We start from the raw sequence: 224,017 nt of genomic DNA, 5'->3' as shown, positions 1-224,017 counted from the left end.
TGCTCAGCGCCACCCTGCTGGTGCTGCTGGTGATCCCGGCGCTCTACGTGCTGTTCGACGACTGGGGCTGGACGCGCAGGGCGCCCGCCGAGTCGTAGCGACATGGGCCGGTCGGCCCCGCCTTGACGCCGCTGGGTCCTTGGCTAACGTTAAAGAGGTATCTTTTATGCTTGTTAATGGCGGGCCCATGAGGCCCGCGCTTGCCAACGCAGGAGGTCACCATGTCGACGCAACATCGCGTGTGTTTCCCGCCAGTCATGGCTACCGGCGCCCTGATGCTGGCGGCCGCGCTGCTGCTGGGCAGTACCGCCCTGGCCGATGACCATGAAGCCATGGGGTCCGGCGATGTATGGCTGCCGAGCCTGATCACCGAGACGCCTCAGGAGGGCTTCGCCCTGGCGGTGACACTCTCCCAGAAGGGGGTGGGCACCACCCAGCCGGACGCCGAGGTACGCAAGGCACAGCGCCCCGAGTATGCCGAGGATCCCGACAGCCTGATCGCGGCCTCCCACGTCATCGCCACCCACTTCCAGACCGTCGCCGCGGCCAACGACTACTGGCGGGAGTGAGGTGGATGAGTGGGGCGCGGCCTGCCGGGCGGCATGGCCTGCGCAGGAGGGCAGCCATGATCAAGGTACGGCTCTATCGCTACCATCCCGATGAGGATGACCGGCCACGCCTCGAGACGCTGGAGGTGGAGGAGCGTTTCCGCAGGACGATGGTGCTCGATGTCCTCGAGCACCTGAAGCAGCGCGATGCCACCCTGGCCTTTCGACGCTCCTGCCGCGAGGGGGTGTGTGGCTCCGATGGCATGAACATCAACGGCAAGAACGGACTCGCCTGCATCACGCCGGTGGCGGAAGTGCTGGGACGCGGCGATACCCTGACCCTGCGTCCGCTGCCGGGCATGCCGGTGATCCGCGACCTGGTCGTCGACCAGACGCTGTTCTTCCGCCAGTTCGAGAAGATCCGCCCCTGGCTGATCAACGACCAGCCGGCCACCGCCACGGAGCGTCGCCAGAGCCCGGCGGATCGCGAGAAGCTCGATGGCCTCTACGAATGCATCCTGTGCGCGTGCTGCAGCTCGGCCTGCCCTTCCTGGTGGTGGAACCCGGACAAGTACATCGGCCCGGCCGGGCTGATCCAGGCCTATCGCTTCCTGATCGACAGCCGGGACACCGCCACCGACGAGCGACTGGCCGAGCTCGACGACCCCTTCAGCGTGTTCCGCTGCCGACAGATCGCCAACTGCACCTGGGTCTGTCCCAAGGGACTCAACCCGATGCGGGCCATCGGCCATATCAAGGCAATGCTGCTGGCGCGCGGCAGCTGATACCCACCTCCAACACCCACACAACGACGACGCCCCGGCATGGCCGGGGCGTCGTGCTCCAAGGCCGGGTTCAGGCCGCGTCGAGGGGGCGCGAGGGGCCGAAGTGCTCGTAGTGGCGACGCTCGCCGGGCACGCCGAGTTCGGCGAGTGCCCGGTCCACGGCCGTCATGAAGCCCTGGGGGCCCACGAAGTAGCAGCGGGCATCCTCGGGCAGCAGGCTGGCGAGCAGCTCGCGGTCGATTCGGCCGGTATGGTCGGCCTTATCGCCGCGCTCGTGCACGCTCACGGCACGGAGCCGCCGAGGGTGTTCGGCGGCCAGAGCCGCGACCTCGTCGCGGAAGGCGTGATGCTCGGCATCCAGGGCGGCGTGCAGATAGACCACTCGGCGCCCCTGGGCCAGGGCATGGCGGGCCATGGGCAGCATCGGTGTCTGGCCGACGCCACCGCTGGCCAGCAACAGGGGCTCGTCACCGTCTTCCAAGGTCAGGTCGCCGGCCGGCGGCAGCAGTTCCAGGGTGTCGCCGACGCTCATGGCGTCGTGCAGGTGACGGCTGGCGCGGCCCTGTGGCTCGCGCTTCACCGAGATCCGGTAGTGGCAGCCGTTAGGCACGTCCGACAGGCTGTAGTGCCGATAGACCGGCTCGCTGCCGAGGGTCAGCTTCACGCCGATGAACTGGCCCGGCTGGTGGTCGGCCACCGGGCCGCCGTCCTCGGGTTCCAGCACGAAGGAGCGGATCACCGCGCTCTCCTGGCGGGTCTCGGCGATACGGAAGCGGCGCGTGCCGCGCCAGCCGCCTGGGCGCTGCTCGAACTCCCGGTAGCGATGGTCTTCCAGTTCGATGAGCAGGCCGGCGAGCTCCTCGTAGAGGCCGCTCCAGGCCGCGGCGACCTCGGGGGTCACCGCCTCGCCCAGCACCTCGCCGATGGCGGCCATCAGGCACTCGCCGACGATGGGATACTGGTCGGGCTGGATGCCCAGGGAGACGTGCTTGCTGACCACGGTGGCCAGCACACCGCGTGCCTGCTGGGGGTCCTGGCGTAGCCCTACATAGGCCAGCACGGCCCCGGCCAGGGCCCGCGGCTGGCCGCCGTCCTGCTGGTGGGCCTGGTTGAAGAGCGGCTTCACCTGCGGATAGCGCTCGAACATCAGCGGGTAGAAGCGCTGGGTGATGGCATCGAGATGGTCGGCCACCACGGGGGCGGTGGCCGCGATCAACTGCTCCTGCTCTGTCGTCAGCATGGGAATCCTTCTGTCGGGGGGATGTTCTTGGTTTGGCCCCTCCCAGTCAGCAAGAGTCGTGCCACCCCGGCGACGGGCAAGATGTCGCAGCGCAGCATGACGGCCTCCATCGCCAGCGTGTCCCCGACGAGGGCACGACATGCCAGACCGGGTTGTAGTGGCAAAGTGACACGATCTCTGTTGTCATGCTGACACTTATTGTCGAAAACACAGTGCCATGACCGACTTCCTGCGCGCCTTGCGCGAACTGCTGGGATGCCTGACTGAGCGGGCGCCGGACGCCTCCCTGGCCGACGAGTGGGATGCCCTGCTCCAGGCCCTGGTGGGCCGCTATCCGCTGGATGCCGCCACCCTGATGGTGATGGAGGACGGCGCCCTGCAGCCGGTGGCCGTGCTGGGCCTGCCCGGCGAGGTTCGCGGACGGCGCTTCGAGCCGGCACAGCACCCCCGGCTCGCCGCCATCGCCGCTCATCCCGGCGTGTGCCGCTTCCCGCCGGACAGCGACCTCCCGGACCCCTTCGACGGCCTGCTGGACGAGGACCTCAGCCAGGTGCACGACTGCCTGGGGGTGGCCCTGCGTGACGAGGGGCGACTGATCGGCCTGCTGACCCTGGATGCCCTCTCCTCCGGGGCGCTGCGGGACCTGGAGGAGGCGGAGCTGCTGGCCGCCGCCGAGCTGCTGGCCGTCTGCCTGCGCCTGGCGGAGCGCCTGGCGGAGACCCGCTCGCGGCTCAGCGAGGTGCTGGGTGACGAGGCGTCCGGCAGCGGGCTGCAGCAGTGGAGCAGCCCGGCCATGCAGCGGCTGATGACGGCCGTCGACCTGGTGGCGCCCACCGGGATGAACGTGCTGCTGCACGGCGAGACCGGGGTGGGCAAGGAGCGGGTGGCCCGCGAGCTGCACCGGCGCTCCGCCCGGCGCGGCGGTCCCCTGGTGCAGGTCAACTGCGCCGCCCTGCCCGAGAGCCTGATCGAGAGCGCCCTGTTCGGCCATCGGCGTGGCGCCTTCTCCGGCGCGGTGAAGGATCACCGCGGACACTTCGAGATGGCCGATGGCGGCACCCTGATGCTCGACGAGGTGGGCGAGCTGCCGCTGGCCCTGCAGCCCAAGCTGCTGCGGGTGCTGCAGGAAGGGGAGATCCAGCCGCTGGGCTGCGAGCAGGCGCGGCGGGTGGATGTCCGGGTGATCGCCGTGACCAACCGTGACCTGGCCGCCGAGGTCGGGGCCGGGCGCTTCCGGGAGGACCTCTACCACCGGCTCGGCGTCTTCCCGCTGGAGGTGCCGCCGCTTCGCGAGCGCCCCGAGGATATCCTGCTGCTGGCCGGCCACTTCCTGGAGGACAACCGGGTGCGTCTCGGGGTGGCCAACCTGCGTTTCGCTCCCGAGGCCCAGGCGGCCCTGCTCGGCTGGCAGTGGCCCGGCAACGTGCGCGAACTGGAGCATGTGCTGGCCCGTGCTGCCCTGCGGGCCCTCGGCGAGCAGAAGGCGCTCACCGTGCCGGGCCAGCGGGCGGCGGTACTGCGCATCGAGCCGCGCCACCTCCAGCTGCCGCGCGGTGACGCCCCCGCGACGGTCGACACCCCAGCGGAACCCGGCATCGTCGGCGGTGAGGCCGAGGCCGGCTGCGGCCTGCGGGCGGCCACCGAGGCCTTCCAGCGGCGGTTGGTTCGTGATGCCCTGTCCGCGCAGGGCGGCAACTGGGCGGCCGCCGCCCGGGACCTGGCGCTGGATCCCGGCAACCTGCACCGCCTGGCCCGCCGCCTGGGCCTCAAGCCGCGTCCCCGTGATTGACGTGGATGACATGCATCAATGCGCCTCTGGTCGAGGTATGGTCGGATGGCCTCCTACCCGACGAATGATCGACACGGCGAAGCGCCGGGCGGCGAGTCCGACGCCTTGTGACGACAAGGAGGCATGATGAGCGAGTCCCGTCATTCCGATTGGGATCCCCGGTCCGGGACCGTCCAGGCCGACCAGGTCGCCGCCTACGATGCGATGCGCCATCGCTGCCCGGTGGCCTTCAGCGACTACCTGCAGTGGTCGCTCTTCCGCCACGCGGACGTGATGCGCGTGCTCGAGGACCACGAGACCTTCAGTAACGCGGCGAGCCGCCACCTCTCGGTACCCAACGCCATGGACCCGCCCGAGCACACCCGCTTCCGGCGCCTCATCGAGCCCTACTTCGGCCCCGAGGCCATGGTCGAGTTCGCTCCGACCTGCCGCGCCATCGCCGAGGCCGTGGTGGACCGCCTGCCCGCCGACGGCGAGGTGGAGGCGATGACCGAGATGGGCCAGGGCTTCGCCCTGGAGATCCAGTGCGCCTTCATGGGCTGGCCGACCCGCCTGCACGAGCCGCTGCGCGCCTGGGTGAAGCGCCAGCAGGCCGCCACCCTGGCGGGCGATCGCGAGGCACTGGGCGAGCTGGCACTCGAGTTCGACGGGGTGATCCGCGAGCTGCTGGCAAGCCGCCGCGACGCCGGCGACGCCGCCCCGGACGACGTCACCACACGGATCATGAACGAGACGGTGGAAGGGCGGGCGCTGACCGACGAGGAGATCGTCAGCATCCTGCGCAACTGGACGGTGGGGGAGCTTGGCACCATCTCGGCGAGCATCGGCATCCTGATGCGCTACCTGGCGGCCGACCCCGAGCTCCAGGCTCGCTTGCGCGCCGACCATGGCCTGCTGCCGGCGGCCATCGACGAGATCCTGCGCCTCGACGCGCCGCTGATGTCCAACCGGCGCATCACCACCTGCCCGGTGGAGATCGGCGGCCGTCGCCTCGAGGCCGGCGAGCGCCTGACGCTCCTGTGGGGTTCGGCCAACCGCGACGAGGCGGTGTTCGGCGGCCCCGACGAGGTGCGCCTGGATCGCGACCCGAAGGACAACCTGCTCTACGGGGCCGGCATCCACGTCTGCCCCGGGGCGCCCCTGGCGCGCATGGAGCTTTGCGACTTCATGGACGCCTTGCTCGATGCCACGGTGGATATCGGCCCGGTGCCCGGCCGTCCCGCGGTGCGCGCCCGCTACCCCGCCGGCGGCTACGCCGAGGTGCCGTTGCACGTGCGCCGCTGACCTCTTAATTGCCCCGAACCAGCGAGAGGCGCCGGGGGCAGGTCGTAGAGGGGGTCCGGAGACCAGGGACGGCGGAGGTAGCGTCCAGGGACGGATTCATAGCGCCCCATCGACGGTCCGGCGCTCCGGGGCCTGCCGCCGGAACAGCCTCGAGCGCAATGGCGGCATTCCACGGCCAGGTTCAGAGCCCGATACGGTGCGCCCGGTCGGTAAAGAAGATGCCGCTGGGCGATTCGCTCTCGAGCCTGGTGACCTCCTCCAGGGTGCGGGTGTCGTAGACCACCACCCGGTCGCTGTCCCGGGCTGAGATCCATACCTGCTCGCCCCGGGGGGTGAACTCCATGTGCAGCACCGCCTCGCCGGGCGCCAGGGTGGCGACGACCTCGCGGGACTCGGTGTCGATCACCTGCACCACATTGTTGTCGGGATGGGCGAAGTTGACCCATACCTGGCGCTCGTCGGGGCGGGTCATCACGAAGATCGGCTGGCCATGGACCGGGATACGGTCGACCAGCGACCAGTCGTCGCTATCGGCGAGCAGCACTTCGTGGCGGCCTACCGCCGGCAGCCAGGCCTCGTCGCCGGCCATCGCCCAGCCCTCCAGGTGGGGCATCTTGTAGACCGGCAGGCGCTCCTCGCCGCGGCCGTAGTCGGGCAGGATGCGCTGCACCCCCGCCTCCGGATGCCAGAGGTCGAGCAGTGCCAGGCCGTCCTCGCCGAACAGCCCGGCGATGTAGTAGCGCCCGTTGGGGCCGATCAGGGCATCGTAGGGCGCCTCGCCGATATCGCTGAAGCGGGTCACCTCGGGGGCGCCCTCGCTCATGTCCACCAGGTGAATCTCGCCGGCCTCGAACAGGCTGTAGACGAAGCGGTTGCCGGGGGCATCCACCAGGCCCACCACCTTGGAGCGCTGTTCCTGGCCGTTCTCGTCCCGGTAGGTCGCCGGAATCTCCGCTACCTCCTCCAGGGTCTCGCTGTCGAAGAGCTTCACGCCCCCCGGCTCGTAGTTGGCCACTGCCACCAGCGAGCCGTCCTGGGAGATGGCGCCGCCGATGCTGTTGCCGGACTGCATCACCCGGTGGGTGATCTCCCCGGTGAGCAGGTCGACCCGGCTCAGCCCGCCGTCGCGGCCGAAGACGAAGGCGTAGCGGGCATCGCGGGAGAACTTCACCGAGGCGTGGGACAGGTCGCCCAGCCCCTCCACTCGCTCGAGGATGCGCCGTTCGCTGGTGTCCACCACCGCCAGGCTGCCGGTGGCGCGCTCCACCACCACGCCGAGGTCGCCGGTGCCGCGCAACTCGGTATTCGGGGTGGCCTGGCAGCCGGCCAGCAGGGCAAGCAGCGAGACGGCGGCGAGGGGCTTGCGAAGGGGGGCAGGCATCAAGGGCATGGCAGGGTCACTCTTCCAGGGGGTTGTCGTTCTGCAGGTGGTCGGCGAGCCAGCGCGCCTCCTCCTCGGTCAGCAGGCCGGCCCAGCCAGGCATGGCGGTACCGGCGACCCCGTTGAGGATCAGCGCGGCCAGGCCGTCGCGGCTGTAGGCGTTCATGCGTGTCTCCGGCAGCGCCGGCCCGAGGCCGCCGCGCAGGGTCATGCCGTGGCAGGAGCCGCAGTCCTGGTAGAGCAGGGTCTCGAGCTCCTGCTCCCGCTCAGCGGAGAGCGAGCCATCGGCCAGGGCGGCCACCGGCAGCCAGCACAGCGCCAGCAGCAGACTGCGGGGGACGGAAAGGGGCATGGCATCTCCTCGGGCGGGCCCGGTGTGGTGGCTGGTGGCAGTGTCACCGCTGGCGGCCGGGCGTGCCTTGACAAGGGTCAAAGCGTCGCCCTGCAGGGCCCATGAAGCATGATCCCTCCGGGCTCGCAATGTCTCTTTGGAGGTAGGCCAAAGCCCCTTTGACACAGGTCAACCTTGCCGGGGAAAGCGGTGCGGGACCCGTTAAAGATGCATGAATTATACGCGTTAATGGGCCAATCTCTGGCGCAGGAAGGTCATCGGCCGTACAGCTCCGGGTGGCCATCCGGCGAACGACAACAATGACTCGCCCATGACCTGGCGACAGCGCATTCAAGGATCATGACAGAGGTGGAACGATGATGAAGAAAGACTGGTATCTCAAGCCCCTGGCGGTGGCGGTGACCACCGTCGCCCTGGGGATCAGTGCGGCCCAGGCGCAGGATGGCCACAAGGACGTCGACGAGTCCAAGGGCGCCTACCAGGGCGCGCCGTCGGCCGTGGACCCGAAGGCCGCCAAGGTGGTGAGGACCCCCGGTGCCCCCGACCTGACCGAGGCCGAGTTCGAGAAGGCCAAGGAGATCTACTTCCAGCGCTGCGCCGGCTGCCATGGCGTGCTGCGCAAGGGGGCCACCGGCAAGCCGCTGACCACCGACATCACCCAGGAGCGCGGCCTGGAGTACCTCAAGGCCTTCATCACCTACGGCTCCGCGGCCGGCATGCCCAACTGGGGCACCTCCGGCGACCTCACCGATGACGAGGTCGAGCTGATGGCCAAGTACGTCATGCACGAGCCGCCGGTGCCGCCGGAGTTCGGCATGCCGGAGATGATGGAGACCTGGGAGGTGAAGGTCGCACCGGAGGACCGCCCCACCGAGCAGATGAACGACCTGGACATCGAGAACCTGTTCTCGGTCACCCTGCGTGACGCCGGCCAGATCGCGCTGATCGACGGTGCGTCCAAGGAGATCGTCAAGATCCTCGACACCGGCTATGCGGTGCACATCTCGCGCATGTCTGCCTCCGGCCGCTACCTGTTCGTCATCGGCCGCGACGCCAAGGTGGACATGATCGACCTGTGGATGGAAGACCCGAGCATCGTCGCCACCATCAAGATCGGCATGGAGGCACGCTCCGTCGAGACCTCCAAGTTCGAGGGCTACGAGGACGACCTGGCGATCGCCGGCGCCTACTGGCCGCCGCAGTACGTGATCATGGACGGCGAGACCCTGGAGCCGAAGAAGATCGTCAGCACCCGCGGCATGACCGTGGACACCCAGGAGTACCACCCCGAGCCCCGCGTGGCGGCCATCGTCGCCTCCCACCAGCACCCCGAGTTCATCGTCAACGTCAAGGAGACCGGCAAGGTCCAGCTGGTGAACTACGAGAACCTGGACGCTCTCGCCACCGTCGAGATCGATACCTCGCGCTTCCTGCACGACGGTGGCTGGGACGCCTCGGGCCGCTACTTCCTCACCGCAGCCAACGAGTCCAACCAGATCGTGGTGATCGATGCCCAGGAGCGTGAGCTCGAGGCCATCGTCGACGTGGGCAAGATCCCGCACCCGGGCCGCGGCGCCAACTTCGTCGACCCCGAGTTCGGGCCGGTGTGGGCCACCAGCCACCTGGGCGACAACACCATCCAGCTGATCGGCACCGACCCGGAGGGGCACCCCGACAACGCCTGGCAGGTGGTGCGCACCCTGGAGGGCCAGGGCGGCGGCTCGCTGTTCATCAAGACCCACCCGGAGTCCGACAACCTCTACGTCGACACCGCCCTCAACCCGGGCGAGGGGCCCAGCCAGAGCGTGGCGGTCTTCGATGTCAACGACCTGGAGGCCGGCTACGAGGTGCTGCCGATCGCCGAGTGGGCCGACGTCGGCGAGGGCGTCAAGCGCGTGGTGCAGCCGGAGTACAACCAGGCCGGTGACGAGGTGTGGTTCTCCGTCTGGAACACCATGGACGAGACCTCCGCCCTGGTGATCGTGGATGACGAGACCCGCGAGCTGAAGCACGTGATCAAGGACGAGCGGCTGGTCACCCCGACCGGCAAGTTCAACGTGATCAACACCCAGAAAGACATCTACTGATCGGGAACCGGCGGCGGGTGCAAGCCCGCCGCCACCCGCCGCAAGTGAGCTGTGCCGATGCATTGCCAAGCCTCGTACTGCCAAGTTCAAGACCTCGATACCCTGGATCGCCGCCTGATCGACAGCTACCAGCGTGGCCTGCCGGTCTGCACCCGCCCCTTCCACGCCGTGGCCGAACGCCTGGGCACCTCGGAGGCCGAGGTGATCTCACGCCTGGAACGCCTGCAGGCCCAGGGCGTGCTGAGCCGGGTGGGGCCGGTCTTCGACCACGCCCGGGCCGGCGCCAGCCTGCTCGCCGCCGTGGCCGTGCCCGAGGCCGAGCGCGATGCCTTCGCAGAGCTCATCAACGCCGCCCCCGGCGTCAACCACAACTATGCCCGTGAACACGACTACAACCTCTGGTTCGTGATGACCGCGCCGGACGAGCCCGAGCTCGAGGCGCGGCTCGAGGCCCTGGAGATACGCCTGGGCGTGCCGGTCCTGCGCCTGCCGATGCTGGAGGGCTTCCATATCGACCTCTCCTTCCCCATTCCTTGGGCCGAACTGGAGCGCACATGAGCACCGCGACCCCGCTGTCCCTCGATACCGCCCGCGCGCCCGGCGAGCCGGATGCCCACCGCCGCCTGCGCGCCCTGCTCGAGCAGGGGCTGCCGCTCACCCCGCGGCCCTGGCAGGCCCTGGCCGAGCAGGCCGGCATGGCCGAGGAGGAGGTGATGGCCTGCGTGCGCCGCTGGCAGGCGGACGGCATGATCAAGCGCCTCGGCCTGGTGGTGCGCCACCGCCGCCTGGGGATCCAGGCCAATGCCATGGTGGTGTGGGACGTGCCGGACGAGCGGGTCGCCCTGGTCGGGCGCCGGCTCGCCCGGGAGACCGCAGTGACGCTCTGCTACCGCCGCCCGCGGCGCCTGCCCGACTGGCCCTACAACCTCTTCTGCATGATCCACGGCGCCCGCCGCGAGCGGGTGCTGGGGGAACTCGCCGCCATCGTCGAGCGCCTGGACCTGGGCGAGCTGGAGCACCAGGTGCTGTTCAGCACCCACGCCTACCGCCAGTGCGGCGGTCGCTACGTGCGGAAGGGGGCGGCATGACCCTGGAGGACCTCGACGCCGTCGATCGTCGCCTGATCAACCGCCTTCAGGAGGGCCTGCCCCTGGAGCCACGCCCCTATGCGGCGGTGGCCGCGGAGCTGGGCATCGCCGAGGGCGACCTGCTCTATCGGCTGGAGCGCCTGCGCGAGGGCGGGGTGCTGAGCCGCTTCGGTCCCATGTACCACGCCGAACGGCTGGGCGGTGGCCTGACCCTGGCGGCGCTGGCGGTGCCCGAGGCCGACTATGAGCGGGTCAGTGACGCCGTCAACGCCTTCCCCGAGGTGGCCCATAACTATCGCCGCGAGCACGCGCTCAACATGTGGTTCGTGCTGGCCACCGAGACCGCTGAGGCGATCGCGTCGACCCTCGCCGAGATCGAGGCGGCCACCGGCCTGCCGGTCTACAACATGCCCAAGGAGGAGGAGTTCCATGTCCGTCTCCACCTGCCGGTCTAGGCCGGCCCCGCGCCGCGAAGCCGACGAGAACGCAGTCCCGCCGCCGGATGCCGGGGGACTCGACGCTGCCGATCGCGCCATCGTGCTGGCCACCCAGGCCGGCCTGCCGCTGGTCCCCGACCCCTGGGGCGCGGTGGGCCGTGAGGTGGGCCTGAGCGGCGAGGCGGTGCTCGAGCGCATGCAGGCCATGCAGGAACGCGGGGTGATCCGCCGGGTCGCCGCGGTGCCCAACCACTACCGGCTCGGCTACGTGGCCAACGGCATGACGGTGTGGGACGTCGACGACGCCGAGGTCGAGCGCCTGGGCCGCGAGGTCGCCGCCATCGAGGGCGTCAGCCACTGCTATCGCCGCCCTCGGCACCTGCCCCACTGGCCCTACAACCTCTTCGCCATGCTCCACGGCCGCAGCCGGGAGGAGGTCGAGCACCAGGCCGCGGTGTTGCGCGAGCGCCTGGGCGAGGCGTGCCGTGACCATCGCATCCTCTACAGCTCGCGCATCCTCAAGAAGACCGGGCTGCGCCTCTCGCGCCGCGCCGGGCAAGCGTAACCAAGGCAGGAGAACGCCATGTTCCGCGTCACCCGCTATATCAAGAGCCTGATGGAACCGGCCCCGGTGCCGCCGGCCCGCAAGCCGCCTGGCCCGGTGGTGATCTGGAACCTGATCCGCCGCTGCAACCTGACCTGCAAGCACTGCTACACCACCTCGGCCGACATCGACTTCGCCGGCGAGCTCTCCACCGCCGAGGCCCACGCCGTCCTCAACGACCTCGCCGCCTTCCGGGTGCCGGCGCTGATCCTCTCCGGCGGCGAGCCGCTGATGCGCCCCGACATCTTCGAGCTCTCCCACCGTGCCCGGGCGCTCGGCATCTACACCGGGCTCTCCACCAACGGCACCCTGATCACCGAGGAGAACATCGATGAGATCGCCGAGGTCGGCTACGACTACGTGGGCATCAGCATCGATGGCCTCGAGGAGACCCATGACGTCATCCGCCAGCGCAAGGGCGCCTTCCGCGAGTCCATGCACGCGGTGAAGCTGTGCAAGGCGCGCGGCATCAAGGTGGGGCTGCGCTTCACCCTGACCCGCGAGAACTACGAGCAGCTCGGCGACATCCTGGCGCTGCTCGAGGAGCACGACGTCGACAAGTTCTACCTCTCGCACCTCAACTACGGCGGCCGTGGCCGGCGCCACAGCAAGCAGGACGCCTGGTACCGCATGACCCGCGACGCCATGACCCGGCTCTTCGATCACTGCCGTGACGAACTCGAGCGCGGGGTGGAGCGCGAGTACGTCACCGGCAACAACGACGCCGACGGCCCCTTCCTGCTGATGTGGGCCCGGGAGCACTTCCCCGAGCAGGCCGAGGCCCTGGAGCAGCGCCTGCTCAACTGGGGCGGCAACGCCTCCGGCGAGCATATCGCCAACATCGACAACCTGGGCCACGTCCACCCGGATACCTTCTGGTGGGACCACGACCTGGGCAGCGTCCGGGAGCGGCCCTTCTCCGAGATCTGGCGCGATACCCGGGACCCGCTGATGGTCGGCTTCCGCCAGCGGCCGAGGCCGCTCAAGGGGCGCTGCGGCGAGTGCCGTTACCTGCCGATCTGTAACGGCAATACCCGGGTGCGGGCCTGGAAGGTCTCCGGTGACCCCTGGGAAGAGGATCCCGGTTGCTACCTGACCAACGCCGAGATCGGGGTCGCCGACGAAAGTGAACGCCGCATCTCTGCCCCCTATGAGGCCATCCAGGCCGTCGAAATCCAGTAGGCTTGCGAGGAATTCCGCCATGCCGTCACGTCGCGTTTCCTATGACCTCGCCGAGTCGCCCCTGGCGCCCGGCGAGGTGGCCATCGTCGGTGCCGGGCCCGGCGACCCGGGGCTTCTGACCCTGCGCGCCCTGTCGCTGCTCGAGCAGGCCGACTGCCTGGTCTTCGACCGCCTGGTCTCCCGCGAGGTGCTGGCCCTGGCGAGCCCCCGCGCCCGGCGTTTCTACGTGGGCAAGGCCTCGCGCTGCCATGCCCTGACCCAGGACGAGACCAACGCCCTACTGGTGCGCCTGGCCAGGGAGGGCAAGCGGGTCGTGCGGCTCAAGGGCGGCGACCCCTACATCTTCGGCCGGGGGGGCGAGGAGGCCGAGGTGCTGATCGCGCACGGCATCCATTTCCGGGTGGTGCCGGGGATCACCTCCGCCCAGGGCTGTGCCGCCTATGGCGGTTTCCCGCTGACCCATCGCGACCATGCCCAGAGCGTCACCTTCGTCACCGGCCACTGCAAGGGCGACGGCGACCTGGCCCTGGACTGGACCTCTCTGGCGGTACCGCATCATACGGCGGTCTTCTACATGGGCCTGGCCAACGCCGAGCTGATCAGCCGGCAGCTGCAGGATCACGGCCTGCCCGCGGACCATCCGGTGGCCCTGGTGGAGCGGGGCACCACCCCCGAGCAGCGCCAGGTGATCACGAGCCTGGGCGAGCTGGTCGAGACCATCGCCCGGGAGGGACTGAAACCACCCACCCTGATCGTGGTGGGCGAGGTGGTGCGCCTGGCCGACACCCTGGCCCAGCCGGCCCCCAGGGAGGCGACCTTCGCCGAGGGCGAGACCCTGGAACTGGTGCGGGAGCGGATTGCCCTGTGAAACGCGTCGCTTCCCTCCGGATGTCCCTGCAGGCCCTGGCGGCGGCGGTGATGGTCACGGCCATGGTGCCGGCCGGTGCCGACGACACCCCTGCGCTCTACCAGGCCTTTTGTGCCTCCTGCCATGGCGAGGATCGCCTGGGCGGCATCGGCCCGGCGCTGCTGCCGGGCAACCTCTCGCGGCTCAAGCCTGCCGCCGCCGAGGCGGTGATCCGCGACGGGCGAGCGGCCAGCCAGATGCCGGGCTTCGGCGAGCAGCTCGATGACGATCAGATCGCCTCCCTGGCCGAGTGGATCTACCGTGAGCCCGAGGTCGAGCCCACCTGGGGGAGCGACGAGATCCTCGCCAGCCACGAGGTCACTCATCCGGACGGAACGCTGCCGGACGAGCCGCTCTTCGACGCCGACCCGCTCAACCTCTTCATCGTGGTGGAGACCGGCGACCACCACGCCAGCCTGCTGGACGGTGACACCTTCGAGCCGATCCACCGCTTCGAGACCCGCTACGCCCTGCATGGTGGGCCCAAGTACACCCCCGACGGGCGCCATGTCTTCTTCGGCTCCCGGGACGGCTGGATCACCAAGTACGACATCTACAATATGGAGGTGGTGGCCGAGGTTCGCGCCGGCATCAACATGCGCAACATCGCCGTCTCCGCCGACGGCCGCTACGTGATGGCCGCCAACTACCTGCCCCACAGCCTGGTGCTCTTCGACGCCCACAATCTCGACCTGATGAAGGTCTATCCGGTGGTAGGCGAGGACGGCGAGAGCTCCCGGGTCAGCGCCGTCTATGCCGCGCCGCCGCGAGGCAGCTTCATCGCCGCGCTCAAGGACCTGCAGGAGGTATGGGAGATCCCCTGGCCGCTGCCCACCGAGCCGGTGGTCTCTACCGGCCATATGGCCACGCCGCTCGAGCAGCGCCGCGGGCATGACACGCCCAACTTCCAGGTGCGGCGGATCCCGGTGCCCGACTACCTGGACGACTTCTTCTTCGACCTCGACTACGACCACGTCATCGGCGCCTCCCGAGGTGGGAAGGGCGATGGCCAGGGCGGCATGGTGGTGAACCTGGACAGCGGCGAGAAGGTGGCCGACCTGCCCCTGGAGGGGATGCCCCACCTGGGCTCGGGCATCACCTGGGAACACGAGGGGCGCCGCGTGATGGCGACCCCCCACCTCACCCGGGCGGCGGTCTCGATCATCGACATGACCGACTGGACGGTGATCAAGACCCTCGAGACCGATGGCCCCGGCTTCTTCATGCGCAGCCACGCCAACTCCCCCTACGTCTGGGTGGACGTCTTCTTCGGCCCCAACCGTGACCGGGTCCACGTCATCGACAAGGCGAGCCTGGAGATCGTCGAGACGCTGATCCCCGAGCCCGGCAAGACCGCCGCCCACGTGGAGTTCGACCGCTATGGCGAGAAGCTGCTGCTCAGCCTCTGGGAGCAGGACGGCGCGGTGATCGTCTATGACGGCGATACCCTGGAGGAGGAGAAGCGCATTCCCATGAGCAAGCCCTCGGGCAAGTACAACGTCTGGAACAAGACGCGCTATGAGGAAGGCACCAGCCACTGAGGGGTCATAAGAAGTATTCTTGATACCTGTCATGGAAGGCGCGCCGGGAGTGGGGCACAATGGCCATAACCAAGCGTTTCAGTCGGGTATGCGCCATGCAATCGACCTCCTCCTCATCCGTCCGCTCCTCCACGCTGTCGCGCCTGCCGGTGGCGCGCCTGGCCTTCCGGCCCTTCTTCCTGCTGGCGGCGCTGTTCAGCGTGCTCTCGATGGGGGTGTGGTTCGCCTTCTGGCACGGTGACATCCTGCTGCGTCCCGTCGGTGGCCTGATGTTCTGGCACCAGCACGAGATGCTGTTCGGCTTCGCCGCCGCGGTGGTGGCGGGCTTCCTGCTCACTGCGGTGCAGAACTGGACCGGCCTGCCCAGCCTCAAGGGTGGCCCCCTGCTGGCCCTGGTCGGGGTCTGGCTGGCCGGGCGGCTGCTGATGGCCTTTCCCCTGGGCCTGCCGGCCTGGCTGCCAGTGCTGGTCGACCTGGCGTTCCTGCCGGTGGTGGCGGGGGTCATGGCCCGGCTGGTGATTGCCGCGAAGCGCTGGCGCAACCTGGTCTTCCTGCCGGCCCTGGCGCTGCTGGTCCTGGCCAACCTGGCCATGCACCTGGGGGTATTGACCGGCGACGCCGAGCTGATCCGCCAGGCCGCCTACCTGGCGGTGCTGCTGGTCACCCTGCTGATGGTGGTGGTGGGCGGCCGGGTGATCGCCATGTTCACCGCCAACCGCCTGGGGCTGACCCGCCGGCCGCCGATCCCGGCCCTGGAGACCCTGAGCCTGGGCAGCGTGATGGCGGTGGTGCTGGGCCAGCTGCTGGTGATGCTCGGCGTGGCGATCCCTGGCGTCCTGCTGGCGGCCCTGATGGGCCTGGCCGCCCTGGCCAACGCCGTGCGGCTGTCGCGCTGGGGGGGCCTTTACAGCTGGCGCGAACCGTTACTGTGGGGACTGCACCTGAGCTACGCCTTCATCCCCGTGGGCCTGGCGATGTGGGCCCTGGCGGTGCTGGGGACCTTCCGGGCCGAGCTGGCGGTACACGCCCTGACCATCGGTGGCATGGGCACCATGATGCTGGCAATGATGTCGCGGGTCTCGCTGGGCCATACGGCGCGTCCCATCCGTACCCTGCCGGGCATCGGGGTGGCCCTGGGCCTGATGGTGGCCGCGGCCCTGCTGCGCTCGCCGGTGCTGGCGCTCTTTCCGCAGATCACCCACTGGACCTACAACCTGGGCATCATCTTCTGGTGCCTGGCCTACGGCATCTTCCTCGTCCACTATACGGGGCCGCTGCTGTCGGCCCGGGCCGACGGCAAGGACGGTTAGCCGCGGCCTGGGGAGCGCACCATGATCGAACACTATGTGCTGATCAAGCACCTGCATGTCACCGCCGCCACCCTGAGCATCCTCTTCTTCATGCTGAGGGCCTGGTGGTCGGTGCGCGAGGCGGCGGTCCTCAAGGCGCGCTGGGTGAGGGTGGCGCCCCACCTTATCGATACCACCCTGCTGGTGCTGGGCGTGGTGCTGATGGTGATGCTCTCGCTGTGGCCCCACCAGCACCCCTGGCTGGCGGCCAAGCTGATCGCCCTGCTGGCCTACATCGGCCTGGGCACGGTGGCGATCAAGCGTGGCCGTACGCCTCGGACGAGGGCCGTCGCCGCCCTGGCCGCGGTGGCCACCTTCGCCTACATGCTTGGCGCGGCGATCCGCCACAGCCCGCTCTCCTGGCTGGCGTGACGCAGGGAGCGGCCGTGCTGGCCTATACTGTCCCGGCCACTCTTCTTCAGAAGGACGATCTCATGTCGAAACAGGAACTTCCCGCCGGCGCCGGCCAGGTGGCCGAGCAATATCCCGAGATCTGGGAGGCCTATTCCGAGCTGGGCCGGGCCTGTGCCGAGTCCGGCCCGCTGGACGCGCACACGCGGCGCCTGGTCAAGCTGGCGCTGGCCGTGGGCGCGCGTTCCGAGGGTGCCGTGCACTCCCATGTGCGTCGCGGCCTGGAGGAGGGCGAATCCGCCGCGGCCCTCAAGCAGGTGGCCATGCTGGCCATCCCCACCCTGGGCCTGCCCAGCGGCGTCGCGGCCCTGACCTGGATAGAGGACATCACCGACTCCTGACCCCGGCGGCCCCCCAGGCCGCTGGGACAAGCGTTTAATCGCCGGCTGGCGACGAGGCTCCGGGGTCTGCTAGTTTCGAGTCTGCTGCATCAGCAACACTCGACATATCAGACCCTGGAGTCTTTCCATATGCGGTACAACAACAAGACACTGCTCTCCCTTTCCGCCGCTGCCCTCTGCGTCGGCATGGTCTCGTCCGCCTCGGCGGCCACCCTGGACGAGGTGCAGGAGCGGGGCGAGCTGCGCTGTGGCGTCAACGTCGGCCTCTCGGGCTTCTCCTCGCCCGATCAGGATGGCACCTGGCAAGGGCTCGACGTGGAGACCTGCCGCGGTATCGCCGCCGCCATCTTCGATGATCCCGAGGCGGTCTCCTTCACGCCGTTGACCGCCAAGGAGCGCTTCACCGCCCTGCAGTCCGGCGAGATCGACGTCCTCTCGCGAAACACCACCTGGACCGCGACCCGCGACAACTCGCTGGGCCTGAACTTCACCGCCACCACCTTCTACGATGGCCAGGGCTTCATGGTGGCCAAGGACCTGGGCGTCGAGAGCCCGGACGAGTTCGACGGCGCCTCGATCTGCATCCAGTCCGGCACCACCCATGAGCTCAACCTGGCCGACTACTTCCCCTCCCGCGGCATCGAGATCCAGACCGTCACCTTCGACACCCCCGACCAGACCGCCCAGGGCTTCGCCAGTGGCCGCTGCGACATCCTGACCTCCGACACCTCCCAGCTCAGCGCCCTGCGCCTGCAGCTGCCGGAGCCGGACAGCGTCGAGATCCTCGAGACGCTGATCTCCAAGGAGCCGCTCGGGCCCGTGGTGCGCCAGGGCGATGACCAGTGGCTGGACATCGTCCAGTGGTCGATCTTCGCCATGGTCAATGCCGAGGAGCTCGGGGTGAACAGCGACAACGTCGACGACATGCAGGCCGACCCGCCCAATCCCCAGGTGGCCCGCCTGCTGGGCGTGGATGGCGACTACGGCGAGCAGCTGGGCCTCGAGAACGACTGGGCCTACAACCTGATCAGCCACGTCGGCAACTACGGCGAGGTGTTCGCCAGTACCGTGGGCGAGGACTCCCCCATGCAGATCAGCCGTGGCGTGAACGCGCTGTGGAACGAGGGCGGCATCCTCTACGCACCGCCGGTCCGCTGACCCATCCTGAACGTCCAATGACCGGGCACCACGCATGGCGACATGCGTGGTGCCGTTTCGGGTACGTCTGCGAGGCTCGTTATGCTGCGTTCTTCCTCACGGGAGCGGGGGCCACTGTGGCGTGACCCCACCTTCCGCGCCCTGCTGGTGCAGGGCATCCTGCTGCTGGCGCTGGGGGCGTTCATCGCCATGGTGGTGTCCAACACCCTGGCCAACCTCGAGGCCCGGGGCATCACCACCGGCTTCGGCTTCCTCCAGGACCGTGCCGGCTTCTCCATTCCCCAGACGCTGATCGAGTACTCCGGCGACAGCACCTATGCCCGCACCTTCGTGGTGGGGCTGCTCAATACCCTGCTGGTCTCCGCCATGGGCATCGTGGCGGCGACCCTGATCGGCTTCGCCGTGGGCATCGCCCGGCTGTCGCCCAACTGGCTGCTGGCCCGGCTGGCCAGCGCCTACGTGGAGATCTTCCGCAACATCCCGCTGCTGGTGCAGATCCTGTTCTGGTACTTCGCCGTGCTGCAGGCCCTGCCCAGCCCGCGCAACAGCCACTCGCTGTTCGAGGTGGTCTTCCTCAACGTGCGCGGCGTGGTGCTGCCCGACCCCCAGCCGCTGGCCGGCTTCGCCGCCACCCCCTGGGCGCTGCTGGTGGCGGTGGTCGCCACCTGGTGGCTGGTGCGCTTCGCGAGGCGCCGCCAGGCAGAAACCGGTCGGCCGCTGCCGGTGTTCAGGCTGGGCGCCCTGCTGCTGGTCGGCCTGCCGCTCGCCACCTTCCTGGCCACCGGCATGCCCCTCGCGTGGTCCATCCCGGCGCTCAAGGGGTTCAACTTCCAGGGCGGCGTGACGGTGCTTCCCGAACTGATGGCCCTGTGGCTGGCGCTCTCCATCTACACCGCCTCCTTCATCGCCGAGATCGTGCGCTCGGGCATCCAGTCGGTGCCCCAGGGGCAGGTGGAGGCGGCCAAGGCGCTGAGCCTGCCCGCCGGCATCATCCTGCGCAAGGTGGTGATTCCCCAGGCGATGCGGGTGATCGTGCCGCAGCTGACCAGCCAGCACCTCAACCTGATCAAGAACTCTTCGCTGGCCACGGCGATCGGCTACCCGGACCTGGTGGCGGTGTTCTCCGGCACGGCGCTGAACCAGACCGGGCAGGCCATCGAGATCGTCGCCATGACCATGGCCGTCTACCTGCTGATCAACCTGGTGGTGTCCGCGCTGATGAACCTCTACAACGCGCGCACCCTGCTCAAGGAGCGGTGACATGGAAGCGACCTCGACCCGAACCGAGATGATTCCCGAGCGCCGCGCACCCGACATGAGACGGGGGGCGATGGGCTGGCTGAGGGCCAATCTCTTCAATACGCCGCTGAACGGGGCGGTGACCTTGGTCACCGCCGCCCTGCTGGCCTGGCTGCTGTGGCCGGCGTTGCAGTGGGCGGTATTCCAGGCCGACTGGCTCGGCGACTCCCGGGAGGCGTGCAGCGGCGAGGGGGCCTGCTGGGTCTTCATCAGCGCGCGCTTCGAATCCATCGTCTATGGCTTCTACCCCGAGGCCGCGCGCTGGCGGGTGGACCTGGTCTTCCTGCTGATGGCCGCGCTGGTGGCCTGGCTGGCCATCCCGCGCCTGCCCGCCAAGCGCTGGGTGGGGCTGTTCGCGCTGGTGGGCTTCCCGCTGGTGGCCTTCTTCCTGCTGGTCGGCGGCAGCTTCGGCCTCGAACACGTACCGACCCGCGACTGGGGCGGGCTGATGCTGACCCTGACCATCGCCACCGTGGGGATCGTCGGCTCGCTGCCCATCGGCGTGGTGCTGGCCCTGGGGCGCCGTTCGCAGATGCCGCTGGTGCGTGGCTTCTGCGTGGTGTTCATCGAGTTCTGGCGCGGCGTGCCGCTGATCACCGTGCTCTTCATGGCCTCGGTGATGCTGCCGCTGTTCGTGCCGACCCAGGTGGAGTTCGACAAGCTGCTGCGCGCCCTGGTGGGCATCATGCTCTTCTGGAGCGCCTACATGGCCGAAGTGGTGCGCGGTGGTCTCCAGGCCATTCCCGGCGGGCAGGAGGAGGCCGCCAAGGCGCTGGGCATGGGCTACTGGCAGCGCATGGCGCTGATCGTGCTGCCCCAGGCGCTCAAGCTGGTCATCCCCGGCATCGTCAACACCTTCATCGCGCTGTTCAAGGACACCTCCCTGGTGCTGATCATCGGGCTCTTCGACCTGCTGGCGATCATCCGCGCGGGGCTGACCGACAGCGACTGGCTGGGGTTCGCCACCGAGGGCTATGTCTTCGCGGCCCTGGTGTTCTGGGTGTTCTGCTTCAGCATGTCGCGCTACAGCCAGCACATCGAACGGCGCCTGCACACCGGCCACCGCAACTGACAACCACGAACGGGACTCTCTCATGAACCAGGCAAACGCCGCCCGCGCCGACTCGCCGATGATCGAGATCGCCGGGCTCAACAAGTGGTACGGTGACTTCCATGTGCTGCGCGACATCGACCTGACGGTGGCGCGGGGCGAGCGCATCGTCATCTGCGGCCCCTCGGGCTCGGGAAAGTCGACCCTGATCCGCTGCATCAACCACCTCGAGGAACACCAGGAGGGGCGCATCGTGGTCAATGGCATGCCCATGACCCGCGACGTGAAGCGCATCGAGCAGATCCGCCGCAATGTCGGCATGGTCTTCCAGCACTTCAACCTCTTTCCCCACCTGAGCGTGCTGGACAACTGCTGCATCTCCCAGACCTGGGTGCAGAAGAAGCCGCGCGCCGAGGCCGAGCGCACGGCGATGGAGATCCTCGAGCGGGTGCAGATCGCCGACCAGGCCCGCAAGTACCCGGGCCAGCTCTCCGGTGGCCAGCAGCAGCGGGTGGCCATCGCCCGTGCGCTATGCATGCAGCCGGAGGTGATGCTCTTCGACGAGCCGACCTCGGCGCTGGACCCGGAGATGATCAAGGAGGTGCTCGACGTCATGGTCGAGCTGGCCCGCGACGGCATGACCATGCTCTGCGTCACCCACGAGATGGGCTTTGCCAAGACCGTGGCCGACCGGGTGATCTTCATGGACCAGGGTCAGATCATCGAAGAGGCGCCCCCCGAGACCTTCTTCAACCACCCGAGGTCCGAGCGCACCCAGCTGTTCCTCGGCCAGATCCTCGGCCACTGAGCCTCTCCCGGGCGGCAGCCTGTTCGGCTGTCGCCCGCCTTCCTTCCCCGGAAATTGACCGGCGTCAAAGCCCCACCCCGTGCTCTGCTGCTACGCTTAACATGTATCTGCGATACATCTTAAAAGGGACGCAGGGCTGCATGCCGCGAAGGGCGGCGGCACTGCCACACGAGCAAGGGGGGTATGGTCCATGGCCGACGGTCTCACCAAGTCGGCGGCCCGCAACATCTTCTACGGCGGGTCGCTGTTCTTCTTTCTGCTGTTTGCCGCACTGACGGCCCACAGCCACTGGTACATGGTCAACACGTCCACCGACAGCGAGGGGCTCACCGAGTCCGTCAAGCACGGCAAGGAAGTGTGGGAAAAGAACATGTGCATCAACTGCCACAGCATCATGGGTGAGGGCGCCTACTTCGCGCCGGAGCTGGGCAACGTCTGGGAGCGTTACGGCGGACACCAGAATCCGGAGGCGGCCCGCGCGGGTCTCGCCGCCTGGATCCGGGCCCAGCCACTGGGGGCCGAGGGGCGCCGTCAGATGCCGGCCTATGACTTCAGCGAGGAGGAGATGCAGGCGCTGATCGACTTCCTGGAGTGGACCGACGGTATCGACGACCAGGACTGGCCGCCGCATCCCGCCGGCTGAGCCGCCTGAACGCCGGACCGCGGATAAATCAAGGAGAACGACACCGATGAAATACGAAACCCAGAAGGTGGCGCTGCCATTCTTCATGGTGGCCATGGCGCTCTTCGCGCTGCAGGTCGTCTTCGGGCTGCTGGCCGCCACCGTCTATGCCTGGCCCAACTTCATGGCCGAGCTGATGCCCTTCAACATCATGCGCGTCAGCCATACCAACCTGCTGATCGTCTGGCTGCTGCTCGGCTTCATGGGCTGCACCTACTACCTGATGCCGGAAGAGGCCGAGCAGGAGATCCACAGCCCCACCATCGCCTACATCCAGCTGGCGATCTTCGCCTTCGCCGGGGCCGCGGCGCTGGTCGGCTACCAGTTCGGGATCCACGAGGGGCGCGAGTTCCTGGAGCAGCCGTTCTGGGTCAAGGTGCTGATCACCATCTCCTTCCTGATGTTCCTGTTCAACACCAGCATGACCCTGCTCAAGGGCCGCCGGACCGCGATCAACCTGGTGCTGATGCTGGGCCTGTGGCTGGCCGCGGTGTTCTGGCTGTTCGCCTTCTACAACCCCACCAACCTCGCCGTGGACAAGCTCTACTGGTGGTGGGTGGTGCACCTCTGGGTCGAGGGCGTCTGGGAGCTGATCATGGCGGCGCTGCTGGGCTACCTGCTGATCAAGATGACCGGTGTCGACCGCGAGGTGATCGAGAAGTGGCTCTATATCATCGTCGGCCTGTCGCTCTTCTCGGGCCTGCTGGGCACCGGCCACCACTACTACTGGATCGGTGCGCCGAGCTACTGGCAGCCCATTGGCAGCATCTTCTCCACCCTGGAGGTGATCCCCTTCTTCGCCATGGTGGTGTTCGCCTTCACCATGTTCTGGAAGGGCAGCCGTAATCACCCCAACAAGGCCGCCATGCTGTGGGCCCTGGGGTGCCCGACCGTGGCCTTCTTCGGCGCCGGCGTGTGGGGCTTCATGCACACCCTGCACTGGATCAACTACTACAGCCATGGTACCCAGGTCACCGCCGCCCACGGCCACCTGGCCTTCTACGGGGCCTACGTGATGCTGATCCTCGGCGTCATCACCTTCGCCATGCCGCAGCTGCGCCGCGTCCAGCCCTACAACCAGGTGCTGAACATGTGGGGCTTCTGGGTCATGACCGGTGCCATGTGCTTCATGACCTTCACGCTGACCTTCGCCGGTGTCGTCCAGACCCACCTGCAGCGCGTGCTGGGCATGAACTACATGGAGGTGCAGGACCAGCTCGGCCTCTTCTACATGATGCGCCTGGGCGCCGGTATCGCGGTGGCTGTGGGGGCGGTGATGCTGATCTACGCCTTCTTCGGCCCGGCCCGCGAGCAGGTGCCGGCCGGTGGCACCCAGCTGACCGCAGGCCCCGAGCGCGCCTGACCACCCGAGGGCCCCGCTCGGGGCCCTCTTTCGTTCACCCTGACGGGAGTGACCCCCATGCCCCTTTCCCCCGTGGCCGCCAACGCCAGCGAGCAAGAGATTCCCTACTACCAGAGCGTCGGCAACGAGTGCGCCATGTTCGAGCAGGCGTTCCAGCAGCGCCTGCCGCTGCTGCTCAAGGGGCCGACCGGCTGTGGCAAGACCCGCTTCGTCAGCCATATGGCAGCCAAGCTCGGCAAGCCGCTGTTCACCGTCTCCTGCCACGATGACCTGACCGCCGCCGACCTCACCGGGCGCTACCTGCTGCAGGGTGGCGAGACCCGCTGGGTCGACGGCCCCCTGACGCGCGCCGTGCGTGAGGGCGGCATCTGCTACCTCGACGAGGTGGTGGAAGCCCGCAAGGACGTCACCGTGGTGATGCACCCCCTGACCGACGACCGGCGGCTGCTGCCGCTGGAGCGCACCGGCGAGCTGCTCGAGGCGCCGGAAGACTTCATGCTGGTGGTTTCCTACAACCCCGGCTACCAGCACATCCTCAAGTCCCTGAAACCGAGTACCCGCCAGCGCTTCGTGGCGATGTCCTTCGACTTCCCGCCCCCCCAGGTGGAGCGTGACATCGTCGCCCGCGAGAGCGGCCTCGCGCCGGAGCGCTGTGCGGCACTCGTCAACCTGGCGGCCAGCCTGCGCGACATGAAGGGCCAGGACCTGGAAGAGGGCGTCTCCACGCGCCTGCTGGTCTACTGCGCGACCCTGATCCAGGCCGGCATGCCGATCCTCGCTGCCGCCCGCGCCACCCTGGTGGAGCCGCTCTCCGACGATGCGGACGTCCAGGAGGGTCTCATGGAGGCCATCCAGGCCACCTTCGGTTAATCAGGTATCACATGGAAAAGAGGGCGAAAGGGGGCGTCGGGGACAAGCCGAAGAGGAGGTCCTACGCCATGGATGGCGTCGGTAGCGTACAGGGAGGTATTCACAGCGCCTCCTCGCAGGCTTGTACCCGAATTAGCCCCTTTCGATACCCGGGAGCTTGATCATGCTGGACTTTCTTGAGGTCGAGGAGACCGTCGGCCGCTTCTGGCACCGCTGGGCCTCCGGCGCGGCGAGCTACCCCGACCATCCCGAGGCGGCGGTCAGCCTCGAGAGCCTGCGTCCCATGCTCGGCGTCTTCTTCCGCGCCGGCGGCGGCGAGGCCGGGGTCGAGGTGGCCGCCATCGCCCGTCGCGGTTCCGCCCACCGGCTGAGCCTGCGCCAGCGCCTGGGGCTCGACGAGGAGGCCCTCGACCAGGCCCGTCGCGACGAGGAGAACCTGCTGCTGCCGCCGCGCCTGGCGCTCTTCCCCGAGGCCGCCCTCAATCGCGACCTCTACCTGTGGCTGACCGCCTACCTGGCCGAGGCACGGCCGCTGACGTATCCCGAGGATCCCCTGCAGGCCGACCTGGCGCGCCTTCGCGAGGCGCGTCGCACCGCCCGTGCCGCCCTGGCGCGCTTCCCCGGGCTGACGGATCGCTACGTGCGGCTGTGTGGCGAGCTGCTGGCCATCCGCCCACAGCGCAGGCGCCTGCCGCCCCGCGAGGCGGACCTGGAGGCCGCCGTGCGGGCCGAGCTGGGGGCCCCCGACCCCGAGGAAGCCTGGGCCCTGGCCATGCAGCGCGCCATCCGTGAGCCGGACTTCCCGCTGGAGGCGTTCCGCGCCCCCCGCGGCTATCGCCCGCCGCTGCCGGTGCCGCTATGGGGACAGGCGGTCACCCTGGGCACCCGCGACGGCGCGCGCGAGAAGAGCGTGGACGACGACGAGGAACTGGCCAGCGCCGCCGCCTCGCCAGACGATGACCACGGCAAGCGCAAGGCCGACCGCCGCGAGCAGGACCAGGCCGACCGTGATGACCCGCTGATGCTCAACAACATGGAGAAGATGCTCTCCTGGGCGGAGATGGTGAACCTCAACCGCCACGTGGAGGACGAGGAAGAGGAGGAGGCGCGCCAGGCGGCCGACCAGATGGACGAGATCGTGCTCAGCTCCAACCGCAAGAAGGCGGCCTCCCGGCTCAAGCTCGACCTCGACCTGGCCCCCGACGAGGTCGCTGGCGGCCGCCTCAAGGGAAGGTATCGCTATCCCGAATGGAACCACCGCAAGCAGGCCTACCTGCCCGACCACTGCGTGGTGCTCAGCGACGTCCAGAGCGAGGAGGGAGAGGCGTGGGAGCCCGACGAGGCGACCCGCCGTCGCATCCGCCGGGTGCGTCGCGAGTTCGAGGCGCTGCGCCCGCGGCGCGAGATCCTGCGCGGCCAGCTGGATGGCAGCGAGCTCGACATGGACGCCGTGATCCGCTCACGCTGCGACCTGGCCGCGACCGGCGAGGCCAGCGATCGCCTCTACCTGGCCAGCCGTACCCAGGCCCGTGACCTGGCGGTATCGATCCTGGTGGATGTCTCGCTCTCCACCGAGGCGTGGCTGCAGGACCGCCGGGTGCTCGACGTGGCCAAGGAAGCGCTGCTGGTGCTGGGCCATGGCCTGGCCGGCTGTGGCGACGACTACGCCATCCACAGCTTCACCTCCCAGCGTCGCCACAAGGTGTGGGTCAACACCCTGAAGGAGTTCGACGAGCCCATGGGCGAGCGGGTGTCGCGGCGCATCTCGGCGCTCAAGCCTGGCAGCTATACCCGCATGGGGCCGGCCATCCGTCACCTGACCAAGCAGTTGAGCGAGCGCCCCAACCGGCACCGGCTGCTGCTGATGCTCACCGACGGCAAGCCCAACGACAATGACTACTACGAGGGGCGCTACGGCATCGAGGACACCCGCAAGGCGGTGCTCGAGGCGCGGCGCCAGGAGGTGCGGGTGTTCGGGGTGACCATCGACCGCGAGGCGGGGCAGTATATCCCCCACCTGTTCGGCCGCGGTGGCTATGCCATCGTGCAGCGCCCCGAGCACCTCTCCCTGGCGCTGCCAGGGATCTATCGCCAGATCATCGCCACCTGAGCCTATTGACCGTCGAACCATCGCCGAGGAAACGCGCCATGTCCATCCGTACCCGACTGATCCTCGCCGTGGCGGCCTGGTGCCTGGTCGCCGTGGCGCTGGTGCTGCCGCTGGTGTGGCTGATCAACAACCGCGACTGGGGGATCGGCCTGATGCTGCTGACGCCGTTCCTGGTCTACGCCCTGATGCGCCTGGGTCGCGCCCTGGAGGTCTGGGCACGGGCGACGTCGCCGCCGAGGGGCGCTCGGGACTGAGGCGCCCGCGGCGCTACGGCGAGTCGTCCCTGGCATGGACTCGCTTCCCTGACACGAAGGTCTGTTGTGGCTGGAGGTCGCCATCGAGCAGGGTCACGTCGGCATCGAAACCGGCGGCCAGGCGGCCCTTCTGGCCATCGAGCCCCAATACCTGCGCCACGTTTCCCGAGATCAGGCCCAGGGCCTGTTCGAGTGGCAACACCTCCTCGCGCACCAGGCGCTGCCAGTCCGCGATCAGGGCGGTGTTGCGCGCCACCCGCATGCCGATGTAGTGACCCTGGGCATCGAACTCGGGCAGGCTGCCGTTGCAGTCGGAGCTCATGGTGATGTGCTCGACCGGCACGCCGCGCGCGAGCAGCCGGGAGACGGCATCGAAACCGGAGAGGCCCTCCTCGCCGGGGTCCTCGAAGGCGGTCACATCCACGCTGGCGGAAAAGGCCAGCGCATAGTCGGCGGCCTCCTCAAGCAGGTCGCGATGGCGGTTCACATGCGTCGGGATCACCTGCTCGGCGGGGATCTCGGTCTCGGTGAGCAGCCGGCGCAACGGCTCCAGACCGCGCTTGCCATCGCCGACATGGAAGTGACAGATGCCGCGCTTGCCGGCCAGCATGGCACCGACCCGCACCTCGCTGACCAGTCGCTCGATCTCGTCCTGGCGCGGCTGGCTCGAGCGGTGATCCGAGATGGCGATCTCGCCCAGGCCGATGACCTCGGGGATCCAGGCCAGGTCACGCTGGACGTCGCCGGTCAGGGTCGGGGGCGGCACACGATAGGACCCCGTGTACATATAGGCGCAGATACCCTCGGCCCTGAGCCCCCGCACCTTGGCCAGCAGGTTCGCCGGGGAACGGCTGATGCCGTCGGTACCCAGCACGCCCACCACGGTGCCGATGCCCATGGACGCGATCTCGTGGGCGGTGATCTCCGGGCAGCGGGTGCCGCAGCCACCTTCGCCACCACCGCCGGTCACGTGTACGTGCTGGTCGATGAAGGCGGGGACGGCAGTGAGATCGCGAGCCTCCACCAGGCGCACGGGCCACCCTTCCGGCACGGCGAGATCGCGCCCCAGCGCCGCGATCCGGCCGTCGGCGATCAGGACCTCGGTGGCCTCGAGGGGGGCCGGCGCGAAGATGCGTCCGACGCGCAGCAGGGTCAGCAGGGGGGCATCCCGATCATCGAGGGGCATCATGGCGTATCGCCGGTGTGGTCGGTCGAGGCCGGGGGCGAGAAGCGGCGGCCCTTCAGGCGCTCGATGGCGCCCTCGACATCATCGATCAGCAGCACCAGCAGGTCGCCTTCGCCTGCCTCATCGAAGGCCCTGTCGACGGCCTGGGTTTCATCCATGATGACCTCCACCCGGCAGGCTCCCGGCACTGATTCGGCGCCGTCGCGCAGCAGGCGAGCGGCGTCACCGGGAGCGCGCCCGCGGGCGTCGGTCTCGTAGATGAAGACGACGTCGTGCATCCGGGCGAGCAGGGTGCCCAGCGTGAAGAGGTCCTCGTCGCGGCGATTCCCCGGAGCGCTGGCCACACTGATGCGTCGCCGGGCCGGAATGCAGCCGACCAGTTCGCTCAAGGCCTCGAGCGCCGGCACGTTGTGCCCGTAGTCGATCAGCACCTTCATGCCGTTGGCGTCGATGAGGTTGGTGCGTCCGGGATTCTGTCCGGGGGTGGGGTGGAAGGTCTGCAGGCCCATCTGGATATCGGCGATGGAGAGCCCCAGGGCATAGGCGGCCGCGCTGGCGGCCAGGGCATTGGCGACATTGAAGCGGGCGTGACCCTCGAAGGTGATCGGCACGTCCACGACCGGTATCACCTCGGCTTCGACATGGCCCTGGCGCATCACGATGCGTTCGTTGTGGACGGTAAAGGCGACACCCTGGTCGCGGACATGCCGACGGACGGGACGTGAGTCGGGGTCCAGCGTGAAGAAGATGATATCGCCCCGGGCCCACTCCTGGCCCGCCAGCACCCGCGGGTCGTCCGCATTGAGCACGGCCGTCCCGCCCTGGCGCACGGCATCTATGACCACGGTCTTGCAGCGCGCCAGCTCGTCGAGGGTGTGGATATCATGCTCACCCAGGTGATCGCTGGCGATGTTGAGCAATACGCCCACGTCGCACTCGTCGAACCCCAGGCCGCGGCGCATGATGCCGCCGCGGGCGACCTCGAGCACGGCGCACTCGACCGTGGGTTCGCGCAGCACGATCGCGGCCGCCTGGGGGCCGCTGTAGTCACCGCGCAGGATCACATGGTTGTCGACCTCGATGGCGCCGGTGCAGGCCATGCCGACATTGCGTCCCGACTGGCGCAGCAGGTGCGAGAGCAGGCGTACCGTGGTCGTCTTGCCGTTGGTCCCGGTCACCGCCGCGACGGGGATGCGCCCCGTGGCCTCAGTATCGGGGAACAGCATGTCGATCACCGGGCGACCGACATCGCGACCCTCCCCGTGGGTGGGCGACAGGTGCATGCGAAAGCCGGGCCCGGCGTTGACCTCGACCACGGCAGCGGACTGCTCCTCCAGGGGGCGGGTGAGGGTCTCGGCCAGCAGGTCGATGCCGATGATGTCCAGTCCCACCAGCCGTGCGATGCGCTCCGCCACGTAACGCACTTCCGGATGGACATCGTCGGTCACGTCCGTGGCCGTCCCCCCGGTGCTGAGATTCGCCGTGGGCTTCAGGTAGACGATCTCGTCGGCCGGGATGACGCTCTGCAGGGTCAGATTCTGCTGGCCGATCAGCCGCAGCGACTGTTCGTCCAGCTGGATCTGGGTCAGCAGGTTCTCGTGACCGATGCCGCGACGCGGGTCCCGGTTCTCCTCGTCGACCAGGGCCTGCAGGGTGGCGACTCCATCGCCGACCACATGTGCCGGGCGGCGCCGGGCCGCGGCCACGAGCTTGTTGTCGATGACCAGCAGGCGATGGTCCTCGCCCCGGATGTACTGCTCGACGATCACCGAGGGGTTGCGATGGGCGGCGATGTCGAAGGCATCACGCAGCGACGTGTCGTCCTCGATGTTGGTGCTCACGCCGCGGCCATGGTTGCCGATGACCGGCTTCACTGCGACGGGATAGCCGATGTCACGGACGGCGTCGAGCGCCTCATCGAAGGAGCCGCACACCCGCCCTTGGGGTACCGGAATGCCGGCATCGCCGAGCACCTGCTTGGTCCACTCCTTGTCGTCGGCGATGCCGTAGCCGATCAGGTCCGTGTGGCCGGTCACCGTCGCCTGGATGCGCTGCTGTCGATGGCCATGGCCGAACTGGATGTAGCTGTTCTCCTCGCTCAGGCGGGTATGGGGAATGCCACGCTGGTTGGCGGCGTCGACGATGGCGGCCGTGGAGGGCCCCAACATGTGGGCGTCGCGCACCTGCTTGAGACGGTCGATGATCGCCGGCATGTCGATCGCCTCGCCGGCGAAAAGCCGCTCGACGAGGTCGACGGCCTCGATCCCTGCGGCCAGGCCGCAGGCCTCGTCCCGGTAGCGGTAGACGACGTTGTAGATGCCGGTGTCATAGCTGTCGATGGTCTTGCCGTAGCCCACCGAAAAGCCGATCAGGTTCTGCAACTCGATGGCGACATGCTCGACGACATGACCGGCCCAGGTGCCGCGCTCCAGTCGCTCCAGGAAGCCGCCGGGCCGGCCCACCGAGCAGCGGTGCTCCTGCAGGGTCGGCAGCAGGGCGGTCATCCGCTCGACGATGCCGGGGACGAGATCGCTTGGCTTCTCCTCGAGGTCGCCGATGTCCAGGCGCAAGAAGATCGCCGGGTAGCGGCTGTAGTAGTTCGGGCCACGCAGGGCCCGGTGCTCGAGAATGTTCATCGTCCCTCCGCGAGAATGGCGCCGAGTTCGTGGGGGACGAGATAGCGCCGCGCCTCGACGTCGAACCCATGGCCGCTGACCATCGCATGGAGGATCATGTTCTCGATGGCCACCGGTTCACCCATGGAGAGGTCGGCGATATTCGAGCTCGCCAGGTCCCGGCTGTCGATGAGGATGACATGCCCCGAGCCGATGGCCTCGAGGATGCCGTGGGGGTGGATGATCACGCCGGCATCTTCGCCCAGGCCTACCCCCAGGTGCTCGGGATTGCTCGCCCCGACCTCCATCAGCCGCGTGAAACGCCCGCGCTCGAGGAAGTGGCTGTCGATGATCAGGCCGTCGACGAAGCCGAGGCCGAAGGTCATGTTGACGCCACCCTTGCGCAGGGCGTCGGTGGCGGCACCGTTATAGATCATGGTGCCCGGCATGGCCGCCGCACCGGCACTGGTCCCGGCCACCACTGCGCCGTCCTCGAGGCGTTCACGGATCGCACTCAGAACCGGGGATCCCCCCAGCACATTGGTCAGGCGCAGCTGATCACCGCCGGTGAAGAAGATGACGCCACTCTGCTCGATCAGGCGAACGGTGTCATCCTCGGCCGCCTGCTGGCGGTCGCGGATACCCAGCAAATGGACGTGGCTGGCCCCCAGGCGTTCAAAGGCCGCCTCGTAGTCGGGCAGGATCTGGTCGGGGATGCTGCTCGCGGTAGCGATGACCGCAACCTCGAGGTTACCCTCGGGGGCCAGGGCAAAGACCCGTTTGAGGATCTCCAGGTCGGATTTCCTGTCCTCGGCACCGCCGATGGCCACGAGAGGGCCGGATGCCGAGGAGGGTGGCGAGGTCATAATCCTTTCGTCGCCGAGCGACGCTTTTGAGCCAACGCAGAAGCCACGTTCGCGTGAGTCACATGCCGGATGGCAGGATGCTTGCCGCCTGCACTTTCACTTATAACAGGCATCCCGGCGCGGGGCACGTTCTCGCTGGCTCGGGAGTCACGGCAAGCGGCGACGCGATCCTGTGGCCTGCCAGCAGGTGCCAGGGGGACACTCGCCTTCGCACTGCGGCAGAGGGGGCCGGAGTCGGCGTCAGCCGGCCAGCCGTGCCGCCAGGTAGCCGCCGGCGATCAGCGCCAGCGTCAGCACCACCAGGCCCACGAAGGTACCCCTCCAGGCCGGCGTGGCGGCGCGCAGGTTGAGGTAGACCATCAGCAGCCGATGGGCCTTGAAGCCGGTGGCAGCGACCACCAGGCCTGCCGACCACAGCGGCAGCGCCTGCCAGCTGCCCTGGTCCAGCCGCGCCGAGACCATCGAGAGCAGCGTCAGGGCCATCAGCGTGAGCCAGGTGGTGAGCAGGCGGCGGGTGCCGGGAAGCATGGTCATGGTCACCTCGGGAGGGAGCCCTCAGCTTGATGGAGAGCCTTCAGCGCAATAGGGAGCCATCAGCTCAACGTAATAGATAGAGCAGCGGGTAGAGCAGGATCCAGATCAGGTCGACCATGTGCCAGAAGGCGGCAGCGGTCTCCACGTTCTCGGTGGAGGTGTGCCAGGTCACCAGCGCCAGCAGCGCCAGACCGAACAGCACATGGGCGAAGTGGAAGGCGGTGAGCCCGTAGTAGAAGCCGAAGAAGGCGTTGGTCTCCGGGGTGATGCCGGCCGCGAACTTGCCGGCATACTCGACCCCCTTGATCACGCCGAACAGCACCCCCAGCGCCATGGCGGCGCCCAGCCACTGGCGGGCCCGGCGGATCCGTTCGCCGCTCACGGCCTCCACGGCCAGGGCCACGCAGAGCCCGCTGGTCAGCAGCACCAGGGTATTGAGCCCGCCCATCAGCGGGTCGAGTTCCTGCTGGGAGGCGTCGAAGAGGGCCATCGCCGCCACCCGCTCCGCGGCATAGAGGGCGAAGAAGGCGCTGAAGACCAGCATCTCGCTGAGGATCAGCACCCACATCAGCGGGTTGCCGGGCAGCGCCGAGAGCGGCCCCCACCCGGGGTTGGGAAGCGCCCGCTCCTTCATCCGTCCGCCAGGGTCACCCGGGCGCCGCCGAAGGCCAGGCTGCGCGGGTTGGCGACCGGCTGGTTGGAGGTCAGGCGGCTGATGCCCACGCCGCAGCGCGCCACCATCCAGATCAGGCAGGCGGTGAAGTAGATGTAGCCCAGTGCCCAGGGCGCCACGGCAGGGGCACCCACCAGCCCCAGCAGCTGCCAGGTGGCGACGAAGAGACCACCGCCCAGCATGCCCAGCCAGAAGGTGCGGACCTGGAACTGCAGGTGGCTCTGCACCCAGGGCTCGGCGCGACGGCGCTTGAGGTGGGCGACCAGCACACCGATGGGCGCGGTGACCACGGTGAGCACGCTGCCCAGGAAGAGCATGTAGACGACGATGGCCGCGCCGCGACCGCGGGCGGCCTTCTCGGGGTTGACGGAACCGTCGTGGGCCAGGGTGTGGGACATGGTGACACCTCGTATCCGGCAGCCGGCCGGGGCCCGCAGCGGGGTTCCGACCAATTGATGTATTTCAGATACCACTATAGCGCGAGGCGTGGCGGATTTTCCTGGCCTGGATCAAGACACCCGGCCGAAAACGGGAATGCCACCCGCAGGTGGCATTCCCGCCCTCCGGTACACGGTGTCACTCCTCGGCCTGCCGTGACCGCCGGCGCTCGGCATACTGCTCGGCAGGCCCCTGGATCTCCGGCAGGTAGCGATAGCGCTCCTCACCGAGCTCGGGAAGGCGCTGGCGCTCCATGCGGCGGATGGCACCGTGCATCCAGGCCAGGGAGATCGCCACCAGCACGAAGAGCACCATGTAGGAACTGGTCCAGATGCCGGTGAGATCGAGCACGGCGCCGAACAGGATCGGCAGGAAGAAGCCTCCCAGGCCACCGATCATGCCGACCAGGCCCCCTACCGAGCCGACGTTCTCCGGATAGTAGACCGGGATATGCTTGTAGACGGCGGCCTTGCCCAGCGACATGAAGAAGCCCAGCAATACGGTGAGGATCACCACGGCCCACAGCGGCAGGGCCATGGAGAAGGCGATCTCGCCCTCCTTGCCCTGGATGACGTAGCTGGTCTCGGGATAGGCGAGCAGGAACAGGCAGGCCAGCGAGGCGATGAACGTCAGGTACATGATCGACCGGGCGCCATAGCGGTCCGACATCCACCCGCCGAGGGCCCGGAAGACGCTGGCCGGCAGGGTATAGAGGGCCGCCAGGGAGCCAGCCACGGCGATGCTGACATCGTAGGCCCCGACGTAGTAGCGCGGCAGGTAGGAGGCCAGGGCGACGAAGGCGCCGAACACGAAGAAGTAGTAGAGAGCGAAGCGCCACACCTGCAGGTGCTTGAGCGGCTCCAGCTGTTCCCGGGCAGAGGACCCCTTGCCGCCCTGGCCGCGCCGGGAGAGGGTCAGCGGATCCTCCTTGGAGAAGACCCAGAAGCCCACGGCGACCACCGTCAGCACGATGGCGTAGACCACCGCGGTCTGCTCCCAGCCCAGCGCCAGCAGCAGGAAGGGGGCGGCGAAGTTGGTCACCGCCGCCCCGGCGTTGCCGGCGCCGAAGATGCCCAACGCGGTGCCCTGCTTCTCCTTCTCGAACCAGTAGGAGGTGTAGGCGATGCCGACGATGAAGGAGCCCCCGGCCAGGCCCACCCCGAGCGCCGCGACCAGGAACATGGCGTAGGACTCGACATAGGAGAGCATGAAGACGCAGGCCGCGGTGATCAGCATCAGCAGGCTGAAGACGCGGCGGCCGCCGAACTGCTCGGTCCAGATGCCCAGGAAGATACGGCTGATGGAGCCGGTCAGGATCGGCGTGGCGACCAGGATGCCGAACTGGGTCTCGCTGAGCCCCAGGTCCTGCTGGATCTGCACACCGATGATGGAAAAGATCGTCCACACCGCGAAGCAGGTGGTGAATGCCAGGGTGCTGAGTGCCAGGGCCCGGTACTGCTGGGGCCGGGTTACCCCCTCGAGATGTTTCATGTCGTGCCTCCCTCGCTTGGCCTTGCATGAATGGTCGCTTTACAGACTGTCAGTCCTGGCGACGTCGAGGTTGATGTGCATCAAGATCTGCCGTCGCTACCTCCTGAAATCCCGCCCACTAACCCTTTGGGGGTAGCCTACGGGGTGTCGGTCCCTGCCGCGCCGCCAGCGCCGAGTGGTGCGACGCCTCAAGACGCGGCGACCCGGGCGGCCGTCCTGCCGCCCGGGTCGGGTGTGGGCCTCAGCGAGCGGCCTGGCCCGCCTTGAGCGCCGCCTGCTCCTCGATCATGCGATCCACCGAGGAGACGTGATACTCCTCGTCGAAGGCGCCCTCGGGCTCCTTCAGCCAGATGAGGCAGATCAGCCAGCTGAGGAAGGCCCCGGTGGCAATGATGTAGAAGAACTGGGTCGGCGTGACGAAGGTGAAGATGGTCAGGTAGACCACCGCCCCCACGTTGCCGTAGGCGCCGGCCATGCCGGAGATCTGGCCGGTGATGCGGCGCTTGATCGACGGGATGATGCCGAAGGTGGCGCCTTCCGCCCCCTGCACGAAGAAGGAGGTGAAGATGGTGATGGCAATGGCCACGATCAGCGGCCAGCTGGCGTCGAGCATGGCCATCAGCACGAAGCCGATGCCGATGCCGAACATGTAGCTGAGCATCACGAAGCGGCGGTTGCCCATGCGGTCGGAGACCAGCCCGCCCATGGGGCGTGCCACCAGGTTGACGAAGGCGAAGGAGGCCGCGATCAGGCCGGCGGTGGCCGGGTTCAGCCCCCAGGTCTCCTCGAAGAACATCGGCAGCATGGAGACCACCGCCAGCTCGGCACCGAAGTTGGCGAAGTAGGTGCTGTTGAGTGCCGCCACGCTGCTGAAGGGATACCGGTCGTCCTCGGGAACCCCCTGCTTGAGGATCGGCACGTTGACGCGCAGGATCTGCACGATCTGGTAGATGACCACCGCCACGATCGCCAGGTAGGCGATGACGGCACCGGTGGTGGAGAGGTAGCCCATGTTCTGGATGCGCCACACCAGGATCCCCAGCACGCCGACCAGCGGGATGGTCCAGAGGATCAGCTTGATCATGTCGGCCCAGCTGCTGACCTCCATGGCGGCGGCCTTGCGCGGCTTGCGGTGGGCCTTGGCGTCCGGGCCATCGGTGATGGCGAACCAGTAGTAGACGCCATAGGCGGCCATCACGATGGCGCTCTGGGCGATGGCCCAGCGCCAGCCGTCGGCACCGCCGTACATGGTGATGGCGATGGTCGGCAGCGACATGGCGGCGGCCGCGGAGCCGAAGTTGCCCCAGCCGGCATAGAAGCCCTCGGCGAAGCCGATGTCCCTGGGCTTGAACCACAGGGCGGTCATGTGGATACCGACCACGAAGCTGGCGCCGATGGAGCTGAGCACCAGCCGCGAGACCAGCAGCTGGGTCATGGTGTCGCCGAAGGCAAAGGCCAGCGCCGGGACCGACATGGTGACCATCAGCACCGAGAACACCCGCCGCGGGCCGAAGCGATCCAGGGCCATGCCGACGATGATGCGGGCCGGGATGGTCAGGGCCACGTTGCAGATGGCGAACAGCTTGAGGTCGTCCGGGCTCAGCCAGTCGACGCTCTTGAGCATGCTCGAGGCCAGCGGCGCCATGTTGAACCAGACGTAGAAGGTGATGAAGAAGGCGATCCAGGTCAGGTGCAGGGCCCGGATCTCGGGGCTCTTCACCTTGAAGACGGAGGAGACTTTCATGGTCGTTTATTCCTGTGCTGCCGAATCCCCGGTGGGGAGAATCAGCAAGGGACACTCGGCCCGGCGGGTCAGGAAGGAGCTGACGCTGCCGAAGGTCATGTAGTCGAATTCATCGAAGAGGGCATTCAGCGACTTGGCGATGAAGCTGGGGTCGGGCTGGTGGCTGTGGCGGGCAATCACCAGCAGGTCGGGCTTCTCCTTGTGCGTGGCCTGGAGCAGCAGCTTGCGGGCATCGCCCTCGGCGATCAGGAGCTCCGCGTCGAAGCCCCCCTTCACCGCGGTCTCGACGCCCTCCTGCAGCTGCGCCTTGAGCTCCCGGTACTCCTCCTGGAAGAGGTCCTCATTGGCATCCGTGGCATCCCGCGGATTCTCGGCGACCCCGACCAGCACCAGGGTGGGCGCGTTGTTGTGGAACATCTGCATGGTCTGTTCCAGGGCCAGCCTGGCATTCCGCGAACCATCGTAGGCAAGCATGATCTTCATGGCGGATCTCGATATCTCGGGTAGGGGCGCCCGGGGTCTTCCCGGGCGCTACCGGCTTGATGGATCAGGGGTTCTTCACGTAGGCGTTCTTGCGCAGGTAGAACCACCAGTTGACGACCAGGCAGAGGGCGTAGAAGACCGCGAAGCCGTACATCGCCATCTCCGGGGTGCCGGCCTTGATCTGCTCGCCCATCACCCGCGGGGCGATGAAGGCGCCGTAGGCCGCCACGGCGGAGGTCCAGCCGAGTACCGGGCCCTTCTGCTGCAGGTCGAAGATGAAGCCGATGCTGCGGAAGGTGGAGCCGTTGCCGATGCCGCTGGCGGCGAACAGCACGATGAACAGCACCAGGAACATCCAGAAGTACTGGTTGGGATCGGTGGCGTTGTAGGCCAGCATCATCACGTAGCCCACCGCCGCCGAGGCCAGCACCATCACCACGGAGATCGCCTGGGTGACGATGGCGCCGCCCACCTTGTCGGAGATCCAGCCGCCCACCGGGCGGATCAGCGCGCCGACGAAGGGGCCCATCCAGGCCCAGGTCAGGGCGCTGGGCGCATCGGGATTGGCGATGCGAGAGACGCTGCCGTCGGCGGCCACCTCCATCATGTTGCCGAAGATGACGCTGATGGAGAGCGGCAGCGCCGCGGAGAAGCCGATGAAGGAGCCGAAGGTAGCGATGTAGAGCACCGTCATCGCCCAGGTGTGCTTGTTGGAGAAGATCGCGAACTGCTTCTGGATGTTCGGCTTGATGTCACCCGGGATCAGGCGCAGCAGGAACAGGGTCAGCACGATGGTCAGCGGCAGGGCGAGCCACATGTTGAGCCAGCCCAGCGCCACCACGCCGATGATCGAGGTCAGGATGCCCACCCCATAGAGGCCCAGGATCTTGCCGAAGGCCTGCACGGGCGAGCCGGGATTGGGCGTGATGGCGCGAATGTTGTTCATGCCGAACCAGCCGGCGAAGGCCAGCGGGATCAGGAAGACCAGCCAGATGAAGCCGGCGTTCTGGATCCAGGTATCGGTGCCCGCCTCTATGCGCCCGATCAGGGTGCCGCTGGCCTTCTGCAGCTCCATCGGCTCGCCGCCCAGCGCGCCGAAGATGCCCACGGTCATCACCAGCGGGATCAGGATCTGCATGGTGGTGACGCCGAAGTTGCCGAGGCCGGCGTTCATGCCCAGGGCATAGCCCTGCTGCTTCTTGGGGAAGAAGCTGGAGATGTTGCTCATCGAGTTGGCGAAGTTGCCGCCGCCGATGCCCGAGAGCAGCGCCAGCGCCTGGAACACCCAGAAAGGCGTGCCCGGGTTCATCAGCGCGATGCCGGTGCCCAGGGCGGGCACCATCAGCAGGGCGGTGGTCAGGAAGATGGTGTTGCGCCCGCCGGCGATGCGGATCATGAAGGAGGCGGGGATGCGCAGGGTGGCGCCGGCGAGGCCGGCAATGGCGGTCAGGGTGAACAGCTGGTCCACCGTGAACGGGAAGCCGAGGTTGCGCATCTGGGTGGTGATCATGCCCCACATCAGCCAGACGGCGAAGCCCATCAGCAGGCTGGGAATGGAGATCCAGAGGTTGCGGCTGGCAACCTTCTTGCCCTCCTTCTCCCAGAACTCCTCGTTCTCGACATCCCAATTTTCGATGTCGGCATTCTTTCTGGTCATGGCATTTCCCCTCAGAGCGCTTGCGTGGGGCCCCGGCCCGCGGTCACGGTTGACCGATATCAAGGCCTTGGGCTTTGCCGCGAAAGATACGCCTCGTCGGGAAGCGGCGAAACGGGGGGAAAATGCCGGAAAATCCGCAGGATACCTCCAGGGAGGTAGGAGGTATCCGGCGTCAGGTCATTGATATTAAAGGAATTAATTGTGGCGGGCGCGGTGGTGGGAGCGGCGGCGGACGCCTCGGGAGTCTTTGGAGGTATCCACACAGGATCTACTTGTCCACACCCTCCTGGACGGCCCACACCGCGGCCTCCACCCGCGAGCGCAGGTTGAGCTTCTTGAGCAGGTGCTTGACGTGCACCTTCACCGTGCCCTCGGTGATGTCGAGCTTGCGGGCGATCAGCTTGTTGGAGAGGCCGGCGGCCAGCTCGCGCAGGATCTCGCGCTCGCGCTGGGTCAGGCTATGGATATCCGGCGCCGCCGGCTGGTTGCGCTGGCTGCGCAGCGCCTCCGCGAGCAGGGCGGTGAGGCTCTCGCTGATCACCATGCGCCCCAGGGCCGCCTGGCGCAGCTGGCGCACCATCTCGTCGGGGTCCATGTCCTTGAGCAGGTAGCCGTCGGCGCCGCTGCGCAGGGCGGCGACCACGTCCTCCTCGTGGTCGGAGACGGTGAACATCACGATGCGCCCGGCATAGCCCTGCTCGCGCAGCGCCTTGAGGGTGGCGATGCCGTCCATGCCGGGCATGTTGAGGTCGAGCAGGATCATGTCGGGGTCGAGCTCGCCGGCGAGCCGGAGTCCGACCTCCGGTTCGCCCGCCTCGCCGGCCAGGTCCAGGTCGTCTTCCAGCTCGAGCAGCTGCGACACGCCGCGGCGCAGCAGCGGGTGGTCGTCGATGAGCAGGATCGTGGCAGGGGTGTCGTGATCGGTCCGGGTCATCCTGGCTAGTCCCTGTGTCCGTGTTGAAGGGCGATGGTCTCGGGCCCGCTGGCCGGCTGCTGGGCGATCAGCCGCGCGGTCTGGGGAGAGAAGGCGAGCTCGACCAGGGTGCCGCCGGCCTGGCGGTTGCGTACCTCGAACTCGCCGCCCAGGGTATCGGCACGGTCGCGCATGATCACCAGGCCGTAGTGCATGGGCGGCGAGCCGTCCGCAGGCAGGCCGATGCCGTCATCCTCGACCATGACATGCAGCCGGGCCTGCTGGAAGCGCACCGTGACCGCTGCCCAGTGGGCCTGGGCATGCTTGTGGATGTTGGCCAGCGCCTCGCGGACCACCTGCAGCACATGGATCTCCTCGTTGGGATTGAGCAGGTGCGGCGGCACGTCGAAGAACAGCTCGACCTTGAAGCCCAGCCGCTCGGCGAACTCCTCGGTGGTCTGGCGCATGGCGCTCTGAAGGCCGGGCCCCTCGAGCTTGAGGCGGAAGGTGGTGAGCAGCTCGCGCAGCTGGCGATAGGCGCTGTCGAGCCCGGTGCGCAGCTCGCCGAAGACCGCGGTCTGGGCCTCGCGGGGCATCTCCCTGGCCTGCATGCGCTCGAGCCTGGCGACCTGCATCTTGAGGTAGGAGAGCGACTGGGCCAGGGAGTCGTGGAGCTCCCGGGCGATGATGGTGCGCTCGTTCATCAGCGTCACCTGCTGCTGCTCCTCGATGCGCCGCTGCAGGTAGACCGCCGTGGCCAGCTGGTCGGTGAGGGCATTGAGCAGCCGGCGGGTGCTGTCGGTGAGCTCGCGGCCCTCGGGATACCAGACCTCCAGGGTGCCGAGCAGGGTCGCCCCGACGCTCACCGGCAGCAGCAGGCACTCCGCCTTGCCGTCCTCGGAGAGCTCCAGGGGCTCCGGGTCGAGCAGGCAGGCATGGCAGTCGTGATCGCGACAGTAGGTCGGGCGGCTGCGCGAATGGGTGGCCATGATCGGCACCTCGCGATCGTCGAAGGGGTCATGCAACGAGAGCCGGATCGGGCCGATCTCGAGCAGCTCCTCGATGCGGCGCAGCATCGGGGCGGCGCTGGCGCAAAGGTCGTTGCCGCCGCCATAGAGGGCCCGGCTGCCGTCGTGGAGCACCTGCATGACCCGGTTGCTGCGCTCGAGCTCCTGCTTCTTGCGTGAGACGCGCGCCTCCAGCTCGGCGTAGCTGGCGGCAAGCTCGCCGGACATGGTGTCCAGGGTCCGCCCCAGCAGGGCCAGCTCGTCGCTGCCCTTGAGCCGGGTACGATAGTGGAAGTTGCGGCGGCCGGCCTCCCGGGCGAGTACCACCAGCTGGTGCAGCGGGGCCACCAGGTTGTGGCGGATGTCGTAGAGGGCGATCGCCACCACCACGGCCGTCAGCACCAGGAAGAGGATCTGCAGCACGCTGAGCAGGTGGATCTTGGCCTCGCTGTTCTGCTCCAGCCGGGTGACCAGTTGATCGATGTCGCCCACCAGGCCGTCCAGGGTCTGGCGCAGGGCATCGACCTCGAGCCCGCCGCCGGCAATGGCGCGGGTCACCTGGGGGGCCAGCGCCTCGTCCCAGCGCGCCTGCAGCAGCCGGTACTGTTCCCGCAGGGGGTGGTCCACGGCCTCGGGCAGGGCCTGGGTCAGCCGGGGGCTGGCCAGGCGCTCCCGGAAGCGCTCGGCCAGGGCCTGGACCCGTTCGCGCTGCGCCGCCTCGGGCTGGCGTTCGTAGCGCTGCAGGGCCGCGACGATCTGGTAGGTGTTCATGCGCAGCGAACCGGCCACGTTGATGGCGGCGGCATCGCCGCGGCTGCCGTTGGCTACCACCATGGTCACCACGATGCTGACCAGTGCCAGGGCACTGATCGCCAGCAGCGAGGCGCTGATGCGGGCCACCAGGGAGCGTTGCAGCAGTTTCATCGGCGGGAGGGCCCTCCGCACGCGTCACACGTGTATGGATTCAGGGTGCCACTATACCCTAGTGGGTAGTGCTTGCTCCCTCAAAGGTGTACCTCCCTTGCCCTTTTGACCCGGCCCCCGGGGCTTCCGAGAATTCAGCCATACCTCTCGAGCCCCCGGCCCATGTCCCGCGACCCCGATGTCCTCAAGAACGAGCCCCGCGATGCGCCGGTCGATGGCGAATCGGCGCCCCCGGGTTATCGCTCGCTGGTGGTGGTCGTACTCTCGCCGCTGGCCTTCGCCCTTGTCTTCGCCTGCTGGACCCTGTTCGCCGTGCTCGGCGTGGAGCTGCGCCGGGACCTGGTCCTGGGCAACGTCGGCTTCGCGGTGCTGCTGGCCATGCCGATGCTCGCCGGGGCCCTGGCCAGCCTCCCCATGGCACTGCTGGCCCGTCGCCTCGGCGGGCGTCGAGTGATGCTCGGCTGCCTGCTGCTGACCTGTCCCTTCCTGTGGTGGGTCAGCCAGGCGCATCACTACCTGGAGTTCCTGCTGGCCGGCCTGGGGCTGGGCCTGGGCGCCGGGGCACTGGCCGCCGGCCTGGTCTATGTGGCGGAACTGGGGCCACCGCGGCATGCCGGCCTGGCGCTGGGCCTCTACGGGGCCGGCATGCTGGGGGCGGGGCTGAGCTACCTGCTGCTGCCGCTGGTCAGCCAGGCCTATGGCTGGCGCATGGCACCGCTGCTCTACCTGCTGCCGGTGCTGCTGGTGGCGGCGCTGCTGTGGTTGTTCGCCGATGACGCCGATGCGCCTGCGCCCGTGGGCGAGACGGAGGAGGACGAGGCACCGCCGGCGCGGGTCTCGCCAAGGACGCGCGTCGTCCGCTTCGCCTGCCTTCTCGCCGACTGGCAGCTGTGGCGGCTGGCGATCACCTACAGCTTCTTCTTCGGCGCCTTCGTGGCCCTGGCGCTGTGGCTGCCCGGCCACCTGGTGGCCCGTTACGGCCTCTCGCTGCAGGCCGCGGCCCTCTGGGCCCTGCCCTTCACGCTCGCCGTCGGGGCGGGCCAAGTGATCGGCGGCGCGCTGGCCGATTGGCGCGACTTCCGCAGCCTGCGCTGGTGGGTCAGCGCCTTCGTGCTGGTCTGCCTCTTCCTGCTCTCCTATCCCCCCTTCTCGATGCGCATCGAGGGCGTGCATGGCGAACTGACGCTGCGCTATGCGGCCCCGCTATGGGGGTTCATGGGGCTGCTGGTGGCCATGGGCGTCGCCATGGGCATGGGGCAGGGCAGCCTGATGCGGCTGATCCATCGCGATCATGGCGGCGACATGGCGCTGGTGGGCGGGCTGGCGCTGACCCTGGGTGGGCTCTTCGCCGCCCTGCTGCCGCCGGTCTTCGTGCTGGGCGGCGAGTGGCTCGGGGTGCGCACCGCGGGCTTCATGTTCCTCTATGCCGCCCTGGTGGTGTGCATGCTGGTGATGCTCGCCGACCATGCGCGAGGCCGGGGGAGTGCCCGCTGAATGCTCCGTCTAACCCTTCCTTCACCGCCGCCTATCCCCTTGGAGGTAGGGGGCATGTATATGGAGGTAACCGGGCAGTATTCCGCCTGCCAATCCCCCAGAATTCACCCCATGGAAGCTGCCTGAGCCCTGTGAGGGAGCGGCAGTCCGAGTGGCCCGGGGTGGCCACGCATCTTTTCAGGAGCCTGGAGAGCGACCATGAGTCACTTCATCGATCGGCTGAACTTCTTCCGCAAGGCCCGCGAACCCTTCGCCAACGACCATGGTGAAGTTCGCCAGGAGTCCCGCGAGTGGGAGAACAGTTACCGGCAGCGCTGGCAGCATGACAAGGTGGTACGGTCCACCCACGGGGTGAACTGCACCGGTTCATGCAGCTGGAAGATCTACGTCAAGAATGGTCTGGTCACCTGGGAGACCCAGCAGACCGACTATCCGCGCACCCGGCCGGACCTGCCCAACCATGAACCTCGTGGCTGCCCGCGCGGTGCCAGCTATTCCTGGTACATGTACAGCGCCAACCGTCTCAAGTACCCCCTGATCAGAAAGCCGCTGCTCAAGCTGTGGCGCGAGGCCCTCGAGGCGAAGGGTGATCCGGTCGATGCCTGGGCCTCCATCGTCGAGGACCCGGCCAGGGCCAAGCAGTACAAGCGTGCCCGCGGCATGGGGGGCTTCGTGCGCGGCAACTGGGACGAGCTCAACGAGCTGGTCGCTGCTTCCAACGTCTACACCGCCAAGCAGTTCGGGCCCGACCGCATCATCGGCTTCTCGCCGATTCCCGCCATGTCCATGGTCAGCTATGCCGCCGGTAGTCGCTACCTGTCATTGATCGGCGGCGTCTGCATGAGCTTCTATGACTTCTATTGCGACCTGCCGCCGGCATCGCCGATGACCTGGGGCGAGCAGACCGACGTGCCCGAGTCCGCCGACTGGTACAACTCCGGCTATATCATCGCCTGGGGCTCCAACGTGCCGCAGACCCGGACGCCGGATGCCCACTTCTTTACCGAGGTGCGTTACAAGGGCACCAAGACCGTCTCGGTTACCCCGGACTACGCGGAGGTCTCCAAGCTTACCGACGAGTGGCTCTCTGCCAAGCAGGGCACCGATGCCGCGCTGGCGATGGCCATGGGCCATGTCATCCTCAAGGAGTTCCACCTCGACAAGCCCAGCGCCTACTTTACCGACTACGTGCGCCGCTACTCCGACATGCCGTTCCTGGTCGAGCTCGAGCCCCGTGAAGACGGCAGCTACGCGCCGGGACGTCAGCTGCGTGCCAGCGATTTCGATGCCAGCCTGGGTCAGGAGAACAACCCGGAGTGGAAGACCGTCGCCTGGGACGAGACCCGCGACCAGCTGGTGGTGCCGCGCGGCTCCATCGGCTTCCGCTGGGGCGAGACCGGTGATGAGGTCGGCAAGTGGAACCTCGAGCCCCTCGACGCCGAAGGCACCGAGATCAAGCCGCTGCTGAGCCTCGCCGAGCACCACGACAGCGTGGCCAAGGTCGCCTTCCCCTACTTCGGCGGCATCGAGCACGAGCACTTCGACCATGTGAAAGGCGAAGGCGCGGGTGCGGCGGATGACCTGCTGTTCCACAACCTGCCCGTCAAGAAAATGAAGAAGGCCGACGGTAGCGAGATGCTGGCGGTCACCGTATTCGACCTGATGTGCGCCAACTACGGCATCGACCGCGGCTTCCGCGGCGATAGCGAAGATGACGGTGCCACGTCCTACGATCAGGTCCGCCCCTACACCCCGGCCTGGCAGGAGAAGATCACCGGTGTGCCGGCGGATCAGTGTGCGCGCATCGCCCGTGAGTTCGCCGACAACGCCGACAAGACCCAAGGGCGCAGCATGATCATCGTTGGTGCCGGCATGAATCACTGGTACCACATGGACATGAACTACCGCGGCTTGATCAACATGCTGGTCATGTGCGGCTGCATCGGCCAGAGCGGGGGTGGCTGGGCCCACTATGTGGGTCAGGAGAAGCTGCGCCCGCAGACAGGCTGGACCCCGTTGGCCTTCGGTCTCGACTGGCAGCGTCCGCCGCGTCATATGAACTCCACCTCCTTCTTCTACAACCACTCTTCCCAGTGGCGCTACGAGAAGCTCGAGATCAAGGAGATCCTTTCGCCGCTGGCCAAGGCCGAGGACTATCCGGGTAGCCTGATCGACTTCAACGTGCGCTCCGAGCGTATGGGCTGGCTGCCCTCCGCCCCGCAGCTGGGCACCAACCCGCTGCGACTGGCGAAGAAGGCCGAGGAAGCCGGGATGTCGACCAAGGACTACGCCGTTCAGCAGCTCAAGAGTGGCGAGCTCTCCTTCGCGGCGGAAGACCCGGACAATCCCCAGAACTTCCCGCGCAACATGTTCATCTGGCGCTCCAACCTGCTGGGCAGCTCCGGCAAGGGCCATGAGTACATGCTCAAGTACCTGTTGGGCACTCGTCACGGTATCCAGGGAAAGGACCTGGGTGAGGAAGGCGGCACCATACCTGAAGAGGTCAAGTGGCATGACGAGGCGCCCGAGGGCAAGCTCGACCTGCTGGTGACCCTGGACTTCCGCATGTCCACCACCTGCCTATACTCGGACATCGTGTTTCCCACGGCGACCTGGTACGAGAAGAACGACCTCAACACGTCCGACATGCACCCCTTCATCCACCCGCTGACCGCAGCGACCGACCCGGCGTGGGAGTCACGCAGCGACTGGGACATCTACAAGGGCATTGCCAAGGCCTTCTCGAAGGCCTGTGTCGGGCACCTGGGCGAGGAGACCGACCTGGTCACCCTGCCGCACCAGCACGACTCCCCGGCGGAGCTTTCCCAGGTCGAGGTCAAGGACTGGAAGAAGGGCGAGTGCGAGCCGATCCCGGGCAAGACCATGCCGGCACTGATCGAGGTCAAGCGCAACTACCCCGAGACCTATGAGCGCTTCACCTCCGTGGGCCCGCTGCTCCAGAGCATCGGCAACGGCGGCAAGGGCATCAACTGGAACACCGAATCCGAGGTCGAACTGCTCGGCAAGCTCAACCACCGCAAGCTGGACGGGCCGCATAAGGGGCGTCCGCAGATCGAGAGTGCCGTGGACGCGGCCGAGATGATCCTGACCCTGGCGCCGGAGACCAACGGCCAGGTCGCGGTGAAAGCCTGGGACGCGCTTTCCAAGATCACCGGGCGGGATCACACCCACCTGGCGCATCCCAAGGAAGAGGAGAAGATCCGTTTCCGCGACATCGTTGCCCAGCCGCGCAAGATCATCTCCAGCCCGACCTGGTCCGGCCTCGAGGACGAGCACGTCTCCTACAACGCCGGTTATACCAATGTCCACGAGCTGATTCCCTGGCGCACCGTCAGCGGCCGCCAGCAGTTCTACCAGGATCACCCCTGGATGCGCGCCTTCGGCGAAAGCCTGCTGGCCTATCGGCCCCCCATCAATACCAAGGCGGCGCAGGGCTTCACCCTGCCGGCCGATAATGGCTACAAGACCAAGGCGCTGAACTTCATCACGCCGCACCAGAAGTGGGGGATCCACTCCACCTACAGTGAAAACCTGCTGATGCTGACATTGTCACGCGGCGGCCCTATTGCCTGGCTGTCGGAAGACGATGCGCAGTCGATCGGCATTGAAGACAACGACTGGATCGAGCTCTACAACGCCAATGGTGCGATTACCGCCCGTGCCGTGGTCAGCCAGCGGGTCAAGACCGGCATGGTGATGATGTACCACGCCCAGGAGCGAATCACCAATATCCCCGGTTCCGAGGTCAGCGGCACGCGTGGCGGGTTCCATAACTCGGTTACCCGCATCTGCCCCAAGCCGACTCACATGATCGGCGGCTACGCTCAGCTCTCCTACAGCTTCAACTACTACGGCACCGTCGGCTCCAACCGCGACGAATTCGTCCTGATTCGCAAGATGAAGAACATCGACTGGCTGGATGGCGAAGGCAATGACACCGTGCAGGAGGCCGTCAAATGAAGATTCGTTCGCAAGTAGGCATGGTCCTCAATCTCGACAAGTGCATCGGCTGTCACACCTGCTCGGTGACCTGCAAGAACGTCTGGACCAGTCGTGAAGGTGTCGAGTACGCCTGGTTCAACAACGTCGAGACCAAGCCCGGTATCGGTTATCCCAAGGAGTGGGAGAACCAGAAGAAGTGGAAGGGCGGCTGGTTGCGCCGTAAGGATGGCAAGATCGAGCCGCGCATCGGCGGCAAGTGGCGGGTGCTGGCGAACATCTTCGCCAACCCCGATCTGCCGGAGATCGACGACTACTACGAGCCGTTCACCTTCGACTACCAGCACCTGCACACCGCCAAGCAGGGCGAGCATCAGCCCACCGCGCGGCCGCGTTCGCTGATCTCCGGCGAGCGCATGAACAAGATCGAGTGGGGCCCGAACTGGGAGGAGATCCTCGGCACCGAGTTCGCCAAGCGGCGCAAGGACATGAACTTCGAGAAGGTACAGGCCGACATCTACGGCCAGTTCGAGAACACCTTCATGATGTACCTGCCGCGGCTGTGCGAGCACTGCCTCAACCCGACCTGCGTGGCGTCGTGCCCGAGTGGCGCGATCTACAAGCGCGAGGAGGATGGAATCGTCCTGATCGATCAGGACAAGTGCCGTGGCTGGCGGATGTGCATCTCCGGCTGTCCCTACAAGAAGATCTACTACAACTGGAAGACCGGTAAGTCCGAGAAGTGCATCTTCTGCTATCCGCGCATCGAGGCCGGACAGCCTACGGTCTGCTCCGAGACCTGCGTGGGGCGCATCCGCTACCTCGGCGTGCTGCTCTATGACGCCGATCGCATCGAGGAGGTGGCGAGCTCGCCGGACGAGCGTGACCTCTATCACCGCCAGTGCGAGATCTTCCTGGACCCCAACGACCCGGAAGTGATCGCCCAGGCGAAGAAGGACGGCATCACCGACAACGTGATCGCCGCCGCCCAGGCCTCGCCGGTCTACAAGCTGGCCATGGACTGGGGCCTGGCGCTGCCGCTGCACCCGGAGTATCGCACCTTGCCGATGGTCTGGTACGTGCCGCCGCTGTCGCCGATCCAGTCCGCCGCCGAGGCCGGCAACGTCGAGTTCGACGGCGTGATGCCGAAGATCGAGTCGCTGCGCATCCCGGTCAAGTACCTGGCCAACATGCTCACCGCCGGTGAGGAGGAGCCCGTGGTGCTGGCGCTCAAGCGCCTGATGGCGATGCGCCTCTACATGCGCGGCAAGCACGTCGAGGGCAAGGCCGAGACCGAGGTGCTGGAGAGCGTGGGCCTTACCGAGGCCCAGGTGGAATCCATGTACCGCTACCTGGCCATCGCCAACTACGAGGACCGCTTCGTGATCCCCACCAGCCACCGCGAGATGGCCACCGAGGCCTTCCCGGAGCGCGGCGGCTGTGGCTTCAGCTTCGGTGACGGCTGCCATGGCGACAGCGGCCAGAGCCTGTTCGGGGGACGCAAGACAACTACCACCCTGGTCAAGTCGGTGGAAACCTATGATCCGCATGCCGAGGAGGTCCGTCATGGCTGAGGCAGCGATGCAATACCCCGCCGCGGAGACGGACATGCTGAGCCTGCGCGTGCTGGCCCGGCTGCTCGATTACCCCTCCGCGGAGCTCCAGGCCGCCGCGCCGGAGATGATCGAGCTCCTCGACGCCGAGCGCCGCTGGGAGGCGGCGCTACGCGCTCGCCTGATGGACTGGTGTCAGCGCCTGCTCGAGGCCGACCTGCTGGAACTGCAGTCCGAGTACGTGGCGCTGTTCGACAAGGGTCGCGCGACCTCGCTGCTGCTCTTCGAGCACGTTCACGGCGAGTCCCGTGATCGTGGCCAGGCGATGGTCGACCTGATGGCCGAGTACCGCGCCGCGGGCTTCGAGCTCGATGCGCGTGAGCTGCCCGACTACCTGCCGATGTTCCTGGAGTACCTCTCGACCCGCCCGGAGGCCGATATCGGTCGTTGGCTGGGCGAGATACGTCACATTCTGGCGTTGCTCAGTGCGCGCCTGGAAGAGCGCGAGGCCGACCATGCCATGGTGCCACTGGCGCTGCTGGCGCTGATCGGTGCCGAAGGGGACGTCGCTGTCCACCGCGAGACGGTGAAGGATGAAGCCCCCGACGATACCCCCGAGGCGCTGGACGAGGTCTGGGAAGAGGAAGCGGTGCGCTTCAGTGCCGCCTCCGACGAGGACTGCGCACTGCAGTCCGCCGAGGGTCGCCGACTCGCCGAGCGCAAGCAGGCCGTGCCCAGCGACCCCGTCAGGATCATGCCCGGCAGCGGCCAGACCGACCGCACCGTGACCGATCGCTAAAGGAGAACCGTCATGTTTAGCGAATACTTGCAACACTTGATCTATGGCTACTACCCCTATCTGGCCGGCACGGTGTTCCTGGTCGGCAGCCTGCTGCGTTACGACCACGGCCAGTTCACCTGGAAGACCGGTTCCAGCCAGATGCTCTCGTCGAAGAACATGCGTCTCGCCAGCAACCTCTTCCATATCGGCATCATCGTGATCTTCTTCGGCCACCTGTTCGGCATGCTGACGCCGCACTGGGTCTATGCGCCCTTCCTGAGCGCCGGAACCAAGCAGGTGCTGGCGATCGTCATCGGCGGTATCGCCGGGGTGCTGTGCCTGGCCGGCGGTGCCATGCTGCTCTACCGTCGCCTGACCAACCCGCGGGTCAAGGCTTCGTCGAGCATGATGGATACCGCCATCCTCGGCTTGATCGTCTTGCAGGCCGGCCTGGGCGTGATCACCGTGTTCTTCTCGCTGGGCCACCTGGACGGCGCGATGATGCTGACCCTGGCGGGCTGGGCCCAGTCCATCGTGTTCTTCAGTGGTGGCGCGGCCGACTACATGGCCGAGGTCTCCTGGATCTACAAGGTGCATGTCTTCCTCGGCCTGACCATCATCCTGCTGTTTCCCTTCACCCGCCTGGTTCACGTCTGGAGCGTGCCCTTCGGCTACGTCACCCGCCGCTACCAGATCGTTCGCAAGCGGGGCTGAGCATAGTCCTACCCATGCTGCTGGCGGGGGCGTCGGGGGCAGGTCGAAGAGGAGGTCCTACGCCAGGGATGGCGTCGGTAGCGCCCAGGGAAGGGTTCACAGCGCCTCCTCGCAGACCTGCCGCCGGCAAAGCCCTCCGACCAGGCCGATCAAGAAGTGCTCCTAGGATTTAGTCATGCATAAGATCGATATCGAGATGATCCCGGGGGGCGCCGCCACGCCCCCTCCCATCCGGGTCGGCGAGGCCACCATCGAGGAGGCCGCCATCGCCGAGGAGATGCAGTACCACCCGGCGGACAGCGCCGGCACGGCCCAGCTCAAGGCGGCCCGCGCCCTGGTGGTGCGCGAGCTGCTGCGCCAGCGGGCGGCGGCCCTGGGCGTGGCCGAAGCCGCCGGCGAGGCGGTTGATGAGGCGGATGCCGCCATCGCCGAGCTGCTGGAGCGGGAGCTGGAGGTGCCCGAGCCCGCCGAGGCGGATTGTCGCCGCTTCCACGCCGCCCATCCCGAGCGCTTCAGCGAACCCACCCGCCTGCGGGTGCGCCACGTGCTGCTGGCCGCGGCCCCGGACGACGCCCCGGCTCGCGACGCCGGCTATCGCCTGGGCGAGAAGCTGGTCCGCGAGCTGCAGGCAGTGCCCGAGCGCTTCACCGAGTTCGCCCAGCGCCACTCCGCCTGTCCCTCGAAGGAGGAGGGCGGTGACCTGGGCTGGCTGGCCCCCGGCCAGACCGTGGCCGAGCTCGACCGTGCCCTGCAGCACCTGCCCGAGGGGCTCCACGATCGCCCGCTGGCCTCGCGCTACGGCTGGCACGTCGTCACCATCGACCAGCGCGTCGAGGGACGCGAGCTGCCCTATGAGCAGGTGGCCGAGCACGTCCGCCACAGCCTGCGCGAGCAGGCCACCCGCCGGGCGCTGCGCCACTACCTGCTGGCGCTGGAGGCCGAGATCGGGGTCGAGGGGATCAGCCTCGACGACGACAGCGCCAGTGCCCTGATGCAGTAGCCACTTGAAGGGGGGCCGGCCCCCCCGACGTTTCCGACGTTCCTTTCCATGATGCCGCTCGCGCCGCGGGCGGCGAGGAGGACCCCATGGCCCACGTTCACGCCAACACCCCCTTCGCGCCGCTGGGCATCGCCGTGCTCACCGTCTCCGACACCCGCGGCTTCGACGAGGACGGCAGCGGCGACCTGCTCGCCGAGCGCCTCACCGAGGCCGGCCACGCCCTGGTGGAGCGGCGCATCGTGCCCGACGACGTCTACCGCATCCGCGCGGTGGTCTCGGCCTGGGTGGTACGCGAGGACATCCAGGTGATCCTGGTCAACGGCGGTACCGGCTTCACGCCCCGTGACACCACCCCCGAGGCGCTGGCGCCGCTGTTCGACAAGGCGGTCGACGGCTACGGCGAGCTGTTCCGCCAGCTCTCCCTCGAGACCATCGGCACCTCCACCATCCAGTCCCGGGCGGTGGCCGGGCTGATCGACCGCACCCTGGTGTTCGCCATGCCGGGCTCGCCGAAGGCGTGTGCCACCGCCTGGGACGGCATCCTGGCCGCCCAGCTCGATGCCCGCACCCGTCCCTGCAACTTCGTCGCCATGGTGCTGCCCGAGGCGAGGGACTGCGCCTCCCGGCAGGCGAGCGTCGACGAGGGCATGGCGGAAGGGGCCGGGGCATGAACTGCGGCTGCGCGGAGTTCGTCACGCCCGGCCTGCTCGACCTCTTCGATGCCCGCGCCCTGATGATGGCGTCCGGCGTGGGGGTAGCCGACCGCGAGCGGGTCGCCCTGGCCGAGGCCGCCGGCCGGGTGCTGGCCGAGGATGCCCGGGCCGGTCTCGACCTGCCCGGGGTCGACAACAGCGCCATGGATGGCTACGCCCTGCGGCTCGGCGAGCTCGCCGCGAGCCCGGCCGGCCTGCCGGTGACGCTGCGCGTGCCGGCCGGGGCCGGCGTGCTCAGGCTGCCCGACGGGGGGTGTGCGCGCATCTTCACCGGCGCCCCGGTGCCGCTGGGGGCGGATGCCGTGGTGCCCCAGGAAAGGGTGAGCCTGGATGCCACGGGGCGGGTGCATGTCGAGGGCGCGCTCGCCGAGGGCGCCAACATCCGCCACCGCGGCGAGGAGAGCCGTGCCGGTGATGTGGTGCTGGCCGCGGGCACCCGGCTGAACGCCGCGGCCATCGCCCTGCTGGCCAGCCAGGGCATCGATGCCGTGACGGTGCGCCGGCGGGTCCGCGTGGCCCTGGTCAGCACCGGCGACGAGCTGATCGAGCCCGGCGAGGCCTGGGTGCCTGGCCAGGTCTACAACAGCAATGGTGCCATGCTGCGTGCCCTGCTCGCCCAGCAGGGCTGCGAGGTCCTCGACCTGGGCGTCGTCGCCGACACCGCAGCTGACCTGGGTCAATGTCTTGCCCGGGCGGGCGAGCAGGCCGATCTGGTAGTGTGTACGGGCGGGGTCTCGGTGGGGGAGGAGGACCACGTTCGCCCGGTGCTGGAGCGCCTGGGGGGCATCACCTTCCACGGCGTGGCGATCAAGCCCGGCAAGCCCTTCGCCCTCGGCTGGCTCGGCCCCTCGCTGCGCGACGGCACCCCGCTGATCGGCCTGCCCGGCAACCCGGTGGCCTCGCTGGTGGGCTGGCAATGGCTGGCGTTGCCCTTCGTGCAGGGGCGCCAGGGACGCACCCCACCCGCGCTGCAGCGCTTCCCGGTCACCGCCGGCTTCTCCCGGCGGGCGCCGAGGGGCCGGCGCGAGCTGCTGAGGGTGGTGCTGGACTGGACCGGCGGCGCCCCCGTGGCACGCCTGGCCGGCGGGCAGGGCTCCCACATGCTCGGGGCCGCCAGCCAGGCCCATGGCTACCTGATCATCGATGCCGATACCCCTGTGGAGGAAGGCCATGTCTACGGATACTGCCCCGGTACCCAGTTCCTCGACTGAGCTGCTGTTCCGGCCCCGACAGCTGCGCGAGCTGGTGCGCGGGGTGCCCTGGCTGGGCGACCTCGACGAGGACCAGCTCGAGGCCCTGCTGCAGGACACCGAGGTGCGCACCCTCAAGACCCGCGAGTGGCTGTTCCGCCAGGATGCCCCGGCCGAGTCGCTCTACGTGGTGATCAGCGGGGCGGTGCGCCTGGTGCGCAGCGCCGGCGACGGTCGCCTGGCGACCATCCGCTGCGTGGAGCGCGGCGGCACCCTGGGCGAGCTGAGCATGGTGTCCAGCGCCGGGGTCTACCTCTACTCCGCCGAGGCCCTGCGCCGCACCCATGTGCTGACCATCCCCGCGGCGCGCTGTCGCGAGATCATGGACCGCCAGCCGGCCTGCCGGGCGGAGTTCATGAGCCGCCTGGCCCTAGAACTCACCGAGCGCCTCGAGGACATGGCACTGCTGACCCAGGCCGACGCCATGGCGCGCCTGGTCAGCTACATCCTGCGCCAGCTGCCGGCGGGCCGCGCCAGGGGCCCCCGGGTGGTTCGACTGACCATTCCCAAGCGCTGGCTGGCCGCCCAGCTGGCCATGACCCCGGAGACCCTGTCGCGCCTGCTGGCCAGGCTGCGCGAGGAGGGGGTCATCAACATCGATCGCCAGCGCCTGGTGGTGCTGGACGAGCAGAAGCTGCGTGACGTCATGCTGAGCGACGACTGAGCCTGTGTCGCCATTCCTGGGAGGCCCCATGTCCCGACCCCGCAATACCCCCCGTCCCCTGGTCTACTCCTGTTCGGGCTGCTCCGACGTGGCCCAGCTCGCCAACCAGGTCGCCCTGCGCCTGGACCATGGTGGCGAGGCGGAGATGTCCTGCATCGCCGGGGTGGGTGGTGGCGTGCCCGGCCTGGTGCGCACCGCCCGCTCCGGGCGGCCCATCGTGGCCATCGACGGCTGCCAGATGCACTGTGCCCATCACTGCCTGGCCAATGCCGGCGTGGAGCCCACCGAGCATGTCAGGCTCTACGAGCAGGGCCTGAAGAAGCGCAAGGGGCGCCTCTACGACGAGCACACCGTGGCGAGCGTGACCGCCGGGGTGAGCGCGCTGATCGCGCGGTTGCCGATGGACCCCGCCGCCGGGGGCGAGCCAGGCTGAGCCTTTCTTCGCCGGCGCAGCGCGATACCATCGAGGAGCACTGGAGGCGGCAGCTTGGCGACGTCTGAGGGGCGGCCCGGCTCTCCCGGGCCAGCAGGGGCGGGCTCGGGTATAGTGGCCCCCTCTCGTGACCCTGGAGACGTCGATGCTGCTGGAGAGCCTGTCGCCGCTGTCGGGCGGCATCAACCTGGTGCTGGTGCTGCTGTCGGTGTTCACCTCGGCGTTGACCGCCGCGGTGGGCGTCGGGGGCGGGGTGCTGATGATCATGGCGCTGGCTCAGGTGATGCCGGCGTCGGCGCTGATCCCGGTCCACGGCATGGTGCAGTTCGGCTCCAACGTCGGCCGCACGGCGCTGACCTGGCGCCATGTCGACCCCGCCATGCTCGCCGCCTTCCTGCCCGGCGTGGTGCTGGGGGCGCTGGCCGCCGCCTGGCTGCTGGTGCGCCTGCCGGCCGGGGTGCTGGAGCTCTGCATCGCCGCCTTCGTGCTCTTCACCTGCTGGGGCCCGGGGCTGCCGAAACGGGCCCTGGGGCGGGGAGGCGTGCTGGTCGCCGGCGCCGTCACCACCCTGCTCTCCAGCCTGGTGGGCGCCAGCGGCCCCATGGTGGCCGCCTTCATCAAGCAGAGCCAGTCCGGTCGGCTGGCCAAGGTGGCCACCTTCTCCGCCTGCATGCTGCTGCAGCACCTGACCAAGGCCTTCGTGTTCGGCGTGGCCGGCTTCGTCTTCGGGGACTGGCTGCCGCTGATGCTGGTGATGGTGGCGGCGGGCTTCCTCGGCACCTGGCTGGGCCTGCGTCTGCTGCATCGCCTCTCGGAGCACCGCTTCGACACCCTCTTCAAGTGGGCCTTGACGCTGCTGGCGCTGCGCCTGGTGTGGCTCGGCGGGCAGCGCCTGCTGGGCCACTGATGGGGCAGGGTTGGACCTTGGTCGCATGCTATCATCCCCGCCCCACCGGTGATCACGGGAGCCAGTGCCCTTGGACAGTGCCACGCGCCTTCAGCGACTGACGGGACTCGACCGGCAGGGGGTGTACTTCGGCGCCGCCACGGCCCTTGCGGCCTGGGCCTCCTTTGCCATCGCCTCCCTGCTGCACGTGCAGAACGCCTTCTGGGCGCCCATGGCGGTGTGGATCGTCGCCCAGACATCGCGGGGCATGCTGCTGGAGCGCGGGGTCCACCGGCTCGCCGGGACCCTGATCGGCGCCATGGCCGGCTTCCTGCTGCTCACAAGCGGCCTGCCGACCCTCGCCGTGATTCTCCTCCTCGCGCTCTGGACGGCCCTCTGTGGCGCCACCTCCCAGTTGATTCGGGCCTCGCTGGGCTATGCCGCGATGATGGCGGGCCTGACCGCCAGCGTGGTGCTGCTGCCGAGCCTCGGGGATGCCGGCCGGGTCTTCACCCTGGCGTTCTCCCGGGTGGAGAGCACCCTGATCGGGGTGCTCTGCGTGGTGCTGATGGGCTGGCTGATCCTGCCCAGGCCGCCCAGGCAGCAGCTCCTCGAGCGGGTCCGGCAACTGGCCGGCGAGGCGCTGGCGCGCCTCGCCGCACGGCTCGACACCTCCGCGCCGTCCTCCCGGGAGGACGGCGAGCTGCTGATGGCACTGGTCGAGGTGGAGCAGCAGCTGGCCCCGGTGTATGCCGGTCCCTTCAAGCCCTCACGGGGTGTGCGCGTGGATAACGCCTTCGTGGCGGCGACACTGGGGCTGATGGCGGCGCTGCGGACCATGGCCGCTGCCGGCGGGCCGGAGCGGCGTGCCCTGCAGGAGGCCCTGATGCAGGCGGCGACAGCCCTGAAGCAGCCCCTGGCGCGCGGCTCGGCCCGGGAGGCCCTGGAGCAGGCGTCGGCCCTGGCGCGCCCCCTCGACCGGGGGCTCGCCGCGGCGCTGGACAAGCTGCTGATGGCGGAGCGGGCCGCGCTCGCCTGGCGCCAGGGAGAGGATCCCGGCCCCCTGCTGGCCCGGGGCGCGACCCTGGTCACCCGGCGCGACGCGCGCTCGGCGCTGATTGCCGCCGCCGGTTCGGGGCTGGTCACCCTGGCTGGGGGACTGTTCGTGTTCTATTCCGACTGGTCCAACGCCTGGATGCCGGCCATGGGGCTCTGCACCTTCACCACGGTGCTGTCGAGCATGGACCTGCCCCAGAAGGTTGCTCCGAAGATGGCCCAGGGGGTCGCCGTGGGGGTGACCCTGGCGGCGCTCTTCCGACTGGTGCTGATGCCCCATGCCGGCTCCCTCGGGGAGGTCCTGGTGATGCTGGCCCCCTTCATGCTGCTGGGTGGGCTGGCCCGGGCCAGCTCGAAGACGGCCATCCCGGCCCTGGACGGCAACATGTGCTTCATGCTGGCCAGCCAGCCCTTCCTGTCGGCCTCCATCGCCTTGCCGGACGTGCTGGTCGATTCCGCGGCGCTGCTTGCCAGCATCCTGCTGGTGGCCCTGGCCTACCGCCTGCTGCCCCGCGACCCGGGGCGCCGGGCCGGCCACCTGGCGCGGCTGATCCTGCGCGACGTCGAGCGGCTCTGCGGCCAGTGCGGCGGAGGGCTCGACCGTCGCTGGCACGGCCGAATGTTCCGGCGCCTGCTGCGGCTGATGCTCCACCTGGGGCGCGCCGATCGCATGGGAATAGGCGAGCGTGCGGGGTTGCTCGGGGTCCTGAACCTGGCTCACGCGATCATCGCGTTGCGCGAGGCAGTGGTCGACCCCCGGCTGACGGCCCAGCAGCGCCAGGAACTGGAGGGCGTCCTCGAGGCCCTGCGTCGGCTGGCCGGCGCGCCCGAAGGGGCGCGAGGGCGGCTGACGGCGAGTCGGGAGCGGCTGGCAAGCGGCGGTGTGGATACCGCGCTGGTGGGGACCCTGGACCAGGCCCGAGAGGCCCTGGCGGACTGCGCCGGCCTGGTCGGGCTGGGAGCGCCCGGCCGCTGAACCCTTTCGGCGTCAGGCCGCGAGGCGGTCCCGTCGCCGCTGGACGGCTTCCCAGGCCTTCTCGTGGAAGAAGTAGGCGACGGTGTTGGCGGCGGGTTCGAGCAGCGCGATCATGCCGCCAAGCACCCAGCTGCCGGTGATCAGGAAGGTCACGCCGAAGGCCACGCAAAAGTGCACGACGGCGAAGGTGGCGGTCTTCTTCATGGCGAGGCTCCATGCCGTGATCGGTTCATGCCTGCCAGACTAGGGGAGCCTTGCTCATCGAGTAACCTGATTTACCGTATGGTTACGATAGATGCGCTCAATCGAACGGGAGGGTCGCCGCCGGGGCGAGGGGTAGGGACGAGGTAATATGGCGAAAAAACGGCGGAAAGTCCGACCCCTGCCCTGTACAGCGCGTCACAGACGGCCATAATGGCTAGGTGCAACGGTAACAAACCTCGAGGGAACGCGACATGGTGCCTATCACAATAATCAACCGGCGCCGGAGTGGGGGCATCTTCGTGCTGCTGGCCTGCCTGCTGCTGGCGACCACGGCCGTCCAGGCCAATCCCCGCTATGCCGGTATCGTCATCGATGCCGATAGCCAGGAGATCCTCTACGCCGAGAATGCCGACAAGCTGCGCTATCCGGCCTCGCTCACCAAGATGATGACGCTCTACCTGATGTTCGAGGCCCTGGAGGAGGGCAGGTTGAGCCTGAGCCAGCCGCTGCCGGTCTCTGCCCATGCCGCTTCCAAGCCGGCCTCCAAGCTCTATGTGAAGGCCGGCTCGACGATTCCCGTGGAGAAGGCCATCGAGGCGCTGGTGATCAAGTCGGCCAACGATGTGGCCGTGGTGGTGGCCGAGGCCCTGGGCGGCAGCGAGACGCACTTTGCCCGCATGATGACCGACAAGGCTCGCGACCTGGGCATGCAGGACACCGTCTTCCGTAATCCCAACGGCCTGCCCGATGCCGGCCAGGTCACCACGGCACGTGACATGGTGGTGCTCTCACGGCACCTGATGCGTGACTTCCCCCAGTACTACCCCTACTTCTCGCGGACGAGCTTCAGCTGGAAGGGCAAGACCATCACGGGGCACAACCGCCTGCTCAATAAGTATCCCGGTGCCGACGGCCTCAAGACCGGCTTCATCCGCGCTTCGGGCTTCAACGTCGCCACCTCGGCGGTGCGTGACGGCCGTCGCCTGCTGACCGTGGTGATGGGTGGCTTCACCGCCGCCTCGCGAGATGCGCACACCGCCGACCTGCTGGATCGTGGCTTCGTGCGCGCCTCGCTGGCCGATGGCCGCGGCTGGCTGGCCAGTGCCGACATCTCCGGTGGCCGGCTGATGCCGGGTGAGCCCCAGGCGCCGGGCCAGCCGGTCGGCGACCGGGTCCGCCTGGCCAGCCTCGGCGCACCGTCCCCGGGCGCCGCCTCGCCGCCCGAGACCTCGGCCTTCCCGCCGGCCCCGGTGGAGGCGCCAACGGCCGCAGTGGAGGCCCCGCGGCAGGCGGTGGCTTCGCGGGTCGCCACCGTCGAGACACCGGCTGACACCACGGCGGCGAGCCTGGCGCAGGGCTCGGCCGACGACCCGATCCGCGAGCTGATGGCCAGCACCCGCTCGTCGGTGCCCGCCCCGGACGGCGATGCCCGCCAGGGCGACTGGGGCGTGCAGGTCGGCGCCTTCAGCGATGCCGTCCATGCCCGCACCCTGGCCTCCCGCGCCGCCAGTCAGCTGGCCAGCGAACTGGCCGATGCCCGTATCGCCGTGGCCGATGCCGACAAGGCCGGCGTCTACCGCGCACGCCTGGTGGACATGAACGAGGGCCAGGCCCACACCGCCTGCCGTCGCCTGGTGGCCCAGGGCATGGAGTGCATGGTGGTCCAGGCCAGCCTCTGAGGGCTTGCCCTCCGGCACGTCACCGACTAGCGTAGTGACCTCCACCCACCCCGCCGGCCCCAGGCCGGCGGGGTGGCTTTTTGGGGTCTGCCAGGGGAGGGCATGCGGCATGTCACCGTCATTCAAGGGTATCGGCTTCATGTGCCTGGGCGTGCTCTGCCTGGCCATCGGCGACGCCATCGCCAAGTGGCTGGGCGAGGTGCACTCGCCGCTGCAGATCATCTTCTTTCGTACCCTGGTCTCGCTGCCGCTGATCGCGGTGCTGGCCCGGTTCGGCGGTGGCCTGGGCAAGCTGCGGACCCGACGCCCCGGGATCCACCTGCTGCGCGGGCTGATCTACACCGGCACCATGTTCTGCTTCGTGCTGGGCCTGACCCTGCTGCCGCTGGCCGAGGCCACCGCCATTGCCTTCGTGGCACCGCTGTTCGTCACCCTGCTCTCGGTGCCGCTGCTGGGCGAGCGCATCGAGGGACCGGTGCTGGCGGCCTCGCTGGTGGGCTTCGCCGGGGTGCTGATCGTGGTGCGTCCCGGCGGTGAGGCCTTCGACCCCGGCGCCCTGGCGCTGATCGGGGCGGCGATCTTCTACGCGTTGATGATGATCACCGCACGGCGCTGGGGCGGCACCGAGCACCTCTGGGCGATGGTCTTCTACATGACCCTGGTGCCCTTCGTGGTGACCGCCATGGCGCTGCCCTGGGTGTGGCAGACGCCCCATCCCTGGCACTGGCTGGCCTTCGCGGGATCGGGCCTCTTCGGGGTGGGCGCCACGGCCTTCATCACCATGGCCTTCCGCCATGCCCCCGCGGCCATCGCCGCTCCCTTCGACTACACCGCCATGCTCTGGGCGGTGCTGCTGGGCTGGTGGTTCTGGGGCGAGATGCCGGACCTCTGGGTGTTCGTCGGCAGTACCCTGATCATCGGCAGCGGCCTGGCGATCGCCTACCACGAGCGGCGCACCACCCTGAAGCGCCGGCCGACCTCCTGAGTCCCCCTCGATGGATGTCAGGGGCAATGTGCTCTTAAGCCCCACTTAAGCTCAGACCCCGAACATGGCCCTGTTGCCTACCGGCGGTAGTCGTCGGAAGGTGCCGCCGGCCTCAGGGCAGGCGGCTATCCGCCACTGTCTTCTCGGAGTTCAAGCATGAAGCACACCCTCGTCAAAGGAATCGTTGCCTCCAGTCTGCTGGCGGCAAGCCTCACTGCCCTGGCCGGGCCGACCTGCACCGACGCTCCGCAGAACGACTGGATGAGCGAGGATGAGATGAAGCAGCAGATCGCCGACATGGGCTACAAGGTCAAGGAGTTCAAGACCACCGATGGCAGCTGCTACGAGATCTACGGCTGGGACGATCAGGAGCGTCGGGTCGAGATCTACTTCAATCCGGTCAACGGCGAGATCGTCAAGCAGGAAGTCGACTGAGCGGAGGCCATGCCATGACCGGCAACGCGAGGGGGACGCGAGTCCGTGTCTGGGACCCGCTGGTCAGGATCGTCCACTGGTCACTGGTGGCCGGCTTCCTGGCCAACTACTTCCTCACCGAGGAGGGTGAGGGCCCCCATCAGTGGATCGGCTATGGCGTGGTGGCGCTGGTCGGCGTGCGTATCCTGTGGGGCTTCGTCGGCCCCTGGCCGGCGCGCTGGCGCAGCTTCTGGCCGACACCCCGGCGACTCCGGATGTCGCTTGGGCCACTGGCCGAGAAGGGCGGCGGGGCCGGCGCGCCGCCGCCTGGCATCACCCATACCCCGCTGGGGGCCGTGATGATGTTGACGCTGCTGGCCCTGTTGCTGGGGCTGGGCACCACTGGCTACATGATGGAGGAGACGGATCGCTTCTGGGGCGTCGAGTGGGTCGAGGAGGCCCACGAGCTGATGGCCAACGCCATCCTCTTCCTGATACCGCTGCATGTGCTTGGCGCACTCGTCGAGAGCCGCAAGCGACGCGACAACCTGATCGCCGGCATGCTGCACGGATATCGTCGGCCCCCTGGAAGGCGGCACTCGGACGCCTGACCCCGCCCCCGGACATGCCGTCGCCACCCGCCGGGTGGTGACGGCATTTTTGTGGCTTATTTGTGGCTAGCGTGGTGACTGGCTGGCGAAGGCGCTTGCCGCAGCCTCGGGGTCGGGGGTGCCGCAGATCGCCGAGATCACCGCCAGGCCCTCGGCGCCGGCCTGGCGCGTCGAGGCCACGTGCTCGGCCTTGAGGCCGCCGATGGCCACGCTGGGCAGGGGGCTGGCGGCCACCAGGGCGGCCAGCCCCTCGAAGCCGAGCGGTGTGGCATGGTCTTGCTTGCTGGGGGTGGCGAAAACCGGGCCCAGCCCCAGGTAGTCCAGCGCCTTGGGGTCGAGGCGGGCGAGCTGGTCATGGGTCTGGACCGAGAGCCCGAGGATCGCCTCCGGGCCGAGCGCCGCGCGAGCCCGGGCCACGTCGCCGTCGTCCTGGCCGATGTGCAGGCCGTCGGCGCCGGCTGCGAGCGCCACCTCCAGCCGGTCATTGATGATCAGCGGCACACCGCTGCCGGAAAGCGCGGCCTTGAGGCGGCGTGCCTGGTCGACCAATTCGGCATCAGAGGCGTGCTTGTCGCGCAGCTGCACCACCGTCACCCCGCCGCGCACCGCCGCCATCACGGTCTCCACCAGGCCATGCGCTGCGCAGAGACCGCGGTCGGTGACGAGATACAGGGAGAGGTCAAGGCGCATGGTCCACCTCCAGGCGGGCCCGTGCGGCCAGCACCTCGCCATCCAGGTGATAGAGGGCATCGAGGAAGGCCACCGCGAAGCTGCCGGGGCCACGCGCCGCCTCGCCGGCCAGCTCCCCGGCCACGGCGTAGCAGGCCAGCGCCGCCACCGTCGCCTCGAAGGGGTCCTCGGCGCCGGCCAGGAAGGCCGCCACCACACCGGTCAGCGCGCAGCCGAGGGTGGTGACCCGGGGCATCAGCGGGTGGCCGCCCTCGAGGCGGGCGAGGCGCCGGCCATCGGTGACCAGGTCCACCTCGCCGGTCACCGCGACCACCCCATCCGTCTGGCGGGCCAGCCGGGTGGCGGCGTCGCGGGCCGCCTCGGCCGGGTCGGTGCTGTCCACGCCGCGTCCGCCGCCGGCCTGCCCCGCCAGGGCGATGATCTCCGAGGCGTTGCCACGGATCACGTCCGGCGCGAGCGCCAGCAGTCGCGCGCCGGTCTCGCGGCGATAGCGCGTGGCGCCCACCGCCACCGGGTCCAGCACCCAGGGCCGCCCCGTCTCCCCGACGGCCAGGGCGGAGGCCTCCATGGCCTCGACCCAGTGGGGCGAGAGGGTGCCGATGTTGATCGTCAGGGCGCCGGCCAGCGCGGTGAACTCGGCGGCCTCCTCACGGGCATGGACCATGGCCGGCGAGGCGCCGATGGCCAGCAGCACGTTGGCCATGCTGTTCATGGCCACATGGTTGGTGATGTTGTGGACCAGCGGGCTGGTCTCGCGCACCCGGGCTAGGTGCGCGGCGGGATCGATGGCAAGCATGGGGCCTCCCCGGCGCGGGAGGTGCGGCGCGGCGGCAGGTCCGGGATCGCACGACTCCCTACGCCGGCATTATCCGGGTCAGGTTCCGAGGGTGCGTCTCAGCCGTGGCGATGTCGCCGCGGCGCCCCTGTCGTCAGGTGTCCACTATCCATACCGGCCACGCGCCTGTAAAGCCGGTGGGGTCAAGGGCTATCTTCGCGGACCACGGAGGCGTGCTTCTGTTCGCGGGTCCATTTCCCCTGTGGCTTGTCGAGGTACTGGAAGTGCTCATTGGTGAAGCTGCCTTGGATACAGGCGTAGCGATAGAGCACCGTGTCCAGTCGGTGGACATCCAGTACCCGGTTGAAGACGCCGGGGCCTGTCATGTCGAAGACGCCCTTGATCGTATTTTCCTCGATATTGGTGTCGATCGCCTGGATGACCGCCTTCAGGTGCGGGCTGTTCGGGGCACTGGCGATGAAAAAGTTGTTGAGGCTTTCGCGCTTGGTGCGGATGAACAGTGACGATCGGTCGGGCCCGAGCAGGCGGCCTAACGGCCAGGTCAGGTGGGCGTCGATATCCAGATAGACACCGCCATGAGCCTGCAGTACCAGGACACGCCAGAAGTCTGCCTGGGCCGCACCGATTCGCAGTCGGGAGTAGTTCCTGTAGATGCGTCCGGAATAGTGCTGCCTGATGAAGTCGGCTCGAGCTTCGGTGATCATGAAGCGATACTCGAAGCCGGGTGCCATGCAACGGTTGAACAGGTAGTTCAGGTAGACCGGCAGGGTCACGCGGTCGGTGAAGTTGGTCTGCCAGAGGATCCGGGGAATGGCGGCCGGGTGCCGGCTACGAATCCAGGGGCCGGCCCTGGTCGGTAGGGTAAAACGCTTGTCGGGGAAGGCGAAATGAAAGGCGTAACATGCAAGCTTGAGCAGGTTGGCAGCAAGCTTGATCAGACGACTCGCCATCACTCTATGCAGTGGATTCATGGGGGTGCCTGTCGGGTTGGGGCCAGCGCGAATTCCTGAGGCGTTGCGCTGCGTATCGTTACCGTCATCCGGAGCAAGCGCAACACCCACCTGGCGACCTGCTGGTCGGAGGCACCTTCCTGCGTGGCCGCATGCCATGCGGCGCAGTGTCCTGCCGCAGTCTCTTCGCGTGCTGTCCGCATGTTGTGACGCCTGACGCTTGCCTCAGCCCATCACCTGGAAGCCAACCAGGGTGATCAGGCTGGCCAGTACCAGGCTGTTGAGGGTATCCATGTCGTCCTCCCCCTGCCAGCGGCTCGGGCAGAACAGGGCGAGTGCCATGGTGCCGAGCGTGACCAGCCCCAGCGGAAACGCGATGGGCTCCCAGACGGCGGCCAGCACGTTCAGCGCCAGCAGCGCCAGGCCGGCGAGCATCAGCGGCAGGATGGCACGGTTCCCGGTGGCGGGCGTGGTATCGAGTACTATCGTCGCGCTCCGGTTCATGGTGTCGCCTCGTGTCGGGTCCTGTCAGCAACACCTTACTGTGTCGCCCTTTCCTTAAGGATTTCTTAAGGTAGCATGACCAGAGTGTGACGGCGCCGCCTCCGGCGCCTTTCTCCCCTCCCTACCCACCGACAGGTCGCTCGCCGAAATGGTGTGCCGGCCCATTCAGGATCGTGACCTTCGCATGCTCGCAACCCTTCTCGAGCGCTGGCGCTGGCTGGGCGCCTGGTCCCTGGCCAACCTGCTGCTCGCCTGGCTGATTAGTCTGCCCTACCTCCCCTATATCGCCCCCGAGGGCGCCGAGCAGTGGGGCTATCTGCTGCTGGTGTTCCTCGGCCATATCGCGCTGTTGGTGTGGCTGGGCGCCCTGCCGTTGCTGCTGCTGACGCCGCTGCTTCGCGCCCCCTGGTTGTGGCTGCTCACCACCCTGTGGGCCGGCCTGCTTCAGCTGGTGCTGCTGCTGGATACCTTCGTCTATGCCCAGTACCGCTTCCACCTGAGCGGCTTCATCCTCGACCTGCTGGTCAACGCCGGCGGCGACGTCTTCCGCTTCTCGTGGGTCACCTGGAGCCTGGCCATCGGCGGCGTGCTGGCGATGCTGGGGCTGCAGGGGGCCCTGGGGGCCTGGCTCCGGCGGCGCCCGCCGTCGCGGCCGGTATTGCCGGTGCTGGCCATCAGCCTGCTGGCCCTGCTCGGGGTGCACGGCTGGCATGCCTGGGCCGACGCCCACTACGACCGCGACATCACCGGCATGACCCGCCATGTGCCGCTCTTCTATCCCGCCACCGCCAAGCGTTTCTTCGTCAAGCGGGGCTGGGTCGACCCCCAGGCGGTGCGTGACCGGGAGGAGCTGGAGGCGGCGCAGGGCAAGGCCCAAGACCTGGATTACCCCACCGCACCGCTGAGCTGCTCGTCGCCGGCCACCCCGGCCAACCTGCTGCTGGTGGTGCTGGACACCGCGCGCCACGACCTGCTCAACCCCGAGGTGATGCCGAACCTCAGCCGCTTCGCCGATCGCCCCGGCTGGTACCGCGCCGAGGCGCACTTCAGCGGAGGCAACTCCACCAAGGCGGGGGTCTTCAGCCTCTTCTATGGCCTGCCGGTCACCTACTGGGATGCCTTCACCGGCGGCCAGACGCCGCCGGTGCTGATGGAGAGGCTCGAGGCCGCCGACTATCGCTTCCAGGTGCTCTCCTCGGCGACCCTGGTGAGCCCCGCCTTCGATCGCAACGTCTTCGCCGGCCTGGAGGATGTCTCACTGACGCCGGCCAAGGGCGAGCCCTGGGAGCGTGACCGGCAGATCACCGACGATTGGCTGGCCTGGATGGAGGCCTCGGCAGAGGCGCCCAATGCCACACCGTTCTTCGGCTTCCTCTTCTACGACGCCATCCATGGCTACAGCCATCCGCCCGACTTCCCTCGCTTCACCCCCTACTGGGAGCAGATCAACCATATGGCACTGGGGCCCGACTTCGACCCCGAACCCTACTGGAACCGCTACCGCACCGCGGCACGCTACGTGGATGCGCAGCTCGGGCGGGTGCTCGACGACCTCGAGCGGCGCGGCCGGCTCGACGACACCGCCGTGGTGATCACCTCGGACCATGGCGAGTCCTTCAATGAGCACGGCCAGAACTACTGGGGCCACGGCAGCAACTACACCCCGGAGCAGGTGCAGGTGCCGCTGGTGATGCACCTGCCGGGGCGTCCCGGCGGCGTGCTCCAGGGCCGCACCCACCACGCCGATATCGCCCCGACGCTGCTAGAGGCGCTGCTCGGCTGCGAGGCCGCCCCCGAGCGCTACACCCTGGGCCATAACCTGCTCGCGCCCGAGGGCGGGCGAGACTGGCTGCTCTCCGGCAGTTACATGGGCTATGGCATCCTGCTGCCGGAGTACCAGATCGCCGTGCATCCGACCGGCGCCTTCGAGGCCTACGACTACCGCATGAACGAGCTCGAGGCGGTGCGCCCCTCTCCCGAGGTGGCCGCCGAGGTGCTGCAGGCGCTGTCGCGCTTCTATCGGTGAGCGTGCGGCGCGAGGATGAATGCCGTATGAACGCGGCGTTAAGGCTGCTGAAAGCCGCACTGGCGTAAAACGGTCGTCGTCCATCGACCGAGGAGGATGACGACATGAACTGGCTGGATTCCGAACACCGTTACGGGGCCGTCTCGCGGGCGCTTCACTGGAGCATGGCCACGCTGCTGATCCTGATGCTGGGCACGGAGTGGCTGGCGGAGCTCGTCGGCATGAGCGAGCGCGAGGCCATGGCGCTGCACAAGAGCGTCGGGGTGCTGCTGCTGGGGCTGCTGGTCTTCCGGCTGCTGTGGCGCCGGGTCAACCACGGCAGGCTCGAGGCCCATGCGCACTGGCAGTGGGCGGCCCGGCTGGGCCATCTGGCGCTCTACGCGGCGATGCTGCTGATCCCGGTGAGCGGCCTGCTCGTCGCCCTGGGCAGCGGGCACGGCGTGGAGGTCTTCGGCCTGCCGCTGATCTCGCCGGGAGCAGAGATCGAGTGGCTGGAGGAGGCCGCCGAGGAGACCCACGAGGTGCTGGCCAACCTGCTGTGGCTGCTGATCGGCGGACACGTGGCGGCCAGCTTGGCCCACCAGCTCTGGCTGCGCGATGGGACCCTGACGCGCATGGCCTGAGCAGCGGGACGAGGAGAGCCCCGAACCCGGCGCACCCGATATCCGCAGGGCACGCCGGGTCCGCTGTCGATGAGCGTCAGGCACGGGCCTAGCTCGAGTGGGGGCCTGTCTGGCGCCCGTCGAGCCAGCGCAGGGCCACCTTTCGGGCGTAGGCCAGCTCCCGGCACCAGGTCAGTCGTCCGGCCGTGCGGCGGATCCCCGCGCGGCGCAGCTTGACGAGGATGCGTGCCGGCAGTCCGACCAGCACCAGGGCGACCCCCTGGCGGTGCATCTCGTCGACCAGGGCCTTGAGGGCCACGATGGCGGTGCCATCCATGCTCGGCACGTCATGCATGTCGAGGATGACGATCCGCACCTTCGGGTCCACCAGGTGCAGCGAGGTGAGCGCCTTCTCCGCGGCGCCGAAGAACAGCGGGCCATTGATGTCGTAGAGGGCGACCTCGCCGGGCAGCGTGTCGATGCTGGCATGGGGCCCGCTGTCGACGCGCTGGGTCTGGGTCAGCAGCGACATGCGCCGGATGAACAGCGCCGCGGCAAGCCCGATGCCCACCGCCACTGCCAGTACCATGTCGAAGAGCACGGTCAGGAGGAAGCAGGTCACCAGGATGGCCACGTCCCCCGCCGGGGCGGAGCGCAGGGTGTGCAGGAAGTGGCGGGCCTCGCTCATGTTCCAGGCAACGATGAACAGCAGCGCCGCGAGTGCGGCCATCGGTACCAGCCCCAGCAGGCCCGCCAGGGCCACCACCGCCAGCAGCACCACCAGCGCATGCACCACTGCCGCGATCGGCGAACGGGCACCGCTGCGGATGTTGGTGGCGGTCCGGGCAATGGCGGCCGTGGCGGTGATGCCGCCGAACAGCGGCGCGACGATATTGCCCAGCCCCTGGCCAATCAGCTCGGCGTTGGGGTCGTGCCGGGTCCGGGTCAGTCCGTCTGAGACCACCGCGCAGAGCAGCGATTCGATCGCTCCCAGCATGGCGATGGCGAAGGCGGGACCCAGCAGGGCACGAATCAGTTCGAAGCTCAGCTCGAGGGGTTCGCCATCCGCGCCGGGCAGTCGCCAGGGCGCCACGAGACTCGGTGCGATGGGGGGAATGCCGCTGCCTGTCTCGCCCTGTGCCTCCCAGGTGAAGCGCGAGGCGATGGTCTCCACCAGGTTCCCCGTGCTCGGGTCACCGATCCCGTGGTTGACCGCATAGGCCGCCAGCGCGCCGACCACCAGCCCGACCAGGGGCGCCGGAATCGGTACATGCAGGCGTGGCCAGAGCAGCATGATGCCCAGGGTGAAGGCCCCGATCCCCAGTTCCAGCGGCTCCAGGCTCGGCAGCGAGACGGCGATCCGTCCCAGGTTCTCGACGAAGTGCTCGCCCAGCTGGCCGACCTGAAGGCCCAGGAAGTCGGGCACCTGGAGGACCGCGATCACCACCGCGATCCCCGCCGTGAAGCCCAGCACAACCGGATAGGGCACGTACTGGATGAGGCGCCCCATGCCGGTGAGGCCCAGCGCCACCAGGATCAGGCCGGCCATCATCGTGGCGATCAGCAGGCCGCCCAGGCCGTACTGCTGGACGATGGGGAAGAGGATGACGACGAAGGCCGCCGTCGGCCCCGAGACGTTGAAGCGCGAACCGCCGGTCAGCGCGATGATGGCGCCGGCGACGATCGCCGTGTAGAGCCCGTGCTGGGGAGGCACGCCCGTGGCGATGGCCAGGGCCATGGAGAGCGGCACGGCCACGGTGCCGATGGTCAGCCCGGCCAGCACGTCATGCCGCAGGTCGTCCAGGCCGTAGCCGTCTCGCCAGGCCGCGCGCAGGCCGGTGGCGATGCCGGGAAGTCGCGGGGACGGTCGGTGGCGTGCCATTGCGCGGTGTCTCCTTGTTGCGGGGTCTCCCGCCACCGGGATGGGCCGGTGGCCGCATCCCGCCAGGCGGTGATCCGGTTGTTTATGTGAATTACATTAACATGCCGTTAGCATTGTCGACAAATGCACCCCCGCCATTGCCTCGGGTGAGAGCGGCAATTAACATTTGATGATAATGCTTTCGGAGAATCACGATGGAGAAGAAGACGGCACGCCTGACCCTGCTGATCGACCCGCACAAGAAGCGGGCCTTCGAGCAGCTCTGTGCGGCCCAGGACCTGACCCCCTCCCAGGTGGTGCGACAGCTGATCCGCGACTACCTGCGCGACCATGACGTGGAGTACGAGACACGCCCCGACCTGGCCACCCGGGATGCGCCGGGGCGGGAGTGAGCTCTCGCTCTGGCCGGGAGGGGGCAGGGCGCAGCCGTGTCTCCCGGAAACCTGCCAGAAGGCAGTCGACCCACACGCCCGCATCTGCGAGCAAAGCCGAGACGCTTCAGCCGGCCGTATCTACCTGCCGGTTCGGGTATGTAGTCGTGGCACTCTACCTACTCTAAGGCCTTCGAGGCCTGGTTCGAGTGAGGCCGACATTGTCAAAGCTCATGGCCCATCACGACCTGGCAGATATCCGAAAAGCTTCTTGCCCCTGGCAATGTGGTCGAGTCACTACCGAGTGAACGTCCGATATCCGATGCCGAGATGAGTCCACGTATCCTCGGGTTTTGCCCCTCTGCCTTGTCGGTTATCAGCAGATGCTGTTCGCCGAAGCTCTCCAGTGCCTTGACCAGATCGTCGATCGTCATGGAGGTCAGTTGTTCCAGCGACATGGTGAGCAGTTTGCGGCAAGGGGTCTGCACCATGCTGACCGTCACTCCCTCGCGCGTGATGCCGCGCTGCTGCATGGCCTGGGTAATACGCCGACCCCCGATCACTTCCTGGGCGGTGAGCACGCCAGTGCATTGCCGCCGATCATCCACGACCAGGAGCAGGCGGACTCCGCCATGGCGCATCTTCATATGCGCCTCATCTACCGGAGTGTCGGCCTTGATCATCCTGGGTTGTATCAGTGTGAAGTCCGTCATCAGCGCGCGGGCCGGACTGCTGGGTAGCAGCCTGTTAATATCCGGTTCGGCGATGGCGGTGGGGGAGGTTAAAAGGTTCAGAGGGCTGGTTGAAAATGCCATGGTTGTCATGAGTCATCTCCATTGATTGGTCAGGGCGCATGAGGAGCCTGTTTTCGGCTTGTCCGGTGATCTCACCGTTTCATGCGTTTCTTACGACAGCCTTAAGACGCCACGTCCTGACGATCCGGTATTGCCTCGACAGCAGTGTGCAGGTTCGAGCGACACGCCTGGCTGATGTCCAGGCGGGGGTCGCGGATGGCGCTCTCGACGCCCAGCATGCCAAGCAGGCTATGGAAGAGGTGGTCATGACTCAGCGACTGGTTGGCCAGGCGGGCCAGGCAGTCGCGCTCGAGCCTGGCGGCTTGGTCGAACGCGCGGGAGGACCACCAGGTCATGGGGACCCGGGTCTGTTCCTCCGGGGCGATGGCGTAGGGCAGGCCATGCAGGTAGAGGCCCTTCTCGCCCAGCGACTCGCCATGGTCGGAGACATACAGCATCGCCGTGGCCAGAGAGGGCTGCTGCTCCAGCACGCTGATCAGCTCGTCCAGCACGCTGTCGGTGTAGAGGATCGCATTGTCGTAGCTGTTCACGATCGACGCCCGGGAGCACTGGGCCAGGTCCGCCGTGTCGCAGGTGGGCGTGAAAGCCCGGAAGGCCTCGGGATAGCGCTGGAAGTAGCTGGGACCGTGGTTGCCGAGGGTGTGCAGCACGATCACCGTATCGTCCGTCACCGACGCCATGCGCCGCTTGAGCTCCTCGACCAGCACGCCGTCCCGGCAGTCATGCCCGTCGCACAGCGCCGGATAGGCCTCCGGAGACGGGGTGTAATGCTCGACCCTATCGCAGACGCCCTTGCAGCCCGACTGGTTGTCGATCCAGGTTACCCGGTAGCCCGCGTGCTGGAGCACGTCCGGCAGCGACTCGTGGCTTTGGATATAGCGCTCGTCGTAGTTGCCATTGCCGATGGGCGCGAACATGCAGGGCAGCGAGACGGCGGTGTTGGTGCCGCAACTGGCCACTTCGGGGAAGTTGATGACGTCGCGGCTCGCCAGGCGCGGCGTGGTCTGGCGCGCGTAGCCGGACAGCCCCCAGTCGGCGGCGCGCACGGTCTCGCCGACCACCAGAACCAGCAGGCGCGGCGCGCCGGTGGCGCTGGTCCGACGAACGGCATCCTCGCCGATCGGCAGGCGCGCCTCCGGCAGAGGGGCGTCGGCCGCCATCACCTGGCCGGTGGAGACGAGGGCGTTGCCCGGCGTGACCAGGTAGCGCAGCTCGTGGTGGTTGCGCATCAACGAGGAGAGGCTCTGGAAGGAGAGCAGCAGGGATACCACCAGCACCCCCATGCTGCCGGCCAGCCACAGCAGCGACATGCCGAGCCCCCGTTGCCAGCTGCGCTGTCGCAGCGGCCAGCGCCAGATCAGCAGCGACGGCAGCCCGGCGAAGAGCAGCAGGTAGAGGGCCAGCCCCGGGGTCAGCAACTCGCTGGCCTCCCGGGTATCGGTCTGCACCACGTTGTCGATCATGTGGGTATCGAAGTAGCTCCCGTAGTGGCCGGTGAAGTAGCTGACGGCGGCCGCCAACAGCACCAGCAAGGACAACAGCGGCCTGACGCTGAACCGGTTGACCAAGGGGAGGAAGACCACCAGCTGAAAGGCGGTCATCACCACCCCGTAGCCGACCAGCTGGCCCCAGTCGCCAGCCCCCGTTGGCGGCTCGGCCGCGATCACCGCCGACCAGAACCGCTGGTTGTAGAACAGCGTGAAGGCCACGCAGGCCAGCAGCGTGAGCGCCTGGGGGGACAGGGCCGGAAGCCTCGGGCGCGGGATGGCCCGCCCCAGGCGGGCCAGGGAAATCGAATCAGGCATCGGGGGATGTCTCGTCAGTGTTGTGCGGCAGGATTAGGCGACGTTGCGGGTGATGCCTCGTCGGCAGTAGCCAGCTCGCCAGCAAGGAGCTGATCGTCCAGCAGAGCATCAGGGTCCAGAGGTCATGGGAGAGGAAGTGGGCGCCCCGCAGCTGCTGCGTGATGCCGAAGACCAGGCCCAGCCCGAGTCCCGTGGCCAGCCCCAGCCAGCGCCGTCGCGGCAGGGTGGCGGCCAGGAAGTAGTAAAGCGCCAGCCAGGCGTAGCCGGCACTGGCGTGGCCGGCGGGAAAGCAGGCGGTGTCCGGCATCCCGTCGGGTCGCCACGCCAGCAGCCCCACGAAGGGCCATTCGCCGCCATAGCGGGCCAGGTCCCAGGGGCACTCCATGCTGATTAGCTGCTTGAGGGTCGAGACCGCGAGCGTCGAGCCTGCCACGGCGAGAAAGAGGAAGAGTAGCGGCCGTCGCCATGGGCGCAGCGGCGTCGGCGGCAGGCTGGCAAGCAGGGCAAGCACGACCCCGGCCCCCATCCGCTGGCTGAGGTTGCGGCCTCCGCGATGCAGCCACTCCTGAAGCAGTACATGATCCTGCAGGGCCCACTTGCCGCCTTGCCACTGGTAGAGCGCATCGGCAAGGCGGAAGTCCAGCTGCAACCCCTGCTCCACCAGCATCAGGGCGGTAAAGCCGCACCAGGCGAGTACCAGGGGGCAGGGGAAGGAAACGGGAAACCTTGTTACTGCGCCGGAGCGTATCGTCACCCGGGGTGTCCTGTCGGGCATGGCATCGCCGTATCGAGAAGCGGAGATGCCAGTCTGGCCCGGCCAGCTTAACGCTGGCTTATGGTGAGAAGGTGGTCAGGCCACCCGGTGAGTGCGCGGCAGCACGACCTCCACCCTGAGCCCGCCGCCCGGGGCCTCGTCGAATCTCAGGCGGCCGCCGTGGCGCTGCAGCAGCCGGTCGACGATGGAGAGCCCCAGGCCGGCGCCCGCCCCCGGGCCGGCTCGGTGGAAGCGCTCGAGGACCTGGGGGTGTTGCGCCGGCGGGATGCCGGGGCCCTGGTCGTCGATCGTCAGGGTCAGGGCGTCGGCGCCGGCCGCCAGCGCGACGGTGACAGTGCCGCCTTGGGGGGAGTGCTGCAGCGCATTGCCGGTCAGGTTCTGGATCAGGGTATCGAGGGTCCCGGGTTCGACCGCGAGCGCCCAGTCGTCGCCCTCGTCGGCCTCCAGCTGCAGCTCGATGCCGCGTTCGGCGGCCAGAGGCGAGAGCTTGGCCAGCGCCTCGCGCACCTCGGCCAGCAGGTCGGCGGGCTGGCCGGCCAGCGGTGTCTCCTCCTCCGGGTCCAGGCGGGCCAGGGCAAGCAGCTGGGTGACCAGGCGAGTGCTCCGAGCCACGCCGTCACGCAGCTTGTCCAGCGCCTCGCGGCGGTCCGCCGGGTCCTCGGCGGCCAGCGCGTTCTGGGCATGCAGGTCGAGCACCGCCAGCGGCGTGCGCAGCTCGTGGGCGGCGTCGGCGATGAAGCGCTTCTCGCGCACCCGCAGCGCGCGGATGCGCTCGAGCAGGCGGTTCAGGGCGCCGGCGATGGTCTCCAGCTCCCGCGGCAGCGGGTGGAGGATCAAGGGCTGCAGGGTGTGGGGGTCGCGTCGGCGGATCTGCTCGGCCATCCGCGACAGCGGCCGCAGCCCCCAGCCGATCGCCCACCACAGCAGCAGGGCCAGCACGGGGAGTCCCAGCAGGTCGGGCATCAGGGTGCGCAGGGCGATCAGGGCCACCAGCTCCCCGCGCACGTCCTCGCGCTCGCCCACCATCACGCGCCGTTCCCTCTCGGGCGTGCTCAGCGCATAGACCCGCCAGTCATGGTCCTCCAGGCGGGTGTCCTCGTAGCCCTCCCTGAGCTCGGTCAGCGGCTCCTGCGGCGCGCTGGCCGAGCGCAGCAGCAGCCGGTCGCCCTCCCACAGCTGGAAGGCGAGCTTGCTCTCGTAGCGGTGGCCGGCGATGCGCTGGTCGGCCTGCTCGGCGCGCTGCAGGGAGGCCTCCAGGCTGGCCAGCAGCGCCTCGCGCTGCTCGGCGGCCAGCGGGGCGCGCATCAGCCCCTCCAGCAGCCGGGCGTTCTGGGCCAGGTTGGCATCGAACAGCTCCTCCACCTCGTGGGTGGCGTCGCGGTAGCTGGTCAGGCCGATCACCAGCATGCTCAGGCCGAAGACCAGCAATACCACGCCGAGGGTGCGTCGACGGATCGACATCAGCCCGTCCTGTCCGGCACGGGGCTGTCCAGCACATAGCCGATGCCGCGCAAGGTGCGGATCAGCTCGGGGAAGAACTTGCGGCGCAGGTGGTGCACGTGCACCTCGATGGCATTGCTCTCCACCTCCTCGTCCCAGCCGTAGACCAGCCGGGTCAGGGTGTCGCGGGTGAACACCCGGCCCGGATGGGCGAGGAACTCCTGGAGCAGGGTGAACTCGCGTCGCGAGAGCGACACCGGCTCGCCGCGGTAGCTGACGCTGTGGGTGGCCGGATCGAGGCGGATGCCGCGGGCCTCCAGCACGCTGCTGGCCTGTCCCTGGCTACGGCGCAGCAGGGCCCTCAGCCGGGCCTTGAGCTCCGCGACCTGGAAGGGCTTGACCAGGTAGTCGTCGGCGCCGGCGTCCAGGCCGGCGATGCGGTCGTCGATGCCGTCCCGGGCGGTCAGCACCAGCACCGGCACGCGGTTACCGCGGCGGCGTGTCGCCTCCAGCACCCGCATGCCGTCGAGCCCGGGGAGGCCGAGGTCGAGGATCACCGCATCGAAGGGCTCGTTGCCCTTGAGGGCGGCCAGGGCCTGCCGGCCATCGGCCAGCAGGTCCACGGTGAAGTGCTCGGGCTTGAGGGCCAGGCGGATGCCCGCCGCCAGGCTGGGGTCGTCCTCTACCAGCAGGATGCGCATGGGGGCGAGTCACTCCTTCAGTTGGGCCAGCAGGCGGCGCACCTCCTCGCGGCGCCCCGCATCGGCGAGCTCGCGGCCGGGGCGGGGCGGTGCCTGCAGCGCCTTCTCCAGGGCCTGGCGTGCCTCGCCGTCGCGGCCCTGCTCGTGCAGATAGTCGCCCCAGAAGTAGAGGCTGTCGAGCCCGTCGGGGTTGATCGAGAGGGCCCGCTGCAGGTGCCACTCGGCCTTGTCGTCGTCGCCGAAGGCCACCGGCCAGCCCGGGACCTGGTAATAGAGGGCGCCGAGGCTGGTGTAGGCCGAGCCGTCCAGTGCCAGGGGGTCGAGCGCCAGGGCGGTCTCCAGCTCGGCGCGGGCCTGCTTGACCAGTTTCAGGGCACCCAGGCCCCCGCTGGCGCCGGCCTGGGTGGAGCGCACGATGCCGGCCCATACGTGGAGCTCGGCTGCATCGGGGTGGGCCTCGAGCAGGCGATCGGCCTCGGCGACCAGGGCGGCATAGGCGTCCTCCTGCTGCCTCTCGGGCAGCTCGTAGCGGATCTCGGCCCAGCGCTGCTGCAGCCGGGCGAGCGGCTCGGCGATCTCGGCCTCCATGGCCAGTAGCCCGGTTGCCGGCAGGCAGACCAGGGCGCTGGCCAGCAGGGCCGCGGCCAGGCGACCTCGCCTGGCCGGTGTCTTGCTGTGGTGTCGTGTCATGGCGGGGTTCCTCGTGTCGGGGGATCTTCAGGGCGTGTCGCGGGGTACGGTCGCACCGGGCGTGGCGACGAAGCGGCGGATGATTGGCAGCTGGCGCGCCAGGGCCCGGTCGACCAGCCTCGGCAGCAGGCTGTTGAGCCTCGTGAAGAGCCGCTCGGGCCGGCCCACCTGGGTCTCCTCCCGGCCACGCTCGATGGCTCGGCGCACCGCCGAGGCGACCCGGGCGGGGGTGTCCATGGCGTTGCCGAGCGCCTGGTTCATCGCCTCCACCTCGGGGGCATTCATGGCGGTGCGGGTGGCGCGGGGGGAGACGTGCAGCACCCGCACGCGGGTATCGGCGAGCTCCCGGTGAAGGGCCTGGCTGAAGCCGCGCAGGGCGAACTTGGTGGCGCAGTAGCCGACCTGGCCGGGGTAGCCGATGGTGCCGAAGGTCGAGCCCAGGTTGATCACCCAGCCATGCCGCGCCGCCAGCAGCATGGGCATCAGCGCCCGGGTCAGCTGCAGGGTGGCGGTGAGGTTGAGGGTGACCAGGCGCTCGAGATCCTCGTCGCTGCAGGACTCGAACAGCCCTACCCGGTTCACCCCGGCGGCATTGACCAGCATGTTGCAGCCTGCCGCGGCGGCGGTCTCGGCCAGCGCGGCCCGGTCCCCGGGGCGGGTCAGGTCGGCGGCCAGGGCCGTCACCTGGCCCGGGTGGCGGGCGACGAGGGCCTCGAGGGCCTCGTCGCGACGCCCCGTGACCAGCAGCGTCGCGCCCGCGGCGGCGAACTCGTCCACCAGGGCCTGGCCGATGCCGCCGCTGGCGCCGGTCAGCAGGATCCGCTGGGCGGGCCAGCCCCCCTCCGGCAGGGCAGGGCCGCGAGACCACCCGTCAGGCCAGCGCATCGGAGAGCTCCCGGGTGGCGCTGCCACCGGCACAGCGGGCCTCGACGCCGCGGAACATGGCGCCGTAGAGGCGATAGACCGTCTTCGCGGTGTCGATCACCGCCGCCAGGTCGCCGGCCTCGAGGCGGTTCACCAGCCCCTCGAAGAAGGCCAGGTGACCGATGTCCAGGCTGCCGTGGGAGGTCAGGTAGCGCACCGCGTCGTCGGGCAGGCCGAGGCTCGCCTGCAGCCGCTCGGCGGCCTGGGTGGCCAGTGCCGTGCTGGTGCCCTCGAGCACCTGGACCATGCCGAAGAAGGCCACCGGGTTGCCGTGGGTGATCTCGTCGCGCACGGCGGCGACCATCAGCCGGGTGGCGGGGTCCGCCGGCCGGGCGGTGGCCGCCTCGGGGTCGCCGCCGGCGGCGCGGATGTCATCAAGGATCCACTGCTCGTGGCCATGCTCCTCCTCGATGTACTCCACCAGGGCGTCGCGCAGCCAGCCCAGCCGGTCCGGCAGGCGGGCGCCGCAGGCCATCATCAGCGGCACCGTGAAGCGCACGTGGTGATAGGCCTGGCCGAGGAAGGCCAGGTACTCGCTGCGGCCTACCTCGCCGGCCAGGGCGCGGGTCAGCAGCGGCGTGGAAAGCAGCCAGTCTCGCTCGGCGCGGGTGGCGGCCTGGAGGTGCTCATAGGGGGTCATGGGGTCACTCCTTGCGCGGGATGGGGCCGGCTGGCGAGGAGCCAGTCGCGGTAGCGGCCATGGATGGCGTCGCGTCGCAGGCGGCCGTTGGCCGTCAGCTGGTGGTTCTCCGGGGTGAAGGGCGCGCAGCGTCGCCACTCCTGTACTCGGGCATAGTCGGGCAGGCCGGCATTGACCTCGGCCACCGCAGCGGCCAGTCGGGTGTCGTCGAGGTCGGGCGAGGCGGGCACGATCAGTGCCCGGTTCCCGGCCAGGGCCTCGCCGAAGACCAGTGCCTGGGCGATGGCCGGCCGGGCGCAGAACTCGCCCTCCACCCACTGGGGGTCGACGTTGCGGCCGTAGGCGGTGATGAAGACCTCCCGGCGGCGGCCGTCGAGCGCCAGGGCCTCGCCGGCCCAGTGGCCCAGGTCGCCGCTGGGGTGCCAGTCGTCGGCGGCCGCCTCGCCCAGGTAGCCGAGCATGGTGGCACCCCGGACCTGCACCTCGCCCTCGGCCAGGCGGACCCGGGCATGGGGCAGCGGCCGGCCCACGCCCCGGACGGGCTCGCCGGGCCTGTTGAGGCACACCACCGAGGCACACTCCGAGAGCCCGTAGCCCTCGAAGACCGGCCAGCCGCCAGCCTGCGCCCCGGCGAGCAGTGTGTTTGCCACCCGGGCGCCCCCCACGGCGACGAAGCGCAGGCTCTCCGGGGCCTCGGGACTCGCCGCCACCAGGGCCTGGAGCAGCTGGGGCACCAGGATCAGGCTATGGGGGCGGAAAGCCTTGATGGCCGCCAGGGCCCGGCGAGGGTCGAAGCCGCTCGCCCCCTGCCAGCCCAGCTCGGCGACCGCGGGCAGGCCGGCGGTGGCGCCCAGCCACAGCGGGACGTAGAGGCCGCCGATGTTCTCGAGCAGGGTCGCCAGCGGCAGCATCGCCAGGTGGCGCTCGATACCGAGCGGTTCGACCACGGCGGCGAGGCTCTCGGCCACCGTCAGCGGGGCGAGGCCGTCGAGGCAGACGCCCTTGGGCGCGGCGCTGGTCCCGGAGGTGAAGGTGATGCGGGTGGTCCCGGCATGCAGGGCCGGAGGCGAGGCCACCCGGCGGGTGGCGATGGCCGGGTCCCGCGTGGCGGAGAAGCCGAGCGCCTCGGCGCCGGGGCCGATCCAGGCGTCCAGGCCGGCGCTCGCCACCAGATGACGACGCTGGGCGCCGCTGAAGAAGGCGGGCACCGGCACCGCGACTCGTCCGTCCCGCAGCAGCGCCAGGTCCCACAGTGCCCAGTCGATGCCGTTGTCCAGGGCCAGGGCGACCCGCTCTGCTCCGGCCGCGGCCAGGCGTTGACGTCGGGCCTCGACCTCGGCTGGCAGCGCGGCGAAGGTGACTCGGCGGTGGCCGTCGTCCAGGGCCAGGCGCCCGGGGCAGTCGGCGGCGTGGCGGGCCAGCCGCGCGAGGAGGGCCTCAGGCGAGCCGGTCATCGGTCACCTCCGCGGGGTGTGCGAGCGGCAGCAGGCCGCGGTCGACGAGCACCCGGTGGGCCCGGCGCAGGTCGCCGGCGATCACCCAGGGGTGGCGGTCGTAGTAGCGCCCCCACTCGGCCTGGCCGGCCCCCAGGCGGGCCGGGTCGGCGGGCATCAGCGGGTGGAGGTCGAGGCCCAGTCGGCGGATGCCGTTGTGGACCTCGGGCGTAGCGGTGAACAGCAGCCAGGCGATGCCCTCCGCCGCCAGCTGCTCTACCAGGTGGAGGTAGAGCGGACGCTGGAGGCCCGGCCGCCGGCTCGCCAGGTTGCCGATCTCGGCGATCTCGTCGCGGGATGTCGCCCGGCCGAGGCGGCGGGAGAGGAAGGCCTCGGCACTGTCATCCAGATAGCGCTCCTGGAACAGCGGCCCCCCGGTGGCGGCGCGCATGCCCACCGCCGCCAGGGGACTCTCGGCCTGCCAGAGCCCGAAGAGGCGCGGCAGGAAGTGGCCGATGCGGGCACCGTGCTCGGCGGCGAAGCGGCGGCGCACGAGCTGTTCCAGGCGGCGTCGCTCACGCCAGAGGTGGGCCTCGCGCCAGGCCAGCGGTGGCGGGCACAGGCCCATCGGCGGCTGCCGGCATGGCGTGGGGGAGGGCAGGGGGGCTGAGCATCGCATCGGGGCGTCTCCATGACGTTTCACCGATACTCTGGCCCTCGCAACTTAACGCCCGCTTAAGGGAGCGACAGAGGCGTCGCCCCCGCCGGGTCAGGCGCGGATACAGACGCGGCCCTCGGCCGTCCTCTCGCGACGCCGGGGTCGGCACGCTCCATATCGCTCACCACGAGTCGGGGGCATGGGCCGGCCTTGCCGGTCTCTCGGCCGTGGCGTCAGGGGGCGGGCGCGGCGGCACCCAGGAAGCGCTCCTGCCAGTAGTCCAGCGCCAGGGTGGTGGTGGTGACCCGGCGACCCCGCCCCGGGGCGTGGATCATCTCGCCGTCGCCCAGATAGATGCCCACGTGGCTCGCCTTGCGCCCCCCGGCGGTGGCGAAGAACAGCAGGTCGCCGGGGCGCGCCTCATCGACCCGCGGCAGGGCCTCGAACTGCTGTCGGGAGGTGCGGGGCACGCGGATGCCGGCCCGGGAGTAGGCCCGCTGCACCAGCCCCGAGCAGTCCATGCCGCGCTCGGTGGTGCCGCCCAGGCGATAGGGGGTGCCCAGGGCGCGCCTGGCCTCGGCGAGGATCAGCGCCCGGTCGATGGAGAGCTCTCCCGGCGCGTCGCGGGTGGCGAGCTCGCGCCCCGCGCAGCCTGCCATCAGGGCGGCCAGCAGCAGCATGACCAGCATGCGGATGCCGGCCATCGGCAGGGCACGGCCGGTCGCAGGACGGGGCAGGGCATGGGGCGCGGGCATCTCCGGGTCACTCTCGGGTGGTCATGCCGTCAGCCTACCCCTTGGCTTGCATCAGCGAAAGGCGATGCGCGTGCCGCTGGCGAGCATCTCGTCCGGCGAGAGGGCGTGGCCCGGCACGCCGATCATCTCGTCGCCGCACTGGTCGCCCCAGGTCAGCACGCCATGGGTCAGGCCGATGCCGCCTAGCAGGTCGCGGATCTCGCCGGTGCCGAGGAAGGTGCGGGTATGGCCCTGGCTGTCGGAGAGCTCCGAGACGTCGTTGGCGTGGTGGAAACGCACCGTGTAGATGCCATCCATCGACTCGACCTCGACGATCGGCGTGAGGCCATGGGCGACGGCATTGGCGATCTCCTTCAGGGTGACATGGTCACCCAGTTGATAGGCCGGGATGGACATGGGGCTGCCTCGTGAGGGGTCATGGATGTACAACTAGTGTAGAAGGTGGTTCGCCCATATCAAGCGTGGTTATCGCTGGTGGCGACCGACGGTACGGCGGCAAATGCAATATATGTATATGACTTATAAAGGGAGTGGCGACCTGCGGAGCCGGGTGGGCTCCACCCGAGGGGGTGGAAAAGCGCGCCGGCCGCCCTCACGTCCTTGACGCATCGACCATCCACCCTTGCGAGAAGGAGTCCCCATGAGCTTCCAGGGAGAGCAGCACCCCGGCGTCCAGGCGCCCACCGCGGATAGCGAGGGCTTTCGCCTCAACCACACCATGCTGCGGGTCAAGGACCCGGAGAAGGCGCTGGCCTTCTATACCCGGGTCTTCGGCATGCGGGTACTGCGTCGGCTCGACTTCGAGGAGATGCAGTTCTCGCTCTACTTCCTGGCGCGCCCGGAACCCGGCGAGCGCGTCCCGGAGGAGACCGGCGAGCGCACCGTCTGGACCTTCAGCCAGCGCGGGGTGCTCGAGCTGACCCACAACTGGGGCACCGAGGAGCAGCAGGACTTCGCCTACCACGACGGCAACGCCGAACCCCAGGGCTTCGGCCATATCTGCTTCAGCGTGCCGGACCTCGAGGCCGCCCAGGCCTGGTTCGACGCCAACGACGTCACCTTCGTCAAGCGCGGCGACCAGGGCAAGATGAAGGACGTGGTCTTCGTCAAGGACACCGACGGCTACTGGATCGAGGTCGTGCAGGCGGACCGTCTCGGCCAGATGGGCGACTGACCCCTCTGCGTGCTCCCGGCGGGGCGATCTTTGCCTTAAACGGCGCCGGGGGATAAGGTCTCGGCCATGTTCGTTCATGGCATGACCTGCCAAGGAGACCCGATGAAAGCGCTGAATCGTCCCATGACCCTTGCCCTGGCCGGTGCCCTGCTGGCCGCCCCGCTGGCCTGGAGCTCCGTTGCCCTGGCCGAGGAGCCCGCCCAGGTGCGCTTCTCCGTGCCCGCCTGGCCCGGCGTGACCGTCAAGACCGCCCTGGCCGCCCAGCTGCTGGATGCCCTGGGCTACCAGACCCACCAGCAGGAGCTCGGCTCCACTATTACCTACGAGGCCCTCACCCAGCGCGAGCTGGATGCCTTCCTCGCCGCCTGGCTGCCCGCCCAGCAGTCGATGTTCGACGCCACCATGGAGAAGGGCCTGATCGTCGACCTCGGCAACAATGTCGAGGGCGCACGCCTGGGCTTCGCGGTGCCGACCTATGTCCATGATGCCGGCGTGACCTCCGCCGAGGACCTGGCCGATGAGGAGATCGCCGAGAAGCTCGGTCGCACCGTCTACTCCATCGAGGTCGGCTCGGGCATGAGCGACACTCTCAACGAGGCGGTGGAGAACGACACCTATGGCCTGGGTGACTGGAACCTCTCCGAGACCTCCACGCCAGGCATGCTCAGCGCGGTGGACGCGGCCATCAACCGCGAGGAGTGGATCGTCTTCGCCGGCTGGACCCCCCACTGGATGAACATCGAGTATGACGTCCAGTACCTGACCGACACCCAGGACATGTGGGGCCCCGACGGCGGGCGAAGCGACGTGCGTACCCTGGTGACCAGCGACTTCGCCGAGGCCGCCCCCAATGCCACGCGGCTGCTCGACCAGCTCAGCTTCACCGCCGATGACCAGAGCGCGATGATCCGCGGCTTCAGCTACGAGGAGCGTGAGCCCGAGGCGGTGGCGCTGGACTGGATCCGCGCCAACCCGGCCAAGGTGAAGGCCTTCCTGGAAGGGGTCACCACGCGCGACGGCGAGCCGGGCTGGTCCGCCGTGCAGCAGGCGCTGGAGATCCCCGACGCCTGATCCTGCCGCGATGACTGACACGACGAGGCCGCCCCACGGGGCGGCCTCTTGCGCTCTGGCCTGGCCCATTTCCGGGTGCCTCGCCCCTCAGGCGAAGGCATAGAGGTCCATGGCCAGCACCCCGTGCTCCACGCTGTGGTGCAGCCGCTTGCCCGGCCCGCCGGCCCCCATGGCCACCAGCAGCGGCTGGAAGTGTTCCGCGGTGGGATGGTTCTCGCGGGCCCGGGGGGCGCGTTCCCAGGCCAGCAGCGCCTCGCGGTCATCCGCTTCCAGACGGTCATGGACCCAGTCGACGAACTCGCCGACCCAGGCCGGCATCGGCGCCGCCAGGGCCTGCATTTCCGCCAGGTTGTGGGTCAGGCTGCCCGAGCCGACCACCAGGATGCCCTCCTCGCGCAGCGTGGCCAGCTTCTCGCCCAGGGCCACCAGCTCGGCGTTGGACCATCCCGCCGGCAGCGACAGCGAGACCACCGGGATCTCGGCCTCGGGATACATCAGCGACAGCGGCACCCAGGCGCCGTGGTCCAGGCCGCGCTCGGTGGGGACGGCGTTGAGCTCACGGGCCAGGCGCATCGCCAGCGCCGGGTCGCCCGGGGCGGGGTACTGGCACTCGTAGAGCGCCCGGGGGAAGCCGCCGAAGTCGTGGATGGTCTCGGGACGCTCGCTGGTGCTGACCAGCAGCTGGCGGCTGGCCCAGTGGGCCGAGACCACCAGGATGGCCTTCGGTTGCCACTCATGGCCCAGCCGGCGCAGGAAGTCGTGAGCCGGCCCGGGGGTCAGTGCCAGCATCGGCGAACCATGGGAAATGAACAGGCTGGGAAGCATCTCGGCTCTCCTTCGGTGGACGGGCGCCGGCCCCGAGGGGCCGGCGCGGTCGAGGTGGATGATGGGTCAGGCGAAGCGGCGGTTGAGGGTCAGGCTGCCGCTGCCCAGGCCGGCCTGGACCAGCAGGGCGATGGCCCAGAATACCGGGAACTCCCAGCCGCCGCCCTCGCTGGAGAAGACCCAGCCGTTGCCGAGGTGGACCCAGGCGGCGCCGAGCAGCACCGGGACCAGGGCCAGGCTTACCCAGCGGGTGAAGAGGCCAAGGATCAGCGCCATGCCGCCGCCCACCTCGGCGAGGATGGTCAGGTAGGCCAGCACGCCGGGCAGGCCCAGCGACTCGAAGTAGTCCACGGTGCCGGGCACGGTGAAGAGGAAGACCTTCATCAGGCCGTGGGCCAGGGTCATGACGCCGAGCGCGAGGCGCAGCAGGGCGATGGCGTGGGGCTGCAGGGACTCGGGACGGTTCGCGGCAAGGGGCTGGGGGGTCATGGTGTCAATCTCCGTCGAGGGGGTGGGGGTTTGTCGATGGGGCTCACTCTACCCGCGACCCGTCAGGAGATAATCTGGCCGGCATGAAAATCATTGTTGCGTGAATGGCGACAATGAAAGCTCCCGCTCCCAGGTCGGCGGGTCTCCCCAGGCCGCGGCCAGGAAGTCGAGGAAGCGCTCGATCTTGGCCGGCAGGTGGCGGCGAGCCGGAAACACGCCGTGGATGCCCAGCGTTACCGGCGCCTCATCGGTGAGGATCGGGACCAGCCGCCCGCGGCGGATGCTCTCGGCGACCAGGAAGCTTGGCTGGTGCACGATGCCGAGCCCGGCCTCGGCGGCCTGGGTCAGGACATCGCCATTGTTGCTGTCCAGCGGCCCCTGCACGGCCAGGCGGCGGCCCCCCAGCTGCCACTCGGTGCCGCCGCCGGTGCGATAGCGCAGGCAGCGGTGCCCGGCCAGCGCCTCGAGGCTCTCGGGCTCGCCGTGTGCGGCGAGGTAGCCGGGCGAGGCGCACAGCAGCAGCCGGCAGCGCGTCAGGCGGCGGGCCACCAGGCTCGAGTCCGGCAGTGCCCCGATGCGGATCGCCAGGTCATAGCCCTCCTCGAGCAGGTCCACGCGACGGTCGTTGAGGTCGAGGCGCACCTCCAGGTCGGGGTGCTCGACCATGAAGCGGGTGACCTGGGGCGCCAGGTGGCGAGTGCCGAAGCTCATCGGGCCGTTGAGCCGCAGGCGGCCCCGCACCTCGAGGCGGCCCGCGCCGACCTCGGCCTCGGCCTCCTGCAGCGCCTGCAGGATGCCCTGGGCCCGCGCCAGGTAGCGCTCGCCCGCCTCGGTCAGGTGCAGGCGCCGGGTGGTGCGCTGGATCAGGCGCACCTCGAGGTGGGCCTCCAGCTGCATGACCAGCCGCGACACCCGGGTCCGCGACAGCTCCAGGGCCTCCGCGGCCCGGGTATAGCTGCCCAGCTCGGCAACACGGACGAAGGCGGTGATGGCATCCAGCAGCGGCATGGCGGTCCTCCCGGTCGTCATCGGCTCAGTAGCCGGTCATCTCGAGATAGCCCTGCCCTCGCGGCGCGCCACTGGCGTGGTCGGTCACCCTCACCGCGCCCTCCCAGTAGCTCACCGTGGTGGCCATCCAGCGATCGGCATGGGGCGCCTCGACTGTCAGGTCGAGGCCCTGGTCCGGAAGCCGCAGCCGCCAGCGGGTAGGCAGCGTCCGGCCGGCCACGGTCGAGGTGGCCAGGGGCTCGAGGGCGAGGCTGTCGTCATCGAGGGGGGTGGTCTGGCCCTCGGGGGTGATCCAGCTGCCCGAGAGGTAGTCGCCCCCGCCCTCGCCGCCGCCGCGCAGGCGGAAGGCCATCAGCCGGTGGCCATCGGCCAGGTGCAGCGAGAACCAGTCCCAGCCCGCCTGGTCGGGGCCGAGCAGCTGGCTGCTCCACTCGCGGTCGAGCCAGGCGCGGCCCGTCACCTGCCGGGATTCACCGTCCAGGGTCACCTCGCCGCTGACCCGGTAGAAGGGCTGGCTGACGTAGATCGAGCCCTGGCCGTCGGCGGACTTCTGGCTGAAGCCATTCTCTCCATGGCGTACCAGGGGCCCCTCGGCGTCCAGCGCCAGCCGGAAGCCGAAGGGAGCGCCGTCATGCTCGGCCGTGGCGACCAGTTCAAGCTGTGACAGGGCATCCCGGTCGCTGTCCCCGGCGCGGCTGGCCAGCGTCCAGTCGTCGAGCCAGGCATGGAAGGGGGCCGCGGTGACGCCCGCCTGGTCCCGCCCGGGGTCGCCTTCCCGGGAGCCGCCCCGGGCGAAGCGTTCGGCCACCCGGTGGGCCTCGCCCCGGGAGACGGCCATATGGGCCATCCACAGCTGGTCGGCGGCCCAGGGGCCGGGCGTCTCGGGACGCTCGGCGGGAGGCAGCTGGGCCTGGCGGAACAGGGTCCACTGCACGCCCAGTGGCTCGCCGCTGGCATCCTCCAGGTTGGCGGTGAGGTACCACCACTCCAGGCGGTAGTCGGGGTGGGGACCGTGGTCCTCGGGAAAGCGCAGGGGAGTGCCTGGGGCGGCTTGGCGGAATCCCTCGGCCTCGGTGCCCAGCCCCGCGAAGCCCTGGGAAGCGGGGGGCGCCTCGCCCTCGCAGCCCGCCAGCAGCGTGGCCAGCAGGGCCGCCAGTAGCCAGGTCGGCCAGCCTTTCATGACGCTTCCTCCTCGGCCAGCAGGGTGCGGGGCGGCGTGCGCCACAGGGTCAGGGCCGGCAGGGCGGCCGCCAGCAGTGCCACCCCCAGGGCGGTGGCCAGGGTCAGGCCGATCTCGCCGGGGAAGACATGCAGCGGCAGGCGCCAGCCGAAGGCGGCCACGTTGATCACCGCCACCAGGCAGGCGGTGATGGCGATGCCCAGCGGCACGGCGGCGAGCCCCGTCACCAGTGCCGCCCCGCCCAGCTGGGCCAGCTGGATGGCGGCCAGGCGCCCCCGGGTCACGCCCAGCGCCCAGAGCGGCGCCAGCCGGCGGCGGCGCTCCCGGGCCTGGGCCAGCAGGCTGGCGAGCAGGGCCAGGGCCGCCACGGCCAGGGTCAGGGCGTTGAGGGCCCGGGTGATGGCGAAGGTGCGCTCGAAGATCTCGGTGGAGAGCGCCTTGACCTCGCGCTGGTCGCGCAGCGCGTCGCGGCCCAGCGCGAAGCGAGCATCGAGCGCCCGGGAGAGCGCCTCGGCCCGGCGCTCTCCCGGCGTGCCCGTTTCGGCGAGCACGATGCCCAGCGACCCCGGCGCGGCGGAAAAGCGCTCCCGCAGCGCGGCCATGGCCAGCAGCACCTCGCCGCGGGGGTTGCCGTAGTCGGGGTAGATGGCGGCCACCCTCACCCGCTCCTGGCCGGTGGGCGAGCGCAGCACCAGCCGGTCGCCGGGGCCGATGCCCTGGCCGAGGGCCAGCTGCTCGTTGATGAAGGCCTCGCCCTTCGCGAGGGCGGTCCAGGCCGCCTCCCGCCCGGCCCGGGTCTCGAGCAGTGGCCAGGTCGGGGTGAGACGGGCGCCCGGGGTGATGCCGAACAGCGTCACCGGCACCGCGAGGCGCCGGCGCTCCTCCCCGGCCTGCACCTCGAGCAGGGTCGACTCGGCGTCGGCGGTGGGCAGCAGCTCGGCGACCTCGTCGCGCGCGTCCAGCCAGGCCTGCACCGCGTCGAACTGCCCGGCCGGTGGGCGCAGGTAGAGGTCGGCGGTCAGCCGCTGGTCGAGCCAGTCGAGGAAGGTGAGGCGGAAGCCGCCGACCATGCTGCCCACCCCCAGGTTGGCGGAGAGCGCGATCAGCAGCGCCATCATCGCCAGCGAGAGGCGCGGCAGCTGGAGCTGCAGGTCGGCCAGCGCCCACTGGGTCAGGGGGCGGCGCCGGGCGAGCCGGCCCAGGCCGGAAAGCCCGGCCGCCAGCAGCGGCGACAGCCAGAGGGCGCAGGCCAGCATCATCGCCCCGACCAGCACGAAGCCGGCGACCAGCCCCTCGCCGACGGGCTGCGCGGCCAGCCAGGCCCACACCGCCAGGGCCAGCAGGGCGGCCAGGGTGCCGGCGATGGCCTGGCCACGCAGCTGGCGCTGGAAACCCGCGCGCCACGCCTGTGCCTGGCCGAGCCCCAGCACGCCGAGCCGTGCGGCCCGCCACAGGATGCCGCTGCCGGCAACGAAGAGTCCGCCCAGGGTCACCCCGAGCCCGCCCAGCCAGTAGTGCCAGGGCAGGTGAAGCTCTGCGCCCACCGCGGCGCCGTAGAGGCTCTGCAGGGTAGCCGCCACGTCCGGCAGCAGGGTCCGGGCCAGCCACACGCCGCTGGCGATGCCTGCCAGGGCGCCGATGATGCCCAGCAGCGCCAGCTCGAGCGCCAGCAGGGCGACCAGGGTGCGGCCCGGCACGCCCAGGGCGCGCAGGGTGCGCAGCAGCCCCAGGCGCTGCTCCAGCGCCAGGCCCAGCGCCGCCTGGACGATGAAGAGCCCGACGATCAACGCCAGCAGCGCCATGGCGGTGAGGTTGAGGTGGAAGCTCGCGGTGAGCTCGCCCGGATCGACCAGGGTGTCGGCACGGCCGAGCCGGTAGCCCGCAGGGGCCGTCTCCAGCGCGCCGGCCGCCGTCACCAGCCGGCTCACCGCGTTGCCACGTTCCAGCAGCCGGGCCGCGACGGCGATGTCCACCACCAGGGTATCCGGCGGCAGTGCCGGGGCGAGGACCAGTGGCGGCAGCCGCCGGCCATCGGCCAGGGCGGGTTCGGCGCCCGGGGCCGCCGGCCGTGCGAGCCCCAGCCGCGGGGTGGTATCCGGGGCCAGTCGGGTCTGCCAGGGCGGGGTGAAGAAGGCCGTAAGCTCGCCGCGGCTGCCTGCCGTGGCGAAGGCGCTGTCGCCGGGCAGGGTCAGCGGGTCGATGCCGATCACCGTCAGCCGCTCGCCCGAGGATGTCACCACCGTGCCCTCCAGCAGCGGCGAGACGGCCAGGCCCTGGCGGCGCAGGGTCACGAAGTCCGTACGGTCGAGGGGCTCGCCATCGCGGCGCTCCAGGCGGTCCAGGCCGGTGGTGAAGAGCGCCTCGGCCCGGTCGTAGCTGTCGCGGGCCGAGGCGTTGATCGCCTGCACGCCGCTCCACAGCGCACCCGCCACCCACAGGCCGAGCAGCAGCATGGCCAGCTGGCCGGGGTGGCGGCGATAGTGGGAGAGCAGGGTGACCAGGGCGGTGAGCATGGGGGCACGTGGTTGGCGAGCGGGGCCGTGTGGTCCCTCCTGCCGGTATCGTCTCATACAAGCGACAGCGCGGGGAATGGCAAGCCCCGAGCACTATCGGCATGGCCCGCGCGCGGCGATAGCCGATGAGCCGTCAGCTGCCGACTACTCCTCCGGCGACTCGTCGAGGTGCAGCCAGCGGGCCAGCCGTGAGTGACGCCGTCGGCTCAGGTACCAGGGCAGCAGGGTCATCACGGCGAGTATGACAAAGGCGGCCGTGATCGAGAGCAGCGGGTGCAGCTCATAGGTTCGCCCTAGGCTGGCGAACACAAGGGTCATGGGCAGCATGCCGATCACCGTGCCCAGGGCGAAGCGTCCCGCGGTGATGGCGGTGACCCCGGCGGCATAGCTGACCAGTGCAAACGAGAAGATGGGCACCAGGCGCGTGACGAGTACCGTCAGGAACAGCAGCCGCTGGGAGCCCTGGATACCGAACAGCGGATTGTTCGGCAGCCGGGCGCGCAGGGCATCCCGCCCCAGCAGCCGGGCCAGGGTGAAGGCGATCATGGCCCCCGTCATGGCGCCGATGATCGACAGCAGCGCCCCGGGGAGCAGGCCGAAGGCCATCCCTGCGGCCGCGGCCACCGGCAGGGTGGGAATCGGGCCCACCACCACCGCCAGCATCATCAACAGCAGGAGCAGCAGCGGGCCCAGGTTGCCCTGGCTGTTGAACCATTCGGCGATGCCGGAGGGGGAGAAGCTCATGGGCAGGCCCAGCGCCTGGAGCAGCCACCAGATGCCGGCCATGATGGCCGTCACGGTGGCGAGGAGTCCGGCCCTGAAGGCCCAGACGGCGGGGGGGGTCACGCTGTCGGTGTCCTGACCGCGCTGAATTGGCCGAGGTGGCCATGGGTGAGGTGCAGGCGGCGGTCCAGCGGGGCGGCCACGCGTGGGCTGTGGGTGACCATCAGCAGCGCGCAGCCGGTATCGCGGACCAGGGCCAGCAGCAGGTCCAGCACCTCGTCGGCGGTGCCTTCATCCAGGTTGCCGGTGGGCTCGTCGGCGAGCAGCAGGGCCGGGCGTGGTGCCAGGGCACGGCCGATGGCCAGGCGTTGCTGTTGGCCGCCGGAGAGCTGTTCCGGGTAGCGCCTCGCCAGCCCGGCCAGGCCCAGCCGCTCCAGGAGCTCCGCCGTCCAGGCGCTATCCTCGCGACTGGCGAGGCGCGCCTGCAGGCGCAGGTTGTCGCGCACCGAGAGGCTCGGTACCAGGTGGAACTGCTGGAACACCAGGCCCAGGGTCTCGCGACGCAGCCGTGCCCGGCCCGCCTCGCCGAGCGACGAGATTGCCCGGCCGGCCACCCTGGCCTCGCCGCGGTCGGGCAGGTCGAGGCCCGCGGCGAGGTGCAGCAGGGTCGACTTGCCGCTGCCCGACTCGCCCATCAGTGCCAGGCTCTCGCCGGCATCCAGGGTCAGGTCGACCCCGGCCAGCACCGTGAGCGGGCCCTGGGGCGTGGCATAGGCCTTGTGGACCTGGCGGAACTCGAGCATGGGAGACATCCTTCGCGGCCGGAGCTCGATGGTCCCATAGAATCGGTGTCCATATAAAAACAACGCCACCCGAAGGTGGCGTTGTTTGCGTGGCGGGCGTAACGGTCAGTGCTCGTGGCCATGATCGTCGTGGGCCCCGTTATCATATTCATGGCCATCACCCGCATGGTCATCGTCGCTGTGGTCGTCTTCGCCCTGGCCCGGCTCGGCCAGGGCGTCGTGCAGGGTGCGGGCGTTGTGGCGCATCATGCCGAGCCAGCTGCTGGCCTCGCCGTCGCTGGCCAGGGCGTCGGCATAGAGGGTGCCGGCCACCGGCAGGGCGGTCTCCTCGGCCAGCTGGTCGATCATCGCCGGGCTGGTCATGTTCTCGTGGAACAGCGCCCGGACGTTCTTCTCGCGGATCACGTCGATCAGCCGGGCCATGTTGGCCGCGCTGGGCTCGGCCTCGGTGGAGAGTCCCTGGGGGGAGAGGAACTGCAGGCCATAGGCACGGGCGAAGTGGCCGAAGGAGTCGTGGCCGGTGATCACGCTGGTGCCGGCGGGAATCTCGCCGAGCCGCTCGCGTAGCTCGCCGTCGGCGGCGGCGATCGCCTCCAGGTAACGCTCGGCGCTGGCCCGGTAGGCGTCGCCGTTGTCCGGGTCGGCCTCGATCAGGCCCGCGAGGATGTTGTCCACATAGAGCGGGCCCATGCCCAGGTCCTGCCAGGCATGGGGGTCGATGGGACCATGGTCATGACCGTCGTGGGCCTCGTTGCCCTCATCGCCATGCGCCTCATGACCGTGATCATGCGCATCGTCGTCGTGGTCATCATGGCCGTCATCCTCCGCAGCGGCGATCCTCCCCGCGATGCCATCGGTGGCCACCACCAGGGGGCCGGCAAAGTCGCTGGCGTCGATCAGTCGTTCCATCCAGCCCTCGAACTTCAAGCCGTTGAAGACCACCAGGTCAGCCTCGGCCAGGGCGCGGGCGTCGGTGGGGCGCGGCGAATAGACGTGGGCATCGCTGTCCGGCCCCACCAGGGCGGTCACCTCGACATGCTCGCCGCCGACGTTCTCGATCATGTCGGCGAGGATGCTGAAGCTGGTGACGACCTGGATGCGCTCGGCGGCCAGGGCGGCGGGCAGAGCCAGCAGGGTGGAAAGCCCGGCGAGCAGGGCAACGGGGCGGGAAAGGCGCATGTAGAGCTTCCTCGGTGGTTGTGTCAGGGATGCTGTATCAGTCGTGCTCGGGGGCGCCCAGTGGGGCGGCATGGCGGCACCAGCGGGCGGCCAGGCTGTGGTGCCGGCCGAACAGCGCGGAGAGCACGTAGCCGCCGCCGGCCAGCAGGATGATGGCCGGCCCCGACGGCAGGCTGAGGTGGTAGGAGAGCAGCAGCCCGCCGGTGCTGGCCACCAGGGCGATGCCGATGGCGATGGCGATCAGCCCCTCCAGGCGCTGGCTCCAGAAGCGCGCCGTGGTGGCCGGCAGCATCATCAGGCCCACCGCCATCAGGGTGCCCAGGGTCTGGAAGCCGGCGGTGAGGTTGAGCACCACCAGCCCCAGGAAGATGCCGTGCACCACGCCACCGCGTACCCCCTGGCCGCGCAGGAACAGCGGGTCCAGGCACTCCACCACCAGGGCGCGGAAGATCATCGCCAGGACCACCACGATCAGGCTGCTGATGCCGGCGATCAGCACCAGGGCGGTGGAGTCCACGGCCAGGATCGAGCCGAACAGTACATGGGTGAGGTCCACGCTGCTGCCGCCCAACGACACCAGCATCACTCCCGCGGCCAGCGAGATCAGGAAGAAGCTGGCCATGGCCGAGTCTTCTCGATGGCCAGTCATCTGCGACACGCTGCCCGCCAGTACCGCTATCAGCAGCCCCGAGAGGATGCCCCCCAGGCTCATGAGCGGCAGCGAGAAGCCGGCGGCCAGGAAGCCCAGCGCCACCCCGGGAAGGATGGCGTGGGCCATGGCGTCGCCGATCAGGCTCATGCCGCGCAGCATCAGGAAGACGCCCAGCGGCGGCGCGGCCAGCGACAGCGCCAGTCCGGCCACCAGGGCGCGCTGCATGAAGCCGTAGTCGAAGGGGGCGAGCAGCCAGGCGTCAAGCAGTGCCAGCATGGGAGGCATCCGGAAAGGTCAGGGGCAGGCGTGGTGCCCGGGGCGCCACACCGCTGTGGTGGTCGAGCAGGGCATCGGGGCTGACCCAGCGGCCATGGCCGCCGGAAAGCAGCAGCACGTCGTCGGCCAGGCGGGCGAGCTGCTCCATGTCGTGGATCACCACGATGATGGTGGCGCCTTGACGGGCCATGTCGCGCAGCACCTCCATCAGCACGTCCACCGTCTCGATATCGACGTTGGCGAAGGGCTCGTCGAGCAGCAGCAGCTCGGCCTCCTGCATCAGGGTGCGGCCCAGCAGGGCGCGCTGGCGCTGGCCGCCGGAGAGCTCGCCCAACGGCCGGTGGGCCAGGTGCGAGATGCCCAGCCGCGCCATGATCTCTCGGCCACGGCGGTAGTGGGCCGCGCAATACCCCTTCAGGGCCCCGTGGCTCGGCCAGGTGCCGGTCATGATCAGCTCTTCCACGCTCATCGGGAAGGTGAGGTCCAGCGCCAGCTGCTGTGGGAGCCAGGCGCAACGCTCACGAGGTACCCGGCACTCCACGCTGCCGGCCACCGGGGCCAGCATGCCCATGATCGCCGAGATCAGCGTGCTCTTGCCGGCGCCGTTGGCGCCTATCAGGGCGGTGATGGCGCCATCCATGAAGCGGCCGTCCAGGTGCTCGAGGACTGTCTGGCCACCGCGGGCCAGCTGCAGGTCGTGCAGTTGCAGGCGCGACATCAGGACCACCATCCCGCGGCCCAGGAGACCGTCAGCCACAGGGCGGCGAGCGGTGCCGCGACCAGCAACAGGCGGCGAGTCGCGGAGAGCGACATCAGGGAGAAGTGGCAAGGCCCTTCCGGGCGATGCCGGTGTCGATGGTGTGCCATGGGGAGCCTCCGGAAAACTGGCGGAGGTTATAACATAACAATACGGGCGCTGGCCACCGCGAGACGCGACGCCGGGTGCTCTCCTCTGCTCCTCAGTAGCGCAACGCCACCCCCAGCTGGTTCGGCCCCACCAGCCAGGCCACTTCCCCCTCCAGGTGCACGTCGCCGAATGACACCGCCGCCGGCTGGAAGCGGTTCACCGCCGCCATGGCCTGGCCCGGCTGGGTGCGCAGCTGCAGCTCGCTGACCAGCATGCCGGTGGCGAAGTTGAGGGCGCCGTCGTCGGGACGGTCGTCGCCCATGCCGATTACCAGTCCCGCCAAGGTGTTCACGGCGAGCGACCCCAGTCGCGCCTCCCAGCTGCGCCGCCGGCGCTCCTCCTCGGCCACCGCCTGCAGCAGTCGTCGGGCGCCTTCGATATCGCTCGCCTCGCCCGTCTGGAGCGCCCGGTAGGCGGCGGGATGGGGCTGGCGGTCGAGCAGCATGCCGCCCAGCGCCAGCGCCGACTTCACCACGCCCACCCGGCCGTCAAAGCGCTCCTCGTCGTCACTCGCCTCGCTTGCCTGCCAGGCGCTGAACGCCAGGCTGCCGGCATAGACGGTGGTCCAGCCGACCTGCCAGCGGTCGGCATGCTGGGCGCCCCGGGCCAGGGCATTCTCGTAGGCGCGGAATTCCACCTCGTCGGACTGGGCGAGCGCGGCGCTGGACAGGCACAGCAGGCAGAGGGCGGCTAACGGCTGGCGCAAGCGGGGTGACATGGCGGGCTCCGGTCGTCGGGTGGCAAGACCCCCTTACTATAGCCGCCGCTCGGATCCCCAGGGCGCGTCGCTCAGGCCTTCTGCGATGATTCTCCCCAGATGTCCGACGGGTTGGGGCAGGGGTATTTATTTGGATGATCAGTCAAAATAAATCATGCTGGAAATGTGGCTTTTTCATTACAAGACGCAATGCAAGGGAGATCCCCCATGACCCAGCGACTCAGCAGCCTGCTGCTGGCCGGCCTTCTGGTCGGTGCCTCCAGCGCCCACGCCGAGGTGAGCGTCACCCGCGGGGCCACCGCCATTCCCGACGGCGAGGCCCTGGCCGACGAGGACCTGACCATCGCCAACGACCGGCTGGCCTTCGCCATCGCCGTGGAGTCGCGGCCGCCCTGGGGCGTACCGCGTGGCACCCTGGTGGACCTGGCCGCCGTCAAGGAGGGCGAGGTCGATCTCGACCGCATCGCCTTCGCTGACTTCATTCCCGACAACTGGTCCGCCTGGCCCAACGACGGCAAGGAGGTGGAGGTCGTCGAGGATTCCGCCGAGCGCGCCGTGGTGCGCATCCGCCGCAACTGGTCCGATGCCTGGGTGACCACCACCTACACCCTGGAGGCCGGCAGCGACCGCATCCACCTCCAGACCGAGCTGGAGAACGCCGGCGACGAGGCACTGGACGCCATCCGCTCCGGCTTCACCCTGTGGCCGGACACCGGCTACCTGTTCGGCGTGCCCGGTCTGGGCGATGCCAAGGAGACCACCGCCGAGGGGGCGCTCAGCGACCGCATGGTGGCCTACGACCGCGACTGGGTGTTCGCCCTTCATGCCCCCTACTTCGACCGCGTCAACTACGAAGGCCAGGACATGTACCTCGAGCATGACCTGGCACCTGGCGAGTCGCGCACCTTCGAGGGCTGGCTGCAGGTGGTGCCGGACGGCGACCTGGCGCCGGTGGTGGCCGCCGAGGCCGAGCGTCGTGGCGAGGCCACCGGTCGGGTCGCCGGCAGCCTGCGCAATGACCAGGGCGAGGCGCCGCCGGATGGCCTGGTGATGATCGAGAAGGCGGGTCACCCCTACGCCTGGACGCTGGCAGAGGAGGGCGAGTTCGACATCGCGCTGCCCGAGGGCGAATACGCTGCCTATGCCACGGCCCTGGGGCATGCCAACAGCGAGCCCGTGACCCTGGAGGTCGGCGCGGACGGCGAGCAGGTCATCGACTTCGAAGGCCTGCAGGGCCCGGCTAGCCTGAGCCTGGACGTGCGCGATGCCGATTCCGGCGAGCCGCGCGATGCCCGCCTGGTGATCCTCGAGGGCCAGCAGCCGCCGGTGGAGTTCCTCGGCAAGCAGACCTTCTTCACCGAGCTTGCGCCGGTGGGGCAGGCCGAACTGGCGCTGGCGCCGGGCGACTACCGGCTGAGTGTCGACGCCGGCGCGGGCTTCACCGCCGAGCAGCAGGAGCTCGCGGTTAGCTTGACGTCCGGTGAGACCGTGGAGGAGAGCCTGGAGATCGAACGGCTCGCCGAACCCAACGACCAGGACTGGTACGGCGGTGACCTGCACCACCACGCCAACGTACTGGAGGGCACCACGCCGCCGGAGATGGTGGTGCGCGCCCAGCTGGCCACCGATCTTGACCTGACCTTCATCAGCGACCACGACTCCACGGTCAACCACGAGGAGTTCCTCGAGCTCTCCGAACGGCGCGGGGTCCCTTTCATCCCCTCCGTCGAGGTCTCGCCCTCCTGGGGGCACATCAACCCTTTCCCCATCGACCTGGGTGGCGAGCTCGAGGTGGATCCGGGAACCGACAGCGTGCAGGAGGTCCTCGCCGATGCGCGGCGCCTCAACGCCGAGGTGATCCCCCTGAACCACCCGTTCAACGACTATGGCTACCTGCACAACCTGGCAGGCGACAGTGTGCCCGGCGGCTTCACGGCGGGCTTCGACCTGCTCGAGCTCAACGCCGAGGTCGACAACGCGCCGACCCGCGCCACGGCCCACAATCTCTGGGACCAGGGCACGCGCGTCTACTTTACCGCCGGCACCGACACCCATGATGCCTGGAATGACCTCACCGGCCGTATCCGCATGATGGCCCGGGTGCCCGGCGAGCTGACGCCGCGCGCCTTCGCCCGGGCGCTCAAGAACGGCCACGGCTACGCCACCCAGGGGCCGCTGCTCTATCCGGGCAACGGCCTGTTCGGTGATACGCTGCGCCTGACGGAGGGCGAGGCCTTCAGCTGGACGCTGGACGTGGAGGCCGTGGACGGCCTCGCCGAGGCCCGCCTGATCGGCCCCGGCGGCGAGGTGCTGGAGCGCGTCGCCCTGGAGGGCCGCCAGGCCGAGCTGGCCCTGGCGCTGGACGAGGGCCTTGAGGGCTGGGTCGCCCTGGAGGTCGACGACCAGGATGGCGATACCGCCTGGAGCAACCCGCTGTGGGTCGAGCGGGCGGTGCCCGACGCCTACACGGCGGCGCTTGACGACTGAGCCGGGCTCGGTAAGCTGCCAACAGTGATGGCCGCGCCCCATGGGGTGCGGCCTTTTACTCTCCTTCAGGAGGCACCATGACGCCCACCCGCTCCCTGCTGGTGCTGCTGGGCTGGCTCGCGCTGGTCGTGCTGATCGCGCTGAGCGGCATCGCCACCCCGCCTGGTGAGTGGTACGCAGGGCTTGCCAAGCCGCCGCTCACCCCGCCGGACCTTGCCTTCCCCATCGCCTGGAGCACGCTCTACCTGCTGATGGCGCTGGCCGCCTGGCGGGCCACCCTGGCAGCGAAGCCGGCGATGCGCTGGCACACCCTCTGGCCCTTCGTCGCCCAGCTCGCCGCCAACGCGCTCTGGTCGATCCTGTTCTTCGGCCTGCACTGGATGGGTGTGGCGCTGCTCGACCTGCTGCTGCTGTGGGGGCTGATCGTGCTCACCACCCGCCGCTTCGCCGCGGTCTCGCGCCTCGCCGCCTGGCTGCTGGTGCCCTACCTGGCCTGGGTCAGCTTCGCCGCCTACCTCAACGCCGCCACCTGGTGGCTCAATGGCGGCGGCTAGGCGATGACCGCGGTGCCGGGTTGGCTCTGGTGGGGCCTGTTGCCGGCGGGGCTGGCGCTGCTGCACCTCTTCCATCGGCGGCTGAGGGTCAGCCTGGCCGCGCCGCGGGTGCCGATCGCGTGCTCCCTGGACGAGCACGGCGTGAGCGGGGAAACGGTGACCCTCCCCGCGCGAAGGGGCAGGCGTCTGGCGGGCTGGTGGCTGCCCGGCCAGGGGCGCGGCACGGTGGTGATCACCCACGGCTGGGGCGCCAACCGCGAGCTGATGCTGCCGCTGGCGACGCCGCTGCAGGCGGCGGGCTGGAACGTGCTGCTGTTCGATGCTCGCAACCATGGCGAGAGTGACGCCGACAGCTTCTCCTCCATGCCGCGCTTCGCCGAGGACACCGAGGCTGCCCTGGCCTGGCTGCGCGCCCGTCCGGGCATGGCCGATGCGCCGGTGGCGCTGCTCGGCCATTCGGTGGGGGCCGCGGCGGTGCTGCTGGCGGCCTCGCGCCGCGACGACATCGCCGCCGTGGTCAGCCTCTCGGCCTTCGCCCACCCGGACGGCATGATGCGTCGCTGGCTGGCCGGGAAGCGGCTACCGTTCGTCCCGCTGGGCTGGTACGTGCTGCGCTACGTGGAGCACGTGATCGGCCACCGCTTCGACGCCATCGCGCCCGTGACCACCCTGCCCAGGGTGCGCTGCCCGGTGTTGCTGGTGCACGGCCGCGACGATGCGGTGATCCCGCCGAGCGATGCCGAACGACTCCATGCCAGCCGCGGCGAGACGCCTGCCAAGCTGCGCCTGCTGCCCGGCGACCACGACCTCAGCCGGCACATCGACGCGGAGATGCCCGAGCTGCTCGCCTTCCTCGAGGCTACCCTGGCCGAGAAGGCGCCGTCCGCCCGGCCGGCCTGAGGGCGACCACTGTCTCAATCGTCAGCAACGGCCGCGTCGCCGGCGGCGATCCACTCGTCGACCAGGTCACGGTTCTCTTCGAGCCAGTGGCGCGCACCTGCCACCGGATCGTCGCGCTGCTCGATCTCGGCCATCAGGCTGCCGAGGCTGTCGTCGTTCATGTCCCAGGCATCGAGGACGGCGGTCAGCCAGGGGTCGTCGTCGGCGAAGTCCTGCCGGGAGAACCAGTAGATGGTCTCGCTCTCGCCGTAGACGTTGTCCGGGTCGTCGAGATACTTCAGGTCGAATTCGGCGAAGGCCCAGTGCGGACTCCACAGGGTCACCACCAGCGGTGCCTCGCGTGAGATGGCGTCATCCAGCGCGGCCATCATGGCCGGGTCCGAGCTGTTGATCTGGTCGAGTGGCAGGCCGTAGTGCTCGATGGCCTGATCGGTCAGGCCGGCGATGGCCGAGCCGGAATCGATGCCGAGAATGGCCGGGCGACCCTGGTAGGTGAAGGCATCGGCGCTGTCCGCCAGCTCGGGGATGCTGTCGATGTCCACGTAGTCGGGTACCACGAGGCCCAGGCCGGTGCCCTCGTACCAGCCGTCGTGCACCTGGATGCGATCCTCATAGGGCGCCAGGAACTCGGCATCGGTGACCGGCAGCCAGATCTCCAGGGAGATGTCGAAGTCCGCGTTGGCCAGGCCGCTGTAGATGACGCTCTTGCTGGCGTCCTGAAGGCTGACGTCGTAACCGTGCTCCTCCTCCAGCACCAGCTTCCACATGTTGGCCACGGCGATGTTCTCGGCCCAGTTGTTGGTGCCGATGGCCAGCTCGCGCTCCTGAGCCTGGGCCGCGGTGAGGGTGCCGGCCAGGGCGATACCGCTGGCGATCCAAAGGGAAAGGGGGCGAATCGTTGGCATGTTGTCTCCTTGGTGGGTTGGGAAGGAAGCCCGGGTCAGGGGGACATCAGCGCCTCCTCGAAGGGAAAGCGTGACAGCAGGCGGGTGCCGGTCTCGGTCACCAGCAGCTGCTCCTCGAGCTTGACCCCCTCGCGGCCGTCCTCGGCGCCGATGTAGCTCTCCACGCAGAGGGTCATGCCGGGCTGGATCACGCCGTCATAGCCGGCGTCCGGAAAGTCGGCGCGGTGGTAGAGATAGGGGTACTCGCCGGTCATGCCGACGCCGTGGGCCGACAGGTAATAGCGGTTGGCATGGAAACGCGGCGGGATGTCCCAGGCCCGCTCGGCGTACTCCCGGAAGCTCAGGCCCGGGGCGATGATCGCCATGTTGTGGTGCACCTGCTCATGGGCGAGACGGTAGAGCTCGCGCTGTTCAGCGGAGGGTCGCGCCGGGCCCACATGGAAGGTGCGCGAGAAGTCGGAATAGTAGCCGTGGCAGCCCACCACGTCGGTGTCCAGGGCAACCAGCTCGTTGGCCTCAAGCGGCTTGTTGCCGGTCTCCTGGAACCAGGGATTGGTGCGCTCACCCGAGCTGAGCAGGCGCGTTTCGCAGTAATCGCCGTCGCGCTCGATAATCGCCTGGTGAAGTACCGACCAGAGGGCATTCTCGGTGATCCCCGGGTGGATCGCCTCGCGCAGGGCGGCCACGCCCGCCTCGGTCGCGCGTAGAGAGGCCTCGGCGCACTTCACCTCCTCGGCGGACTTGATGCAGCGCGCCAGCTCCAGCGGCTGTTGGGCGTCCACCAGGGGAAAGCCTTCGGCGGCCAGGGCCAGGGCGCTACCGGCATTCATGCGCTCCATGCCGACCGGCACGCCCGGGCCTACCTCGGCGACGATCAGTGCGGCCATCTCACGGGCCCAGCTCCTCTCGCGCTCGGCGATAAGGGGTCCCGCCGCCACGAAACTGGCGGTATGGGCGGGACGGATCTCGTCGATGGTCTCGAGTCCCCGGGCGAGATGCTCGCAGCCGGTGAATTCGAACAGGATGACGCGCCGCTCGGTGACCAGGCAGTAGCGGGCCGGGGCATTGCGGGCGCTGAACACCTGCATGTTCCTCGCCCCGGTGGCGTAGCGGATGTTGACCGGGTCCGAGAGGATCAGGGCGCCGATCCCCAGCCGCCGCATCTGCTCGCGGACGCGGCCCAGGCGATAACGGCGCACCGCCACCAGGTCGATGGGTGAGGCGCCTGTCGCCGGGGCCTCGATGTCCAGGGGCGTGTATGCGCTGCGCTCGGCGTGCCAGTCGAAGAGGGCCATGGAGTGCTCGAAGTCCTTCGCGGATGATAAGTTGATGTTGAAGATTTCGTCTCAGCTCAGCCTACCGATCCCCGTTTTGCTTGTGTATGGCGTGTCTTGTTATCAATTTTGATAAGTTTGTCTTATGAAAAGCTTCCGCCATCGACTGCCACCGTTGCATGCCCTGCTGGTCTTCGAGGCCGCCGCACGCCAGCAGAACTTCTCTCGAGCGGCACGGGAGCTGCATGTCTCCCAGGCGGCGGTCAGCCAGCAGGTACGAGCCCTGGAGGCCTATCTGGAGACTCCGCTTTTTCGCCGCGCGGGCCGGGGGGTGGCCTTGACCCGGCAGGGAGAGCAACTGCAGGAGCGGGTCAACGCCGCCCTCAGCTACCTGGTGGATGCCGTGGAGACCGTGACCTCGCCCCAGACGGCAATGGGCATCAGCCTGGCGGCCAACACCGCCATCTCGCATTTATGGCTGGGGCCGGCCGTACACGCCTTTCGTCGCCGGTATCCTGCCGAGGCGACCCGCCTGCGCCTGGTGACCAGCGACCACAGCCACGACCTGGTGGCCGACGACGTCGACATCGCGATCCTCTACGATAGCCCGCCCCGCCTGGAGTGGAGCCTCGAGCCGCTGTTCGAGGAGTGCCTGTTCCCGGTCGCGGCACCGGCCTACCTGGACCGCTATGGGCGAGACCTCGAGGGCCCTGAGGCCCTGCTCGCCCACCGGCTGCTCGACTTCGAGCGCATCGAGCCCAACTGGGTCAACTGGGGACGCTGGTTTGGTGCCCTGGGCGTGGCGACCAACGAGCTGGTACCCGAGGCGGTATTCAACAGCTACTCCCTGCTGCTGGATGCCGCCGAGCAGGGGCAGGGCGTGGCGCTGGGGACGCGACATCAGGTCGACGCCCGCCTGGCCGACGGCACCCTGGAGCGGCTGGGCGCCTACCAGGTAAAGACGGGCTGCCACTACTGGCTGGCTCGTCGACGACAGCAGGAGTCCCCCGAAATAGCCCTGCTAAGCGACTGGCTGCTGGGCTGGGTGGGTCGAGAGGCATCGACAGACACGTCCGCTCTGCTACCACGATGAGCAGACACCATGACAACGACGCGATCCGCGCTGATCCTGCTGGACTGGTTGCCCCTGCTCACCCCTCGCCGCCTCGCCGCGGCCGGCCGCCTGGTTGCTGGCCCGAGTCAGCTACTCTGCCTATCTCAACGCCGCCACCGGGTGGCTCAACGGCGACCGTGTCCGCCCGGCTTCTCGGGGTCAGCGCCGTCAGCCCCGCCTCAGCTGAAAGGGCGCCAGCCGGCCGGCGTGTAGCGCTCCAGCCCCGCCGCGGTGAGCCGGCAGAGCCACAGCCAGCGGTGGTCGACCAGCCGGGCCACGTCGGGCTGGCGCGCCAGTACCCCCTCGATGCGCTCGCGGGGCGCGTCGATCACCACCGTCAGGCGCAGCGGCTCGTGGCGCCAGGCGCTGCCGTCGTGCAGCGACTGCCGCGGCAGGCCGATGCGCAGCTGGGGCGAGTTGCCCTCGATCACCCCGAGATGGCCCCCCACCACCGAGTGCAACAGCTTGTTGCCGGCTCCGTGGCGCTCGGGGTCGGCCACCGAGGCGTAGTACTGCAGGTTGATCCAGTTCGCCACCAGCATGGGGGCGCTCATCAGCGCCTCCAGGGCGGCGCCGCCGGGGTCGCGCTCGGGGTGGTACTCGTGCAGGAACACCCGCCCCTCGAGGTCTCGGCCGCGGCTCGCCTCCCGCGGGGCCAGCAGCAGGGCGGCATTGTTGGCCAGCCCCCACTCCGGGCGCGGCTGGGACCAGTCGCCCCCGCGCCGCGCCAGGGCGGCCAGGCGGTTCGCGTCGCCCTCGGCCTCGACCCCCAGCGCCGCCGCACGCGCCTCGCGGGTGGCGCCGCCGGCCTCGGTCAGGGCCTGCTCGAAGCGCTCGAGCAACGGCACCAGCGCCTCCGGCAGCGTCTCCGTGTCGTGCAGGGTGACGCGGTCGGTCAGGGTGCAGTGGGTGGCGGCGAGCACGTGGGTCCTCTCGGGCAGGCCGGCACCGTGGGCGGCCAGGCTCCGGCGCACCTCGGGGTCGTTGAGCAGCCGCGCGGCCAGGCGGGCGTTGAGCCCGCCTCCCTGGCCGCCACAGGCGCCGCAGGTGAGGCCGGCGTGGTGCGGGTTGTTGTCGCTTGCCGAGTCGTGCCCCACCAGCACCAGCAGCGGGGCGGCGTCGCCACCCAGCGCCAGGCCGTCGAGCAGCCCCCGGGCGAGGTCGACCCGCTCCGCCGTGGTCAGCGGCTCGCCTCCGACGGCGTGGAAGGGGCCCTCCAGAGGCGTCGGTGAAGGCGAGGCCGCCGGGCGGCGGCGGCTGTCCCGGATCAGCTTCCAGGCCCAGGCGAGGCCGGTGGTCTCCACCAGGGTGAAGGTGGAGAGCGCATGATACTTGGCGTGGCGGACCCCCTGGCGGCTGGCCTCCCGCCGGTGACGGCGGCGGTGCAGCGGGGCCGGCGGCGGCGCCTCGGCGGTGCGGTAGCGCGGCGCGAGCAGGCCGGGCAGGCGCGGCAGGTCGCGTTCCGGGCCGGCGGTGGCATGGGTGATCGGCATGCCGAAGAAGCCCGCCACGCCCAGGGTGGCGACCTCCTCCCAGGCGGCCTCGAGGTGGCGCCGCAGCGGCTCGGAGCGTACGTCGATGCAGAAGGCCGCCTGCACCTGGGGGGCCGGCCGCGGGGCAGTGGGCGCGGCCAGGGTCGCCGCCAGCCGGCGCTGGTAGCCGAGCTCGAAGGCGCACTGCCAGCACCACAGCGCCTGACGCCCTGCCTCCGGGGCCGGGGTGGCCTCGGTCCAGTGCGCCTGCCAGCGCGAGCGCTCCGCGGCATCCCGCTCGGCGAGGGCGAGCCACTCCCAGGCCAGCAGCACCACCAGCAGCTGCTCGATGCCGGCGTGGCCGGCCGCCGCGGGGGTATGCCAGGCCAGCCCCTGGCACCAGGAGGCCCAGCCGTTGACCCGCAGCAGCAGGGCGTGGGCGAGCGTCTCCAGCGTCTCGGGCGACAGCGCGAGGTCGGCAAGAAGTACCTCGCGGGCGGCCGCGGCCTCGGCGGGCAGCGTGGCCACTCGCTGACGCCGGGCGGCACTCAGGCGCCGGTCGTGGCGGCTCTGGGCGTGCCACCAGGCGAAGAGGGACTCGTTTCGGGCGCACTCCCAACGCTGCTGGTGGCGGTCGAAGTAGCCGGCACAGCACTCCGCCACCGGGGCGAAGGGGTCGTCGTCCGCCGCGCTCTCCTCGCCGGACGCCTCCCAGGCGCTCGACGGCCCCCGGGGCGGGACCTTGGGGCGCGCGAGTCGCGCCAGCAGGCTAGCCTCGTCCAGCGGCGAGTCGCACAGGGCGATCGCCTCGCGCAGCTCCTCGGGACGGATGCGCCCGCTCTCCCACGCCCGGCGATAGAACTCGGGGGCAAGGGTCAGGCGGCCCCCGCCGCATCGGGCGAGCAGCGCCTCGGCCTGCTCGATGGGTAGGTCGCGCAGTCCCCACCAGGGATTGACGGCGATCCAGCGATCCAGCGGCCAGGTGGGGGCGATGCGCTCGGCGGCGCGGTCCAGGGCCCGGTGGTGCTCGGCGGTGACGCTCGGGGCAGCGGTGGCGGCGAAGGCGGTCATGACACCTCTCCTCTGGCGGTGACGGGGTCGAGCCGGGGCTGCTCGGGCAGGCGCCGGCGCATCAGGCGCTCGATGGCGCGCTCCAGCGGCAGGTGGGCGTAGAGGCCCTGGCGGAAGTGGATCCGCCAGCGCGCCATCGCGGGATGCCGGGGCCACAGCGTGACCGCCAGGGCCAGGCCGACCAGCGCCAGCAGCAGCGCGGCGCCGAGCAGGCCGGCGGCCAGGGTCAGGGGGTCGGCGGCGCGGGGCAGCGCCGGCGCCACCAGGGCGTGGAGCAGCACATAGAGTGGCACCAGGGCAAGCGCCATGGCTGCGAGGGCCAGGCGCCGGGCGCGGCCCAGCCCCACCGGCATGCCCAGCAGCGCCCCGCCCACCGCCAGGGTCAGCAGCACGCCAAGCAGCGGGTTGTGGCTGACCAGGGCGGGCCAGGCCAGTAGCAGCGCCCCCGCCGCGCCGGCGGCGAGGCCGGCCGCCGCCAGGCGCTCGGGCAGCGGGGCCAGCGTCAGCCGCGAGCAGCGCGCCGCGCGCACCGTGCGCCCGCTGGCGAGGAAGGAGTGGGCCTTGTAGAGGGAGTGGGCGAGAAGGTGCACCAGCGCCAGGGTGTAGGCGCCCAGGCCGATCTCCATCAGCATGAACCCCATCTGGGCGCAGGTGGACCAGGCCAGGGCATGCTTGACCGACGCCTGGGTGAGCATGGTCAGCACCGCGACGATGGCGGTGGTGCCGCCGATGGCGATCAGCAGCAGGTGACCCGGGGTGAGGCCGTCGAACAGCGGGTAGAGGCGCAGCCAGACGTAGCCGCCGAGGTTGACCACCCCGGCGTGGAGCAGCGCCGAGACCGGGGTGGGAGCCTCCATCACCTTCATCAGCCAGCCGTGCAGCGGCAGCTGGGCGCACTTGCACAGCGCGGCCAGTGCCAGGGCCACGGAGGCGGCCGGCAGCGCCCACCCCTCACCGGTCGAGGCCGACGCGGCGGCCAGCAGCGCCGGCAGCTCGAAGCTGCCGTAGTGGTGGTAGAGCAGGCCCACCGCGGCCAGCAGGGCGAGGTCGCCCAGGCGGCTGACGGCGAACTTCTGCCAGGCGGCACGCTGCGCCTCGCGGCGCTCGGGGTAGAGGGTCAGCAGATGGTGCAGGGCCAGGCTGACCCCCACCCAGGCCACCAGCATCACCAGCAGGTGGTGGGTGAACACCAGCAGCAGCACGCTGGCCAGCACCACCAGGCACCAGGGCAGGAAGCGGGTGCGCCCACGGTCGCCCTCCAGGTAACCATCGGCGAAGCGCAGCAGCACCACGCCGAGGAAGCTGATCAGCAGCGCCATCCACACCGCCAGGCCGTCGGGGTAGAGGCCCAGGGGCGCGGCGACGGCCGGCAGGCCGGTCGAAAGGCCGGCGGCATCGGCCACTAGCAGGGCGCCGATCAGCGCGCTGGCCAGGAAGCTGCCGGCCATCAGCGCCTGGCCGACCCGCCAAGCGCGCCGCTGGCGGCCGGGAGTGGTCAGCCGGCTGGCCCAGCCGGCGAGGAGCAGCAGCGCGACCGGCAGCGCCAGCCACACCGCCAGCGATGCATGGATCGCCGCATCGAGCAGGGTCGTCATGGTAGGGCTCCTGTGGGAGAGGGATTGCCCGTACTATGCCGACTGCGCCCTGTTGCAAAAAAATGGTTTATCGAGAAGGTTTCGTTCGCTTAAAAAGAACGAATATCGCCACCGCCCGGAGCGAAGCCATGAAGCTCAACTACCATCACCTCTACCACTTCTGGCAGGTCGCCAGGTCGGGGCACCTGACCCGGACCGCCGAGGCGCTTCACATCTCACAGTCGGCGCTCTCCCACCAGATCCGCCAGCTGGAGGAGCGCCTGGGCCAGCCGCTGTTCCTGCGCGAGGGGCGCACGCTGCGCCTCTCCGAGGCGGGGCGGCTGGCGTTCGACTATGCCGACGCCATCTTCCGCCAGGGGGAGGAGCTTACCGCGCTGTTCGCCGAGGGCGGCCACGCCCATCGCGAGGTGATCCGGGTGGGGGCGGTGGCGACACTGTCGCGCAACTTCCAGGAGGAGTTCCTGCGCCCGCTGCTCGACCGCGAGGACCTGGAGCTGGGCCTGCAGAGCGGCGGGCTGGACGACCTGCTGCGCCGCCTCTCGGCCCACCGCCTGGACGTGGTGCTGGCCAACCAGTCGGTGCGCGGCGACGACCAGCACCCCTGGCGCTCCCAGCGCCTGGCGCGCCAGCCGGTGAGCATCATCGGGGCGACGCGCCTGGGCTCGCTGGCGCCCTTTCCCGAGGGGCTTGCCGGCCGCGGCCTGATCGTGCCGGGGCCGGAGAGCAGCGTGCGCCACGCCTTCGACCGGCTCTGCGAGGTCCACCGCCTGTCGCCGACGATCGTCGCCGAGGTGGACGACATGGCCCTGATGCGCCTGCTGGCGCGGGACACCGGCCACCTGGCGGTGATGCCGCCGGTGGTGGTGCGCGACGAGCTGCGCGCCGGCACCCTGACCGACTTCGGCGCCCTGCCCGGCGTGTTCGAGGAGTTCTACGCCATCACCATCCGCCGGCGCTTCGAGTCGCCGCTGCTCAAGCGCCTGCTGAGCCAGTCCGGCGAGTCGCTGCTGCCGACCACCCGGGAGTGACTCGCTAAGCGAGCCCGTCGAGTGATGGGTGCTCAGCGCTTGCGGGCGATGAACTGCACCACGGCCCCGAGGCCGGTATGGCCGCGGCCCTCGACCACCTGGCGGTCGAACTCGCGGCTTGCGAGGATCTCGAAGTCGGCGAAGGCCGCCTCCAGCTCCACGGCCGTGGGGGTGCGGTCCGGGGTGTCCGGCCCGCCGGTGTCCCGCGGCACCTGGGCCGGGGTATAGGCCTCCAGGATCAGGATCCCGCCAGGCTTCAGGGTGCGCGCGACCTGGCGGTGCAGGTGCGGGCGGCCTGCCTCGGGCACATGGCAGAAGATCGACACCACCGCATCGAAGGCCTCGGCGGGGAAGGTGTGCTCGGTGAGGTCGGCGAGCCGGGTCTCCAGGGGCACGCCCTCTCGCTCGGCCAGCCGGGCCGCCTTGCGCAGGCCGACTGCCGAGGCATCCACTGAGAGCACCCGATGGCCGAGCCTGGCCAGGTAGACGCCGTTGCGCCCCTCGCCATCGGCCAGGCACAGCACCTCCCGCGGCGGCTCGCCGATCAGTCCCACCTGCTCGCGCAGGAAGTCGTTGGGTTCGGTGCCGTAGACGTAGTCATCGGTGTCGTAGCGCTCATCCCACATGGCAATTCCTCGAAGTTGACTATGGATATAGCCATCGAGAATACCAAGGGTCAGGGGCCGCGTCTGCGGGAGGGCGGGGGTGCTACGCTTGAGATTCCTGACTCGTCACGGATGACCGCCTGCCATGCCAGACTTGCCCCGTCCTTATCGCCTTCTCCTGTCGCTCCTGCTGCTGGCTGCCACCCTCGGCCTCGCCGGCTGCGACGGGCCCGACCTCGACACCACGCCGCCGCGGCCGACCCCGCCGGATGACCGCTTCTCCGGCGAGGCCATGGTGCGCCAGGCCGATGTTGCCGGTGCCGCCCGTCCGGCCGACGGGGCGGGTGAGGCACCCGACTCCCGTATCGAGGAGCGCCGCGGCTACCGATTGCAGTTCGATGAGGCCGAGGCCCTGGTGGCCGCCTACCGGGAGACCCACGAGGCCTGCGTGGCGAGCGAGCACTGCCAGGTGGAACAGGGGCGCCTGCAGACGCCGCGGCACGGACTGGCCAGCGGCTATCTGGCGCTGCGCGTGGCCCGCGACCAGGTGGAGCGCGCCGAGCCGGTGCGTCTGGTGGCCGAGTCGCCGGCGCTCAGCGGGGTGGAGATCACCCGCCACGACCGCACCCAGCAGGTGATCGACACCGAGGCGCGGCTGGCCCAGCAGAGGGTGCTGCGCGAGCGCCTCAAGGAGCTCGCCCAGGAGGGGCGGGGGTTCAGCGAGCGGCGCATCCAGGACCTGCTGCAGGTCGAGCGAGAGCTCGCCAGGGTGCAGGGCGAGATCGAGTCCATGCAGGGCCAGCAGCGCCACCTCGCCCGGGTCACCGAGACGGTGGCGATCTCGGCCGACTTCCAGCAGCAGCGCTGGGTGGAGCCCCGCCAGCATGGCGTGCTGGCGCCGCTGTGGCGGGCGCTGGACCGCAGTGTGTCGCTGTTCTTCGAGTCGGTGGGCCAGGTGATCCTGGTGGTGGTGTTCCTCACCCCCTGGCTGGTGATCGGCCTGCCCGTGCTGTGGCTGCTCAGCCGGTTGTGGCGGCCGGTGCGCCGCTTGCTGTCGCGGCTGGGTGAGAGGCGCCGGGCACGGAGGAAGGCTGACGACGCCTAAGGCCAGGCGCCTCCGTGCGCTGCCCTGCCGGGAGCCCGCCGAGTTCGAGAGGGCGGCCGGGCGTCTGCTACGTTGGGGGGTGGGTAAGGCATGCATCGGCCAGACGGCCTTGCCGGCCGGTCATCGATGACCCGGGCGCCGGAAATGCACCGCTGCGGTTCGGCCGGATGGCATCAGCGGCGCCACGGGGAGAATCCACCCAGGTAGACATGCAGGAGGTGTGTGATGGGTACCTGTGCGACCTGCGGCAACCAATACGACGACACCTTCACGGTTACCAAGGATGGTCAGAGCTTCGATTTCGATTCCTTCGAATGCGCCATCCATAAGCTGGCACCATCCTGTGCCCAGTGCGGCTGCCGCGTGATCGGCCACGGTGTCCAGCATGGCGATACGATCTATTGCGGCGCCCACTGTGCCCATGCGGCGGGAGAGGCCGGGCTGGTCGACCACAACTGACGCCTGGCCGAGGGCCCGCGGCGTCACTTGACCCGTGGCAGAACGCGGGCCTCGGCAGCCGAATGCCCCGCCTCCGGGCGCCCCGCGCCTAGGCGGGGGTTCCTGTGTCTGACTCGCCGAACTCCTCGGTGTCGACTTCCGCCTGCTGGGCCTCGCCGTAGCGGGCCCCCGCCACCTGGTCCGGGGTCATCATGGCATCCAACCGGGCCACGCTCTCCGGCGCCAGCGGCAGGCGCTCCGCCGCCAGGTTCTCGCGCATGTGATTGATATTGCGCGAGCCGGGGATCGGCAGGATGTCGTCGCCCCGGGCCCGCAGCCAGGCCAGGGCCAGTTGACCTGGTGTCATGCCCAGCTCCTCCGCCAGCGCCGTGAACGCCTCGAGCAGGCGCAGGTTGCGGGGATGGTTCTCGGCGCTGAAGCGCGGCATGCCGCGGCGCATGTCGCTCTCCTCGAGGCGCGAAGGGTCGCTGACGGCACCCGCCAGGAAGCCGCGCCCCAGGGGGCTGAAGGCCACCAGGGCCGTATCGGCCTCGCGGCAGGCCTTGATCAGGCCGATCTCCGGGTTGCGGGTCCACAGCGAGTACTCGGACTGCGCCGCCGCAATGGGGTGCTCCTTGCGTGCCCGGCGCAGGGTGGCCGCCGAGACCTCCGAGAGCCCGATGGCGCGCACCTTTCCCTGTTCCACCAGTCGGGCCAGCGCGCCGACGCTCTCCTCGATGGGCACGCCCTTGTCCCAGCGGTGCAGGTAGTAGAGGTCCAGGTGGTCGGTGCCCAGCCGCGCGAGGCTCGCCTCGCACTGGCGATAGAGCGTTTCCGGGCGCCCGTCGATCACCTTGCGGCCGAGCGCCGGGTCCATGGCCATGCCGCACTTGCTGGCCAGCAGGATCTCGTGGCGTTTGCCCGCCAGGGCCTTGCCCACCAGCTGCTCGTTGGCCGTGGCGCCGTAGAGGGTGGCGGTATCGAAGTGGCGATAGCCCATGTCGAAGGCCGCTTCCAGGGCATGCAGCGCCTCGCTCTCGGGAAGCGGGCTGCCGTAGCCGTGGGAGAGGTTCATGCAGCCCAGGGCGATCATCGGCGAGGCCACTTCCTTGAGGCGAGCGGTCAGGGGATTCATGGCGGCTCCTTGGTGTCAGTTTGTCCTGCCTTGCCGATGAGAGTACCAAGCTCCACGGCGCCGTTGGCGTATCCCTGCCCCTCGCCGTCACAATTTCTGCGCGTTTTGCCGGTTTGCATGCGAACTTCTTTCATCTCCGAGTGGGTGACCGCCGTCGGCGGCATCTTCCATGCCTGCCGGGCTGGGAGCTGGGGGCGCTGACCGTCGACCACCTGGGCATGGCGATCCTGGACCGCCGGATGCCGGGCGAGGCCGTGCTGGCACGCCTGGCGCCTCCTGCCGCCAGGGGCCGCTGAGCGTTTCGCATCGGGCCCTGGTCGTTGCCTTTTGGTCGCACGCCCCCGGTCATGGCCGGGGGCGTGCGGTATGGTAGCTCCGGCCACGCCGCCGCGGCGGCAGTGACACTCACCCCGACAGGGACTGACGGAGCGCCAGGCATGGCCCACCCCTTTCTTCTCTCTCCGCGCTACCGGGTGCTGCTGGCCGGGCTGTTCAGCCAGCTGCTGTGCGTGGGCGTGGCGCGCTTCGCCTACACGCCGCTGCTGCCGGTGATGCAGCAGCAGACCTGGCTGAGTGATGCCCAGGGCGGCTGGCTGGCCGCCCTCAATTACGCCGGCTACATGCTGGGCGCGCTGGTGGCGGCCTCGATCCACCGCATCCGGCTCAAGGACACCCTCTATCGCCTCACCCTGCTGCTGGCGATGCTCTCCACCGCCGGCATGGCGCTGGCCGACAGCTTCTGGCTGTGGGCCGGCATGCGCTTCGTGGCCGGCTTCTCGAGCAGTGGCGCCATGCTGCTCGCCTCGGGGCTGATCCTGCACTGGCTGATCCAGCATCGTCATCGCGGCGAACTGGGCATCCACTTCGCCGGCCTGGGGCTGGGCATCCTGCTGGCCGCCCTGGCGGTGGAGCTGATGCGGCGCCTCGCCCTGGAATGGCAGGCACAGTGGTGGGGCTTCGCCGCCCTGGCCGTAGCGCTGCTGGTGCCCGCCTGGGCCTGGCTGCCGCGACCCGCAAAGCCGACCGAAGCTGGTGGTGGCAGCCATCATCAGCAGGCTTCTCCGCCTTCGCGCACCTTCATGCGGCTGATGCTCGCCGCCTACTTCTGCGCCGGCTACGGCTACGTGATCAGCGCCACCTTCATCGTCGCCATCGTCGAGCGCGAGCCGCTGCTGGCCGGCGCCGGCAACTGGACCTTCGCCCTGGTGGGGCTGGCCGCCGCCCCCGCGGTGTTGCTGTGGGACCTGATCGCCCGGCGCATCGGCTACCTGGGCGCGCTGATCAGTGCCATGGCGCTGCAGGTGGTGGGCATCGTGCTGCCGGCGCTGACCGACAGCCTGGCCGGCGTGCTGCTCAGTGCGGTGCTCTACGGTGGCACCTTCCTGGGCTGCGTGAGTCTGGTGCTGACCATGGCTGGCCGGCTCTACCCGCAGAGCCCGGCGCGGCTGATGGGGCGCATGACCCTGGCCTACGGCGCGGCGCAGATCATCGCCCCGGCACTCACCGGCATGCTCGCCGAGGCCACCGGCCACTACGACACCGGCCTGTGGCTGGCGGGCGGCTTCGTGGCGCTGGGCGCGGTGCTGCTTGCCTGGCTGCGCCGGGTGGATCGAACCGCCCAGCGGCTGGATGCGGAGGCCAAGGCGGCCCCGGCGGGGTGAGGGGAAGCGACCGCGGTTGGCGGCGTGGCGATGGCGGGACTGGAGTGGCTTACCTAAGCTTACGCCATTGAAGGCTCGTTGATGCGATGGCAGGGAGGCCCTGGCCTGGGCCGCGCGGAGGGGGCGTCGCCGCTGCGGTTCGAGAACGAAGGGGCGAGTCATGATGACCATTATCGACACCATTCTGTCGGTCGGGCAGAAGCTGTTCAGTCTTCGCGAGGAGCTGTCCCAGGCGAGGCAGGCTCGCAAGAAGGTGGTGGCCGAGTTTCTGGAGGCCATCGCGGAAACCATCGAGGAAGCCAGTGCTCAGCTGAAGCAAGGGCACTATCCTCACGGAAAGTGCCAGGAGCTGTTGACCCACTCCCAGCACATGGAGGCGGCGATAGGGGACCTGATCGGCAATGCGCAAGCCGCCGAGCTCGGCGCCCAACTCGCCGAGGTCCATGAGATCGAGCGGCTGCATGCCGAACTGGGCGGGACGGATGACGCAGAGCGTCAGCGCAAGCTCGGCGTGCTCGACCAGGCCGCAGGGCAATTCAGGGCCACGGCGGCCTTCGTCAAGGTCAGCGCCTGAGCTGGCTCTGCCATGCGGGTGATCGACCCGGTGAGGGTGGAGAGTGCCAGAAGGGGCTCTGTCGCGAAGGTCTGTGAAACGCCGTGACGTGAAGAGGAGAGCGTCCGATGTCACAACCCGTGCAGCGCCTCATCCTGTTGTTCGATGGCACCTGGAACGACCCCCAGGATCGCACCAATATCTATCGGCTGGCGCGGGACCTCCATGACCGAGACGCCCAGGGCGTCAGGCAGCGCTTCTACTACGAGCCCGGCGTCGGTACGCGGCAGTGGGAGCGCCTGGTCGGCGGGGCATTCGGGCTGGGGTTGAGCCGTAACCTGCAGCATGGCTATGACTGGCTGGTTCGCAACTACGTCGAAGGGGTCCAGGTCTTCGTCTTCGGCTTCAGCCGCGGTGCCTATACGGCGCGCAGCCTGGTGGGGATGATCCGCAAGTGCGGGCTGCTGCGCATCGCTACGCCAGGGCTGGTCGAGCAAGCCGAAAAGCTCTACCGCGACAAGACGCTGTCGCCCGGGGATATGGCCTCCTGCAGGTTTCGCGAGCGGTACAGCCGCGAGATCGAGATCGACTTCATCGGGGTATGGGATACCGTGGGGGCCCTGGGCATTCCCGGGACCCACTTCTCGGAACATGGCCGCTTCGACTGGCATGATACCGAGCTGTCGTCGATCGTGAAGCGGGCCTACCAGGCGATGGCGCTGGATGAGCACCGCAAGGCCTACGATGCCGCCCTCTGGACCCACGTCGGGGGCGAGAAGAAACCCAGCCAGGACGAAGTGGAGCAGCGCTGGTTCATCGGTGCCCATGCCAATGTAGGCGGCGGCTACCGGATGGAGGACGGTGGCTTCGATCCGCTGGCCAGCCTGGCCTATGGGTGGATGTGCGACAAGGCGGCAATGGCGGGGCTCTCGCTGCATCGGGCCGAACTCCCGGCCGACGCCTATCGCGCGCAGCCGAGAGACTCCTATGCGGAGTTCATGGCGGGGCTCTATCGCCGCTACCGTGCCCTGTGGGATCGGGACGGCGATGGCAGACACTATCGGCACTATGCCCAGGATGCGGAAGGCAAACGGGCGGTTGGCGTCAGCGTGGACCCTTCGGTGTGGCGCCGCTGGCAGGAAGATGACGCCTATCGGCCGCCAACGCTGGTCCGTGCGGGGTGTACGCCGCCTTCAGAAGAGTGATATGCCCGAAGAGACATGCCAGGGCTGGCTTACTCGGTTTCCCGGGGGGGCCAAGGCCGACATCATTCACTGAGGCGAGGAAGAATCCTCCATGCCGATCATGGCCCGTATCGAGCACCTATGGCGTCCGGCGCGTCGCATCGGCCTGACGCTGTTCCTGCTGGCCATGGCCGCCTTCGCGCTGTTCCTCTCCTTTCGCTGACATCCCCCTCCATTTCTCGATAAGAGATTGATTATCCGGGCCGAGGCCGCCAGGATGGCGGCCTTTTGTGCGGAGGAAGGATGCCCCGTATCCGGCTCGCAGGGCTGCTGGCCCTGCTCCCCCTGTTCGCCCAGGCCGATGTGATCGTCGGCAGCTGGAACATCAAGCATCTGGGCTGGAACAACGACAAGGCCATGCCGCAGGTGGCCCACGTGGCCAACCACTTCGACCTGCTGGCGGTGCAGGAGTTGATGGACCCGGCGGCGCTAGAGGCGCTGGAGGGCGAGCTGGAGGCGATCTCCGGCGAGGCGTGGTCCTCCATGGCCAGCCACGCCCTGGGGCGCAGCTCCTACGAGGAGCACTACGGCTTCCTGTGGCGGGAGCGTGAGGTGGCCTATGAGGATGGCGCCGTGGTGTTCATCGACCATGGCGATGTCTTCTCGCGCGAGCCCTACTCGGCGCGCTTCCGCGATGTGGAGGGCGGCGAGGCCTTCACCCTGGCCACCGTGCACGTGGTCTATGGCGACAGCGTGGGCGATCGCCTGCCGGAGATCGAGGCGCTGGCCGACTACTGGCAGTGGCTGGGCGAGGTCCATCCGGAGACGCCGCGTCTGCTGGCGGGGGACTTCAACCTGCCGCCCGACCATCCGGCCTGGCGAGCGCTTCGCGAGCGGGGTGCCAGGCCCGCGATCACCGAGGGGCACTCGACCCTGGCGACCACGGCGGGCCAGTACGCCAGCCTCTACGACAACCTCTGGTACGACGCCGGGCGGCTGGCCCCCGACGGCCAGGGCATCCTGCGTTTTCCCGAGCTGCTGCCGCTGGCCCACCAGGTGGCGCGCGATCGGGTCTCGGACCATGCGCCTGTCTACCTGGCGCTGAACGGCGCGGCGCTGGCCGCGACCCAGGCCGGCAGCGGCGAGCTGGTGGCGACCCAGCGGCTGGTGAGCTGCATCGACCTCAATGACAGCGCCGCCACCCGACTGGCAGAGCTCCCCCACGTGGGACCGGCGCGCGCCGCGGACATCATTGCCGGCCGGCCGTGGCGGGTGCCCAGCGAGCTCACCCGGATCGCGGGGATCGGCGATGGGCGGCTGAGGGAGATCCGGCGCAGCGGCCTGCTGTGTGCTGAGAAGGGATAACGAGCCTGGGGGGCTTCCGGTTCACATCGGCCCTCGCCGGATGCTCTGTTCTGGCGCCGGCAGGAGTTCCCGGAGGTGTTGATAATGCGAAGGGTAGACTCCACCCTTGGTAGTACAGCCAACAACCCTGGAGGTTGAGATGAGCGATCTGAAAGAACATAGCTGTGAAGCCTGCAGCCCGGATGCGCCCAAGGCAACCGAGGAAGAAAAGCAGCAGTTGCACAAGGATGTTCCGGACTGGGAAATCCGAGTGGTTGAAGGTGAAGAGCAGCTTCACCGGCTTTTCAAGCTCAAGAACTTCGCCAAGGCACTGGAATTCACCAACAAGGTTGGTGATCTCGCAGAAGCCGAAGATCATCACCCGGTTATCGTGCTGGAATACGGCAAGGTTGCCGTTAGCTGGTGGAGCCACGAAATCGGCGGCCTGCACAAGAATGATTTCGTCCTCGCCGCAAGAACCGACGCGGCCTTTAACGACATGCAATAACCCCAAGCGCGGCGGAAGCCGGCTTCCGCCGCGTTTCCCGCGCGAGGCTCCAGTCAGCATGATTGAGCGTCGTATAGATCATCCCCTGACCCATGAAGCTGGGCCATGAAGAACTGATCATTCGTCGCCGTTACGAGCTGATCAGCATCGGCAACGACTTTTTCATCGCCATCTGGTTCCTGGCAGGCAGCATTCTGTTTCTGTTCCCCAAGGACGAGAAAGCGTCGATCTGGCTGTTCATTATCGGCAGTTTGCAGTTTGTAGTTTCTGATTCGCCCTACCATCCGCCTCATCAGCCACATCCACACTCAACGAATTCCCGCCAGTAACCGGGAGAGTTAGAAGCTCTCGTCGACAGGTGACCGGGCAAGGCCCGCCTCAGCGGCCTGGCGTGTGGCGAGAGTGAGTAACGAGCGTGGCGGGACTGATCTGCCTCAAGGCGGCCCCTCCGGGTGGCAACTACGCTTTCCAGAGCTGAGCTTTGGTTGAGAGCCCATGAGAGGAGATCCGTCATGCCATTTCCAGTATCGAGCCATTCGGCTTTTCCTCCTCACGTTCGTCGTGGTCGGGGAGTTGCCCTTGTCCTGGGTAGCCTGGTCGCGCTGATGGCCAGTGCGTCCAGCCTGGCCGCGGACCCCGTCCGGCCCGATCTGACGCCCAAGCTGCAGGGCCTGCTGCAGAAGGAGATGCTGCAGATCGAGCAGGCGATGCAGGAGATCTACAGCGCCATGCTGCAGGGCCGACACGCCGTGGTGGCAGAGAAGGGGCAGGCAATCCACGACAGCTTCATCCTCGAGCAGTCGTTGACCGATGAGGACCGCCAGGACCTGAAAGCGGCCGTGCCGCAGGCGTTCCTGCAGATGGATGCGACCCTGCACGAGCTCTCGGCGTCCCTGGCCGAGGCCGGCCAGGCCCGGGACACCGCCCGGCAGGTAGCGCTGTACGGGCGCATGACCGAGTCCTGCGTGGCGTGTCATGGCGCCTACGTCACCGACCGCTTCGAGGGCCTCGAGGGCGCCGACATCCCGGCTGGCTGGGGAATGGCTCCCCCCGCTCAGGGCAACGCTCCACAGGATTGACCTGCCTGGGGTTTTGCGTCAGAACAGGCTGATGTTCCGGCCCGGTGGCGCGATGTCGCCGGGCCGGCCCGCTTGTTCAGCACGGAGGCCAGACCGATGCCCCTTTCCCCCCTTGACCAGACCCTCGCCGCCCTGGATGCCCTGCACGCGGAGGACCCGCGCCGTGTGCAGGTGGATGGCGAGCCGGTGCCCCAGGAGCTGTGGCATGCCGGACGCATGAGTGCCTGGCTGGAGCGGCTGCACGAACATCCCGACGAGCTGATGCGCCTCGCGGTGCGCGGCCAGCACCTGCAGCGCTGGCAGGTGCCGCGCACGGATTACCCCGAAGGGCGGGTAGGCTATCTCACCTGGCGGCGTGACCAGGGCCAGCGGGCCGGCGAGACCACCGAACGGCTGATGCAGGAGGCGGGCTACACCGCCGAGCAGGCCGAGCGGGTGGCGCGGATGATCCGCAAGCAGGGCCTGGGCCGCGACCCGGGCGCCCAGGCGGTGGAGGACTGTGCCTGTCTGGTGTTCCTGGAGAACTACTTCGGCGACTTCTCGAAGCAGATCGATCACGACCACCTGATCCGCATCGTGCAGATGACCTGGAAGAAGATGTCACCGCGGGCCCATGAGCTGGCGCTGGGGCTGCCGATGACGGCCGAGGCGCGCGGCCTGGTGGAGGAGGCGCTGGCGGGGTGAGTGCCCGCCCGACGAGGCCGGGCGGGGGTGGGCCTATTCGACCAGGGTCCGGGCGGCCTCGAGGTAGGCGGCACCGTGGGTGCGCACGCGCTCGCGGTCGACGCTCTCGGAACCCAGGTGCACCTCCTCCAGGTCCACGGCCATGGTGTCGAGCTCCTCGTCGATCTTCGCCATGGCGTTCTCCAGGGTGTAGGTGAGCTCGTGAATGGTGCCGAGGTCGGCATTGTTCAGCTCGTCCTGAGCGAGCAGCTCGGCCAGCTGGTGGTTGGTCTCGGAGAACTGGGTCACGGCCTCGGCCAGGGTGCCGGCGGCCTCGCCCTCGAAGTGGTCGGGTCGCTCCTCGGCCTGGGCGGTGGTGGCCAGCAGGCCGGTGCAGAGGGCGGCGAACAGCAGCTGTTTCATGGGGGCGTCCTTCATGGTGATGAGAATCAATCGCATGAAAGACGCTATCACCCTCCTCCATTGATGACAAGAATTACCGTTTGCACTGATATCGCATTTGACCTGCGTCAGGTGCGATGTGCCATCACTCGCTTCCGAACTGCACGGTCAGGCTCTCGTCGCTCTCGCAAGGCTTGCCGTGGCGCAGGGTCAGGCGACGCTGGGTGAGATCCATCACCACCGAGAACAGCGTCTCCATGCGCTCCTCGGGGGGCTGGTCGGGATTGAAGTGGCGGCAGATCGAAAGCGGCGCGTTCTCATGGTCGCTGAGGATGGCGAACAGCTCGCCCTCGCCGATCTCGCCCTCGGCGGGTAGCCGCTCGCGCAGCAGGCTGTCCAGCCGAGCCAGGCGCGGGCGGGAGTCGGGGCGCGGGAAGTCCTCGACCTGGCAGGTCGCGGCGCGGGCGTAGAGGTGGTTGGTGTGGGTGACCAGGCCGCCCTCGGGGGCCAGTCGGCCGGGTTCGCCGGGGTGGACCTCCAGGCCGGCGGCCTGGCCATCGGCACTGGCGATCAGGAAGTGGGCGGGCGAGCAGACCCGGTCGCGGCTGGCCACGGCCACGGCACCGTCCATGTCGGGGCTTTCGAGGATCTTGCGCAGGGCGACGTGGATGGGCAGCCCCTCGCCGCAGGTCCGCGAACGGATAGCGTTGAGGCAGACCCCGATGCCGTGCTCGTTCATGCCGATCTTGGCCACCATGCCGGCCTCGCCGATGCTGATCAGGGCGGGGGCGTCGAGGCCGCTGATCTCGAGGGCCACCACGTTGTGCAGCTGGTCGGTGCGCCAGTCCCAGTTCTGGGCCAGCCACTGGGTGCCGTCGCGGTTCAGGGCAAAGGCGGAGCAGCCGCCGCTGGCCTGGGTCAGCGAGATCTCGCTGCGGCAGTTGAGGGTGAGGATGTCCTCGAAGTCGAGCCCGGCCCCGCGGGCGATACCCTCCATCTCATCGAGGATGGCGGGGAAGCCGCGCTCGATCATCGGCAGGAAGCGCTCGGCCGTGTGGCGCGCCCCGGTCCAGTCCAGGCCCACGAAGTCCTGGAACAGCCGGTCGTAGACCTCGAGGCTGTGGGTGATCAGCCCGGCATGGGCGCGGCCGTGGGCCTCGCCGATCTCGCTGCGGCTGCCGGAAAGAGGAGTGATATGCATGGTGACCTCATGACGCGGGGGCTGGTCACGATCACTGTAGCAGTCGGCGGGGCGCGGCAGCACCGGATCCTCGCCGGCGCTGCCGCCAGGCGTTACAGCACCTCGTCGAGTAGGTCCTGGAAGGCCGCCCAGGACTTCTCGTCGGCCCGCTGCTGGTAGCGGTCGCTGCCGAAGACGGTGAAGGCGTGGGGGGCGCCGGAGTAGACCTGGATCTCGTAGGTGATGCCGGCGGCCTTGAGCTCCTTGCCGAGGTTGGCGACGTCGTCCAGCGAGATCGACTGGTCGGCGCCGCCGTGGGCGACCAGGATCGGGGCGGTATCGGTGTCGTAGGACTGGCCCTCGGGGGTCGCCAGGCCGCCATGGAAGGTGGCGTAGCCGGCCACGTCCTGCGCCTCGCCGGAGCGGGCGAGTTCCAGCACCACGGCGCCGCCGAAACAGTAGCCCATCACCACGGCGGGTTGGGCGGCCCCCTGGTTGCGGGCCTCGGCCAGGCCGGCCAGGGTCAGGCGGCGCATGCGCTCTCGGTCCTCGTAGAGCCGCGCGGTCTCGGCCTTCTTGGCATCGATCTCCGCCGGGCGATTGCCCTGGCCGTAGAGGTCGACGGCGAAGGCGTCATAGCCCTGCTCGGCGAGCATGTCGGCACGCTCTCGCTCGTAGTCGTCGAGGCCGTCCCAGTCGTGGATGACCAGCACGCTGCCGCGGGCCTCGCCCTCGGCGGTGGCGAGGTAACCCTCGAAGGCCTCGCCGCCGACGTCATAGGTGACGTCCTGGCCGGCGGGTTCGAAGGCGAAGGCGCTGCCGGTGGCGAGGCCAAGGGTGGCGGCCAGGGTCAGGGTGGCGTGAAGCGGGTGGGTCATGGTGTGCCTCCAGGGTCGATGGACGCCTGTCAGTATAGGCATCGTCCCGGTGAGCGTTGGCGAGGCGGGCTTGTGTTCTGCGGGCAAGAGTTCCAGATTGTGAAGGTGTGTTACCCGAGCAACCTGAGCGAGACGAACAATCATGAAAAAGCGCGTACTGGCGATGGCAGTCGCCGCGTCCACCGTGGCCCTTTCGGGCATGGCCCAGGCCGAGGTCAAGATCGGTTTCCTGGGTGGCTTCACCGGCGGGATCGAGAGCCTGACCCCGCCGATCTTCGACGGCGCCCAGCTGGCGGTGAACCAGATCAACGAGCAGGGTGGTCTCCTCGGCGGCCAGATGATCGAGATGCCCACCGGTGACACCACCTGCTCCGACGCCTCGGCGGCCTCCAACGCGGCCGACCGCATGGTCAACACCGAGCAGGTCACGGCCATCGTGGGTGCCCTGTGCACCGGCGCCACCATCGCGGCGGCCAACAACGCGGCCATTCCCGGTGGGGTGGTAATGGTCTCGCCGGCCTCCACGGCGCCGGCTGTCAGCGAGTTGGACGACAACGACCTGGTATTCCGCACCGTGCCGTCGGACGCCTTCCAGGGCGAGATGCTGGCCAAGCTGCTGCTCGAGAAAGGCATCGACGAGGTGGCGGTCACCTACGTCAACAATGATTATGGCCAGGGCCTCTCCGACGCCTTCACCGAGACCTTCGAGGCCGAGGGTGGCACGGTCGCCGCGAACCTGGCTCACGAGGACAACCGCGCCGACTACCGTTCCGAGCTCGGCACCCTGTCGTCCAGCGGCGTGCCGACGCTGGTGGTGCTGGCCTACGCCGATACCTCCGGCCAGACCGTGCTGCGCCAGGCCTACGAGAGCGGCATGTTCACCCAGTACGTGGGGGCCGACGGCATGGTCGGCAACAGCCTGGTGGATGCCGTGGGCGCCGATGTCCTCGAAGGCATGATCGCCACCCGGCCGGGCAGCCCGGACCTGCCCGGTACCGCGCTGTTCGCCGAGGCGGCCGAGGCGGCCGACGTCGACCCCGATGCGGTGTTCGCGGCCCAGGCCTACGATGCCGCCTTCCTGCTGGCGCTGGCCATCGAACAGAACGGCAACGCCGAGCGCGAGGGGCTCTCCGAGGCGCTGCGCAGCGTCGCCACGGCACCCGGCGAGGAGATCCTGCCGGGTGAGTGGGAGAAGGCGGTGGAGTTGATCGCCGCCGGTGAGGAGATCAACTACGAGGGGGCTTCCGGTCGCCATGAGTTCAATGAGGCCGGCGACGTACCGGGCATCGTGGTGGAGATGACCGTCGAGGGCGGCGAGTTCGTGCAGGTCGGCGAACTCGAATAGGCCACGCTCCCGGTCAGCACGAGGCCCCGGCGGGCAACCGCCGGGGCCGCGTCTTTGCTGGACCCTGCAGGTGAGGGCGGGCCGCCCGTCACCCGTGGTGGCGGACCTTCTCCGGGAGCAGCCCCTTGGGCGCGTAGCGCAGCACCAGGGTGATCAGCAGGCCGATCACGAACACTCGCGCCTGCAGGGCTCGGCTATCCATGTTGGTCGGTGTCTCCCAACCAAGGCCTGCGCCCAAGGCCATCGCCATGTCCATCAGGAACAGTGCCATGGGAGCCGACATGATCCAGATGATATAGACCGCCACGGCGCCGAAGATGGTGCCCAGGTTGTTGCCGGGCCCGCCCAGGATGACCATCACCAGCACCAGGAAGGTGTGGTTGAGGGGCAGGTAGCCCTGGGGGTCGAACATGCTGTTGAAGCTGGCCAGGGCCGCCCCGCCGATGCCCATCAGGATGCAGCCCAGCACGAAGATCTCCAGGCGGCGCCTGTTGATGTCCTTGCCCATGGCCGCGGCGGAGATCTCGTTGTCGCGGATGGCGCGGATCATCCGCCCCCAGGGGGCGTGATAGGCGCGGCTCAGCAGGAAGAAGATCGCCGCGATCATCACCGCCGTGACCGAGAGGTAGAGGGCCCGGGCCAGGGTGAAGCCGACCTCGGCCGGGCCCGGCACCGGCCAGGGCAGCGGCGAGACGGTGGCGGTGCCGCGGGTCAGCCAGTCGGAGTTCTTGAGGAAGGCCTTGATGATCTCGGCGATGCCCAGGGTGGCAATGGCCAGGTAGTCGCTGCGCAGCCCCAGGCAGACCCGGCCGATGAAATAGCCCACCCCGCCGGCCAGCGCCCCGCCGACGATCCACCCGACGCCGACCGGCAGGCCAAGCCCGCCGATGAAGCCGGCGCGGGACTCGATCTGGTCGGTCACCCCGCGCAGGGCGTTGATCACCACCAGGTAGAGCACCACCGCGAGAATCACGGCGATGACGGTGCGCAGCCTTTTCGGCACGCCGAGCCTGTCGAGCCGGGTGGCGCCGAACACCACCAGGGCGGCGGCGGCCATGTAGAGCAACACCCGGCCGAGCTCGCCGGGCAGCTCGCTGCCCCAGAAGGCCTCGTTGACCGGGATGCTGAAGAACATGGCGCAGAAGCCGCCCAGGGCCACGAAGCCCATCACCCCGGCGTTGAACTGGCCGGCATAGCCCCACTGGATGGTCAGGCCCAGGGCCAGGATGGCGTAGCAGGAGGCCTCCACCAGCATGCGGGTGCTGTAGGCGGGGCCCATGATGGCGTAGACGCCCAGCACGGCCACCAGCACGGCGGCGAAGAGGAGGAGCTCGCGCAGCGGGAAACGGCCCGGCGCGGCGACGGTATCGGCACGTTTGGTTTCCATCAGATCACCTTGCCCTTGAAGATGCCGGTGGGGCGCCACACCAGGATGACGACCAGGATGAAGAAGGGCACCACGATCTTGTATTCGGTGCCGACGAAGGCCAGGTTGCCGGACTGGGTCAGCCACTCCGGCAGGCTGTCGCGGAAGGGGCGCAGCAGCACGCTCCAGTTGAACACCGCCAGGGTCTCGGCGAAGCCGACCACGAAGCCGCCGGCCACGGCGCCGTAGGGATGGCCCACGCCGCCGACGATGGCGGCAGCGAAGATCGGCAGCAGCAGGAAGAAGCTGAGGTCGGGCTTGAAGGTCACGTCCAGCGACAGCAGGGTGCCGGCGATGGCGGCGAGCCCCCCGGCGATCACCCAGGTCACGGCGACGATGGTGTTGGTGTTGATCCCCGAGGCCTGGGCCAGGTCGGGGTTGTCGGACATGGCGCGCATCGCCTTGCCCAGCCGCGAGCGGGACAGGAAGAGGTGCAGGCCGACGACCGCGACCAGGGTGATCACGAAGAGGTAGAGCTGCGGCTCGGTGACCACGATGGGGGCCCGCGCGCCCTCGAAGGGCAGGGCGAGGCGGAAGATCTCCTTGCGGTCGTCGATGTAGAGGCTCTGGCCGCCGGTGCCGGCGAACAGGCGGATCAGGCCCTGGAGCATCAGGGTCACCCCTAGCGAGCCGATCACCAGCACGATCGGCTTGACCCCGTGGGCGCGCAGCGGCTTGTAGAAGGCCCAGTCGATGCCTACCGCGAGCAGGGCGGTCAGCGCCATGGCCAGCGGCAGCAGGACCAGCGCGGAGGGCACGCCGAAGGCGGCCCCGGCCCCGGGGAAGGCGGTGGTCAGCAGCAGCACCATGAAGGCGCCGAAGGTCATCATGTCGCCATGGGCGAAGTGGGCGAAGCGCATGATGCTGAAGATCAGCGTCACGCCCACTGCGCCGATGGCGTAGATCGAGCCGGTCACGCTGCCGGCGATCACCACGTTGTTGATAAAGAAGACCAGTTCATTCACGTCGGTACTCTCCCACCTTCTCTGGCCTTCTGGGCTAGCCGCCCAGGAAGCTCTTGGCGACTTCCGGGTCGGCCAGCAGGGCGGCGCCGGAATCGGTGAAACGGTTCTGGCCGGCGGCCAGCACGAAGCCCCGGTCGGCGATGGCCAGGGCCTGCTTGGCGTTCTGCTCGACCATCAGGATGCCCACGCCGGCCGAGTTGACCAGCTTCACCTGCTCGAAGATCTCGTTCATGTAGAGCGGCGAGAGGCCGGCGGTGGGCTCGTCGAGGAGCAGCAGGCTGGGCTCGGCCATCAGTGCCCGGCCCATGGCCACCATCTGGCGCTGGCCGCCGGAGAGCTCGCCGGCGGGCTGGTGGCGCTTGTCATGGAGCGGCGGGAAGAAGTCGTAGACCTGCTTGAGCATGCGCTTGACGTTGCCGGGCTTGAGGAAGGCCCCCATCTCCAGGTTCTCCTTCACCGTGAGGCTCGGGAAGACGTTCTTTTCCTGGGGGACGAAGCCCATGCCCTTCTGCACCAGCTTGTTGGGCGGCAGGTTGTGGATCGGCTCGCCACGCAGCAGGATCTCGCCCTGGTTGACGTGGAGCAGGCCGAAGATGGCCTTGAGCATGGTGGACTTGCCGGCGCCGTTGGGGCCGACGATCACGCCGATCTCGTCGGCCTCGATGGCCATGTCCACCCCGTTGAGGATGTTCATGCCGCCGTAGCCACCATGCACGTCGCGTGCGTCGAGTAATGGCATTGTCAGACGTTCTCTGCGTTCGTTCTCGTTGTTGGAAAGCGCTGGAATGCGCTGGCCGGGTGCCTGCCCGCGGGCGGTAGCTCTCCCGTCAGGACGCGGCGCCGAAGTAGGCCTCGATGACCTGGGGGTCGTTCTGGATCTCCTCGATCGAGCCCTCGACCATCACGCTGCCCTGGGCCAGCACGATCACCGGGTCGCAGAGGCGGGCGATCATGTCCATGTCGTGCTCGATGACCAGGAAGGTGTAGCCCATCTCGCGGTTGAGCCGCTCGATGTTGGTCACCAGGTCGCCGAGCAGGGTGCGGTTGACCCCGGCGGCGATCTCGTCGAGCAGCACCACCCGGGCGTCGGTCATCATGGTGCGACCGAGCTCCAGGAGCTTCTTCTGGCCGCCGGAGAGGTTGCCGGCCAGCTCGTTGCGCACGTGGTGCAGGCCGATGAAGTCGATCACCTCCAGGGCGCGGCGACGCACCTCGGCCTCCTGCATCGTCACCAGGGAGGGCTTGAACCAGGCGTTGAACAGGCTCTCGCCGGCCTGGGCCGGCGGCACCATCATCAGGTTCTCCAGGGCGGTCATGTGGGAGAACTCGTGGGCGATCTGGAAGGTGCGCAACAGCCCCTTGTGGAACAGCTCGTTGGCGGGGCGGTTGGTGATCTCCTCGCCGTCGAGCAGGATCCGGCCGCTGTCCAGCGGCAGGGCGCCGGCGATGATGTTGAACAGCGTCGACTTGCCGGCGCCGTTGGGGCCGATCAGGCCGGTGATCGAGCCCTGCTCCACCTGGATCGAGCAGTCGTTGATGACCCTGAGGCCACCGAAGGCCTTGTGGACGTGCTGGACGTCGATGATGGCTGGCATGTCGGGTTCCGTCGGTTGTTGTTCTTACAGCTCCTGGCTGTCGTCGGCCAGGAAGGTGCGGCCGGCGGCGAAGGCGCCGACGATCACCACGGCGCCGATGGCCGGGATCAGGTAGCCCTCCACCTGCGGGATGCTGCGCAGGAAGACGAAGGCGACCGCCGCAGGAGCCACGAAGCGCACCAGGAAGCGCCAGATGCGGAACCAGCGCTCGTTGGTGCGCATCTCCTTCATCACCTCGCTGTGGGTCAGCGCCCAGCCGGCGAAGAGCGCGATCAGAAGGCCCCCCAGCGGCATGAAGATGTTGGTCAGCAGCTCGATGAATTCGAAGGCGCTGCGCCCGAAGAGGGCGTGGAAGAGGGTGCCCTCGGCCCAGAGGTTGAAGCTGAGCACGGTGAGCAGCCCCAGCGCCCAGCTGGCGATGACCATGACCGCCACGGCCTGGGGCCGGGTCAGGTCGAAGCGCTCGACCAGGAAGGCCGCCACCGGCTCGATCAGCGAGATCGAGGAGCTGATCGCCGCCCCCAGCACCAGGATGAAGAAGGCCCCGCCGACCAGTGCCCCGCCGGGCATCTCGGCGAAGGCCAGCGGCAGGGTGACGAACATCAGCCCCGGCCCCTCGCCGGGGTCGAGCCCGGCGCCGAAGACCAGCGAGAAGATCGCCAGGCCGGCGACCATGGCCACCGCGGTGTCGACCACGGCGATGGAGAAGGCGGTGCGGGTCAGCGAGGCCTCGCCGGACATGTAGGCGCCGTAGGCCATGATCGCGCCCATGCCCAGGCTCAGGGTGAAGAACGACTGGCCCATGGCCTGCAGCCACCCCTCCAGGCTGAGGTCGGCGAGGTTGAAGGTGAACAGGAAGCCGGCCGCCGCACTGAAGTCGCCGATGATGGCGCCGTAGCCCAGCACCACCAGCAGGATCACGAACAGCGAGGGCATCAGCACGCGCAGCCCGGACTCGATGCCCTTGTGGATGCCCAGGCCGACGATCAGCGCCGAGGCGGCGATGAACAGGGTGTGGTAGAGCGTCAGCAGCCCGGGCGAGGCGAGCAGGGCATCGAAGCTCTCTCCCACGCTGGCGGCATTCACGTCGACCATGCTGCCGGTGAACATCAGCCCGGTGTAGTGGATCGCCCAGCCGGCGATCACCGAGTAGAAGCTCAGGATCAGGAAGGCCGAGACCGCGCCCAGCCAGCCGATCGACTCCCAGGCCCGCGAGGTGTTGTGGGTATGGGTCAGGAAGCGCATGCCCATGATCGGGCTGCGACGGCTGTTGCGCCCCAGCATGATCTCGGCGATCAGGATGGGAATGCCCACCGCGAAGATGGTCAGGGCATAGACCAGGATGAAGGCCCCGCCGCCGTTCTCGCCGGTGAGGTAGGGGAAGCGCCAGAGGTTGCCGAGCCCGACGGCCGAGCCGACGGCGGCCAGCAGGAAGGTGCCCTTGTGGGTCCAGACGTTGTGCGTGCTCATGGGGATCCAGGATTGCCTTGGTGGGCCTTGTGGGCCTGTCTCCCCCAACTTTGCGGCACAAGGCCCCTTCCTGGCTAGTAGACCTGCGTTTAGGGGCCGTTGGCGACGGCGATGGTATCGGCGCGCACCATCACTCCCCGTCGTCCTCCGGGGCGCTGGGTTCTGGCTCCAGGGCGCGGCAGGCATCCGGCAGGCGTACCGTGTCGCCGAGGGCGAGCTTGCCGTGGGACTTCATGCGCCGGCCGTTGTCGGCGGCGATCAGCGCCGCCACCTCGCCGATGCTGGTGCCGTCGACCCAGGCCTCCACCTTCACCCGGACGATGACCCCCTGGTAGCGGGCCGAGAGGATGTCGCCGGGCCGTGGCTCGACGAGCTGCTCGGGATGGCTGGCGAAGTGTTCCAGTACGCTGTCGCGGCCGGGGTCATCCCATTCCACGTGCTTGTGCATGTCGGGGCTCCTTCTTTGGGGGAATCCAGCCTCCAGCATAGCCGCCGGGACCGGGAACGGCAGCACGCCGCGGGCGGAAACGACAGAGCCCGCCGGTGGGCGGGCTCTGGGAACGGCACGGGAAGCGGACCTTACTTCTTGCCGGCGCGCTTGCGCTCGTTCTCGGTGAGGTGCTTCTTGCGCAGGCGTATGTGGTGCGGGGTGATCTCGACCAGCTCGTCGTCATCGAGGAACTCGATGGCCTGCTCAAGGCTGAACCTCACCGGCGGCGTGAGCACGATGTTCTCGTCGTTGCCCGAGGCACGCATGTTGTCGAGCTTCTTGCCCTTGGTGGGGTTGACCACCATGTCGTTGGCCCGGTTGTTGATGCCGATCAGCATGCCCTCGTAGACCTCGGTGCCGTGGTCGATGATCAGCTTGCCGCGCTCCTGCAGGGCATAGAGGGCATAGGCCAGGGCCTTGCCGGAGACCATGGAGACCAGCACGCCGTTGCGACGCTCGATGGAGGCATCGGGCTTGAGCGGGCCGTAGTGGTCGAAGCGGCTGGTGAGGATGCCGGTGCCGGAGGTCAGGGTCAGGAACTGGCCGCGGAAGCCAATCAGACCGCGGGCGGGGATCATGAAGTCCAGGCGCACGCGGCCCTTGCCGTCCGGGTTCATGTTGATCAGCTCGCCCTTGCGATAGCCGAGCTCCTCCATGATGGCGCCCTGGTGCTGCTCCTCGCAGTCGATGATCACTTCCTCGTAGGGCTCCTGCTTCTCCCCGTCGATCTCGCGGATGATCACCTCGGGACGTCCCACGGCGAGTTCGAAGCCCTCGCGGCGCATGGTCTCGATCAGCACCGAGAGGTGCAGCTCGCCACGACCGGAGACGACGAACTTCTCCGGGGTCTCGCCCTGCTCGACGCGCAGCGCCACGTTGTGGATCAGCTCCTGCTCGAGCCGGTCCTTGATGTTGCGGCTGGTGACGAACTTGCCGTCCTTGCCGGCGAAGGGCGAGTCGTTGACCTGGAAGCTCATCGAGACGGTGGGCTCGTCCACGGAGAGCGGAGGCAGCGCCTCGACGGCGGCCGGGTCGCACAGGGTGTCGGAGATCGCCAGGTTGTCGATGCCGGTGATGCAGACGATGTCGCCGGCGGTGGCCTCGTCGGTCTGCACGCGCTCCAGGCCCATGTGGGTCATCACCTGGCCGATCTTGCCCTTGCGGGTGTTGCCTTCCTTGGTGATGACGGTGACCTGCTGGTTGGGCTTCACCGCGCCGCGCTTGATGCGGCCCAGGCCGATGACGCCGACATAGCTGTTGTAGTCCAGCGCGGAGATCTGCATCTGGAAGGGGCCGTCGAGCTCGACCTTGGGCGGCTCGACGATGTCGACGATGGACTGGAACATGGGGGTCATGTCCTCGGCCAGCTCATCGGGGTCCGGCCCGGCGATGCCGTTGAGCGCCGAACAGTAGATGATCGGGAAGTCGAGCTGGTCGTCGCTGGCGCCGAGGTTGTCGAACAGGTCGAAGATCTGGTCGATGACCCAGTCGGGGCGGGCGCCGGGGCGGTCGATCTTGTTGACCACCACGATGGGCTTGAGGCCCTGGTCGAAGGCCTTCTGGGTGACGAAGCGGGTCTGCGGCATGGGGCCGTCGACCGCATCGACCAGCAGCAGCACGGAGTCGACCATGGACATGACGCGCTCGACCTCGCCACCGAAGTCGGCGTGTCCCGGCGTGTCGACGATGTTGATGTGGTAGTACTGGCCGTCGGGGGCCTGCCAGCGGATCGCCGTATTCTTGGCCAGGATGGTGATGCCGCGCTCCTTCTCCTGGTCATTGGAGTCCATGATGCGCTCCTGCCCCTCGGCCTTGCGGTCGAGCGTGCCGGACTGGCTGAGCAGTTTGTCGACCAGGGTGGTCTTGCCGTGGTCGACGTGAGCGATGATGGCGATGTTGCGAAGGTTATCGATCACGACGGGATCCTGCTGACAAAATTGGGGGCGCATTATAGGGGCAGGGCGATGACGGCTACCAGCGTTGTCGCGGGGAATCTTGCGGTAGCACGGTATATCAGTGGCTTGGGAGACTCCGCGGGGTCGCCAGTTCGGCCGCGGCTCAGGCCACCACGGCAGTGATCCTTGCCTGACAGGCATGCAGGCGCTCGATCAGGTCGGGCAGGGCCTCGGCGTCGAGTGCCGGGTCGCAGCCGCCGATGCGCTCGAACCAGGCCCGCGACACGCAGAGGGTATCCGCGGGCGTGCGGTGGCGCAGGCGTAGCCAGAGCTGCGCCAGCCGGCTGGTGCTCGTGGTGGTCAGCACCACCGCATCCCGGCTGTGCTTCTCGATGTCCTCCAGCGCCTTCGTCAGCCAGCCGGCGGGGATGGCGCGACCCCGGGCCGGGAACAGCAGCGCCTGTCCCTGGCAGTGGGCCACGGCCGTGTTGAGGCGATCCCCCAGCGGGGTGCCCTCGGTGGTCACGATGCGCACGTCATGCCCGCTCACCAGGCGCAGCAGGCGCGAGTCCTCGGTATCGTCGGCGAGCACCACTTCCAGGCGCAGGTCGCGCCGCTGGTGCAGCGGGCGAAGGGCTGCCAGGCGGCGGGGGAGACCGGCACCCGCGGAGCGGGCATCGAGGAGGATGCTGCAGACGATCATGCTCGTGCCGGCTCCAGTGGTAGGTCGTGCGCGGGTTGGGATGGCATGGCGCCATGTCCGGAACCCGCGCCATCGCCGGCCGGCGCCGCCATGCATGTAAGTGAGTGTAGTTTTTGGTTGTGAAGCGTATCAATGAGGCGGCGGACTGATATTTCTGCGCGCGAGCCATGACTTGCCGGCCGCCTCGGGCATGAGGTGCGCCATCAGCGGGCAAGGGGTCGGCGAAGCGCTCCAGAATGGTGCGTTAGGGGGTCTTGGTGCACCTATATGGTGCGAACAGCTGGCTGGCTTCCCGCTTCCGCGGGCACCATGGGGTGGCTGGTGCAGGAGAGGGTTCGGAAGGCAGTCTTGAAAGGCACGTTGAATCAATGGGATACGAGGTGAGTGGAAGGAAACGGTGCAAGGTTGGCACGCTGCCTGCATTGTTCTGGGCAGTGCCATGTTCGTGCATGGCGGTCGTGGGCAGCGCTGCCGCGGCATGCTACAACACGTGCTGGGATCGCCAGCGCCATTGCATTACCTCAGCCCAACCTTTCGAGCCTAGCTCACAGTGGAGGACATCATGTCTGCCAAGACTCTCGCCCTGATTGAAGAACATGACGTGAAGTGGGTCGATCTGCGCTTCACCGATACCCGCGGCAAGGAGCAGCACGTCACCATCCCGGCCCGTGACGTCGATGAGGAATTTTTCGAGAACGGCCAGATGTTCGACGGTTCCTCCATCTCTGGCTGGAAGGGCATCAACGAGTCGGACATGATCCTGCGACCGGAGGATGGCACCGCCTTCCTCGACCCCTTCACCGAGGACGCCACCCTGGTGCTGCGCTGCGACATCATCGAGCCGGCCACCATGCAGGGCTACGAGCGTGACCCGCGCTCCATCGCCAAGCGCGCCGAGGCCTACCTGCAGTCCTCCGGCCTGGGCGACACCGCCTTCTTCGGCCCGGAGCCCGAGTTCTTCATCTTCGACGAGGTGCACTGGAAGTCCGACATCGAGGGCTCCATGTACAAGATCACCTCCGAGGAGGGCGCCTGGGCGACCGACCGTCCCGTCGAGGGCGGCAACCTGGCCCACCGTCCGCGGGTCAAGGGCGGCTACTTCCCGGTCCCGCCGGTGGACAGCTTCCACGACATCCGCGGCGCCATGTGCAACACCCTGGAGGCCATCGGCCAGTCCGTCGAGGTGCACCACCACGAGGTGGCCAACGCCGGCCAGAACGAGATCGGTGTGAAGTTCAACACCCTCGTGAAGAAGGCCGACGAGGTCCAGGAGATGAAGTACGTGATCCACAACGTGGCTCACGCCTACGGCAAGACCGCCACCTTCATGCCCAAGCCGCTGGTCGGCGACAACGGCAGCGGCATGCACGTCCACCAGTCCTTCTGGAAGGATGGCGTCAACCAGTTCGCCGGTGACGAGTACGCTGGCCTCTCCGAGATGGCGCTCTACTACATCGGCGGCATCATCAAGCACGCCCGTGCCCTGAACGCCTTCACCAATGCTTCCACCAACTCCTACAAGCGCCTGGTGCCGGGCTTCGAGGCGCCGGTGATGCTGGCCTACAGCGCCCGCAACCGCTCCGCTTCGCTGCGCATCCCCTACACCGCGAGCCCCAAGGGCAAGCGCGTCGAGACCCGCTTCCCGGACCCGACCGCCAACCCCTACCTGGCCTTCGCGGCGATGCTGATGGCCGGCATCGACGGCATCAAGAACAAGATCCACCCCGGCGACCCCATGGACAAGAACCTCTACGACCTGCCGCCGGAAGAGGGCAAGGCCGTGCCGACCGTGGCCCACAGCCTCGACCAGGCCCTGGAGGCACTGGATGCCGATCGCGCCTTCCTCACCGAGGGCGGGGTGTTCACCGACGAGATGATCGATGCCTACATCGAGCTGCTCAGCGAGGACGTGGAGCGCATCCGCATGACCACGCACCCGATCGAGTTCGACATGTACTACAGCTGCTGATGGTGGCGGCGCCCAGGCGCCGCATCCGGCACGCAGAGGCACGCCCCGGGGGCGTGCCTCTTTTTTTCTCTTAAGGCAGCAGCATATGGCCGGCGACTCCCAGTCCGAAGCCCAGTACCGCGCCGAGCGGCGGGCCCCAATGGCGCTCTAGCCTGGCCTGGGGGGCCAGGTCCTGGAACACCGAATAGAGGATGCCGCCGGCGGCAAACAGCATGATGGCGCCCACGGTGGCGGGGAAAGGACTCAGCCACAGGAAGCCGCTGAGCCCGGCCAGGGGCCCCAGCCAGGCCATGGTGAAGAAGAGGCCGAGCAGGCGCCGGGACGAGTAATGGGTGCTGTCGCGAAGTTCCCGGTAGGCGTTGAAGCCCTCGGGCAGGTTCTGCAGGGTCATCAGCAGGGCGAGCAGCACGCCGCCGCTGCCGCCATAGGCGAAGGCCGCGCCCAGGGCCAGGGCCTCGGGCAGAAAGTCGGAGAGCATGGCCGCCAGCTGACTGGCCGAGGCACCTCTGATGTTGAGCAGGATGTCCAGGCCCATGAAGGCCAGGCCGCCGGCGAGGAACCAGGCTAAGGCGGGGCCGACGGTCAGCTCGTCGACGCCGTTGGGCACCAGCACCAGGGCCACCGCTGACAGCAGGGCGCCACCGCCGAAGGCGATGATGCCGTGGCGCAGCTCCGTCTCCAGCCAGCGCGGGGCGATGCGCTCCTCCAGGGCGATCCAGCCCCCCAGGGGCATGGCCATGCCCGCCATCAGGGTCAGGGCCACCACCATCTGCCATGCATCCATGCGTCTTCTCCTCGAGACTCGCCAGCTTCCCACCCTGCATTCCCATCCTACACCGCGATCGCGGTCCGACCAGTCGGCTGCCATCACCCGCGTTGAGCGAAGAAGGGGTTCCGCCATGGCGGAACCTCTTTCTTTCATACACTATCCAAGAAAGGGATGATGCAATCTCTCATGGCCGTTGCCGTCGGGCGGCGGCGACGACGCAGGGGGTAGGCATGAACAAGGCATTCGTGATCCTGGCGCTGGGGCTCTCGGTCAGCCTCGCGGCCCAGGCAGAGACCATCTATCGCACCACCGACGCCCAGGGCAACGTGGTGTTCACCGACAATCCGGAGCGCGGCGGCGAGAAGGTCGACCTCAAGCCGCTGACCGTGGTGCCCGGTCGCGACGAGACCCGCGCGGCGGGTGCGCCGGCCGTGGTCGACGGGGGTGGCAGCGGCAGTGGCGGCGGGACAGCCGCCGGGCCGGGGCAGCCCTTCATGCCCTACGACAGCTTCGGCATCCTCTCGCCCCGCCAGGAGGAAACGCTGCCCACCGGGGCCGCCGGCAACGTCCAGGTGACCCTGGGCATCCAGCCGGACCTGCGCGAGGACCATCGGGTGCGTCTGCTGGTGGACGGCCAGGTCAGCCAGACGGCCATGCACACCGATACCTTCATGCTCAATAACCTGAATCGCGGCGAGCACGTGCTGCAGGCCGAGCTGCTGGATGCCAGCGGTGCGGTGCGCCACCGCACGTCGCCGGTGACCCTCTATGTGCAGCGGGCCAGCGTGAACCTGCCCCAGAACCCCAACAATCCGGCCAACAATTAGCTTTCCCATCGCCGGCCACATCGGCCGCTGTGTCCGGACGGCACCCTCAGGCCCTGTCGCGAGCCCCCGCCCCGCGACGAGGGTCGCCTCGATGCCTTCGGCCATGCCGACCGGGTGAGCGAGGGCAGCGCCTTCGAACACCTGGAGCGATTGCGCGACGACGATACCTCACGCCACCCCGACGACGAACGGGAGTGGCCGGCAACCCCGCCCCATCGCCATCCACCTCGTGCCTTCCCGCCCCCGGAGGGGCGCTGACCCTCCTGCGCGACGCTCTCCCGCGGCACGACATTGGGCGCTCGGCGCCTCCCTGCACTAAAGTGGTGCACAATGATGGTGCGCCCCTGCTCTGATTCGGCGCCATGCCGTGCCCCATGGGGTGGCGCGCTTCTTGCAACACTTCCGGAAAGTGCCTCGCAAGTGAGGCCACCATCGGATCGGTCAGGACTTCACCATGTACCAACGCTTGATGGAACACCTCACCACGGCGGTGCTGCTGCTCGATGGCGAGCTGCGGCTGCGCTGGATGAATCCGGCCGCCGAGGCGCTGCTGGCGATCAGCCTGAGTCGCCTCAAGGGGTTGCCCCTGCCCTCCCTGGTGGACGGCGGATCGGAGATCGGCGAGCTGCTGGCCAAGGCCCGCGACGAGTTCCACCCCTTCACCCAGCGCGAGGCGCGCCTGACCCTGGTCACCGGCGAGGTGCTGACCGTCGACTACACCGTCTCGCCGCTCTCCGCCGACGAGCTGCTGCTGGAGGTGGAGCCCCGCGACCGGCTGCTGCGCATCTCCCGGGAGGAGGCGCTGCAGACCCGCCAGGAGACCATCAAGGTCCTCGCCCGGGGGCTGGCCCACGAGGTCAAGAATCCCCTTGGCGGCATCCGCGGCGCGGCCCAGCTGCTGGAGCGAGACCTCGACGACCCCGGGCTGAAGGAGTTCACCCGGATCATCATCGAGGAGGTCGACCGGCTGCGCGACCTGGTCGACTCCATGCTGGGCCCCAACCGGATGATTCGCCACGAGCCGCTCAATATCCACAAGGTGCTGGAGCGGGTCCGCTCGCTGCTCATCGTCGAGCAGCCGGGGGTGTGGATCGAGCGCGACTACGACCCCAGCCTGCCGGACCTCTCCGGCGACGAGTCCCAGCTGATCCAGGCCGTGCTCAACGTGGCGCGCAATGCCGTGGAGGCGATGACCGAGGCCGGTGTCGCCTCGCCGCGGCTGACGCTGCGCACCCGCGCCCGCCGCCAGTTCACCCTGGGCGCCGAGCGCCACCGGCTGGTCTGCGAGGTGGCGATCATCGACAACGGCCCGGGCATTCCCGCCTCGCTGCGCGAGACCCTCTTCTACCCGATGGTCTCCGGCCGCGCCGAGGGCAGCGGCCTGGGGCTCTCCATCGCCCAGTCGATCCTGCACCAGCACCAGGGACTGATCGAGTGCGACTCCGAGCCCGGCCATACCCAATTCCGACTGCTGATACCGCTGGAGAAGCGCCATGACTGATGTCGCACGCGTGGTGGTCGTCGACGACGATCGCGCCATTCGCTGGGTGCTGGAGCGTGCCCTGGCCCAGCCCGACCTCGAGGTCGAGACCCTCGACCGGGCCGACCGTGCCCTGGAGCGCCTGCTCGAGGCGCCGCCGGACGTGCTGGTCACCGATATCCGCATGCCGGGGATCGACGGCCTGGACCTGATGGCCAAGGTGCGCGAGGTCCATCCGGAGCTGCCGGTGATCGTGATGACGGCCCATTCCGACCTCGACAGTGCCGTGGCCTCCTACCAGGGTGGCGCCTTCGAGTACCTGCCCAAGCCCTTCGACGTCGACGAGGCCCTGGCCCTGGTGCGTCGCGCCGTGGCCCATGCTCGCGAGCGGCGTCGTCCGGTCAGCGTGCCCGAGGGGCTGGATGCCGAGATCATCGGCGAGGCCCCGGCCATGCAGGAGGTGTTCCGCGCCATCGGTCGGCTGTCGCACTCGCACATCACGGTGCTGATCAACGGCGAGTCGGGGACCGGCAAGGAGCGGGTGGCCCGGGCACTGCACCAGCACAGCCCGCGGGCCGGCAAGCCGTTCATCGCCCTCAACATGGCGGCGATCCCCAAGGATCTGATCGAGTCGGAGCTGTTCGGCCACGAGAAGGGCGCCTTCACCGGTGCGACTGCCCAGCGCCAGGGGCGCTTCGAGCAGGCCGACGGCGGCACCCTGTTCCTCGACGAGATCGGCGACATGCCCGCCGAGACCCAGACCCGCCTGCTGCGGGTGCTGGCCGACGGCGAGTTCTACCGCGTGGGGGGCCACACCTCGGTGAAGGTGGATGTGCGGATCATCGCCGCCACCCACCAGAACCTGGAGACCCTGGTGGAGGACGGGCGCTTCCGCGAGGACCTCTTCCACCGCCTCAATGTGATCCGCGTGCACCTGCCCCGGCTGTCCGAGCGTCGCGAGGACATCCCGCGGCTGGCGCGCCACTTCCTGGCCGAGGCGGCCAAGGAGCTCGCCACCGACGTCAAGGTGCTGACCCCCGAGGCCGAGGCGCACCTCACCCGGCTGCCCTGGCCGGGCAACGTCCGCCAGCTGGAGAACACCTGTCGCTGGCTGACGGTGATGGCCTCCGGCCGCGAGGTGCTCATCGAGGACCTGCCGCAGGAGCTGCGCGAGCCCGGGGCCACCCAGGGCAATGCGGGTGACTGGCGCACCGCCTTCCGCGACTGGGCCGACCGGGCGCTGGCCGCGGGCCACACCCACCTGCTCGAGGAGGCCGTACCGGACTTCGAGCGCATCCTGATCGAGACGGCGCTCAAGCATACCGGAGGGCGCAAGGGCGAAGCCGCCGAGCTGCTGGGCTGGGGGCGCAATACCCTGACGCGTAAGCTGAAGACCCTGCTGCCGGCACTGGCAGATGGAGAGTGAGGAGATGGGGCGCAATACCCGCTCTCTTGAAGGGCAGGTAAGCTGAAGACCCTGCTGCCGGCACTGGCAGATGGAGAGTGAGGAGATGGGGCGCAATACCCGCTCTCTTGAAGGGCAGGTAAGCTGAAGACCCTGCTGCCGGCACTGGCAGATGGAGAGTGAGGAGATGGGGCGCAACACCCGCTCTCTTGAAGGGCAGGTAAGCTGAAGGCCCTGCTGCCGGCACTGGCAGATGGAGAGTGAGGAGATGGGGCGCAACACCCGCTCTCTTGAAGGGCAGGTAAGCTGAAGACCCTGCTGCCGGCACTGGCAGATGGAGAGTCAGGAGATGGGGGCGCAATACCCGCTCTCTTGAAGGGCAGGTAAGCTGAAGGCCCTGCTGCCGGCACTGGCGGATGGAGAGTGAGGAGATGGGGCGCAATACCCGCTCTCTTGAAGGGCAGGTAAGCTGAAGACCCTGCTGCCGGCGCTGGCAGACGGGGAGTAGGCTTGGTTCCAAGCCGCCAAGCCGCCAAGCCGCCAAGCCGCCAAGCCGTAGGGCGTCGCGTTCAATGGCCGGGACGCCCTGCGCGGAAGCATGATTCGAAGCCATCGTGGCCCGCTGCGCAGGGTCAGCGAGCCGTGCCTGCCTAGGACGAAAGGCGCATTGTTGTGCGTGACGGCGCTGCCGTAGCGTCGATGCATAAGCACCCTTTCATCCAGCAGGACGCACCATGCCCGCCTCACCCGAAACGCTTCCGACGCATGTCCAGGTCACCGAGGTGGGCCCGCGCGATGGCCTGCAGAACGAGCCCGTGCTGCTTCCCACCGCGGACAAGGCAGGGCTCGTCAGGGCCCTGGTGGCAGCCGGCGTCAGGCAGTTCGAGCTGACCTCCTTCGTCAGCCCGCGGGCCGTGCCGGCGCTGGCCGATGCCGCTGAGCTGGTGTCGGCCGTGCGCGGTATCCCGGACGTGCACCTCTCCGCGCTGGTCCCCAACATGCGCGGTGCCGAGCGTGCCCTGGAGGCCGGGGTCGACTCGGTCGTGCTGTTCGTCTCTGCCTCCGCGACCCACAACGCCAAGAACGTCAACTGCCGCATCGAGGACTCCCTGGCGGCCTTCGCGCAGGTCGCCCGCCGTCTCGAGGGCAGCGGCATCGAGGTCCGAGGCGCCATCGCCACCGCCTTCGGCTGTCCCTTCGAGGGAGACGTCGACGTCCGCGCGGTGGGGCGTATCGCCCGCCACTTCGCCGACCTTGGCGCGACCCGGCTGTCGCTGGGCGATACCACCGGCATGGCCACCCCGCCGCTGGTCACCGAGCGGGTCCGTCACCTGCGCGAGGTCGTCCCCTCGCTGCCGCCCACCCTGCACTTCCACAATACCCGCGGCATCGGCCTGGCCAACGTCATGCAGGGGCTCTGGCTGGGCGTCGACCGCTACGAGAGTTCCATCGGCGGGCTTGGCGGCTGTCCCTTCGCCCCGGGGGCGTCGGGCAACATCGCCAGCGAGGACCTGGTCTACCTGCTTGACGAGATGGGTATCGAGACCGGCATCGACCTCGAGGGCCTGATCGAGGCCGGCCGGCTGGCCACCCGCCTGATGGGGCGGCCGCTCCCCGCCCAGGTCTCCAGGGCCGGGCCGCGCCTGGCCCTGGGTGACTGCTCCGCCGTTCCCACCGCACGAGGTTGAGGATGTCCGACCACCCATCTCCCGCCGCGGGGTCCCTCGCGGGGATTCGCGTCATCGACCTGACCCGGGTGATCTCCGGCCCCTTCTGCACCCAGATCCTGGGCGACCACGGGGCCGAGGTGATCAAGGTGGAATCCCCGGGACGCGGCGACGTCGTGCGCGCCCAGGGCAACATGGTCAACGGCTTCAGCTGGTACTTCGCCCAGTTCAACCGCAACAAGCGCTCCATGACGCTGGACCTGCGCCAGGAGGCGGGCAAGGCGGTGCTCCACCGCCTGCTCGAGAAGGCCGATGTGCTGGTGGAGAACTTCCGGCCCGGCGTGCTGGCGAAGATGGGCCTCGATGACGAGACCCTGCGGGCCCAGTACCCGCGGCTGGTGGTCGGGCGCATCAACGGCTTCGGTTCCACTGGCCCCTACCGCGACCGCCCCGCCTATGACTTCATTGCCCAGGCCATGAGCGGCTTCATGGGCGTCAACGGCCCGGCCGACGGCGAGCCGATGCGGGCGGCCCCGCCCATCAGCGACATGGTGGCCAGCCAGAACCTGGCGTTCGGCATCTGTGCCGCCCTGGTGCGCCGGGAGCGCAGTGGCCAGGGGGACATCGTCGAGACCGCCCTGACCAACGGCCTGATCGGCATGATGGGTTACCTGGCCGCGGAGTTCTTCGCCACCGACCGCGTGCCCGCGCGCACCGGCAACGACCACCCGATGCTCTATCCCTACGGCCTGTTCCGGGCCAGTGATGGTGAAGTGGCCATCGCCCCCAGCAACGACGCCATGGTGGAGCGCCTGCTCAGGGCCCTGGGGATGCTGCACCTGCTCGACGACGAACGCTTTGTGGACAATGCCCGGCGCATGGCCAACCGGGAGGCGCTGCGCGAGTGCCTGACGGCGGTGACCGAGACGCGCAGCGTCGACGCCTGGATCGACCACCTCAACCGGGCCGGGGTGCCCTGCGGACGCGTCCACGACCTGCGCGAGACCTTTGCGGACCCGCAGGTCCAGGCGCAGCAGATGCGGCTCGAACTCGACCAGGGCGAGCTCGGCCGCATTCCCGTGACCGGCTTTCCTGTGAAGATGCGGGAGGCGCCGGCGGCGGTGCACCATCCCGTGCCCCGACTCGGCGAGCATACCCGCGAGGTCCTGGCGGAGCTCGGCCTCGATGATGGCGAGTTGAAGGCCCTGGAGGCGCAGGGCGTGATTTGAACCTACGCTGCAGAGGGTCGGGCCCGGAGGGGCCCGCGGCCATGACAACAGTCGCTATAACAACAACTGGAGGATCAACGAGATGCCAACCATGAAGCACGCCACTCGGGGGCTTGCCGCCTCGGCCCTGATGGGCCTCGGCCTGGTCACCAGCATGCCTGGCCACGCCCTGCCCATCAGCGAGTGCATCGCCCCGGCGGATCCCGGCGGCGGCTGGGACTTCACCTGCCGCTCGGTGGGCAAGCTGCTGCTCGACCTGGAACTGACGGACGGGCCGGTGCAGGTCACCAACATGCCGGGCGGGGTGGGTGCCGTGGCCTTCGCCAACGTCGAGAGCAACCGCGCCGATGACAGCGACCTGATCGTCGCCACCAGCACCGTGGGGATCACCCAGATCGCCCAGGGCAGGTATCCCGGCGGTGCCGACACCATGCGCTGGCTGGCCATGCTCGGCACCGACGTGGGCGTCATCCTGGTCGACGACGAGAGCGAGTATCAGAGCCTCGAGCAGCTGCTCGAGACCCTGGTCGAGGATCCGGGGTCTCTGGCCATGGCTGGCTCCAGCGGGGCCGGTGGCTGGGACCATATCCGCGCGCTGATGTTGGCCAAGGAGGCCGGCATGCCGGATGACCAGATCGGCAGCCTGCGCTGGGTGCAGTTCGACGGGGGCGGGCCCGCCGTGACCCAGATGATGGGCGGCCATGTGGATGTGGTCTCCACCGACCTGGGGGAGATCGCCGGCTTCATCGAGTCGGGGGACGTGCGCGTGCTGGCGGTGCTCTCCGAGGAGCCGCTGCCCGAGCCCTTCGCCGAGCTTCCCACCGCCGCCTCCCAGGGCTATGACGTGGCGGGCTACAACTGGCGTGGCTTCTACACCGGCGGCGAGGTCTCCGACGCGGACTACGCCGCCCTGGTGGAGGACCTCCAGGCGCTCTACGACAGCGACGAGTGGAAGGAGGTCGCCCAGCAGAACGGCCTGGTCCCGCTGTGGCGCGGCGGTGACGAGTTCGATGCCTTCGTCCGCGACTCCATCGACGAGGTGGAGGCCATATCCCGGGAGATCGGGGTCATCGAGTGAGTGATCCCCTCCACGGCGATGCCGGGCGGGTGCCCGGCGTCATCGGCGACCGCATCGCCGGGGCCCTGCTGCTGGTGCTGGCGGTGGGGGCCTGGTGGCTCTCCCACGACCTGGAGTCGGGCTTCATGCAACCCATCGGGCCGGGCGAATACCCGCGCCTGATCAGCCTGCCCCTGGCGGGGCTGTCGCTGCTGCTGATCCTGCGTCCCGGCGTCAACCAGCGCTGGCCGGGTCGCGCCGCCCTGCTGCGCCAGGCGCTGACCCTGCTGGTGCTGGCGAGCTTTGCCGGCCTGGTCAAGCCGCTCGGCTTCCTGCCGGCCTCCCTGGTGGCGGTGGTACTGCTGGTCCGCCTGTTCGGAGCCGCCTGGAAGCCCGCCCTGGTCAGCGGCGCCGTGCTCGCCCTGGCCCTCTACGCGCTCTTCGAATTCGCCCTCGGTATTCCGCTTCCCGACATGCCGGGCCTGGACTGGTAACACCGCGACATGGATATCCTCGCCTTCCTCGCCCAGGGCTTTGCCGTGGCCCTGGAGCCCCAGAACCTCTTCCTCGCCTTCATCGGCTGTGTCATCGGCACCCTGATCGGCGCGCTGCCCGGCCTGGGGCCGGTCAACGGCGTGGCGCTGATGATCCCGCTCTCCTTCAACTTCGGCCTGCCGGCCACGGGGGCGCTGATCCTGCTGGTCAGCGTCTACTACGGCTGCATGTATGGCGGACGCATCAGCTCCATCGTCCTCAATATCCCCGGCGACGAGCCGGCCATGATGACCACCCTGGACGGCTATCCCATGGCGCTGCAGGGGCGGGGCGGCGAGGCGCTGGGACTCTCCGCGGTGGCCTCCTTCGTCGGCGCCGCGGTGGCCACCCTGGGGCTGGCGCTGTTCGCCCCCCTGCTGGTCCAGTTTGCCATCCGCTTCGGCCCGGCGGAGTACTTCGCGCTGTTCGTGCTGGCCTTCGCCACCATCGGCGGGGTCACCGGCGGCAGCCTGGTCAAGAGCTTCATCGCGGCCTTCCTGGGGCTGCTGCTGGGCAGCGTCGGCATCGATGCGGTGAGCGGGGTGCCGCGCTACACCTTCGGGCTCTACGAGCTCTACGACGGCATCGACTTCATCGTCGCCCTGGTGGGGCTGTTCGCCATCTCGGAGTGCCTGATCTACCTGGAGGACATCCGCGGCACCAGCCGCCCGACCCTGAGGCTCGGCTCGGCGATGCCCGGAGTGCGCTCCGCCGGCCGCTGCGCGCCGACCATCGCCCGCGGCTCGCTGATCGGCTTCGTGGCCGGGGTGCTGCCCGGGGCGGGTGCGGCGCTGGGCAGCTTCCTCGCCTACATGCTCGAGAAGCGCTGGGTCGGGCGCGGCGGTCGCTTCGGCGAGGGGGATCCGCGCGGCGTGGCGGCGCCCGAGGCGGGCAACAACGCCGCCGCCGGCGGGGCGCTGATTCCCATGCTGTCGCTGGGCATACCCGGCAGCGGCACCACGGCGATCCTGCTGGCGCTGCTGCTGTCGATGAACATCACCCCGGGGCCGCTGCTCTTCGAACAGCAGCCGGAGATGGTGTGGGGGCTGGTGGCGGCGCTGGTGATCGGCAACTTCGTGCTGCTGGTGCTCAACGTGCCGCTGGTGAGCCTGTTTGCCAGGGTGCTGCTGGCGCCGGGCTGGTTCCTGATGCCGATGGTGGTGATGGTGGCCTTCGTCGGCGTCTACTCGCTCAACAACAGCGCCTTCGACCTCTACATGATGCTGGGCTTCGGGGTGCTGGGCTATGCGCTGCGCAAGCTGGAGATCCCCACGGTGCCGGTGGTGCTGGGCCTGCTGCTGGGCGGACAGATGGAGTTCAACCTGCGCCGCGCCATGGCAATCTCGGGCGGGGAGTGGAGCATCCTGTGGAGCAGCGGCATCTCGGTGGGCATCTACCTCTTCGCCGTCACCCTGATCGTCGCCGGCCTGGTCTACTCCTGGCTGGTCAGGGGCCGCCTCGCCTAGGCTTTCCGGGCTGGGCGCCGGCGCCCGGGGCTGCCAGAATGGTCCATCCAAGGAGAGAACGCCCATGACGCAGATGAGCTGGGAGCGGCTGCTCGACCCGGGGCGCCTGCACGACCGGCGCGGCGAGCGCCCCGGCGGCGGCCGCGACGAGATCGGCCGCAGCCCCTTCCACAAGGACCACGACCGCATCGTCTTCGCCGGTTCCTTCCGGCGCCTGGGGCGCAAGACCCAGGTCCACCCGCTGACCGACAACGACCATATCCACACCCGCCTGACCCACTCCCTGGAGGTGGGCTGCGTGGGACGCTCGCTGGGGATGATCGTCGGCGAGCGGCTCAGCGGCCGCCTGCCCGACTGGATCACCCCGGCGGACCTGGGGGTGATCGTCCAGGCGGCCTGCCTGGGCCACGACATCGGCAACCCGCCCTTCGGCCATGCCGGCGAGTACGCCATCCGCGACTGGTTCGCCCGGGCCGCGGCCGATGGCAGCGGCCTGCTGGAGGGGCTCTCGGCCCCCGAGCGCCAGGACCTGCTCACCTACGAGGGCAACGCCCAGGGCTTTCGCATCGTCACCCAGGTGGAGTACAACCAGTTCCGCGGCGGCATGCGCCTGACCACGGCGACGCTCGGCACCCTGCTCAAGTACCCCTGGACCGTGGAGCACGGCGGGGCGGCCGGCAAGTTCGGCTGCTACCAGAGCGAGCGCGAGTTGCTGGCCGAGGTGGCCGAGCGGCTGGGCCTGCTGCCCCGCGGCGAGGGGCGTTGGTGCCGCCACCCGCTGGCCTGGCTGGTGGAGGCCGCCGACGACATCTGCTACGCGCTGCTCGACCTGGAGGATGGCCTGGAGATGGGCATCCTGCGCTATGAGGAGGTGGCCGGGATCCTGATCCAGATCGCCGGCGGCGAGCCCGCCGACTATGCCGCCATGCAGCGCCACGGAGTCTCCCAGCGGCGGCGCATCGCCGCGCTGCGCGGGGCGGCCATGGAGCGGGCGGTGAACGACGTGGGGGCGGTGTTCGTGCAGCACGAGGCCGAGCTGCTGGGCGGGCGCCTCAAGGATGACCTGCTGGAACTCTGCCATCCAGATCTGGGCTGGGGCGTGAAGGCGGCCAAGCAGCTGGCCCGGGAGCGGATCTTCCAGAACGAGCGCAAGGCCAAGCTGGAGATCGGCGCCTACACGACGCTGGGGATCCTGCTCGAGGCCTTTATCGGGGCGGCCCACGAGCTGCACCACCATGGGCGCTCCACCTTCAAGCACCAGCGCGTGCTGGCGCTGATCGGCGAGAACACGCCGCGCCCCTCCTGGAGCCTCTACGACAGCTACCGGCGGATGCTCGACTTCATCGGCGGCATGACCGACCACTATGCCGTGGACCTCGCCCAGGAAATGGGCGGCCGGCTGCGGGGGGATTGAGCATGCGCGCCTGGTGCCGGCCGCTGCTGGGCCTGGCGGCGGCCCTGCTGGCCAGCCTCGCGCTGGCACAGGAACCCTTCGAGGGGCTGCCGGGCGAGGGCTTCGACCACTACACCCTGGCGCTGACCTGGCACCCCGGCTTCTGCGCGAGCCGCTCGCGGCCGCCCCGGGAGTGCCGTGAACCGGAGCTGCGCGAGGGGGCCGAGCGGGGCTTCGTGCTGCATGGCCTCTGGCCCTCGCTGCCCGAGCGCTTCACCGCGCGTGGCGTCGACCGGCGCCGCTGGTGGCGCGAGGGCTGTTTCCTCGAGACGCCGCGGCCCGCCGGCAGCTTCTGCCGCGCCCATCCGCCCCTCGACCTGCCGGCGGCGCTGGGGGAGGCGCTGGACGCCGCCATGCCGGGGCGCGCCAGCTGCCTGGACCGCTACCAGTATGCCAAGCACGCCGCCTGCCTGGCGCTGCCCGAGGCGCGGTACTTCTCGGCCTCGGTGGCGCTGCTGGAGAGGGTCAACGCCAGTGCCTTCGCGGCCTTCGTGACCCTCAACCAGGGCGGCGAGGTGGGGCGCAATGCGCTGATCAATGCCTTCGAGGCGGCCTTCGGCGAGGACACGGGACGTGCACTGCGCCTGGAGTGCCGCGGGCGCGGCAATCGCCTGCTCACCGAGGTGCGCATCGGCATCGATGCCGCTCGCCTGGCGGCGTTCCCGGCGGCCGAGAGCCTGGTGCGCCAGGATCGCGGCCGCTGCGCGACCCGGGTGCGCATCGCCACCTTCGACTGATCAGACCGAGGGGCCCTCGAGGGGCGGCAGGTCCAGCAGGCTGGCGCGATGACGCAGGGCCGTGATCACGGCATCGTGGGTGGCGTCGTCGACCTCGCCCAGCCGGGTCGCGGTGAGCCGCCTGGCCAGGTCGCCGCCACCCACCACCAGCAGGTCGTCCGGCGCCTGGCTGGCGTCGATCTCCCAGCCCGGCAGGGCCAGCACGCCCTTGACCGGCACCGGGCCGCCGACCTGGTGCTCGAGCCAGCCGGTCAGCCAGCGCGTGGCCTGGCGGGTCTTGCGCAGCGGCCGTCGCTCGCTCCAGCCCGGGAAGCGCAGGCGGTCCGGCTCCACGGCGACCAGGTTGACCTCGCGGCCGCCGGGGGTGATGGCGGGGGTGCGGGCGCGGGTCTCGACCACGAAGATGCCGTGGGGGGTGACCGCCACATGGTCGATGGTGTAGCCATCGCCGGGCACGTCGTGGAAGACGTAGTAGGGGTGCGCCTCGGGGCGGATCAGCCGCTCGAGCTCCTGGCCCACGGCGAGTTCGCAGGCCAGTCCCAGCTTGAGCCGGCGGATGCGCTGGAAGTCGCGGATCAGCAGGAAGCAGAACACCAGCGCCAGCAGGGTGCAGAGCGCGCCGTAGAGCGCCCACTCGATCCAGTCCTGCTCGCTGGAGAAGAGCATGCGGCCCATGCCGTAGACCAGCGGCGCCAGGGTGACGATGGGGCCCAGGGCGCCGTCGAGGAAGAGGCCGGCGAAGGCGCGGTCGAGGCGGTCGCGCAGGGCCTGGCCCGGCTCGCGCAGCGGGTGGGCGTCGAAGGGCGAGCGTACCCGGGCATCGTGCAGGTTGCGCAGCGCCACCACGATCAGCGCGGTGGCCGCCAGCGGGAACAGGAAGATCAGCGGGAGCAGGTATTCCAGCCAGGCCATCGGGATTCCTTGCCCTGAGGGGGAGCGCCCATTCTAGACAACCTCCCCCTCGCGGGGCCATGCTCTTTCGGCGTGGCAGGCGAGGGACGAACGATGAGGCGTGAGGAGGCAGGCGTGAGACAGGCGACGACAGCGACACCGGCCCATGACCTCGAGGCACTCGCCGCCTTCGTCGCGCGGTACCCGCGCCTGGCGGTGCTCACCGGGGCCGGCATCAGCACCGCCAGCGGCATTCCCGACTACCGCGACGACCGCGGCGACTGGAAGCGCCCGCCGCCGATGCAGCACCAGGTGTTCATGGCCAGCCATGCGGCGCGCCAGCGTTACTGGGCACGGGCCCTGGTGGGCTTTCGCACCCTGCAGGAGGCCAGGCCCAATGCGGCCCATGAGGCCCTGGCGCGGCTCGAGGCGCTGGGCCACGTGAACGGCGTGATCACCCAGAACGTCGATGGCCTGCACCAGCGGGCCGGCTCGCGGCGGGTGATCGACCTCCACGGCCGCGCCGACATGGTGCGCTGCATGGGCTGCGGTGCCCGGCGCATGCGCCATGACCTGCATGCCGAGCTGGCCGCCCGCAACCCGCACTGGCGGGAGGCTGGCGCCCGGGCGGGCCCGGACGGCGACGCCGACCTGGAGGCCGACTTCTCGGCATTCCAGGTGCCCGGGTGCACGCGCTGCGGCGACGGTATCTGGAAACCCGACGTGGTGTTTTTCGGCGACAGCGTGCCGCGCGCCACCGTGGAGGCCGCCTTCGCCCTGCAGGCCGAGAGCGATGCGCTGCTGGTGGTGGGCTCGTCGCTGATGGTCTTCTCGGGCTTCCGCTTCGCCCGGGCGGCGGCCCGGGAGGGCCAGCCCATCGCCTGTCTCAACCTCGGCCGCACCCGGGCCGATGCGCTCTATGCGCTCAAGGTCCAGGCCCCGGCCGCGGCCCTGGGTGCCCTGTGCGGGATGCTGGAAGGCGGCCCACCCCGGGGGCTCAGCCGCCGGCCAGCCTGACCCGGTAGCCGCGCTTCTCGAGCTCGTCCTTGAGCAGCTCGCGGTGGTCGCCCTGGATCTCGACGACGCCCTCCTTGACCGCCCCGCCGGTGCCGCAGCGCTTCTTGAGCGCCTTGGCCAGGGCCTTGAGCTCGCCGGCAGGCAGCGGGATGCCCTCGAGGGTGGTCACGCCCTTGCCCTTGCGGCCGCTGGTCTCGCGGCGTATGCGCACGATGCCGTCCAGCTCGGCCAGGCGGGCCCGTTCGGCCTGATCGGCACACTCGCACTCGGCCAGGGGCCGCCGGCAGTCCGGGCAGGTATCGCCATGTTCGGTGGAGTAGACCAGGCCGCCGAGCTGGTCCTTCAGGGATGCCATGTGGAGCTCCTCGCGTTCGAGAGTGTCCGGGCGATGATAGCCCTGCCGCTGGGGGGCTGCATCCGTGGAAGAACCTGTCCACAGGAGGCTGGCGGGAAGGGGGTGTGGATATCAGGCGTGGGCGGCCAGGGCACGGCCAGTCTCCAGGTGGCCGATCACCGTGGGCAGCTGGAACATGTTGCTGATCATGATGGCCCCCGCTGGCGTCTCCTCGACGTCGGGAAAGCGGTTGAGGTGGATCACCGTCATGCCGGCGGCCAGGGCGCCCCTGACGCCCACCAGGGCATCGTCGATGACCACGCACTCCTCGGGCGCGAAGCCCATCAGGCTGGCGGCATGACGGAACAGGCAGGGGTCCGGTTTCCAGCAGTTGGCCGTGTAGGCGCTGAACAGGCGATTGCCGAACACCTCGGCGAGCCCGGTGGCCGCAAGCGAGGTGCGGATCTTGTTCTCCGGGCCGTTGGAGACCACTCCCATGGGATGGCCAGCGAGGTCGGCCAGGGCCTCGGTGGCGCCCGCGATCGCGATCAGTTCGCTGGCCAGGCGCCGGTTGAGGTTGGCGCGCATGCGGCACTCGAGGGTATCGAGACGCGCCGGATCCACGCTGCCGTGGCGGCGCTCCAGTTCGGCGACGATGTGGCGAAAGCGGGCCCCGCGGAACTCTCCCATGTAGTCGCTGGCCTGGAAGGGCAGGCCGGCGTCGGTCAGGCTGGACGACATCTCGTCGGCGAGCAGCGGCTCACTGTCGACCAGGGTGCCGTCGCAATCGAAGAGCAGGCAGAGGGGGCGTGCCATCACCGGGCCTCACGATGAATCAGAACGTTATAAGCTCATTGTTACAGATGTCGGGTCTTCCTGCCCAATATTAAAGCCCAGTTTCCCTATTTTGTGAACAGTGTTCTTGAATGTCGGGACACTGCTGGCGTCACCGCTCCATGCCAGCGTGGCGGTGATCGTCGCTCCCTGGCGGCATTCGCGGCCACCGGGGCTCATGCCTATACTGACGGCGCGTCCCGGCCAGGAGCAGGTCCATGAACCTAGAGCGCGTCGTATTCGGTTTTTTCATCATTCTCACCCTGAGCCTGAATGCCGCGTTCGTTCTGGGTAGCATCGAGACGGCCGCCCATCACAATGTGTGGATTCTCACCTTGACCATCATCGTCAACCTGGTCGCCATCGGCCTCAAGCTGGGGGATCGCTCCCAGACCGGGGCGTTGCTGTTGGCATCCGGACTGGTGGCCGGCTTCCTGCTGATCACCGCGCGCGTCGTCTGGATCGTCGCGGAGCCCGGTGGCGGAGACGCAACGGCACCTGACGACATGGCCGATATCGTCTCGATTGCCACAGGCGCGCTGGTCGCGAACATCGTTGCGACGGTGATCCTGGTCGGCGATACGCTGCTTGCTCGGCGCTAGCAGGGTGCGCGGGTCGGTTCAGTCGCAGCTGGGGTCCGGCACAGGCACAGGGGGGATGAACGCGTGACGCCGACCTCCGATCTCGACCGCGTGGCAATGATCGTCCTGCGCTATATGCGTCGGCCGCTGTTTGCTCTGCTGTTCGTCTATTCGGTGGGCATCATCGGCATGGCCTTGATGCCGGGCCAGGTCGTCGATGGTGAGACGACCCACATGAACCTCTTCCATGCCTTCTATTTCTTCACCTATACGGCGACCACCACCGGATTCGGCGAATTGCCGAACGGCTTCAGCGAGGAGCAGCGCCTGTGGACGATCCTCTGCCTCTATACCGGCGTCATTGCGTGGTTCTATGCGATCGGCTCCCTGATCCATCTGGTCCAGAATCCGTACTTCATCCAGGCCATGGATGGCTTTCGTTTTGCCCGCAAGGTCGAACGCAACGAGGAGCCTTTCATCATTCTCTGTGGCTTCGGTGATGCCGGCAGCCTGCTCGCCCGGGGCCTGAGTGACCACCGTATGCGGGCGGTGATCCTCGATGCCGACCCGGAGCGCATCAAGGCGCTGGCCGTGCGTGACTACACGGTGCCGATGCCGGGACTTCACGCCGATGCCAGCGCGCCGAAATACCTGTTGGCTGCGGGGGTAGAGCACCCTGCTTGCCAGGCGCTGGTGGCGCTGACCAACAATAACGACGTCAACCTCAAGATCGCGGTGATGGCACGGCACCTCAACCCGGGGCTTCGCGTCGTATGTCGTTCGACCTCTGCCCGCCATGAGGCCAATCTGCGGGCGCTGGACAATGTCACGGTCGTCGACCCGTTCGAGATCTTCGCCCAGCTCCTCTACTGGGCGATTGCACGCCCCGAACTGCACAACCTCAATGCCTGGTTCGTGGGCGCACGGGGCGTCGCACTCGGGGCCCCCTTGAAGGCCCCGCGGGGCAACTGGATTCTGTGCGGATACGGACGAATGGGGTACTGGGTTCATCGCTATCTCGGCGCCCATGGCGTCGGCTTGCGTATCATCGATCCCGACGTGGACGCCCAGGGGGATGGAGAGGATACGGTTCTGGTCCGGGCGCACGCCGATCATGCGGCCCTGGTGACCGCGGGGATTGACGACGCGGCCGGGATCGTCGTCGCGACGGATTGCGATGCCGACAATCTCAGTACGCTGTTGTCCGTGACGGAGCTCAATCCGGCGGTGTTTCGCATCGTCCGCCAGAACAGCCATGAGAACCAGGTCGCGTTCGATGCCGCGCGGGCTGACCTGGTCCTGCAGCCCAGCCTGACCACGGCGCGTCGTATCCTGAAGCTGCTGATCTCGCCCCTGGTCCAGGAGCTGATCGACTGGCTCGCGGAGCGCGAGCCGTCCCGGACGGAAGCCGTGGTGGCCCGTCTGCAGGCGACCGTGGGCGAGGAACCTCCCCACCTGTGGTCGGTGAGGCTGATTCCGGGGGAGGCCCCGGCCGTGACCCGATATCTCGACAGCGACGGCGTGATTACGCTTGGTGCGCTGTGCCGCGATGCCCGCGCCTTCCCTGATACGCTGCCGTGTGAAGCCCTCGCCGTTCGCCGGGACGGCCGGTCGATCATGTTGCCGGAGAGGGATTTTCCGCTCGAGGGCGGCGACGAGCTGCTGTTCTGCGGCGTGGACTGGGTGAAGCCGATACTGCAAGCGACACTGCATAATCCCTACACGCTTCGCTATGTCATCACGGGAGTCGATGCGCCGCGCGGTTACCTGTTCGCATGGCTCGAGGCGAGGTCATGGCGTCGTCGCAGCGATCACAGGCTGACCGGTCGGCGGTGACGTTCCAGGTCATGAGGGTGCGTGGTGCGGCGGCCATGGTCGGCCAAGGCCGCTTTCCGCGTTCGACATCAAGGGGCCAGCAACAGGGTGAGCGCTCCTGCGAGGTAGCAGGCGATGATGCCGACGCTCTCGAAGCCGATATGTGCCGGCCCCTGCCGTTCGCGATGGATCATCCCGACCAGCAGGATGCCGGTCATCAGCATGGATAGCGCGACCCACAGCGCGACCGTGTCGGGAATGGCGTGGTAGACCGAGCCGCCCCGGTAGGCGATGTCCGAGGCCGCGACGAACAGGGTGTCGAAGGCGTTGCCCCCGATGATGCCCGCCACGGCCAGGGTCAGGGCGCCGCGCCGCACCGCCGCCACCGAGGTGACCAGCTCCGGCAGCGAGGTCACCACCGCCGTCATCAGCGCCCCCACCACCGACTGGCCCAGGCCGGTCTGGTCGGCGATCACCGCGGCACTGCGCTCCAGCCACCAGCCGCTGATGCCGAGCATCCCCGCCAGGGCCACGAAGGAGAGCCAGAGTCGTGTTGCCGAGCGCCTCATGGCCTGCTCGTCGGGCACGTCGGGCTCGGTCTCGCGGGTCTGGGCGGGACGCCACATGGGGTTGTCGCGGCTGCGGTCCACCAGGCGCAGGCCGAACAGGTAACCGATCAGCAGCAGCGGTGTGACGGGGTGCACCTGCCACAGGGTCCACTCGGGGGCGAAGCGTCCGATCAATACCAGCGAGAGCAGACACAGCAGCAGGCCGGCCTGCATCAGGTTGCCCAGCGAGGCGGCGGCGTGTTCCAGGTTGGCGCGCCGGTGGGTGATGTCGGCGATGGTCAGGAACAGCGTCTGCACGGCGATGCCGCCCAGGGCGTTGCTCATCGCCAGGGTCGGGCGGTCGGCCAGGGCTGCCGAGACCGACACCACGATACCCGAGAGGGAGGTGGCCATGCCCAGCAGCACGGCACCGGCGATGGCCTCGCCGAGGCCGGTGCGATCCGCCAGGTCGTCGACGATCCCGGTCAGCCGGGTCCCCACGACGCCGATCACCAGGGCGCAGCCGCCGAACAGCACGAGGGCCATGCCGAGGGAAAGGTCGTTCAGCGGCGGGGTCATGGGGTTCGTTTCCCGATCCTGGCGGTCATGTCCCTTGCCGTCGGGTACGGGGAGGGCGGCGCGCTATCCATGGAGGCTCCTCGGGGCGTGGCTGTCGAGACGAGCGTAGCGTTTTATGCCCCTCCCGGGCAGGGGGCGAGAGCCTTCCAGTGGGTGTGCGGCCGGGGACCATGTGCCAGATCTCGCCACGATGAGCCGTGGAAGGCGCCGTATGCCCTGGTACGAGGATTTTCATCATGTCTATGAAATCAAAGTGGTTTTTTTCTTTTCCGGCATCCTGGCCCGATAGATGCAGCTTCCTGGGTGAGTGACACGGTCGGCATCAACCGCCCGCTAGCACAGGGGGCACCGGCCGGGACGTAACGTCAGGCGGCTTTCCTATCTCGCCAGTTCACGATGCGATGGAGGTGTGAACATGATGTCCAGGGAATCTCTCAAGAAGCTCGGCATCCTCGGGGTGTCCTTCGGCCTGATCGCCAGCCCGCTGGCCTTCGGCGGCGGCGACGAGGAGTACGAGCCCGCTACCGCCACGGAGCAGGAAGAGTCCAGCGGCTCCGGTGCGGCCATGGGTTCCTCCGGTGACAATGCCGGCACGAGCGGCACCGGCACCGAGTACGAGAACGAGGAGCAGGAGACACCGGAGTGGGAAACCTCCGGCTCCGATGACGGCGCCGGCCAGGAGTACGAGGAGGAAGAGGAAGAGTGGGATGAGCCCGAGGCCGGGGGAGAGGACGAGGTGTCCACCCGCTAAGGCCCACCGCGAGCCACCTCGGGTGGCTCGTGCAATGTCGTGATGGCAGTCTTCAGAGCGAAGAGGCGTTGCCGCCCCGTTGATCGTGGCGGCTTTTTTCGTCCGTATCGGCCGACCGGGGACCTCTTCCGGTCCGGGGTCGGCTAGCATGAAGCGAGGGCCGGAGGAGGCGACCGACGTCGCCTCCTCCGGCCGGACCATGTCTCGGCAGGTGAGGTAAGGATGAAGCAGGAGACCCTCTGGTCACTGGTCGGCTCAGCGGCGGCGGTGGCCGCCGGCGTGATGGCCCGCAGCGCCGCCGACAAGGCCTATCGGCACGAGGTCGGCGAGGCCCCGCCGGCGAATCCCGACGAGTCGGACGTGGGCTGGCGCCAGGCTCTGCTATGGGGGGCGGCCACCGGCGTGCTGGTCGGGGTCGTCCGGGTGGTGGGCCGCCGCGCCGGCCGCGAGGCCCTGCATCGGACCCGTCCCGGCAAGGGGCGACGCGCGCTGCGCCGGCTCGGGCGATAGCGTCGCATGCCCCCGAGGATGGGCTAGGGCGATGCCTCGGCGCGCTCCCCCGCCTCGATGCGCGCTCCGTCGGGCGACAGCAGGTACCAGGCGGCGCCCAGGTGGATGACATCCTGGCCGAGGGCATCGCCGGCCGCCTTGTCGCCCGAGAAGTAGTAGAGCGGCCAGCCGTCATAGGTCACCTGGCGGCTGCCATCCTCGCGCTCGATGGTACCCAGCAGGTCGGCATCGACGTGTTCCCCGGCCTGGGGGGCTGTCTGGGTGGCGTAGGGCGGCCAGGCGATGGCACAGGTCTGGTCACAGGTGCTGTTGTCGGCCCCAGGCTGATCATTGGCGAACAGATACAGGCTCATGCCGTCGGCGTCGGTCAGGTAGCGTCCGTAGGGGGACTGCTCGCGGGTCTCCACCCGTGCCTGGTCGGCGGGGTCGGGGGCGCTCTGCAGGTCGGGGTCGGCTTCGCTGGAACGCTGGCCTTCCACCGAGGCGGCGTCGTTGCCGTTGGTGCCGTCGTCCGCCAGGCTCGACTGGGGGCCGAGCAGCAGGAGGAGCAAGGTGGCCAGCCCGAGCAGTTGCCAAGCAGGTTTCATGTCGTCTCTCTCCATGGTGACGCTTCGCCTTCACTCTAGGTAGGTCCGACGAGGGGCTGCAAGTGGTGAGTTCGTCGCGCCATGGCCCGCTTGGGCCGGGCGATGTGGGCTAGGCTGAAGGCACGAGGGGCTCCGTCCCCTGTGCTCAGCTTGCGAGGTCAACGAGATGCGACGCCTTCCGATGCCATCGCGGCAGGCCTTGCTGGTGCTGGCCCTTCTGCTGCCAGCCATCATGGGCCTGGCCTCTCCCCGTCAGGCCGACGCTCAGGCCCGGCAAGGCGACGCGGCGGCCTGGGCCGCGCTGGCCGGCGGCGGGCATGTGGCGCTGATGCGCCATGCCTTGGCCCCCGGCATCGGCGACCCGGCGGGCTTCGTGCTCGACGACTGCGCCACCCAGCGCAACCTCTCGGCGGAAGGACGTGAGCAGGCGCGCCGGATCGGCGAGCGGTTTCGCGAGAAGGGGATCGAGGTGGCGGCGGTGCGCTCCAGCCGCTGGTGTCGTTGCCTGGAGACCGCCGAGCTGCTGGGGCTCGGCAAGGTCATTCTCACCCCGGCGCTGGACTCCTTCTTCCGCGACCGTGGCGAGGCCGACGATCGCACCCGCGCCGCACGCGCCATGATTCGCGACTGGGATGGTGAGGGCACGCTGGTGCTGGTCACCCACCAGGTCAACATCACTGCCCTGGTGGGCGGTGGCGTCGGATCCGGCGAGATCGTCGTGGCCAGGCCGAGTGGCGATGGCCTCGACGTGGTCGGCCGCCTCCGCTGAGGTTGGCATGCGCCGGAAACGACAGGGGCGGCCCGCGGCCGCCCCTGTGGGTCAACGCGCCGTGATCACTTCACCCTGGGGTCGAGCTCGCCGCGCTCGTAGCGCAGGAACATCTCCTCGAGGTTGATCGGCGTGATCTTCGAGGCGTTGCCGGCGGTGCCGAAGGCCTCGTAACGCGCCTTGCAGATCGCCTTCATGGCGGCCGTGGAGGCCTTGAGGAACTTGCGCGGGTCGAACTCGGCGGGGTTCTCGGCCAGGAAGCGGCGCACCGCCCCGGTGGAGGCCAGGCGCAGGTCGGTGTCGACGTTGACCTTGCGCACGCCGTGCTTGATGCCCTCGACGATCTCCTCGACCGGCACGCCATAGGTCTCGGGGATGGCGCCACCGAACTCGTTGATCACCGCCAGCCACTCCTGGGGCACCGAGGAGGAGCCGTGCATCACCAGGTGGGTCTCGGGGATGCGGGCGTGGATCTCCTTGATGCGCTGGATGGAGAGGGTATCGCCGGTGGGCGGCTTGGTGAACTTGTAGGCGCCGTGGCTGGTGCCGATGGCGATGGCCAGGGCATCCACGCCGGTGGCCTTGACGAAGTCGGCGGCCTCTTCCGGGTCGGTGAGCAGCTGGTCGGGGTCCAGCTTGCCCTCGGCGCCGATGCCGTCCTCCTCGCCGGCCATGCCGGTCTCCAGGCTGCCCAGGCAGCCCAGCTCGCCCTCCACCGAGACGCCGCAGGCATGGGCCATCTCCACGGTGCGGCGGGTGACGTCGACATTGTAGTCGTAGTCCATCGGCGTCTTGCCGTCCTCGCCCAGGGAGCCGTCCATCATCACCGAGGAGAAGCCGAGCTGGATGGAGCGCTGGCACACCGCGGGGCTGGTGCCGTGGTCCTGGTGCATGACCACCGGGATGTGCGGGAACTCCTCCACGGCGGCCAGGATCAGGTGGCGCAGGAAGGGGGCGCCGGCATACTTGCGGGCACCGGCGGAGGCCTGGACGATCACCGGGGAGTCGGTCTCGTCGGCGGCCTCCATGATGGCGCGCATCTGCTCGAGGTTGTTGACGTTGAAGGCCGGCACGCCGTAGCCATGCTCGGCGGCGTGGTCCAGCAGCTGGCGCATGCTGATCAGAGCCATGGATTCACCTGTTCTGTATGAGGAAGTCATGACGGCGTGGCCGCGGTGGCCACGCCGGATAGTGGAGTTCGAGGGTGCGGGTGCCTCAGCGGGCGGCGGCGTCTTCCAGGGCCTTCACCGCCGGCAGGGTCTTGCCTTCCACGTACTCGAGGAAGGCGCCGCCACCGGTGGAGATGTAGGAGACGCGGTCCTCGATGGCGTACTTGTCGATGGCCGCCAGGGTGTCGCCGCCGCCGGCGATGGAGAAGCCGTGGCTCTCGGCGATGGCCAGCGACAGCGCCTCGGTGCCCTTGCCGAACTGGTCGATCTCGAACACGCCCACCGGGCCGTTCCACAGGATGGTGCCGGCATCCTTGAGCAGGCCGCCCAGGCGGCCGGCGGTCTCCGGGCCGATGTCGAGGATCATCTCGTCGTCGGTCACCTGGTCGACCGGCTTGACCACGGCCTCGGCCGACTCGGAGAACTCGGTGGCCACCACCACGTCGGTGGGCAGCGGGATCTCGACCCGCTCCATCAGCGCCCGGGCCTGGCCGATCAGCTCGGCCTCGTGCAGCGACTTGCCCACGTTGTAGCCGGCCGCGGCGATGAAGGTGTTGGCGATGCCGCCGCCGACGATCAGCTGGTCGCACTTCTCGGAGAGGGCGTTGAGCACCTCGAGCTTGGTGGAGACCTTGGAGCCGCCGACCACCGCGACCATGGGGCGCGCCGGGGTGGCGAGCGCCTTTTCCAGGGCGTCGAGCTCGGCCGCCAGCAGCGGGCCGGCGCAGGCGGTGGGGGCGAAGCGCGCCACGCCGTGGGTGGAGGCCTGGGCGCGGTGGGCGGTGCCGAAGGCATCCATCACGAAGACGTCGCAGAGCGCGGCATACTGCCGGGCGAGCGCCTCGTCGTCCTGCTTCTCGCCCGGGTTGAAGCGCACGTTCTCCAGCAGCACCACCTCGCCGTCGGCGACCTCGACCGCGCCGCCCAGGTAGTCTTGCACCAGGCGCACCGGGCGACCCAGCAGCTTGCCAAGGTGCTCGGCCACCGGCGCCAGCGAGAACTCCTCGGCCGGCTCGCCCTCGGTGGGACGGCCCAGGTGGCTCATCAGCATCACCCGGGCGCCGCCGTCCAGGGCGGCCTGGATAGTCGGCAGGCTGGCCCGCAGGCGGGCGTCGCTGGTCACCTTGCCGTGCTTGACGGGCACGTTCAGGTCCTCACGGATCAGCAGCCGCTGGCCGTTGAGGTCGAGGTCGGTCATCTTGCGCACGTTCATGGAAGCAGGTTCCTCGTCTGGGGAAAGCCGAAGGGAGGTCATCTGTCGGGGGTGCCGGGCGGTGCCGGGGGCAGGGCGGCCAGGCGCCGGGCGACATCGAGCATGCGGTTGGCGAAGCCCCACTCGTTGTCGAACCAGCACAGCAGCTTGACCAGGCGGCCACCGGCCACCCGGGTCTGGGTGGCGTCCACGATACCGGAGCGCGGATCGTGGTTGAAGTCGACCGAGGCCACCGGCTCCTCGGTGTAGCCGAGCCGTCCGGCGAGGCGGCCACGGCTCGCCTCGGCCAGCAGGGCGTTGACCGCCTCGGCCGTGGTGTCGCGACGCACGCAGATCGACAGGTCCATGGTCGAGACATTGATGGTCGGCACCCGCACGTGCAGGCACTCGAAGCGACCGGCCAGGTGGGGCATCAGGCGATTGATGCCGCGGGCCAGCCCGGTGTCCACTGGCACGATGGAGTGCATCGCCGAGCGGGTCAGGCGCAGGTCGGTCTGGTGGTAGGCGTCGATCACCGGCTGGTCGTTCATCGCCGAGTGGATGGTGGTGGTCACGCCGTGCTCGATCTGAAGCGCCTCGTCGAGCACGGTGAGCACCGGCACCAGACAGTTGGTGGTGCAGGAGGCCGCGGAGACGATGCGGTGGTGCGCGGCCAGGGTATGGTCGTTGATGCCGCTGACGATGGTGGCATCGACGTCGCTCTCCGCGGGCTGGGAGAACAGCAGTCGCCCGGCGCCGGAGGCGAGGTGGCGCTCGGCGGTGGCCCGGTCGCGAAAGCTGCCGGAACACTCCAGCACCAGGTCGATGCCGAGCTCGCCCCAGGGCAGCCTCGCCGGATCGGGCTCGCAGAGCACCCGGATGGCCCGGGCGTTCACCACCAGGCGCTCGCCCTCCACTTCCACGCTGCCCGGGAAGCGGCCATGGGTGGTGTCGTAGCGGGTCAGGTAGGCGATGGTGGCGAGATCCGAGAGCTCGTTGATCGCCACGATCTCCAGGCGCGGCTCGTCGTGCGAGGCGTGGCGCGATGCCTCTGACTCGACGAGGGCGCGCAGCACGCACTGGCCGATGCGACCGTAACCATTGATGGCGATGCGAAGGGCCATGGGGGTGACAGGGACTCCGGGACCGGGAAACACGAAGCGGCGATTCTAGCGCATCTGCGCCCCGATCGTCTGCTCTAGGGGCCCACCAGTCGCCAGGCGAGCGGCAGCAGCAGGGCGCTGACGATGCCGCTCAGGCTCATGCCCAGCGAGGCGAAGGCGCCGGCGACCGGGCCGATCTCGAAGGCGCGCACCGTGCCCAGGGCGTGGCCATTGAGGCCCAGGGCGAAGCCGATGATGCGCTCGTCGCGGATCCCCAGCAGGCGCGCGCCCAGGCCGACGGCGCCGATGGCCACCACCCCGGTGATCAGCAGGCCCCCCATCATCAGCGAGACCGAGCCGCCGAGCTGTTCGGTGATGCCGATGGCGATGGGGGCCGTGACCGACTTGGGCGCCAGGGAGGCGAGCGTCTCGGGCGGGGCGCCGAACAGCCAGGCGATGCCCACCGCATAGGCGGCGGCGAGCAGCGCCGCCAGCGGCAGGCAGGCCAGCAGCGGCCGCCACAGCAGGCGGATCTGCGGCATCTGCTGGTGCAGCGGCAACCCCAGGGCCACCGTGGCCGGGCCCAGCAGCAGCATCAGCCAGGCCGCCCCCCGACGATAGTCCGCGTAGTCGATGGAGAGCAGGGCCAGCACGCCGGCCAGCAGCAGCGAGGCGACCAGGATCGGCGGGCACCAGGCGGGGGCGCCGAGGGCCCTGAGCAGCCGAATGCCGGCGACATTGGCGGCAAGCGTCAGGGCGATGGCCAGGATCGGGGTGGCCAGCAGGTGGTCGAGCAGCTCATTCATGGCCGGTGTCCCTGGCGTCGTCGTGTCTCTCCCCCATCAGCCGGCGCATCAGCCACAGGGTGGTGAACACGCTGAGTAGGGTGCCACCGACCAGCGCCGCGAGGATCGCCGTCCACTGGCCGGCGAGCTCGTCGACGAGGAAGAAGACGCCCACCACCCCCGGCATGATCAGCATCGCCAGCACGGCGATCAGCGGCTGGGCGGCGGCGGCGATGTCGTCGAAGCTGCCACCGTGGAGCAGCAGCCAGGCCGTCAGCAGCAGCATGCCGACCACGCCGGCGGAGACCGGCAGCCCGGTGAGCGTCACCAGGACCTCGCCGAGCAGCAGGAAGCCCAGCAGCCAGAGAAAGCCGCGCAATACCGGCATGGGATGTCCTTACGTGAAGAGCGTTCGTGAGCAAGGGGCGGGCGCATTCGAGCCCCTTGAAAAGCGTCGAAGCGCTCCTATTGTGCAGATTACCGGGGCGATGTCAGCTTGAGCGGCGTCCCCCGCCCATCGACTCGAGGTCAATCAGCGTAGGAGGTGTTCGTGATGTTCGGAGATCTCAGGCGTTTCGATACCGGCCGGACCCAGGGCCTGGAGTGGTTCCGGCAACTGATGGACGAGATGCTGCCCGAGGCCGGTGCCGCGGATATTCGCTCGGTGCCCCGCGGCAGCTTCCCGATGATCAACGTGGGACGCACCGACGATGCGGTACGGGTCTACGTGTTCGCCGCCGGCCTCTCGGCCGAGGACCTGGAGGTGAGCCTCCAGGACAACGTGCTGACCGTCTCGGGCCAGCGCGAGCCCAGAGCCGAGCCCGAGGAGGCCTCTGCGCGCACCGACTTCCGCCGCGAGCGCTTCCGTGGGGAGTTCAGCCGCTCGCTGGCACTGCCGGATGGCCTGGACGTCGAGCGCGCCGAGGCACGTTTCCGCGACGGGGTGTGCGAGGTGCTGCTGCCCAAGCGCGAGGAGCTCAAGCCGCGGCGCATCGCGATCCAGGCGGCGTGAGACAGGCCCTGTGTTCGAGGACTTGCGAGGAGGTGAGCGAGATGAGCGATGTGACCCGACACGATGCCCCCCAGGCGCCGGCCGAGCGCGAGCGGGAGGTGGAGAGCCTGCTGCCGCTGGTGGATATCTTCGAGGACGGCAACGCGCTGCACCTGGTCGCCGACATGCCCGGCGTGACCCGCGAGTCGCTGCATATCGAGGTGGACAACAATGTGCTGAGCCTGGAAGGCGAGGTGCGCCTCGAGATGCCCGCGGGGCTGACCGCGATCTATGCCGAGGTCCGCGCCCGGCGCTATGCGCGGCGCTTCACCCTCAGCCACGAGATCGATGCCGAGGCCATCCAGGCGCGCATCGACAATGGCCTGGTGGAGCTGGTGCTGCCGCGCAAGGAGACCCACCGTCGGCGGCGCATCGAGGTCAAGGCGGCCTGAGCGGGCGCTGACCCGGCAGCGCCTGCCCCGTGTGGGTGGGCGCTGCCGTTGCATGCGCGGCCTCCTCTCGGTACGGTTTTCCCCTACGCTGGGAAGAGCGTATTCACCGGTACCAAGGAGAGGAACGACATGAACGATATCACCAAGCTGCTGGGCAGCGAGGCCGACACCCTGCTGGAACACGTCTGCCGCGGCGTGCCCGCCGAGACGATCCACCCGCCCGGCCCGGACTTCGTCGACCGGGTGATGGCCCAGAGCGACCGTCGCCCCAACGTGCTGCGCAACATGCAGGCCCTGTTTGACCACGGCCGCCTGGCCGGCACCGGCTATCTCAGCATCCTGCCGGTGGACCAGGGCATCGAGCACTCGGCGGGGGCCTCCTTCGCGCCGAACCCGCGCTACTTCGACCCGGCCAACATCGTCGAGCTGGCCATCGAGGGCGGCTGCAACGCCGTGGCCTCGACCCTCGGCGGCCTGGCCAGCGTGGCGCGCCGCTATGCCCACCGGATCCCGATGATCCTCAAGCTCAACCACAACGAGACGCTGAGCTACCCGGCGCTCTATGACCAGACGCTGTTCGCTCAGGTCGAGCAGGCCTTCGAGATGGGTTGCGCGGCCGTGGGGGCGACCATCTACTTTGGCTCCCACGAGAGCCGTCGCCAGATCATGGAGATCAGCGAGGCCTTCGAGCGCGCCCATGAACTGGGCATGGTCACGGTGCTCTGGGCCTACCTGCGCAACCCGGACTTCAAGAAGGATGGCACCGATTACCACGTGGCCGCCGACCTGACTGGCCAGGCCAACCACCTGGCGGCCACCCTCAAGGCCGATATCGTCAAGCAGAAGCTGCCCGAGACCAACGGCGGCTACCGTGACATCGGCTTCGGCCATACCCACGCCAAGGTCTACGATGAGCTGACCTCGGACCACCCCATCGACCTGGCGCGCTACCAGGTGGCCAACTGCTACCTGGGACGTGCCGGGCTGATCAACTCCGGCGGTGGCTCCAAGGGCGCCTCCGACCTCGTCGAGGCGGTACGCACCGCGGTGATCAACAAGCGTGCCGGTGGCATGGGGCTGATCTCCGGGCGCAAGGCCTTCCAGAAGCCCACGGCCGAGGGCATCGAACTGCTCAACGCCATCCAGGACGTCTACCTGTCCCCCGAGGTGACCCTCGCCTGAGGCGAGCACGGCCACCAACGCAAGCGGGCCCGGCATCCGCCGGGCCCGCTTGCGTTCGGAACGAGGACGCGCCTGACGGGCTCAGCCCAGCAGGGCCGAGGCCTCGGCGACCACGTGCTCCACGGTGAAGCCGAAGTGCTTGAACAGATCACCGGCCGGGGCGGACTCGCCGAAGGTGGTCATGCCGACGATGGCCCCGTTCAGGCCCACGTACTTGTACCAGACGTCGCGATGCCCGGCCTCGACGGCCAGGCGTGCGGTGACGGCGGCGGGCAGCACCCGCTCGCGGTACTCGGCGTCCTGGCGGTCGAAGGTGTCGGTGGAGGGCATGGAGACCACGCGCACGGCGCGCCCCTGCTCCTCGAGACTGGCGGCGGCGTCCATGGCCAGGCCGACCTCGGAGCCGGTGGCGATCAGGATCAGCTCCGGGGTGCCCTCGCAGTCCTTGAGGATGTAGCCGCCGCGCTGGATATCGGCCAGCTGCTGCTTGCTGCGTGCCTGGTGGGGCAGTCCCTGGCGAGAGAAGACCAGCGCGGTGGGGCCGGAGCGGCGCTTGATGGCGGCATTCCAGGCCGCGGCGGTCTCCACCGTGTCGCAGGGGCGCCAGGTGGCCAGGTTGGGGGTGGAGCGCAGGGTGGTCAGCTGCTCGATCGGCTGGTGGGTCGGGCCGTCCTCGCCCAGGCCGATGGAGTCATGGGTGAACACATGGATGGCCTGCGTGCCCATCAGCGCCGCCATGCGCACGGCATTGCGCATGTATTCCGAGAAGATCAGGAAGGTGGCGCCGTAGGGCACGAAGCCACCGTGCAGGGCGATGCCGTTCATCATGGCGGCCATGCCGAACTCGCGCACGCCGTAGTGCAGGTAGTTGCCGCCGGGGGCGTCGGGGCTGATCGCCTGGGCACCCTTCCAGAAGGTCAGGTTGGAGGGGGCCAGGTCGGCGCTGCCGCCGAGCAGCTCCGGCAGCTGGGGACCGAGCTCGTCGAGGCAAGCGAGCGACGCCTTGCGGCTGGCGACGCTGTCGCCCCTGGCCTGGGCCTCCTCGATCATCGCCTCGCTGGTCAGCTCCATCGGCAGCTCGCCCTTGAGGCGGCGCTGGAGCTCCCTGGCCTCCTCGGGGAAGGCCTCGGCATAGCGCGCGAGGCGCTCCTGCCAGGCGTCCTGGCGGGCCTGGCCGGCCTCGGTGGCATCCCAGCCGCGGTAGATCTCCTCGGGCACATGGAAGGGCGCGTGAGGCCAGTCGAGCTGCTTGCGGGCGGCGGCCACTTCCTCGTCGCCGAGTGCGGCGCCATGGCACTCCTCCTTGCCCTGCTTGTTGGGCGCCCCGAAGCCGATGATGGTCTTGCAGATGATCAGGCTGGGCCTGTCGTCGTGGCTCTTGGCCAGCTCGATGGCGGCCTTGATCTCCTCGGGCTTGTGGCCGTCGACATTGGGCACCACGTGCCAGCCATAGGCCTCGAAGCGCTTGGCGGTGTCGTCGGTGAACCAGCCCTCGACCTCGCCGTCGATGGAGATGCCGTTGTCGTCATAGAAGGTGATCAGCTTGCCGAGCTGCTGGGTGCCCGCCAGCGAGGCGACCTCGTGGGAGATGCCCTCCATCAGGCAGCCGTCGCCGACGAAGCACCAGGTGTGGTGGTCGACGACGGTGTGGCCGGGGCGGTTGAACTGGGCCGCCAGGGTACGCTCGGCCAGCGCCATGCCCACCGCGTTGGCCAGCCCCTGGCCCAGCGGGCCGGTGGTGGTCTCGACGCCCGGCGCATAGCCGTATTCCGGGTGGCCGGCGGTCTTGGCGTGCAGCTGGCGGAAGTTCTGCAGCTCCTCGAGGCCGAGCTCGTAGCCGGTCAGGTGCAGCAGGGAGTAGAGCAGCATGGAGCCGTGGCCGTTGGAGAGCACGAAGCGGTCGCGATCGGGCCAGTGGGGGTCGGCCGGGTTGTGGACGAGATAGTCGTTCCACAGCACCTCGGCGATGTCGGCCATGCCCATGGGCGCGCCGGGGTGGCCGGAGTTGGCCTTCTGGACGGCATCCATGGACAGGGCACGTATGGCATTGGCCAGTTCGAAACGGGACGGCATGGGGAGCTCCTCGCCTGCGGCAGAATGGTGGCCACGACACGGTCGGGCCAGGGGGAGTGGCCGGACGTGGCTTCTGGCTGGGTGACGCCGCGGGACGGGGCGGCGCGGTCGAATTCGGGCGCCTATTGTCGCCGACTTGCCGCCCTGACTCAAATCGCGGATGCCCGGGAGAGCCGCAGCGTGTAGACTTCGCGACTGCCTATTGCCGATACAAGAGGGCCGAGGACGCCATGAGCGAATACTCCCTGTTCACCTCCGAGTCCGTGTCCGAAGGGCATCCGGACAAGATCGCCGACCAGATCTCCGATGCGGTGCTCGACGCCATCATCGCTCGCGACAAGAACGCCCGGGTGGCCTGCGAGACCCTGGTCAAGACCGGTGTGGCCATCGTCGCCGGCGAGATCACCACCTCGGCCTGGGTCGACCTCGAGGCGCTGGTGCGCGAGGTGATCACCGGCATCGGCTACACCTCCTCTGACGTGGGCTTCGACGGCGAGACCTGTGGCGTGCTCAACCTGATCGGCAAGCAGAGCGTGGACATCGCCCAGGGGGTCGACCGCAGCCAGCCCGAGGACCAGGGCGCCGGCGACCAGGGCCTGATGTTCGGCTACGCCACCAACGAGACCGACTCCTACATGCCGGCGCCGATCCACTACGCACACCGGCTGGTGGAGCGTCAGGCCGAGCTGCGCAAGCACGGGCTGCTCCCCTGGCTGCGCCCGGACGCCAAGAGCCAGCTGACCTTCCGCTACGACGAGTCGGGCAAGCCCTGCGCCGTGGATGCCGTGGTGCTCTCCACCCAGCACGACCCGGAGATCGACCAGGAGGAGCTGCGCAAGATGGTGCGCCGCGAGATCATCGAGCAGGTGATCCCCGCCGAGTGGCTGACCGCGACCACCAAGTACCACATCAACCCCACCGGCAAGTTCGTGATCGGCGGCCCGGTGGGCGACTGCGGCCTGACCGGGCGCAAGATCATCGTCGATACCTATGGCGGCACCGCCCGCCATGGCGGCGGCGCCTTCTCCGGCAAGGACCCCTCCAAGGTCGACCGCAGCGCCGCCTATGCCGGCCGCTACGTCGCCAAGAACCTGGTCGCCGCGGGACTCGCCGACAAGTGCGAGATCCAGGTCTCCTACGCCATCGGCGTGGCCGAGCCCACCTCGGTCTCGGTCAACACCTTCGGTACCGGCCGGGTGGACGACGCCCGCATCATCGAGCTGGTGCGCGAGCACTTCGACCTGCGGCCCAACGCCATCACCCGCATGCTCGACCTGCTGCATCCCATGTACCAGCTGACCGCGGCCTATGGCCACTTCGGTCGCGAGCCCTTCGAGACCAGCTACGCCTGGACCGACACCCAGGGCCAGGAGCATATCGAGACCTTCACGGCCTTCCCCTGGGAGAAGACCGACCGCGCCCACGCCCTGCGCCAGGCCGCCGGGCTGTAGGAGATCGCCTACAGGCGATGACGGGCCTCGCTGGCAGCGCCATGCGGGGCCCATTGCTATGGTCAGGGCAGTCCTTGCGAGGGAGCTGCCCTGATGTCCCGCCCACTCGCCGGCTGGCTGCTGGCCCTTTCCATCGCGCTCTTCCCCTCCCCGGCCGTGGCCTGTCCCGACTGGAGCGGCGGGCGCGCCGAGCGCGAGCTCGCCGCCTTGGCCGAGCGGCTGGCCGGGTGGAATGACGCCTACTACCGCCGCGGCGCGTCACCGGTCACCGATGGCGTCTATGACCAGGCCCGGGCCCGGCTCGCGGCCTGGCAGCGCTGTTTCCCCGGGGTCGGCGAGGGTACCTCGCCCGACGCCGCGCGACCGGCCGGCCCGGTGCGCCATCCCGTGGTCCAGACCGGGCTCGCCAAGCTCGAGGGCGAGGCCGCGGTACGCCGCTGGCTGGCGCGCCGCAACGATGTCTGGGTGCAGCCCAAGGTGGATGGCGTGGCGGTGACCCTGGCCTACGAGCGGGGGCGCCTGGTGCGGGCGGTGAGCCGCGGGGACGGGCGCCATGGCCAGGACTGGACGGCGGCGGCACGCCGCATTCCGGCGATTCCCGTGCGGCTGCCGGAGGCGATAGACGCGACCCTGCAGGGCGAGCTCCACCTGCGCCTGGTGGACCATGTCCAGGCCAAGGAGGGAACCGCCGGTGCACGCAGCGAGGTGATCGGGCTGCTGGCCCGCGATGCGCTGGAGACCGAGGCGGCGCGGCGCGTCGGCCTCTTCGTCTGGGACTGGCCGGATGGCCCGGCGGCGATGGAGGAGAGGCTCGAGGCGCTCGAGCGCCTGGGCTTCGACGAGGCCGCCGCCCTGACCCGGCCGGTGTCGACCCTGGCCGAGGTGGCTCGCTGGCGAGAGCGCTGGTACCGCGGTCCGCTGGCCTTCGCTACCGACGGGGTGGTGCTGCGACAGGGTAATCGCCCGCCCGGCACGGCGTGGCGGGCCGAGCCACCGGGCTGGGCCGCGGCCTGGAAGCACCCGCCCCGTGAGGCGCTCGCCGAGGTGCGCGGCGTCGAGTTTCGCATCGGCCGTACCGGGCGCATCACCCCGCTGCTGTACCTGCATCCCGTCGCGCTGGAGGGCCGGACGATCCGCCGGGTCGGCCTGGGCTCGCTTGAGCGCTGGCGGGCGCTCGATATCCGCCCCGGCGACCAGGTGGTGGTCGCCCTGGCCGGCCTGACGATTCCCCGGCTGGAGCGCGTGGCCTGGCGAGCCGTCGAGCGTCCGGACATCACCCCACCCGAGGCGGCGGACTACCACGAGCTGAGCTGCTTCCGGCCGCGGCCGGGCTGTCGGGCGCAGTTCCTCGAGCGCCTGGCGTGGCTGGGTGGGCCGCAGGGGCTGGACCTGCCCGGCGTGGGGCCGGGCACCTGGCACGCCCTGGTCGAGGCGGGGCTGGTCACGGGGCTGCTGGACTGGCTGTCGCTGGACGAACGGGCGTTGCGCCGCGCCCGCGGCATCGGCGAGGTTCGCGCCGGCGCCCTGGTGGCCACCTTCGAGGCGGCGCGGGCCTCGGCGTTTGCCCGTTGGCTGCAGGCGCTGGGAGCGCCGCCCGGCGTCGAGGCCGCCCTGCCGGCGGACTGGACGAGCCTGACTGGCCACGAGCGCCACGACTGGTCGGCGTTGCCCGGGGTGGGCGCCGGTCGCGCCACGGCGCTGGTCGACTTCTTCGCCCATCCCGAGCTGCGGGCCCTGGCGCGGCGGCTGGGCGAGGCCGGCATCGATGGCTTCTAGACGTGCGCCTGCGTTGGTTGTCCGGGGTTGGGCTCACTGCCTATAGTGAGGGTCACGCTTGTCGTCCCGAAGAGGTGTCGCTCGATGAACCACCCCGCCGTTTCCGCCCCCGTGGCCACCGACTGCAAGGTCGCCGATCTCTCCCTCGCCGACTGGGGACGTCGCGAGATCCGCATCGCCGAGACCGAGATGCCGGCGCTGATGACGATCCGCGACAAGTACCGCGGCGAGCAGCCCCTGGTCGGCGCGCGTATCGCCGGCTGCATCCACATGACCATCCAGACCGCGGTGCTGATCGAGACCCTGGTGGACCTGGGGGCCACGGTGCGCTGGTCGTCCTGCAACATCTTCTCCACCCAAGACCACGCCGCAGCCGCCATCGCCGCCGCCGGCATCCCGGTGTTCGCCTGGAAGGGCGAGAGCGAGGAGGAGTTCTGGTGGTGCATCGAGCAGACCGTGGAGGGCCCCGACGGCTGGACCCCCAATCTGGTGCTGGATGACGGCGGCGACCTGACGGCGCTGCTCCACGAGAAGCGCCCCGAGCTGCTGGACGCCATCCACGGCATCAGTGAAGAGACCACCACCGGGGTGCATCGCCTGCAGGAGATGCTGCGCGACGGCCTGCTGAAGGTGCCGGCGATCAACGTCAACGATGCCGTCACCAAGTCGAAGAACGACAACAAGTACGGCTGCCGCCACTCGCTCAACGACGCCATCAAGCGCGCCACCGACCACCTGCTGGCCGGCAAGCAGGCGCTGGTGGTGGGCTATGGCGACGTGGGCAAGGGCTCGGCCGCCTCGCTGCGCCAGGAGGGCATGATCGTGCGCATCGTGGAGATCGACCCGATCTGCGCCATGCAGGCCTGCATGGACGGCTATGAGGTGGTCTCGCCCTACCGCGAGGGCATCAACCGCGGCCTGGAGAGCATCGACCGCGACCTGCTCTCGCGGATCGACCTGGTGGTGACCGCCACCGGCAACATCCACGCCTGCGACGCCGCCATGCTCCAGGCGCTCAAGCCCGGCGCGGTGGTCTGCAACATCGGCCACTTCGACAGCGAGATCGACACCGCCTACATGCGTCGCCACTGGCACTGGGAGGAGGTGAAGCCCCAGGTGCACCAGATCTACCGCGACAGCAAGCCGGGGAGGTTCGACCCCGACAGCCGCGACTACCTGATCCTGCTCTCCGAGGGCCGCCTGGTGAACCTGGGCAACGCCACCGGCCATCCCTCCCGGGTGATGGATGGCTCCTTCGCCAACCAGGTGCTGGCGCAGATCCACCTCTTCGATGGCCGCTTCGCCGAGCTGCCCGAGGGCGACCGTCGTGACGCCCTCGGCGTGACGGTGCTGCCGCGCCACCTCGACGAGGAGGTGGCCCGCTACATGGTGCAGGGCTTCGGCGGGGTGGTCACCCGCATGACCGAGGAGCAGGCCGACTACACCGGTGTCGCCGTCGACGGCCCCTACAAGCCCGACGCCTACCGCTACTGATTCACGAGAGCCCGGTCAGGCGCATCATCAGCGTCAGATAGAGCGGGATCAGCAGCGGCGCGGCGAGGGTGGTGATCAGCACCGCCAGGGCGCCCTTCTCCGGGGCGATGCCGAGTTCCATGGCCACCACCACCACGTTGGCGGCCATGGGCACCACGCCGATCAGCAGCAGCGCCAGGGCCAGTTCCCCCGACAGCGGGAAGAGGGCCTGCAGGCCCAGCACCGCGGCCAGCGACAGCAGCGGCCAGAGGCCGTAGCGGATCGCCACGCAGGCGCCGATGAAGCGCAGGTCGAACTCCCGCACGCTGACCCGCCCCAGGGTCATGCCGATGATCATCATGCCGAGCAGGGTGTAGGTCGCCGGGAAGGCGGCCAGCCCCTGCATCACCGCATCCGGCACCCCGAGCTCCAGCCCGCTCACCAGCAGGGCGGCGAGGAAGGCGTAGATGAGCGGCAGCCGGGCGATCTTGGCCAGGCTCTGGCGCACCGAGAACTGCCCCCGGGCGCTCAAGTAGAAGCCCACCGTGAACTCGTAGAGGGTCACCCCCAGCACGCAAAAGAGGTAGAGCGTCACCCCTTGGGGCGGCAGCAGCACCAGGGCCACCGGCAGGCCGAAGTAGCCGGTGTTGCCGGTGCCGGAGGAGAAGGCCAGCAGGGCGCTCTCCTGGGGGGCGAAGCCGCGCCTCGCCAGTTGATGGACGATCACGGCGACCAGGCTGGCCAGCGCGAACAGCGCCGCGGTGAGCAGCAGGTAGCCGGGCGTGGGCCCGCCCTGGACCAGGCCGCGGAAGAAGGTCAGTGGGGCGACCAGGTAGATCAGCAGGGTGGCGACGGGGCGCGGGTCCACCGCCAGCCGGCGGGCGGCCAGCCAGCCCAGGCCGATATAGGCGAGCAGGGTCCAGAGCGGGCCCATCAGGGTGCCGGGGTCGATCGGGGTCATGTCCTTCCCTGGGTCATGGCGGCCCTGGGACCGCCTCTGCATGAACAGGATTGATGCAGCCTCGCGTATCTTTCATTGGTCGGCAGCCAGGCCAGCCGTCAGAATAGCCGCAATATGCATCATTTTCATGAGGTAAGCCGATGAGCACGCAGGAACACCCGCTGGGGATCAGCTTCGAGTTCTTCCCGCCCAGCACCGATGCCGGGCGCGAGAAGCTGGTCGGCGTCCGCGACGCCCTGGCCAGCCGCGCGCCGCGCTTCTTCTCGGTCACCTACGGTGCCGGCGGCTCCACCCAGGCGCGCACCCTGAACACCGTGCACATGGTGCGCGAGTCGGGCTTCACCACCGCGCCGCACCTCTCCTGCATCGGCAGCGACAAGGGCGCGCTCCGCGAGCTGCTCGCGCGCTACCGGGAGGAGGGCATCGACAGCCTGGTGGCCCTGCGCGGCGACATGCCCTCCGGCATGGGCGGGGGCGGCATCGGCCAGCTGCGCTACGCCAACGAGCTGGTCGAGTTCATCCGCGAGGAGACCGGCGACCACTTCGAGATCGCCGTGGCCGCCTACCCGGAGTCCCATCCCCAGGCGGCGAACCTCGAACAGGACCTGGCCAACTTCGCCCGCAAGATGAAGGCCGGCGCCGACATCGCCATCACCCAGTACTTCTTCAGCGCCGAGTCCTACTTCCACTTCGTCGATCGTGCGCGTGCCCTGGGCGTCCAGGCTCCCATCGTGCCCGGCATCATGCCCATCACCAACTACACCAAGCTGGCGCGCTTCTCGGACGCCTGCGGCGCCGAGATCCCGCGCTGGATCCGCAAGCAGCTCGAGAGCTATGGCGACGACAGCGAGGCCATCGGCGCCTTCGGCGAGGAGGTGGTGTCGCGGCTCTGCCAGCGGCTGCTTGACGGCGGGGCCCCGGGCCTTCACTTCTATACGCTCAACCAGGCGACCCCCTGCCTGCGCATCCTCGACAACATCACCGGCTGAGCGCAGCCCGGCTGACCCTGCCACGGCGCAACGCAACGGGCCCCGCCATTGGCGGGGCCCGTTGCGTTACAGGGGGCTCCTGGTCAGCCGGCGGCGACGGCCTTGCCCCCGCCGCCGTGGCGGCCGCGCTGCATCAGGAACATCAGCGCGCCGATGGCGAGGCCCGCGATGTCGGAATAGATGCCGCCGTAGATCATGCACAGCGCTCCGAGCAGCATCACCAGGCGCTGCCAGGCCTTGACCGGCCCGAAGAACCAGGCCTGGACGGTGGCCGCCAGCAGCACGATGCCCAGGGTGGCGGTCACGCCCACGCGCAGGATCTGCAGCGCGCTGCCCTCCATCAGCATCGCCGGGCTGTAGAAGAACATGAAGGGCACGATGAAGGCCGCCAGGCCGATCTTGAACGAGGCCACCGAGGTGCCCATGGCGTTGTCGCCCGAGATGCCCGCCGCCGCATAGGAGGCCAGGGCCACCGGCGGGGTGATGGCCGAGACCACCGCGAAGTAGAACACGAAGAAGTGCGCCACCAGCGGCTGGATGCCGATGTTGATCAGGCCCGGTGCGACCACCGAGGCGGCCACCGCGTAGGCGGCGGTCGTCGGCATGCCCATGCCCAGCAGGATCGAGATGCACATGGCGAAGAACAGCGCCAGCAGCTGGCTGACGCCGGCCAGGCCGAGCAGCAGCGAGGAGAAGCGTGCGCCGACCCCGGTCAGCGAGATCACGCCGACGATCAGCCCGGCGCAGGCGCACACGGCGATGATCTGGATGGCCATGGTGCCGGCCAGCTGCAGGGCCCTGAGGATGGCGGGGATCCCCATCTTGTGGGGCGAGAACCAGCTCACCACGGCGGCCGAGGCGGTGGCCAGAGTGCCGGCGCGGATCACCGAGTAGCCCATGAACAGTGCGGCGATGAGGATGATGATCGGCGCGAAGAGGTAGACCTGCTTGATCAGCTTGGAGAACAGCGGGATCTCGTCCTTGCGCATGCCGCGCATGCCCTTGCGGGCCGCCTCGAAGTCCACCATGAAGTAGATCGAGGCGAAGTAGAGGATGGCGGGGATCAGCGCCGCCACGGCGATCTCGGTGTAGGGGATGCCGGTGATCTCGGCCATGATGAAGGCCCCCGCGCCCATGATCGGCGGCATGATCTGCCCGCCGGTGGAGGCGGCGGCCTCGATGGCCCCGGCGCTGCGCCCCGGGTAGCCCACCTTCATCATCAGCGGGATGGTCAGCGAGCCGGTGGAGACCACGTTGCCGGCGCTGGTGCCGTTGATCATGCCCATCAGGCCGGAGGCGAAGATCGACACCTTGGCGGGGCCGCCACGGGCGCGCCCGGCCGCGGCGAAGGCGAAGTTGACGAAGTAGTCGCCCACCTTCGAGGCCTGCAGGAAGGCGGCGAAGATGATGAACAGGATGATGTAGGTCGAGGAGACCGCGGTGGTCGGCCCGAGGATGCCGGCGTCGGTATAGACCTGGCTGAAGAAGCGGCCCACCGAGAGCCCGGGATAGCCGAGGAAGCCCGGCAGGTAGGGGCCGGCGAAGACGTAGACCAGGAAGATGGCGGAGATCACCACCAGGGCCAGGCCGGCGACGCGGCGCGTCAGCTCGAGGATCAGCAGCGAACCGGCGATGGCCGCGTAGGAGATGCCCATGGGCGCGAAGGAGGTGCCGGTGGAGGCGCGCAGCGGGCTGTTGAACATCACCAGCAGGTAGCCGGCCACGGCCAGGGCGCAGACCATCAGCACCAGGTCGGCCGGCGAGAGACGGTCGCGGAACTGGCGATAGCTCCAGGAGAGCAGGATGCCGGCCGCGGTGGCCAGTATCAGCGGATAGCCGAAGTGCCAGGCCTCGATCTCCGGGGCGATGCGCATGGCGCCGCCGCTCATCGCCTGGTAAATCATCACCACCCGCACCAGGGCGTAGAGGGCGGGCACGAGCATGGCGTAGCTCACCCAGGCGAGCCAGGTGGCAGAGCGGCGCTCGTCCTCGTCGGCGAAGCGGGTGCCGGCATAGAGGCCGTAGCCGAGAACCAGGGCGCCGGCGATGTGCACGATGCGAAACGACCAGGTCTCCAGCGGATAGACGTTCAGGGAGACCAGATGGAAGCCGGAGTAGGCGATGGCCAGTGCGCCGAAGAGCAGCCACTGCCAGCCGGTATAGAGCCGCCGGTTGGACTCCACGGCGGCCTCGTCGACGCCCTCGGCGTTGACGGTCTCGACGACGTCGTCGCTTGACGCGTCGTCACGGGATTCGGGGGTATAGGACATGGGGACACCCTTGGGGGGATGGCGGAGGAGCACGGGAACTGCCCCGCACCGCCTTGGCGTGGCGCGGTACGGGGCGGTCGGTCAGATCAACGGCTTACAGCTTCAGGTCTTCCGGGATCTCGTAGCCGTTCTCCTCGTACCAGCGCACGGCACCCGGGTGGAAGGGCAGTACCTTGTTGTACTTGATGTTCTCCGGGATGCTGGTCGCGGCGCTGCGGTGGACGTCGCGCATGCGGTCGTTGTTCTCCAGGCTCAGCTTGGTGACCTCGTAGATGAAGTCCTCCGGCAGGTCACAGCCGGCGATGGTGAAGTTCCACATGGAGACGGCGCGGGCATCCTCCTCGAGGGTCTCGTAGGTGCTGGCCGGGATCTGGAACTCGGAGACCGGGAAGTTCTCGAGCACCGTCTGCTGTTCCTCCTCGGTGAACTCGATGATGTTCACGTCGGTCTGCACCTCGAGCTGGCTGACGGCGGGAATCGGGATGCCGGCCGCGAAGGCGATGACGTCGATCAGGCCGTCCTGCAGTTGGCCGCCGAGGTCGGACCAGCCCCCGTTGCGGCGATCGAAGTCCACGCCCAGGGTCTCGAGCATGGCCGGGAAGTAGGTGTCGGAAGTGGAGGCCGCCGGGCCGAAACCGATGCGGGCACCCTCCGGGATATCGGCGATCGACTCGATGCCGCTGCCCTCCAGCGCGGTGATCGAGAAGGGCGTCTCGTACATCGGGAAGAGTGCGCAGGCGTTGTCCATGGGCACGCCCGGGGCGAGCGGGCTCTCGCCGGCCAGGGCCTCGGCGGCCGGACCCATGGTGGTCAGGCCCAGGGCGACGTCGCCACCATGGACCAGCGCCATGTTCTGGGTCGGGCCGCCGGTGACCTCGCCGCCGCCGGAGATGCCCAGCTCGTCGGCGATCAGGTTGGCCCAGCCGGAGCCGTAGACGAAGTAGGTGCCGCCCTGGCTGGCGGTGCCCACGGTGAAGCTTTCGGGCCAGTCGCTGCGGTCCGACTGGGCCGAGGCCGAGGCGGCGACCAGCAGGGAGCCGGCCAGGGTGCCGGCGAGGATCCGTGAGGTTGCGTTGCGCATGGCGTGTCTCCTGTGTGCGGTTGTGCTCTTGTCATCTGCCCGGGCCGTCTTGCCCGGGGCTGCATGCCGTTTCCCAGTATGGTCACCGGTAGCGGGACCTGCCGTGAGCCAGGCCGGGGTGGCATCAACGCACATATCAGGGCAATCGGCATGCCTGGATATTCGAATCACTGATAGATCAGTGCGTTATGAATGAGTCGTTCGACCTTTGTCGAAGCGGTGCTGGCGGGGTGGGGCCGGGATTCCGCACGGCACGGAGGGTGCGGTGTGCGGATTTCCACACAGGCTATGGGGCCTGGTCGCCTCGTTCAGGCGTCGTCGGGCGAGGTCAGGGCCGCCGTCAGCCGGCTGGCCTGGTGGAGGTCGTTCATCAGCGAGGAGGCGAGCCAGGGATCCAGGCGGTGCTGTCGCAACCGTTCGGCCAGCTCGTGCTGCCAGTGGCGACGGACCTCCTCCAGGGGCGCCTCGATGTCGCGGGCACCGGGGTCGTTGGCCAGGCGATTCAGGCCCTCGGCGAGGGCCATGCGCAGGTCGTCGTGGGCCTCGCGAAGGGGGCTCGCCGGTGTGGCATGGCGCAGCAGGCTGCGCTGCAGCACCTCGCCGAAGCGGACGGCCTCGACCAGGCGCAGGGTGCGGGCATAGAGGGCCTCCAGGCGGGCCTCCTGAGCCGCGGTGAGGGGCGTGTCGATGCGCGAGTAGAAGTCGAGGATCTCCGCCATCAGCGGCTTGATCTGCTCGTGGTAGCGCACGTTCACCAGAGGCCACTCCTCGGGGACGATGGGCGCCGCGATCACGGCCCGGTCGGGCGGGTGGCCGATCGCCTCGGCGCTGGGCACCAGGATGGCCGAGGCGAGCAGGTGGTAGGTGCGCCGGTCGAGTCGCCGGCACTCCTGCTCGATGGCTGCCAGGGCCGTGTCGGCATGCTGCAGGGCGTTGGTCTCCAGGTAGCGCGCCTGGGACGGGGGGAGCCTTGCCGGCTCGGGAAGGAGCCGCTCCAGGCCACCGGCCAGCCGCGGGATCCAGGGCAGCATCAGCAGGATGCCCAGGCCGTTGAAGAGGGTATGGAAGAGCGCCAGCTTGAGCGGCCAGGCGCTGGCGGCCAGGCCCATCAGCGCGGCGAGCCGGTCCACCAGCCCGGCCAGCGGCAGCAGCAGGGCCAGGGCCACGGCCGCCGTGACCAGGTTGAAGATCACGTGGGCCCCGGCCAGGCGTCGGCCGGCCGTGCTGGCGCCGAAGGCCCCGATCACCGCGGTCACGGTGGTGCCGACGTTGGCGCCGATGGCGATGGCCAGGGCCGGCAGGTAGGGCAGCTGGCCGGAGGCCAGCGCGGTGAGGGTGATCAGCAGGGTGGCGTGGCTGGACTGCATGACCACGGTAGCCATGACACCGAAGAGCACCAGCAGCGGCCAGTGCCAGAGGTGCTCGCCGGCCAGGCCGTCCAGGGAGAGGCCATCCTGCCAGGTCTCGAAGCCCAGCTTCATGAAGTCGATGCCCAGCAGCAGCAGGCCCACGCCGAGCAGCAGGCCGGCGATGCCGGCACGACTGCCCTGCAGCAGCCGCGAGCCCAGCAGCCCCAGGGCCAGCAGCGGCATCGCATACTGGGCGAGATCGGCCTTGAGGCCGAAGCCGGCAATCAGCCAGGCGCCGGTGGTGGTGCCGAGGTTGGCGCCGAAGAGCAGGGCGATGGCGGCAGGCAGGGCCACCAGGCCGGCGCCGACGAAGGACATGGCCAGCAGGGTCACCAGCGAGCTGGACTGGACCAGCGCGGTTGCCAGGGCGCCCACGGCGATGGCCCGCGAGGTGCGGCGGGTGGCGGCGTGCAGCCAGCGGTCCAGGGTGCCGCCGGAGAGGCGCTTGATGGCCTCCTCCAGGTGGGTCATGCCCCACAGGAAGAGACCCAGGCCGGCGGCCAGGGTGGCCAGATCGAGTCGTGTGACCAGCAGCGCCGCCGCGGCCGCGAGCCCGAGCAGCTCGAGCAGGCGGCGCTGCGGCAGCAGGACGGTGGCCGCTCCCTGGCCCATGGGCGTCAGTGCCCTTTCGGGTCGAGGATCTTCACGGTCTGCAGGTCGCTGCGCGCCTGCTCCTCGCGCTCGCGGTTGACCCGGGTCTCGAGCTCCGGCAGGGCCTCGTCCTCGATGGGCAGCTGCTCGAAGAAGTCACAGCTGACGCAGTCACGATAGCGGATACCGTTCTGCTCCCAGCTGCGGATACGGTCCATCTCGGCGCAGCGCGGGCAGATGGCGCCGGCGATAAAACGTTTCTGGACGGTCATGTCGTCTCCATCATGGAGCCGCCAGGCGGGCCCGGCGGCAAAACCTTCTCAGGCGGCACGGATGCCGCTGTGGCGCAGCAGGGGCTCGACGCTGGGCTCGCGGCCGCGGAAGGCGCGGAACAGCTCGGCGGCATCGCGCGAGCCGCCGCGCTCGAGGATCTCGGTGCGGAAGCGCCGGCCGGTCTCGGGGTCGAAGATACCGGCTTCCTCGAAGGCGCTCCAGGCATCCGCGGAGAGCACTTCGGCCCACTTGTAGCTGTAGTAGCCCGCCGCATAGCCGCCGGCGAAGATGTGGCCGAAGCCATTCTGGAAGCGGTTGAAGTCGGCCCGCGGGACCACGGCGACGGCATCGCGCACCGCATCGAGCAGCGCCTGGATGTCGGTGGCGCTCGGCGCCGCGAGCTCGCGGTGCAGGCGGAAGTCGAACAGCGAGAACTCCAGCTGGCGCACCATGCCCATGGCGGACTGGAAGTTCTTGGCCGAAAGCAGCCGCTCGAAGAGCGCCTCGGGTAGCGGCTCGCCGGTCTCGACGTGGCCGGCGATCAGGTCGAGCCCCTCGCGCTCCCAGCAGAAGTTCTCCATGAACTGGCTGGGCAGCTCCACCGCGTCCCAGGCCACGCCGTTGATCCCCGAGATGTCGGCGACGGTCTGGCGGGTCAGCATGTGGTGCAGGCCGTGGCCGAACTCGTGGAAGAGGGTGGTGACCTCGTCGTGGGTCAGCAGCGCCGGGGCGTCTCCCACCGGGCGGGTGAAATTGCAGGTCAGGTAGGCCACCGGCAGCTGCACCGCGTCGCCCTCGAGGCGGCGGACCCGGCACTCGTCCATCCAGGCGCCGCCGCGCTTGCCCTCGCGGGCATAGAGGTCGAGGTAGAAGCCGGCGATGGGGGCGCCGTGCTCGAGGATGCGGAAGTAACGCACGTCGGGGTGGTAGCGCGGGGCCGTCTCGTCCTCCGCGAAGGTGACGCCGTAGAGGCGCTCGACCACCCGGAAGAGGCCGTCGACCACCTGCGGGGCGGGGAAGTAGGGTCGAAGCTGCTCATCGGAGATGGCGTAGCGCGCCTCGCGCAGCTTCTCGCTGGCGAAGCCCACGTCCCAGGGCGCCAGGGACTCCATGCCCAGCTCGTCGCGGGCATAGGTCGCGAGCTCCGCATACTCCTCGTGGGCCTGGGGGACGGCGCGGGCGGCGAGGTCCTCGAGGAAGGTAACCACCTGGTCGGGCGACTCGGCCATCTTGGTGGAGAGCGAGTAGTCGGCGTAGTCGCTGAAGCCCAGCAGCTCGGCCAGCTCGTGGCGCAGGGCGAGGACCTCCTCCATCACCGGGGCGTTGTCGTACTCGCCGGCGTTGGGACCCTGGTCGGAGGCGCGGGTGACGAAGGCGGTGTAGACCTCGCGGCGCAGCTCGCGGTCCTCGGCGTAGGTCATCACCGGGAAGAAGCTGGGAAAATCCAGGGTGATGCGGTAGCCGGCCAGCCCCTTGGCCTCGGCATTGGCCCGCAGGCTGGCCAGGGCGCTCTCGGGCAGGCCGGCGAGGCGGGCCTCGTCGGCGAGGTCCAGGTGCCAGGCCTGGGTGGCGTCCAGCAGCTGGTTGGAGAAGGTGTTGGAGAGCTCGGAGAGCCGCGACTTGATCTCGCCGTAGCGGCGCTTCTTCTCGGCGGGCAGGTCCACGCCGGCGAGGCGGAAGTCGCGTAGCGCGTTCTCCACTGTGCGCCGCTGGCCCTCGTCGAGGGCCTCCCAGGCGGGGCCGTCACGCAGTGCCTGCCAGGCCCGGAAGAGCCCCTCGTGCTGGCCGATCCATGTGCTGTAGTCGGAGAGCTTGCCCAGGCAGGCCTGGTAGGCCTCGCGAAGCTCGGGGTTGTTCATGGTGCCGTTGAGGTGCGAGACCGGCGACCAGGCCCTCGCCAGGCGGTCGTTGAGGGCCTCCAGCGGGGCGGCCAGGCTCTCCCAGCTCGGGGCGGCCGTGTCGGCGCGTGCCACGAGCGCCTCGATGGCCGTGCGGTTTTCCGCCAGCAGCGCCTCGATGGCCGGCACCACGTGCTCGGGCCGGATGGCATCGAAGGGGGGCAGTTCGTGGGGGTCGAGCAGCGGATTGCGGGACATGCACACCTCGGGTCGGGAGTGGGGAACGGGTCTTAGATGCGGGCGGCCGCGGCGGGTTTCAATGTGCTAGGCTTGCGCCCTTTTCAGGCTCGCGGAGTGGACCCATGAACGAGACGCTGGAGCGCTGGAGCACCCGGCGCGCCTTCATCCTGGCAGTGACCGGGGCGGCGGTGGGGCTGGGCAACATCTGGCGCTTCCCCTACATCACCGGGGAGAACGGCGGCGCTGCCTTCCTGCTGCTCTACGTGGCCTTCGTGCTGCTGCTGGGGCTGCCGGTGATGATGGCCGAGATCCTGATCGGCCGTGCCGGGCGCCGCAGCCCCATGCAGTCGCTGGGCCACCTGGCCGGCCAGGCCGGGGCGAGTCGCCACTGGCGCTGGCTGGGCCTGTTCGGCGCCTTCACGGTGTTCTGCATCCTCTCTTTCTACTCGGTGGTCTCGGGCTGGTCCATCGAATTCCTGGTAGCCACGGTCAACGGCGACTTCGTGGGGCGCAGCGCGGCGGAGATCGGCGCCGGCTTCGATGCCTTCCTCGCCGATCCCGGGCGCATGACCTTCAACCATACCCTCTTCCTGGTGATGACCATGCTGGTGGTCGCCGCCGGGGTAGCCAAGGGGCTGGAGAAGCTCAACAACCTGCTGATGCCGATGCTCTACCTGCTGCTGCTGGTGCTGGCGGGCTACGCGGCCACCACCGAGGGCTTCGGTCCGGCACTGGCCTGGCTGTTCCTGCCCGACCTCTCGGCGGTGACGCCCATGGTGATGCTGCAGGCCATGGGCCATGCCTTCTTCACCCTGGCAGTGGGCGCCTGTGCGCTGATGGCCTATGGCGCCTACATGCCCGACCACCAGAGCCTGCCCCGGGCCGCCGCCTCGGTGGCGGTGCTCGACGTGACGGTGGCCCTGCTGGCCGGTATCGCCATCTTCTCGGTGGTGTTTGCCCAGGGCATGGATCCCGGCGAGGGGCCGGGACTGATGTTCGTCACCCTGCCGGTGGCCTTCGCCGAGCTGCCCGGGGGGCCGCTGTGGCTCTCGCTGTTCTTCCTGCTGCTGCTGCTGGCCACCTGGACCTCCTCGATCAACCTGGCCGAGCCCATGGTCGCCACCCTGCAGGGCTGGGGCCTCGGGCGGGGGCCGGCGGCGGCCGTGGTGGGCCTGGCGGTCTGGGGGCTGGGGATGCTCTCGGTGCTCTCCTTCTCGAGCCTGGCAGAGACCCGGGTGCTGTTCGGCATGAACCCCTTCGAGCTGGTCAGCACCATTCCCCCGGAGATCTTCCTGCCGCTGGGCGGGCTGCTGATCGCCATCTTCGCCGCCTGGGTGATGCCCGAGGAGACCACCCTGCGGGCGCTGGATGCCGGCCCAAACGGCTTTCGTGCCTGGCGGGCCCTGGTGCGCTGGGTGTCGATCCCGCTGACGCTGGTAGTATTGTTGGCCGGACTGATCTGAGACGAGGTGAGCAATGAGCGAGGCAACGAGCCTGCGACCCTGGAAGGGACGGACGCCGCAGCTGGGCGCGCGGGTCTATATCGACCCGGCCTGCATGGTGCTGGGTGACGTGGTGCTGGGCGACGACTGCTCGGTGTGGCCCATGGCGGTGATCCGCGGCGACATGCACCGCATCCGCATCGGCGCGCGCACCAGCGTTCAGGACGGCAGCGTGCTGCACATCACCCATGCCAGCGACTTCAACCCCGACGGCTTCCCGCTGACCATCGGCGAGGAGGTGACCATTGGCCACAAGGCGATCCTCCACGGGTGCACCCTGGGCAACCGTATCCTGGTGGGCATGGGGGCCATCGTCATGGATGGTGCGGTGGTCGAGGACGAGGTGATCATCGCCGCCGGTGCCGTGGTGACGCCGGGCAAGCGCCTGGAGAGCGGCCACGTCTACGCCGGCAACCCGGCCAAGGCGCTGCGCCCGCTCAAGGAGGCCGAGCGGGCCTTCTTCCCCTATACCGCCGGGAACTACGTCAGGCTGAAGGACGAGTACCTGGCCGACTGAGCCCGTCGCCAATTGGCAACTGATTGTTTTTTCTGGCCATGCTGCGCATAATCTGGGTTTTCATCCAGTATTCTCGAGTCTCTGCACATGGCCGATTTTCGCACCCACCTCGGCGTCGCCGTGGCCGGTGGCTCGCTGCTAGGTCTGGGCGCCTGGCAGGCCACCCCGCTGTCCGCCACCGACGCCGCTTCCCTGGCCATCCTGACCGCTTTCGGCGGGATCCTGCCGGATGTCGATGCCGACAACTCCCATGCGATCCGCCTGATCTTCACCCTGCTCGCCGTGCTGTCGGTGGTGGTGGGCGCCCTGCTGCTGCAGGGGTGGCTCGGCCCGGGGAGGCTCATCGTCGCCTGTGGCGGCCTCTATGTCGGCGTGCGCTATGTGCTGAGCGCCGTGTTCCGGCGCTTCTCGGTGCACCGGGGCATCTGGCATTCGCTGCTGGCATCGCTGCTGTGCGGGCTGGCGACCACGGTGGCCAGCTACCAGTGGCTCCTGCAGGAGGCCTGGATGGCCTGGGCCCAGGGGCTGGCGCTGGTGCTGGGTACGCTGCTCCACCTGCTGCTCGATGAGCTCTACAGCGTCGACCTGGAGGGGACGCGCATCAAGCGCTCCTTCGGTACGGCGCTCAAGCTGTTCGACTATCGCCAGCCGGGCAACTCCCTGGTGATGCTGATGGCGGCGGCCAGCCTGGCCCCCTGGCTGCCCCCCTGGGGGGCGCTGCGCGAGTTGCTCCGTCAGGGCGCCTCGCTCTGGCGGTAGTCCTCGGCCTTGAGGCCGTACTTCCTGAGCTTGTCGTAGAGGGTCTTGCGCGGCAGGCCGAGCTGCTCGCAGGCCTCGGAGACGCGGCCGCGGTGGCGGGCCAGGGCCTGGTCGATCAGGCTCTTCTCGAACAGTTCCACCTGCTGGGGCAGGGCCAGGTCGCCGCTATCGCTGCCCACCCCCTCGAGCAGGGCATCCAGGCGATAGTCGCAGGTGGCGCCGAGCAGCACATAGCGCTCGGCCAGGTTGCGCAACTCGCGCACATTGCCTGGCCAGCCGTGGGCGAGCAGCGCCGAGATGCCGGCGGCATCCAGTGGCGGTGCCTCCAGGCCGCTGCGGTTGGCGGCGACCACGGCGAAGTGCTGGAACAGCAGCGGGATATCCTCGCGCCGCTCGCGCAGCGGGGGAATCGGCAGGGTGACCACCTCGAGCCGGTAGTAGAGGTCCTCGCGGAAGCGTCCCGCCTCGGCCGCGGCCTTGAGGTCGACCTTGGTGGCGGCGATCACGCGCAGGTCCAGGGGGACCGGCACGTTGGCCCCGAGGCGCTCGATGGAGCGCTCCTGCAGCACCCGCAGCAGCTTGACCTGCAGCGACAGCGGCATCGACTCGATCTCGTCGAGGAACACCGTGCCGCCCTGGGCATGCTCGAACTTGCCGATGCGCCGCTCCACCGCCCCGGTGAAGGCCCCCTTCTCGTGGCCGAACAGCTCCGACTCGATGATGCTCTCGGGGACGGCGCCGCAGTTGATGGCCACGAAGGGGTGGCCGCCGCGGCGGCTGCGCTCGTGGATCGCTCGTGCCACCAGGTCCTTGCCGGCCCCGGTCTCGCCGAACAGCAGCACGTCGGTCTCCACCTGGCTGATGCGCTGGACCATGGAGGCGAGGCGCTGGATGGCCGGGGTGCGCCCCACCAGGCGCGGGCCCGGTGCCGACTGCTGGGCCTCGAGCTCGGCCTTGAGCGCGCGGTTCTCGAGGCTCAGGCGGCGCTTGTCGATGCCGCGGCGGACCATCTCCACCAGGCGCTCGCCGGCGAAGGGCTTCTCCAGGAAGTCCCAGGCGCCCTCGCGCATCGCCTCCACGGCGGTGGAGATGTCGCCATGGCCGGTGATCAGGATCACCGGCAGGTCGGGGTCGCGGCCGCGCACCTCGCGCAGCAGGGTCATGCCGTCCATGCCGGGCATGCGGATGTCGCTGACGATCACCCCGGGGAAGTCCGGCGTCAGGGCCGCCAGGGCGTCCTCGGCACTCTCGAAGGCTTGGGGCTCGTACCCCGCCAGTTCCAGGGTCTGGCCGGCGGTGATGCGCAGGTGCGCCTCGTCGTCGATGATCATCACCGGAAGGGTCGCCGGCTCATGCATGGGTGTCGTGCTCCTCGGGCCTGGTGTCGCCGGTCGCCTCGGGACCGGGGTCGCGGGGCAGGGTAATGGTGAAGCGGGCACCGCCGCCAGGGGCGTTGTCCGCGGCCAGCCGGCCGCCCAGGTCGTCGATGATGCGCGCCGAGATCGATAGTCCCAGGCCCAGGCCACTGCCCGGTGACTTGGTGGTGAAGAAGGGCTCGAAGATCCGCCCCAGGTGCGCCTCGGCGATGCCGGGGCCGTTGTCGATGACGCGGATCCTCACCTCGTCGCCGTCGGGCTCGATGCCCAGCTGTAGACACGGCGCCTCGGTCCGGGCCATGGCCTGCAGGGCGTTGCCGATCAGGTTGACCAGCACCTGCTCCAGGCGCACCAGGTCGGCGCGCACCCAGGCCTCCTGCGCGGGCCAGTCGCGTTCGACGGTGACCCCGGCATCGCGCAGCCGCGACTGGAAGAGCCGCAGGGCGTAGCCGAAGCAGGCCGCGACCGAGACGCTGGTGGGCCTGTCGCCGCTCTTGCGCGAGAACTGGCGCAGCTGGGCACTGATCTCGGCCATGCGTTCGGTGAGCTCGATGATCTGCGCCAGGTTGCCGCTTGCCGCCTCGGTGCGGCTGCGGGCCAGGAACTCGGACGCATTCTCGGCATAGGCGCGTATCGCCGCCAGCGGCTGGTTGAGTTCGTGGTTGATGCCGGCGGCGAGCTGGCCGAGCACGGCGAGCTTGGCGGCCTGGACCAGCTCGTCGCGGGTCTGGCGCAGGCGTTCCTCGGCGCGGCGGCGCTCCTCGATCTCGCCGGAGAGGCGCCGGTTGGTCTCGACCAGGTCGCGGGTGCGTCGCTGCACGTTGAGCTCCAGCTCGTCGCGGGCACGGGCCAGGGTGCGCCGTTCGCGGTCGGCGAACTGCTCGCGCTCGCGGCGCAGTCGCAGGCGCTGCCAGCCGATGCCGCCGGCCAGGACCACCACGCCGTAGAGGCCGCCGGCGAGCAGGGCGGCGAGCCACTGGGCCTGGATCACCGGGGCCAGCGACTTGAGGATATGCAGCTCCCAGCCGAACGCCGGCATGGGGCGCGACAGGCCCAGGTAGTCGTCCCCGGCCAGCGGGCCCCGCCGGAAGCCGACGCGCTGGCTGTGCTCGCCCGGGGTGTCGGTGATCTCGATGCCGGCGGGGGCCAGGGGCTCATCGGCGTAGCGACGGGTGTCCAGCAGCGCCTCGCGCTCGTCCCCGGTGAGCGGCTGCAGGGCCCGCATGCGCAGCTCCGGGCGGCTCGCCATGAAGATGATGTCGTCCTCGTCGGTGACCAGCAGCTCGGCATCCTGCTCCGCCCAGCTCGCCTCCAGGGTGTCGAGCAGCACCTTCACCACCATGACGCCATCGGGGCTGGCATCCGGTGCGGTGTCGTCCAGCCACACCGGAGCCGAGAAGTAGTAGCCGCGCTCACGGGACTGCACGCCCAGGCCATAGAAGCGCCCTGTGTGACCGGCGATGGCCTCCTGGAAGTAGCTGCGGAAGGCGTAGTTCTGGCCGATGAAGGTGTTGGGGCGGTGCCAGTTGCTGGCGGCCAGGGTGTCGCCGTGGCGGTCGATGAGGTAGATGTCGGAGACGCCGGCGGTGGCCCGGAAGCGGTCGAGCAGCCGGTTGAGCGGCATGGGATCCTGGCTTTCCGGGGAGGCCAGGAAACGCCTGACCATCTCCCGCGAGGCGAGCAGGTCGGGCAGGTAGTCGTGGCGCGAGAGGTGCCCGACCAGGCTCGCCGCCGAGAGGCGCAGCTCGTTCTCGGCGTCCTGGCGCAGCTCCTGCAGGGCCTGGTCACGGGCCAGCAGGGCGGCCTGCCACATGGCGAGCACCAGCCCGAGGGGCATCAGCAGCCAGAGCAGCTGGCGGACCCGGCGGCGGGACATCATCGGCATGCCCGGCCTCAGCGCGAGGTTGCGGGCATGACCTGGGCGCGGCGCAGGGCACGCTGGGCCCGGGTCTCGGCGCGCTCGACCTCGAGCAGCCCCTCTTCCACGAAGACCAGGTGCTCGTGGGCGCGGGTGCGGGCGTCCTCGGCCCGGCCCTCGAGGATGGCATCGAGCAGGGCGCGGTGCTGCTGCATCAGCAGGGGGCGCGACTCGGGCTTCTCGAACAGGTGGGCCAGGTTGTCGACGATGCTCTTCTCCAGCAGGTGGAAGATGCCGCGGATGGTATGCAGCAGCAGAACGTTGTGGGCCGATTCGGCGATGGCCATGTGGAAGGCCGCGTCGGCGCGGGCCTCGAGCGCCGGGTCACGCCCCTTGAAGCAGGCCTCGAGCTCCTCGAAGCGCTTGATCAGCAGTGCCTTGTCGGTGGGCGTGGAGCGCAGGGCCGCATAGTAGGCGGAGATGCCCTCCATGGCGTCGCGGAACTCGAGCAGGTCGAGGTGGAACTCCCCGTGGCGGGAGAGCATCTCCAGAAGCGGGTCGCTGTAGCCGCTGTTGAGCTCCTCGCTGATGAAGGTGCCGCCCCCCTGGCGGCTGGTCAGCAGGCCGCGGGCCGACAGCTTCTGGATGGCCTCGCGCAGCGAGGGGCGCGAGACGCCGAAGCGCTCGGCCAGTTCGCGCTCCGGCGGCAGGCGCTGGCCGGGCTTCAGGCTGCCCTCGAGGATCAGCGCTTCGAGGCGCTCGGTGATGACGTCGGCAAGGCGAGGCTGCCGGACGGGCTGATAGGCCATGGTGGTGGCTCCGGAACACGTGGTGAAAGTCGGCATGGTATCGCCATCAAATTGGTATTACCAAACACCGCGTCAACGGCTCGCGGTCGCTGCGTCAGGCAGCCTGAATTTCTCCTGCTACATCAGGGTGTTGGGAAAAGCGTTGAAGGCGATAGACTAAAGTATAGGCGGGCGAGGCTGGGAAGCGGGCGTCGTGCGTTTGACACTGCATGCTCCGCCTCCTAATGTGCGGCAACGTTTTCGTGTCAATTGGTTTTACCAATTTACCGTAGCCCGAATCAGCGACTTCAGCGCAACGCTGCCGTGCCCCTGCGCTGTCCAGGATCCTGCCCATGACGCCAGTCAAGCTCTATCCGCCGAAGCCGGAGAAGGTCTACTTCTTCGGGACCTGCCTCGTCGACCTCTTCTACCCGGAAGCCGGGCTGGACGGTATCCGACTGCTCGAGCGGGAGGGCATCGAGGTGCTCTTTCCCGAGGACCAGACCTGCTGCGGGCAGCCGGCCTACACCTCGGGCTACCAGCAGGAGGCCCGGGCAGTGGCGGCGGCCCAGCTCGGCCTCTTCCCCGAGCCCTGGCCGATCGTGGTGCCCTCCGGCTCCTGCGGCGGCATGATGCGCACCCACTACCCCCAGCTCTTTGCCGGCACAGACCTCGAGGAGCGGGCGAACGAGGTGGCCGGGCGGATCCATGAGCTGACCGAGTTCCTGGTCCATGTCTGTCACCTGAAGCTCGAGGATCGCGGCGAACCGGAGAAGGTCGCCATGCATACCTCCTGCAGTGCCCGGCGCGAGATGGGGCTGGCCGAGACCGGCCCGGCCCTGCTGGCCCAGCTCGGCCAGGTCGAGCTGGTGGAGCAGGCGCGCGCCGCCGAGTGCTGCGGCTTCGGCGGAACCTTCGCCGTGCGCCATCCCGAGGTCTCCGCCGCCATGGTGGAGGACAAGACCACCGCCATCGCGGAGGCCGGCGCCCAGCGCTTCGTGACCTCCGACTGCGGCTGCATGATGAACATCGGCGGGCGCTTCGAGCAGCAGAAGAAGCCGGTCAAGGGCGAGCACATCGCCAGCTACCTGTGGCGGAGGACCTCATGAGCGTGCAGACCTTCACCCCCCGGGAATTTCACCGCCAGGCCCACGATGCCCTGGGCAATCCGCAGATCCGCGCCAACTTCCGCAAGGCGATGGATGGCTTGATGACCAAGCGCCGCGACAGTTTCGGCGACTGGGACCTGGAGACCCTGCGCGACCTGGGCGCCAACATCCGCCTGCGGGCACTGGCGAAGCTGCCTGATCTGCTCGAGCAGCTCGAGGCCAACTGCGAAGCCAACGGCATCAAGGTGCACTGGGCCGAGGATGGCGAGCAGGCCTGCCGGATCATCCGCGAGATCTGCCAGTCCCACGACGCCAGGTCGGTGATCAAGGGCAAGTCGATGGTCTCCGAGGAGATGCACCTCAACGCTCACCTCGAGGAGGCGGGCATCGAGGCGCTGGAATCCGACCTCGGCGAGTACCTGGTGCAGCTCAACGAGCAGACGCCCTCGCACATCATCATGCCGGCGATCCATCTGAACACCGATGAGATCTCCGACATCATGCACGACAAGACCGGCACCGAGCGCACCCGCGACGTCGACTACATGACCGCGGCGGCCCGGCAGCAGCTGCGCGAGCGCTTCATGGCCGCCGACGTGGGGGTCTCGGGGGTCAACTTCGCGGTGGCCGAGACCGGCACGCTCTGCCTGGTGGAGAACGAGGGCAACGGCCGCATGACTACCACTGTGCCGCCGGTACACGTGGCCGTGACCGGCATCGAGAAGGTCGTCGAGCACCTGCGCGACGTGCCGCCCCTCTACGCCCTGCTGACCCGTTCCGCCACCGGCCAGCACGTCACCACCTACTTCAACATGATCAGCTCGCCGCGCAAGGAGGGCGAGCATGACGGGCCAAAGGAGGTGCACCTGGTACTGGTGGACAGCGGTCGCTCCAGCATCTACCAGGACGACGAGCTGCTCGATACCCTGCGCTGCATCCGCTGCGGCGCCTGCATGAACCACTGCCCCGTCTACACCCGGGTGGGCGGCCACACCTACGGCACCACCTACCCGGGGCCCATCGGCAGCATCCTTTCGCCCCACCTGATGGGCCTGGACGAGACGAAGGACCTGCCCACCGCCTCGAGCCTGTGCGGCGCCTGTGGCGAGGTGTGCCCGGTGAAGATCCCGATTCCCGACCTGCTGGTGCGCCTGCGCCGCGAATCGGTGGGCGAGGGGCGCGGCAACGTGCCCGGCGCCGGCGTCAAGCGCACCCGCAAGGAGGTTGCCGCCTGGAAGGGCTTCCAGTGGCTGGCGACCCATCCTTCCGCCTGGCGTGCCGGCACTTCGGTGGCCGGCAAGCTCAAGGCGCTGATGCCCGCGAAGCTGGGACCCTGGACCGACTACCGCACCGCGCCCAGGCCGGCGGGCACCACCCTGCATGCGCTGGTCAAGCGCCACCAGGCGAACAAGAGCCATCAGCCGAACAGCAAAAGCCATGAGGAGGAGCGCTGATGCGTGCCCGCGACGCCATTCTCAAGCGCCTGCGCGACCGGACCGACGGCCCCCTGAGTGCGCCGGATAGCGACTTCGCCGTGGTGACCCATAGAGGCTGGAGCCAGGAGGAGCGCCTGGCTCGCTTCGAGCGCTGGATCGCCTCGGTGCACGGCGAGGTGATCCATGCCCCCCGGGATACCTGGACCGAAACCCTGGCGAAGGTGCTCGCCGACAAGGGCGTGCGACGCCTGGCGCTGGGCAAGGAGCACCCGGTGGCGGCCGAGGCGCGCCATGCCCTGGCCGATGCCGAGGTGGCGCTGGTCGACGTCGACCGCGATATCGAGTCCTGGCAGCGCGAGCAGTTCGAACGGGTCGATGCCGGCCTGACCTCCACTCGCGGCGCCATTGCCGAGACCGGCAGCCTGTGGCTGTGGCCAACGCCGGACGAGCCGCGCCTGATCAGCCTGGTACCGCCGATCCATATCGCCGTGCTCGACGCCGATACCCTCGAGGACACCTTCTTCGATGTCGTCCAGGCCCACTGCTGGGCCGATGGCATGCCCACCAACGCCCTGCTGATCTCCGGGCCCAGCAAGACCGCCGATATCGAGCAGACCCTGGCCTACGGCGTGCATGGGCCCCGTGCGCTGGTGGTGCTGGTGCGCCATGCCGCTGCCGCAGCGGAGGACGCCTGATGCCCACGGATGCCTGGCGTGACCTCAAGGCGGCGCTCTCGTCGGTGATCCCCGGCGAGCGCCTGATCGACGACCCGCTGCGTACCCTGGCCTACGGCACCGATGCCAGCTTCTATCGGCTGATTCCGCAGCTGGTGGTCCGCCCCGAGAGCGAGGCGGAGCTGCAGCACACCCTGGCGGAGTGCCGGGAGCGCCAGCTGCCGGTGACCTTCCGCGCCGCCGGTACCTCGCTCTCCGGCCAGGCGGTCAGCGACTCGGTGCTGATCCAGTTCGGCCGAGGCTGGCGGGGCCACGCGATCCTGGACGAGGGCCAGGCGATCCGCCTTCAGCCTGGGGTCACCGGGGCCAGGGCCAACCAGCTGCTGGCGCCCTACGGGCGCAAGATCGGTCCCGACCCGGCCTCGATCGCCAGCTGCATGGTCGGCGGTATCGCCGCCAACAATGCCTCGGGGATGTGCTGCGGCACCGCCCAGAACAGCTATCGCACCGTGCGTGATATCCGGGTGATCCTGGCCGACGGCAGCCTGCTCGACACCGCCGATGCCGACAGCGTCGCCGCCTTCCGGGCCTCCCATGGCGAGCTGCTGGCCGGTCTCGAACGCCTCGCGGCCGAGACGCAAGGCAACGCGGCCCTGGCCGAGAAGATCCGCCACAAGTACCGGCTCAAGAACACCACCGGCTACGCCCTCAACAGCCTGGTCGACTTCAGCGATGGCATCGAGATCCTCAAGCACCTGATGATCGGCTCCGAGGGCACCCTGGGGTTCATCAGCACCATCACCTACGACACCGTGGTCGACGAGCCCCTGAAGGCCGCGGCCCTGGCCTTCTTCCCCGACATGGGCACGACCTGTCGCGCGACCATCGCCCTCAAGCAGGCGCCGGTCTCTGCCGTGGAGCTGATGGACCGTGCCGCGCTGCGCTCGGTACAGGACCAGTCCGGCATGCCTGCGGTACTTGCGACCCTGCCCGAGGGGGCGGCAGCGCTGCTGGTCGACGTGCGCGGCAACGACGAGGCCGAGCTCGAGGCGCGCATGCAGGCGGTGCAGGCGACCCTCGAGGGCATCCAGACCCTGGAGCCGGTCACCTTCACCCGCGACGCCGATACCTATGCCCTCTACTGGAAGATCCGCAAGGGGCTGTTCCCGGCCGTGGGAGCGGTGCGCGAGACCGGCACCACGGTGATCATCGAGGACGTGGCCTTTCCCATGGAGCGTCTCGACGAGGGCGTGCTGGCGCTGACCGATATCTTCCACCGCCACGGCTATCGCGATGCGATCCTCTTCGGGCACGCCCTGGAGGGAAACCTGCACTTCGTCTTTCCCCAGGGCTTCGAGAAGCCCGGCGAGGTGGAGCGCTACCAGGCGCTGATGGACGAGGTGGCGCAGCTGGTCGGCGTCGAGTACGGCGGTTCGCTCAAGGCCGAGCACGGCACGGGGCGCAACATGGCGCCCTACGTGGAACTGGAGTGGGGGGCCGAGGCCTATGCGCTGATGTGGGAGATCAAGGCGCTGTTCGACCCCGGCAATCTGCTCAATCCCGAGGTGATCCTCAGCCGCAACCCGACGCTGCACCTGGAGAACCTCAAGCCCCTGCCGGCGGCCGCCGCGATCGTCGACAAGTGCATCGAATGCGGTTTCTGCGAGGCGGTCTGCCCCTCGACCGACCTGACGCTCACCCCACGTCAGCGCATCGTCATCCGTCGCGAGCTGGCGAGGCTCGAGGCGTTGGGCAACCAGGCCACCGACGCCGACAAGGACCGCATGAAGCAGCTCGAGGAGGCCTATGGCTACCAGGGCATCGACACCTGTGCGGCCACGGGGCTCTGCGCCACCCAGTGTCCGGTGGGCATCGATACCGGTGAAATGGTGCGTCAGCTGCGTCGCGACCGGGCGCTGGACAAGGCCGCCCTGGCCAGGCGGATCGGTCGACATTTCTCCGGGGCCACGCGCGCGGCGCGGGGCGGCCTGGCCGCGGCGGGCGCGGCGCGCGCCGTGCTGGGCGTCAACCTGATGGAAAAGATGAGTACCGGTGCGCGCCGGCTGAGCGGTGACCGCCTGCCCCAGTGGAGCTCCGCCCTGCCCAGGTCGGCGCCGGTCCGGGTGCTGGAGCCGTCGCCGTCGGGCGATGCCTCCAGGGACAAGGTGGTCTACCTGCCCTCCTGCGCCACCCGCATCTTCGGGGCGGACCACGACGATGAGGTCGAGGCACGCTCGGTGATGGAGCTCACCCTGGCGCTGCTCGACAAGGCGGGCTTCGAGGTGATCCTGCCGGAGATGATCGGCCACCTGTGCTGTGGCATGGCCTTCAAGTCCAAGGGGCAGTACGAGGAGGCCAACCACAAGGCACGTGAACTCAACCGCGAGCTGCTGGTGGCAAGCCAGAACGGGCGCTATCCAGTGCTCTGCGACACCAGCCCCTGCACCCTGCAGATGCGGGAGCACCTGGATGAGCGACTCGAGATGCTGGAGCCGGTCGCCTTCGCCCATGACCACCTGCTGCCTCGGCTCACGGTCACGCCCCTGGACGAGCGGGTCGCCGTGCACGTCACCTGCTCGAGCACCCGCATGGGGCTGGCCGACAAGTTCGTCGGGCTGGCGCGAGCCTGTGCCCGGGAGGTCGTGGTGCCGGCGGAGATCAGCTGCTGCGGCTTCGCCGGAGACAAGGGCTTCACGACCCCGGAGCTGAATGCCTCCGCGCTGGAAGGGCTGGCCGAGCAGGTGAAGGCGTGCAGCGCCGGCTACTCGAACTCGCGCACCTGCGAGATCGGCCTGAGCCAGCACGGCAAGATCCCCTACCGCTCGATCCTCTCGCTGCTCGACCGGGCCAGCGGGACGCCGTGACATTTTTCTTCGCGAGGGCCTTGCGCGGTCCCGGGGAAATCCGTAAAGTACGCATCCGCTGCCGGCGACGGGCACACGTTGCAGGCGGTGGAAAGTGGCAGAAGTGCTTGTTTCCATTTGGGTTTTTCGAGAAGTTCCGAAAAATTCCCGCTTGACGAACTCGCCGCATTCGGTAGAATGCACGCCACTCGTGACAGAGACCCGCCAAGGGCTTTATCGGCACTCGCATCGCTCCGGCGGTACGAGAGTTGGCCACCCGCTTCGCTTCTTCGGAACGCCTCGCAGGGTTGACAACGACAGCCGGTCACGTAGAATACGCCTTCCTCGCAGGGCGCCGGCGAGACCGCCGCTTCAGCAGAAGCCGGGCACGACGGCAACAGCGAGATGCTCCCCGCTCGAATGAGAGCTCGGAGCCGCTCTTTAACAATCGATCAGGTAATTCATGTGGGCGCTTGTCGGGATGTCGGTGACCAGTCACTGAAACATTCAAGGCAAGCGACTCGTCAAAGAGACGTTTGAACCTTGAGCCAGGTTTGGTTCCACCTTAGGAACTGTCAGACTTTAAACTGAAGAGTTTGATCATGGCTCAGATTGAACGCTGGCGGCAGGCCTAACACATGCAAGTCGAGCGGAAACGATGGAGCTTGCTCCAGGCGTCGAGCGGCGGACGGGTGAGTAATGCATAGGAATCTGCCCGGTAGTGGGGGATAACCTGGGGAAACCCAGGCTAATACCGCATACGTCCTACGGGAGAAAGCAGGGGATCTTCGGACCTTGCGCTATCGGATGAGCCTATGTCGGATTAGCTTGTTGGTGAGGTAATGGCTCACCAAGGCGACGATCCGTAGCTGGTCTGAGAGGATGATCAGCCACATCGGGACTGAGACACGGCCCGAACTCCTACGGGAGGCAGCAGTGGGGAATATTGGACAATGGGCGAAAGCCTGATCCAGCCATGCCGCGTGTGTGAAGAAGGCTTTCGGGTTGTAAAGCACTTTCAGTGAGGAAGAAGGCCTTGGGGCTAATACCCCCGAGGAAGGACATCACTCACAGAAGAAGCACCGGCTAACTCCGTGCCAGCAGCCGCGGTAATACGGAGGGTGCGAGCGTTAATCGGAATTACTGGGCGTAAAGCGCGCGTAGGCGGCGTGATAAGCCGGTTGTGAAAGCCCCGGGCTCAACCTGGGAACGGCATCCGGAACTGTCAGGCTAGAGTGCAGGAGAGGAAGGTAGAATTCCCGGTGTAGCGGTGAAATGCGTAGAGATCGGGAGGAATACCAGTGGCGAAGGCGGCCTTCTGGACTGACACTGACGCTGAGGTGCGAAAGCGTGGGTAGCAAACAGGATTAGATACCCTGGTAGTCCACGCCGTAAACGATGTCGACTAGCCGTTGGGGTCCTTGAGACCTTTGTGGCGCAGTTAACGCGATAAGTCGACCGCCTGGGGAGTACGGCCGCAAGGTTAAAACTCAAATGAATTGACGGGGGCCCGCACAAGCGGTGGAGCATGTGGTTTAATTCGATGCAACGCGAAGAACCTTACCTACCCTTGACATCGTGCGAACTTTCCAGAGATGGATTGGTGCCTTCGGGAACGCACAGACAGGTGCTGCATGGCTGTCGTCAGCTCGTGTTGTGAAATGTTGGGTTAAGTCCCGTAACGAGCGCAACCCTTGTCCCTATTTGCCAGCGATTCGGTCGGGAACTCTAGGGAGACTGCCGGTGACAAACCGGAGGAAGGTGGGGACGACGTCAAGTCATCATGGCCCTTACGGGTAGGGCTACACACGTGCTACAATGGCCGGTACAAAGGGTTGCGAAGCCGCGAGGTGGAGCTAATCCCGAAAAGCCGGTCTCAGTCCGGATCGGAGTCTGCAACTCGACTCCGTGAAGTCGGAATCGCTAGTAATCGTGAATCAGAATGTCACGGTGAATACGTTCCCGGGCCTTGTACACACCGCCCGTCACACCATGGGAGTGGACTGCACCAGAAGTGGTTAGCCTAACTTCGGAGGGCGATCACCACGGTGTGGTTCATGACTGGGGTGAAGTCGTAACAAGGTAGCCGTAGGGGAACCTGCGGCTGGATCACCTCCTTAAACGACCAGTCCCGGCACCCGGCAAGTGTCCACAATGAATTACCTGATCGGCCAGAGCAAAAGACTGTTTGGGTATAGGCCCAGCGTGACCAATGGGTCTGTAGCTCAGTTGGTTAGAGCGCACCCCTGATAAGGGTGAGGTCGGCAGTTCAAGTCTGCCCAGACCCACCATTCTCTGAACGGCCGGGTAGCTCAGTTGGTTAGAGCGCACCCCCGGACGTTCTGTAAAGAGAAGGGTGAGGTCGCGGGGTTTATTTCAAGTCTGCCCAGACCCACCAAATTTGTGTCATACGTCGTTGCTTTCCACCTCGTGTAGCAGGCTACACGTCGGCGAAAAGCGCCTTGTCTGACCCAAATTGCATCAGGGGCCTTAGCTCAGCTGGGAGAGCGCCTGCCTTGCACGCAGGAGGTCAGCGGTTCGATCCCGCTAGGCTCCACCATCCAACAGTCCGTGACCTGATCGAGTCTGCAGTCACAAGCCATCGTCACATTGAGTGATGACAGGTTTGTGACTGTCGATTGACAGTCTGCTCTTTAACAATGTGAATCATGCTGACAAACGTTTCTTCCGAGAGGAAGAGACACGAGATACGTCTCAAGCGTATCCGGCAATTGTCGATCGTCATCGCGGACCAGACCTCTTGGGGTTATATGGTCAAGCGATGAAGCGCATACGGTGGATGCCTAGGCAGCCAGAGGCGATGAAAGACGTGGAAGCCTGCGATAAGGCTCGGCGAGGTGGCAAACAACCTGTGACCCGGGCATTTCTGAATGGGGAAACCCACCCACGGTAACGTGGGTATCCCACACTGAATCCATAGGTGTTGGGAGGCGAACCGGGGGAACTGAAACATCTCAGTACCCCGAGGAAAAGAAATCAACCGAGATTCCCCCAGTAGCGGCGAGCGAACGGGGAGTAGCCCTTAAGCGGCACGACTGATAGGCGAACAGGCTGGGAAGCCTGACCATAGCGGGTGATAGTCCCGTAGCCGAAATCTGAGTGTCGTGAAATCGAGTAGGTCGGGGCACGAGAAACCTTGACTGAAGACGGGGGGACCATCCTCCAAGGCTAAATACTCCTGGCTGACCGATAGTGAACCAGTACCGTGAGGGAAAGGCGAAAAGAACCCCGGAGAGGGGAGTGAAATAGATCCTGAAACCGTATGCGTACAAGCAGTGGGAGCATGCATGTCATGTGACCGCGTACCTTTTGTATAATGGGTCAGCGACTTATTTTCAGTGGCGAGCTTAACCGTATAGGGGAGGCGTAGCGAAAGCGAGTCTTAACTGGGCGACCAGTCGCTGGGAATAGACCCGAAACCGGGCGATCTATCCATGAGCAGGTTGAAGGTTGAGTAACATCAACTGGAGGACCGAACCAGGATCTGTTGAAAAAGATTTGGATGACTTGTGGATCGGAGTGAAAGGCTAATCAAGCCCGGAGATAGCTGGTTCTCCTCGAAAGCTATTTAGGTAGCGCCTCACGTAGCACCGCCGGGGGTAGAGCACTGTTTCGGCTAGGGGGTCATCCCGACTTACCAACCCGAGGCAAACTCCGAATACCGGTGAGTGACGCGTGGGAGACACACAGCGGGTGCTAACGTCCGTTGTGAAAAGGGAAACAACCCAGACCGTCAGCTAAGGTCCCGAAATCCTGGTTAAGTGGGAAACGATGTGGGAAGGCTCAGACAGCTAGGAGGTTGGCTTAGAAGCAGCCATCCTTTAAAGAAAGCGTAATAGCTCACTAGTCGAGTCGGCCTGCGCGGAAGATGTAACGGGGCTCAAACCAGGTACCGAAGCTACGGGTTCGTCGAATGACGAGCGGTAGAGGAGCGTCGTGTAAGCCGATGAAGGTGGATCGAGAGGTCTGCTGGAGGTATCACGAGTGCGAATGCTGACATGAGTAACGACAAGGGGAGTGAAAAACTCCCCCGCCGGAAGACCAAGGGTTTCTGTTCGACGCTAATCGGAGCAGAGTGAGTCGGCCCCTAAGGCGAGGCCGAAAGGCGTAGTCGATGGGAAACGGGTCAATATTCCCGTACCTCACTGTATTGCGATGGGGGGACGAAGAAGGCTAGGTGAGCCAGGCGTTGGTTGTCCTGGTGAAAGTCAGTAGGCTGGGGAATCAGGCAAATCCGGTTCCCCAAGGCCGAGAGACGAGACGAACAGACTACGGTCTGGAAGTCATCGATGCCACGCTTCCAGGAAAAGCCTCTAAGCTTCAGATACAGTGGGACCGTACCCCAAACCGACACAGGTGGTCAGGTAGAGAATACCCAGGCGCTTGAGAGAACTCGGGTGAAGGAACTAGGCAAAATGGTGCCGTAACTTCGGGAGAAGGCACGCCGGACTAGGGTGACGGGACTTGCTCCCTGAGCCTGAACCGGTCGAAGATACCAGGTGGCTGCAACTGTTTATTAAAAACACAGCACTCTGCAAACGCGCAAGCGGACGTATAGGGTGTGACGCCTGCCCGGTGCCGGAAGGTTAAGTGATGGTGTTAGCGCAAGCGAAGCTCCTGATCGAAGCCCCGGTAAACGGCGGCCGTAACTATAACGGTCCTAAGGTAGCGAAATTCCTTGTCGGGTAAGTTCCGACCTGCACGAATGGCGTAATGATGGCCACGCTGTCTCCACCCGAGACTCAGTGAAATTGAAATCGCAGTGAAGATGCTGTGTACCCGCGGCTAGACGGAAAGACCCCGTGAACCTTTACTATAGCTTCACACTGGACGCTGATGTTGCTTGTGTAGGATAGCTGGGAGGCTTGGAAACCGTGGCGCCAGCCACGGTGGAGCCAACCTTGAAATACCAGCCTGGCATCATTGGCGTTCTAACTCAGGTCCGTGATCCGGATCGAGGACCGTGTGTGGTGGGTAGTTTGACTGGGGCGGTCTCCTCCCAAAGCGTAACGGAGGAGCACGAAGGTACCCTCAGCACGGTTGGAAATCGTGCATTGAGTGCAAGAGCATAAGGGTGCTTAACTGCGAGACAGACACGTCGAGCAGGTACGAAAGTAGGTTCTAGTGATCCGGTGGTTCTGTATGGAAGGGCCATCGCTCAACGGATAAAAGGTACTCCGGGGATAACAGGCTGATACCGCCCAAGAGTTCACATCGACGGCGGTGTTTGGCACCTCGATGTCGGCTCATCACATCCTGGGGCTGAAGTCGGTCCCAAGGGTATGGCTGTTCGCCATTTAAAGTGGTACGCGAGCTGGGTTTAGAACGTCGTGAGACAGTTCGGTCCCTATCTGCCGTGGGCGTTGGATGTTTGAGAAGTGCTGCTCCTAGTACGAGAGGACCGGAGTGGACGCACCTCTGGTGTTCCGGTTGTCACGCCAGTGGCATTGCCGGGTAGCTATGTGCGGACGGGATAACCGCTGAAAGCATCTAAGCGGGAAGCCCCCTTCAAGATGAGACATCCCCGAGGCCTTGAGCCTCCTGAAGGGCCCAGCGAGACCAGCTGGTTGATAGGCCGGATGTGGAAGCGCTGCAAGGCGTTGAGCTAACCGGTACTAATGGCCCGTGAGGCTTGACCATATAACACCCAAGCGGTCTGCCGATGGCGACCGACATGACGGATACGACGAGACGTATCGTCAGCATGATTCACCGTTTTTCGCCTGACGACCATAGCGTGCGGGAACCACCTGATCCCATGCCGAACTCAGCAGTGAAACCGCTCAGCGCCGATGGTAGTGTGGGGCCTCCCCATGCGAGAGTAGGTCATCGTCAGGCACTTATTCAGAAACCCCGGCCATTGGTCGGGGTTTCGTCGTTCCGGGGGCCTCCCCATGAAGAGTAGCGGAGCGCCGCCCGGGTCATCGTCAGGCACCTATCCCGAGAAGACCCCGTGTTCGAAAGAGCACGGGGTTTTTTCATGTGCGTCGGCCAAACGCACGTGACGCCAGGGCCTCCCCATGCAGAGTAGCGGAGCGCCGCCCGAGTCATCGTCAGGCACTTATTCAGAAACCCCGGCCATTGGTCGGGGTTTCGTCGTTCCGGGGGCCTCCCCATGAAGAGTAGCGGAGCGCCGCCCGGGTCTTCGTCAGGCACCTATCCCGAGAAGACCCCGTGTTCGAAAGAGCACGGGGTCTTTTCATGTCCGGTCGTCTGAGCGGGGCGTCGGGGAATGCCCCGTGACCTTTCCCCCGGACTTGCCAGGGCGCATCATGCTGCTGCCTTCGGCAGGCCGTCATCGGCTCAGGAAGGGGTGACGTGAGCCGATGACGGCGGCGCCACCGTGCCGCGTTCCACCAGGTGGGTCGAGAAGCAGAGCGGTCCCTGCCAGGGTTCGTCATAGGCCAGTGACATGATCCTGCCGCTGGCCGCCTGTGCCATCCGGTCCACGGGGACGTGAACCGACGTCAGCCCCGGCGTGACGTAGTGCGCGTAGACCTCATCGTCGAAGCCCACCAGCGAGACATCCTCGGGCACGCTCAGGCCGAGCTCCTTCAGGTGCAACATGGCCCCGATGGCCATGTCGTCGTTGCCCACCGCCAGGGCCGTGAAGGGCAGGCCTCGCCGCCGCAAGGTATTCACGGCCTCCCGTCCGCTCGACTCCTGCCAGGTGCCTTCCACGACGGCCCCTTCCGGCACGCTCAGCCCGGCTTCCTCCATGGCCTGGTGAAAGCCCGCCAGTCGCTGGGTGGCATCCTGCTTCCAGCGCGGGCCGGTGATGCAGGCGATGCGTCGGTGACCCTGCTCGATCAGGTGGCGCGTGGCGAGATAGCCGCCCTGCTGGTTGTCGACGTAACTGCACTGGTTCTCCAGGCCGGGCAATCGGCGGTTGATGACGACCAGGGGAATCTGCGCGGCCAGTGCGACGAGGGCGTCATCGTGCAGGCGATCCGACTGGACCAGGAGGCCATCGCAGCGACGCGACATCAGGAAGTCGATCGATTCCTGCTCGCGGACCAGCTCGTTGTGTCCCGAGGCGACCAGCAGCGACTTCTGGTGCAGGCGAAGCCGTTCTTCCAGGTTCACCATCAGGGTGCCCATGAAGGGGCCGGCAAGGTGAGAGATGACCAGGCCGATGCAATCGGAGCGGTTGGAGGCCAGGGAGCGGGCAAAGGAGTTGGGACGATAGCCAAGCTGCTGCATGGCCTCCTCGACCCGTCGTCGCGTGTCGTCCGCCACGGGCACCTCGCCATTCATGACGCGTGAGACCGTGGCGGGCGAGACGCCTGCCAGTTTGGCAACCTCCCTGATGGTGGACATGCTGGCTCCTGATGCGCGTCGATCGCCGGGCGGATGACGCCGCGGGTCGAGGCGATGGACGAAATCCCGGGGGCTGTTCGCCCCATGCAGGTGAAATATCGACGATCCAGCATTATAGCCATTCATGAAATCGTTTTCAGGCTTATTGCCCAGGTTCCGGAAAGCGCGTGCTCAGGCTCTCCTGCCGTTCACACCCTCGGGTGACAGGCGCGGGCATCACGGCCCCAAGCTCGGGGCGTCGAGACGGGCCCCGACACGCCTGCGCAGGGCATCCGCAGGCGTCGAGTTCACAGCGTCACTCGTACAGGTAGCAGCGCACGAAGTGGTCCTTGGCGATCCGGGTAACCTCGGGCAGGCGGCTGCTGCATTCCGGACGGGCGTGCGGGCAGCGCTGTGCAAAGGGACAGCCGGTACTCTCGGGCTGCCACATGGGGATGTCGGCCTTGTGCTGGTACTGGCTCATGTCCCGGCCCTTCTTTGCCCCGGGCTGGGGGACGGCGGCGAGCAGCAGCTGGGTATAGGGGTGCCGGGGGTTCTGGGTGACGGCATCGCTGTTGCCCCACTCCACCATGTGGCCGACATACATCACCGCCGTGCGCTCGGCGAAATAGCGGGCGGTGGCGATATCGTGGGTGATGTACATGAAGGCGATGTCGTGCTGGTCCTTCAGGTCCATCATCAGGTTGAGGATGCCGAGCCGGATCGACACATCGAGCATCGAGATCGGCTCGTCGGCCAGGATGACGTCGGGTTCCACGTCCCCCGGGGGGTGGTTCCTGACCAAGCGCTCCTGGTCGTAGGAGACGACGCCGCGGGTGTAGTAATTGATGCCGACGAAGTCCACCGGCTGGGAGATCAGTTCCATGTCGCCCGGCAGCACCTGGGGCGCCAGCTCCGGGTAGAGACGAGTGTAGAGCGCCGGGTAGCGGCCCTCGAGCACCGGCTCCAGGAACCAGTGGTTCGCCCACCAGGGCGGCCACGCGGTCGTCGTAGCGACGGCTGTGGGGCGTGTTCGGGCCCATGTTCAGCACCAGGCCGGCCTGGGCGTCGGGGGCGTTGGTGCGCAGGGTCTGCATGCCCAGGCCATGCGCCAGCAGGAGGTGGTGCCCGGCCTGACGGGCGAGCCGCGCATCCGTCAGCCCCGGCGCGTGGATGCCGGCCTCGTGGCCCAGGATCGCGCTGACCCAGGGCTCGTTGAGGGTGGCATAGGAATGGACCCGGTCACCCAACTCGCGGGACACCAGGTCGACGTACTCCTGGAAACGATAGGCCGTGTCGCGGTTGAGCCAGCCGCCGCGCTCCTGCAGGTGCTGGGGAAGGTCCCAGTGATAGAGCGTGACGAAAGGCGTGATGCGGCGCTCCAGCAGGCCGTCGAGCAGGCGCTTGTAGAAATCCAGTCCCTTGGCGTTGGCCTGGCCCTCCTCGGTCATCACGCGCGGCCAGGCGATCGACAGGCGGTAGGCGTCCACCCCCAGGCCCTGGATCAGCTCCAGATCCTCCTGCCAGCGATAGTAGTGGTCGCAGGCAGGCATGCCGCTGTCACCATTCTTGACCCGCCCCTCGGTGGCGCAGAAGTGGTCCCAGATGGACGGCAGGCGGCCATCGGCCTGGGTTGCTCCCTCGACCTGGAAGGCCGCCGTCGCGACGCCGAAGGTGAAGTCCGGGGCGAGAAGTCGTGACGATGTCGGCAGTTCGATTCGTTGCATGGGAAAGCAGGTTCCTCTTGTCGGGCCCATGGGATGCTGATTGCCATGGTCATGAAAGCGGTTTCATAAAACATACGACTTTGGTCGCGATTGGGCGGATGGCCATAAAACGGGATACATGACAGCCCTGCTGCGGTCTGATGCCTCGCCCATTGCGCCAGGAGTCGATGCCATGTCGCTTGCCGGATTCGAAACCTCTGCGGACCACCCGTCGATGCGCCGAGGCAGCCGCCGACCGGTCGGGTCGCCCCGACCTTGCGAATTGGTCGAGGCGATTTCCGGGGCGCGGCGCCATCCGCTAGAATGTCCCATTTCCCGTCAGGGGCATGAGCATGACCATCGGTGACCTGATCCGCCTGCTGAGCGATGGCGAGTTCCACTCCGGCGAGCAGCTGGGCGAACGGCTGGGCGTGTCGCGGGCGGCAGTATGGAAGCAGTTGCGCAAGCTGGAGTCCCTGGGCATTCCCATGGAAGCGGTCAAGGGCCAGGGCTATCGCCTGGTCGAGCGCCTCGAGCTGCTGGATGGTGGCGCCATCGTGGGCGGCCTCTCGCGCGAGGCGCGTCCCCACCTGACGCGGCTGTTCGTCGAGGAGAGCCTGCCGTCCAGCAACGCCTTCCTGCGCGAGCGCTTCTCCCAGGGGGCGGGGCACGGCGAGGTCTGTCTGGTGGAGCAGCAGAGCGAGGGGCGGGGTCGCCGAGGTCGCGCCTGGGTGACGCCCTGGGGGCGCACCCTGATGCTCTCGCTCGGCTGGCGGGTCGAGGCGGGGGTGGCATCGCTCGAGGGGCTGAGCCTGGCGCTGGGCGTGGCCCTCGCCAGGGTGCTCGAGCGCCATGGCCTCCGGCCGCGCCTGAAGTGGCCCAATGACGTGCTGCTGGAGGACGACGACGGGGCGCTCGGCAAGTTGGCGGGCATCCTGGTGGAGATCAGCGGTGATGCTGCCGGCCCTTGCGAGGTGGTGGTGGGCATGGGCATCAATGTCGACCTGCCGGCGGCGTTCCGTGGCGGCATCGACCAGGCCGTGGCGGCAGTCCATGACCAGGCGCCGGGACTCTCCCGCAATGCCCTGGCCGTCGAGCTGCTGGATGAGCTGCTGCCCCTGCTGGCGGAGTTCGAGCAGCAGGGGTTCGCCGCCTGGCGTGACGACTGGAATGCCCGGCATGCCTTCGCCGGCTGCGAGGTGGAAGTCCTGCAGCGGGGCGTCCGGGAGCCGGCCACCGCCGGGGAGGTGGACGAGGCCGGCAACCTCTGGGTGCAGCAGGAAGGCCGGCCGGTGCGGCTTGCCGGCGGCGAGATCAGCGTGCGGAGACGCGCATGATCCTGGACCTCGATATCGGCAACACCCTCTCCAAGTGGCGGCTCAAGGATGCCGACAGCAGCGAGATCCGCTCCCGGGGGGCGGTCTGGACCCGCGAGGAGTGGCGCCCCGGCGCGGATATTCCGGACCTCGACGTGGTCGAGGCGGTGCGCATCTCCAGCGTGGCGCGCAAGGCGGTGCTCGAGGAGACGGTGGGTCTGCTGCGGCGTCGCGTTGGCACCGTCCACGTGGCGCGCTCGACGGCCGAAGCCCTGGGGGTCACCAACGGCTACGAGGAGCCCGGCCGGCTGGGGGTCGATCGCTGGATGGGGGCCCTGGCGGGCTATCAGCTGGCCGGCGGTTGCTGTGCCGTGGACTGCGGCAGCGCCATCACCGTCGACTTCGTGCTGCCCGGCGGGCGTCACCTGGGCGGCTACATCCTGCCCGGGCTGCGGCTGATGAAGGAGAGCCTGAAGCTCGGTACCCGCAACGTGGCCATCGACCCGGACAGCGAGGCCGAGGAGCTGCTGGAACCCGGCAGGCGCACCGTCGAGGCGGTCAATCACGGCATCTACATGGCGGCAGTGAGCGCGGTCAACCGCATCTACAGCGAGGTGTGTGACCAGCAGGGCGTGGCGCTGCCGATGATGCTGACCGGCGGTGACGCCCGGGTGGTGTCGCGCGGCATCCAGGTGCCCCATGCGGTCTGGCCGGACATGGTCTACGGGGGGCTGGAGGCCTGCTTCCCGCTGACCGCGGCCGAGCGAGCGGGACGCATGTCCGGGGCGCCCCGCGTGCCCTCGCCGGTGGCACTGGAAAAGATACGCGCCGCGCTTGCATTCTCCATGCTGCTTTGACACAATGCGCCGCGTTCCGGAGAGGCGCGCCCGGCAGGGGCGTCGCGCTCGATCAAGAGCCAGCGAAAACAGGCACTTGACACCGGAAACTGAGGCGGTAGAATGCATCGCCAGCTGGAGGGGTTCCCGAGTGGCCAAAGGGAGCAGACTGTAAATCTGCCGCGAAAGCTTCGAAGGTTCGAATCCTTCCCCCTCCACCAGGTTCAGCCGCACCCGACGCGTCGAGTGGTGGCAAGCAAGAGTGGGTCGGCGGGCATAGTTCAATGGTAGAACCTCAGCCTTCCAAGCTGATGATGCGGGTTCGATCCCCGCTGCCCGCTCCAGGTATCGAGTATTGATGCCGCAAGGTTGCGCTCATGTAGCTCAGGGGTAGAGCACACCCTTGGTAAGGGTGAGGTCGACGGTTCAAATCCGTCCATGAGCTCCATATCGAGAAGGCGAGCGAAGGCTCGCCTTCTCTTTTTCTTCCCGGCGCGGGTCTCGCGCAGGGAAGGGGTTGCCAGGAGAAGCGGCTTTCGCTATCATGGCGCCCGCTGTCGTACAGGCCGCCTGCAAAGGGTGGTCGCGGAAGCAGATACAGGCCAGTAGCTCAATTGGCAGAGCAGCGGTCTCCAAAACCGCAGGTTGGGGGTTCGATTCCCTCCTGGCCTGCCAGTCTTCCCCAGGCTGGCGAGATCTCATATACTTTCATGTTTCGATTGCCGCACCCTGAGGAGTCTCGTTTTCATGAAGCATAACGCCGAGGTGCAGGAGTCGCGCCACGACGGGCTCAAGTGGGCGGTTGTCGTCACTCTGCTGGTCCTTGCCGTGGTCGGCAATACCTATTTCGCCGACCAGGCGCTTCTCTATCGTGTGCTCGGTGTCGTCGTGCTCAGCGTGGCGGCGGCACTGGTGGCGCTGACCACGACCAAGGGTCGTGATCTGGTCGAGCTCGCCAGGAGTGCGAAGAAGGAGATCCAGCGTGTCGTCTGGCCGACCCGGCCCGAGACCGTCCAGACCACAGCCATCGTGCTGGTGGCCGTGCTGGTGGTCGGGCTGATGCTGTGGCTGATCGACACCCTTCTTGGCTGGGCGATGTCCGGCGTCATCGGTTAGGAGTTTTCATGTCCAAGCGTTGGTATGTCGTCCACGCCTACTCCGGCTTCGAGAAGCATGTCATGCGCTCGCTCATCGAGCGCGTGAAGATGCACGGCATGGAGGATCGCTTCGGCGAGATCCTGGTGCCGACCGAAGAGGTCGTTGAAGTGCGCGACGGCAAGCGTCGCAAGAGCGAGCGCAAGTTCTATCCCGGCTATGTGCTGGTCGAGATGGAGATGGATGACGAGACCTGGCACCTGGTCAACGAGACCCCGCGCGTCATGGGGTTCATCGGTGGCACCAAGGAGAAGCCGGCCCCGATCACCCGCAAGGAGGCCGATGCCATCCTCAGCCGGGTCAAGGACGGCACCGATAAGCCGAAGCCCAAGACGCTCTTCGAGCCGGGCCAGTCGGTGCGCGTCATCGACGGACCCTTCGCCGACTTTAACGGGGTCGTCGAGGAGGTCAACTATGACAAGAGCCGTGTGCAGGTCAGCGTGCTGATCTTCGGCCGCTCCACGCCCGTCGAGCTGGAGTTTGCCCAGGTCGAGAAGGAATAGCCTTCCAGGCCTGCCTGTTTCGTGGCAGCCACCCGCAGGTGGCTGTGTAACCCGGGGAGCCGCAAGGCGCTACTACCCAACTGGAGTCCATCATGGCCAAGAAAGTACAGGCTTACATCAAGCTGCAGGTCGCAGCTGGCAAGGCCAACCCGAGTCCCCCCGTGGGCCCCGCGCTGGGCCAGCACGGCGTCAACATCATGGAGTTCTGCAAGGCGTTCAACGCCGCGACCCAGGACATCGAGCCGGGCCTGCCGACCCCCGTGGTCATCACCGTCTACTCCGACCGCAGCTTTACCTTCATCACCAAGACCCCGCCCGCCGCGGTCCTGCTGAAGAAGGCGGCCGGCATCAAGTCCGGCTCCGGCGAGCCGAACAAGACCAAGGTCGGCACCGTGACCCGCGAGCAGCTCGAGGAGATCGCCAAGACCAAGGAGCCCGACCTGACGGCTGCCGATCTCGACGCCGCGGTGCGTACCATTGCCGGTAGTGCCCGCAGCATGGGCCTGAACGTGGAGGGTCTCTGATCATGGCCAAGCTTACCAAGCGTGCACAGCAGATTCGCGAGAAGGTCGACGCCAACCGGACCTACTCCCTCGACGAGGCCGTGGCCCTGCTCTCCGAGCTGTCCACCGTCAAGTTCAAGGAATCCCTGGACGTCGCCATCAACCTGGGCGTCGACCCGCGCAAGTCCGACCAGGTCGTGCGTGGCGCCACCGTGATGCCCAACGGTACCGGCAAGGACGTGCGTGTCGCGGTCTTCACCCAGGGTGCCAACGTTGATGCTGCCAAGGAAGCCGGTGCCGACATCGTCGGCATGGACGACCTGGCCGAGCAGGTCAAGAAGGGCCAGCTCGACTTCGATGTGGTCATCGCCTCGCCGGACGCCATGCGTGTCGTGGGCCAGCTGGGCCAGATCCTCGGTCCGCGCGGCCTGATGCCGAACCCCAAGGTCGGTACCGTGACCCCGGACGTCGCCACCGCGGTCAAGAACGCCAAGGCCGGCCAGGTGCGTTTCCGGACCGACAAGAACGGCATCATCCATACCACCCTGGGCAAGGTCGACTTCGACGCTTCCGCCATCCAGGGCAACCTGGAGGCGCTGGTCGCCGACCTGAAGAAGCTCAAGCCGAGCACCTCCAAGGGCATCTATCTCAAGAAGGTCACCCTGTCCACCACCATGGGCCCGGGGCTGACCATCGATCATTCCGCCCTGGCCTGATCGGGCGGCGATCGAGACGATTGAAGGAACTTTGCGGTCCCCGTGCCGGGCTATCCTCGCCGGCGGGGCATCGTCAAAGACCGCAGGTGCCGCGTTTCTAGCGAGCGCGGCTTAATCTTCCCCTCAGGAAGGCCTGCGCAGATGGTGTGGCCGCCAGATCTCTGGTGAGCACCATCACCCAGGACTCCCGACCTCCGGTCGGGAGAGATGGTAACCACCGGAATCCTCTCGCGAGGTTCCGGCACGAAGGAGTGATCACTGTGCCACTAGCACTCGAAGGCAAGAAGGCAATCGTTGCCGAGGTCAGTGAAGCGGCCAAGGATGCGCTCTCCGTCGTAGTTGCCGACTCTCGTGGCGTCGCGGTCAGCGCGATGACCGACCTGCGCAAGCAGGCCCGCGAGAATGGCGTGCAGATCCGTGTTGTCCGCAACACCCTGGCACGTCGCGCCCTGTCCGGAACTCCCTGGGAGATTCTGGACGAGACCTTCTCCGGTCCGACCATGCTGGCCTTTTCCTACGAGCACCCGGGCGCTGCCGCCCGTCTGTTCAAGGAGTTCGCCAAGGGTCAGAAGGAGTTCGAGGTCAAGGCGCTGGCCTACGAAGGTGAGCTGATCCCGGCAAGCGACATCGACCGTCTGGCAACCCTGCCGACCTACGATGAGGCGATCGCCAAGCTGATGTCCGTCATGAAGGAAGCTTCTGCCGGCAAGCTGGTCCGTACCCTCGCGGCGCTGCGTGACCAGAAGCAGGAAGAGGCCGCCTGAACGGCGAACTCTCGCGCTCAGCCCGAATCGAACATTGAATCCCCGAGCCATCGCGATGCCGAGGCTCCCGCAAAGTTAGGAATCTAGACAATGGCACTGACCAAAGAAGACATCATCAACGCCGTCGCCGACATGTCCGTCATGGAAGTGGCCGAGCTGATCGAGGCCATGGAAGAGAAGTTCGGTGTCTCTGCTGCCGCTGCCGTCGTGGCCGGCCCGGGTGGCGGTGAAGCCGCCGTCGAGGAAGAGCAGACCGAGTTCGACGTCGTGCTGACCAGCGCCGGCGACAAGAAGGTCAACGTGATCAAGGCGGTCCGCGAGATCACCGGCCTGGGCCTCAAGGAAGCCAAGGGTGCCGTCGACGGCGCGCCGGCGACCATCAAGGAAGGCCTGTCCAAGGACGACGCCGAAGAGGCAAAGAAGAAGCTGGAAGACGCCGGCGCGAGCGTGGAGCTCAAGTAACCCTTGTGCCCATGGCTTCACGCGCTGCGTAAGCTTCCACGGCTGGTGGCGGGACACCCGCTGCCGGCCTTTTTCTGTTGTCACTAGCCGGTCGCCCTCGGGCCACCGCTAGCCGAATTCCGACGGCGAGCCTCCTGGTGGAGGCTTGCCGTCAGCGCCTGACGGAGCCGTACCCGTCGGGTGACGCCGACACGCATCGGTCACCCATGGTGAACAAGCTGGGGAATACAGATGGCTTACTCATACACTGAGAAAAAACGCATCCGCAAGGATTTCGGCAAACTGCCCCAAGTGATGGATGTGCCCTACCTGCTGGCCATCCAGCTTGATTCCTACTACGAGTTTCTCCAGCAGGATCGCTCACCCGAAGAACGCCTGGAAATCGGCCTGCACGCCGCCTTCAAGTCGGTCTTCCCGATCGCGAGCTTCTCCGGCAACGCTGCCCTGGAGTATGTCAGCTACCGTTTCGGCACTCCGGCCTTCGACGTCAAGGAGTGCCAGCTGCGTGGCGTCACCTATTCGGCCCCCCTGCGCGTCAAGGTCCGCCTGATCATCTACGACAAGGATTCGTCCAACAAGGCGATCAAGGACATCAAGGAGCAGGAAGTCTACATGGGGGAGATCCCCCTGATGACCGAGAACGGTACCTTCGTCATCAACGGTACCGAGCGCGTCATCGTCTCCCAGCTGCACCGCTCGCCCGGCGTGTTCTTCGACCACGACAAGGGCAAGAGCCACTCCTCCGGCAAGCTGCTCTATTCCGCCCGGGTGATCCCCTACCGCGGTTCCTGGCTCGACTTCGAGTTCGATCCCAAGGACAGCGTCTTCGTGCGCATCGACCGTCGCCGCAAGCTGCCGGCCACGGTGCTGCTGCGCGCCCTGGGCATGAGCGCCGAGGAGATCCTCGATAACTTCTTCGAGCTCAGCACCTTCCACATCGAGAAGTCCGGCTTCTCCGTGGAGCTGGTGCCGTCGCGCCTGCGCGGCGAGACCGCCACCTTCGACATCAAGGACGGCGACGGCAACGTCATCGTCGAGGAAGGTCGCCGGATCACCCAGAAGCACATCCGCCAGCTGGAAAAGGCCGGTCTCGAGCGCCTCGACGTGCCGATGGACTACCTGTTCGGCAAGACCCTGGCCAAGGATCAGGTCGACCCGAACACCGGCGAGCTGATCTGCCCCTGCAATACCGAGATCACTCCCGAGCTGCTGGAGAAGATCGGCCAGGCGGGTATCAGCACCCTCGAGACGCTCTATACCAACGACCTCGACTGTGGCCCCTTCATCTCCGACACCCTCAAGCTGGACACCACCGGGTCCCGCCTCGAGGCGCTGGTCGAGATCTACCGCATGATGCGCCCCGGCGAGCCGCCCACCAAGGAGGCCGCCGAGACGCTGTTCAACAACCTGTTCTTCAGCGAGGACCGCTACGACCTGTCGGGCGTGGGTCGCATGAAGTTCAACCGCCGGCTGCGTCGCGACAGCGACACCGGCTCCGGCGTCCTCGACCAGCAGGACATCCTCGACGTGCTGCGCGAGATGATCGCGATCCGCAACGGCTTCGGTGATGTCGACGACATCGACCACCTGGGCAACCGCCGCATCCGCTGCGTCGGCGAGATGGCCGAGAACCAGTTCCGCGTGGGCCTGGTGCGCGTCGAGCGCGCGGTCAAGGAACGCCTCTCCATGGCCGAGAGCGAAGGCCTGATGCCCCAGGACCTGATCAATGCCAAGCCCGTGGCGGCGGCGGTCAAGGAGTTCTTCGGTTCCAGCCAGCTCTCGCAGTTCATGGACCAGAACAACCCGCTCTCCGAGGTCACCCACAAGCGTCGCGTCTCGGCACTCGGCCCGGGCGGCCTGACCCGCGAGCGGGCCGGCTTCGAGGTGCGTGACGTCCACGCCACCCACTACGGTCGCCTGTGTCCCATCGAGACGCCGGAAGGCCCGAACATCGGCCTGATCAACTCCTTGGCCACCTACAGCCACACCAACAGCTACGGCTTCCTCGAGACGCCGTACCGCAAGGTCGTGGATGCCCAGGTGACCGACGACGTGGTGCACCTCTCGGCCATCGAGGAGGGCGACTTCGTCATCGCCCAGGCCTCCGCCACCGTGGACGAGTCGGGCAAGCTGGTCGACGACCTGGTGCAGGTCCGTCACCGTGGCGAGACCACCTTCATGCGTCCCGAGCAGGTCACCCTGATGGACGTGTCGCCACGCCAGGTGGTCTCCGTGGCCGCGGCGCTGATCCCCTTCCTCGAGCACGACGACGCCAACCGTGCCCTGATGGGGGCGAACATGCAGCGCCAGGCCGTGCCGACCCTGCGTGCCGACAAGCCGCTGGTGGGCACCGGCATGGAGCGCTTCGTGGCACGCGACTCCGGTGTCTGCGAGGTGGCCCGTCGCGGCGGGGTGATCGACTCGGTCGACGCCAAGCGCATCGTGGTGCGGGTCAGCGAGGACGAGATCATCGGCGGCGAGGCCGGCGTCGATATCTACAACCTGACCAAGTACCTGCGCTCCAACCAGAACACCTGCATGAACCAGCGTCCGATCGTGCGCCCCGGTGACCAGGTGCGCCGCGGTGACATCCTGGCCGACGGTCCCTCCGTGGACATGGGCGACCTGGCCCTGGGCCAGAACATGCGCATCGCCTTCATGCCATGGAACGGCTACAACTTCGAGGACTCCATCCTGCTCTCCGAGCGGGCGGTCCAGGAAGATCGCTTCACCACCATCCACATCCAGGAGCTGACCTGCGTCTCTCGTGACACCAAGCTGGGGCCGGAGGAGATCACCTCCGACATCCCCAACGTCGGCGAGTCGGCGCTGGGCAAGCTGGACGAGGCCGGGGTGGTCTACATCGGCGCCGAGGTCGGCGCCGGCGACATCCTGGTGGGCAAGGTGACGCCCAAGGGCGAGACCCAGCTGACCCCGGAAGAGAAGCTGCTGCGTGCCATCTTCGGCGAGAAGGCGTCCGACGTGAAGGACACCTCGCTGCGTGCCCCGACCGGCATGAAGGGCACCGTCATCGACGTCCAGGTGTTCACCCGCGACGGCGTGGAGAAGGACTCCCGGGCGCTCTCCATCGAGCAGATGCAGCTCGACGAGGTGCGCAAGGACCTCCAGGAGACCTACCGCATCGCCGAGGACGCCACCTTCGAGCGCCTCAAGCGCACCCTCTCCGGCCAGGTCGTCAACGGCGGTCCCAAGCTGCAGAAGGGCGACGTGCTATCCGACAGCTACCTCGAGGAGCTGCCGCGCCAGCAGTGGTTCAAGCTGCGTCTGCAGGACGAGACCTTCAACGAGCTGCTCGCCCAGGCCGACGAGCAGCTGGAGAACCGTCGCAAGGAGATGGACGAGCGCTTCGAGGACAAGAAGCGCAAGCTCACCCAGGGCGACGACCTGGCGCCGGGCGTGCTGAAGATCGTCAAGGTCTACCTGGCGATCAAGCGCCGCCTGCAGCCGGGCGACAAGATGGCCGGCCGTCACGGCAACAAGGGTGTCATCTCGGCGATCATGCCCATCGAGGACATGCCCTTCGACGACAACGGCGAGCCCATCGACGTAGTGCTGAACCCGCTGGGCGTCCCCTCGCGGATGAACGTGGGCCAGATCCTCGAGACCCACCTGGGCATGGCGGCACGTGGCCTCGGCGTCAAGATCGAGGGGCTGCTGCGCGATGCCCGCGAGCAGCAGGTGGCCGAGATCCGTGACTTCCTGGGGCAGGTCTACAACACCACCCAGGGGACTCGCGTCGAGGACATCGACTCGCTCTCCGACGAGGAGGTGATCGCCCTGGCCAAGAACCTCAAGGGCGGCGTGCCGATGTCCACCCCGGTGTTCGACGGCGCCCAGGAGCACGAGATCAAGCACCTGCTGCGCCTCGCCGACCTGCCGGATTCGGGCCAGATGGCCCTCTACGATGGCCGTACCGGCGATGCCTTCGACCGCCCGGTGACCGTGGGCTACATGTACATGCTCAAGCTCAACCACCTGGTGGATGACAAGATGCATGCGCGCTCCACCGGCTCCTACTCGCTGGTCACCCAGCAGCCGCTGGGCGGCAAGGCGCAGTTCGGTGGCCAGCGCTTCGGCGAGATGGAGGTCTGGGCCCTGGAGGCCTACGGCGCGGCCTACACGCTCCAGGAGATGCTCACCGTCAAGTCCGACGACGTGGAGGGGCGCACCAAGATGTACAAGAGCATCGTGGACGGCGACCACACCATGCAGGCGGGCATGCCGGAATCCTTCAACGTACTGGTGAAGGAAATCCGTTCGCTGGGCATCGATATCGAACTGGAAAGCTGAGGCTGCACCGCCTGCGCTTCACAGAATGACGGTCCGCGGGGGTGGTGACGCCCCCGCCCATGACAACTCCGCAACGGAGCCGACCCCATGAAAGATTTGGTGAAAGTCCTCAAATCGCAGTCTCAGTCCGACGAGTTCGACGCGATCAAGATCACGCTGGCGTCGCCGGACATGATTCGCTCCTGGTCCTACGGCGAGGTCAAGAAGCCGGAGACCATCAACTACCGCACCTTCAAGCCGGAGCGTGACGGGCTGTTCTGTGCCAAGATCTTCGGCCCGGTGAAGGACTACGAGTGCCTGTGCGGCAAGTACAAGCGCATGAAGCACCGCGGTATCATCTGCGAGAAGTGTGGCGTCGAGGTCACCAAGGCGGCGGTGCGTCGCGAGCGCATGGGCCACATCGAGCTGGCAAGCCCGGTCGCCCACATCTGGTTCCTCAAGTCGCTGCCGTCGCGCATCGGCATGTTCCTGGACATGACCCTGCGCGATATCGAGCGCGTGCTCTATTTCGAGAGCTTCATGGTCATCGACCCGGGCATGACCACCCTGGAGCGCGGCCAGCTGCTCAACGACGAGCAGTACTTCGAGGCCCTCGAGGAGTTCGGCGACGACTTCGACGCCCGCATGGGCGCCGAGGCCGTCCAGGCCCTGCTCAAGGACATCGACCTGGGCGAGGAGATCGACCGCCTGCGCGAGGAGATCCCGCAGACCAACTCCGAGACCAAGATCAAGAAGCTTTCCAAGCGCCTCAAGCTGCTGGAGGCCTTCCAGGGCTCCGGCAACGACCCGGCGTGGATGGTCATGGAGGTGCTGCCGGTACTGCCGCCGGACCTGCGTCCGCTGGTGCCGCTTGACGGTGGCCGCTTCGCGACCTCGGACCTCAACGATCTCTACCGTCGCGTCATCAACCGCAACAACCGCCTCAAGCGGCTGCTCGACCTCAATGCGCCCGACATCATCGTGCGCAACGAGAAGCGGATGCTGCAGGAGTCCGTGGACGCGCTGCTGGACAACGGTCGCCGCGGCCGGGCCATCACCGGCTCCAACAAGCGCCCGCTGAAGTCCCTGGCCGACATGATCAAGGGCAAGCAGGGCCGCTTCCGCCAGAACCTGCTCGGCAAGCGCGTCGACTACTCCGGCCGCTCGGTGATCACCGTGGGACCGACCCTGCGCCTGCACCAGTGCGGCCTGCCGAAGAAGATGGCGCTGGAGCTGTTCAAGCCGTTCATTTACTCGAAGCTGCAGTCGCTGGGCTATGCCTCCACCATCAAGGCCGCCAAGAAGATGGTCGAGCGCGAGCTGCCCGAGGTGTGGGACATCCTCGCCGACGTCATCCGCGAGCACCCGGTACTGCTCAACCGCGCGCCGACCCTGCACCGCCTCGGCATCCAGGCCTTCGAGCCGCTGCTGATCGAGGGCAAGGCGATCCAGCTGCACCCGCTGGTGTGTGCCGCCTACAACGCCGACTTCGACGGTGACCAGATGGCGGTGCACGTGCCGCTGACCCTGGAGGCCCAGCTCGAAGCCCGCGCGCTGATGATGGCCACCAACAACGTGCTGTCACCGGCGAACGGCGAGCCGATCATCGTGCCCTCCCAGGACGTGGTGCTGGGCCTGTACTACATGACCCGCGAGCGCATCAACGACAAGGGCGAGGGCATGGTGTTCTCCGGCCTCGACGAGGTCGAGCGCGCCTTCGGCACCCAGAACGTGTCGATGCATGCTCGTGTCAAGGTGCGCCTCGACGAGGTGGACATCGACGAGGAGACCGGCGATAAGACCCACCATCGCCGCCTCTACGACACCACCGTGGGCCGTGCGCTGCTGTTCCGCATCCTGCCCGAGGGCGTGCCCTTCGAGCTGGTCGACCAGCCGATGAAGAAGAAGGCCATCTCGAAGCTGATCAACGAGGTCTACCGCCGCGCCGGCCTCAAGCCGACGGTGATCTTCGCCGACCAGCTGATGTACACCGGCTTCCGCCTGGCCACCTGGTCCGGCGCCTCCATCGGCGTCAACGACTTCGTCATCCCGGACGCCAAGGCCGAGATCGTCGAGGCCGCCGAGGACGAGGTGAAGGAGATCGAGGACCAGTTCTCCTCCGGTCTCGTCACCGCCGGCGAGAAGTACAACAAGGTCATCGATATCTGGGCCCGGGCCAACGACCAGGTCGCCAAGGCGATGATGGCCGGGATCTCCAAGGAGACCGTGGTGGACCGCGACGGCAAGGAGGTCGAGCAGGACTCCTTCAACAGCGTCTTCATCATGGCCGACTCGGGTGCCCGGGGTAGCGCCGCCCAGATCCGCCAGCTGGCGGGCATGCGCGGCCTGATGGCCAAGCCGGACGGCTCGATCATCGAGACCCCGATCGTCGCCAACTTCCGCGAGGGCCTGAACGTCCTCCAGTACTTCATCTCGACCCACGGCGCGCGGAAGGGCCTGGCGGACACGGCACTCAAGACCGCCAACTCCGGTTACCTGACCCGCCGCCTGGTGGACGTGGCCCAGGACATGGTGATCACCGAGCCCGACTGCGGCACCGAGCGCGGCCTGACGCTGCACCCGGTCATCGAGGGCGGCGACATCATCGTCTCCCTGGCCCAGCGCGTGCTGGGTCGCGTGGTCGCCCAGGACGTCATCGACCCGGCCAGCGACGAGGTGCTGATCCCGCGCGGTACCCTGCTCGATGAGAAGTGGTGTGCCGAGCTCGACACCATGGGCGTCGACGAGATCGTGGTGCGCTCGACCATCACCTGCGAGACCCCGCATGGCGTCTGCTCGGCCTGTTACGGCCGTGACCTGGCGCGTGGCCATCAGGTGAACATCGGCGAGTCCGTGGGCGTCATCGCCGCCCAGTCCATCGGCGAGCCGGGCACCCAGCTGACCATGCGGACCTTCCACATCGGCGGGGCGGCCTCCCGGGCCTCCGCGGTGGACAGCGTCCAGGTCAAGCACGGCGGCAAGGTGCGCCTGCACAACATCAAGCACGTCGAGCGCGGCGACGGCAAGCTGGTGGTGGTCTCCCGCTCCAGCGCCCTGGCCGTGGCCGACGATCACGGCCGCGAGCGCGAGTACTACAAGCTGCCCTACGGGGCCGAGCTGGACGTGCGCGACGGCGACAGCGTCGAGGCCGGCCAGGCCGTGGCCAAGTGGGATCCACACACTCACCCGATCATCGCCGAGGCCGAGGGACAGGTGCAGTACAGCGACCTCGACGAGGGCGTCACCATGCACCGCAGCGTGGACGAGATGACCGGCCTCTCCTCCATCGAGGTGATCGAGTCGGCGGCGCGGCCCATGGCCGGCCGCGACAAGCGCCCGATGATCATGCTGACAGACGCCGCCGGCAAGCCGGTCACCGTCTCCGGCTCCGATACCCCGGTGCAGTACCCGCTGCCCGGCAAGGCGATCATCACCGTTGACAACGGCTCGACGATCGGCGTCGGCGAGGTGGTGGCCCGTATCCCCGTGGAAGCCACCGGCAACAAGGACATCACCGGGGGTCTGCCGCGCGTCGCCGACCTGTTCGAGGCACGCAAGCCGAAGGAGCCGGCGATCCTCGCCGAGATCAGCGGCGTGATCAGCTTCGGCAAGGAGACCAAGGGCAAGCGGCGCCTGACCATCACCCCGGAAGACGGCGATCCCTTCGAGATGCTGATCCCGAAGTGGCGCCAGATCGCGGTCTTCGAGGGCGAGTCGGTCGAGAAGGGCGAGGTGATCTCGGACGGCCCGAGCAACCCGCACGACATCCTGCGTCTGCTGGGCATCGCCGAGCTGGCCAAGTACATCACCACCGAGGTGCAGGACGTCTATCGCCTGCAGGGCGTGGGCATCAACGACAAGCACATCGAGGTGATCGTGCGTCAGATGCTGCGCAAGGTGGAGATCACCGATGCCGGCGACAGCGACTTCATCCCCGGCGACCAGGCCGAGCTGGTCCGCGTGCTCGAGCAGAACGCGCGTCTGGAGAAGGAAGAGAAGTTCCCGGCCAAGTACCAGCGGCTGCTGCTGGGGATCACCAAGGCCAGCCTGGCCACCGAGTCGTTCATCTCCGCGGCCTCCTTCCAGGAGACCACGCGGGTGCTGACCGAGGCGGCAGTGACCGGCAAGCGCGACTACCTGCGTGGCCTGAAGGAGAACGTGGTGGTGGGACGCCTGATCCCGGCCGGCACCGGCCTGACCCACCACGCGGAGCGTCGCCGCAAGCGTGAAGACGCCGAGCGGCTGCTCCACCCGTCGGCCTACGACGTCGAGCAGGAGCTGGGCGCCCAGCTCACCGCGCTGGACTCGGACGACGACGAGATCTGACGCCCGTGTCGTGGCACCGCGCCTCCCCGGAGGCGCGGTGCTTGACGACGCGCCGCGTCAGCCATTAGAATGCGCAGCCTTTAACAGTGGGGCGGGTGCGCCCGCACCCGCTGGAAGGCAAGGCAACCCATTGGAGTCAGCTACACACCATGGCAACGATCAATCAGCTCGTGCGCAAGCCGCGCAAGCGCCAGGCCGCCAAGAGCGACGTGCCTGCGCTGCAGGCCTGCCCGCAGAAGCGCGGCGTCTGCACCCGCGTCTACACCACCACCCCGAAGAAGCCGAACTCCGCACTGCGCAAGGTGTGCCGTGTTCGCCTGACCAACGGCTACGAGGTCTCCTCGTATATCGGCGGTGAAGGCCACAACCTCCAGGAGCACTCCGTGGTCCTGATCCGCGGTGGTCGCGTCAAGGACCTTCCCGGTGTGCGCTATCACACCGTGCGTGGCGCCCTGGACACCTCCGGCGTGCAGAACCGCAAGCAGGGCCGTTCCAAGTACGGCACCAAGCGTCCCAAGGCCTGACCGGCCTCGGCACGCAGCAGTCACACCATTTTGACCACGGTCTGATAAGAGTAAGGTCGAGCGCTGCCGCCGGCAGGAGTCTCGGGTTTACCTGAAGGATCCTTTGATGAGGGCTTATCATGCCTAGAAGAAGAGTTGCGGCCAAGCGCGAGATCCTGCCGGATCCCAAGTTCGGAAGCGAGCGCCTGGCGAAGTTCATGAACCACCTGATGATCGGCGGCAAGAAGTCCGTAGCTGAGCGTATCGTCTATGGTGCGCTGGACAGGGTTGCCGAGCGTAGCAAGGAAGAGCCGCTGGAGATCTTCGACAAGGCGCTGGAAGCCATCCAGCCCATGGTCGAGGTCAAGTCCCGCCGCGTCGGCGGCGCGACCTATCAGGTGCCCGTGGAAGTTCGCCCCTCGCGCCGCCATGCGCTGGCCATGCGCTGGCTGGTCGATGCGGCCCGTCGCCGTGGCGAGAAGACCATGGTGCTGCGCCTCGCCGGCGAGATGCTCGATGCCGCCGAAGGCAAGGGCTCGGCCGTCAAGAAGCGGGAAGACGTGCACCGCATGGCAGAGGCCAACAAGGCCTTCTCTCACTACCGCTTCTAAACGCATCGCCAACCACAGGGGAGTTCCACCGTGGCTCGCAAGACTCCACTAAAGCGCTATCGCAACATCGGCATCGTGGCGCACGTCGATGCCGGCAAGACCACCACCACCGAGCGCGTCCTGTTCTACACCGGCCTCTCCCACAAGGTCGGCGAGGTCCATGATGGCGCCGCCACCATGGACTGGATGGAGCAGGAGCAGGAGCGTGGCATCACGATCACCTCCGCGGCGACCACCTGCTTCTGGCAGGGCATGGACAAGCAGTTCGACGAGCACCGCATCAACATCATCGACACCCCCGGGCACGTCGACTTCACCATCGAGGTGGAGCGCTCCCTGCGTGTGCTCGACGGTGCCGTCGTGGTGCTGTGCGGCTCGTCCGGCGTGCAGCCCCAGACCGAGACCGTCTGGCGCCAGGCCAACAAGTACGAAGTCCCGCGCATGGTGTTCGTCAACAAGATGGACCGTACCGGCGCCGACTTCTTCATGGTGGTCGACCAGCTCAAGCAGAAGCTGGGTGCCAACGCCGTGCCGATCCAGATCAACTGGGGCACCGAGGAGGAGTTCAAGGGCGTCGTCGACCTGATCAGGATGAAGGCAATCCTGTGGGACGAGGGCAGTCTCGGCATGAACTACGAGCTGGTGGACATTCCCGCCGAGCTCCAGGAGACCGCCGAGAAGTACCGCGAGGAGATGGTCGAGGCGGCTGCCGAAGCCTCCGAGGAACTGATGGACAAGTACCTCGAGGAGGGCGAGCTCACCATCGAGGAGATCAAGGCCGGTCTGCGTCGTCGTACCCTCGACAACGAGATCGTGCTGGTCACCTGCGGCTCGGCGTTCAAGAACAAGGGCGTCCAGGCCGTGCTGGATGGCGTCATCGAGTACATGCCGTCACCCACCGAGGTGAAGGCCATCGAGGGCGAGCTGGACGACAAGGACGGCACCATCGCCACCCGTGAGGCGGACGACAGCGCCCCCTTCTCCGCGCTGGCCTTCAAGATCGCCACCGACCCCTTCGTCGGCACCCTGACTTTCATCCGTGTCTACTCGGGCGTGCTGAAGTCGGGCGACAGCGTCTACAACTCCGTCAAGGAGAAGAAGGAGCGCGTCGGCCGTATCGTCCAGATGCACGCCAACTCCCGCGAGGAGATCAAGGAAGTGCTGGCCGGCGACATCGCCGCCTGTATCGGCCTGAAGGACGTCACCACCGGTGATACCCTGTGCGACCTGAACGACAAGATCGTGCTCGAGCGCATGGAGTTCCCGGACCCGGTGATCTCCGTGGCCGTGGAGCCGAAGTCCAAGGCCGACCAGGAGAAGATGGGCGTGGCACTGGGCAAGCTGGCCCAGGAAGACCCCTCCTTCCAGGTGCGCACCGACGAGGAGACCGGCCAGACCATCATCTCCGGCATGGGCGAGCTGCACCTCGACATCCTCGTCGACCGCATGCGTCGCGAGTTCAAGGTCGATGCCAACATCGGCAAGCCGCAGGTGGCCTATCGCGAGACCATCCGCGCCAAGGTCGAGCAGGAAGGCAAGTTCGTTCGCCAGTCCGGCGGTCGCGGCCAGTACGGTCATGTGCACCTGCGCATCGAACCGCTCACGGCCGAGGACAAGGGCGAAGACGAGGACATGCACTTCAAGTTCACCTCGGAGATCGTTGGCGGCGTGGTTCCCAAGGAATACGTGCCGGCCGTCGAGAAAGGGGCCTACGAGCAGCTGCAGAACGGTGTCATCGCGGGCTACCCGATGATTGACGTCAAGGTCACGCTGTTCGACGGTTCCTACCATGACGTGGACTCTAACGAGACCGCGTTCAAGGTTGCCTCTTCCATGGCGGTCAAGGAAGGTGCCAAGAAGGCCAAGGCCGTGCTCCTCGAGCCGGTGATGAAGGTCGAGGTCGTGACCCCCGAGGAGTTCATGGGTGACGTCATGGGCGACCTGAACCGCCGTCGGGGTCTCGTCCAGGGCATGGATGACTCCTCCATGGGCAAGATCATCCGCGCCACGGTGCCTCTGGCTGAGATGTTCGGTTACGCGACCGATCTGCGCTCTCAGACCCAGGGCCGCGCAAGCTACGTGATGGAGTTTGCGGACTACGAAGAGGCGCCGTCCAGCGTCGTTGAAGCCGTCATCAACCAGAACGGTTAACCGTTAGCTAACGTAAAGAGGTTATAGCAGTGGCTAAGGAAAAATTTGAACGTTCCAAACCGCACGTCAACGTCGGTACCATCGGTCACGTCGACCACGGCAAGACCACGCTGACTGCGGCCCTGACCCGCGTTTCCGCCGAGGTGTTCGGCGGCGACTGGAGCGAGTTCGACGCCATCGACAATGCGCCGGAAGAGCGTGAGCGCGGCATCACCATCGCCACCTCTCACGTCGAGTACCAGTCCGAGACGCGTCACTACGCGCACGTGGACTGCCCGGGGCACGCCGACTACGTCAAGAACATGATCACCGGTGCCGCCCAGATGGACGGTGCTATCCTGGTCGTGTCCGCCGCCGACGGCCCCATGCCGCAGACCCGCGAGCACATCCTGCTGTCTCGCCAGGTCGGCGTGCCGTACATCGTCGTGTTCCTGAACAAGGCCGACATGGTCGACGACGAGGAGCTGCTCGAGCTGGTCGAGATGGAAGTCCGTGAACTCCTCGACGAGTACGACTTCCCGGGTGACGACACCCCGATCATCACCGGTTCCGCCCTGATGGCCCTGGAAGGCAAGGACGACAACGGCATGGGTACCACCGCCGTTGCCAACCTGATCAAGGCCCTGGACGAGTACATCCCGGAGCCGGAGCGTGCCATCGACCAGCCGTTCCTGATGCCGATCGAGGACGTTTTCTCCATCTCCGGCCGCGGCACCGTGGTCACCGGCCGCGTCGAGCGCGGTGTGGTCAAGGCTGGCGAGGAAGTCGAGATCGTCGGTATCAAGGACACCGTCAAGACCGTCGTGACCGGCGTCGAGATGTTCCGCAAGCTGCTCGACGAAGGTCGTGCCGGTGAGAACGTTGGCGCCCTGCTGCGCGGCACCAAGCGTGACGACGTCGAGCGTGGCCAGGTCCTGGCCAAGCCGGGCACCATCACCCCGCACACCAAGTTCGAGGCCGAGGTGTACGTGCTGAGCAAGGACGAGGGTGGTCGTCACACCCCGTTCTTCAAGGGCTACCGTCCGCAGTTCTACTTCCGTACCACCGACATCACCGGTACCTGTGAGCTGCCGGAAGGCGTCGAGATGGTCATGCCGGGCGACAACGTCAAGATGGTTGTCACCCTGATCGCCCCGATCGCCATGGATGACGGCCTGCGCTTCGCCATCCGTGAAGGCGGCCGTACCGTCGGCGCCGGCGTCGTGGCCAAGATCATCGAGTAAGCGCTCCGCTGCTTGACCGATCGAAGGGGGCTCCATCAGGAGCCCCCTTTCTGCGCACCGGAAGCGAGTGTTTGACTCTCGTCGCCGGCGTGCCTATAATGCGCATCCTTTGAATGCGTGGGTTGACGGCTCGCGCCGTCAGAATCCATTGGAGTTAGGGCAAATGCAGAACCAGAAGATTCGCATTCGGTTGAAGGCCTTCGACCATCGCCTGATCGACCAGTCCGCCGCGGAGATCGTAGAAACCGCCAAGCGTACCGGCGCCCAGGTCCGTGGTCCGATTCCTCTGCCGACCAATCGCGAGCGTTATACCGTGCTGATCTCTCCGCACGTCAACAAGGACGCGCGCGACCAGTACGAGATTCGTACCCACAAGCGGGTGCTCGATATTGTCGAGCCCACCGAAAAGACCGTTGATGCCCTGATGAAGCTCGACCTCGCCGCCGGCGTGGACGTGCAGATCAAGCTCGACTGACACCACACTAGACACTCGCGGCCCAGCGCCTGGTCTGCCCACTGAAAGGCAGCGCCACGCAGCAGCCGCCACGCCGGGATGGCGTCATACAACGTGCTAGTGGAATGCTCTGGAAAGGGCAGCCATAGCGGGTGACAGCCCCGTACACTATAGGAGACTGAGAATGACTATCGGTTTAGTCGGTAGGAAGGCCGGTATGACCCGCGTCTTCACCGAAGATGGCGCATCCGTGCCCGTGACCGTGATCGAGGTTGAGCCCAACCGCGTGACGCGCGTGAAGTCCGTCGAGTCCGACGGCTACGCTGCGGTTCAGGTGACAACCGGCTCCCGCAAGGCCAAGCATCTGTCGAAAGCCCAGGCCGGGCAGTTCGCCAAGGCAGGTGTCGAGGCCGGTCGTTCGCTGATGGAGTTCCGCCTGGCAGAAGGCGACGAGGCTCCGGAAGTGGGCGGCGAACTCACCGTATCCCTCTTCGAAGCTGGTCAGATGATCGACGTGACCGGCACCTCCAAGGGCAAGGGGTTTCAGGGCGCCGTCAAGCGCTGGAACTTCCGCACCCAGGACAACAGCCACGGTAACTCCCTGTCGCATCGCGCGCCGGGTTCCATCGGCATGTGCCAGACGCCGGGCCGCGTGTTCAAGGGCAAGAAGATGGCCGGCCAGATGGGCAATGTTCGCTGCACCGTGCAGAGCCTGGAAGTCGTCCGTGTCGACGCCGAACGCAACCTGCTGCTGATCAAGGGTGCCGTACCCGGTGCCACCGGCAGTGATGTCATCGTGCGCAGCGCCGTCAAAGCAGGCTGAAGGGGAACTTACCGATGAATCTGAATCTTGCAGGTGCAGGCGCCGGTACTGTCGAAGTATCCGATGCCACCTTTGGCAAAGAATTCAACGAGGCCCTCGTGCACCAGGTCGTCACCGCCTATCTGGCCGGTGGTCGCCAGGGTACGCGTGCCCAGAAGAACCGTTCCGACGTGCGCGGCGGCGGCAAGAAGCCGTGGCGCCAGAAGGGCACCGGTCGTGCCCGTGCCGGTACCATCCGCTCGCCGATCTGGCGCAGCGGCGGCGTGACCTTCGCGGCCCGTCCGCAGGACCATTCCCAGAAGGTCAACCGCAAGATGTACCGTGCGGCCATGCGCTCGATCCTCTCCGAGCTGGTTCGCCAGGAGCGCCTGGTGGCCGTCGATGGCTTCGCCGTCGAGGCCCCCAAGACCAAGCAGCTGGTTGCCAAGCTCGAGGAGCTGGGCCTGGAGAAGGTGCTGATCGTCACCGAGGAAGTCGACGAGAACCTGTACCTCGCCGCCCGCAACATTCCCAACGTGGATGTGGTGGACGTCGCCGCCGCTGACCCGGTGAGCCTGGTCGCCTTCGACAAGGTGCTGGTCACCGTCTCCGCCCTGCGTAAATTCGAGGAGAAGCTGGCATGAACCAGGAGCGTGTATTCAAGGTTCTGCTTGGTCCGCATGTGACCGAGAAGGCCGCCATGGCCGCCGAGCGCAACCAGTACGTGTTCAAGGTGGCAAGCGACGCGACCAAGCCCGAGATCAAGGCTGCCGTTCAGGAGCTGTTCGGCAAGAAGGTCGACCGTGTTCAGGTGCTGAACATGAAGGGCAAGACCAAGCGCACCGCGCAGGGTCTGGGTCACCGCAAGGGTTATCGCAAGGCGTACGTGACACTGGCCGCCGGCGAAACGCTTGAAGACTTCTCTGGCGCCGAATAAGGGCAGGAGTACGGATCATGGCAATCGTCAAGACTAAACCCACATCCGCCGGTCGTCGCCACGTCGTCAAGATTGTTGGTGAGGAGCTGTACAAGGGCCGCGCTTACGCGCCGTTGCTCGAGAAGCAGTCCAAGTCCGGTGGTCGTAACAACTACGGTCGTATCACCACTCGCCACGTGGGCGGTGGTCACCGTCATCACTACCGGATCGTCGACTTCAAGCGCACCAAGGATGGCATTCCGGCCGTCGTCGAGCGCCTGGAGCACGACCCGAACCGCAGCGCACACATTGCCCTGCTCAAGTACGCCGACGGCGAGCGTCGCTACATCATCGCCCCCAAGGGCGTAAGTGCCGGGGACCGTCTCGAGTCTGGTGTCAACGCGCCCATCAAGAAGGGCAACGCGTTGCCGCTGCGCAATATCCCGCTGGGTTCCACCGTGCACTGCATCGAGCTCAAGCCCGGCAAGGGCGCCCAGCTTGTACGCAGCGCCGGTACCAGTGCCCAGCTGGTCGCCCGCGAAGGCAACTACGCCACCCTGCGTCTGCGCTCCGGCGAGATGCGCAAGGTGCTGGCCGAGTGCCGCGCGACCCTGGGGGAAGTGAGCAACTCCGAGCACAGCCTGCGTCAGCTTGGCAAGGCCGGTGCGAAGCGCTGGAGAGGGGTGCGCCCGACCGTTCGCGGCGTGGCCATGAACCCGGTGGATCACCCGCACGGCGGCGGCGAAGGCCGCAGCAGTGGCGGACGTCACCCGGTGTCTCCGTGGGGCATCCCCACCAAGGGCCACAAGACCCGCAAGAACAAGCGCACCGACAAGCTGATCATCCGTCGCCGCAAGGCCCGGAAATAAGATCCAACGCCAAGACATCAAGAGGTAACGGCTGTGCCACGTTCACTGAAGAAAGGTCCCTTTATTGACCTTCATCTGCTGAAGAAGGTTGAGACTGCAGTGGAGAAGAGCGACCGCAAACCGATCAAGACCTGGTCGCGTCGCTCGATGATCCTGCCCAACATGGTCGGGCTCACCATTGCAGTCCATAACGGTCGCCAACACGTCCCGGTGCACGTCTCCGAGGAAATGGTTGGCCACAAGCTGGGCGAATTCGCTGCTACCCGCCTCTATCGCGGTCATGTGGCGGACAAGAAAGCCAAACGGTAAGCCAGAGAGGATTGAGAGATGGAAGTCACAGCAAAGCTGCGTGGCGCTCGTTTATCCGCCCAGAAGGCCCGTTTGGTGGCTGACCAGGTGCGCGGTAAACCTGTCGCCGAGGCGCTCGACCTGCTGACCTTCTCCCCGAAGAAGGCCGCGAAGCTGGTCAAGAAGGTGCTGCAGTCCGCCATCGCGAATGCGGAAGAAAACGACGGCATGGATATCGACGAGCTGCGTGTCTCGACCATCTGCGTCGATGAGGGCATGACGCTCAAGCGCATCCGTCCGCGCGCCAAGGGCCGTGCGGATCGCATCCTGAAGCGCACTTGCCACATCACCGTCAAGGTAGCCGAGAAGTAGGAGTCGACCAGATGGGTCAGAAAGTCAATCCAACAGGCATTCGCCTGGGTATCGTCAAGGACCATACCTCGGTGTGGTATGCCGAGCGCGGCGCCTATGCCGACAAGCTGAACAGCGACCTCGAAGTGCGTCGCTTCCTGGAAGAGCGCCTGAAGAATGCGTCCGTGAGCCGCATCACCATCGAGCGCCCGGCCAACAACGCCCGCATCACCATTCACACTGCCCGTCCGGGCATCGTGATCGGCAAGAAGGGCGAGGACGTCGACCGCCTGCGTCGCGACGTCACCGCGATGATGGGCGTGCCCGTGCACGTCAACATCGAGGAAGTCCGCAAGCCGGAACTCGATGCCAAGCTCGTCGCGCAGAACATCGCCGGCCAGCTCGAGCGTCGCGTGATGTTCCGTCGTGCCATGAAGCGGTCCGTGCAGAACGCCATGCGCCTGGGCGCCGGCGGTATCAAGGTGATGCTGTCCGGTCGCCTCGGCGGCGCGGAAATCGCCCGTACCGAATGGTACCGGGAAGGTCGCGTCCCGCTGCATACCCTGCGCGCGGACATCGACTACGCCACCTACGAGGCCAAGACCACCTACGGCATCATCGGTGTCAAGGTCTGGGTCTTCAAGGGTGAAATCCTCGGGGGCATCGAGGAGGTCCGCGCCAAGGCGAAACAGCCGCAGGCCGCGCCCTCCAAGAAGAAAGGTTCCAGGTAAGGGGAGAGCGAGTCGATGTTACAACCCAAGCGTATGAAGTTCCGCAAGATGCAGAAGGGCCGCAACCGTGGCCTGGCGCATCGCGGAAGCAAGGTAAGTTTCGGCGAGTATGGCCTCAAGGCCACTGGCCGGGGCCGTGTCACCGCCCGTCAGATCGAGGCCGGTCGTCGTGCCATCACCCGTCACGTCAAGCGTGGCGGCAAGATCTGGATCCGTGTCTTCCCGGACAAGCCGATTTCCAAGAAGCCGCTGGAAGTCCGCATGGGTAAGGGGAAGGGCTCCGTCGAGTACTGGGTCGCGCAGATCCAGCCGGGCCGGGTCCTGTACGAGATCGAAGGCGTTTCCGAGGAGCTGGCTCGCGAGGCATTCGCCCTGGCTGCCCAGAAGTTCCCGGTCTCCACCACCTTTGTGAAACGGACGGTGATGTGATGAAAGCCCAGGAAATTCGTGAGAAGTCAGCCGAGCAGCTCCAGGAGCAGCTCTTCGAGCTCCTCCGCGAGCAGTTCAACCTGCGCATGCAGAAGGCCACCGGTCAGCTGAGCCAGACTCATCTGCTCAAGCAGGTTCGTCGGGACATTGCCCGCGTGAAGACTGTGCTCAACGAGAAGGCAGGTGACTGAGATGGCCGAAGAGAAGAAAGCCCGTACGCTCACCGGGAAGGTGGTGAGCGACAAGATGGACAAGTCCATCGTTGTGATGATCGAGCGTCGTGAGCGCCACCCGATCTACGGCAAATACGTCAAGCGCTCCACCAAGCTGCACGCCCACGACGAGTCGAACCAGGCCAAGGCCGGCGATACGGTGTCCATCCAGGAATGCCGTCCGCTGTCGAAGAACAAGGCCTGGACCCTGATCGAAGTCGTCGAACAGGCCAAGGGTTGATCGGCTCAGGCCGTTCAATCCAGTGCAGTCAGATTAGGTTTGGAGAAAACCGATGATTCAGACTCAGACAATGCTGGATGTCGCCGACAACAGCGGAGCGCGCCGGGTGCAGTGCATCAAGGTGCTGGGCGGTTCTCACCGTCGCTACGCCCGCATCGGTGACATCATCAAGGTCACGGTGAAGGAAGCCATTCCGCGTGGCAAGGTCAAGAAGGGCCAGGTCCTCAAGGCGGTGGTGGTTCGCACCCGTAGTGGCGTCCGTCGTAACGACGGGTCGCTGATCCGCTTCGATGGAAATGCGGCTGTGCTGTTGAACAACACCAACGATCAGCCGATCGGCACCCGTATCTTCGGGCCGGTGACGCGTGAGCTTCGCAACGAGAAGTTCATGAAGATCATTTCCTTGGCGCCTGAAGTGCTGTAAGGAGCGAGGCGGATATGCAAAAGATCAAACGTGACGATGAAGTGATCGTCATCGCCGGCAAGGACAAGGGCAAGCGCGGCACCGTCAAGCGGGTTCTCGAAAACCGCTTCGTGGTGTCCGGTGTGAACATGATCAAGCGTCACACCAAGCCCAACCCGATGGCGGGCAACCAGGGCGGTATCGTCGAGCGCGAGGCACCGATTCACGCGTCCAACGTGGCCATCTTCAACCAGGAGACCGGCAAGGCGGATCGCGTCGGCTTCCAGGTTCAGGAAGACGGTACCAAGGTACGTATCTACAAGTCGACGCAGTCGCAGATCGACGCCTAACGCGAGTCGGATAGCAAAATGGCGAACTTGAAAGAACGTTATCAGAACGAGGTGGTGGCTCAACTCCAAGAGCAGTTCAGCTACGCCAACGTGATGCAGGTACCGCGGGTCACCAAGGTGACCCTGAACATGGGTATCGGCGAAGCGACCAGCGACAAGAAGCTGATCGACAACGCCATCGGCGATCTGGAGAAGCTCTCCGGTCAGAAGCCGCTGGTGACCAAGGCACGCAAGTCCATCGCGGGCTTCAAGGTGCGTGAAGGCTGGCCGATCGGGATCAAGGTGACCCTGCGCTCCGAGCGCATGTGGGACTTCCTCGATCGCCTGGTGAATATCGCGATCCCCCGCGTTCGTGACTTCCGTGGTCTCAACCCGAAGTCCTTCGACGGTCGTGGCAACTACTCCATGGGGGTGCGTGAGCAGATCATCTTCCCGGAGATCGAGTATGATAAGATCGACCGGATCCGTGGTCTGGATGTCACCATCACCACCACCGCCAAAACCGATGAAGAAGGTCGCGCGCTACTCGGCGCGTTGAACTTCCCGTTCAAGAAATAAGGGTGGGATCATGGCAAAGAAAAGCATGGTAGAGCGCGAGCTCAAGCGCACCAAGCTGGTGGCGAAGTATGCCGCCAAGCGCGCCGAGCTCAAGGCGGTCATCCAGGACGTCAACGCTTCTGACGAAGAGCGCTTCGACGCGCAGCTCAAGCTGCAGCAGTTGCCGCGCGACTCCAGCCCGGTGCGTCAGCGCAACCGCTGCCGCATCACGGGTCGTCCGCACGGCTACTACAACAAGTTCGGCCTCGGCCGCAACAAGCTGCGTGAAGCCGCCATGCGTGGCGACGTGCCCGGACTCAAGAAGTCCAGCTGGTAACGCCACGTAGAATCATCAGGAGCGCAACGTAAATGAGCATGCAAGACACTCTGGCGGATATGTTCACCCGTATCCGCAATGCGCAGATGGCCACCAAGGAGACGGTTTCCATGCCGTCCTCCAAGCTCAAGGTCGAGGTGGCCCGCGTGCTGAAGGAAGAGGGCTACATCAGCGACTTCGCCGTCAGCGAGACCGCCAAGCCCGAGCTGACCGTGACCCTCAAGTACTTCGAGGGCAAGCCGGTCATCGAGCACCTGCAGCGGGTTTCCAAGCCGTCCCTGCGCCAGTACAAGGGCAAGGACGCGCTGCCGAAGGTCGCCGAAGGTCTGGGCATCGCCATCGTCACCACCTCGAATGGGGTGATGACCGATCGTGCGGCGCGTCAGGCGGGTGTCGGTGGTGAAGTCATCTGCACCGTATTCTAGGAGTTTGGAATGTCCCGCGTAGCCAAATATCCGGTCAAATTGCCCGCAGGCGTCGAGGTCAAGCTCGACGGTGACCAGCTGTCCGTCAAGGGCAGCCAGGGCACCCTGTCCCAGACCGTTCACCCCGATGTGGTGATCGGCCAGGAAGAGGGGCAGCTGACCTTCCAGCCGAGCGAGTCCGCGAAGAGCTGGGCAATGGTCGGTACCACCCGTGCCCTGGTCCAGAACCTGGTCACCGGTGTCAGCGAGGGCTTCACCAAGAGCCTCGAAATCATCGGCGTCGGTTATCGTGCCCAGGCCAAGGGCCAGACGCTCAATCTTACACTGGGCTTCTCGCACCCGGTCGACTACACGCTGCCTGAAGGTGTCACGGCGGAAACGCCCAAGAACACCGTCATCGTGCTGAAAAGCGCGGACAAGCAGAAGCTCGGCCAGTGTGCTGCGGAAATCCGCGCCTTCCGTCCGCCCGAGCCCTACAAGGGCAAGGGTGTCC

Annotated in this window: 211 protein-coding genes, 6 tRNA genes, 3 rRNA genes and 1 riboswitch (2 of these 221 running past the window's edge); of the genes, 135 read left to right on the top strand and 85 right to left on the bottom strand. The window is 68.1% G+C overall.

The window, feature by feature from the left end; all coding sequences use genetic code 11:
* The 3 genes from P8934_RS17875 to P8934_RS17865 form a co-directional block, all read left to right on the top strand.
* Positions 1–98 carry the final stretch of an efflux RND transporter permease subunit gene (locus P8934_RS17875; protein WP_278032198.1) on the top strand. It extends 3,016 nt beyond the left edge of the window, so only the last 98 of its 3,114 coding nucleotides appear in the window; its start codon lies off the left edge, out of view; the stop codon is at positions 96–98.
* 123 nt (positions 99–221) lie between these two features.
* Entirely contained in the window at positions 222–569 is a 348-nt protein-coding gene (locus tag P8934_RS17870; RefSeq protein WP_278032197.1) for a hexameric tyrosine-coordinated heme protein, read from the top strand.
* 59 nt (positions 570–628) lie between these two features.
* Entirely contained in the window at positions 629–1,333 is a 705-nt protein-coding gene (locus P8934_RS17865; protein WP_278034060.1) for a succinate dehydrogenase iron-sulfur subunit, read from the top strand.
* A gap of 70 nt (positions 1,334–1,403) precedes the next feature.
* On the opposite strand, the gene hmpA is transcribed toward P8934_RS17865, so the two are convergent.
* Complete coding sequence (gene hmpA, locus P8934_RS17860) at positions 1,404–2,573, bottom strand: NO-inducible flavohemoprotein (protein ID WP_278032196.1); 1,170 nt, start codon at positions 2,571–2,573, stop codon at positions 1,404–1,406.
* A gap of 217 nt (positions 2,574–2,790) precedes the next feature.
* On the opposite strand from hmpA, the gene norR reads away from it, so the two are divergent.
* The gene (gene norR / locus P8934_RS17855; protein WP_278032195.1) at positions 2,791–4,362 is read left to right on the top strand and encodes a nitric oxide reductase transcriptional regulator NorR; all 1,572 of its coding nucleotides are present in this window, start codon (positions 2,791–2,793) and stop codon (positions 4,360–4,362) included.
* 126 nt (positions 4,363–4,488) lie between these two features.
* Entirely contained in the window at positions 4,489–5,646 is a 1,158-nt protein-coding gene (locus P8934_RS17850; RefSeq protein ID WP_278032194.1) for a cytochrome P450, read from the top strand.
* A 181-nt stretch (positions 5,647–5,827) separates the two neighbouring features.
* Here P8934_RS17850 and P8934_RS17845 read toward each other — a convergent pair whose 3' ends face one another.
* Together P8934_RS17845 and P8934_RS17840 are read right to left on the bottom strand one after the other, a co-directional pair.
* A complete protein-coding gene (locus P8934_RS17845) occupies positions 5,828–7,036 on the bottom strand; it encodes a cytochrome D1 domain-containing protein (RefSeq protein WP_278032193.1) in 1,209 nt (402 codons plus the stop codon).
* 7 nt (positions 7,037–7,043) lie between these two features.
* Positions 7,044–7,379: a cytochrome c gene (locus tag P8934_RS17840; protein ID WP_278032192.1), complete on the bottom strand. Its 336-nt coding sequence runs from the start codon at positions 7,377–7,379 to the stop codon at positions 7,044–7,046.
* A 356-nt stretch (positions 7,380–7,735) separates the two neighbouring features.
* Between P8934_RS17840 and P8934_RS17835 the strand changes: the two genes are divergently transcribed.
* From P8934_RS17835 to P8934_RS17740, 20 genes are all read left to right on the top strand, one after another.
* On the top strand, positions 7,736–9,466 hold the full coding sequence (locus P8934_RS17835) for a nitrite reductase (protein ID WP_278032191.1): 1,731 nt from the start codon (positions 7,736–7,738) through the stop codon (positions 9,464–9,466).
* 57 nt (positions 9,467–9,523) lie between these two features.
* Positions 9,524–10,024 (top strand): AsnC family transcriptional regulator, encoded by a 501-nt coding sequence (locus P8934_RS17830; protein WP_278032190.1) that lies wholly within the window; start codon positions 9,524–9,526, stop codon positions 10,022–10,024.
* Entirely contained in the window at positions 10,021–10,554 is a 534-nt protein-coding gene (locus P8934_RS17825) for an AsnC family protein (protein ID WP_278032189.1), read from the top strand. The genes P8934_RS17830 and P8934_RS17825 overlap by 4 nt, the downstream gene beginning before the upstream one ends.
* Entirely contained in the window at positions 10,551–11,009 is a 459-nt protein-coding gene (locus P8934_RS17820) for an AsnC family transcriptional regulator (protein ID WP_278032188.1), read from the top strand. Before P8934_RS17825 ends, P8934_RS17820 begins: the two co-directional genes overlap by 4 nt.
* Entirely contained in the window at positions 10,984–11,556 is a 573-nt protein-coding gene (locus P8934_RS17815) for an Lrp/AsnC family transcriptional regulator (protein ID WP_278032187.1), read from the top strand. Before P8934_RS17820 ends, P8934_RS17815 begins: the two co-directional genes overlap by 26 nt.
* A gap of 18 nt (positions 11,557–11,574) precedes the next feature.
* Positions 11,575–12,777: a heme d1 biosynthesis radical SAM protein NirJ gene (gene nirJ, locus P8934_RS17810; protein WP_278032186.1), complete on the top strand. Its 1,203-nt coding sequence runs from the start codon at positions 11,575–11,577 to the stop codon at positions 12,775–12,777.
* Between the two features lie 19 nt (positions 12,778–12,796).
* Positions 12,797–13,645 (top strand): uroporphyrinogen-III C-methyltransferase, encoded by an 849-nt coding sequence (cobA, locus tag P8934_RS17805; RefSeq protein WP_278032185.1) that lies wholly within the window; start codon positions 12,797–12,799, stop codon positions 13,643–13,645.
* The gene (locus P8934_RS17800; RefSeq protein WP_278032184.1) at positions 13,642–15,225 is read left to right on the top strand and encodes a nitrite reductase; all 1,584 of its coding nucleotides are present in this window, start codon (positions 13,642–13,644) and stop codon (positions 15,223–15,225) included. Before cobA ends, P8934_RS17800 begins: the two co-directional genes overlap by 4 nt.
* 95 nt (positions 15,226–15,320) lie before the next feature.
* The gene (locus tag P8934_RS17795; RefSeq protein WP_278032183.1) at positions 15,321–16,535 is read left to right on the top strand and encodes an NnrS family protein; all 1,215 of its coding nucleotides are present in this window, start codon (positions 15,321–15,323) and stop codon (positions 16,533–16,535) included.
* Between the two features lie 24 nt (positions 16,536–16,559).
* Positions 16,560–16,946: a SirB2 family protein gene (locus tag P8934_RS17790; RefSeq protein ID WP_278034059.1), complete on the top strand. Its 387-nt coding sequence runs from the start codon at positions 16,560–16,562 to the stop codon at positions 16,944–16,946.
* 62 nt (positions 16,947–17,008) lie between these two features.
* Positions 17,009–17,326, top strand: a complete 318-nt coding sequence (locus tag P8934_RS17785) for a carboxymuconolactone decarboxylase family protein (RefSeq protein WP_278032182.1) — start codon at positions 17,009–17,011, stop codon at positions 17,324–17,326.
* Between the two features lie 129 nt (positions 17,327–17,455).
* Positions 17,456–18,484 (top strand): amino acid ABC transporter substrate-binding protein, encoded by a 1,029-nt coding sequence (locus P8934_RS17780; RefSeq protein WP_278032181.1) that lies wholly within the window; start codon positions 17,456–17,458, stop codon positions 18,482–18,484.
* 81 nt (positions 18,485–18,565) lie between these two features.
* A complete protein-coding gene (locus P8934_RS17775; RefSeq protein WP_278032180.1) occupies positions 18,566–19,744 on the top strand; it encodes an amino acid ABC transporter permease in 1,179 nt (392 codons plus the stop codon).
* 1 nt (position 19,745) lies between these two features.
* Positions 19,746–20,855 (top strand): amino acid ABC transporter permease, encoded by a 1,110-nt coding sequence (locus P8934_RS17770; protein ID WP_278032179.1) that lies wholly within the window; start codon positions 19,746–19,748, stop codon positions 20,853–20,855.
* 22 nt (positions 20,856–20,877) lie between these two features.
* Positions 20,878–21,642: an amino acid ABC transporter ATP-binding protein gene (locus P8934_RS17765; protein ID WP_278032178.1), complete on the top strand. Its 765-nt coding sequence runs from the start codon at positions 20,878–20,880 to the stop codon at positions 21,640–21,642.
* Between the two features lie 190 nt (positions 21,643–21,832).
* A complete protein-coding gene (locus tag P8934_RS17760) occupies positions 21,833–22,285 on the top strand; it encodes a cytochrome c (protein WP_133634456.1) in 453 nt (150 codons plus the stop codon).
* 46 nt (positions 22,286–22,331) lie between these two features.
* Complete coding sequence (locus P8934_RS17755) at positions 22,332–23,687, top strand: cbb3-type cytochrome c oxidase subunit I (RefSeq protein WP_133634458.1); 1,356 nt, start codon at positions 22,332–22,334, stop codon at positions 23,685–23,687.
* A 57-nt stretch (positions 23,688–23,744) separates the two neighbouring features.
* Positions 23,745–24,557, top strand: coding sequence for a CbbQ/NirQ/NorQ/GpvN family protein (locus P8934_RS17750; protein ID WP_278032177.1), 813 nt, complete (start codon positions 23,745–23,747; stop codon positions 24,555–24,557).
* Between the two features lie 163 nt (positions 24,558–24,720).
* On the top strand, positions 24,721–26,667 hold the full coding sequence (locus P8934_RS17745) for a VWA domain-containing protein (protein WP_278032176.1): 1,947 nt from the start codon (positions 24,721–24,723) through the stop codon (positions 26,665–26,667).
* Positions 26,668–26,705: 38 nt separating this feature from the next.
* Positions 26,706–26,921, top strand: coding sequence for a hypothetical protein (locus P8934_RS17740; RefSeq protein WP_278032175.1), 216 nt, complete (start codon positions 26,706–26,708; stop codon positions 26,919–26,921).
* Between the two features lie 13 nt (positions 26,922–26,934).
* Here P8934_RS17740 and iadA read toward each other — a convergent pair whose 3' ends face one another.
* From iadA to P8934_RS17680, 12 genes are all read right to left on the bottom strand, one after another.
* Positions 26,935–28,110: a beta-aspartyl-peptidase gene (iadA, locus tag P8934_RS17735; RefSeq protein WP_278032174.1), complete on the bottom strand. Its 1,176-nt coding sequence runs from the start codon at positions 28,108–28,110 to the stop codon at positions 26,935–26,937.
* Positions 28,107–30,743, bottom strand: a complete 2,637-nt coding sequence (cphA, locus tag P8934_RS17730) for a cyanophycin synthetase (RefSeq protein WP_278032173.1) — start codon at positions 30,741–30,743, stop codon at positions 28,107–28,109. Before cphA ends, iadA begins: the two co-directional genes overlap by 4 nt.
* Positions 30,740–31,588, bottom strand: coding sequence for a cyanophycinase (locus P8934_RS17725; RefSeq protein WP_278032172.1), 849 nt, complete (start codon positions 31,586–31,588; stop codon positions 30,740–30,742). Before P8934_RS17725 ends, cphA begins: the two co-directional genes overlap by 4 nt.
* 240 nt (positions 31,589–31,828) lie before the next feature.
* On the bottom strand, positions 31,829–32,122 hold the full coding sequence (locus P8934_RS17720; RefSeq protein ID WP_278032171.1) for a hypothetical protein: 294 nt from the start codon (positions 32,120–32,122) through the stop codon (positions 31,829–31,831).
* Between the two features lie 64 nt (positions 32,123–32,186).
* Entirely contained in the window at positions 32,187–32,756 is a 570-nt protein-coding gene (locus P8934_RS17715; RefSeq protein ID WP_278032170.1) for a cytochrome c oxidase subunit 3 family protein, read from the bottom strand.
* On the bottom strand, positions 32,753–33,193 hold the full coding sequence (locus P8934_RS17710) for a hypothetical protein (RefSeq protein WP_278032169.1): 441 nt from the start codon (positions 33,191–33,193) through the stop codon (positions 32,753–32,755). Before P8934_RS17710 ends, P8934_RS17715 begins: the two co-directional genes overlap by 4 nt.
* A 178-nt stretch (positions 33,194–33,371) precedes the next feature.
* Positions 33,372–34,724, bottom strand: a complete 1,353-nt coding sequence (locus P8934_RS17705; protein WP_278032168.1) for a nitrate/nitrite transporter — start codon at positions 34,722–34,724, stop codon at positions 33,372–33,374.
* A 241-nt stretch (positions 34,725–34,965) separates the two neighbouring features.
* Positions 34,966–36,468, bottom strand: a complete 1,503-nt coding sequence (locus tag P8934_RS17700) for an MFS transporter (protein WP_278032167.1) — start codon at positions 36,466–36,468, stop codon at positions 34,966–34,968.
* A 6-nt stretch (positions 36,469–36,474) separates the two neighbouring features.
* Complete coding sequence (locus P8934_RS17695) at positions 36,475–36,951, bottom strand: universal stress protein (protein ID WP_278032166.1); 477 nt, start codon at positions 36,949–36,951, stop codon at positions 36,475–36,477.
* A gap of 64 nt (positions 36,952–37,015) precedes the next feature.
* The gene (locus P8934_RS17690) at positions 37,016–38,608 is read right to left on the bottom strand and encodes an MFS transporter (protein WP_278032165.1); all 1,593 of its coding nucleotides are present in this window, start codon (positions 38,606–38,608) and stop codon (positions 37,016–37,018) included.
* A 268-nt stretch (positions 38,609–38,876) separates the two neighbouring features.
* Positions 38,877–39,542 (bottom strand): two-component system response regulator NarL, encoded by a 666-nt coding sequence (narL, locus tag P8934_RS17685; protein ID WP_278032164.1) that lies wholly within the window; start codon positions 39,540–39,542, stop codon positions 38,877–38,879.
* 5 nt (positions 39,543–39,547) lie between these two features.
* A complete protein-coding gene (locus P8934_RS17680) occupies positions 39,548–41,452 on the bottom strand; it encodes a type IV pili methyl-accepting chemotaxis transducer N-terminal domain-containing protein (protein ID WP_278032163.1) in 1,905 nt (634 codons plus the stop codon).
* A 162-nt stretch (positions 41,453–41,614) separates the two neighbouring features.
* Here P8934_RS17680 and P8934_RS17675 point away from each other — a divergent pair, with 162 nt between their 5' ends.
* From P8934_RS17675 to P8934_RS17620, 12 genes are all read left to right on the top strand, one after another.
* Positions 41,615–42,946 carry an MFS transporter gene (locus P8934_RS17675; protein ID WP_278032162.1) on the top strand — a complete coding sequence of 444 codons (1,332 nt, stop codon included), beginning with the start codon at positions 41,615–41,617 and terminating at the stop codon, positions 42,944–42,946.
* A 198-nt stretch (positions 42,947–43,144) separates the two neighbouring features.
* Positions 43,145–46,927, top strand: a complete 3,783-nt coding sequence (locus P8934_RS17670; RefSeq protein WP_278032161.1) for a nitrate reductase subunit alpha — start codon at positions 43,145–43,147, stop codon at positions 46,925–46,927.
* Positions 46,924–48,480: a nitrate reductase subunit beta gene (gene narH / locus P8934_RS17665; protein ID WP_278032160.1), complete on the top strand. Its 1,557-nt coding sequence runs from the start codon at positions 46,924–46,926 to the stop codon at positions 48,478–48,480. The genes P8934_RS17670 and narH overlap by 4 nt, the downstream gene beginning before the upstream one ends.
* On the top strand, positions 48,473–49,258 hold the full coding sequence (gene narJ, locus P8934_RS17660; RefSeq protein WP_278032159.1) for a nitrate reductase molybdenum cofactor assembly chaperone: 786 nt from the start codon (positions 48,473–48,475) through the stop codon (positions 49,256–49,258). The genes narH and narJ overlap by 8 nt, the downstream gene beginning before the upstream one ends.
* 12 nt (positions 49,259–49,270) lie before the next feature.
* Complete coding sequence (gene narI / locus P8934_RS17655) at positions 49,271–49,954, top strand: respiratory nitrate reductase subunit gamma (protein ID WP_278032158.1); 684 nt, start codon at positions 49,271–49,273, stop codon at positions 49,952–49,954.
* A gap of 175 nt (positions 49,955–50,129) precedes the next feature.
* The gene (locus P8934_RS17650) at positions 50,130–50,954 is read left to right on the top strand and encodes a peptidylprolyl isomerase (RefSeq protein ID WP_278032157.1); all 825 of its coding nucleotides are present in this window, start codon (positions 50,130–50,132) and stop codon (positions 50,952–50,954) included.
* Between the two features lie 86 nt (positions 50,955–51,040).
* Entirely contained in the window at positions 51,041–51,625 is a 585-nt protein-coding gene (gene moaB, locus P8934_RS17645; RefSeq protein ID WP_278032156.1) for a molybdenum cofactor biosynthesis protein B, read from the top strand.
* Positions 51,622–52,878: a gephyrin-like molybdotransferase Glp gene (gene glp / locus P8934_RS17640; protein ID WP_278032155.1), complete on the top strand. Its 1,257-nt coding sequence runs from the start codon at positions 51,622–51,624 to the stop codon at positions 52,876–52,878. The genes moaB and glp overlap by 4 nt, the downstream gene beginning before the upstream one ends.
* Positions 52,838–53,581, top strand: a complete 744-nt coding sequence (locus P8934_RS17635) for a Crp/Fnr family transcriptional regulator (RefSeq protein WP_278032154.1) — start codon at positions 52,838–52,840, stop codon at positions 53,579–53,581. Before glp ends, P8934_RS17635 begins: the two co-directional genes overlap by 41 nt.
* 28 nt (positions 53,582–53,609) lie before the next feature.
* Entirely contained in the window at positions 53,610–54,014 is a 405-nt protein-coding gene (locus P8934_RS17630) for a putative zinc-binding protein (protein WP_278032153.1), read from the top strand.
* Positions 54,015–54,159: 145 nt separating this feature from the next.
* Positions 54,160–54,921 (top strand): sulfite exporter TauE/SafE family protein, encoded by a 762-nt coding sequence (locus tag P8934_RS17625; RefSeq protein ID WP_278032152.1) that lies wholly within the window; start codon positions 54,160–54,162, stop codon positions 54,919–54,921.
* Between the two features lie 70 nt (positions 54,922–54,991).
* Positions 54,992–56,932, top strand: a complete 1,941-nt coding sequence (locus P8934_RS17620) for an FUSC family protein (protein WP_278032151.1) — start codon at positions 54,992–54,994, stop codon at positions 56,930–56,932.
* Positions 56,933–56,944: 12 nt separating this feature from the next.
* Here the strand turns inward: P8934_RS17620 and P8934_RS17615 are convergent, their stop codons facing one another.
* On the bottom strand, positions 56,945–57,136 hold the full coding sequence (locus P8934_RS17615) for a DUF2061 domain-containing protein (RefSeq protein WP_278032150.1): 192 nt from the start codon (positions 57,134–57,136) through the stop codon (positions 56,945–56,947).
* A 251-nt stretch (positions 57,137–57,387) separates the two neighbouring features.
* On the opposite strand from P8934_RS17615, the gene P8934_RS17610 reads away from it, so the two are divergent.
* From P8934_RS17610 to P8934_RS17595, 4 genes are all read left to right on the top strand, one after another.
* Positions 57,388–58,815 (top strand): serine hydrolase, encoded by a 1,428-nt coding sequence (locus P8934_RS17610; protein ID WP_278032149.1) that lies wholly within the window; start codon positions 57,388–57,390, stop codon positions 58,813–58,815.
* Between the two features lie 109 nt (positions 58,816–58,924).
* Positions 58,925–59,800, top strand: coding sequence for a DMT family transporter (locus tag P8934_RS17605; RefSeq protein WP_278032148.1), 876 nt, complete (start codon positions 58,925–58,927; stop codon positions 59,798–59,800).
* Between the two features lie 156 nt (positions 59,801–59,956).
* Complete coding sequence (locus P8934_RS17600) at positions 59,957–60,235, top strand: PepSY domain-containing protein (RefSeq protein ID WP_278032147.1); 279 nt, start codon at positions 59,957–59,959, stop codon at positions 60,233–60,235.
* 14 nt (positions 60,236–60,249) lie between these two features.
* Entirely contained in the window at positions 60,250–60,825 is a 576-nt protein-coding gene (locus tag P8934_RS17595; RefSeq protein ID WP_278032146.1) for a cytochrome b/b6 domain-containing protein, read from the top strand.
* Between the two features lie 66 nt (positions 60,826–60,891).
* Here the strand turns inward: P8934_RS17595 and thiE are convergent, their stop codons facing one another.
* From thiE to P8934_RS17575, 4 genes are all read right to left on the bottom strand, one after another.
* The gene (gene thiE, locus P8934_RS17590) at positions 60,892–61,515 is read right to left on the bottom strand and encodes a thiamine phosphate synthase (RefSeq protein ID WP_278032145.1); all 624 of its coding nucleotides are present in this window, start codon (positions 61,513–61,515) and stop codon (positions 60,892–60,894) included.
* Positions 61,505–62,311 carry a hydroxyethylthiazole kinase gene (gene thiM / locus P8934_RS17585; protein WP_278032144.1) on the bottom strand — a complete coding sequence of 269 codons (807 nt, stop codon included), beginning with the start codon at positions 62,309–62,311 and terminating at the stop codon, positions 61,505–61,507. The genes thiE and thiM overlap by 11 nt, the downstream gene beginning before the upstream one ends.
* Before the next feature lie 38 nt (positions 62,312–62,349).
* Positions 62,350–62,450: riboswitch (TPP riboswitch) on the bottom strand.
* A gap of 43 nt (positions 62,451–62,493) precedes the next feature.
* On the bottom strand, positions 62,494–63,282 hold the full coding sequence (locus P8934_RS17580) for a glycosyltransferase (protein WP_278032143.1): 789 nt from the start codon (positions 63,280–63,282) through the stop codon (positions 62,494–62,496).
* Positions 63,283–63,486: 204 nt separating this feature from the next.
* Positions 63,487–63,765, bottom strand: a complete 279-nt coding sequence (locus P8934_RS17575; protein WP_278032142.1) for a hypothetical protein — start codon at positions 63,763–63,765, stop codon at positions 63,487–63,489.
* 184 nt (positions 63,766–63,949) lie between these two features.
* On the opposite strand from P8934_RS17575, the gene P8934_RS17570 reads away from it, so the two are divergent.
* Together P8934_RS17570 and P8934_RS17565 are read left to right on the top strand one after the other, a co-directional pair.
* Entirely contained in the window at positions 63,950–65,791 is a 1,842-nt protein-coding gene (locus tag P8934_RS17570; RefSeq protein ID WP_278032141.1) for a DUF3413 domain-containing protein, read from the top strand.
* A 104-nt stretch (positions 65,792–65,895) separates the two neighbouring features.
* A complete protein-coding gene (locus tag P8934_RS17565; protein WP_278032140.1) occupies positions 65,896–66,414 on the top strand; it encodes a cytochrome b/b6 domain-containing protein in 519 nt (172 codons plus the stop codon).
* A gap of 88 nt (positions 66,415–66,502) precedes the next feature.
* Here P8934_RS17565 and dauA read toward each other — a convergent pair whose 3' ends face one another.
* A complete protein-coding gene (dauA, locus tag P8934_RS17560) occupies positions 66,503–68,275 on the bottom strand; it encodes a C4-dicarboxylic acid transporter DauA (protein ID WP_278032139.1) in 1,773 nt (590 codons plus the stop codon).
* 194 nt (positions 68,276–68,469) lie between these two features.
* On the opposite strand from dauA, the gene P8934_RS17555 reads away from it, so the two are divergent.
* Positions 68,470–68,667 (top strand): CopG family transcriptional regulator, encoded by a 198-nt coding sequence (locus P8934_RS17555; RefSeq protein WP_278032138.1) that lies wholly within the window; start codon positions 68,470–68,472, stop codon positions 68,665–68,667.
* 203 nt (positions 68,668–68,870) lie between these two features.
* On the opposite strand, the gene P8934_RS17550 is transcribed toward P8934_RS17555, so the two are convergent.
* From P8934_RS17550 to P8934_RS17495, 12 genes are all read right to left on the bottom strand, one after another.
* Positions 68,871–69,470 carry a CBS domain-containing protein gene (locus P8934_RS17550; protein ID WP_278032137.1) on the bottom strand — a complete coding sequence of 200 codons (600 nt, stop codon included), beginning with the start codon at positions 69,468–69,470 and terminating at the stop codon, positions 68,871–68,873.
* 92 nt (positions 69,471–69,562) lie between these two features.
* Positions 69,563–71,266: a phosphoethanolamine--lipid A transferase gene (locus tag P8934_RS17545; protein WP_278032136.1), complete on the bottom strand. Its 1,704-nt coding sequence runs from the start codon at positions 71,264–71,266 to the stop codon at positions 69,563–69,565.
* On the bottom strand, positions 71,259–72,020 hold the full coding sequence (locus P8934_RS17540) for a phosphatase PAP2 family protein (RefSeq protein ID WP_278032135.1): 762 nt from the start codon (positions 72,018–72,020) through the stop codon (positions 71,259–71,261). Before P8934_RS17540 ends, P8934_RS17545 begins: the two co-directional genes overlap by 8 nt.
* A gap of 96 nt (positions 72,021–72,116) precedes the next feature.
* Positions 72,117–73,502: an ATP-binding protein gene (locus tag P8934_RS17535; RefSeq protein ID WP_347403444.1), complete on the bottom strand. Its 1,386-nt coding sequence runs from the start codon at positions 73,500–73,502 to the stop codon at positions 72,117–72,119.
* Positions 73,502–74,182 carry a response regulator transcription factor gene (locus P8934_RS17530; protein WP_278032134.1) on the bottom strand — a complete coding sequence of 227 codons (681 nt, stop codon included), beginning with the start codon at positions 74,180–74,182 and terminating at the stop codon, positions 73,502–73,504. Before P8934_RS17530 ends, P8934_RS17535 begins: the two co-directional genes overlap by 1 nt.
* Positions 74,183–74,191: 9 nt before the next feature.
* Entirely contained in the window at positions 74,192–74,872 is a 681-nt protein-coding gene (locus P8934_RS17525) for a hypothetical protein (protein ID WP_278032133.1), read from the bottom strand.
* A gap of 27 nt (positions 74,873–74,899) precedes the next feature.
* Positions 74,900–75,757: an SDR family oxidoreductase gene (locus P8934_RS17520; protein ID WP_278032132.1), complete on the bottom strand. Its 858-nt coding sequence runs from the start codon at positions 75,755–75,757 to the stop codon at positions 74,900–74,902.
* A complete protein-coding gene (locus tag P8934_RS17515) occupies positions 75,744–76,436 on the bottom strand; it encodes an iron-containing redox enzyme family protein (RefSeq protein WP_278032131.1) in 693 nt (230 codons plus the stop codon). Before P8934_RS17515 ends, P8934_RS17520 begins: the two co-directional genes overlap by 14 nt.
* Positions 76,433–77,890 carry an AMP-binding protein gene (locus tag P8934_RS17510; protein WP_278032130.1) on the bottom strand — a complete coding sequence of 486 codons (1,458 nt, stop codon included), beginning with the start codon at positions 77,888–77,890 and terminating at the stop codon, positions 76,433–76,435. Before P8934_RS17510 ends, P8934_RS17515 begins: the two co-directional genes overlap by 4 nt.
* Positions 77,874–78,548: a thermostable hemolysin gene (locus P8934_RS17505; protein WP_278032129.1), complete on the bottom strand. Its 675-nt coding sequence runs from the start codon at positions 78,546–78,548 to the stop codon at positions 77,874–77,876. The genes P8934_RS17510 and P8934_RS17505 overlap by 17 nt, the downstream gene beginning before the upstream one ends.
* A 212-nt stretch (positions 78,549–78,760) precedes the next feature.
* A complete protein-coding gene (locus P8934_RS17500; protein WP_278034057.1) occupies positions 78,761–79,231 on the bottom strand; it encodes a C40 family peptidase in 471 nt (156 codons plus the stop codon).
* Between the two features lie 102 nt (positions 79,232–79,333).
* Complete coding sequence (locus tag P8934_RS17495) at positions 79,334–79,678, bottom strand: hypothetical protein (RefSeq protein ID WP_278032128.1); 345 nt, start codon at positions 79,676–79,678, stop codon at positions 79,334–79,336.
* A 244-nt stretch (positions 79,679–79,922) separates the two neighbouring features.
* Between P8934_RS17495 and gloA the strand changes: the two genes are divergently transcribed.
* Both gloA and P8934_RS17485 read left to right on the top strand, forming a co-directional pair.
* Complete coding sequence (gloA, locus tag P8934_RS17490; RefSeq protein ID WP_278032127.1) at positions 79,923–80,456, top strand: lactoylglutathione lyase; 534 nt, start codon at positions 79,923–79,925, stop codon at positions 80,454–80,456.
* Between the two features lie 102 nt (positions 80,457–80,558).
* Positions 80,559–81,527: an ABC transporter substrate-binding protein gene (locus P8934_RS17485; RefSeq protein ID WP_278032126.1), complete on the top strand. Its 969-nt coding sequence runs from the start codon at positions 80,559–80,561 to the stop codon at positions 81,525–81,527.
* An 87-nt stretch (positions 81,528–81,614) separates the two neighbouring features.
* Here the strand turns inward: P8934_RS17485 and P8934_RS17480 are convergent, their stop codons facing one another.
* The 12 genes from P8934_RS17480 to P8934_RS17425 all read right to left on the bottom strand — a co-directional run bounded on the left by P8934_RS17480 (position 81,615) and on the right by P8934_RS17425 (position 92,800).
* A complete protein-coding gene (locus tag P8934_RS17480) occupies positions 81,615–82,352 on the bottom strand; it encodes a class III extradiol ring-cleavage dioxygenase (RefSeq protein WP_278032125.1) in 738 nt (245 codons plus the stop codon).
* A 66-nt stretch (positions 82,353–82,418) separates the two neighbouring features.
* On the bottom strand, positions 82,419–82,841 hold the full coding sequence (locus tag P8934_RS17475; RefSeq protein ID WP_278032124.1) for a DoxX family protein: 423 nt from the start codon (positions 82,839–82,841) through the stop codon (positions 82,419–82,421).
* Between the two features lie 90 nt (positions 82,842–82,931).
* Complete coding sequence (locus tag P8934_RS17470; RefSeq protein ID WP_278032123.1) at positions 82,932–83,849, bottom strand: LysR family transcriptional regulator; 918 nt, start codon at positions 83,847–83,849, stop codon at positions 82,932–82,934.
* A gap of 25 nt (positions 83,850–83,874) precedes the next feature.
* Positions 83,875–85,029, bottom strand: coding sequence for a lipocalin-like domain-containing protein (locus P8934_RS17465; protein ID WP_278032122.1), 1,155 nt, complete (start codon positions 85,027–85,029; stop codon positions 83,875–83,877).
* A complete protein-coding gene (locus P8934_RS17460) occupies positions 85,026–87,542 on the bottom strand; it encodes an ABC transporter permease (RefSeq protein WP_278032121.1) in 2,517 nt (838 codons plus the stop codon). The genes P8934_RS17465 and P8934_RS17460 overlap by 4 nt, the downstream gene beginning before the upstream one ends.
* Positions 87,543–87,686: 144 nt before the next feature.
* Positions 87,687–88,388 (bottom strand): TVP38/TMEM64 family protein, encoded by a 702-nt coding sequence (locus P8934_RS17455; protein WP_278032120.1) that lies wholly within the window; start codon positions 88,386–88,388, stop codon positions 87,687–87,689.
* Positions 88,385–89,068 carry an ABC transporter ATP-binding protein gene (locus P8934_RS17450; protein WP_278032119.1) on the bottom strand — a complete coding sequence of 228 codons (684 nt, stop codon included), beginning with the start codon at positions 89,066–89,068 and terminating at the stop codon, positions 88,385–88,387. The genes P8934_RS17455 and P8934_RS17450 overlap by 4 nt, the downstream gene beginning before the upstream one ends.
* Before the next feature lie 105 nt (positions 89,069–89,173).
* Complete coding sequence (locus tag P8934_RS17445) at positions 89,174–90,247, bottom strand: zinc ABC transporter substrate-binding protein (protein WP_278032118.1); 1,074 nt, start codon at positions 90,245–90,247, stop codon at positions 89,174–89,176.
* Positions 90,248–90,284: 37 nt separating this feature from the next.
* Positions 90,285–91,175 carry a metal ABC transporter permease gene (locus tag P8934_RS17440; RefSeq protein WP_278032117.1) on the bottom strand — a complete coding sequence of 297 codons (891 nt, stop codon included), beginning with the start codon at positions 91,173–91,175 and terminating at the stop codon, positions 90,285–90,287.
* The gene (locus P8934_RS17435) at positions 91,159–91,893 is read right to left on the bottom strand and encodes an ATP-binding cassette domain-containing protein (RefSeq protein ID WP_278032116.1); all 735 of its coding nucleotides are present in this window, start codon (positions 91,891–91,893) and stop codon (positions 91,159–91,161) included. The genes P8934_RS17440 and P8934_RS17435 overlap by 17 nt, the downstream gene beginning before the upstream one ends.
* Positions 91,893–92,042: a hypothetical protein gene (locus P8934_RS17430; protein WP_166644574.1), complete on the bottom strand. Its 150-nt coding sequence runs from the start codon at positions 92,040–92,042 to the stop codon at positions 91,893–91,895. The genes P8934_RS17435 and P8934_RS17430 overlap by 1 nt, the downstream gene beginning before the upstream one ends.
* A gap of 92 nt (positions 92,043–92,134) precedes the next feature.
* Positions 92,135–92,800, bottom strand: a complete 666-nt coding sequence (locus P8934_RS17425; RefSeq protein WP_278032115.1) for a hypothetical protein — start codon at positions 92,798–92,800, stop codon at positions 92,135–92,137.
* Between the two features lie 207 nt (positions 92,801–93,007).
* Here P8934_RS17425 and P8934_RS17420 point away from each other — a divergent pair, with 207 nt between their 5' ends.
* The 3 genes from P8934_RS17420 (at position 93,008) to P8934_RS17410 (ending at position 96,741) form a co-directional block, all read left to right on the top strand.
* Complete coding sequence (locus tag P8934_RS17420; RefSeq protein WP_278032114.1) at positions 93,008–95,287, top strand: CehA/McbA family metallohydrolase; 2,280 nt, start codon at positions 93,008–93,010, stop codon at positions 95,285–95,287.
* A gap of 77 nt (positions 95,288–95,364) precedes the next feature.
* Positions 95,365–95,841 (top strand): TspO/MBR family protein, encoded by a 477-nt coding sequence (locus P8934_RS17415; protein WP_278032113.1) that lies wholly within the window; start codon positions 95,365–95,367, stop codon positions 95,839–95,841.
* A 3-nt stretch (positions 95,842–95,844) separates the two neighbouring features.
* Positions 95,845–96,741 (top strand): alpha/beta fold hydrolase, encoded by an 897-nt coding sequence (locus P8934_RS17410; protein ID WP_278032112.1) that lies wholly within the window; start codon positions 95,845–95,847, stop codon positions 96,739–96,741.
* 14 nt (positions 96,742–96,755) lie between these two features.
* On the opposite strand, the gene P8934_RS17405 is transcribed toward P8934_RS17410, so the two are convergent.
* A complete protein-coding gene (locus tag P8934_RS17405) occupies positions 96,756–97,646 on the bottom strand; it encodes a glycine betaine ABC transporter substrate-binding protein (RefSeq protein ID WP_278032111.1) in 891 nt (296 codons plus the stop codon).
* 35 nt (positions 97,647–97,681) lie between these two features.
* Positions 97,682–98,941 (bottom strand): Xaa-Pro peptidase family protein, encoded by a 1,260-nt coding sequence (locus P8934_RS17400; protein WP_278032110.1) that lies wholly within the window; start codon positions 98,939–98,941, stop codon positions 97,682–97,684.
* A 124-nt stretch (positions 98,942–99,065) separates the two neighbouring features.
* Between P8934_RS17400 and P8934_RS17395 the strand changes: the two genes are divergently transcribed.
* Positions 99,066–100,013 carry a LysR substrate-binding domain-containing protein gene (locus tag P8934_RS17395; protein WP_278032109.1) on the top strand — a complete coding sequence of 316 codons (948 nt, stop codon included), beginning with the start codon at positions 99,066–99,068 and terminating at the stop codon, positions 100,011–100,013.
* A gap of 200 nt (positions 100,014–100,213) precedes the next feature.
* On the opposite strand, the gene P8934_RS17390 is transcribed toward P8934_RS17395, so the two are convergent.
* A complete protein-coding gene (locus P8934_RS17390; protein WP_278032108.1) occupies positions 100,214–102,577 on the bottom strand; it encodes a putative inorganic carbon transporter subunit DabA in 2,364 nt (787 codons plus the stop codon).
* Complete coding sequence (locus P8934_RS17385) at positions 102,574–104,172, bottom strand: NADH-quinone oxidoreductase subunit L (protein ID WP_278032107.1); 1,599 nt, start codon at positions 104,170–104,172, stop codon at positions 102,574–102,576. Before P8934_RS17385 ends, P8934_RS17390 begins: the two co-directional genes overlap by 4 nt.
* A gap of 128 nt (positions 104,173–104,300) precedes the next feature.
* Here P8934_RS17385 and P8934_RS17380 point away from each other — a divergent pair, with 128 nt between their 5' ends.
* Positions 104,301–105,200, top strand: coding sequence for a LysR family transcriptional regulator (locus P8934_RS17380; protein WP_278032106.1), 900 nt, complete (start codon positions 104,301–104,303; stop codon positions 105,198–105,200).
* A gap of 32 nt (positions 105,201–105,232) precedes the next feature.
* On the opposite strand, the gene P8934_RS17375 is transcribed toward P8934_RS17380, so the two are convergent.
* Entirely contained in the window at positions 105,233–105,826 is a 594-nt protein-coding gene (locus P8934_RS17375) for a class I SAM-dependent methyltransferase (protein ID WP_278032105.1), read from the bottom strand.
* A 124-nt stretch (positions 105,827–105,950) separates the two neighbouring features.
* Between P8934_RS17375 and P8934_RS17370 the strand changes: the two genes are divergently transcribed.
* The gene (locus P8934_RS17370) at positions 105,951–106,910 is read left to right on the top strand and encodes a DUF4349 domain-containing protein (protein ID WP_278032104.1); all 960 of its coding nucleotides are present in this window, start codon (positions 105,951–105,953) and stop codon (positions 106,908–106,910) included.
* Between the two features lie 225 nt (positions 106,911–107,135).
* Positions 107,136–107,369 (top strand): hypothetical protein, encoded by a 234-nt coding sequence (locus P8934_RS17365; RefSeq protein ID WP_278032103.1) that lies wholly within the window; start codon positions 107,136–107,138, stop codon positions 107,367–107,369.
* A gap of 88 nt (positions 107,370–107,457) precedes the next feature.
* On the opposite strand, the gene P8934_RS17360 is transcribed toward P8934_RS17365, so the two are convergent.
* Entirely contained in the window at positions 107,458–108,483 is a 1,026-nt protein-coding gene (locus P8934_RS17360) for an aldo/keto reductase (RefSeq protein WP_278032102.1), read from the bottom strand.
* Positions 108,484–108,623: 140 nt separating this feature from the next.
* Between P8934_RS17360 and P8934_RS17355 the strand changes: the two genes are divergently transcribed.
* The 9 genes from P8934_RS17355 to P8934_RS17315 all read left to right on the top strand — a co-directional run bounded on the left by P8934_RS17355 (position 108,624) and on the right by P8934_RS17315 (position 115,496).
* Complete coding sequence (locus P8934_RS17355; RefSeq protein ID WP_278032101.1) at positions 108,624–108,779, top strand: hypothetical protein; 156 nt, start codon at positions 108,624–108,626, stop codon at positions 108,777–108,779.
* Between the two features lie 141 nt (positions 108,780–108,920).
* A complete protein-coding gene (locus P8934_RS17350) occupies positions 108,921–110,144 on the top strand; it encodes a YbfB/YjiJ family MFS transporter (RefSeq protein WP_278032100.1) in 1,224 nt (407 codons plus the stop codon).
* 163 nt (positions 110,145–110,307) lie between these two features.
* A complete protein-coding gene (locus P8934_RS17345; RefSeq protein ID WP_278032099.1) occupies positions 110,308–110,718 on the top strand; it encodes a hypothetical protein in 411 nt (136 codons plus the stop codon).
* A 107-nt stretch (positions 110,719–110,825) separates the two neighbouring features.
* Positions 110,826–111,902, top strand: a complete 1,077-nt coding sequence (locus tag P8934_RS17340) for a DUF2235 domain-containing protein (protein WP_278032098.1) — start codon at positions 110,826–110,828, stop codon at positions 111,900–111,902.
* 282 nt (positions 111,903–112,184) lie between these two features.
* The gene (locus P8934_RS17335; protein ID WP_278032097.1) at positions 112,185–113,246 is read left to right on the top strand and encodes an endonuclease/exonuclease/phosphatase family protein; all 1,062 of its coding nucleotides are present in this window, start codon (positions 112,185–112,187) and stop codon (positions 113,244–113,246) included.
* A 139-nt stretch (positions 113,247–113,385) separates the two neighbouring features.
* A complete protein-coding gene (locus tag P8934_RS17330; protein ID WP_278032096.1) occupies positions 113,386–113,733 on the top strand; it encodes a 4a-hydroxytetrahydrobiopterin dehydratase in 348 nt (115 codons plus the stop codon).
* Positions 113,734–113,825: 92 nt separating this feature from the next.
* Positions 113,826–114,062 (top strand): YrhK family protein, encoded by a 237-nt coding sequence (locus P8934_RS17325; protein ID WP_278032095.1) that lies wholly within the window; start codon positions 113,826–113,828, stop codon positions 114,060–114,062.
* A 276-nt stretch (positions 114,063–114,338) separates the two neighbouring features.
* Positions 114,339–114,812 (top strand): hypothetical protein, encoded by a 474-nt coding sequence (locus P8934_RS17320; RefSeq protein ID WP_278032094.1) that lies wholly within the window; start codon positions 114,339–114,341, stop codon positions 114,810–114,812.
* Between the two features lie 96 nt (positions 114,813–114,908).
* Entirely contained in the window at positions 114,909–115,496 is a 588-nt protein-coding gene (locus P8934_RS17315; protein WP_278032093.1) for a DUF4202 domain-containing protein, read from the top strand.
* Between the two features lie 33 nt (positions 115,497–115,529).
* On the opposite strand, the gene P8934_RS17310 is transcribed toward P8934_RS17315, so the two are convergent.
* The 3 genes from P8934_RS17310 to P8934_RS17300 form a co-directional block, all read right to left on the bottom strand.
* The gene (locus tag P8934_RS17310; protein ID WP_278032092.1) at positions 115,530–115,898 is read right to left on the bottom strand and encodes a DUF6746 family protein; all 369 of its coding nucleotides are present in this window, start codon (positions 115,896–115,898) and stop codon (positions 115,530–115,532) included.
* Positions 115,899–116,022: 124 nt separating this feature from the next.
* Positions 116,023–117,078, bottom strand: a complete 1,056-nt coding sequence (locus tag P8934_RS17305; RefSeq protein WP_278032091.1) for a C45 family peptidase — start codon at positions 117,076–117,078, stop codon at positions 116,023–116,025.
* A gap of 92 nt (positions 117,079–117,170) precedes the next feature.
* Positions 117,171–117,935, bottom strand: a complete 765-nt coding sequence (locus P8934_RS17300; protein WP_278032090.1) for a dienelactone hydrolase family protein — start codon at positions 117,933–117,935, stop codon at positions 117,171–117,173.
* Between the two features lie 139 nt (positions 117,936–118,074).
* Here P8934_RS17300 and P8934_RS17295 point away from each other — a divergent pair, with 139 nt between their 5' ends.
* Entirely contained in the window at positions 118,075–119,280 is a 1,206-nt protein-coding gene (locus P8934_RS17295; protein WP_133634629.1) for an ABC transporter substrate-binding protein, read from the top strand.
* 88 nt (positions 119,281–119,368) lie between these two features.
* Here the strand turns inward: P8934_RS17295 and P8934_RS17290 are convergent, their stop codons facing one another.
* The 8 genes from P8934_RS17290 to P8934_RS17255 form a co-directional block, all read right to left on the bottom strand.
* Complete coding sequence (locus P8934_RS17290; RefSeq protein WP_278032089.1) at positions 119,369–120,667, bottom strand: branched-chain amino acid ABC transporter permease; 1,299 nt, start codon at positions 120,665–120,667, stop codon at positions 119,369–119,371.
* Positions 120,667–121,671, bottom strand: a complete 1,005-nt coding sequence (locus tag P8934_RS17285) for a branched-chain amino acid ABC transporter permease (protein ID WP_278032088.1) — start codon at positions 121,669–121,671, stop codon at positions 120,667–120,669. The genes P8934_RS17290 and P8934_RS17285 overlap by 1 nt, the downstream gene beginning before the upstream one ends.
* 34 nt (positions 121,672–121,705) lie before the next feature.
* Positions 121,706–122,410, bottom strand: coding sequence for an ABC transporter ATP-binding protein (locus P8934_RS17280; RefSeq protein ID WP_278032087.1), 705 nt, complete (start codon positions 122,408–122,410; stop codon positions 121,706–121,708).
* A gap of 88 nt (positions 122,411–122,498) precedes the next feature.
* A complete protein-coding gene (locus P8934_RS17275; protein ID WP_278032086.1) occupies positions 122,499–123,266 on the bottom strand; it encodes an ABC transporter ATP-binding protein in 768 nt (255 codons plus the stop codon).
* 24 nt (positions 123,267–123,290) lie between these two features.
* Positions 123,291–124,736, bottom strand: coding sequence for a sodium-dependent transporter (locus tag P8934_RS17270; RefSeq protein WP_278032085.1), 1,446 nt, complete (start codon positions 124,734–124,736; stop codon positions 123,291–123,293).
* Between the two features lie 130 nt (positions 124,737–124,866).
* Positions 124,867–125,184, bottom strand: coding sequence for a hypothetical protein (locus P8934_RS17265; protein ID WP_278032084.1), 318 nt, complete (start codon positions 125,182–125,184; stop codon positions 124,867–124,869).
* Between the two features lie 131 nt (positions 125,185–125,315).
* On the bottom strand, positions 125,316–127,142 hold the full coding sequence (typA, locus tag P8934_RS17260; RefSeq protein WP_278032083.1) for a translational GTPase TypA: 1,827 nt from the start codon (positions 127,140–127,142) through the stop codon (positions 125,316–125,318).
* 142 nt (positions 127,143–127,284) lie between these two features.
* Positions 127,285–127,824 (bottom strand): glycosyltransferase, encoded by a 540-nt coding sequence (locus tag P8934_RS17255; protein WP_278032082.1) that lies wholly within the window; start codon positions 127,822–127,824, stop codon positions 127,285–127,287.
* A gap of 562 nt (positions 127,825–128,386) precedes the next feature.
* Here P8934_RS17255 and glnA point away from each other — a divergent pair.
* Entirely contained in the window at positions 128,387–129,793 is a 1,407-nt protein-coding gene (glnA, locus tag P8934_RS17250; protein WP_278032081.1) for a glutamate--ammonia ligase, read from the top strand.
* 70 nt (positions 129,794–129,863) lie between these two features.
* Here the strand turns inward: glnA and P8934_RS17245 are convergent, their stop codons facing one another.
* On the bottom strand, positions 129,864–130,577 hold the full coding sequence (locus P8934_RS17245; protein WP_278032080.1) for a divalent cation transporter: 714 nt from the start codon (positions 130,575–130,577) through the stop codon (positions 129,864–129,866).
* Between the two features lie 215 nt (positions 130,578–130,792).
* Between P8934_RS17245 and P8934_RS17240 the strand changes: the two genes are divergently transcribed.
* The 10 genes from P8934_RS17240 to P8934_RS17195 all read left to right on the top strand — a co-directional run bounded on the left by P8934_RS17240 (position 130,793) and on the right by P8934_RS17195 (position 142,417).
* Positions 130,793–131,389, top strand: a complete 597-nt coding sequence (locus P8934_RS17240) for a DUF4124 domain-containing protein (RefSeq protein ID WP_278032079.1) — start codon at positions 130,793–130,795, stop codon at positions 131,387–131,389.
* Between the two features lie 454 nt (positions 131,390–131,843).
* A complete protein-coding gene (gene glnL / locus P8934_RS17235) occupies positions 131,844–132,890 on the top strand; it encodes a nitrogen regulation protein NR(II) (protein WP_278032078.1) in 1,047 nt (348 codons plus the stop codon).
* Positions 132,883–134,295, top strand: coding sequence for a nitrogen regulation protein NR(I) (gene glnG / locus P8934_RS17230; protein WP_278032077.1), 1,413 nt, complete (start codon positions 132,883–132,885; stop codon positions 134,293–134,295). The genes glnL and glnG overlap by 8 nt, the downstream gene beginning before the upstream one ends.
* A 713-nt stretch (positions 134,296–135,008) precedes the next feature.
* The gene (locus P8934_RS17225) at positions 135,009–135,962 is read left to right on the top strand and encodes a hydroxymethylglutaryl-CoA lyase (protein WP_278032076.1); all 954 of its coding nucleotides are present in this window, start codon (positions 135,009–135,011) and stop codon (positions 135,960–135,962) included.
* A gap of 2 nt (positions 135,963–135,964) precedes the next feature.
* Entirely contained in the window at positions 135,965–137,170 is a 1,206-nt protein-coding gene (locus tag P8934_RS17220; RefSeq protein ID WP_278032075.1) for a CoA transferase, read from the top strand.
* A gap of 91 nt (positions 137,171–137,261) precedes the next feature.
* Positions 137,262–138,248 (top strand): tripartite tricarboxylate transporter substrate-binding protein, encoded by a 987-nt coding sequence (locus P8934_RS17215; protein WP_278032074.1) that lies wholly within the window; start codon positions 137,262–137,264, stop codon positions 138,246–138,248.
* Positions 138,245–138,721: a tripartite tricarboxylate transporter TctB family protein gene (locus P8934_RS17210; protein ID WP_278032073.1), complete on the top strand. Its 477-nt coding sequence runs from the start codon at positions 138,245–138,247 to the stop codon at positions 138,719–138,721. Before P8934_RS17215 ends, P8934_RS17210 begins: the two co-directional genes overlap by 4 nt.
* A gap of 9 nt (positions 138,722–138,730) precedes the next feature.
* The gene (locus tag P8934_RS17205; protein ID WP_278032072.1) at positions 138,731–140,227 is read left to right on the top strand and encodes a tripartite tricarboxylate transporter permease; all 1,497 of its coding nucleotides are present in this window, start codon (positions 138,731–138,733) and stop codon (positions 140,225–140,227) included.
* 64 nt (positions 140,228–140,291) lie between these two features.
* Complete coding sequence (locus P8934_RS17200) at positions 140,292–141,641, top strand: deoxyguanosinetriphosphate triphosphohydrolase (RefSeq protein WP_278032071.1); 1,350 nt, start codon at positions 140,292–140,294, stop codon at positions 141,639–141,641.
* A gap of 2 nt (positions 141,642–141,643) precedes the next feature.
* Entirely contained in the window at positions 141,644–142,417 is a 774-nt protein-coding gene (locus tag P8934_RS17195) for a ribonuclease I (protein WP_278032070.1), read from the top strand.
* On the opposite strand, the gene P8934_RS17190 is transcribed toward P8934_RS17195, so the two are convergent.
* A complete protein-coding gene (locus tag P8934_RS17190) occupies positions 142,418–143,329 on the bottom strand; it encodes a nuclease-related domain-containing protein (RefSeq protein WP_278032069.1) in 912 nt (303 codons plus the stop codon).
* 114 nt (positions 143,330–143,443) lie between these two features.
* On the opposite strand from P8934_RS17190, the gene P8934_RS17185 reads away from it, so the two are divergent.
* Positions 143,444–144,325 (top strand): NAD-dependent protein deacetylase, encoded by an 882-nt coding sequence (locus tag P8934_RS17185; RefSeq protein WP_278032068.1) that lies wholly within the window; start codon positions 143,444–143,446, stop codon positions 144,323–144,325.
* Here the strand turns inward: P8934_RS17185 and P8934_RS17180 are convergent.
* Both P8934_RS17180 and P8934_RS17175 read right to left on the bottom strand, forming a co-directional pair.
* Positions 144,306–144,680, bottom strand: a complete 375-nt coding sequence (locus P8934_RS17180) for a translation initiation factor Sui1 (RefSeq protein WP_278032067.1) — start codon at positions 144,678–144,680, stop codon at positions 144,306–144,308. The genes P8934_RS17185 and P8934_RS17180 overlap by 20 nt on opposite strands.
* Before the next feature lie 111 nt (positions 144,681–144,791).
* The gene (locus P8934_RS17175) at positions 144,792–145,475 is read right to left on the bottom strand and encodes an HAD-IA family hydrolase (protein ID WP_278032066.1); all 684 of its coding nucleotides are present in this window, start codon (positions 145,473–145,475) and stop codon (positions 144,792–144,794) included.
* 236 nt (positions 145,476–145,711) lie between these two features.
* On the opposite strand from P8934_RS17175, the gene P8934_RS17170 reads away from it, so the two are divergent.
* A complete protein-coding gene (locus P8934_RS17170; RefSeq protein WP_133634671.1) occupies positions 145,712–146,095 on the top strand; it encodes a DUF6394 family protein in 384 nt (127 codons plus the stop codon).
* Positions 146,096–146,158: 63 nt separating this feature from the next.
* Positions 146,159–147,910 (top strand): NAD-binding protein, encoded by a 1,752-nt coding sequence (locus P8934_RS17165; RefSeq protein WP_278032065.1) that lies wholly within the window; start codon positions 146,159–146,161, stop codon positions 147,908–147,910.
* 68 nt (positions 147,911–147,978) lie between these two features.
* Here P8934_RS17165 and P8934_RS17160 read toward each other — a convergent pair whose 3' ends face one another.
* Entirely contained in the window at positions 147,979–149,016 is a 1,038-nt protein-coding gene (locus P8934_RS17160) for a sodium:calcium antiporter (RefSeq protein WP_278032064.1), read from the bottom strand.
* Positions 149,017–149,431: 415 nt separating this feature from the next.
* Between P8934_RS17160 and P8934_RS17155 the strand changes: the two genes are divergently transcribed.
* On the top strand, positions 149,432–149,767 hold the full coding sequence (locus P8934_RS17155) for a hypothetical protein (protein WP_278032063.1): 336 nt from the start codon (positions 149,432–149,434) through the stop codon (positions 149,765–149,767).
* Positions 149,768–149,989: 222 nt separating this feature from the next.
* On the top strand, positions 149,990–150,277 hold the full coding sequence (locus tag P8934_RS17150; RefSeq protein WP_278032062.1) for a DUF4235 domain-containing protein: 288 nt from the start codon (positions 149,990–149,992) through the stop codon (positions 150,275–150,277).
* Between the two features lie 23 nt (positions 150,278–150,300).
* Here the strand turns inward: P8934_RS17150 and P8934_RS17145 are convergent, their stop codons facing one another.
* Positions 150,301–150,864, bottom strand: a complete 564-nt coding sequence (locus P8934_RS17145) for a hypothetical protein (RefSeq protein WP_278032061.1) — start codon at positions 150,862–150,864, stop codon at positions 150,301–150,303.
* 166 nt (positions 150,865–151,030) lie between these two features.
* Between P8934_RS17145 and P8934_RS17140 the strand changes: the two genes are divergently transcribed.
* The gene (locus P8934_RS17140) at positions 151,031–151,633 is read left to right on the top strand and encodes a histidine phosphatase family protein (RefSeq protein ID WP_278032060.1); all 603 of its coding nucleotides are present in this window, start codon (positions 151,031–151,033) and stop codon (positions 151,631–151,633) included.
* A 65-nt stretch (positions 151,634–151,698) separates the two neighbouring features.
* Here P8934_RS17140 and fba read toward each other — a convergent pair whose 3' ends face one another.
* From fba to P8934_RS17115, 5 genes are all read right to left on the bottom strand, one after another.
* Positions 151,699–152,763 (bottom strand): class II fructose-bisphosphate aldolase, encoded by a 1,065-nt coding sequence (gene fba, locus P8934_RS17135; protein ID WP_278032059.1) that lies wholly within the window; start codon positions 152,761–152,763, stop codon positions 151,699–151,701.
* 85 nt (positions 152,764–152,848) lie between these two features.
* Positions 152,849–154,015 carry a phosphoglycerate kinase gene (locus P8934_RS17130; RefSeq protein WP_278032058.1) on the bottom strand — a complete coding sequence of 389 codons (1,167 nt, stop codon included), beginning with the start codon at positions 154,013–154,015 and terminating at the stop codon, positions 152,849–152,851.
* A gap of 38 nt (positions 154,016–154,053) precedes the next feature.
* Positions 154,054–155,118: a glyceraldehyde 3-phosphate dehydrogenase NAD-binding domain-containing protein gene (locus P8934_RS17125; protein WP_278032057.1), complete on the bottom strand. Its 1,065-nt coding sequence runs from the start codon at positions 155,116–155,118 to the stop codon at positions 154,054–154,056.
* Between the two features lie 74 nt (positions 155,119–155,192).
* Positions 155,193–155,903, bottom strand: coding sequence for an LrgB family protein (locus P8934_RS17120; RefSeq protein WP_278032056.1), 711 nt, complete (start codon positions 155,901–155,903; stop codon positions 155,193–155,195).
* Complete coding sequence (locus P8934_RS17115) at positions 155,896–156,270, bottom strand: CidA/LrgA family protein (RefSeq protein ID WP_278032055.1); 375 nt, start codon at positions 156,268–156,270, stop codon at positions 155,896–155,898. Before P8934_RS17115 ends, P8934_RS17120 begins: the two co-directional genes overlap by 8 nt.
* A gap of 165 nt (positions 156,271–156,435) precedes the next feature.
* Here P8934_RS17115 and P8934_RS17110 point away from each other — a divergent pair, with 165 nt between their 5' ends.
* From P8934_RS17110 to P8934_RS17100, 3 genes are all read left to right on the top strand, one after another.
* A complete protein-coding gene (locus tag P8934_RS17110; protein ID WP_278034056.1) occupies positions 156,436–156,894 on the top strand; it encodes an Hsp20/alpha crystallin family protein in 459 nt (152 codons plus the stop codon).
* Between the two features lie 41 nt (positions 156,895–156,935).
* Positions 156,936–157,325: an Hsp20/alpha crystallin family protein gene (locus P8934_RS17105; RefSeq protein WP_278032054.1), complete on the top strand. Its 390-nt coding sequence runs from the start codon at positions 156,936–156,938 to the stop codon at positions 157,323–157,325.
* A 129-nt stretch (positions 157,326–157,454) separates the two neighbouring features.
* Entirely contained in the window at positions 157,455–158,507 is a 1,053-nt protein-coding gene (locus tag P8934_RS17100; RefSeq protein ID WP_278032053.1) for a class I fructose-bisphosphate aldolase, read from the top strand.
* Positions 158,508–158,588: 81 nt separating this feature from the next.
* On the opposite strand, the gene tkt is transcribed toward P8934_RS17100, so the two are convergent.
* Entirely contained in the window at positions 158,589–160,580 is a 1,992-nt protein-coding gene (tkt, locus tag P8934_RS17095; RefSeq protein WP_278032052.1) for a transketolase, read from the bottom strand.
* A gap of 230 nt (positions 160,581–160,810) precedes the next feature.
* On the opposite strand from tkt, the gene metK reads away from it, so the two are divergent.
* From metK to ahcY, 3 genes are all read left to right on the top strand, one after another.
* Positions 160,811–162,031 carry a methionine adenosyltransferase gene (metK, locus tag P8934_RS17090; RefSeq protein WP_278032051.1) on the top strand — a complete coding sequence of 407 codons (1,221 nt, stop codon included), beginning with the start codon at positions 160,811–160,813 and terminating at the stop codon, positions 162,029–162,031.
* A 93-nt stretch (positions 162,032–162,124) separates the two neighbouring features.
* Positions 162,125–163,807, top strand: coding sequence for an NAD-dependent DNA ligase LigB (ligB, locus tag P8934_RS17085; RefSeq protein ID WP_278032050.1), 1,683 nt, complete (start codon positions 162,125–162,127; stop codon positions 163,805–163,807).
* Between the two features lie 84 nt (positions 163,808–163,891).
* Positions 163,892–165,301 carry an adenosylhomocysteinase gene (gene ahcY, locus P8934_RS17080; RefSeq protein ID WP_278032049.1) on the top strand — a complete coding sequence of 470 codons (1,410 nt, stop codon included), beginning with the start codon at positions 163,892–163,894 and terminating at the stop codon, positions 165,299–165,301.
* 1 nt (position 165,302) lies between these two features.
* Here ahcY and P8934_RS17075 read toward each other — a convergent pair whose 3' ends face one another.
* Positions 165,303–166,241 carry an AEC family transporter gene (locus tag P8934_RS17075; protein WP_278032048.1) on the bottom strand — a complete coding sequence of 313 codons (939 nt, stop codon included), beginning with the start codon at positions 166,239–166,241 and terminating at the stop codon, positions 165,303–165,305.
* A 140-nt stretch (positions 166,242–166,381) separates the two neighbouring features.
* Between P8934_RS17075 and metF the strand changes: the two genes are divergently transcribed.
* Positions 166,382–167,230 carry a methylenetetrahydrofolate reductase [NAD(P)H] gene (gene metF / locus P8934_RS17070; RefSeq protein ID WP_278032047.1) on the top strand — a complete coding sequence of 283 codons (849 nt, stop codon included), beginning with the start codon at positions 166,382–166,384 and terminating at the stop codon, positions 167,228–167,230.
* 83 nt (positions 167,231–167,313) lie between these two features.
* Here metF and P8934_RS17065 read toward each other — a convergent pair whose 3' ends face one another.
* The 5 genes from P8934_RS17065 to prlC all read right to left on the bottom strand — a co-directional run bounded on the left by P8934_RS17065 (position 167,314) and on the right by prlC (position 174,950).
* Positions 167,314–169,500 carry a TRAP transporter fused permease subunit gene (locus P8934_RS17065; RefSeq protein WP_278032046.1) on the bottom strand — a complete coding sequence of 729 codons (2,187 nt, stop codon included), beginning with the start codon at positions 169,498–169,500 and terminating at the stop codon, positions 167,314–167,316.
* 94 nt (positions 169,501–169,594) lie between these two features.
* On the bottom strand, positions 169,595–170,581 hold the full coding sequence (locus P8934_RS17060) for a TAXI family TRAP transporter solute-binding subunit (RefSeq protein WP_278032045.1): 987 nt from the start codon (positions 170,579–170,581) through the stop codon (positions 169,595–169,597).
* Between the two features lie 308 nt (positions 170,582–170,889).
* Positions 170,890–172,602, bottom strand: a complete 1,713-nt coding sequence (locus P8934_RS17055; protein WP_278032044.1) for a Na/Pi symporter — start codon at positions 172,600–172,602, stop codon at positions 170,890–170,892.
* 5 nt (positions 172,603–172,607) lie between these two features.
* Positions 172,608–172,853 (bottom strand): YheV family putative zinc ribbon protein, encoded by a 246-nt coding sequence (locus tag P8934_RS17050; RefSeq protein WP_278032043.1) that lies wholly within the window; start codon positions 172,851–172,853, stop codon positions 172,608–172,610.
* A 48-nt stretch (positions 172,854–172,901) separates the two neighbouring features.
* Positions 172,902–174,950, bottom strand: a complete 2,049-nt coding sequence (gene prlC, locus P8934_RS17045) for an oligopeptidase A (protein ID WP_278032042.1) — start codon at positions 174,948–174,950, stop codon at positions 172,902–172,904.
* 104 nt (positions 174,951–175,054) lie between these two features.
* On the opposite strand from prlC, the gene P8934_RS17040 reads away from it, so the two are divergent.
* The 3 genes from P8934_RS17040 (at position 175,055) to P8934_RS17030 (ending at position 177,710) form a co-directional block, all read left to right on the top strand.
* Positions 175,055–176,395, top strand: coding sequence for a sodium-dependent transporter (locus tag P8934_RS17040; protein WP_278032041.1), 1,341 nt, complete (start codon positions 175,055–175,057; stop codon positions 176,393–176,395).
* A gap of 13 nt (positions 176,396–176,408) precedes the next feature.
* Positions 176,409–176,951, top strand: a complete 543-nt coding sequence (locus tag P8934_RS17035) for a gamma carbonic anhydrase family protein (protein WP_278032040.1) — start codon at positions 176,409–176,411, stop codon at positions 176,949–176,951.
* Positions 176,952–177,038: 87 nt separating this feature from the next.
* Entirely contained in the window at positions 177,039–177,710 is a 672-nt protein-coding gene (locus tag P8934_RS17030; protein ID WP_278032039.1) for a metal-dependent hydrolase, read from the top strand.
* Here P8934_RS17030 and P8934_RS17025 read toward each other — a convergent pair.
* Genes P8934_RS17025 through P8934_RS17015 form a run of 3 tightly spaced genes read right to left on the bottom strand, consistent with a single transcriptional unit; the run spans position 177,686 to position 181,753 of the window.
* Positions 177,686–179,068: a sigma-54 dependent transcriptional regulator gene (locus tag P8934_RS17025; RefSeq protein ID WP_278032038.1), complete on the bottom strand. Its 1,383-nt coding sequence runs from the start codon at positions 179,066–179,068 to the stop codon at positions 177,686–177,688. The genes P8934_RS17030 and P8934_RS17025 overlap by 25 nt on opposite strands.
* Positions 179,061–180,962 carry an ATP-binding protein gene (locus tag P8934_RS17020; protein ID WP_278034055.1) on the bottom strand — a complete coding sequence of 634 codons (1,902 nt, stop codon included), beginning with the start codon at positions 180,960–180,962 and terminating at the stop codon, positions 179,061–179,063. Before P8934_RS17020 ends, P8934_RS17025 begins: the two co-directional genes overlap by 8 nt.
* A gap of 17 nt (positions 180,963–180,979) precedes the next feature.
* Entirely contained in the window at positions 180,980–181,753 is a 774-nt protein-coding gene (locus P8934_RS17015) for a GntR family transcriptional regulator (protein ID WP_106229354.1), read from the bottom strand.
* A gap of 332 nt (positions 181,754–182,085) precedes the next feature.
* On the opposite strand from P8934_RS17015, the gene P8934_RS17010 reads away from it, so the two are divergent.
* The 9 genes from P8934_RS17010 to rrf all read left to right on the top strand — a co-directional run bounded on the left by P8934_RS17010 (position 182,086) and on the right by rrf (position 193,653).
* Positions 182,086–182,841, top strand: coding sequence for a (Fe-S)-binding protein (locus P8934_RS17010; RefSeq protein WP_278032037.1), 756 nt, complete (start codon positions 182,086–182,088; stop codon positions 182,839–182,841).
* Complete coding sequence (locus P8934_RS17005) at positions 182,838–184,295, top strand: LutB/LldF family L-lactate oxidation iron-sulfur protein (RefSeq protein WP_278032036.1); 1,458 nt, start codon at positions 182,838–182,840, stop codon at positions 184,293–184,295. The genes P8934_RS17010 and P8934_RS17005 overlap by 4 nt, the downstream gene beginning before the upstream one ends.
* On the top strand, positions 184,295–184,972 hold the full coding sequence (locus P8934_RS17000; RefSeq protein ID WP_278032035.1) for a lactate utilization protein C: 678 nt from the start codon (positions 184,295–184,297) through the stop codon (positions 184,970–184,972). Before P8934_RS17005 ends, P8934_RS17000 begins: the two co-directional genes overlap by 1 nt.
* Complete coding sequence (locus P8934_RS16995) at positions 184,972–187,815, top strand: FAD-binding and (Fe-S)-binding domain-containing protein (protein WP_278032034.1); 2,844 nt, start codon at positions 184,972–184,974, stop codon at positions 187,813–187,815. Before P8934_RS17000 ends, P8934_RS16995 begins: the two co-directional genes overlap by 1 nt.
* Before the next feature lie 563 nt (positions 187,816–188,378).
* Positions 188,379–189,914: ribosomal RNA gene (locus P8934_RS16990) — 16S ribosomal RNA — on the top strand.
* 94 nt (positions 189,915–190,008) lie between these two features.
* Positions 190,009–190,085 (top strand) — tRNA-Ile (locus P8934_RS16985).
* A gap of 193 nt (positions 190,086–190,278) precedes the next feature.
* Positions 190,279–190,354, top strand: a tRNA-Ala gene (locus tag P8934_RS16980).
* 213 nt (positions 190,355–190,567) lie between these two features.
* Positions 190,568–193,455, top strand: a 23S ribosomal RNA gene (locus P8934_RS16975).
* A gap of 82 nt (positions 193,456–193,537) precedes the next feature.
* Positions 193,538–193,653: ribosomal RNA gene (rrf, locus tag P8934_RS16970) — 5S ribosomal RNA — on the top strand.
* The 16S, 23S and 5S rRNA genes sit together here with 2 tRNA genes alongside, the layout of an rRNA operon.
* Before the next feature lie 465 nt (positions 193,654–194,118).
* Here rrf and P8934_RS16965 read toward each other — a convergent pair.
* Both P8934_RS16965 and P8934_RS16960 read right to left on the bottom strand, forming a co-directional pair.
* Positions 194,119–195,135 (bottom strand): LacI family DNA-binding transcriptional regulator, encoded by a 1,017-nt coding sequence (locus P8934_RS16965; protein ID WP_278032033.1) that lies wholly within the window; start codon positions 195,133–195,135, stop codon positions 194,119–194,121.
* A 295-nt stretch (positions 195,136–195,430) separates the two neighbouring features.
* Complete coding sequence (locus P8934_RS16960; protein WP_278032032.1) at positions 195,431–196,075, bottom strand: oligopeptide/dipeptide ABC transporter ATP-binding protein; 645 nt, start codon at positions 196,073–196,075, stop codon at positions 195,431–195,433.
* A gap of 145 nt (positions 196,076–196,220) precedes the next feature.
* On the opposite strand from P8934_RS16960, the gene P8934_RS16955 reads away from it, so the two are divergent.
* From P8934_RS16955 to rplF, 36 genes are all read left to right on the top strand, one after another.
* Positions 196,221–196,814 carry a hypothetical protein gene (locus tag P8934_RS16955; protein WP_278032031.1) on the top strand — a complete coding sequence of 198 codons (594 nt, stop codon included), beginning with the start codon at positions 196,221–196,223 and terminating at the stop codon, positions 196,812–196,814.
* 359 nt (positions 196,815–197,173) lie between these two features.
* On the top strand, positions 197,174–198,157 hold the full coding sequence (locus P8934_RS16950; protein WP_278032030.1) for a biotin--[acetyl-CoA-carboxylase] ligase: 984 nt from the start codon (positions 197,174–197,176) through the stop codon (positions 198,155–198,157).
* Positions 198,154–198,993: a type III pantothenate kinase gene (locus P8934_RS16945; protein WP_106232366.1), complete on the top strand. Its 840-nt coding sequence runs from the start codon at positions 198,154–198,156 to the stop codon at positions 198,991–198,993. Before P8934_RS16950 ends, P8934_RS16945 begins: the two co-directional genes overlap by 4 nt.
* Before the next feature lie 116 nt (positions 198,994–199,109).
* Positions 199,110–199,193: transfer RNA gene (locus tag P8934_RS16940), tRNA-Tyr, on the top strand.
* 49 nt (positions 199,194–199,242) lie between these two features.
* Positions 199,243–199,316 (top strand) — tRNA-Gly (locus P8934_RS16935).
* Between the two features lie 29 nt (positions 199,317–199,345).
* Positions 199,346–199,420 (top strand) — tRNA-Thr (locus P8934_RS16930).
* Positions 199,421–199,571: 151 nt separating this feature from the next.
* Positions 199,572–199,647: transfer RNA gene (locus P8934_RS16925), tRNA-Trp, on the top strand.
* Positions 199,648–199,719: 72 nt separating this feature from the next.
* Positions 199,720–200,088: a preprotein translocase subunit SecE gene (secE, locus tag P8934_RS16920; protein ID WP_133636922.1), complete on the top strand. Its 369-nt coding sequence runs from the start codon at positions 199,720–199,722 to the stop codon at positions 200,086–200,088.
* An 8-nt stretch (positions 200,089–200,096) separates the two neighbouring features.
* Positions 200,097–200,630 (top strand): transcription termination/antitermination protein NusG, encoded by a 534-nt coding sequence (nusG, locus tag P8934_RS16915; RefSeq protein ID WP_040183153.1) that lies wholly within the window; start codon positions 200,097–200,099, stop codon positions 200,628–200,630.
* A gap of 92 nt (positions 200,631–200,722) precedes the next feature.
* Entirely contained in the window at positions 200,723–201,154 is a 432-nt protein-coding gene (gene rplK / locus P8934_RS16910) for a 50S ribosomal protein L11 (RefSeq protein WP_133484167.1), read from the top strand.
* A gap of 2 nt (positions 201,155–201,156) precedes the next feature.
* Entirely contained in the window at positions 201,157–201,849 is a 693-nt protein-coding gene (gene rplA, locus P8934_RS16905; RefSeq protein WP_133636918.1) for a 50S ribosomal protein L1, read from the top strand.
* 260 nt (positions 201,850–202,109) lie between these two features.
* Complete coding sequence (rplJ, locus tag P8934_RS16900) at positions 202,110–202,613, top strand: 50S ribosomal protein L10 (protein ID WP_071943769.1); 504 nt, start codon at positions 202,110–202,112, stop codon at positions 202,611–202,613.
* A gap of 90 nt (positions 202,614–202,703) precedes the next feature.
* Entirely contained in the window at positions 202,704–203,075 is a 372-nt protein-coding gene (gene rplL / locus P8934_RS16895) for a 50S ribosomal protein L7/L12 (protein ID WP_278032029.1), read from the top strand.
* 231 nt (positions 203,076–203,306) lie between these two features.
* On the top strand, positions 203,307–207,386 hold the full coding sequence (rpoB, locus tag P8934_RS16890) for a DNA-directed RNA polymerase subunit beta (protein WP_278032028.1): 4,080 nt from the start codon (positions 203,307–203,309) through the stop codon (positions 207,384–207,386).
* A gap of 87 nt (positions 207,387–207,473) precedes the next feature.
* Positions 207,474–211,691, top strand: coding sequence for a DNA-directed RNA polymerase subunit beta' (rpoC, locus tag P8934_RS16885; protein WP_278032027.1), 4,218 nt, complete (start codon positions 207,474–207,476; stop codon positions 211,689–211,691).
* Positions 211,692–211,840: 149 nt separating this feature from the next.
* On the top strand, positions 211,841–212,215 hold the full coding sequence (gene rpsL, locus P8934_RS16880) for a 30S ribosomal protein S12 (RefSeq protein WP_040183144.1): 375 nt from the start codon (positions 211,841–211,843) through the stop codon (positions 212,213–212,215).
* A gap of 119 nt (positions 212,216–212,334) precedes the next feature.
* Positions 212,335–212,805: a 30S ribosomal protein S7 gene (gene rpsG, locus P8934_RS16875; protein ID WP_040183143.1), complete on the top strand. Its 471-nt coding sequence runs from the start codon at positions 212,335–212,337 to the stop codon at positions 212,803–212,805.
* Positions 212,806–212,835: 30 nt separating this feature from the next.
* Positions 212,836–214,956 carry an elongation factor G gene (gene fusA / locus P8934_RS16870; protein WP_278032026.1) on the top strand — a complete coding sequence of 707 codons (2,121 nt, stop codon included), beginning with the start codon at positions 212,836–212,838 and terminating at the stop codon, positions 214,954–214,956.
* 29 nt (positions 214,957–214,985) lie between these two features.
* Positions 214,986–216,179, top strand: a complete 1,194-nt coding sequence (tuf, locus tag P8934_RS16865; RefSeq protein WP_133636912.1) for an elongation factor Tu — start codon at positions 214,986–214,988, stop codon at positions 216,177–216,179.
* A 163-nt stretch (positions 216,180–216,342) separates the two neighbouring features.
* Positions 216,343–216,654, top strand: a complete 312-nt coding sequence (rpsJ, locus tag P8934_RS16860; RefSeq protein WP_021819602.1) for a 30S ribosomal protein S10 — start codon at positions 216,343–216,345, stop codon at positions 216,652–216,654.
* Positions 216,655–216,817: 163 nt separating this feature from the next.
* Positions 216,818–217,456: a 50S ribosomal protein L3 gene (gene rplC / locus P8934_RS16855; protein ID WP_106232375.1), complete on the top strand. Its 639-nt coding sequence runs from the start codon at positions 216,818–216,820 to the stop codon at positions 217,454–217,456.
* Between the two features lie 14 nt (positions 217,457–217,470).
* Positions 217,471–218,079 carry a 50S ribosomal protein L4 gene (gene rplD, locus P8934_RS16850; protein ID WP_106232376.1) on the top strand — a complete coding sequence of 203 codons (609 nt, stop codon included), beginning with the start codon at positions 217,471–217,473 and terminating at the stop codon, positions 218,077–218,079.
* Entirely contained in the window at positions 218,076–218,372 is a 297-nt protein-coding gene (rplW, locus tag P8934_RS16845; protein ID WP_089714412.1) for a 50S ribosomal protein L23, read from the top strand. The genes rplD and rplW overlap by 4 nt, the downstream gene beginning before the upstream one ends.
* A gap of 17 nt (positions 218,373–218,389) precedes the next feature.
* Positions 218,390–219,220: a 50S ribosomal protein L2 gene (gene rplB / locus P8934_RS16840; RefSeq protein ID WP_278032025.1), complete on the top strand. Its 831-nt coding sequence runs from the start codon at positions 218,390–218,392 to the stop codon at positions 219,218–219,220.
* Positions 219,221–219,253: 33 nt separating this feature from the next.
* Positions 219,254–219,529, top strand: coding sequence for a 30S ribosomal protein S19 (gene rpsS, locus P8934_RS16835; RefSeq protein WP_089714455.1), 276 nt, complete (start codon positions 219,254–219,256; stop codon positions 219,527–219,529).
* Positions 219,530–219,547: 18 nt separating this feature from the next.
* Positions 219,548–219,880, top strand: a complete 333-nt coding sequence (rplV, locus tag P8934_RS16830) for a 50S ribosomal protein L22 (RefSeq protein ID WP_040183132.1) — start codon at positions 219,548–219,550, stop codon at positions 219,878–219,880.
* Positions 219,881–219,891: 11 nt separating this feature from the next.
* Entirely contained in the window at positions 219,892–220,590 is a 699-nt protein-coding gene (gene rpsC, locus P8934_RS16825) for a 30S ribosomal protein S3 (RefSeq protein WP_089714404.1), read from the top strand.
* 15 nt (positions 220,591–220,605) lie between these two features.
* The gene (gene rplP, locus P8934_RS16820) at positions 220,606–221,019 is read left to right on the top strand and encodes a 50S ribosomal protein L16 (protein ID WP_021819610.1); all 414 of its coding nucleotides are present in this window, start codon (positions 220,606–220,608) and stop codon (positions 221,017–221,019) included.
* On the top strand, positions 221,019–221,210 hold the full coding sequence (gene rpmC / locus P8934_RS16815; protein ID WP_040183129.1) for a 50S ribosomal protein L29: 192 nt from the start codon (positions 221,019–221,021) through the stop codon (positions 221,208–221,210). The genes rplP and rpmC overlap by 1 nt, the downstream gene beginning before the upstream one ends.
* Before the next feature lies 1 nt (position 221,211).
* A complete protein-coding gene (gene rpsQ, locus P8934_RS16810) occupies positions 221,212–221,472 on the top strand; it encodes a 30S ribosomal protein S17 (RefSeq protein WP_106232379.1) in 261 nt (86 codons plus the stop codon).
* 52 nt (positions 221,473–221,524) lie between these two features.
* Entirely contained in the window at positions 221,525–221,896 is a 372-nt protein-coding gene (gene rplN, locus P8934_RS16805) for a 50S ribosomal protein L14 (protein WP_106232380.1), read from the top strand.
* Positions 221,897–221,910: 14 nt separating this feature from the next.
* A complete protein-coding gene (gene rplX, locus P8934_RS16800; protein ID WP_040183125.1) occupies positions 221,911–222,225 on the top strand; it encodes a 50S ribosomal protein L24 in 315 nt (104 codons plus the stop codon).
* A gap of 18 nt (positions 222,226–222,243) precedes the next feature.
* Positions 222,244–222,783 (top strand): 50S ribosomal protein L5, encoded by a 540-nt coding sequence (rplE, locus tag P8934_RS16795; protein WP_106232381.1) that lies wholly within the window; start codon positions 222,244–222,246, stop codon positions 222,781–222,783.
* 10 nt (positions 222,784–222,793) lie between these two features.
* Complete coding sequence (gene rpsN / locus P8934_RS16790) at positions 222,794–223,099, top strand: 30S ribosomal protein S14 (protein WP_278032024.1); 306 nt, start codon at positions 222,794–222,796, stop codon at positions 223,097–223,099.
* Between the two features lie 32 nt (positions 223,100–223,131).
* The gene (rpsH, locus tag P8934_RS16785) at positions 223,132–223,524 is read left to right on the top strand and encodes a 30S ribosomal protein S8 (protein WP_133636908.1); all 393 of its coding nucleotides are present in this window, start codon (positions 223,132–223,134) and stop codon (positions 223,522–223,524) included.
* 9 nt (positions 223,525–223,533) lie between these two features.
* Positions 223,534–224,017: the 5' portion of a 50S ribosomal protein L6 gene (rplF, locus tag P8934_RS16780; protein WP_278032023.1), read on the top strand. 47 nt of this gene lie beyond the right edge of the window; 484 of the gene's 531 nt are visible here — the first part of the coding sequence; the start codon lies at positions 223,534–223,536; its stop codon lies beyond the right edge, outside the window.

Origin of the sequence: Halomonas sp. CKK8 (assembly GCF_029625235.1) — a bacterium.
Lineage (GTDB): Bacteria > Pseudomonadota > Gammaproteobacteria > Pseudomonadales > Halomonadaceae > Halomonas > Halomonas ventosae.
The sequence above is the reverse complement of the archived record's forward strand: the minus strand, read 5'-3'. Positions and strand labels throughout refer to the sequence as shown.

Excerpts from the sequence above, each read along its gene's own strand:
- narI (WP_278032158.1), top strand. The coding sequence starts at position 49,271 with ATGTTTAGCGAATACTTGCAACACTTGATCTATGGCTACTACCCCTAT.
- P8934_RS17690 (WP_278032165.1), bottom strand. The coding sequence starts at position 38,608 with ATGACCAGAAAGAATGCCGACATCGAAAATTGGGATGTCGAGAACGAG.
- P8934_RS17870 (WP_278032197.1), top strand. The coding sequence starts at position 222 with ATGTCGACGCAACATCGCGTGTGTTTCCCGCCAGTCATGGCTACCGGC.
- P8934_RS17205 (WP_278032072.1), top strand. The coding sequence starts at position 138,731 with ATGGATATCCTCGCCTTCCTCGCCCAGGGCTTTGCCGTGGCCCTGGAG.
- P8934_RS17430 (WP_166644574.1), bottom strand. The coding sequence starts at position 92,042 with ATGGCACACCATCGACACCGGCATCGCCCGGAAGGGCCTTGCCACTTC.
- P8934_RS17225 (WP_278032076.1), top strand. The coding sequence starts at position 135,009 with ATGCCCGCCTCACCCGAAACGCTTCCGACGCATGTCCAGGTCACCGAG.
- P8934_RS17435 (WP_278032116.1), bottom strand. The coding sequence starts at position 91,893 with ATGTCGCGCCTGCAACTGCACGACCTGCAGCTGGCCCGCGGTGGCCAG.
- cphA (WP_278032173.1), bottom strand. The coding sequence starts at position 30,743 with ATGAACATTCTCGAGCACCGGGCCCTGCGTGGCCCGAACTACTACAGC.
- P8934_RS17075 (WP_278032048.1), bottom strand. The coding sequence starts at position 166,241 with ATGACCCCGATCGACCCCGGCACCCTGATGGGCCCGCTCTGGACCCTG.
- P8934_RS17625 (WP_278032152.1), top strand. The coding sequence starts at position 54,160 with ATGCTGCTGGAGAGCCTGTCGCCGCTGTCGGGCGGCATCAACCTGGTG.
- P8934_RS17040 (WP_278032041.1), top strand. The coding sequence starts at position 175,055 with ATGAACGAGACGCTGGAGCGCTGGAGCACCCGGCGCGCCTTCATCCTG.
- P8934_RS16955 (WP_278032031.1), top strand. The coding sequence starts at position 196,221 with ATGCGCCAGCAGGAGGTGGTGCCCGGCCTGACGGGCGAGCCGCGCATC.
- P8934_RS17725 (WP_278032172.1), bottom strand. The coding sequence starts at position 31,588 with ATGACCTCGCCACCCTCCTCGGCATCCGGCCCTCTCGTGGCCATCGGC.
- thiE (WP_278032145.1), bottom strand. The coding sequence starts at position 61,515 with ATGCGCCTTGACCTCTCCCTGTATCTCGTCACCGACCGCGGTCTCTGC.
- P8934_RS17310 (WP_278032092.1), bottom strand. The coding sequence starts at position 115,898 with ATGAAACAGCTGCTGTTCGCCGCCCTCTGCACCGGCCTGCTGGCCACC.
- P8934_RS17330 (WP_278032096.1), top strand. The coding sequence starts at position 113,386 with ATGAGCGATCTGAAAGAACATAGCTGTGAAGCCTGCAGCCCGGATGCG.
- P8934_RS17385 (WP_278032107.1), bottom strand. The coding sequence starts at position 104,172 with ATGACGACCCTGCTCGATGCGGCGATCCATGCATCGCTGGCGGTGTGG.
- P8934_RS17245 (WP_278032080.1), bottom strand. The coding sequence starts at position 130,577 with ATGGATGCATGGCAGATGGTGGTGGCCCTGACCCTGATGGCGGGCATG.
- P8934_RS17715 (WP_278032170.1), bottom strand. The coding sequence starts at position 32,756 with ATGAAGGAGCGGGCGCTTCCCAACCCCGGGTGGGGGCCGCTCTCGGCG.
- P8934_RS17130 (WP_278032058.1), bottom strand. The coding sequence starts at position 154,015 with ATGAACGTGCGCAAGATGACCGACCTCGACCTCAACGGCCAGCGGCTG.
- P8934_RS17190 (WP_278032069.1), bottom strand. The coding sequence starts at position 143,329 with ATGGCCTGGCTGGAATACCTGCTCCCGCTGATCTTCCTGTTCCCGCTG.
- gloA (WP_278032127.1), top strand. The coding sequence starts at position 79,923 with ATGAGCTTCCAGGGAGAGCAGCACCCCGGCGTCCAGGCGCCCACCGCG.
- P8934_RS17275 (WP_278032086.1), bottom strand. The coding sequence starts at position 123,266 with ATGCCAGCCATCATCGACGTCCAGCACGTCCACAAGGCCTTCGGTGGC.
- P8934_RS17425 (WP_278032115.1), bottom strand. The coding sequence starts at position 92,800 with ATGTCACCCCGCTTGCGCCAGCCGTTAGCCGCCCTCTGCCTGCTGTGC.
- P8934_RS16945 (WP_106232366.1), top strand. The coding sequence starts at position 198,154 with ATGATCCTGGACCTCGATATCGGCAACACCCTCTCCAAGTGGCGGCTC.
- ahcY (WP_278032049.1), top strand. The coding sequence starts at position 163,892 with ATGAACCACCCCGCCGTTTCCGCCCCCGTGGCCACCGACTGCAAGGTC.
- P8934_RS17100 (WP_278032053.1), top strand. The coding sequence starts at position 157,455 with ATGAACGATATCACCAAGCTGCTGGGCAGCGAGGCCGACACCCTGCTG.
- P8934_RS17720 (WP_278032171.1), bottom strand. The coding sequence starts at position 32,122 with ATGACCATGCTTCCCGGCACCCGCCGCCTGCTCACCACCTGGCTCACG.
- P8934_RS17745 (WP_278032176.1), top strand. The coding sequence starts at position 24,721 with ATGCTGGACTTTCTTGAGGTCGAGGAGACCGTCGGCCGCTTCTGGCAC.
- P8934_RS17220 (WP_278032075.1), top strand. The coding sequence starts at position 135,965 with ATGTCCGACCACCCATCTCCCGCCGCGGGGTCCCTCGCGGGGATTCGC.
- P8934_RS17710 (WP_278032169.1), bottom strand. The coding sequence starts at position 33,193 with ATGTCCCACACCCTGGCCCACGACGGTTCCGTCAACCCCGAGAAGGCC.
- P8934_RS17200 (WP_278032071.1), top strand. The coding sequence starts at position 140,292 with ATGACGCAGATGAGCTGGGAGCGGCTGCTCGACCCGGGGCGCCTGCAC.
- P8934_RS17700 (WP_278032167.1), bottom strand. The coding sequence starts at position 36,468 with ATGAAAGTCTCCTCCGTCTTCAAGGTGAAGAGCCCCGAGATCCGGGCC.
- P8934_RS17315 (WP_278032093.1), top strand. The coding sequence starts at position 114,909 with ATGCCCCTTTCCCCCCTTGACCAGACCCTCGCCGCCCTGGATGCCCTG.
- P8934_RS17495 (WP_278032128.1), bottom strand. The coding sequence starts at position 79,678 with ATGTCCATCCCGGCCTATCAACTGGGTGACCATGTCACCCTGAAGGAG.
- P8934_RS17390 (WP_278032108.1), bottom strand. The coding sequence starts at position 102,577 with ATGACCGCCTTCGCCGCCACCGCTGCCCCGAGCGTCACCGCCGAGCAC.
- narH (WP_278032160.1), top strand. The coding sequence starts at position 46,924 with ATGAAGATTCGTTCGCAAGTAGGCATGGTCCTCAATCTCGACAAGTGC.
- P8934_RS17420 (WP_278032114.1), top strand. The coding sequence starts at position 93,008 with ATGACCCAGCGACTCAGCAGCCTGCTGCTGGCCGGCCTTCTGGTCGGT.
- P8934_RS17140 (WP_278032060.1), top strand. The coding sequence starts at position 151,031 with ATGCGACGCCTTCCGATGCCATCGCGGCAGGCCTTGCTGGTGCTGGCC.
- P8934_RS17255 (WP_278032082.1), bottom strand. The coding sequence starts at position 127,824 with ATGATCGTCTGCAGCATCCTCCTCGATGCCCGCTCCGCGGGTGCCGGT.
- P8934_RS17795 (WP_278032183.1), top strand. The coding sequence starts at position 15,321 with ATGCAATCGACCTCCTCCTCATCCGTCCGCTCCTCCACGCTGTCGCGC.
- P8934_RS17615 (WP_278032150.1), bottom strand. The coding sequence starts at position 57,136 with ATGAAGAAGACCGCCACCTTCGCCGTCGTGCACTTTTGCGTGGCCTTC.
- thiM (WP_278032144.1), bottom strand. The coding sequence starts at position 62,311 with ATGCTTGCCATCGATCCCGCCGCGCACCTAGCCCGGGTGCGCGAGACC.
- P8934_RS17835 (WP_278032191.1), top strand. The coding sequence starts at position 7,736 with ATGATGAAGAAAGACTGGTATCTCAAGCCCCTGGCGGTGGCGGTGACC.
- P8934_RS17470 (WP_278032123.1), bottom strand. The coding sequence starts at position 83,849 with ATGCCGCTGCTGGATGCCATCACCGCCTTCGTCCGTGTTGCCGAGCTG.
- iadA (WP_278032174.1), bottom strand. The coding sequence starts at position 28,110 with ATGATGCCCCTCGATGATCGGGATGCCCCCCTGCTGACCCTGCTGCGC.
- P8934_RS17775 (WP_278032180.1), top strand. The coding sequence starts at position 18,566 with ATGCTGCGTTCTTCCTCACGGGAGCGGGGGCCACTGTGGCGTGACCCC.
- nirJ (WP_278032186.1), top strand. The coding sequence starts at position 11,575 with ATGTTCCGCGTCACCCGCTATATCAAGAGCCTGATGGAACCGGCCCCG.
- P8934_RS17525 (WP_278032133.1), bottom strand. The coding sequence starts at position 74,872 with ATGACACGACACCACAGCAAGACACCGGCCAGGCGAGGTCGCCTGGCC.
- P8934_RS17635 (WP_278032154.1), top strand. The coding sequence starts at position 52,838 with ATGTCTACGGATACTGCCCCGGTACCCAGTTCCTCGACTGAGCTGCTG.
- secE (WP_133636922.1), top strand. The coding sequence starts at position 199,720 with ATGAAGCATAACGCCGAGGTGCAGGAGTCGCGCCACGACGGGCTCAAG.
- rpmC (WP_040183129.1), top strand. The coding sequence starts at position 221,019 with ATGAAAGCCCAGGAAATTCGTGAGAAGTCAGCCGAGCAGCTCCAGGAG.
- P8934_RS17035 (WP_278032040.1), top strand. The coding sequence starts at position 176,409 with ATGAGCGAGGCAACGAGCCTGCGACCCTGGAAGGGACGGACGCCGCAG.
- P8934_RS17170 (WP_133634671.1), top strand. The coding sequence starts at position 145,712 with ATGAACCTAGAGCGCGTCGTATTCGGTTTTTTCATCATTCTCACCCTG.
- moaB (WP_278032156.1), top strand. The coding sequence starts at position 51,041 with ATGGCCCACGTTCACGCCAACACCCCCTTCGCGCCGCTGGGCATCGCC.
- rpsJ (WP_021819602.1), top strand. The coding sequence starts at position 216,343 with ATGCAGAACCAGAAGATTCGCATTCGGTTGAAGGCCTTCGACCATCGC.
- dauA (WP_278032139.1), bottom strand. The coding sequence starts at position 68,275 with ATGGCACGCCACCGACCGTCCCCGCGACTTCCCGGCATCGCCACCGGC.
- P8934_RS17110 (WP_278034056.1), top strand. The coding sequence starts at position 156,436 with ATGTTCGGAGATCTCAGGCGTTTCGATACCGGCCGGACCCAGGGCCTG.
- narL (WP_278032164.1), bottom strand. The coding sequence starts at position 39,542 with ATGACCCGGACCGATCACGACACCCCTGCCACGATCCTGCTCATCGAC.
- rpoB (WP_278032028.1), top strand. The coding sequence starts at position 203,307 with ATGGCTTACTCATACACTGAGAAAAAACGCATCCGCAAGGATTTCGGC.
- P8934_RS17555 (WP_278032138.1), top strand. The coding sequence starts at position 68,470 with ATGGAGAAGAAGACGGCACGCCTGACCCTGCTGATCGACCCGCACAAG.
- P8934_RS16965 (WP_278032033.1), bottom strand. The coding sequence starts at position 195,135 with ATGTCCACCATCAGGGAGGTTGCCAAACTGGCAGGCGTCTCGCCCGCC.
- P8934_RS17290 (WP_278032089.1), bottom strand. The coding sequence starts at position 120,667 with ATGGAAACCAAACGTGCCGATACCGTCGCCGCGCCGGGCCGTTTCCCG.
- P8934_RS17750 (WP_278032177.1), top strand. The coding sequence starts at position 23,745 with ATGCCCCTTTCCCCCGTGGCCGCCAACGCCAGCGAGCAAGAGATTCCC.
- glnA (WP_278032081.1), top strand. The coding sequence starts at position 128,387 with ATGTCTGCCAAGACTCTCGCCCTGATTGAAGAACATGACGTGAAGTGG.
- P8934_RS17755 (WP_133634458.1), top strand. The coding sequence starts at position 22,332 with ATGAAATACGAAACCCAGAAGGTGGCGCTGCCATTCTTCATGGTGGCC.
- P8934_RS17650 (WP_278032157.1), top strand. The coding sequence starts at position 50,130 with ATGCATAAGATCGATATCGAGATGATCCCGGGGGGCGCCGCCACGCCC.
- rpsG (WP_040183143.1), top strand. The coding sequence starts at position 212,335 with ATGCCTAGAAGAAGAGTTGCGGCCAAGCGCGAGATCCTGCCGGATCCC.
- P8934_RS17565 (WP_278032140.1), top strand. The coding sequence starts at position 65,896 with ATGAACTGGCTGGATTCCGAACACCGTTACGGGGCCGTCTCGCGGGCG.
- rplE (WP_106232381.1), top strand. The coding sequence starts at position 222,244 with ATGGCGAACTTGAAAGAACGTTATCAGAACGAGGTGGTGGCTCAACTC.
- P8934_RS17030 (WP_278032039.1), top strand. The coding sequence starts at position 177,039 with ATGGCCGATTTTCGCACCCACCTCGGCGTCGCCGTGGCCGGTGGCTCG.
- P8934_RS17820 (WP_278032188.1), top strand. The coding sequence starts at position 10,551 with ATGACCCTGGAGGACCTCGACGCCGTCGATCGTCGCCTGATCAACCGC.
- cobA (WP_278032185.1), top strand. The coding sequence starts at position 12,797 with ATGCCGTCACGTCGCGTTTCCTATGACCTCGCCGAGTCGCCCCTGGCG.
- P8934_RS17520 (WP_278032132.1), bottom strand. The coding sequence starts at position 75,757 with ATGCGCTGGCCTGACGGGTGGTCTCGCGGCCCTGCCCTGCCGGAGGGG.
- P8934_RS17340 (WP_278032098.1), top strand. The coding sequence starts at position 110,826 with ATGTCACAACCCGTGCAGCGCCTCATCCTGTTGTTCGATGGCACCTGG.
- rplD (WP_106232376.1), top strand. The coding sequence starts at position 217,471 with ATGAATCTGAATCTTGCAGGTGCAGGCGCCGGTACTGTCGAAGTATCC.
- P8934_RS17325 (WP_278032095.1), top strand. The coding sequence starts at position 113,826 with ATGAAGCTGGGCCATGAAGAACTGATCATTCGTCGCCGTTACGAGCTG.
- glnL (WP_278032078.1), top strand. The coding sequence starts at position 131,844 with ATGTACCAACGCTTGATGGAACACCTCACCACGGCGGTGCTGCTGCTC.
- P8934_RS17010 (WP_278032037.1), top strand. The coding sequence starts at position 182,086 with ATGACGCCAGTCAAGCTCTATCCGCCGAAGCCGGAGAAGGTCTACTTC.
- P8934_RS17155 (WP_278032063.1), top strand. The coding sequence starts at position 149,432 with ATGATGTCCAGGGAATCTCTCAAGAAGCTCGGCATCCTCGGGGTGTCC.
- rplA (WP_133636918.1), top strand. The coding sequence starts at position 201,157 with ATGGCCAAGCTTACCAAGCGTGCACAGCAGATTCGCGAGAAGGTCGAC.
- rpsL (WP_040183144.1), top strand. The coding sequence starts at position 211,841 with ATGGCAACGATCAATCAGCTCGTGCGCAAGCCGCGCAAGCGCCAGGCC.
- rpsN (WP_278032024.1), top strand. The coding sequence starts at position 222,794 with ATGGCAAAGAAAAGCATGGTAGAGCGCGAGCTCAAGCGCACCAAGCTG.
- P8934_RS17440 (WP_278032117.1), bottom strand. The coding sequence starts at position 91,175 with ATGCTGGCACTGCTTGACGCCTGGCTGCTCGCCCCCTTCGACTACGGC.
- P8934_RS16950 (WP_278032030.1), top strand. The coding sequence starts at position 197,174 with ATGACCATCGGTGACCTGATCCGCCTGCTGAGCGATGGCGAGTTCCAC.
- P8934_RS17570 (WP_278032141.1), top strand. The coding sequence starts at position 63,950 with ATGCTCGCAACCCTTCTCGAGCGCTGGCGCTGGCTGGGCGCCTGGTCC.
- P8934_RS17000 (WP_278032035.1), top strand. The coding sequence starts at position 184,295 with ATGCGTGCCCGCGACGCCATTCTCAAGCGCCTGCGCGACCGGACCGAC.
- P8934_RS17485 (WP_278032126.1), top strand. The coding sequence starts at position 80,559 with ATGAAAGCGCTGAATCGTCCCATGACCCTTGCCCTGGCCGGTGCCCTG.
- P8934_RS17450 (WP_278032119.1), bottom strand. The coding sequence starts at position 89,068 with ATGCTCGAGTTCCGCCAGGTCCACAAGGCCTATGCCACGCCCCAGGGC.
- metF (WP_278032047.1), top strand. The coding sequence starts at position 166,382 with ATGAGCACGCAGGAACACCCGCTGGGGATCAGCTTCGAGTTCTTCCCG.
- P8934_RS17415 (WP_278032113.1), top strand. The coding sequence starts at position 95,365 with ATGACGCCCACCCGCTCCCTGCTGGTGCTGCTGGGCTGGCTCGCGCTG.
- rpoC (WP_278032027.1), top strand. The coding sequence starts at position 207,474 with ATGAAAGATTTGGTGAAAGTCCTCAAATCGCAGTCTCAGTCCGACGAG.
- P8934_RS17765 (WP_278032178.1), top strand. The coding sequence starts at position 20,878 with ATGAACCAGGCAAACGCCGCCCGCGCCGACTCGCCGATGATCGAGATC.
- P8934_RS17465 (WP_278032122.1), bottom strand. The coding sequence starts at position 85,029 with ATGAAAGGCTGGCCGACCTGGCTACTGGCGGCCCTGCTGGCCACGCTG.
- P8934_RS17115 (WP_278032055.1), bottom strand. The coding sequence starts at position 156,270 with ATGCCGGTATTGCGCGGCTTTCTCTGGCTGCTGGGCTTCCTGCTGCTC.
- P8934_RS17705 (WP_278032168.1), bottom strand. The coding sequence starts at position 34,724 with ATGAAACATCTCGAGGGGGTAACCCGGCCCCAGCAGTACCGGGCCCTG.
- prlC (WP_278032042.1), bottom strand. The coding sequence starts at position 174,950 with ATGTCCCGCAATCCGCTGCTCGACCCCCACGAACTGCCCCCCTTCGAT.
- fba (WP_278032059.1), bottom strand. The coding sequence starts at position 152,763 with ATGGCTCTGATCAGCATGCGCCAGCTGCTGGACCACGCCGCCGAGCAT.
- rplN (WP_106232380.1), top strand. The coding sequence starts at position 221,525 with ATGATTCAGACTCAGACAATGCTGGATGTCGCCGACAACAGCGGAGCG.
- P8934_RS17015 (WP_106229354.1), bottom strand. The coding sequence starts at position 181,753 with ATGGCCTATCAGCCCGTCCGGCAGCCTCGCCTTGCCGACGTCATCACC.
- P8934_RS17445 (WP_278032118.1), bottom strand. The coding sequence starts at position 90,247 with ATGCGCCTTTCCCGCCCCGTTGCCCTGCTCGCCGGGCTTTCCACCCTG.
- P8934_RS16995 (WP_278032034.1), top strand. The coding sequence starts at position 184,972 with ATGCCCACGGATGCCTGGCGTGACCTCAAGGCGGCGCTCTCGTCGGTG.
- rplK (WP_133484167.1), top strand. The coding sequence starts at position 200,723 with ATGGCCAAGAAAGTACAGGCTTACATCAAGCTGCAGGTCGCAGCTGGC.
- P8934_RS17600 (WP_278032147.1), top strand. The coding sequence starts at position 59,957 with ATGAAGCACACCCTCGTCAAAGGAATCGTTGCCTCCAGTCTGCTGGCG.
- P8934_RS17595 (WP_278032146.1), top strand. The coding sequence starts at position 60,250 with ATGACCGGCAACGCGAGGGGGACGCGAGTCCGTGTCTGGGACCCGCTG.
- rplL (WP_278032029.1), top strand. The coding sequence starts at position 202,704 with ATGGCACTGACCAAAGAAGACATCATCAACGCCGTCGCCGACATGTCC.
- rpsC (WP_089714404.1), top strand. The coding sequence starts at position 219,892 with ATGGGTCAGAAAGTCAATCCAACAGGCATTCGCCTGGGTATCGTCAAG.
- P8934_RS17830 (WP_278032190.1), top strand. The coding sequence starts at position 9,524 with ATGCATTGCCAAGCCTCGTACTGCCAAGTTCAAGACCTCGATACCCTG.
- P8934_RS17740 (WP_278032175.1), top strand. The coding sequence starts at position 26,706 with ATGTCCATCCGTACCCGACTGATCCTCGCCGTGGCGGCCTGGTGCCTG.
- P8934_RS17695 (WP_278032166.1), bottom strand. The coding sequence starts at position 36,951 with ATGAAGATCATGCTTGCCTACGATGGTTCGCGGAATGCCAGGCTGGCC.
- rplW (WP_089714412.1), top strand. The coding sequence starts at position 218,076 with ATGAACCAGGAGCGTGTATTCAAGGTTCTGCTTGGTCCGCATGTGACC.
- P8934_RS17145 (WP_278032061.1), bottom strand. The coding sequence starts at position 150,864 with ATGAAACCTGCTTGGCAACTGCTCGGGCTGGCCACCTTGCTCCTCCTG.
- ligB (WP_278032050.1), top strand. The coding sequence starts at position 162,125 with ATGTCCCGCCCACTCGCCGGCTGGCTGCTGGCCCTTTCCATCGCGCTC.
- rplB (WP_278032025.1), top strand. The coding sequence starts at position 218,390 with ATGGCAATCGTCAAGACTAAACCCACATCCGCCGGTCGTCGCCACGTC.
- P8934_RS17460 (WP_278032121.1), bottom strand. The coding sequence starts at position 87,542 with ATGCTCACCGCCCTGGTCACCCTGCTCTCCCACTATCGCCGCCACCCC.
- P8934_RS17180 (WP_278032067.1), bottom strand. The coding sequence starts at position 144,680 with ATGGCATCCCTGAAGGACCAGCTCGGCGGCCTGGTCTACTCCACCGAA.
- P8934_RS17500 (WP_278034057.1), bottom strand. The coding sequence starts at position 79,231 with ATGGCCGGCATCCGCATGCTGGTCATGCTGCTGCTGGCCGCCCTGATG.
- rpsH (WP_133636908.1), top strand. The coding sequence starts at position 223,132 with ATGAGCATGCAAGACACTCTGGCGGATATGTTCACCCGTATCCGCAAT.
- P8934_RS17240 (WP_278032079.1), top strand. The coding sequence starts at position 130,793 with ATGAACAAGGCATTCGTGATCCTGGCGCTGGGGCTCTCGGTCAGCCTC.
- P8934_RS17020 (WP_278034055.1), bottom strand. The coding sequence starts at position 180,962 with ATGTCCCGCCGCCGGGTCCGCCAGCTGCTCTGGCTGCTGATGCCCCTC.
- P8934_RS17400 (WP_278032110.1), bottom strand. The coding sequence starts at position 98,941 with ATGGCCCTCTTCGACTGGCACGCCGAGCGCAGCGCATACACGCCCCTG.
- P8934_RS17530 (WP_278032134.1), bottom strand. The coding sequence starts at position 74,182 with ATGCGCATCCTGCTGGTAGAGGACGACCCCAGCCTGGCGGCGGGCATC.
- P8934_RS17055 (WP_278032044.1), bottom strand. The coding sequence starts at position 172,602 with ATGGGCCAGGGAGCGGCCACCGTCCTGCTGCCGCAGCGCCGCCTGCTC.
- P8934_RS17365 (WP_278032103.1), top strand. The coding sequence starts at position 107,136 with ATGGGTACCTGTGCGACCTGCGGCAACCAATACGACGACACCTTCACG.
- P8934_RS17575 (WP_278032142.1), bottom strand. The coding sequence starts at position 63,765 with ATGAACCGGAGCGCGACGATAGTACTCGATACCACGCCCGCCACCGGG.
- P8934_RS17680 (WP_278032163.1), bottom strand. The coding sequence starts at position 41,452 with ATGAAACTGCTGCAACGCTCCCTGGTGGCCCGCATCAGCGCCTCGCTG.
- P8934_RS17815 (WP_278032187.1), top strand. The coding sequence starts at position 10,984 with ATGTCCGTCTCCACCTGCCGGTCTAGGCCGGCCCCGCGCCGCGAAGCC.
- P8934_RS17215 (WP_278032074.1), top strand. The coding sequence starts at position 137,262 with ATGAAGCACGCCACTCGGGGGCTTGCCGCCTCGGCCCTGATGGGCCTC.
- rpsQ (WP_106232379.1), top strand. The coding sequence starts at position 221,212 with ATGGCCGAAGAGAAGAAAGCCCGTACGCTCACCGGGAAGGTGGTGAGC.
- P8934_RS17065 (WP_278032046.1), bottom strand. The coding sequence starts at position 169,500 with ATGTCCTATACCCCCGAATCCCGTGACGACGCGTCAAGCGACGACGTC.
- P8934_RS17175 (WP_278032066.1), bottom strand. The coding sequence starts at position 145,475 with ATGGCACGCCCCCTCTGCCTGCTCTTCGATTGCGACGGCACCCTGGTC.
- P8934_RS17770 (WP_278032179.1), top strand. The coding sequence starts at position 19,746 with ATGGAAGCGACCTCGACCCGAACCGAGATGATTCCCGAGCGCCGCGCA.
- P8934_RS17825 (WP_278032189.1), top strand. The coding sequence starts at position 10,021 with ATGAGCACCGCGACCCCGCTGTCCCTCGATACCGCCCGCGCGCCCGGC.
- P8934_RS17580 (WP_278032143.1), bottom strand. The coding sequence starts at position 63,282 with ATGAATCCACTGCATAGAGTGATGGCGAGTCGTCTGATCAAGCTTGCT.
- P8934_RS17105 (WP_278032054.1), top strand. The coding sequence starts at position 156,936 with ATGAGCGATGTGACCCGACACGATGCCCCCCAGGCGCCGGCCGAGCGC.
- P8934_RS17370 (WP_278032104.1), top strand. The coding sequence starts at position 105,951 with ATGCCAGACTTGCCCCGTCCTTATCGCCTTCTCCTGTCGCTCCTGCTG.
- hmpA (WP_278032196.1), bottom strand. The coding sequence starts at position 2,573 with ATGCTGACGACAGAGCAGGAGCAGTTGATCGCGGCCACCGCCCCCGTG.
- P8934_RS17270 (WP_278032085.1), bottom strand. The coding sequence starts at position 124,736 with ATGAGCACGCACAACGTCTGGACCCACAAGGGCACCTTCCTGCTGGCC.
- P8934_RS17630 (WP_278032153.1), top strand. The coding sequence starts at position 53,610 with ATGTCCCGACCCCGCAATACCCCCCGTCCCCTGGTCTACTCCTGTTCG.
- P8934_RS17395 (WP_278032109.1), top strand. The coding sequence starts at position 99,066 with ATGAAAAGCTTCCGCCATCGACTGCCACCGTTGCATGCCCTGCTGGTC.
- tkt (WP_278032052.1), bottom strand. The coding sequence starts at position 160,580 with ATGCCGTCCCGTTTCGAACTGGCCAATGCCATACGTGCCCTGTCCATG.
- P8934_RS17480 (WP_278032125.1), bottom strand. The coding sequence starts at position 82,352 with ATGCTTCCCAGCCTGTTCATTTCCCATGGTTCGCCGATGCTGGCACTG.
- P8934_RS17300 (WP_278032090.1), bottom strand. The coding sequence starts at position 117,935 with ATGACCCACCCGCTTCACGCCACCCTGACCCTGGCCGCCACCCTTGGC.
- P8934_RS17360 (WP_278032102.1), bottom strand. The coding sequence starts at position 108,483 with ATGAATCCCCTGACCGCTCGCCTCAAGGAAGTGGCCTCGCCGATGATC.
- P8934_RS17120 (WP_278032056.1), bottom strand. The coding sequence starts at position 155,903 with ATGAATGAGCTGCTCGACCACCTGCTGGCCACCCCGATCCTGGCCATC.
- P8934_RS17840 (WP_278032192.1), bottom strand. The coding sequence starts at position 7,379 with ATGCCCCTTTCCGTCCCCCGCAGTCTGCTGCTGGCGCTGTGCTGGCTG.
- P8934_RS17850 (WP_278032194.1), top strand. The coding sequence starts at position 4,489 with ATGAGCGAGTCCCGTCATTCCGATTGGGATCCCCGGTCCGGGACCGTC.
- rplP (WP_021819610.1), top strand. The coding sequence starts at position 220,606 with ATGTTACAACCCAAGCGTATGAAGTTCCGCAAGATGCAGAAGGGCCGC.
- rplX (WP_040183125.1), top strand. The coding sequence starts at position 221,911 with ATGCAAAAGATCAAACGTGACGATGAAGTGATCGTCATCGCCGGCAAG.
- narJ (WP_278032159.1), top strand. The coding sequence starts at position 48,473 with ATGGCTGAGGCAGCGATGCAATACCCCGCCGCGGAGACGGACATGCTG.
- P8934_RS17060 (WP_278032045.1), bottom strand. The coding sequence starts at position 170,581 with ATGCGCAACGCAACCTCACGGATCCTCGCCGGCACCCTGGCCGGCTCC.
- P8934_RS17545 (WP_278032136.1), bottom strand. The coding sequence starts at position 71,266 with ATGCCTGATTCGATTTCCCTGGCCCGCCTGGGGCGGGCCATCCCGCGC.
- P8934_RS17345 (WP_278032099.1), top strand. The coding sequence starts at position 110,308 with ATGACCATTATCGACACCATTCTGTCGGTCGGGCAGAAGCTGTTCAGT.
- P8934_RS17160 (WP_278032064.1), bottom strand. The coding sequence starts at position 149,016 with ATGACCCCGCCGCTGAACGACCTTTCCCTCGGCATGGCCCTCGTGCTG.
- P8934_RS17335 (WP_278032097.1), top strand. The coding sequence starts at position 112,185 with ATGCCCCGTATCCGGCTCGCAGGGCTGCTGGCCCTGCTCCCCCTGTTC.
- P8934_RS17375 (WP_278032105.1), bottom strand. The coding sequence starts at position 105,826 with ATGTGGGATGAGCGCTACGACACCGATGACTACGTCTACGGCACCGAA.
- P8934_RS17610 (WP_278032149.1), top strand. The coding sequence starts at position 57,388 with ATGGTGCCTATCACAATAATCAACCGGCGCCGGAGTGGGGGCATCTTC.
- P8934_RS17350 (WP_278032100.1), top strand. The coding sequence starts at position 108,921 with ATGGCCCACCCCTTTCTTCTCTCTCCGCGCTACCGGGTGCTGCTGGCC.
- glnG (WP_278032077.1), top strand. The coding sequence starts at position 132,883 with ATGACTGATGTCGCACGCGTGGTGGTCGTCGACGACGATCGCGCCATT.
- rplC (WP_106232375.1), top strand. The coding sequence starts at position 216,818 with ATGACTATCGGTTTAGTCGGTAGGAAGGCCGGTATGACCCGCGTCTTC.
- P8934_RS17265 (WP_278032084.1), bottom strand. The coding sequence starts at position 125,184 with ATGCACAAGCACGTGGAATGGGATGACCCCGGCCGCGACAGCGTACTG.
- norR (WP_278032195.1), top strand. The coding sequence starts at position 2,791 with ATGACCGACTTCCTGCGCGCCTTGCGCGAACTGCTGGGATGCCTGACT.
- P8934_RS17405 (WP_278032111.1), bottom strand. The coding sequence starts at position 97,646 with ATGCCAACGATTCGCCCCCTTTCCCTTTGGATCGCCAGCGGTATCGCC.
- P8934_RS17195 (WP_278032070.1), top strand. The coding sequence starts at position 141,644 with ATGCGCGCCTGGTGCCGGCCGCTGCTGGGCCTGGCGGCGGCCCTGCTG.
- P8934_RS17005 (WP_278032036.1), top strand. The coding sequence starts at position 182,838 with ATGAGCGTGCAGACCTTCACCCCCCGGGAATTTCACCGCCAGGCCCAC.
- P8934_RS17550 (WP_278032137.1), bottom strand. The coding sequence starts at position 69,470 with ATGACAACCATGGCATTTTCAACCAGCCCTCTGAACCTTTTAACCTCC.
- P8934_RS17510 (WP_278032130.1), bottom strand. The coding sequence starts at position 77,890 with ATGACCGGCTCGCCTGAGGCCCTCCTCGCGCGGCTGGCCCGCCACGCC.
- P8934_RS17410 (WP_278032112.1), top strand. The coding sequence starts at position 95,845 with ATGACCGCGGTGCCGGGTTGGCTCTGGTGGGGCCTGTTGCCGGCGGGG.
- metK (WP_278032051.1), top strand. The coding sequence starts at position 160,811 with ATGAGCGAATACTCCCTGTTCACCTCCGAGTCCGTGTCCGAAGGGCAT.
- P8934_RS17785 (WP_278032182.1), top strand. The coding sequence starts at position 17,009 with ATGTCGAAACAGGAACTTCCCGCCGGCGCCGGCCAGGTGGCCGAGCAA.
- P8934_RS17675 (WP_278032162.1), top strand. The coding sequence starts at position 41,615 with ATGTCCCGCGACCCCGATGTCCTCAAGAACGAGCCCCGCGATGCGCCG.
- P8934_RS17380 (WP_278032106.1), top strand. The coding sequence starts at position 104,301 with ATGAAGCTCAACTACCATCACCTCTACCACTTCTGGCAGGTCGCCAGG.
- nusG (WP_040183153.1), top strand. The coding sequence starts at position 200,097 with ATGTCCAAGCGTTGGTATGTCGTCCACGCCTACTCCGGCTTCGAGAAG.
- P8934_RS17150 (WP_278032062.1), top strand. The coding sequence starts at position 149,990 with ATGAAGCAGGAGACCCTCTGGTCACTGGTCGGCTCAGCGGCGGCGGTG.
- P8934_RS17280 (WP_278032087.1), bottom strand. The coding sequence starts at position 122,410 with ATGCCATTACTCGACGCACGCGACGTGCATGGTGGCTACGGCGGCATG.
- P8934_RS17670 (WP_278032161.1), top strand. The coding sequence starts at position 43,145 with ATGAGTCACTTCATCGATCGGCTGAACTTCTTCCGCAAGGCCCGCGAA.
- P8934_RS17305 (WP_278032091.1), bottom strand. The coding sequence starts at position 117,078 with ATGCATATCACTCCTCTTTCCGGCAGCCGCAGCGAGATCGGCGAGGCC.
- glp (WP_278032155.1), top strand. The coding sequence starts at position 51,622 with ATGAACTGCGGCTGCGCGGAGTTCGTCACGCCCGGCCTGCTCGACCTC.
- P8934_RS17535 (WP_347403444.1), bottom strand. The coding sequence starts at position 73,502 with ATGTCGATCCGTCGACGCACCCTCGGCGTGGTATTGCTGGTCTTCGGC.
- P8934_RS17780 (WP_278032181.1), top strand. The coding sequence starts at position 17,456 with ATGCGGTACAACAACAAGACACTGCTCTCCCTTTCCGCCGCTGCCCTC.
- P8934_RS17475 (WP_278032124.1), bottom strand. The coding sequence starts at position 82,841 with ATGACCCCCCAGCCCCTTGCCGCGAACCGTCCCGAGTCCCTGCAGCCC.
- P8934_RS17760 (WP_133634456.1), top strand. The coding sequence starts at position 21,833 with ATGGCCGACGGTCTCACCAAGTCGGCGGCCCGCAACATCTTCTACGGC.
- P8934_RS17845 (WP_278032193.1), bottom strand. The coding sequence starts at position 7,036 with ATGCCCTTGATGCCTGCCCCCCTTCGCAAGCCCCTCGCCGCCGTCTCG.
- P8934_RS17025 (WP_278032038.1), bottom strand. The coding sequence starts at position 179,068 with ATGCATGAGCCGGCGACCCTTCCGGTGATGATCATCGACGACGAGGCG.
- P8934_RS17050 (WP_278032043.1), bottom strand. The coding sequence starts at position 172,853 with ATGACCGTCCAGAAACGTTTTATCGCCGGCGCCATCTGCCCGCGCTGC.
- P8934_RS17125 (WP_278032057.1), bottom strand. The coding sequence starts at position 155,118 with ATGGCCCTTCGCATCGCCATCAATGGTTACGGTCGCATCGGCCAGTGC.
- P8934_RS17320 (WP_278032094.1), top strand. The coding sequence starts at position 114,339 with ATGGCCAGTGCGTCCAGCCTGGCCGCGGACCCCGTCCGGCCCGATCTG.
- rplV (WP_040183132.1), top strand. The coding sequence starts at position 219,548 with ATGGAAGTCACAGCAAAGCTGCGTGGCGCTCGTTTATCCGCCCAGAAG.
- P8934_RS17515 (WP_278032131.1), bottom strand. The coding sequence starts at position 76,436 with ATGACCCCCTATGAGCACCTCCAGGCCGCCACCCGCGCCGAGCGAGAC.
- P8934_RS17505 (WP_278032129.1), bottom strand. The coding sequence starts at position 78,548 with ATGCGATGCTCAGCCCCCCTGCCCTCCCCCACGCCATGCCGGCAGCCG.
- P8934_RS17605 (WP_278032148.1), top strand. The coding sequence starts at position 58,925 with ATGTCACCGTCATTCAAGGGTATCGGCTTCATGTGCCTGGGCGTGCTC.